This is a genomic window from Paraburkholderia sp. MM5477-R1, assembly GCF_050436385.1.
Lineage (GTDB): Bacteria > Pseudomonadota > Gammaproteobacteria > Burkholderiales > Burkholderiaceae > Paraburkholderia > Paraburkholderia tuberum.
Genome location: NZ_JBNDMC010000001.1, coordinates 113883 through 344568, shown reverse-complemented (window position 1 = coordinate 344568; position 230686 = coordinate 113883). Strand labels below are relative to the sequence as shown.

The window sequence follows — 230686 nt, the reverse complement described above, 5'->3', positions numbered from 1 at the left end:
ACAGTCGTTCCTACAAGTGGATGGATGAGACGCAATCGACTTTAGGACCGGCCGACTTACTCGTTACTTACTCACAAAAAGGCGGCGAATCGAGCGAGACGCGGCGCAAGTTTCGCGCAGAAGCCCGGCTCAGCGGGCAGTCACCCCGTTCGTATCGCGCCGCCTGGACCTGCCGGGCAAGCGGGCAACCGTGCGCCGCAGGGCGTCGATGTAAGAGAACACGACAGGCACCACCAGCAGGCTGAGCGCCGTGGAGGTCAACAGGCCGCCGATCACCGCAAAGGCCATCGGCTGCCGGAAACTCGCGTCGGCGCCGAAGCCGAGCGCGATCGGCAGCATGCCCGCGGTCATTGCGACCGTCGTCATCACGATGGCCCCCGCGCGCTTCATGCAGGCATCTGCGAGTGCTTCCACCATCGGCACCTGCCGCAGCTGAAGATTGCGGATCGTGTACTCGACAAGCAGGATCGAGTTCTTCGTGACGATCCCCATCAGCATCACGAGGCCGACCATCGACGGAACGTCCAGCTCGCTGCCGGTCACGAGAAGCATCACGAACGAACCGCCCAGGCACAGGGGCAGCGCGGACAGGATCGTGAGCGGCTGGAAGAAGTCATTGAATAGCAGGACCCAGCAACAGGTACACGCAGAGGACACCGGTCGCCATCGCGAACAGGAAGCCGGACGACAGTTCGGCCATGGTGTCCGCGTCGCCGTCTTGGAGCAGGGCAACATCCGCAGGCAGCGCACGCACCGACGGCAGCGCCCTGACCGATTTGAGCGCCTCGCCGAGCGCCGTGGCGCCCAGATCAGCCGACACCGTGACGAAACGTTTGCGATGGCGGCGCGCAATCTCCGCGGGACCGCTGCCCACCGAAACACTCGCCACCGATCCCAGCGGCACGAGGCCGTCGCGGCCTTTCAGGCGGAGGCCGAACACCGAGCTGACGCGCTCCAGGTCGGGATTGGCGAGCCGCACGCGCAGGCAGATCTGGCGATCGTCGAGATCGGGTCTCGCCCGTTGCGCGTCGAAGTCTCCGGTGGTCGCGATGCGCACGGTCTTGCCGATCGCAGCGGTGCTGATGCCGCGTTCGGCGGCAAGGGTCATGTCAGGCCGGAGCTCGATCTCCGGCCGCTCCAGGCTCGCCGTCGACGCCACGTTGTTCCGCCCAAGAACCCCGCGCATTTCACGCGCGATCCGGGCCACTCTTTCGGTCATCCATGTCGCGCTCAAAATAAGACGACAAGAGTATGTCAATCACGGTGCCGTCCTTCTTCACCGCCTGGTATTCGATATCTTCACATCGGGCGGTCTGAAAAATCTGGCGGAGGACGGTGCCGGTGGCGTACATGCGTGAGGCTGGCGTCAGGAAGTCAGCCCCATGCGACCAATCACCTCGTCGCGCGCATAGCCGAGAGACGTCAGCCAGACCTCGCTGACGGATACCGTACCCCATGCAAGACTTGCTTCCGGCTGGTGGCTAGCCTTTGCCGGGAGGGAGTCGAACCCTCTGGATTCCAATGAAAGGTTTCCGCTGTCACTTCCCCCTTTCCCAGGCTTGTCCTGGCGCGATGTCATTTCCCTTTCCGTCCGCAACAAGGTTCTCACGTTCCATACCGAAGCCTGTATTGAGCTCATGCCGCCTCTACGCCGGCTGCCGCCAGGTCCGTAAGCAGGTCTCGTCCTGACTGATCCTGGAGCGACGAAATGACCCCAGTTTTGACAGCACCTTAACGACGCATCATCGAACGGTTTGCCTTTCGCTCATCTTCTCAACACATACCTGCCATCCTTATGGATGACTTTTCCACGGTCGCTCACCACCACGCCTTTTGAACGCAGCAGCACCGGGCGGTTTGAAGCCTGCTCCTGCAAGCCGGCTTCGGGAGGCCTACTCCCACCTTCAGTACAGCACCACAAGCTTTCGCTTGTGTTCGTGACACACTTTCGTCCATCCGCCAACTTCGGCCGACCCTTTTTTTGCGCGGTCGGAACGCCTTTCCCAGAAAAGGTAGGAACTTGATGGCCCAGCGGTGGCCCGTCGAATGGTCGACAGACACAGCCCGCTCGGACATCATCTCTTCCACATGGCGAAGGCTCAACGGGTAGGCGACGTACCAACGTACGCACGTCAGCATTACGTCCAGTGGGTAATGCAGCCGTTTGAGCGCCTTGCTCACAACGGCGTTGGGTGTCTTGACCATTCGTTACATCGTTCGTCTTGGGACCTCTCCCCATAGCAGACGCGCTTACCGCGACAGAACCGCCGCGAAAGACCCCGTCATCAGCAGGCTAAGCGCCCCCCACTCGATCTTGTCGGCGAGCGCTGGATCGCAAAACCAGATCACTGCGTACGCGATCATCCGCCTCACCAATCTCCCTGGTAAAGGCAAGCAGGAGCTCGCCGAGCCGAACCGGCTGCTCCTGCTGGATCCAGTGACCGGCGCCGTCGATCAGCTCGATGTCCCGCATTCTCGTCGTCGCCTTCGTCCTCATGAGCTCGAGCGCGCCCGGCGCCGAATAGGTGCCCCAATCGCTCTTTGCGCCAATGAAGATCGACGGAACATCGATCGTCCTGCCCGAAAACAGGCGCAGCTCAGCGTTCAGGTCAGGATCGGCAAAGACGCGATAAGCCTGCAGGGCACCCTGAAACCCCGTGCGGCCATACTCCTGCGTGTACACCCCGAGTTCCGGCTCGGTGAGCCATTTGCAAGCCATGACCTCGGCGGAGGAAGGCTGGAATGGAGCGACGGTCTCGGGCATCGTCTTGCCGAGATCCATGACGTAATAGGTGGGCATCTGTGCAAGTTCTGCGGCCGTCAGCGCTTTCAACGGATGCGGCTTGTTTCCCGGCCAGTCGGCGCTCTTGACATAGAAAAACGCACGAAGAAACGCGTGCAAGCCCTGAGGAGGGTTCCACATGTCACGGTTCGCCTCCCGTGTGCTCAGGTATTGCTGGTAATACTCTCTCGGCGGGTCGAGCGCCGCCAGCGCGACCGCTAACTTTTCATTGCCGGTGTTCGGTTGAACCGACGATGCCTCGCTTTGCGCAGTGTTGAACGGAAGCGTCGGCGCACCGGGGAACGGCGCGCTCATCAGCACAACCGAGGGAAAGACGTCAGGCCGGGCTAGCGCACAATAGGCCGCCACGGGCGAGCCCAGATCGTGGCCGACGAGCATTGCCGTACGCCGATACCCCAACGCCAACACCAGTCCGAGGGCGTCGCGCGTCATGTTCAAAAGGCTGAAAGGCGCCAGCGGGGCGTCATAGTCGTTCACCCAACCGGTGGTGCGTCCAAAACCCCGCTGGTCGGGCGCCACGACATGGTAGCCGGCGTCAGCCAGGATGGGGATCAGGTGTCGCCAGCCGTAAGCCAGATCGGGAAAACCATGTAGAAGCAATGCCAGCGGCCGGCCGGGGTTCTCGTAGCCTGCCTCGAGAACATGGACATCAAGGCCGTTGACCCCATGGATCATGCGCGAGCGGACGCCCTTGGGAAGCGTTCCCTCGCCATATGTGGATGTGGACAAATCAATTCCTCCTATAGGGTTTGCGCGGGCGGGTCGGATGAACGAGGCAAACAGGCTGAGCGCGCCCATCGCCAGGACGGCTCGTCGGGACGCCGATGGCTTGACGCTAAGTGGATCACTCATGACGGAACGCCCCGTCCGCGCGCAAGCGCTGTCTTCAGCTTCAGCGATAACGCACGCGACGAATGATTCGCACGGCAACAGGGCGATCGAAAACGATCAGCCCCGGCACGAAGACGCTGTGCATGCGATAAACGCAAAAATCCGCACATTTCGCCTTCAGTTATTCCTGCCGCAGTCCGAGCAAGCTGCGCATCACCGAACGAACCTTCCTGACTTGCAATTGGGTCGAGGCGCATCGACGACTCCTTATATGGTGATCGCCATAGTATAGTAATCACCATAGAATCATCAAGCGGAACATGCTATGTTCTTGGCATGCCACGTACGACTGATGCCCGCCCTCGCGCGATTGCCACCGCCCAACGGCTGTTTCGAATCCAGGGCTACACTGCGACCGGATTGACCCAGATCCTCGAAGAAAGCGGTGCGCCGAAAGGATCGTTTTACTTTCACTTTCCACGCGGCAAGGCACAACTCGCGGAAGAAGCAATCGACGGTTACGTTGCGAATCGGATCGCTGTATTACGGGAGATCTCGGCGAATACGACGGGTCATGCGCTGAATTTCGTTCATCAGATTTTCAGGACATTCGCGGCAGAAATGGTCGCCTCTGATTTCCAGTATGGATGTCTGATGCAGAATCTGGCCAATGAGCTGCCCGCGCTCGATGCTGAGTTAACCAAACGCGTAGCGCGCGGATTTGCTGAGTCGACCGAGATTATTGCGGAGCATTTCAAGGGGTGCGGCTTCGCTCCCGCGCGCGCGTTCGCTACCGCAGCCGCATTGGTAGCCGCCCTCGAAGGCGCGCGGACTATCGCCCGCCTCGAACGCACGCCGGCTGTATTCGAGGCGCTGGCAGAGGTTAGTGCCCAACGGTGGTCCGCGCCCGGGGGGTGATGGACTCCAAACGGCGAGCAACGGGCCCGCGCCATCTTCGCGGCCGTCGCCGGCCCACAGCTCATCGCGAGAGGCCGTTCGGACGCGTCCTTCTGCGTTCAGGTTGATCGGCTCATTCCCCCGATTCCTGCAATTGCCCGCAAGTCCCAGGGAAGGCCGCGCACAAACAGCGAGGTGATCCACTGGATAAACGCCTCGGTCCGCGTGGGCGCGAACTGTCTGGACGGCCGAACGAGATAGATTCCTTCGTCTGCGTCGAAACGCCATTGTGGCAAGACCTGTTCCGCTGTAGTGCGCTCCAGTTCCTGCACGTGTTGATTTGCACCGAATCCTGACCCACCGGGGGTGCGGATTCCATGCAAATCAACACCGCGGTGTATCCGGCAAGCACGAAGGCATACCAACGGAAATGACGGAAATGGAGGGCAAGCGCGGTGCAGGCCGCCACCCAGCAGGCGAGGCCGGCTATACAGCCCCGACTGCTGCGGAAAAAGCGCGCCGAGCACGATAGCCGCTACCATGCCGGCCGCTGTCCCGAGGACACGGTAAAAGCTCTTTGCGAGCACCATGCCGCTTATGGCTGCATCAGGACAAAGACAGTCACCATCGCCGTGCGCGGCTGTGGCAGTTCCAGCGTCATTGCAATACCCAGCGCAAGCAGAGCTGCGGTAACTGCCTTGGCGAGATGAAGCCATATCAGGCCGTCGCGCGCACCCCACTCCAACGTGTGCAGCCTGGCATTGCGTAGTACGAGTTTCCACCGCTGCTGCTGCAGTGGTGCCGGGTCGGAGGTCTGTTGATACGTCACGGTTGCCGATTCCATTTTTGTTTGTCGACGCCGACAGTCGTCACGCACGACAGGAATATTCGGCAACTCGGGTTGCAGGCGAATTTCGAAATACCGCCCGTTCGTTACGTCTGAAATCGTTGCCCGACGCGTTTGAGCAATACCGGTACGCGATCTCAGTGAGAGGACGCCGGTTTGAACGCGCGCGCGAGCGCCTCCGCAATATCGGCCTGCCGTAACGGCTTCCGCAGCACGGTGAGTACGCCCTCCTCTCGCGCGTCGCGCTCCAGTGTCGTATTGCTGAACCCGCTACAAAGAATGACCGGCAACCCAGGACGCAGTGTGCGAATCCGGGCCGCCAGGGCGAGCCCCGTGAGCTCCGGCATCGTTTGGTCGGTAATTACCGCGTCGAATCGGTTGGGCCCCGTCACGAGCGCCTCCCAGGCTGCGATGCTCGAACGGAACCCGACCGGTTCATAGCCGAGTTCCGCCAGCACCTCCTCCCCCAAAGTCACGAGCGTGTCCTCGTCATCGACCAGGAGAACCACTTGTCCGTCGCCATGAGGCAACGATTCGCGCCCATGTTCGTGCGGTGCCGGCGGAGCATCCGTGACGGGCAAATACACATCGAAGCGAGTGCCCTCACCCGGCGCGGTCTGTACATCAATGCCGCCGCCGTACTCGCGAACGATGCCGTCGACGAGCGAAAGCCCGAGGCCCGTGCCTTCGCCTGCTCTTCGTGTCGTGAAAAAAGGGTTGAAGATGCGCTCAAGCACATCGGCGGGAATGCCGATGCCGGTATCTTTCACCGTCAGCCGGACAAAGTCGCGGCTGCCCACCGCGCCGTGCGAAAACGAGACCGGCGCGCCAGAGCGCACGCGAACAAGCGCGACGCCAAGCACGCCACCTTGGGGCATCGCATGAACCGCATTGCTGCCAAGGTTCATGATGATCTGGTGCATGTGCGTGGCGTCGCCCATGGCGAACGCGTCGTCTGCATCGAGACGGACATCGAGCTTGATCGTCGCGGGCAGCGTCCCTTTCAACAGTTCGATCGCTTCGGCAACAACCGGCTGCAAATGAACGTGCACCCGCGCTGTCATGCCGCTTCGACTGAATGTGAGAATACGTTCCACCAGTAAGCGCGCGCGGTCGCCTGCCCGCGTCATCTGGTCGACATACCGTCGCTCTGGAGTGCCTTCTCCCAGCACCGATAACGCCCGTTCTCCATAGCCGAGAATCGCACCCAGAATGTTGTTGAAATCGTGGGCGACGCCTCCAGCGAATGTCCCGAGCGCTTCAAGCTTTTGCGATTGTCTCAGTTGATCCTCGAGCCTGCGCCGCCTATCCTCGTCGTCAAGGCGTTGCGTGATGTCCTCCGCAGTTGCAATCAGCATGTGCTCGGTCGGGCGACCGCTCTGCGCGGCAGGCCCGTAGATAGCAAACACGCGCGCAATGCTCATGTCGGTCCAGACGACGTGTCCGTCCCGGTGCAAGTAGCGTTTTTGAAAACGAACACTGTCGCATCTTCCGGTGACGAGATCGTCGATGTTCGACTTCGTCACCTCGATGTCGTCTGGATGGGTAATGTCGATTGCGCGCAACCGGGCCAACTCCTCGCGCGAATAGCCCAGCATCCGCTCAAACGCCGGATTGGCCATCAGATAGTTACTGTGCGCGTGCAAAACCAGAACGCCGACTGGGGCATGCTCGAACACCGCACGCCAGCGCTGCTCGCTAGACCGCAACTGCTCGATTACGCCCTGCAGGCTGCGCAACAGCTTGATCAGCAAGAACGCGAGCATCGCTATCACAGTTGCAATCAATGCAGTTCGCACCAGGACATTGATCGCAAAGGCACGCCAATCCGCCAGGACAAAGGACTCATTGCGCAAAGCCTGGATCGCCAATGGGAAGCCGTGGACCAAATGAGTCACCGACTGGATGCGTTTGCCCATCGGCGCGCTGGCGGGCTGCAGATAGGCGATGATCGGCTCGCCGTTCGTGCGCAGAAGCCTGATCTGCGTTCCGGGCTGGAGATCGACTTCCCGGTAGAAATTCCGAAAATAGTCTTCTTCGATCAGGGCAATCGCCACGCCCTCAAAGCGGCCGCTGTCGCTCTCCAGGCGAATCGCAATGGCAAACGTCGGCTTGCCGTCGACCATACTGGTGATCGGTTCGCTAATCGCTATGGCATCGCCTTTGGCGTGTTCGAGGTACTGAAAATACGGACGAGCAGCAATATTGATGGCCGAACCGTCAGCCGCTGCCGAGCTTGCGATCAGTTTTCCGCTTGCATCGGCCACCGTAAGCTCGCGAACCTGCGGCACCCCGCCCATTTGTCCACGTAGAAATTCCGTCGAAGTGGACGACGACGTTCCCACGCGCTCCACATCCGTCAAGACGGCAGCGCGTCGCAAGAGCAGCTCGACGCCCTGCAGCGATTGCGCGGTCTGCTCGGCAATCGCACTCGAGATGCTCGAAAGCTCTCGCTCGTTATCGGCAAGCGTAACGTTGCGCAAGCGCCAAAGATTCCAGCCCGATGTCAAGGACAAGAGCGTTACGATCAGACATGCACCTACTACGATGACCCAGTGCCAGTAGGGCCACGTAACCGTCCGCTTCGTCCGTTCTGCCTCAAACATGATATAGCCCGCGAATGCGACTGTTGTCTGGTAGCTTTTATTCGCTTCATGTACCACGGAAATCGATCCATCGCAACTGAACGCCGTGGCGTGAACGCTCCGGACTGCGTTGCCCGCGTCGCAATTGCTTCCCCCGCGCCCACGATTTGCGGATAGTCGGAGCCGGCCGTGCCAGGTTCATCGACCCAAAGCCTTCGCGCTTGCCGACCATTGACGAAGCCGCTCGGAATCAACGCGTCCTCAGCCGATGCAATACCGCGCGGCCCGCATCGGTGAGCTTGAACTGCGTGCCGACGACACGGACGAGACCCGCGTGCTGCAGCTCAGTGAAGTCCGGCGTGGCGGCCGCGATTTCGACCCGAGCGTACGAAAGCACCAGCATCACTGAGATTTCGTGGGCACCCAACATGGGGCGCGACCGGAGCCCGAACGCGGACGGCGTGCGTTTGGCAACTTTGCCTGGTTTTATCTCAACCTATCTCCGGGCCATTTCATCGCGCGGCCCATGCGGCAGAAGTGGGCAATTCCACAAGCTGGAAAGAGTTTCGCCCACATTTGTTTCAGGCCGGTTGCGCGGTTATCGCCGCGCATTACAACTGTAACCATCTGACACACTGGCTCGACGGGCGCTTCGATGCACGCCGGGAGGTTCGGTTTCAATTGAAATCAAATCCCTGACGTCCGAAACCCTGAGGTAACGCCGGGGTGCTGAAATCCTCGTCTGATGCCCACCCCGCATAACTGCGGCTAGCGCAGAGGAGCACAGAAATATGGACATTGAAAGAGCGAAAACACATCAGAATGTGGCAATCCTGCTGACACTGTCGGGCGGCTTTCTGGACGCCTTCACCTTCATCGCACATCAAAAAGTATTCGCCAATACGATGACCGGTAACGTGGTTCTGCTGGCAGTGAACCTTGCCGGCGGGGACTTCCATCAAGCCTCGAGACACCTCTCGCCGCTCGTGGGCTTCGTATTTGGAATACTGGCTGCGCATCTGCTACAACTGACGGCTACGAATCGGCTCCCGCACCCCGTGATCATTGCACTCGTGCTTGAGACCGCATATCTCGGCCTGGCGTCTTCCCACATGGTGGGCCTTTTCTGGCTGATACCGGGCATTTCGTTCGTCGCGACGCTGCAATCGATCATATTCACGCATGCGGGAAAGCAGCCGTACTCTTCCGTGATGACGACGACCAACCTGCGTCGCACCATCCAACTTTTCTTTGAATCTACGATACTGCACTGGAACGCCGCGGGCGTACGCGATGCCGGGGCACTCGGCGCAATCAGTCTCAGTTTCGCCCTTGGCGCGCTACTCGGTGCGCTCACCACGCGCGCGCTCGGTGATGCCGCACTCTGGGTTCCTTCAGCGCCCGTGCTCGCAGCGCTTCTCGAGACTTTGCGGCACGCCGTGGCAAAGAGCAGTCCGGAGCGGGCACCATGACCTCCGGACTGCGGCGCACTCCGCGTCGAGGTGCTCTGGCCAGTTGCTCAGATCAGATAGTCCGACCTCAACGGCTCCATCAGCTTCGGGTTGTCCGAGTAATCGACCGGAATCGCAACCACGGCCGGGCCATCGACAGACATCGCCTTGCGCAAGGTCGAGCGCAGTTCATCGGCCGACTCGACCGCAAAACCCGCTGCGCCAAACGATTGCGCATACGCCTTGAAATCGATCGGCCCAAATTCGACGCCCGAACGCCGCTTGTACTTCTGGACCTCCTGAATCTCGACCATGTTGTACATGTTATCGACCCAGATCACATGGACGAGGTTGGCTTTGAGGCGCACGGCGGTCTCCAGTTCCATGCTGGACTGCATGAAGCTCCCGTCCCCCGACACCGAGATGACCTTTTCTCCCGGACGCACGAGCGATGCCGCGATCGCCCACGGCAGCGCCACGCCCATCGTCTGCTGGCCATTCGTAATCAGCAACTGCCGCGCACGGAAGCTGTGCAGGTACCGCGCAATCCAGATGTGGAAGCTGCCCATATCGACACACATCGTCGTATCGTCGCCTACGACGTTCTGCAATTCATGGACGATGCGCAACGGGTGGACCGGCGAGCCTCCCAATGCCGCGGACCGGTTGGCCAACTCCAGGCGCGCGCCGGTATGTGTTGCAAGAATGGCGTTTGCTTCCGGCGAGCGGCTCAAGGTACCCGCTTCCGGGGCAAGCACGTCGAGCGTCTTCGCAATGCTACCGACGAGTTCTATGGCGGGCCGATAGTATCGATCGACATCGGCCGGCACCACATCGATATGAATCAGCGCGCGCCGCACATTCTTGTTCCACCTGGGCGGCTCATATTCAACCGGGTTGTAACCGACCGTCACTACGACATCGGCCTGATCGAGCAACCGATCGCCGGGCTGGTTGTTCCACAGACCGACGCGTCCGGCGAAATTCGCGAATTGCGGCGAGCCCAGGGCTCCCGCTGCCTGAAAGGTGCCCACGACGGCCACGCCCGTTTTTTCGATAAAACTGCGGACCGCCGCTGCGTTCTCCGGGGCGCTCGCGGGCATGCCGAGCAGCAGGACGGGGTTTCGCGCCTCCCCGAGCAGTTCGGCAGCCGCGCGGATACTGTCCGCCGCTGCGGGCCCCAGTTCGGGAGAAGCAAGATGGGTCAATGCATCGCCTGTGGCCGGGGCGTTGACGAGAACCATCGGCAGGCTGACGAATGCTGCACCGGGACGCGGACACTCAGCAGCCCGAAACGCATTGCACAGCACCTCCGAAATGTTGATGACGTGACGACTTCCGCGATGAACTTCGTAATCGACTTGAACAGGCTCACGGTATCCATCGTCTGGTGGACCTGCTTGAGCCGGTCGTCAAGCGGCACTGCGCCACCGATCGCGACCATCGCGTCACCTTCCGAATTCGCCGTCGCAACACCCGTGGTGAGATTCGACACGCCTGGGCCAGATGTGACGAGCGCAACGCCCGCCTTGCCCGTCAGCCGGCCCACGGCCGCCGCCATAAAGGCCGCATTCGCCTCGTGCCAGACAACCACAGTCTCGATGGATGAGTCGACCAGTGAATCTAACACACGATCGACCTTGGCTCCGGAAATCCCGAACACATGCTTCACGCCTTGTGTTCCGAGGTTGCGGACCACCAGATCAGCACCACATTTCCACGACGTTTCGACGTCGCTTTCACTCTTCAACATGTTCAACTCCAGTAGTTTTCAACAGTTCATAAAGCAATGGCTGTCTCGACCGGTTGATTCTTCAGCCGGTCGTTCAACCTTCAGCGGCCTCGATTGCCTTGCTCATTTCCTTCGAGTGCAACGTGGCTTGCTGAAAGCTATCGGTCTGCGGAAGATCGATGCGCAGCTTCGAGATCTTCGCGATTTCGAGCTTGCCTTCGAGCAGGCGATAGTCGAGGACATGCCCGCCGCCGCGACGATCGTCGGTGATGTAGTGGACGTGAAAGCCCGCCACGTTGATGCCTTGCACGTAAGGTGGGCAACGAAAGCCGATCAGCGTGCCCGCTGTTTCTTCAAACTTGAAGACCGGCTGCCGCTCGATGGCCTGAAGCATGGGCCGGTATGGTTTAGTCTGGCGCTGTACCGTGCGCGTCTCGACGCGCACGAAACGGCCGGCAATACGAAATGCACAAAAAAGGTTCGGCGACCCGACCAGTTTGTCGATGATGCCCTGCACTTCGCACTTGTCAAGGGCGGTCATGAGTTCCCCACTGACCGTGGGGCGGAAGTGGGTCATCACCGCGAACGGAGTCTTCTGATCCATCGCTGCGACCCGCGCGCTTCCGTCCCCACGCAGCTGGTGAACTTTGCTGTCGAACGCGACGAACTCCCCATCGAGGTCGTTGAACGTGCCGAGCCCAAAATCGCCATGCTCGAGCAAGTCCGCGATCGTCATGTTGCCGTCGTAGACACCGTCGATCAGCGCACTCATCAACGAGGTCTGATAGATCTCATTGAGTTCGCTATCCGCTTCTATTTTCGTTGGGTATGCGAATGATTTTGCAACCTGTTGTACGCAAGAACAGACGACTGTGGTTTCCATAACTCCGGTTTCCTGAAAGGCAGTTGATATGGATACAGTATGGTGCGCCGCAATGCGGGCGTCTAATACAGAAAGCAGTCTTCTTTAAGACGAGATAGATATGGAATTTCGCCAGCTCAAATACTTCGTGGTCGTTGCCGAGGAACTGCATTTTACTCGCGCCGCAGAGCGGCTCGGGATGGCCCAGCCTCCGCTCAGCCAACAGATACGCAAGCTGGAGCACGAGATTGGGACTCTGCTATTTCGGCGCCTGACGCGCGGAATCGAACTGACGGATGCCGGCCGCGTCCTGTACGGCGATGCGAGGCGCATTGTCGATCAGGCCGAGCAGGCCAAGACCCGAGCGCAGAGCGCAGCGCGTGGGCAGGCGGCCCACATCCGCGTCGGCTTCGCAAGCTCAGTAGTCTTTCATCCCGTCATCGCGGAGATCGTCGGCGCGTATCGTGACGCACGCCCTGATGTAAGGCTGTCTCCATCCGAGAGCGACGTTGCGGCATTAATCGACGATTTGCTGGCGGAACGCATCGACCTGGCGATCATCCGCCAGACCTCGCAGGGGTCGGAACGCGTGAAGATCGAGCCGCTGTTCGATGAAGATATGTTGGTCGTATTGCCGCCGCAACACGAGTTGGCCGGGCGCGCGAGCATCAGTCTGCACTCGCTTGCTCAGGAGACGTTGATCCTGTTCCCCCGTGCTATCGCGCCGGTCCTGTATGACGAAGTGATATCCGCGTGCCAGCGCGCCGGTTTCAGCCCGCAGCTCGGACAAGAGTCGACCCAGGTCGCGTCGGCCGTCAGCATGGTCGCTGCGGGCTTCGGCGTCTCGCTGGTCCCACACTCGATCCGCCAGGTGGCGGCCGCCGGCGTGACCTACCATGCCATCGAAGGGCCTCAGCCCAAGGCGCAAATCGTCATTGCCTATCGGTCGACCGCGTTCTCGAAACTCGTTCGCGATTTCGTCGACGTCGCGAGGCGGTTGAGCAAGAACCGTATCGACGCCACCGCACAAGATCGCCCGACCGGGCCTTACACCTGTGTCGGGTCCTGAGTGAGGATGAACTTCGTAAAACTGAAATCGCCGAAGGGTATCCGCGAGCGATATCGTCGGCAAGTTCCGCAGTCGGTTTTCGGCTGCGGCAATGATGGATATCTCCGGCTACTTGCCGGCTAGCGTCGTCTCTTCGCGGGTGCGGCTTCGTCGTTGTCGAGGGCCGCCGCCTCGCCGAGACCTTCGGCAGGCATCGCACCGCTCCCCGCCCATTGCGTCGCCGTGCTCAATTTCTCGACTGGCGCAGCAAAGATGTACCCGGCGCCACGCTCTGTCTTGATGTACTGCGGCTGCGAAGGGTCTTCCTCGATTTTCCGCCGCAAACGCAGAATCTGGACGTCGATCGAGCGATCGTATACGTCGTCATAGAGACGGCTGGCCTCGAGCAGTTGGTCTCGTGTCAGAATTCGCGCCGGCGACGCTAGAAAAGCATTCAGCAGACGAAACTCGCCATTCGTGAGCTCAACGCGCTCGCCAGCTGGCGACGTCAGTTTGCGTGTGCCGAGTACCAGTTCCCATCCTGCAAAACGGTATGCGCGCGCATCCACCTGGCGACCCGCCTCCCCGGCCGTCACGGTTGCACGCCGTAAAAGCGCGCGGATCCGCGCGAGCAGTTCCCGTGAGCTGAATGGCTTTGTGATGTAATCGTCCGCCCCCAATTCCAGCGCCATTACGCGATCAGCCTCGTCGCGCCGCCCCGACACAATAATGATAGGAAGCGACGACTGCTCGCGAAGGCGTCGGGCGATCTGCATGCCATCCTCGCCTGGCATGCGCAGGTCGAGAATGATCAGCTCAATCGCGTGTTCCGCGAGCGCCGTCGTCATCTCCTTGCCGTTCGTCGCCACAGTGACGCGAATGTCGTTCTCGCTCAGGTATTCGGCGATCAGCTCGCGGATGGCGGGGTCATCGTCGACCGCAAGTACGTGGGGCAGATTGACCATGGCTTGAGGGATGAATGTCTGAATGCGTCGATTATAGTGGCCACGAGGCGTTTGCCGAGTTTTGTCCCCCTCGGATATCGACTTCGCGGCCATATTCATGCGCCTGCAATATTCGCCTTTGACGACCTGCCATCGCGCTCGGCGATCTCGCGTAGCGTCTCCACCGCCGAGGAAATTCGCTGCAACGCGTGTCGCATCGAGAGCGTGATCAATTCATCAAGCAGCGGCGGCGGTCCACGTTTACCGGAGTTGTCCGTAGCAGACCTTTCTCCCCGCAGCAACGCAGCACTCCATGCCATCTCATCGTCAACCCATTCGGCAAACGCTCCCATCGTCTGCGCCGATGAAGACAGGCCCGCCGGATCAACTGACAGCTCAAGCAATGTCGCCGCCCCGATCGTGCGTCTGAGTGCGGCGACCACGGTCTTATCGTCCATGTCCCATCGCACACCGGCTTTCGGCTCTATGCGCATACGCCCCATCGAAGCCTCCATCTGGTCGGTCGCAATGCAAGCCTGACGGCGCAATCGGGCGAGCGGGACGTCTGAGTCTGCGCCGGCCGGCACAGCCCGCAGCGCTTGAGTGACATAGCGTGCGCTCGTCTCGATAGCCGTTGCGACAACATGGGCGATTCGATGTCTTTCCCAATGCGGCCAGACGAGAAGCGAGATGGCAACTCCCAGAGCCGCGCCCGCAACGCTATTCGCCATGCGCATTAGCGCGAGGGTCAGTTCCGAGCCGCCTGGCTGACCCAGCTCTGCCACCAGGATGAAGTGCGGTGTCAGGAAAAGCGTATAGACGATGTAGTTGACCGCCCTCCCCGCGAGCGTCCCCACGGAGAGCGGGAAGACCAGTATCGCCAGCCACAAGGGCGAATGAATGAAGAAGCCGAGCGCAGCCGCGAGCGTTGCTCCCATGACGGTTCCGCCGACACGATGGGCCGATATCTTCAAGGTCGAAGCGAAATTCGGCTGCATGGTGAAAAACGTGGTGAGGATCAGCCAATAGCCGTGATCAGGCCTGAAATGCAGCACCAGACACACCGAGGTTGCGCTTGCAAGCGCGACGCGCAACGCGTATCGACACCAGCCTGAGTCGGCATTCAGGTTAGCCGACAGTTGCCTGCCGAAGGAACGCCACGAAGACTGCTCATTGTCCTCCGTAAGCGTTACGGCCGAGCCATCTGCCCCGCTTGCCCGCAGCAGCGCCTGCGCCCGGCCGACGGCGCTGCGCGCACGCGAAGCGACCGTGGCTAGCGCGGCCACGTTGAATCGCTGCTGGGGTACAGCAAATGGCCCCGCAACGCACGCTTCGAGCCGTTCAATCGCCGTGTCGAAGCGCACAAGCAGCTGGGCCAACTCGCTCCGCAGTGCAGGGCTCGCCGACTTGCAACACAGCGCGATCTGCTTCACTACCTCGGCTGTTTCGGCGAGCATCATTGAGACAAGCTCGCGCGCCTGACGCGGCATAGCGAGAGGCGCGTCGAGCGCGAGCAGATGGTCCAATGCGACCAGTGCGACAAACACCTGTTCGGCAGCCGATGCCAGTTCGATCGCCTGCGAAGTGCATGCTGGTGCCGAAGCTCGTCGGTGCGAGACGACGGTCAACATATCCCCGACGGCCTCAAGCCTTGCCCGCACCCTAGCCCGTATCACGTCATGCAAATCGGCTGACCACGCTTCGTCAGCGCACCTGGTTCCGGTGCACTGCGACAGTTGGAAGGCCAGGTCGGCCATCTCGGCAAAGCACGCTGCGACCCCGCGTCGCACTGGCGCATAGGGGTCCCCGCGCCATAGCAGCACGCCAAATCCGATCGCCCAAAGGTTGCCATACAGGAAGTAAGCAGCGTACCCCGTCGCGTGGACGAAGTCGTGCCCCGGGAACGCGGTCGACACGCCGAAAGCCGTCGCAACCAGCAGCGCCGCCAAACCGATCCTGGAGCCGCCGACCCGCGTAAAGGCACCGGCGAATCCAACCATGGCAGCGAGCACCACCACCACCGGAGGCCATTCTGCCGACCACGATGCCACCCCCGAAGCAAGCGCGCCCGCGAGGCCGAATGACAGTGCAAATGCGAGTCTTGTCGGTCGCCGGCCGCCGGGATCGGCGAAGCAGGTCCAGAAGGCCGCGATCGCCGACCAGCTCAACAGCGGCGCATGCAGAATCGCGGCCAGCAACGCGGGCACGGTGCAAATAATCCCGCCACGCAACGCGTCGGTTAGCGGCACGTGACGCAGCGCGCGCGAGGCTGCCAGCCAACGCAGGGTGTTCTGCACGAACGGGACAGCAACCATGGCAAGTCGCATCGTTGACCCGCTATCCGCTGATGGGTACGCGAGGCACCGGAATCACGGTCAACGAGCGGATCCCTTGCGCGCCGCGAATCAATACACCCTCGATGTCCGCCGTTGCCGACGGCCCGCTCATCAGCACCGAATAATTCGCCTCGAAGAACTCGCGCCGGTGATACGCATGGTGTAGATTCCCCACGATGTCGGCCGGGTCCAGCAAAGCGACGAGATGCTGGGACAGGTAGCCAAGCGAATTCACCAGGTACTCGGCCTCGCTCAGCCAGATCGAGCCGGTTTCGGCAACCGCGAACGACGGTCGAACGATGCCGACATCGACATCGTGAAGTTCACGCGGGTCGGCCACGTCGCAGACACGCCGTGTCCCCGCCACTTCGGGAACCGCCGAGCAGAATACCTGCGCTTGGGGAAACCGCGAGCGGACGAAGGCCTCGACATCTCCATTTGCCGGCGCGTCGACCCAGGTGCCACCGAGGAGTGCGAACGATTTCTTGAACGTTTCCAGTACCGGCGGCAGCTTGTCGTCGTATAGCGGCACGTCAGGAAGCGAACGCGGAGCGGGTTGGACTGCGCGCAGCTTCGCGAGGATCATGTTTCGGTTGCTCATTTCGCTTTCCTTTTTTTCAGGTACCAGTCACGGAACGTCTGCTTCGGCGCCTCGGGCACCTCACGCTGTTTGCCCCACGCATTAAACGGGTTGTAAAGGAACGCACGCGGCAGCGTGCTGACAGCGCCAGTCGCTGCCTTTGTGGCAGCGTGGTAGAGTTTCGGCTCCGACAGCACCTTGCCCGCCACCTTCATCGCCTCTTTTTTGACGAACGGCAACTCGTGCTTCTCCGCGATAATCTGCCGCCACTTATAGATCTGCTCGTGGATGTTGATACGCACCGGGCAGACGTTGGTGCAACTCCCGTTCATGGTCGAGGCAAACGGCAAGGCACTGTATTTCTTCAGGTCATAGGTCGGATTGATAATTGCGCCGATGGGACCTGAATACACGCCGCCATAGCTGAGCCCGCCGCTGCGCCGATAGACGGGACACGTGTTCATGCATGCGCCGCAGCGGATACATTTGAGCGAATACCAGAAGTCATCCATCGCAAGGCGCTCGGAGCGGCCATTATCGACCAGCACGAAATGCATTTCGCCGCCTGCGCGCGGCCCCCTGAAATGCGACGTGTACTGGGTGATCGGCGAACCGAGTGCGCTACGCGACAACATCCGGATAAACACGCCAAGGTGCTCGAGCTTCGGAATCAGCTTCTCGATGCCGATCGACGCAATGTGCAGCGGTGGCACGTTCGCGCTCAGGTCAGCGTTACCCTCATTGGTACACACTGTGATCCCGCCCGTCTGCGCAACGGCGAAATTACAGCCCGTCATGCCTGCGTCGGCGTTCAGGATCAGCGGACGCGTCGCCTGGCGCTGCGCTTCGGCGAGGTAATACACGTCGTGATTTTCTGGATCGGTGCCGATCGTCTTCGAGAATACGTCCGCAACGTCCGTGGCGAGCTTATGAACCGCGGGCACGACGATATGGGACGGCATCTGTTCATCGAGCTGCTGGATCTGCTCACCGAGATCGGTCTCGACAACTGCGATACCGCGTGCTTCCAGATACTCGCGCATCTCGCACTCGTCAGTCAGCATTGACTTGCTCTTGACGAGCGTCTTCGCGTTGTGGCTACTTAGAATCTCGTGGACGATACGGTTATGTTCTTCCGCATCCGCGGCCCAATGCACAATCACCCCGTTATTCGTCGCATTGCGCTCGAACTCCTCCAGATAATCGGCAAGGTGAGTCAGCGTGTGCTCCTTGATTCCGGATGCGAGCGTGCGAAGCTCTTCCCACTCTTCGATACCGTGCACAGCCTGATCGCGCGATGTGCGCAAGCCCCAGAGACGCTTGTCGTGGAACTGGATGTGTTTTTCGTCCGCAATGAACTTGCGGGAAGACTTGACGTGATCAACGCGCTTCATGAACTTGCTCCGTTAAGAATCTGGGCGATGTGGATGAACTTCAGTCCGAGGCCGAGCCGGTCCGAACATCCTTTTTGATGCATGAGACACGACGAGTCGGCGGAAATGATGTACTCGGCGCCCGCCTGCTTGTGGTCACGGACCTTGTCCTGCCCCATCCGCGCCGACACGGGCTCTTCGGCCACGCAGAAAGTGCCGCCAAAGCCGCAGCATTCGTCCGGGCGCTCCGGTTTCACGAACTCGATGCCTCGAACCTTGCTCAACAGCGCAAGAGGTTTCGAGAAAGGCGTTTCCTTCACCTCGGACATGCTCGCAGTGCGCAAAGCCCGCAACGTCCCGCAACTGTTGTGCAGGCCCACCTTGTGCGGAAAAGACGCCCAGGGAAACGAATCGACTTTCAGCACATCGTGCAGGAACTCGACGAGCTCAAAAGTGTTGGCACGCACCGCCTTGCTCTGCGTCGAAGGTGCTAGAGCGGTAAGGTGATCGCGTACATGGTGCACGCAGCTCCCGCTCGGGGAGACGATGTAGTCGTATCCCGAGAAATTCCTCACGAACAGCGCTTCGGTCGCGGCGGCTTCCTTCTCGCAGCCGCTGTTACCCATCGGCTGGCCGCAGCATGTCTGGTCGAGCGGATAGTCGACCTCGCAGCCGACCCGCTCGAGCAACTCCAGCGTTGCGATACCCACATCCGGAAAGAAGGAATCGATAAAGCAGGGAATGAACAAGGCAACTTTCATGACACTTCCTAAAAAATGACTTCGATATCGTTGATCAGTGGTATGTATGCGCTGCATCGACCTTGCCACGGAACACCCGATACGCGACCCACGTGTAGCCGACGACCATGGGCATCACGAACAACCCAGCCCCCCAGAACATGAACGTCTGACTCGACGCAGGTGCTGCAGCGTCTTGCAACGTCACCGAGAAAGGGACGATATACGGCAGAAACGACGCGGCGAGCGCGAGGAACGACACGGCAAAGAGCAACACGGTCATGCAGAACGAAAGCCGCAGCGCGTGGTTGCGATGGCCGTAAGCGATCCCGAGCGATGCGAGCAGACCGGCCACAGGCAGTACATACAGCGCACGATGTTCGTGCCATCGCGCCGCGACCTGGGGATGCGACACGATGGTTGTCGCGAAGACCACGGCTACCGCAAGCAGCGTCATCCAGAGGAGACGCCCGATTGCGACGTATCCGAACGCCTGCACATCGCCCTCCGTTTTGAGTGCCAGCCAGCCGGCGCCGAGCAACCCGTAGCCGAGCACGAGACTCAGTCCGCACCAGAGCGAGAACGCAGTCGCCCATTCAAGTCCGGTGCCGACAAACTCCATGTTATGGACCGGCAGGCCTTGCGCATACGCGCCGACAGCAGTGCCCTGCATGAACGCTGCAAGCAGCGAGCCGGCAAAGAAACACACGTTCCAGATCCACCGGCCGCGGACCGTCTTGTGGCGAAATTCAATGGCCACGCCGCGAGCGATCAGTCCGATCAGCATTCCAGCGAGCGGTAAATAGAACGCCGGCAACAGCAGCGCGTAGACGTTAGGGAACGCGCCGAACAGCGTTGCACCAGCGATCACCAGCCAGGTGCCGTTGCCATCCCATACCGGCGAAATGGAGGCGACCATGGCGTCGCGTCGCTGTGTGTCGCCGACGAAGCCACTCAGCACGCCGACACCCAGGTCAAAGCCGTCCAGCACGACGTACATCAGCAACGAAAATGCAAGTTCAGCTAGCCAGAAACAGGTCATCTTGAGCTCCTGATCAGTGCAATGATGAGATTTGCCGGGCAGTCATTCGTGCCTGACAGCGTTGGTTTCCGCAGCAAGGTCGCTGTCCTCCCGGAACGTTTTGGCAATGGCATGGCCGCCCCAGTACGCGACCACAGGACGCGCATCGGGGCCTTTACGTACGATCCGATAGATATAAAAGACCCCGCAGCAGAAGATGAACCCGTAGATCGCAACGTACGCAGCAAGTGAGAGAGCGGCGAACTGGCCGGACAGATGTGGCGTCACGGCATCGGCTGTGCGCAAAACACCCCAGATCGTCCAGGGCTGGCGGCCAACTTCGGCGGTAAACCAACCGGTCAACACCGCAATGAAGCCGAGCGGGAAACTCCAGGCGACCGGCACCAGTAGCCAGCGGCGCTCATGCAGCTTCTTTTTCCGGGCGACGTAGCTCCCGACCCATGCGAGCAGCAGCATCAGCATTCCACAACCCACCATCACGCGAAACGCGAAGAATGGAATGAGCACAGGCGGGCGGTCTGATCGCGGGAAATCCTTCAGACCGATTTCTTTCGCAGTGAGCGAGCTCGATCCGATTAGGCTGCCTAGAACCGGTATCTTCCATTCGAAGCGGTTGCTCTCGGTCGCCTCGTCCGGTAAAGCGATAACCACCTCGGCCGCTGGCTGTTCGTCCGACCAGCGACCTTCGATGGCGGCAAATTTGACGGGTTGCAAATCGTGGACATATTCGCCTGCCAGGTGGCCAAAGAATATCTGCACCGGGATCAGCACGGCGGCAAGGCCCAGACCCATGCGCAACATGACGGCGCCCTCGGACTTGTAGCGCCCCTGCAGCAGATAACGCGCCCCCACTGCGGCGACGCAAAACGCAGTGGTCAGGTATGCGCCGATCAGCATGTGCGGGAAGCGGACCCAAACCACGGAATTGAAGATGATCGCGGCCCAGTCCGTCGGGACGTATAGACCGTTCTCAATCCTGAAGCCCACCGGATGCTGCATCCAGCTGTTATTGACGAGAATCCAGAATGCCGAGAGCGTGGTCCCTAGCGTTACCAGCATGCATGCGACGAGATACAGCCACTTCGGTACCCGATTGCGGCCAAACAGCATCATGCCGAAGAACGAGGCCTCCAGAGCAAACGCGGTGAAAGACTCATAGGCTAGCAGCGGCCCTTGAATCGGACCACTCGCGCGCGACAGCACGCTCCAGTTGGTGCCGAACTGAAATGCCATCACGACACCGGACACCACGCCCATTCCGAAGGCAACCCCGAATACCTTCAGCCAGAAGTCGAAGACGCGTCGGTAAGTCGGATTCTGCGTAGCCAGTGACATCGCCTCCAGCAATGCAAGCCACGCCGCCAGGCCGATCGTGAAAGCAGGAAAGATAATATGAAACGAAATGGTGGCCGCGAACTGAATGCGCGACAGGGTCAGAGCGAGCGGTTGCATGTGCGGCCTTTGTGAAGTGGGGCTTGGGAAGGAGTTTCGCGGCCTGCAGTTGCTCGATAATTTCAAGTCAGCCGCACTGTGTTACATCGGTAATGTAGAAAACAGTCGACTGATATGACTTCGGCATGTCAATCGGATCCGATCGATTTCAGTTTCTCGAGTACATGTCAACTGAATTTCACGAGGGCGACGTAGCAGTAAGTCTCGACAAGATCAAACTGATATCCGCGGGCTGGCTACCGCATTACAAAGGTCCGCCCAGTGAGCCTGCCTCTATCTAGGGAAACACTGATTCGTCTGGCCCGGTCGTCATCGCTGACATCAGTCGAGCACGGAAGCCGGGCCGAAGAATTCATAGCGGCTTTGCTTCTCGGGTACGCCGAGCGCCTTCAGGTGCTTCTTGATCGCCTTCATGAAACCCAGCGGGCCGAGGAAGTACACGTCGAAGTCACGCGTTTCGGGCAGCCAGTCGTCGAGCTGTTGCGCGTCGAGCAGGCCGTAGGCGTGCGCTTTAGCGTCGCCGGTGCGTCCATGGAATCATGGATAAATGGACAACCCGAAGACAGCCATTCTACGAACGGTCGCTGCAATCCTCCCTCTGGCATAGCAGCGCATACGTTTGGATACTTTGAGGCATCCATACAGCCGGCCCCAAGGGCTATCCGGCAGCCCTGACCGGAACCGGGAGCAGGGCTTGCCCGATCGCTTCCTATCCGAGCAGCGCCTTGACCGCGCCAACCAGTTCGCTACTTCCGAACGGCTTCGCAAGTGCCCGGTCCACACCGAGTTGTCGAGCCACTGCGCCAGCCATCGCAGGCCCCGCATGGAAGTAACCAGAGATGGCGACGATTGACGCGGCAGGAAAACGTACGCGCAATGCGTCGATTACCTTCCTTGAGCCGCTCTTCGGATCGCTCACATCGACGATGACAACCCTGGCCGCGAAGGCCTCGAGAAGAAACAGCCACCCTTGTCCGCTGAATTCGGCAACTCGGTATCCAGCATCCCGCAGCGACAGCGAGACCAGTTCACGCATAAACGGATCATCTTCGATGAGGAGAATATCTGCTTCGGTTTCCATAGTTCATTTACCGCGTGTTCAACGTGTCAGCAGGCCGCCCACGAAGGTTCGCCACGCGCCACATATGGACATTTAAACCATTGGAAGTCACGCGACTGTTTCCACGACGACACCGTACGTTACAAATGAAACCTGGAGCGATTTTAGGAAAACAGCGAAGGGTCGGGTAGGACGTCTCTATTGCCAGGTCGGCAAGCTACGCTGGATAAGGGCTTTGGCGAACCGGATAGCCTGCATGCGGAGCTGGTGTCCACGTTCGCGTCGCTGGATACCGATCGCAAGCGCAGCCGCGCAAATTCAACCAAATCTGTGAGGGGTTGACTGCAAACCGCACCCGCAATCGTCGCCAGTGTCGGACTATTTCATTTGTAATCAAACGGGAGGTGACTGAAGTTCTCGCGTAACAGGCGGCTGATGAAATTCAGCTGTCGAATCTCAGCGTTATTGAACGGTGATGACCGATACGTACGATCCAGCTTCCCCCGCGATACTGGCTCTATGGACCCAGTTGGCGAATTTCTACCCGAGAGGTGATCCCATCATGCAGACCCCGACTTTCCAGCCCACCAACACGCTGCGCGGCCTCGCACTGTTGAACGATCCGGCACGCAACAAAGGTACGGCTTTTTCTGAAGATGAGCGCCGGCGACTCGCACTGGAAGGCCTTTTGCCGTCGTCGCCGGAAAGCCTTGATCGGCAGGTTGAGCGGGTGCTTGGGCATCTGGAGGTCAAGCCAAACGATCTTGAGCGATACATTTATCTGATCGGTCTGGCCGATCGGAACGAAACGGTGTTCTACGCCACGGTGATGTCCAATCCAGCCCGCTTCATCCCGATCCTCTATGACCCGACCGTCGCCGACGCCTGCCTCACTTTCGGAGATATCTACCGGCGCGCACGCGGCATGTACATCACCCGTCACATGAAGGGCCGGTTCGCCGAGGTACTGAGCAACTGGCCGGCGCGCGACGTCCGCTTCATCTGCGTATCGACAGGCGGGCGCATCCTTGGCCTGGGCGACATCGGTGCCAATGGCATGGGGATTCCAATCGGCAAGCTTCAGCTCTATACGGCGTGTGCCGCGGTGCCTCCCTCATGCCTTCTACCGGTGATGTTCGATATCGGCACGACCAACGAGGTGCTGCGTGCGGATCCGCTCTACCTTGGCCTACGGGAGGAGCCGCCCACCGCTGCAGAATTGGACGAACTCACAGAAGAGTTCGTCGATGCGGTGCAGAAGGTGTTCCCTGGCTGCTGCATCCATTTCGAGGACTGGAAGGGCACCGACGCGATCCGGATGCTCGAGCGCTATCGCGACAAGGTGCTGTGCTACAACGACGACATCCAGGGCACCGCCAGCGTGACCATTGCAGGACTGACCACGGCGTTGCAGATCATCGATGCGCCCTTGACCGAGCAGCGCATCCTGTTTGTCGGCGCCGGCTCGGCCGGGATCGGCATCGCCAATCTGATCGTATCTGCGATGCAAATGAAGGGCCTGCCTCAGGACGCTGCACGCAGCCGCATCTCGTTGTTCGACGTCAACGGGCTACTCGAGCCGTCACGCGCGGACCTCTCCGACGCGCAGAAACCGTTCGCGCATAAAACGCAACCATCAAAGGACCTTGTCACGACGATCGAGACGCTGAAGCCGACGATCCTGATCGGCGTCAGCACCAAAGCTGGTGTTTTCAACCAGCAGGTGGTCGAGACGATGAACCGGCTTAATGAGCGGCCGATCATCTTCGCGCTCTCTAACCCGACCGACAAAGCAGAATGCACGGCAGAGCAAGCGTACAAATGGTCAAATGGCAAGGCGCTATTTGCGGCGGGCGTGCAGTTCCCCGACGTGACGCTCGGTGACAAGGTCTTCCACCCCGGGCAGGCCAATAATTTCTACATTTACCCCGCAATCGGGTTGGCAACGTATGTCGCACGCCCGCGGCGGCTCACCGACGCATGCTTCATCGTTGCTGCGAAGGCGACGGCCGACCAGGTTGATGCGAACCTCCGTGCGCAGGGCATGCTGTATCCGCACCAGACCAACATTCTGGAAACCGAAGTAACGACGGCGACGCGGATTGCGGAATTCATGTTCGACGAGGGCCTGGCGCAGGTCGAACGCCCGCGCGACGTGCGCACCTGGATTGAAGGTCAGCTCTACAAGCCGACATACTGAGGCAGACATGCCGCTAACAGCCAATGCGCGACCCGCCGCCGTATGGCGGGTCACTGGAGATGGTCATGCACGCTCTGATCGGTACGCTGCAGCACAGCCCTGAGGTTGCCCTGTTCCTTGTCCTGGCAATCGGCTTCTGGTTCGGCAGCCTGAAATTCGGTTCCTTCAGCCTTGGTTCCGTCACAAGCACGCTGATCGCCGGTCTGCTGATCGGGCAACTGGACATAACCGTCGCGCCTGTCCTTCAGAACACGCTTTTTACGATGTTTCTGTTTGCAATTGGATACAGTGTCGGGCCGCAGTTCATTCCCGCCTTGAAGAAAGACGGGCTGCCACAAGTAGTCTTTGCTCTGATTGTCTGTGCTGTTGGCCTGGGTACTACTTATCTGGCTGCCAGGCTATTAGGATACAACGCGGGGGTCGCGGCGGGGCTGCTTGCAGGCGGCATGACCAACTCGGGAACGCTCGGCGTCGCGACAGCTAACCTCCATCAACTCGGCCTGAATCCCGGCCAGACGAGCGCCATGGCAAGCCTCGTAGCAATCGGGTATGCGGTGACCTACCCGTTCGGTACAGCGGGGGCCGCATGGTTCGTGTCGTCACTCGCACCGAAATTGCTGCGGTTCGATCTGCAGAAGGTGTGCAAGGAGTACGAAGTCGCCACGTTAGGCCACGACGCCAAGTCCGGCGAGGAGATGGCGAACCTTCCGCTGATGGCACGCGCTTTCCGGGTGGAGAACGGGGATCTGGTCGGGCGCACACCCAGGGAGTTCAATACCGAATTTGGAAATTCGCTAGGTGGGGCATTTATCACGCGCTACCGCGAGGGCAGCGCGATCCTGGAGGCGGACGCACCAACCGCGATTCATAGCGGAGCCACGATCGCGATGGCGGGGTCGCCGAAAGCGCTCTTTCACGCCGAAAAAATGGTCGGGCCAGAGGTCGATGACGGCGAGCTGTTGGCATACGCAGCGGAGAAAATCGACATCGTCGTGACCAGGAAAGCAGCCGCGAACCTTACGCTGCGCGACCTGGAGCGCGACGAACTGGCCCAGTATGGCCGCCCCGTTTTTGTTCTTGGGCTGACGCGTCGCGGCCACCCCGTTGCGCTGAGTCCAGACCTCAAGATCCAACAGCGGGACGTTCTTACCCTGCGAGGCGTGCGTTCGCACGTGGAGCACCTCATCAAGTCGCTGGGTTACGCCGATCGGCCCACCAGCAGGTCGGACATCGCCTTCATGGGAGCGGGCATCGTGATCGGCAGCCTCGTCGGCACGATAACAGTCCACGCCGCCGGTGTACCGCTGAGCCTGAGTCCGAGCGTCGGAACGCTGCTGGCCGGTCTGATATTCGGCTATCTGCGTTCGATCTACCGAACGTTCGGAGGCATCCCCCCGGCGGGGCTCTGGGTGTTCAACAATGTTGGGCTGAATGGATTCATTGCCGCCGTCGGCTTGAACGCAGGCCCCGGGCTTGTTTCGGGTCTGGCGCATTACGGGGTTGGCCTCTTCGTCGCAGGCGTCATGGTCTCGATACTACCGCTTGTCGTCGGCCTGTATGTCGGCAAATACGTTTTCAAATTCCACCCCGCCATCCTGCTGGGCGCCTGCGCGGGCGCCCGTTCGTGCACTGCGGCCCTGGGCGCACTGCAGGAAGCATCACAGAGCACGGTCCCGACGATCGGTTATACCGTGCCGTACGCTGTCAGCCGAATCGCCCTCGCGATGTCTGGAATTGTCATTCTTCTGCTCATGCAGTGATCGACAGACGTGATGGGAATGCTTGTGCTTCGCGTTACCCGCTATGGCTGAGTTCCCGGCTGACCTTCCGTAGCCACCGGATTGCCCTGTACGCAGCGCATGGCGACATTTTTCAATGGAGAGAAAGTCATGATCGACGATGTTCGCACCGAGCTCGACAGCCTCGGAGAAGTCAGTGTTCCTGCCGACAGGCTATGGGGCGCCCAGACACAGCGCTCGCTGGAACATTTCAGTATCGGCCGAGAGTTGATACCACGAGAAATGATTATCGCCTATGCCTTTCTCAAGAAGGCGGCGGCCAACGCAAATCACGCAGGAAAACGTCTTGCCGATCAACCGCATACACTGATTACCCAAGTCTGCGACGAGATCCTTGCCGGCCAGCATCACGACATGTTCCCTTTGCACGTCTGGATGACAGGCAGCGGGACGCAGTTCAACATGAACGTCAACGAAGTGATCTCCAATCGCTGTTGCGAGCTCGCGGGCACACCGCTCGGCAGCAAGCAGCCGGTCCATCCGAACGATCACGTCAACATGTCCCAATCGTCGAACGACTCCTTCCCTGCAGCGATGTACATCGCCGCTGCTCTGAACACGAGACAACTGATGGTTCCGGCAGTCAAGGCATTGCATGACGCGATAGCGGCCAAGGCTGAGGAATGGGACCACATCGTCAAGATCGGCCGTACCCATATGCAGGATGCGACACCGCTCACGCTCGGCCAGGAGTGGTCGGGCTATGCCGGCATGCTTGCAGACAATCTCAAACGCATCGATGCTGCGCTTGACGGAGTGTATTGCCTCGCGCTAGGCGGTACCGCGGTCGGAACCGGGATCAATGCAGCACCGGGCTTCGCAGAAGCAGCCGCCGCCGAAATTGCAAAGCTGACGGGACTGCCGTTTGTCAGCGCGCCGAACAAGTTCACGGTGCAAGGCGCCCACGATGCGCTGGTGCAGCTTTCCGGCACATTCCGCACGCTCGCAGGGTCGCTCTACAAGATCGGTAACGATATTCGCCTGATGTCGTGCGGCCCGCGCGCAGGATTTGCGGAACTGCTGATCCCGGAGAACGAACCAGGTTCGTCCATCATGCCGGGAAAGGTCAATCCGACCCAGGCGGAGGCGCTGACGATGCTCTGCGTGCAGGTTATGGCGAATGACGTAGCCGTCGGCTTTGGCGGCGCCGGCGGATTTCTGGAGATGAACGTCTACAAGCCACTGATGATCTTCAATCTGACTCAGTCGATTACGCTCGTGACCGACGGCTGCACGAATTTCCGACGCTTCCTGGTCGAGGGCACCAGGCCGAACGTCAAGAAGATCAAGGAATACGTCGATCGCTCGTTAATGCTGGTCACCGCGCTGGTGCCGGTAATCGGCTACGACCGCGCTTCAGCGATCGCTCACCATGCGGCGGAGCATGACCTGACGTTGAAGGCCGCCGCACTGGAACTCGGTTTCGTCGACGAACAGACGTTCGACCGAATCGTGGACCCGGCCAAAATGGTTAGACCATACGTGGCCGCTGGCGGTTGACGACGTAAGCTTTGCTGGACTGAGCGACGCGGCTCCGCAATCGCTATGGCGCGCGCACGCAGATCAGGGAGCCGCGCTCCAGTCACGTCCAACGACCGGTGTTCGACAATATATCGAGACCGCTTTTGAAACTTTGCTTCCTGGTATGGGCCGCGAATTGCAATCGATTTCCACGCCACAACCGCATTCTGGATTCATGCGCTCGCGAGGCCGTTTGCGGTTGGCGTCCGGTGCGAGAGAGAGAAATGCTCTGGCCAACGTCGCAAAGCTCTCTGTTCAATCGTTCAGCCATTGTCGAGAACGTACATGCAAACCGGGGTACCTGACGCGATGGAGAATTTGGGTCGATTGCACGAGACCATTCGAACCATCGACGGATTATTCTACTGTGTCCCATAAGTTGTTGCGCGGTCTATCGCTGTTCAGGATGAGTTCCATCGCCGCATGAGCCGTAGTCCAAGCAGGATACGCAACGTGGTAATGGAATCAGGAACGTGGCGTTGTGCGCGCTGGAGTGCCCCGGGGGATGTAATCCGGGGGAAGGACAGGCAGCGCGCGTTCGAGGAGTGCTAAGCACTTTGGCTTTGGCTTCCACCGGCGTATTCACGGCTCTTTCTAACGGATGTAGCGCCCTTTTTTCGTGTCTCCGTCGGGTGGTCATCGGTCTGCTGGCCGCAGCATTTACGTTCGGCGGCGGCCATTTGCTTGGTGTCTCTATTTCCTGAACCTGAACGGCGGTCGACCCGACGTCGATGCATCCTAGCCCCGCATTCGAATACATGAGGATAGCGAAATGTATCCGCGATCACACTTCGAGGGAACGGACGTCCATGGCGCCGAAGACCCTGAGCCAGACAGTCAAATTGCTATGCATCGTTGAGTCCGGTATCGCCGCGCGCGAGGTTGCGGCTCGTCTCGATGCGATCGAAGCCTAATCGCCGATCCACTCGTTTGCGCTGATGGCCGCAAGTTCAGGTCTGTAGGTACTATGACGTTGTCTGGACGCGCCGATTTACGGAAAGTGAGTTCGGCTCGCGCTGGGCGCCCTGCTTCGGTCAGTCGGGCTACGCGTCGAGACGTTCGGATCGTCGCACGAGTTGCTCGCCTTCGAGAAGTACGACGCGCCCAGTTGCCTGATTCTCGACGTCAGGTTGCGCGGCGAAAGCGGCCTCACCTTTCAGGAAGAAGTGGCGAAGAGCGGCCTGCAAATGCCGATTCTGTTCATGACAGGCCATGGCGACGTGGAAATGTCCGTCAAGGCCATGAAAGCGGGAGCGCTCGACTTTTTTTCCAAGCCCTTTCGCGATCAGGACATGCTGGACGCAGTCTCGAATGCGTTGACGCGCGATTCGGCGCGCCGCGCGGCCTAACAATCCATCGCGGCGCTTCGGGCCTGCTACGGCTCGTTGACATCGCGGGAGCGAGAGGTAGTCGGATTCGTGGTGGCCGGCCTGATGAACAAACAGATTGCCTCGGAGATGAATCTTAGCGAAATCACCCATCTGGTCCGTGCCACCGGCTTTTGTCATGCGGCGATCAGCGACCGTCGCGCCGCTGCCCGCACCCGGTGACAACGCAATCGAATACGCGTCATTATTCGTACACGCAACGCTGAGCGTGCCCGTTGCAGTGAGCGTGCTGCTCAGAATTCCCGCCGTGCCAAAGTTGATGTTGGTGGCGGCAATCGTGCAATCGTTGATAACTGTTGCGTTGACCGTGAACGGCAATGTCGCGGCCGGCGTCGAGATCTGCTACGGAACACGCTCCCATTTTTCTCATTGCCTGCCCGTGATGGGTCTTCACGGCTGCCAGCTATACCAGAACGCGTCCTACACCACGCCTTGGGGGCACGGCACGAGTGCAGTCACGGGCACGGGAACCGGTACATGACAACGTCTGAAAGGGTATGCGCGTGCACTTCCGCAGGCGACGCCTGCTGCCGGTACTTACCTCGACACAGTCATTGCGACTATCACCTACTGACGTCTCGTCGCAGGCGCCGCCGGGCACTCTTCACTTGCGGTTCGGACGAAACCATGGCGGTTCGGAATCGCGGTGAAAGGCACGATATTCGGTAGGGAGGATTTTCATGTGCTGCCGGAAACTTCGAGCGAGGTGAACGCCACTGCTCATTCCGGCTCGTCGGGCAACCTTGTCGACAGGCAGGCCAGTGTCGACCAGCAACTGCCGCGCAACCTGCAGCCTAAGGTCCAGCAGATAGGCCGACGGTGACACGCCGAGTTCGCGCTGAAAGTAGCGCACGAAGTTGCTCCCGCTCATCGCAGCCACCTCGGCGGCATCGCCAGCGTTGACTGGTCGACGACAGTTATGCTCAAGCCAGCGTGCGGCTCTACGCGCCCTTTTCTGCTGGCGCGGTCTCGGTTTGCTCGAGAGCGATACTGATAGCCGCCCGCAACACGATCGACAGTTCACGGGCGATGGGCCGCGCGAGAACGTCGCCCAGATCGCGCCGGATGAGTGTCAGCGCCGCACTTAATGCATCGCCAAATGCTTTCGATCTTGGACTGGCTGCATCCTTGGCCCGTGTCACCAGTGCGCCGTCTGGCGGCGGACCTGCTGCGAGGTATATGACCTCTGTGGCGTCTTCGCTAATAGAGGGCAGCCAGGGCGCGGGGCTTTGCCCATGTAACGAGTGGCCTTGCCGAGCAGGTGCAGCGACGAACAGCGTGTCAAACTTGTCGGCTTTATACGGGCCGAGCGCGTCAGTACGAACTTGCAAAGATGAGGCCACCCGGATCGCCCCTCCTTGGCGCGACAGGAAGCTCACCTCGTATGTCCCGATTCTGGAATCGGTGCCGGCTATCCGCGCGGCGAGATCGAAGGCCTCGGCGACCACGCTTACGCCGACAAGATCACATGCTTCGAACAGCACGATGCCAATGCGTCGTTTCCGCCGCAATGCCGTCCGTCGGGAGTTGGAACCGTGAACGTCGCTCAGGTTGACGTAAGGAGTACCGGTCATCCTCATTTCCCCCTCGCGACGGAACCTGCCGGTCTCCTTCGCTGCTCAATCGAGCTGAAATTCATCGCCATAAACCATTGTCCCTCGATCGAGGTCCTCCTTTCGGAGGCAGACCGCACAGGAGAGAGAATGCAAATGAGCGAGCTGGAAGCCTCACTAATGACAGGTCGCGACCCTGTTCCGACCCGTCGCCTTGGCGTTATAAAGCGCTTCATCAGCCGCCCGGATGACTGTCGTGACGTCGGTATCCCGGTCCGGCGTCCAGCTCGCGGAGCCGATGCTGGCAGTTACGCGCCCATATTCGCTGCCGGCATGCTCAATGGCAAGTTCATTGATCGCGGCCCGGATTTTCTCGGCGATCACGGACGCGCCGTGCGACGGGGTATCGGGGAGAACGACAATGAACTCTTCACCGCCATAACGTGCCGCGGTATCGGCGGGCCGCCGGATGTTCTCGCCGATACACCGACCAACCGCGGCCAGTGCATCATCGCCTGCCTGATGGCCGTAGGTGTCGTTGTAGGCCTTGAACCAATCGATGTCCACCAAGAGGAGCGAGAATGCGCTTTGCGTGCGCCTCGCCCTGCGCCATTCCTGTTCGAGAATCTCCCCGAGCGTGCGCCGGTTATGCAGACCGGTGAGACTGTCGGTTCGCGCGAGCAGCTGCAGCTCCGATTCAGCGCGCACGCGACGCTGCAATTGCGTACCAAGGACAAACGAGAGTGCGACGAACCCCAGCGCGAACGCGCCCATGAGGGAACCGATCGTGAGTGCGCGACGATGCCACGCCGCGTAGATGTCGGGCTCGGCTTCGGCAACCATGATGGTCAACGGCAGGTGCCGGAAATTGCGGAAATAGTATTGACGCCGCACGCCGTCTATCGAAGACGTGTCGGAAAAACTGCCCTCCTGAGCGGACATGAACTGCCTGAACGTGCTCGCCTTGCTGATGTCGCGCCCAATCACCTTCGGATCGTAGGGCTGACGCATGATCATGAGGCCGTTGCGGGCGATCAGGGAAATGGCGCCGTGCTGCCCCAGTGACAGTCCGCCGAACAGTTCATGAAAATATTCAAGGTTGATGGCCATTAATGCGATGCCAGCGAATGATCCGTCGGGGTGCGATGCGCGGCGGCTCAGAACAATGCTTTCGGCGCCATTGCGCAGGCGGGAGTGGAAGGGTGCGCTGACGTAGAGACCGACGTCGGGATGGTCGCGGTGTACTGTGAAGTAGTCGCGGTCGGCAAAGTTGCCTTTGCGCGGTGTCTCGCTCCCCCCGTCGATGATGATGTTGCCTGAAGCATCAAACACGAGCATTGAGCCGAGGTTCTTTGCCGCTGTGGCACCATCGAACAGAACCTGGTTCCGAAGATGGGGCGGCAAGACCATGACCTGCGGGTTTCTGAGCCCGTCAACAACACTCTGAAGCGAAAGCGCGTAAAGCTCGAAATTGCGCTCGATGTCGCGCTGCGCAATGAGTGCCACGTTTCTTGACGTTTCCCGCGCCCGCTCCAGTGCGTCCTGCCGGCTCTGGTAGAGGGAGGCCGCGCACAGCGACACCATGACGAGAGCGATGATGAAGCCGCCCAAAAAGACTGCGCGCGGTTCCGCTAACCATTTAGAGATATTCTTATTGTCGCGCAGTGGCAGCATGTTTTGCCTTGTCTTCGTATCGCAGGTCCGCTGGCAGGATACTGAAAAGAATGGAGCGGCGGATGCGGAACATCCTATTTCCTCACCAGCACGCCGTTGCGCGAAGTTGCGTTGCGATGTGTGTTTTGAACAGTCGAGCACGATCGAGAGTTGAGTGGTGGTCAACTACACGACGCCAGCCCGGCTACGGACGCAAGGGGGCCTCCAAAGCAGATGCTATTAGAGCAGACAAGTCAGAGTAGACGCAATGTCTGATAAGGCGTATCGGCACGGTCAGAGAGGGCCGCCCCGCCCTTTCGCAGTGCGAGTCCGGATCCCACGAGGCACCTCCGAAACCACTCACCCGTCGTCCGGCAAAGCCGGGTGCCGGACCTCCGGCGTAATGGCTCTGACCCGCTCGTCACGGTCCTTGTCGTCGAATCGAACAGAAAGCGCAGCAAAAAGAAAATAGCCCGGTCTCGGCAAACGGGCCTCTAGCGGCCCAGAGATGACCGCAAATAAGCGGTTGAAAGCGCTAACTTTCCCCTTCACGCCGCGCGGCCGGTTTGTCCCGGAATCTAAGGGTACATAGCCGCAACTATCAACCCCTTCATTTTGCATTTCGCGCCGGTTGTCTCGGGCAGACCCGAGCGACGCCGCAACTGACGTCAGCAAACGCGGACCATGTACGCCGAAATTGAGCGGCTCCGTGAAGCGACTGTCGACGAAAAATGGCAGCTCGAATCAAGCTATTAGGATAAGTTTTCTTATGTGCGACGTGAGGTCGCTTCGTTCGTTGTTTTACCGTCGATGTCTGGCGGGAGGAAACCGGGCGTTCCGTCGCCCGTAGTCTATTGGTGCATGCGGGGCTGGTAACGGCGCCGTGTGAAGCCACCGAGACAATGTAGCCCGGCGCAAGCTAAGCCGTGGTCGTGAGACGACGGTGCCCCTGCGAGTGTCAATGCGGAGGGGGCGCTAGACTGGATGGCATGGTTAAAGTATTTGAACTGCTGATAAACATCGTTAACTTAGACGGGCCAAAGACACTGATAGGCCCCACCCAAAACGGGAACGTAGCAGGTCTGCCCTTTATAAGATGGGGCAGCGCGGACATGGTGCTACCGGTGGAGAAGCAGAGCCTAAACCATTCCTGCGAACGATGCGGAACACGGAAACCCCGTATCTCTGCCCAGTCGGGCAAGCCGACCGTGAGGAAAGCTGTTGGAGGTGCGGGAACAGGAGTGCGGAGAAAGCGAACGCCGTCCTGTAATCAGACGGATAGGGATTGCGCCGCAAGGCAACATCATCCTACGCGAAAGCGGGCAGACTTCCGCATGGTCTTTCGTCACGAAAGAGTCTGACGAACCTTCAAAGGAGGAGAAGCAAATGACAGTGCAGCAAGCCGGCACCGGTGCGTCCTCCGATCGCGCAATGCATTGGAACGATGTCGATTGGGCCCGATGCTATCGTGAGATTCGAAGGCTGCAGGCTCGCATCGTGAAGGCGACACAGGACGGCAAGTACGGCAAGGTGAAGGCTTTGCAGTGGTTGCTGACCCACTCGTTCAGCGGCAAGGCACTCGCCGTCAGACGGGTGACTGAGAATCAGGGTAGACGGACTCCCGGCGTAGACGGCCTCACATGGTCTACGCCGAGGTCCCGACTCCAGGCAGTGAAGTCTCTAAAGCGGCGGGGCTACCGCCCTCTGCCGCTGAGACGAATATATATCCCGAAAGCCGACGGGAAACGGCTGAGACCTCTTGGAATTCCCTGCATGGTCGACAGAGCGCAACAGGCGCTTCATCTGCTTGCACTCGAACCTGTTGCAGAAACCATGGCGGATCCGAACTCTTATGGGTTCAGAGCCGCCCGCTCCACGGCCGACGCGATAGAACAGTGCTTTATCTCACTGGCCAGCAGCAATCGCGCGCAGTGGATTCTGGAGGCCGACATCCGGAGCTGCTTTGATGAAATTTCGCATGATTGGTTGGTCGCCCACATCCCAACGGACAAAGCGATACTGCGAAAGTGGTTGAAGGCTGGCTACCTTCACAACAGTGTCTTTCACTCGACGGAAGCGGGTACGCCTCAGGGCGGTATTATCTCGCCCACGTTGATGAACATGACTCTCGATGGGTTAGAACGAACACTTCTTGCGAAGTTCTGCAGAGGCGGCCGGAATCCGTCGAAGGTTAACGTCGTTCGATATGCAGATGACTTTGTTATCACTGGCGCGACGCGAGAAGTGCTGGAGGATGAAGTCATGCCGCTGGTCGTGCAGTTTCTTGCACAGCGGGGATTATCGCTGTCACGGGAGAAGACCCGGATCACGCATATCAACGATGGGTTCGATTTCCTGGGCATGAACGTTCGCAAGTACGACGGCAAGTTGTTGATCAAGCCGGCCAAAACGAGCGTTCAGCGCTTCATGCGGAAGCTTCGGGACGTCGTGAAAGGCAATGCAACGCTAAGACACGATCGTCTGATCCGCCTGCTCAACCCAAAGATTCGCGGTTGGGCGGATTATTATCGGCATGTCGTGGCGAAGCGCACCTTTAACAAGGTTGCTCATGCGATTTGGCAATGTCTATGGCGTTGGGCGAAGCGCCGACACCCGCAGAAGAACTCGCACTGGGTACGTCGGAAGTACTTTCGAACCGTTGGCGCCCGCCAATGGGTCTTTGGTACGGCGACGGACAAAGTGCTCAGCAATGGAAAGCGTGAACTTCTGACGCTGTACGACATTGTCGGCACGCCGATCCGGCGGCACCGCAAGATCAAGGGTGCCGCAAACCCGTTCGACCCGCAGTGGGAAAGTTATTTCGAAGAGCGGTTGGGCTTCGCGATGATGGACTCGCTCAAGGGCCGGATGCGGCTGATCCGGTTGTGGCTCGATCAGCAGAGGTCCTGTCCGGTCTGTCGTCAAATGATCACGAAATCCAGTGGCTGGCGGCTGTACCACCTGGAGCGAAAGATCGATGGCGGTAAGGACACGATCAGCAACCTGACGATGCTTCACCCGGATTGCCATCGGGCCGCGCGTGCCCTCGGACTCTCAGTAGTGAAACCGGCCTCGGCAATGGGGCTTTGAAAGGCTTGAGCCGTGTGCTGGGAAACTCGCATGCACGGTTCTTAGGGGGCAGCGGTGCAGTAATGCACCGCTGCTACCCGACCTATAGGTGCCTGTTTTTACGCTAAACTCCGGGGCATGAAAACGCGCCTCACCCTGCCCTGCGCGCCTGCTGCTGACGCTGAATCCTCTGCATCCGGTTTTCCCGGTGCCGACGAGCTTGCCGTGCTCCGCGCGTGGTACGCCGGCGTGTCCGTGCGGCAGGCGGTGGCGCGTTACCTGCCCTCCGCACTCGGTGACGGGAAATCGGCGCGCGGCGTCCTCGGGCGCATCCGGCGCAGGCTGGTGGACATCGCGCGTGCGGCCCATCGCGACGACCTTGTCGCACTCCTCACTCATCCGGCGGCAGGACGTCAACAGCATGCGAAAGGTGCCGCGCTGGCGATCGACGCTTTGCGCACCGCACGCCCGCGGGAACCGCAGATCGCCGGCGACATCGCGCAGTGGTTGTCCCCGCGCGCGGTGCGCGTACTGCACGCGTACGGCATCACGACGCTTGCCGATCTCACCGTGCGCATTCCGCGCCGGCGCCAGTGGTGGAAGGCCGTGCCGGGGCTCGGCACGGCGAGCGCCCGTTCGATCGAGGCGTTCTTCGCCGCCTGGCCCGCGCTCACGGAGAGGGCGCGTGAGCTGGTGGTCGCGAGCCAGCGCGGCGACATCGTGCCGTGGGAAACCCTCAAATTGCCGCACGAGGTCGACGGCTCCGCCGGCACGTTCCGCGCACCGCCCGCCACCTGCACGCTCGACGCGTCCAACGACTACGAGGCCGTGCAGACGTGGCTGTCCCTGCACGAGTCGCCCGCCACGCAGCGGACCTACCGCAAGGAAGCCGAGCGGCTGATCCTCTGGGCCATCGTCGAACGCGGCCGCGCGCTGTCGTCGCTCACGACCGAAGACGCGATCGCGTACCGGACGTTCCTGCGCCATCCGGCGCCGCGGAGACGCTGGATCGGCCCGGTGCGCCCCCGCACGTCACCGGACTGGCGGCCGTTTAACGGCACCCTCTCGGCGCGCTCGGTCGCGCACGCGCTGTCGATTCTCGGCGCCCTGTTCCGCTGGCTGGTCGAACAGCGCTACGTGCTGGCCAATCCGTTTGCCGGCATCAAGGTGCGCGGCGGCAAGACGGCATCGACGCTCGATGCGTCGCGCGCCTTTACCGACGGGGAATGGGCGCTGGTGCGTACGATGGCCGAGGGGCTGGAATGGTCTCACGGCTGGACGGTTCCGGCCGCGCAGCGCTTACGGTTCCTGCTCGATTTCGGCTTTGCGACGGGTTTGCGCGCGAGTGAGCTGGTCGGCGCGACGCTCGGCCACGTCGAGACGGACGCACGCGGCGAGCACTGGCTGCGGGTCACCGGCAAAGGCGGCAAGGTCGCGCGGGTGGCGCTGCCGCCGCTCGCGTGGGACGCACTAACCCGCTATCTGGCCGGGCGCCAGCTGCCGACTTCTACGGCGCGCTGGCGGCCGGACACACCGGTCATCGGCAGCCTGGACGCGGACAGTAGTGCGGCCATCAGCAGCGTGCGCCTGTGGAGCGTGCTTGAGCGCTTTCTCGTCCTTGCCGCCAGTGCCATCGAAACCGATCACCCACCGCTCGCGGAGAAGCTGCGCCGCGCCAGCCCCCACTGGTTGCGGCACACCCACGCTACCTACGCGCTCGGTCACGGCGCCGAACTTACCACGGTGCGCGACAACCTCCGGCACGCCTCGGTATCGACCACCTCGATCTACCTGCACAGTGACGAGGTTAAGCGCGCGCGGCAGATCAGTGAGGCGTTTACGACCCGGAAGTGAGCGCGACAACCTGCATGACCGACCGGCACGGTGGTTGACCGTTTCCTGATGACGGTTCGATCGCCGGTACAAACCGGCAAGCGGAGCGCGCAATCCTCCGCCCACTTTAGTGATGTCAGGCAGCCAGTGGCCCCATGCCGGCGACCATCGCTGGCATCATCGGAGCGATCGACAGCCTGCTCACTCGCCTACGAGATGACGCCCGGAACCAGCCATGGAAAAACCTGAATTCGAGCCGCAGATTCTGGCAAATCGACAGGGTGTGTCGTTCTGGCTCGTCCGCGGAAACACCACCGTCGAATGCATCGTCACGATTGCAGCGCTGGAGGCCCATTTCTGGCTTGAGCCGCGGGCCGGGGACGCCCGGATCCTGAGGATTTTCCGGGACGGGTACAGCCGCATCCGCGCGATCGCCGAACGGAAGCTACTTGCGCATCCGTGCGTACGCCTGGAACTGACACCCGATGACTTCGAGCGCCCCTGAACAGCGCGGGTGAATCGGGCACGCTTCTCGAAGCATGAATAATCTGGCCGGCGGCCCTTTTTTGGGCAATGCTGTTGTGGCGGAGCCAGGCCGGCCGCTGCGAGGGCCTGACCGTTAGTTGCGTACACCAACGAATCGCTTTTGATTCTCGGGAACGCGGCACTATCCTTAGCACTTCTTAGCTGGAAAGGAGAATCGGCGGCCGCTGCGGCCTGTACCCTATGCGCGAGAGCGCCAGCGCCGCTCCTGCCTGCTCAGCTGGGTGGCGTCCGTCGATGCGGGGAAAGGCCGAAACGTTACGTGCCCCAAGAGCCCGTCTCGGAATGGGCACATCGCCCCGCCGACCCACTCTCCGCCGGCGACGAAGCGGCATTTCAGCGGACGGCTGGCTGAGCGGTCGGGCAGCCGGCGATAATCCGGGAGGACGGCAAGTCGGCCATTGCCTACATTGGGCCGGGCTGAGTTCTGCGTCAGCAATGCGGCGGATTGCTGACGATGGCGGCATCGAGCAGCCAGACGGCAGCTTCCTGCATCCGCGAACTCACACTCCCGACCCGCATCGGCCCTTCGGGCCGGAGGAACATCAACGACGGCGTCCGAGATACAACCGCCATTTGCCGCCGGTCGGACCTGCAATCCTTTCGATGGAATGGCTCGCGGCGAACAGTGCGAGGCAAAATAAGGTTCAACCAGGCAATGGTTCCATGCCCATTTCCCGGCAAAGCGAGGTGGCGTCTGCTGCACTTCTCTCGCCCAATGCTTCATTTCCGATCATCTTTTGCAGCCGAGATAGTCCATATAGGCACTGAGCTTGCAACGGACGCATTCCAAGCTCGTGGGCGATCATCAACGCCGTGCGATAGTGACTGTGAGCTTCCTCAATCCTGGCTGCGGTAGCGCTGCCATCCGAGACAAGATCCCCCAACACGTGCCAGGCCCAGGCTTCATTGCCTCGTTCGCCGGAGGCTCGAGCAACATCAATGGCATCATGTGCATGAGTGAGGGCTTCGTCTTTTCGACCAGCAAGGTGGCACACTCGACCGAAATTCGAGAGCACTAGCGACTGGCCGAACATCAAGTTGCTTGCCGCCGCCTGGTGAACTGCTTCTTCCAGAAGAACGAGGGCCTCATTGGTCCGGCCCAGCGAGGCATACGCCGCCCCAAGACATGAGGCTATCCGAGAAACATAGATTGGAAACTCAGCGCTCTTGCACATGGCCAATGCTGGCTCAAGAGCCTCGACAGCAATAGCGAGATTGCCTTGAACAAGGTGCATCCGTCCGACACCGAGGCCAGCAAAGATCAGCTCCTCTGGCTCATTCATCCTTCGGGCCATGTCGATCGCCTCATGTCCAAGGACGGCAGCCTCGTCGAATCGGCCGAATTCGGCAAGACACAGCAACAACCAGATACGAGCGGTGACGCGCGTGAATTTTAGATAAGCCTCATCGGGGCCGTGGTGGCGCTCATGGAGGAGATCTAGCACCTGTCGAGCATGTTCCACCGCGCGTTCATAGTCTCCGCGGCCATACCTCGACCTTGCGAGCATCAAAGTGACCCGAGCCTTCGCATCGGGGTCGCATTGCCGCTCTGCCAACGCCAGGGCGCGTTCGCCTGCCTCAACGGCAGCTACCAAATCGCCTAACGAACCGAGCGTATAAGTCAACCTTGATAAGACGCGCGATAGGCGAACCTCATCGCCCAATCCTTCGGCAAGACGTTCCGCTCTCTCGAGATTCGCCCGGTCACGTGCCAATTCTCCCAGCGGGTAAAGCGAGTGGTGAAGATCCCATCGGATGTCGATGACGTCACCGAGTGTGTCGGCCGAGGACGGCAGGGCCGCATAGGCAGTCAAAGCTTTCTCGAACAGGACCGACGCCTCGCGATGAGCGGCGCGTTTTGCAGCATTGTGACCGGCACTCCGCCACAGCCGGGCCGCCTTTTCCGTCAATCCGGCCTGGGCGCAGTGTTCAGCCAGGATTTCGGGTTGTTGCTCCGCTACGTCAGAAAAATGATTTTCGAGCTCCATGGCGATGCGGGCATGCAGCTGCTGCCGCCTCTCCCGCAGCAGGGAGCTGTACGCGGCGTCTTGCACCAGGGCGTGCTTGAAGGTGTATTCCGCATCCGGTGGTGCCCCGTGCCGAAACACCAGTTCGGCACCGACGAGATGGTCCAATGCGTCGTCCAGGCGCTCCGTGGGCATCGACGCGACCGCGCTGATGAGCTCATAGGAAAATTGCCGGCCAATTGCAGCGCCGATTTGTGCTACATCCCGCACCGGGGCCAGGCGATCGAGCCGCGCCATCAGCGAAGCGTGCAGCGTCATCGGGATCGCCAGTGGCAGCAGCGGACGATCGAGGACGTAGCGCCCGTTCTGCTCGCGCAGTACGCCGCTCTCGAGCACTGTCCTGGTCAGTTCTTCGACAAATAGCGGTATTCCATCCGTATGCTCGATGATCCGGTCTGTAATCTCTTTCGGCAGTGCCTTGCCAACGGTTATCCGCCCGATCATTTCCGCTCGTTGCCGAGGCTGCAGACGATTGAGCGTAAGGAGCATCACCCCTGCGCGGCCGATCCACGGAGATATGAACTCAGGCCGGAAGGTGACGACCAGCAGGACAGGCAGGGTTGCAATACGATCGACAAGATGGTCCAGCGCTTCAAGCGAGCTGGGGTCGACCCAATGCACATCTTCGAACAATATCAGCAGCGGCTGGCGTCTTGCCCGGTCCATGACCTGCACAATTATCGTGCTAAGCGTCTTATCCTTGTACTGTTGCGGCGTGAGGTTAAGTGCTGGGTATCGACCTTCCGTCGAAATCGATAGTAACGCCGCCACCAGCGGAGCAGCTTCGCCCAGATTGTCGGCGGCGAACGCGAGCACCGCCTCAAGTTTGTCGAGGCGTTGTTCAACCGTATCGTCGCGCCGCAAACCGGCCGCACGCTCGAGCTGGGAAATGAACGGATAGAAGGCGCTGTCCTGATGACGGCGCGAGCAGAAATACCGCAAGCGGGCGTGCGGCTCGAATTGAAGCCGCTCTTCAAGAGAGGTGGTCAGCCGCGATTTTCCGATACCCGGCTCGCCTGCAAGCAGCACAACCTGCCCCTCACCATTCTTCGCCCGCTGCCATCGGCGAAGCAACAACTCGATTTCTTCGTCGCGTCCGACGATCGGCGTCAACGTGGTCGCGTGCAGCGCCTCGAAGCGGCTTTCGACTCCGCTGGGGCCGAGTACTTGCCAAACCCGCACCGATTCGTCAAAACCCTTCACGGTCACGAGGCCCATGTCGCGGTAGTCAAACAGCCCAGCCGTCAGCCGCTGCGTGCTCGTAGAAATCACCACTGTTCCGGCTTCGGCCAACGTCTGCAGCCGGGCAGCGAGATTGGGTGTCTCACCGACGACGCCAGGCTCCTGGGCTTCGCCCTCACCCGTCAGATCACCGACTACCACTACGCCGGTGGCGATCCCGATCCGCACCCGCAAACTTTCGTCGATCCCGAAATCGAGATTGCCGATGGTTTGCACCAGCGCCAGCCCAGCACGTACAGCCCGCTCGGCATCGTCCTCATGCGCCTGAGGATAGCCGAAATAGGCCAGCACACCGTCACCCACGTACTGGGCAATGAAGCCACCGGCCTTGGTAACTACATCCGCGCAACCCCGGTAATAAGCGGCAAGGATCTTCCGCATGTCTTCAGGATCGAGCCGCTTCGAGAGGGCAGTCGAGCCGACGAGATCGCAAAACATGACGGTGAGCTGGCGTCGGTCCGCGTTGTCTCGTGGCAAGGGCGTAGCCACGGTTGGAGATATTGCAGCGGCGCTGTCGCCAAGCTGGTTAATTGCACGCAACATTTTGCGGCGATGGCCAAGCAAGACGCCAAGATCCTTGAGATCCTGGTCTGTCAGGTCGCGGAGGACCGAGGGATCGATACCATTCTCGGCAAAGCTGTGGACATACTCGGACAAGCCGAGTGATGCCAGCCACTCTTCAATGCTTCCCACCGTTTGTCTCCTGAAGACGGCTGCCTCATGCAAGGGTAGGAAAAATATTTGTTCCGCGCTTGTCGACAATCAGGGGCCCGGCCGGATGCAACCAGACAGTTTGATTCAATTGTCGTCCGGTGCGATTGACGTACGATTTATTCGGCTTCTGACGAATCCAGAACCGGCTGTAAGATCGTTGCTTGTCCGTGGACCGTGCCCACGGCTGCGTATCAGACCTTCAAGCGGCGGCTTGGGCGCAGGACGTCCGGGATGGATCGCAGGTTCGCGTTTGCGTGGGCGCTCGACCGTGTCCCAGCGCGAGGGGCCGTTCATATAACTGGAGCGGCCCTCTGAACGGCCGAGTAAGAACGAGGGCGAACGGCTGCACTTGGCCGCGTGCTGACCGATGCGGTCGGCAGAAGTCGACCCGCAGGAGACGTTCGAATTTCCAGCAAGCGGTCCTTCAAACTGATAGAGCTTCAGCAGCGCAGTCGAGAGAGTCGAGCAGTCAGCGTTGTACCTTACAAACTTTATATTTTAGCCACGCTAGGATGTTCGGATCGGTGACTGCATGCGGATGCGTATCGTTAAGCGTCAGGTACCCGTAGAATCCGCCATTTTGGTCAACGATGACCGGTGGATCGGATGCAATGTCATTGCATGGGCTTTCAGAAGATACTAAGCCGAAACAAAGTAACCGGACATGGGTCAAGCCGCGTAGCGGACTGACGGATGTTGAAACATGGATCGGACCAAAGCCGGAATCTTTTGCAACGAGCGCAGAACCGCTCGAACACGCTGCTTGAGATGCCCGGGACCTTTGATGGCAAGCTTGCCGATCTTGTGATGTTTGAGATAACCCCATACCAACTCGTCCGGGTTCAGGTCTGGCGAGTAAGCAGGAAGGAAGAACAGACAAAGGCGCCCATCTGATTCCGCGGCAAGCTGCCGGATCGCTTTGCAACGATGTACCGGATGACCATCGGCAATCAGGAAGACAGGCGCATCGGCGGTGAGCATCAGCCGTTTGACGAAGTCGACGTATACGGAGATCTTGAAGCTGCCTTCGAAACACATGAAGCGAAGTTGGCCACGCGGGCTGATCGCTGAGATCAGGTTCACCTTGAAGCGCGCGCCAGTGACTTCGACTACCGGAGTTTGACCGACCGGCGCCCAGGTCGTGCCGCTGTGATAGTCCGATCGTACCGTCGATTCGTCGACGAAGAAGATCTGTGCCCCGCCGTGTTTGGCCTGCCCGACAATGGCCGGGTATTCGTCCCGCATCCACGACTCGACCAGTTCAGGGTCGCGTTGGTACGCACGCGCAAGCGGTCGCTGGGGCGAAAGCCCGAGCTTGCGCAGCAGTCGACCGACCGACACCTCGGAGAGCCTGACGTTGAAATGTTCGCGAATCAACTCCCGCACCATGTCTCGCGTCCACAATGCAAACTCGAACTTCATCTGCATTGGGTTCTTCGTTGTGACCGTCTGATAGACGAAGCGGATAGCCTCGGACGACAGCTTCATCGGTCGACCAGGGATTGCCTTGGCTCGTAACGCCTCGATGCCCCCTTCGCGCCAGGCCGCCAACCACTCGTAAATACGCGCCCTCGAGAATCCGAGCGTGCGGATCACGTCCTCCGGCGACTCGCCAGCTTCGACGCGCTTGACCGCACGAATACGGATCTCTTCAAGCGTTGCATGTGAAAGCTGCCGGCCGTCGTCCTCTCGCATCTCGCCTCTCCCTAAACCCCTTAAAGCTTAGACCATGGCGTCGATTTATGTTCGCTTACTTACGAACTGGTTAGTATGTCCGATCCGTACTGGCCTATGTCGTTGAAGATGCTCTTCGGCGAAATGTCCGAGCCGTATTGGCCGATATCATTGTGGACCGAGCCGGATGCCACATCCGAGCAGTTCAGACAGCCCAAATATACGTCATGGTCTCTGCCCCCGAACAACATGAGTTTGACCTGAGACTGCGCCTGCGCAACGGTTGTGGTGCAATTCCGGTGCGTCGGTCTGTTACTCTTGAGCTTTTGACGACCACGAGCCAAATGAGCAAGCTGAAAGATCTCGAACGGTTGTTCAACGGGCGTCATTTCGACCGCGAAGTCATCGTCCTTTGCGTGCGTTGGTATCTGCGCTACAAGCTCAGTCTGCGTGATCTTGTCGAGATGATGGCTGAGCGCGGCCTGTCCCTCGCCCACACTACGATCCTGCGTTGGGTAAAGCGGCTACACGCCGGAGTTCGTCAAACGCTGGAATCGGTTGGCTACGACAGCCGGTCAGTCGTGGCGAGTCGACGAGACCTACGGTACGCCCAGCCAACGTAGCCTGCCCGCACGGGGGTGAAGTTGCTTGAGCATGTTTGGAATGCAAAACCCGGAGAAGTTGTCGTTGCAGTACCGGGGTATGCCCTTTCTCTGCTGTGAGAGAAAGTGAGCCGAAGCGGCGGTGACTTGCCGACACTGGCAAGGTGACGAAGTCCGTGGGAAACGGGGCTTGCGGCGAAGCGGTTACGCCAAGATGAGCCTCCAGGCTGAGCATGGGATGGTTGAGGAACACGAACCTGTTTGAACGCATCTGAGGGTTGAATCGTCACCCCTGCCTACACCGCTTAACAGGCAGGACGCGGATCGTTGCCGATCATATGTACGGCCCGGCAACGCGAATGCTGATTGGATATGTAGGCCCATCAGCAGGGAGCCATGGAGAGCGCGCAGCTAGGCCGTGGTATTCGCGACGACTTGCGGCAAGCAAGGATAAAGACTGCGACAGGCAACCTCGCCCGTGCGTTTTGAGTCCAGCATGTGAACTGGGGAAGGCTTGCACAGATGTTAAGGGAGTGTGTCCCCGATGATGTGCAAGCTGGCGGAGCCTCCGTAGTAGTCCGAGGCCGGGAAAGCCGGCTACATGGCGAAGGGAGGCAGTTGAAGTGGTTTGCCTGGTTGATTAACTGACTGTAGTGAGGTGAAGACCTTCGATAATCAGTGAAATACAAAGCAAACTGGTGGCACGGTGGCATGGTGTCGCCTTCGATTAGAACGACACTTCAGCGGAGAGCCGGATGCGCTGAGAGGCGCACGTCCGGTTCGGGGAGGAGAGGCAGGGAAATAGTTCGACTACGCCCTGTCTCTTACTCCACTGAAGATTCGCGGCAAATGGGCCTATCTCTACCGCGCCGTTGACCGGGCGGGAAAGACGATCGATTTTCGCCTCAGCGCGAGGCGCGACGTGGCGGCAGCAAAGGCGTTCTTCGCGAAGGCAATCAGAACTCAGGGACGCGCTCCTGAGACGATTACGCTGGACGGCTACGCGGCATCTCATCGGGCGGTCCGCGAGATGAGGACCGACGGGTCGCTACCCAGGCGAACGGAATTGCGATCCTCGAAGTACCTGAATAACCTCATTGAGCAGGATCACCGCCACATCAAATCGCGGGTAAACGTGATGCTCGGGTTCAAGCGGTTCCACAGCGCCGCCGTTACGCTCTCCGGCATCGAACTGATGCATCGCATTCGCAAAGGCCAGTTCGATCTCACCAGCATGCACCTCAAAGATACCACTTCGCCCTCGATTTGGATGGCGGCTCTTTCAGCTCGTTGAGGTCTCCGAAACATGGGCGATTTCTCGCCCGCCTACCCGGTTTGCACCACAGCCCCTTCCTTCATCATCAGCCCGCGCTCGCACAGCGAGATGCCGATCTCGTCGAACAACTTGCGCGTCAGATCATGCTCGACCAGCAGGCGACGGAACTTCAGCAAGGTGGTCGCATCCGGCACATTCTCGACCGCCAGGTCGATACCGGCGAAGGCGCGCAGCGCGATGCTGTCATACAACGCATCTTCCAGCCCTTCGTCCGACAGACCGTACCACTGCTGCAGAAAGTAGATGCGAAGCATACGCTCCAGGCCGATCGGCGGCCGACCTCGCCCGCCCTTCGGGTAGTGCGGCTCGATCGCCGCCAGCAAGCGCGGCCAAGGCACGACGCGCTCCATTTCGGCCAGAAAGCGCTGGCGTCTCGTCACACGTTTCTTGCCCGCACTTTCCGCTTCCGCAAAGCTGATCTGCGGCTTCATCGTCGATCGTCCGTCCCGTGAATTTCTTCTACAACGCCCTCGACCACATCCGCGATGACGGTCGCACCAAATAAGCGGGTAAGGAGACGGCATTACTGCCGCCCCCTCCCCAAAGAACCGCCCAAGCGACTTTCACCGCAAACGGCTCAAGCACAGCTAAAGCATCATCAGCTGATGCCGGTCTCGCCGTACTGCACAAAACCTTCGCAAACGCCATTTCGTTGGTTCATCTCATTGCTGAGACGAGGGCGCTGAACTGCGACAGCAGTCTCTTCCAAGCTTCCCTGCGTCGAATCTTAAACATGGGCCGGCGACAGCCGCACCACGCGAAAGTCTGCGCCCTTTCGGGCTAGGGCAAAGTTCGAACCCCTATCCGCTCCATTACAGAGCGGCATTCGCTTTTTCCGCGTTCTCTTACCCGCTTCCCCAACAGCTTCCCTCGCGGGTCACCTGCCAACGATTCGATGTTCCGAACCGTGGCAGAGAATCGGGCTTACCACGTTCCCGTTCTTGCCGACCCGACTGTTCCCGGGCCTATCCGTTTAGCGTCGGTCTTTCCCCCCGGCAGCGCTTGTGACGACGTGCTCCTTCAGAGGAGCAACCGGCTGCACACCTTTTTGGTCAGGGCCTGTCAGCCGCTTTTGGCCCTTCGGAATTGACGAGGTTTATCAACAGTTCGCTTACGTTACGCATGCGGAACTTGCCTGGCACCTCACACCGCACGGCGGCTGGCAGTGTCGACCCGCCCCGTCACCGGGGTAAGCCGTCAATCGAGAGGCACATTGTCTCCAAAGCTTCATACCCAGCCGTTACCAGTTGAGCATGTCTGGATAGGCAACTGTCGGTCGCACAACAGGTCGCAGTTCCAAGCGCCTTACTTCGGCGCTTGGGATACGACAAGTCAAGAACGAGCTTTGCTGCCCCACTACTTGACGTTCGACACGCTATGGGCAGCAGCACGTGTCGCACAATCAGTGTTTCCCTAGCGCGGCCAAATGAGAACGCAACACCGCCACATCTATCATCTGACCATAGTGTCCAGTAGCATTGCCATCAGACCGGACGTCTCGACCGGTACGAACGACGCCTCTGAAAAAGGGGCTTGTCGGCCACGCTATAGCATCTATCATTCTTGATTAGATCTCGTCGCGCAGTGACACACCACGCGGAACGTACGGCATCCACGCTGCGAGGCGCTGCGCAGGGCCGGACCTACTGTTCGTACGCACCCGCGTGACGGTTGCGTCTTTCCGTGCCATCCCCCATCGGTATGTTCGCGCCAACTCCCTTCCACGATAGATCGCACTCAGATAACAAGCGGATGCTGCGCGCAATTGTGTCTGGCCGTACTGCAGTTCCTGAACCGACTTTTTTTGGCCTAACGTCTGTAGTTCGAGGCGCTCGCGCGAAGGAGCGGGCAATGGATATAAGCACTGGTATGGGTGAACAGCGTCACCAGGAAAGAATTGTCGTGGCGCAGAAGCCTGAACTTGTCGAGGATAGCGTCACCGCGGCACAAGTTGAAGGCGTCGAACTCGTCGTGATTAAGCATTCGGATGCGATTACGATTTTCGAAGGCCGGTGTCCACACCAGGGCACGCTGCTGTCGGAAGGCTCGGTAAAGGACGGCGTTCTGACCTGTCGAGGACATGGCTGGCAGTTTGAATGTGCATCGGGTTGCGCCCTCAGCCAGGTGGGTGTCCGTCTGAAGCAGTTTAGCGCGCTGGTCGATGGCGCTCACGTGCTCGTTTATAGGGATGAGGTGCAGAAGTGGAAAGCATTGCACGTAAATGCTGGTCAGCCATCGTCGCCGGCCTCTCCGCGCCCAGTCCGCTCGCTAGCACAACTTCCAGGCCCCAAGGGGCTCCCCATTTTGGGTAACTTACTCCAGTTACATCCCACGAGGCTGCATCTCACCTTGGAGGAGTGGTGCCGCGACTTTGGGCCCATCTATACGTACAGGCTGATGCATCGACCGTTCGTCGCTATTGCGGATCCTAATTTGATCAATCAGATCCTGCGCGATCGGCCGGGAACCTATCGCCGCTGGGATGCAATTGAAAACGTCTCCAGGGAGCTTGGGATGAACGGCGTGTTCTCCGCTGAAGGAGAGGCATGGAGAAGGCAACGCCAGTTGGTCGCGCAAGCGTTGGACCCAGCGCATTTGCGAACGTTTTTCCCGACGCTGTGCAAAGTGACCGAGCGCCTGAGGCGCCGCCTGGACAAAGCGGCTCGCGAACAGCGATCTGTTGATATTCAGAAGGACCTGATGCGCTATACGGTAGACGTGACGACGAACCTCACGCTTGGGTATGACATGAACACCCTTGAGTGCGAGGGTGACGTCATCCAGCAACATCTCGAGCGGATATTTCCGATGCTCAATCATCGGATCAACACCCCGATTCCCTATTGGCACTACCTCAAACTGCCCGACGACAGAGCGCTGGATCGTGCTGTAAAGGCGCTTCGCGAGATCGTCAGTGAATTTATCAGCGACAGTCGCGCACGCCTTGCGCAGTCACAGGATCTTGCGTCACATCCGACCAACTTCTTGGAGGCATTGGTAGTCGCTCAAGAAGACGGCTTGGCTCCATTAACAGATGACGAGGTGTTTGCGAATGTATTTACGATACTTTTGGCCGGCGAGGATACCACGGCAAACACAATCGCCTGGATGACCTATTTCATGTGTCGTCACCCCGACGTTCAGCGCAGGATGCAAGAGGAAGTCGACTCCGTCGTTGGACAGGCGGTCATACTTGAAGACCTTGGCGATACTGATCGGCTTGCGTTTCTCGATGCTGTGGCCAACGAGACCATGCGACTCAAACCGGTCGCACCCGTTCTAGGCCTCGAAGCCAATCGCGACGTCCTGATAGGTGACGTAGACATCCCGAAGGGAACCGTCATCGCGCTGCTAACACGTTACCAGGGCTTAGAGGACAGAAGTGCTTCAGAGGCTGACGCATTCGCCCCCGACCGCTGGCTCTCTGGCGCCGATGCCGCCAGCCGTCATCGCGCTGGTTTCGTGCCCTTTGGGTCCGGGCCCCGCCTTTGCCCGGGGCGGAGTCTCGCCTTGCTCGAAATACGATCCGCGATCGCAATGATGTGCCGCAACTTCCGTTTGTCAGCATCCGAAGGTATGGCTCCGGTGGAAGAGGTGTTTGCATTCTCGATGATGCCCCGCAATTTGCGTATCGATTTCAGCGTACGCCACTGATCATTGCCGCACTGACCAATAATGAAAGGAGGAACGAAAAATGGAGCTTCCCGACATCTTGCACAATCGTCGGGCACCCATAGCCCCCTGCGGAACCGAAGCGGATTTTCTGTCAGGTGTAACTCGCGAGGATATCCGGCAAACATCGCGCGCGCTCGGGAAGAACATCGTCCGCACGCCCCTACTTCCGCATACGGCCCCGGGTAACGATCGCTCAATATTTCTCAAGCCAGAGAATTTGCAGCCGCGCGGATCGTTCAAGGTACATCGTTCCTCAATGCGGTTTCCAACCTTACGCCCACTCAGTTATCGAAGGGATGTACACGGCAAGCACTGGGAATTTCGCACTGGGCTTGACGCAGGCGGCGCGTGCACGCCAGGCAGGCGTGAGGGTCTATGTCACGAAAACCGCCTCGCAAAGCAAAATTGCGGCGCTTCGCGAGTTGGGTGCGAAAGTCGTCGCAATCAGTTTCGAAAAATGTGGGCCATCCTCTGCGGTGAAAAGCCGGTGGACGAAAACGGAACGTTCCTTCATCCGTGCTCGGGTCGCGATGTCATCGCCGCAACGCAACCATCGGGCAGGAAATTCTTGAAGATCTACCAGACGTGGATGCAATTTTGGTGCCTTTCGGCGGCGGAGGACTGGTCTTGGGCATCGCGCTGGCGTGCGCGCGTTGGGGTTCTCTCGCGGATGTGTACGCATGCGGGACCGAAGCTGCGACGCCGCTGCGTTCCGCTTTGGCAGCAGGCGGCCCTGTCACGGTGCCTGTCGACGCCAATTCCTTCGTCACGAGCATTGGGCTTTCGACTGTACTGGAATCAAATTGGCCCCTCCTCAACGCGATGGTGGACGGCGTCGCTGTATCGACGCTCGACGCAACTGCCGATTGCATTCGTCAGTTAGCAAAACACAATCATCTCGTGGTGGAGGGCGCGGGTGCAGCGGCGCTTGCGGCCGCCTACCATCCATTATTTGCTGGCAGACGCGTCGCCGTGGTCCTTTCAGGGGGCGGCATTGATATTGACGTTTTCGCTTCAATCCTGGCTGCAGACCGGTCTGTCTAGTGAACTTCGTCAGGACTGGGCGTCTTTGCGACCGATCGGTGAGGCGATTGTCGGCCCGTTACGACGCCCTGCGGAGTGGGCCGCGCTTCGATGGCCCGGATGAGGCCGGCCCCTGAATAATCTTGGTTGTCAGCATACGTTGCTTCACTTTCTCACCATCCGCAATGGTCTGGTGTCGCCCGACAAGCGGACTGCCGTGAATGTTCTCCGACTGCCTCCAATGGCCGCTTTGCGACGATCGCGAGCGGCCGAGTTCGACCAATTTTTTATTCGCCAAGCGATGCAGATTTCTTGGCTGTCGATAGTTCATCCCACAAGCGCCGCCTATACTGATTGAAGTTTGCCCCTTGTGCGGGCATGAGTTCGGGCGAGAAGAAAGGTGAACAACAACACGGTCGACGGCGATGAGGCGCCACTACTGGCCCCACCGACGCAACAGGAAGCGTTTGATGTCGTCATCATCGGTGCAGGGCTCGCTGGCTGTACCGCCGCGCGACTGTTCGCGTTGGACGGGTTGCATGTCGCGCTTGTGGAACACCACGCCGACATCGCGGCTTTCAAGCAGTTATGCACGCATTTCATCCAGGCGTCGGCCACGCCCACCCTGCGGCGTCTGGGTCTTGACCAGCTGATTGAGGACGCCGGTGGGTTGCGAAATGGCGTTGATATCTGGACCCGCTATGGCTGGACTGGTGACGTCGCGCCGCTCGACCAGAATGGTGAACCTGTCTTCGGGTACAACATTCAGCGCCGGACCCTTGATCCGATCCTCCGGCAACTGACGTCGCATACCCCAGGTGTCACAACCATGTTCGGCTGCGGTGTGCGCGCGCTGGTGAAGCAGGACGGCGTCGTCAGTGGTGTCGAGCTCGGTGGGAGCCGCACGGGCGTGGTCTCGGCCCCGCTGATCGTTGGCGCGGACGGGCGAAACTCGCCGCTGGCGGCGCTCACCGGCATCAAGCCCGCATCCTCGGAGAACAGCCGCTTCGGCGCAATTCGCGCTTACCGCGGCGTCACACTGCGGCGCGGAACCTGCTCGCAAATGTGGTTGCGCGGTCCGGAGACCGGCTACGTGTTTCCCAACGATGGCGGCGTCACAGTGATTGCCTACATGGCGACCAAGGACAAGCTCGACGGCTTTCGCACCGAGCCGGGCGAGGCACTGGCGCGCAGCATGGCCGGATTTCCCGATGCCCCCGATCTGTCCGCCGCCGAGCCGGTCGGTAACACCTTGCTTGTCAAGGACTATCCGAATCTGTGGCGGCCAGCTGCGGTCGGTAACGTCGCGTTCGTCGGCGATGCGCTGATGAGTATCGATCCCCTGTGGGGCGTCGGTTGCGGCTTCGCATTCCAGACGGCGGAATGGCTGGTTGACACGCTTACGCCGGCGCTACGGCAGGGGCGCCCGATTTCGCCCGCGCGGCAGCGTTATGCAAAACGTATTTCACGCCAACTCCGCGGCCATCGCTTCCTGATTCTCGACTATGCGCGCCGGCATGGATTCAACGCCATCGAACGGCTCACTTTCTCGGCTGCCGCGAAGGACACTGCAGCGTCAAGACATCTGCATGCCTTTGGCGCACGCATTATCGGTCCGGCCAAATTCCTTTCCCCCGGCGCTCTGGTAAGGGCGGCGTGGGTCGATCTGCGACAGCCCGCCGCGCGCTCTGCGCAACCCGACGCGCCGGTCTGACCGGCAGGTTCGCGTCGGTTTACATTTGCCACCCTAGAGACGCATGAAAGAGACATCAGTCCGCGTCGACGGAATCCGCTCTCCCCTGTTGGAGGCTGGGCCGCGCGCAGCCGACGAGGCTGTCGTTTTCGTGCATGGCAATCCGGGCTCGACTGCTGACTGGCCCCGGCTCGTGGCCAGCGTGGGTGAGTTCGGCCGCGCCGTCGCCATGGACATGCCGGGTTTCGGCGCTGCGGACAAACCTGAACATTTCGACTACAGCGTGCCTGGCTACGCGCGCCACCTCGGCCGGCTGCTGGCCGAGTGCGATGTCCGACATGCTCACCTCGTCATGCACGACTTTGGCGGCCCGTGGGGCCTCGCGTGGGCCGCCACAAATCCTCACGCCGTTGCAAGCGTGACATTGATCGACACGGGCGTCCTGCTTGATTACCGATGGCACTATCTGGCGCGCATCTGGCAGACGCGCTGGCTGGGCGAACTGTTCATGGCCACGACAACGCGTGCCGGAATGCGGCTCCTGCTTCGGCACGGCAACCCGCGTGGCTTGCCCGTGGAATATGTCGATCAGGCGTTTAACAGCTTCGATGCTGGCACTCGACGCGCCGTGCTGCGGCTCTACCGCAACACCCGCGAAACGAAACGTGCCATGCAGGATCTCGCAAACGCACTGCGCCCGCTGGATCTGCCAGCACAAGTGGTGTGGGGCGCCCACGATCCCTATATTTCAGTGGACTTCGCCGAGCGACAGCGCGAGGTCTTTCCCCGCGCCGAAGTATTGATCCTGCCGGACAGCGGTCACTGGCCTTTCGTTGATAATCCTGACGCCGTTGCCGGCACGGTCGTTCCCTTTCTTCGCTCGCAACTCAGTCCACGCTGAAGTGTTCCGAAGCTCAGTCAGCTTTCCGTCGCGGCTGTGTACACCGGAGGACAAAATGGCACTTCCAGACATTTTTCACAATCGTCGTAAGCCTCTCGCCGAACCGAATTTTCTGGCCGATGTTGCCCGCAAAGATATTGAGCAAACATCGCGCGCGCTTCGCCAAGGAAATCATCCGAACACCTCTCCTCCCTTGCATGGCGCCAACCAACGGCCGCTCAATATTTCTCAAGCCAGCGAACCTGCAACCGCGTGGATCGTTCAAGAGGTTGTGGTGCAATTCCGGTGCGCCGGTCTGTTACTCTTGAGCTTTTGACGACCACGAGCCAAATGAGCAAGCTGAAAGATCTCGAACGGTTGTTCAACGGGCGTCATTTCGACCGCGAAGTCATCGTCCTTTGCGTGCGTTGGTATCTGCGCTACAAGCTCAGTCTGCGTGATCTTGTCGAGATGATGGCTGAGCGCGGCCTGTCCCTCGCCCACACTACGATCCTGCGTTGGGTAAAGCGGCTACACGCCGGAGTTCGTCAAACGCTGGAATCGGTTGGCTACGACAGCCGGTCAGTCGTGGCGAGTCGACGAGACCTACGGTACGCCCAGCCAACGTAGCCCGCCCACATGGGGGTGAAGTTGCTTGAGCATGTTTGGAATGCAGGACCCGGTGGATTTGAAGTTGCGGTACCGGGGCATGCCCTTTCTCTGCTGCGAGAGAAAGTGAGCCGAAGCGGCGGTGACTTGCTGGACACTGGCAAGGTGACGAAGTCCGTGGGAAACGGAGCTTGCGGCGAAGCGGTTACGCCAAGATGAGCTTCTAGGCTGAGCATGGGACGGTTGAGGGACACGAACCTATTGAAACGCATCTGAGGGTTGAATCGTCACCCCTGCCTACACCGCTTAAGAGGCAGGACGCGGATCGGCACCGGTCACACGTATGGACTGGCGCCGCGAACGCTGGCTGGAGATGTATGCCGGCCAGCTGGAATCACGGAGAGCGCGCAGCTAGACCGTGGTGTCTGCGACGACTTGCGGCAAGCAAGGATAAAGACTGCGATAGGCAACCTCGCCCGTGCGCTGAGTCCAGCATGTGAACTGGGGAAGGCTTGCATAAATGTCAAGGGAGTGTGCCCCCGATGATATGCAGGCTGGCGGAGCCTCCGTAGTAGTCCGAGGCCGGGAAAGCCGGCTACATGGCGAAGGGGGGCAGTTGAAGTGGTTTGCTGGGTTGATTAGCTGACCATAGTGAGGTGAAGACCTTTGATAATCAGTGAAATGCAAAGCAAACTGGCGACATGGTCGACGGAGGACAAAGAACGCAAGTTCGATCGACTTCTGAGACTGATTGCCGACAGGGTTTGGCTGAGCGAAGCGGCTCGCATTACGCTGGCTTCCAGCGGGGCTCGCACGCCAGGCGTGGACGGTGTCAGCAAGCGCATGATGGAGGAGAATCTCCAGCATGAATTGACGACGATACGCGACGAATTGTTGGCGGGCTCGTATAGTCCGCTACCGGCGCGCCGCGTGTACATCCCGAAAGCGAACGGCAAGCTCAGGCCACTCGGCATCCCGACGGTGATTTCATAATGCACCTCTCACAGTTGAGTGTTGGAATGATGCGGCTGCAGATGCCCTGAAGTGCGCACCCAATCCCGCAGTTGTTGCTCCTTGGCGGTATCGAGCGTGATCCACCACGGCCCCCGCCCATCGAGCTTGCGGGCCGGGACTACCTGGCGCTCAATCCAGTAATAGACGACGTGTGGACTGACATGCAGCCGATGAGCGAGTTGCTGTACCGTGAGCTCGTCCGGCCGCTTGAAGCAGGTTACTTCAATTCGATACCGGTAGCGGATCCATTTGACCATCTCAAGCGTGAACGATTTGCCAGTGGAACTGCGCAAGCCTTCCTGATTGAGGTGCGCCACGATTTGCCGGTCAGGCAGATGCTGCGATAGTTCGCGTACCTGTTCGACGAACGCGGCGGGGTAACGCATCGCGTCGGCAGCCGGCGTGGGCAAGTCCACGGTGATATCAGTACACGCGCTGCCCTGCCAGCGGATATGCAGCACCGCTTGTCTCGTGGCGGACCGTCTCTCGACCGTGATGTCCCGGATGAGCAGTCGCAACATGCGCTTGCGATCCTTCGCTGATGTGGTCGGCGCCCGCCAGAGGCGCGGCAGATTGCGCGCCAGCGCGAGAACCTGGGCTTTCTGTTCGGACGTCGCGACGAGTGCCTTCTGGCTCTGGAACCGGGCGGATTCCGTCCTGATCGCCTCAAGGTGAAGCATCGCGTCATTCCAGCGCCGTTCGAGGGTACCCGCGACCAGACGATTGGCCGGATCGCATTCCTGATAGCGACGTTCAGCGAGTGCGACCTCATACTCGGCGCGTTCGATGCGCATGTGCCACTGGCGCATGATGGCATGATCGCGTTGCTCGAGTTCGCTCAGGGCGGTCACGGCGAGCTCGAGTTCGGCTGGTTGCAGGGCGGTGAATATAGCCTCGCCAATTGCGTTGTCAAGTAGTTCGCTGCGCATGCTCATGCAATCTGTGGTCGCCAGCCCCTCGCGGCGACGGGCACTGCATAAGTACAATGGATAAAGGCCGCCGTTACCCTGGTAGCGAACGGTCAACGCCCGACCACAGCCGCCGCATATCAGCAGCCCCTGAAGCAGCGCCAATCCTTCACGCGCCGCACCACTGAGCACGGTACCTTCGCCGTTGGTCCTGTTGTGCGCCAGGTGTTCCTGGTTGCGCTCAAATTCCTCCGGGGTGATATATCCATCATGATGGTCTGGCAGATGAACGCGCCACTCTGCCTTTGGAACCGGCTGTACGTGCTTATGGACCTCTCCCTGTGGTGTGATGCGCTGACGATACTGGTATCGTCCAAAAACATAGATGCCGGCATAGGAAGGATTCCGTATCAAACCGAGAACGCGTCCGTGACTCAAGCGCCCCCAGATGAGTCGACCTGCCCAGGCACCTCCATAGGCACGCTTGGGAAAGCGCAGGCCCTCTTCGGCAAAGCGCTTGACAACCGCGTACGCGCTGCCGGTCTCCTGAAACAGACGGAATGCGAGCTGCACGGCACCGCGTACCTCGTCATCGGGATCCAGGACGATGCGGCCGTCATCGCCGTAGCACAAGCCGACGGGCAGTGGAAAGCGCAACTCACCCTTCTTCGCCTTGTTGAGTTTGCCGCCCTGGAGGCGGCCGCGCAAGAAGTGCAGTTCGGCCTGTGCCATCGTACCTTTGAGACCAAGTATCAGGCCGTCGTTGAAGTCGCCCGCGTCGTAGCAGCCATCGGCGTCGATCACGAGCGTATGGGTGAGCGCGCACAGCTCGAGCAGGCGATGCCAGTCCAGATTCGAGCGTGCCAGGCGAGAAACCTCCAGTGCGAATACAGCACCCACGTTCCCCATCGAGACGTCCGCTACGAGGGTCTTGAAGTCTTCGCGGCCCGTCATCTGCGCCCCCGACTGGCCGAGATCGCGGTCCAGGACCCGGATCGCCGTCTCCGGCCAACCCAGTGCCAGCGCCTTGTCGCGCAACGCGTATTGACGCTCGGTGCTCTCCTGATGGTGCCGTACCTGGGCCAGCGTACTTTGGCGGATATAGATGTACGCCGGTTTGCTCTGATGTTGGGGGGTGATCTTGGTGTTCATCGAAGGCCTCCTCGGTCAGCTCCAGCGCGGGCTCGGCGGTGAGCCAGGCCTCGAGCATGTTGGCGACGAGTACGCCGGCCGATTGCGGATCGATGAAGTTGGCGAGCGACAGCGACGACTGGCTCACCGGCGCCCCTCAGAGCGCCTCGCGGCGGCGCAATAGTTCGCGGTTGATCTCGCAGATCTCCTCGATGATCTCGCGAACGCGGTGATAGTTCGCCAGGTGATCGGCGACGTCGGTGTAATCGGCTTGCGGCACGTAGTCCATTTGCGGCCGGCGGCCGGGAAAGCTCACGGACAGGTAGTACTTGGGACCGTGACCGGGGCCGTCTGCACACTTGCAGCCCGGTTTGCCGCAGCGCTTGTAGCGCTCGATGAGCGAGCCGCGCAAGAGCGTCTCTAACGCTGGCATTTGCTTCAGCAATTGCGCTCGGCGTCTGCGCAAAATGGACGACGGAATATCTTCCATGGGCGGACCACGTTAAAAACTGGTCTGATAATAGGACAAGGAGATGCATTGATCAAGCTCCTTTGTTCGATGACTTCCTGGATCGGGCAAGCTGGTCGATCAACGTGACCAGTTCCACCAACATGCCAAGATCGAAGCAGCATACGGGTGCGATGGCGTCGTCGTGGACAGACGGTGTGCCCCAGTCGGTCCATTCGCGCGCAATGCTAAAGCTGCCGCGATCTATATCGCGCAGAATCAGTGTCTCGGTGCCTGCGACGCGGCGGGCCTTCAGCACGGAAAAGCGTTGGCCCCTAAGGGGATGAAACGGATGACGGATCTCAGCCCATCCCAAATGCTCGTTGAGCACTTGTGCAGTTCGCGTTGACCGTCCCGAGCCTGCGGGATCGAATTGTTCAACGGGCCATGCTGATGGCGATGGAGCCGATCTGGGAGAGTGATTTCCATCCGGCTTCACATGGTTTCAGACCGGCCCGCAGCGTACATCACGCTGTGCGCATGGTGAGACTTCAGTTAACGGCTGCAGATGAGCAGAGTGCTGCGGGACGATGGGTCATCGAGGGCGACCTCGCCAGCTACTTCGACACCGTTCATCATCGCCTGCTACTGAAGGGCATCCGCAAGCGCATTGCCGACCAGCGCTTCCTTGCCCTGCTCTGGAAGTTCATCAAGGCGGGATGCGTTGATCATGGTCTATTCCGTGCCGCGAGTGAAGGTGTTCCTCAAGGCGGAGTTATCTCGCCTTTGCTGTCCAACATCATGTTGCATGAGTTTGATGCGTGGATGGAAACGAACTTCCTGAACAAGAAGGTACGCAAGGACCGGTGGGCGTGGAACTTCGCTATCCTCAACCAGCGGCCCATCGCTGTGCGGGAAAATCGGCAGTGGAAACCAGCAGTATCCTACTGTCGTTATGCGGATGACTTTGTGGTGGTCGTCAAAGGAACTCGCGCGCACGCCGAAGCAATACGCGAAGCGTGTCGGGAGTTCCTCGAAGGCAAGCTGAAGCTCACGCTGAATATGGAGAAGACCCATATCACGCATGTGAATGACGGGTTCGTCTTCCTCGGCCACCGCATCATTCGTAAGCGCGGACCACGCGGCAGCATGCGACCCGTGACGACAATTCCGTGGGAGAAGTATCGGGGCTTTGCCGAGCGGCTGGTCAGACAACTGTCAGGCAATTACAGCATGAACCGGATGGATATGGTGGAAAGCCTGAATCGGCAACTGATGGGATGGGCAACCTTCTACCAGTACACCGACTACACGGCGACCCTGTTTAGCAGGCTGGACCGAACCGTCTTCTGGAAGCTGGGATATTGGCTTGCGCACAAGTACCGGCGTGGCTTCCGGTCGCTAATGCGCGATCATATCCGGGCCCCTGAACCGGGGAGGGCCACGACATGGGTGCTGCAAGGCCGGGATAGTCGGGGTCGGTACGGCGAAGTGGCGCTTCGGCGCCTCGTCACCAGCCGCAAGGGTCGATTCACCTGGCGAACCCCCATAGAAAATCCGTACATATTGCGCGATGAGACACGCCGCACCATCGAGTCGCGCTACGCTGATGTTGCCTTTGCTATGAGCAACACCTCAATGGAGAGCCGGATGCGCTGAGAGGTGCACGTCCGGTTCGGGGAGGAGAAACAGGGAAATAGTTCGACTACGCCCTGTTTCTTACTCCACTGAAGATTCGCGGCAAATGGGCCTATCTCTACCGCGCCGTTGACCGGGCGGGAAAGACGATCGATTTTCGCCTCAGCGCGAGGCGCGACGTGGCGGCAGCAAAGGCGTTCTTCGCGAAGGCAATCAGAACTCAGGGACGCGCTCCTGAGACGATTACGCTGGACGGCTACGCGGCATCTCATCGGGCGGTCCGCGAGATGAGGACCGACGGGTCGCTACCCAGGCGAACGGAATTGCGATCCTCGAAGTACCTGAATAACCTCATTGAGCAGGATCACCGCCACATCAAATCGCGGGTAAACGTGATGCTCGGGTTCAAGCGGTTCCACAGCGCCGCCGTTACGCTCTCCGGCATCGAACTGATGCATCGCATTCGCAAAGGCCAGTTCGATCTCACCAGCATGCACCTCAAAGATACCACTTCGCCCTCGATTTGGATGGCGGTTCTTTCAGCTCGTTGAGGTCTCCGAAACATGGGCGATTTCTCGTCCGCCTACCCAGTTTGCACCACAGCCCTCGCTGAAGGTTCAGGTCGACGTGCTGCGCGAAGCGATCGAAAACTTCTCGCTGCCGGCCTGACCGCCGCTTCGGCCATGCGTGACGAGCGTCATGCACATAAAATTTGATAAAAGTTATTGCGCGAGAAATCTTTCGACGAGGCGCGCCCAGTACGCCGCGCCGACCGGAAGGTTGGCATCGTTGAAGTCGTAGTGCGGGTTGTGGACCATGCAGCCGTCCTCGCCCGCGCCGTTGCCGATGCACAGAAACGAGCCCGGGCGCTCGTGCAGCATGAACGCGAAGTCTTCACTGCCCATCAGGATATCCGCGTTCGCGACGACGTTTTCTTCCCCGACGAGTTCGCGCGCCACCTGCGCGGCGAATTCCGTCTCCACGTCGGTGTTCACGACGACCGGATGGCCCTCCTCGTACGCCACCACCGCCGTCGCGCCGTAGCTCGCGGCCTGCGCCTGCACCAACTCGGCAATGCGGCGCTTGAGCAGCGCGCGCACTTCCTCGCTGAACGAGCGCACGCTCAGTTCCAGCTTCGCCGAATTCGAGATGACGTTGTTCGCCGTGCCAGCATGCAGCGAGCCGACTGTGATCACCGCCGGCTGCGACGGATCGACGTTGCGCGCGACGATGGTCTGCAGCGCCATCACAACGCTCGACGCCACCACGACCGGATCGACCGTCAGATGCGGCCGCGCCGCGTGCCCGCCGGCGCCTTCGATCGTGATCGTCACTTTGTCGCCCGCCGCCGTGAACGCGCCCTTGCGGAACAGAAACGTACCCGGCGGCATGCCCGGATGGTTGTGCGCGCCGAACACGGCGTCGCACGGAAAGCGCGTGAAGAGGCCGTCAGCGATCATCTTCTGCGCGCCGCTCGGGACGCTGCGCTCCTCCGCCGGCTGGAAGTACAGATGCACCGTGCCGCTGAAACGCTGCATGCGCGCGAGATGGCGCGCGGCACCGAGGAGCATCGTCGTGTGACCGTCGTGGCCGCATGCGTGCATCTTGCCGTAGGCCGCACTGGCGTAGGGCTTGCCGGTCTGCTCGACGATCGGGAGCGCGTCCATGTCCGCGCGCAGGCCGATGCTGCGCGTGCCCTCGCCCACCTCCAGCGTGCCGACGACGCCCGTCTCGCCGACGTCGCGCGTCACCTGCCAGCCCCATTCGGCAAGCTTCTCCGCGACGAGCGCGGCCGTTCGCAGTTCCTCGAAGGCGAGTTCGGGATGCTGGTGGAGGTGGTGCCGAATCTCGCGCAGGGAGGGGGCATCGTCGGCGAGATCGGGGATTTCGGTGTAGCGGCAAGTGAGAGTCATCGGGGAAACCTTCGTGTGCCGGTCGGCGCGGCGGCTTTTGGGTCGTGTCAACATTTACGGGCTGCAAAAGCATTGCGCACCGCGCTCACTTATAGCGGACGAATTCAGCCGCAAGCGGGGATAACCCCCAGCTATTTGGCCAAGATGTCGGATGTTTCGGCAGCCTTTTCCAACGGCGGCTTGGTTCGCCGCCGATGGCTTTTACCTAACGGGCCCGTCGGGCAGCAGTCGACCCCACTCCCGCCGGTCACGCTGCCTGGGATCAATGGCGGGTAACCGAGCGTTGCGGTCATGCAGGCCGGCTTCCCCGGGGCAGCGGTTCGGCCGACGTTCGTAGACGTTGCTCCCAAGCTCATCTGGCGTATCCGATCTACGGCACCGGCCGGATCGCGCTACTGGTGCCGCCCGGTTTCGTGTCGCACGTCGAACGCGTTGGGGAAGAACCCAGTGCCGCGCATTCCTGTCCTCTCTTGCTACGACAGGCGGGCTCATCCTGCTCGATCGTCGCGGCATCGGGCTTTCCGACCGGGTCGGACCCAATCCCGGTGTCGACGCGACCGCGCAGGATATCGGCACCGTGCTCGACGCCGCCGTCGAGCACGAAGACTTCGAGGGTTGCACCCGGCGAGCCGCCATCAGTTGTTCGCGCGTTTCGTGGCGCGCCAACTTCGAGGGGAGCGATACGAGCCTCGGGTCTGGACGCCGTCGCAGGTATCGTCCAAGGCCTCGAGCGATTGCGCGAACGTTCGCAAGATATGCCGATTCCGAGAAGCGCGAATGAGTAAATTAACGTATAGCCGAATCCGCCCAGCATGAAGCAGCATGACGCCAATGCGGCTGGCGTGAGCATCCAGCGTTGATAACCGCTCGCGATCTTGAAGAAGCAGTAGATGCATACCAGGTAAAGCACAAGGAAGTTCTGGTTCGCAAGGAGCACGAGTGCAGTAATGTGAACATGAAAGACCGTTACGACCAGAAGAACGCCGAAGAAGCACACCGTCAGCAAGAGCAGCGCATTGCGCGGCACGCCACGTCTATCGAGCTTCGCGAAAAGTGGCGGAAGGAGACCGCTGCGCGCGGCGGCGTAGTAAAAGCGACTCGCACCGAACACCCATGCATTCGCGGTGGCCAGAATCACCACTAAAGTGATCGCGGAGAATGCCATGCGCCAGTTCGGTGAGACCAGGTTCGCCAGACCTTCTGTGGTGTTGATTTGCGGAGTCGCGATGGAAGCGCCGTTCACGGTTGCTGCCAGGATGAAATACAGTCCGATCACCACAAGGAAGGACAGGAAATACGCTCGCCTGATGGACGTTTTCGGATTCTTGAATTCCTCGAGTCCGAATGACACATTTTCCCATCCGAGAAACGCCCAGAAGACCAATGCGGCGGCCTTCCACAGTTTTCGCAGATCTACATCCACCCAGTGCGGGTTCATCCACAGTGCGACACCGAATCTGAGTTCGGGCGCATGCACCGCGCCGAGCAATAACACGGTGGCGGTGATCATGATCAGCGAGACCGTATTGACAAGAGCAGCCGCACGCACGCCGCTCAGATTGAAGCAGATGGGACCCAGCAGGAAAGTTATCGACAACGGGAACAGCATCGTCTGATCGACGCGGAAGGCAACCAGCGCGTAGCTTGCGCCGATCATCGCCTGAGCAGGAACGACCAGGGGCAAGGTCCCGCATAGAACCGCGGCCACTGCATATTCGCCGGGTCGCCCGAGCGCAGCCGCAGCATATCGGGAGAGGCCGCCTGCAGAAGCATATCGGGTACCCAGAACGGAGAATATGCATAGAAGTGGGAAGCACAACATGGCGCAGGCGAGCCAGGCCATCGCTGCGATTTGTGGCGAACTGATTTGCAATGCCAGACCAGGAAGTCCAAAAAGGCCGGACCCGACTACCGTGCCGACGGCAAGAACAGTGCCTGTGAATACTGAGATCTGACAGCGCAGGGTACTCATGTTGTTCCTTGCGGGCGCTTGAATCCAGTTGCCGTCGCGAAGCACGAATGCAGGAGTCGCGATATCGCGCTGATGAGCGCAATGCGATTGCCTTGTGTGTATGGGACAAAGGCGCAGGCTGTGATAGCCGTCACTGAAACAGCGCTTTTGGTCAAAACCCGCGAGCAGCACAAGGAAACCAACTTACCTACGAAGGTCCGGTACAACCTCTAACTCCACAAACTGGCAGGCTGGAGATCGGGAACATTCAACTTCGCCTCCATCGTCTCATTGACGAATGACCCGCCCCCCCCACATGGCCGGGGTCTGCTTTTGGCGTCTCCCGAGTATTCGTCAGCGCCCCACCGTCGGGTCTTGCGGCAACTGAAGGGTGGGGTCCTGCGGCGAAAACAAGACCGTTTCTCCCGTCCCTTTGTCTACAACTTCGAAGTCCGTCGCGAGCAAGCACCGGGGTTGCGCTGTCTTAGGAGGATTGACGCGTTGTATCAGCGGACGAATGGCCGCCCGCAGGCGACCGCCCATTGTTGGGTACGCATCGACCGAAGCTGACGCGCCCGGCGTGAGGCTCACCTGAGGATCGAAAGGAATGCCGTCCGCGTTCAAAAGCGTTTTCCCATTGTCGTCAACTAAGCCGACTTTGACCGTGCAACTGTCGCCTTTGGTCACTGATGTTGACAAATTGACGACCGTGAATTTCGCGAACTAGTACCAGCAGTTCACGCCATCACGGCGTCCTCGTGGTGTACTTGTCATCCACCCCACGACCACTCCGATCTCGAACGAAACGCTGAATCGGACAGGTATCCGTCGACTCCAGCCATTTCGCTTACAACTCGCGCTCGTTCCCACTAAATTAGCTGAGTTCATCCCCTGATTTACCCCCAACGCTAAGGGTTTAATCAATAGCGACGCGCCAATTCGGATCACGACTTCCAGGATATTCGCGAGCGGGCGTACGGCCGGGCAAGTTGTAGAATGAATCCGTTGGGGCGGGCCGTTGCTGTTGTCTACAAGGTACACACGCCATGTCAAGGACCCCAAGCGCAAAGCTCGGAGCACACATTCGGCACGTGTGCGCACTAGGATTTGACAGCGCGACCATCATTCCGTCGGTCGTGGCTGCGACGCGCGAAATCATTGGAGCTGATTTCGGTCACTTCATGTGGTCCGACGAGAATTTCGCGATATCGAGCGTCTATAGCGAAATTGACGAGGCTGCCTATAAGACCTTGGGTGCGTATGAGCACCTACGTCGTACGGGCCATGTGAGTCAGCTTCTTGGTGACTTCTCCGAGTGGATGAGCCTTAGTTGTGGCTTCACGAACTCGGACCACCTCGGTCCTGCACTCGAACGTAGTGCTTTCTATGGGGAAGTGTTATCCCCTACCGGAGGCCGCCATTTCATCAACGTTGTTGCGCGGCACGGTGCACGGGGCTGGGGATCTTTGATTCTAGTCCGCGAAAAAGGGCGACGCCCTTTCACAGATGCCGAATATCGGTGCATCGACGCTTTTAGCAGGCATCTTGGACACGCAATTCGTCATGGCAGCGGCGGTGATGGCCCGTTTGCGGACGGGGAGAGGTCTGGGATACTTGTCGCAGATTGGAACGGCCGCATTCGGCACCAAAGTCGTTCTGCCTACCGACTAATGCTTGAATCCATTGACCGAACGTGTGCCATACGTATCGGAGATGACAATCTACCTTTAGAACTCGCTTCGGTGATTCGAAGCTTGCGTGCGATCGAAAACGGATTAGCGGTCGGTCCGGCAGTCAAAGAGATCACCAATAGATGGGGTCGGTTCATCTGGAGCGCTTACCCGTTGAATGATCTCGGCTGTGTTCTTCACTGTCAGCATCAGGAGCCCATCCTGTTACAGGCGTTACGTGCGGCGCGGAGCGCGGGGCTAAGCGACCGCAAGCAGATTGTCGCCGCGCGCCTGGCTTGCGGTTCAAGCTACTACTGCATCGCCTGTTTGTTGGGCGTGAAGGAGAGTACCATCGCGGACTGTGTGAGAAACATCTATTGGCAACTCGGGGTGAGTTCCGTGAGCGAACTCCGGCAACAGCTTCTCAATAAATAGCCGCGTGCGAGGTGCGATGAGAGACAAAAGGCAGGACAGCCGCAAATACTTTCCTCAAGTGGGCAACAGATTGTCTACTCTAGACCGTATCTGGCGCACGAGGCGAGGCACGTCCACCTTCGACGAGTGTCGACGGATTCCGTTCATCGGCCATCACGCGTAACCGCTCGGCACAGGCCGCTGCGCAAAGTGACATCATGCGACAAAGTGATATCGGGTGGAACGTCAGCTCGAACTGTGGAGGATCGACATGAAATTCCGCAACGTCTTGCCCCGAAGCGTACTCATCCTCGTTGTGCTGTTCGCCGGCGCCGCACGCGCCGAAACACTTCCTTTGCCGTCGAATCTGATTAGCCTGGGAAGCGACAATGGGGGGCAACTCCTGCTCCAAAGTAGCGCACACCGATCATACTGGCCGCTGAGCATTCAGTTCGTGACACAGAAGAATCAGGCGTATTGCGGCGTGGCCACGATGGTGATGGTATTGAATGCGCTGTCGATTGCCGCCCCCGCAACGCCGGGCATCGAACCATTCAAGACCTTTACGCAGGAGAACGTGCTGAATCAGACGACGGAGCAGATCTTGCCGCAGGCCGTCCTGATGGAAAATGGCATGACACTCGATCAGTTTGCGCGGCTGATCGGCACGTACGGCGTCCGTGCCGAAATTCATCACGCGGATACGAGCAGTGTCGATGAGTTTCGGACATTGGCAGCTCGGGCGCTTGAGTCGAATGACGGCTACGTCGTCGTCAACTATTTGCGCCGGGCGTTGGGTGAAGAATCAGGTGGACACATTTCGCCTTTGGCGGCATTCGATGCAAAGTCCGATCGCTTCCTGGTACTCGATGTCGCGCGCTACAAGTATCCGCCTGTCTGGGTAGAAACCGTCGATCTGTTCTCAGCGATGAATACGGTCGACGCGGACAACGAGGGGCGACGACGTGGATTCGTGCTCGTCCGAACCCAGCCGTAACGGTGATTTTGAAGGCGATATAGTCCGACTCCGCCAACCACTCGTCGGATATGGTCGACGCGTGACGATCGGTTCGTCGGATGGGGCCGACGCTCGAATGTCCGTAGATGACACGTGAGCTAGTCTTCAGTGACCGCGATGAGCCAATTTGCTGTCGCTCTCGATGTGCAGCGCATAGGCGACTGATTTTCGATGAGGAGCTGACGTTCGAACGCCCCAAGTGCTCCATCGGCGAATGGCGCTTCGTGGCCGCTCACCGTCGAATGCAAACGGCGTACGTTAGCCGAATCCCGCAAGAGCTTGATCGGCAGGACGCGACCCACAACGGCCAGGGATTTTTCTCGGAAGCGGCCATTCAGGCGGCTTTGGTTGATAGCCATGGAGCACCGCGCATCCTAACGTTCAAGCAATGGTCCCGACCGAATCCGGACTGCCCCCACCACTTTGCCAATGACCTCTCCGCGCGGGACGAATCGAATGGCTGTGGTGCAAACCGGGTAGGCGGGCGAGAAATCGCCCATGTTTCGGAGACCTCAACGAGCTGAAAGAACCGCCATCCAAATCGAGGGCGAAGTGGTATCTTTGAGGTGCATGCTGGTGAGATCGAACTGGCCTTTGCGAATGCGATGCATCAGTTCGATGCCGGAGAGCGTAACGGCGGCGCTGTGGAACCGCTTGAACCCGAGCATCACGTTTACCCGCGATTTGATGTGGCGGTGATCCTGCTCAATGAGGTTATTCAGGTACTTCGAGGATCGCAATTCCGTTCGCCTGGGTAGCGACCCGTCGGTCCTCATCTCGCGGACCGCCCGATGAGATGCCGCGTAGCCGTCCAGCGTAATCGTCTCAGGAGCGCGTCCCTGAGTTCTGATTGCCTTCGCGAAGAACGCCTTTGCTGCCGCCACGTCGCGCCTCGCGCTGAGGCGAAAATCGATCGTCTTTCCCGCCCGGTCAACGGCGCGGTAGAGATAGGCCCATTTGCCGCGAATCTTCAGTGGAGTAAGAGACAGGGCGTAGTCGAACTATTTCCCTGCCTCTCCTCCCCGAACCGGACGTGCGCCTCTCAGCGCATCCGGCTCTCCGCTGAAGTGTCGTTCTAATCGAAGGCGACACCATGCCACCGTGCCACCAGTTTGCTTTGTATTTCACTGATTATCGAAGGTCTTCACCTCACTACAGTCAGTTAATCAACCAGGCAAACCACTTCAACTGCCTCCCTTCGCCATGTAGCCGGCTTTCCCGGCCTCGGACTACTACGGAGGCTCCGCCAGCTTGCACATCATCGGGGACACACTCCCTTAACATCTGTGCAAGCCTTCCCCAGTTCACATGCTGGACTCAAAACGCACGGGCGAGGTTGCCTGTCGCAGTCTTTATCCTTGCTTGCCGCAAGTCGTCGCGAATACCACGGCCTAGCTGCGCGCTCTCCATGGCTCCCTGCTGATGGGCCTACATATCCAATCAGCATTCGCGTTGCCGGGCCGTACATATGATCGGCAACGATCCGCGTCCTGCCTGTTAAGCGGTGTAGGCAGGGGTGACGATTCAACCCTCAGATGCGTTCAAACAGGTTCGTGTTCCTCAACCATCCCATGCTCAGCCTGGAGGCTCATCTTGGCGTAACCGCTTCGCCGCAAGCCCCGTTTCCCACGGACTTCGTCACCTTGCCAGTGTCGGCAAGTCACCGCCGCTTCGGCTCACTTTCTCTCACAGCAGAGAAAGGGCATACCCCGGTACTGCAACGACAACTTCTCCGGGTTTTGCATTCCAAACATGCTCAAGCAACTTCACCCCCGTGCGGGCAGGCTACGTTGGCTGGGCGTACCGTAGGTCTCGTCGACTCGCCACGACTGACCGGCTGTCGTAGCCAACCGATTCCAGCGTTTGACGAACTCCGGCGTGTAGCCGCTTTACCCAACGCAGGATCGTAGTGTGGGCGAGGGACAGGCCGCGCTCAGCCATCATCTCGACAAGATCACGCAGACTGAGCTTGTAGCGCAGATACCAACGCACGCAAAGGACGATGACTTCGCGGTCGAAATGACGCCCGTTGAACAACCGTTCGAGATCTTTCAGCTTGCTCATTTGGCTCGTGGTCGTCAAAAGCTCAAGAGTAACAGACCGACGCACCGGAATTGCACCACAACCCCGGCGAGCCCGCGGACTGCCAGCGCTCCCCTCACCCGGCGAGGACACGCCGCTCGTGCTGCCGGTCGGCCAGTCACTGAAGCCACTCACGCGCGCCGCGTTGCACCGGATTGTGAAGGACGTCTTCAGCGGCGCCGCTGAAGCGTTGCGCGCGCGTGGCGACGACCATGCGCAGCCCGCCGATCGTCTCGCGCAGGCATCGGCACACTGTCTGCGTCATAGCGCGGGCTCACACATGGCAGACCAGCAACTGAATCTGCGACTCGTGCGCGACAACCTCGGGCATGCGTCACTGACGACAACCAGTCAGTATCTGCACGTGGACGATGATCGCCGGCATCGCGAAACCGACGAGAAACACCGCATTGACTGGTGACGGGCGGCAGCGGGAGGACTAACGTCCGGCCTCGAAATCCCCGGTAGTGAGCCTGACCGGTTTGCCCGGACGCAGGCGGATTCTTTCGTTCGGCGACCGCGATAATGCGACGCCGTCCGTCAGCAAATGCCTTGAGCATGCGGACCTGATCAGCGTCTCCGGGCAACCAGAATTGCGCTTCGAGCGCTTCCCGCGTGATCACACAGGCGACCTCACTGCATTGCCCGGCCAGGCGAAACGAGATTTCATATCGGTCCGCCGCGACGTCGGGAATCAGGTCAATCATGTCCATTTTTTTGCACCTCGTGAGGTCAACCAAGGGCCCTTAAGCTGCTGTCGCCTGTCTTCAATTTTACAGAACAGACGGAAGACGGATGCGCCGCTGATTTCCGCCACGTAGATAAACCGTCGCGTAAACTCCGCCCCGCTGCCTTTGCAGGCAGCGGTTTGGGTCTGGATCTTGATACGGATGCGATGAAGCCAGACTGTTAGTTGCATCCATATGGCTGACTCAAGTCCTCAAGGTGAGCCTTTGCGGGACGCGAGCTGCACGCGGTAATTCGAAACCCGATCAGTTGGTCAAGCCACCCGGGGCTGGATAATCGCGCGGGATGAAGGAGGCCGGGTTGGTTTTCGTTTCGCGTGGGGAGATCGGTTGAAGTCGACTCTGAGCCAGCTGTTGTCGATACCTTGGAAACGGCCATTCGATTCGCGATGCAGAGTGTTGCTTGTCGGCCTGAGCCGTCATTCGGGCATCGGTGCCTGTCAGACGGGTATGGGGCGCTTTCCTGTCATTGACAGGTCGGTGGTCGCGAATGACTCGTCCCGCGGAAAGCGAACGAGTACTTGCGACCCTGAGCCGCCTGTCGAGTCACCATAGCGAATGTCCGTAAGAGAGCTGCGATCGGACACTCGACACGACGGACAATCTTTCCCGGTGTCTTCACCCGGCCATTCGACGCGCTTTGCTCGCTCAAAGCGGGTAATCGACCCGACGGAGATGACACGATCACATTTGCGGCTCAAACCCCCGCGAGCACATGAGCGGGCACTCGCTGTACGTAGGGCGTCGTTCAGGCACCCCGCAATGCGTCGAGCTCTGCGCGAAGCGCAGCCACTACGCCAGTCCAATCACCTCGCGTCGTTTGTCGAAACAAGTGCGCCTGTGCGTACCATGGACTATCGCTTCTGTCGAGTTGCCATCTCCAGTCCGGCATGAACGGCAAAGCAATCCATACGGGCTTGCCGAGCGCCCCCGACAGATGCGCTACAGCCGTGTCGACGCTGATGACGAGGTCGAGGCGAGCGATCAGCGCAGCCGTCTCAGCGAACGTAGTGAGCCGCGCGGAAACATCGCGCAGCACCGCGCGCTGCTCAAGCTGCGCGAGGCACGTACGATCACTGTCGCGTACATCCTGTTGCAGCGCGAAGAAGTCCGCGTCGGCATCTAACAACGGCTTCAGTTGCTTGAGTGACATAGACCGGTTGCAGTCATTTACATGCGTCAGGCTTCCCGACCATACGATCCCAACTCTCGGCCGTCGAGCAGAGCCTGCAAACAGATCGTCCCATTGACGTACAAGCGCGTCGTCTGCGTGAATATATGGACCGGTCACCGCGAGATCGGGTGCACGAACCTTGAGCGCAAACGGTAGACTCAGGGTCGGAACGTGATAATCGAAATGCGGCACCTGTCCTGTCTCGCCGATGACTTCGGCCGCACCCTGATAATTCTTGAGAAGCGGCAGCAGTGCATCCTGAACACGCAACACGACCCGAGCTCCAACTGCACGGAGTCGATCCACGAAACGCACGAATTGCAGCGTGTCGCCGAACCCCTGCTCGTGATGAACGAGTATTGCCTTGTCACGTATCGGTTGGGTGCCGGTCCATAGGGTGTTCTGCGGAAATCCGTGGCTATCGGTGCCATCGCGCCAACGCCATTCATATTCGCGCCAGCCGTGTTCGAATTCGCCGAGCAGCAAATTCGTCTGAGCCCGATTGGTGCGGGCGCCGACGTCGTTCGGATCGAGCGAAAGCGCCTTCTTGAATTGAAGCAACGCCTCATCAAAGCGTCGCAGATCTCGCAACGCGACACCGAGATTGACGTATGCGCGCACGAAACGCGGCTTGAGCGCGATCGCCTGCCGGTAGGCATCCAGTTCGTCCTCATAGCGCTCCAACTTGCCGAGCAGCGCGCCCCGGTTGTAATGCGCTTCGGCTGAATGTGCCTGGATTTTGCACAGATGCACCAGGATTTCGAGTGCACGCTGCGGTTCGCCAAGCTGTATCAGCGACATTGCGACGCCATGCAATGAAGCGGCATGGTTTGGAAACTGGGCCAGGCAGCGCTCGAACAGCGCTATCGCATCATCGTGACGTTGCGCCAACTGACACACCTGCGCGGCGAAATTCAGGTGTTCCGCCGACATGGACATGTGCGCCGATGCCTGTATCAGATACGCCGCTGCACGTGCATGATCGCCCTGTTTGGCCGCGATGTAACCGAGGCCCGCAAGAGCTTCACCGTGGTCGGGGACGCTTGCCAGAATACCGCTCAGCAGACGTGTTGCATCGTCGAATTGACCGGCCATGAGGTTCTTTTGCGCGGCAGCGAGAGCGTGTTCAGTGTCGTGATTCATGGCGATGTAGGGCGGCGCAGAATGCGATCTGTCGACGGGTGGGAAACGCCTCATTGTACGGCGTCGCGTAACGCGGGCCTCCAGATCGAAGCAATGGCAGCCGTCGGTTCTCTGCGTATGGAAATAGCGACGATTCCGGCGACGCGGAGCCCTGCAATCCTCCTTTCCGATTGCTACGCAAGACAGGTCAACCCCAGTGGCTGTCGTATGTTGAATGGGGAACGGACGGTCGCAGGTTGGGTTCCGGCGGCTGCTTTTGGCCGCGTGCCGCCTCATGCAATGGGCATGCTCAGCCGAAACGTTCGTGGTCACGATCGGCGGCCCGCGACCCTGTATGCCCTTTACATCGCCGTGTATCCAGCGGCGGTTCTGTGAACTGACGCGGCCCTTCGTGGGCCGGCCTTTTGAATTGCAACGAACTCGCGATAGGCCGTCTCGGACCGCACGTACGGTAGGGGCCGGATGCAAGCAGGTTCTCGCCGCTCCTTCTCCCAACTCACAAGCGGCAGCCCGCAAGAAGCCGCGTACGTCATCTCGCATGTATCGCCTCTCTTTCCGTACGGGCCCTCTTTGTTCAGCGCAATAGTTGGCGCAAGGCAATTCGCGAAGAGGCTTGAGCGTCCTCAACGCAATGTGTAAGGGGTTGGCCACCCCGAGAGCGTTGGCGGCTCTTCGCTTTGGGCCAGTCAGCTTCCTCGCGAATGGACACCCTGTGAACGGTCGGCTTTACCCAGGAGAGTTTTCCAGATGCGTCCCAATGGCCCAGCGTCAATTCGGTGACGAAGTTTTTCCCACTGCCCATGAAACGCACGTGCGCCAAGATCTGCCCGGCCCCAGAGGCTGACTGCGATACGGAAATCAGTACAGGAATAGCCGGATTCGCCAGACCAGTTCAACTTATATTTGCTGTCACCGGGCCCGAGGTCAAAATCCCGCCCATTCTCGAACGCCCATTTCATCACATCTTCCAGCAGCAAAGAACCCGGTGAAAGTTTCGCATAGGCCGGATCAAACGCGGCCTGCATGCCGATAACCGCACACTCGGAAATAGCCACGAGGTTTACGGCGATGGCTTTTCCATCCAACGACAGAACGAATAGTCGAAGCACCTCATCGAAGGAGGGATCAGTCGATATTGACCGAAGGAAATTCTGATAAGGCTCCCTAAAAAAATTTCCCTCTGCTCCCACTCGGGCTGCCCACTGGCCTTTCCATTCGAGCATTGTCCGAACGTAACCAGCGCTGATCGGATCGGCCAGATGCGAGATAGCGAAAGCAGTTTTGCCTGCTTTCAACAGACGCCGCTGAAGATAATCCTGTTCCTTTCTAAACGCCACAGGCAGTCCACTGCGATATTCTGCCCACGATTTGTAACGCAGTAACGGAGCCACCCGGGTTACGTGCGGCTCCCCGCGCAATAGCCGTTTTTCTCGCGAGACAAGCCGGTAAAGGACCGAATCCGTACGCACCATTGGCAGGTTGATGACATCGCTGGCACATGAGGCACGCAACAGGCGCCAAGCCGCGGAGACCATCGATTCCGGATCCTCGCCATTTGCTATCAGCAAATCAGATGGTTCCGATATGTCTGGTGCCAAAGGTAGTACGGTTGTCCATAAGCGTTCGCGATATCGGATCAAGGGCCATGCAAAGATCAGGCGGCCTTCTTTTCTTCCGATGATGCAATGCAGAGTCGCACCCGTAGGTATGGCGACCTCGCGCAGCGCATGAAGGCAATAACGGAACTGAAGGAACGGCGTACCTTTGGCAGCATGCCAGAGCACCTCCCAGTCTTGCCCGAGCGACAGAAATGTCTCTGGGTCAGTTATCACCTCAATTTGCGAAGTGGGGTTGATTGACCGCGTTGCCATTGTTGTTTGCCCAGATGGATAGAATGATCCGCCAAGTAAGGAGTTTGTTTTCATTTTGTCGGCTCCGGGAAGCATTTGAAAGAGGCGCATAAGCCGCACCGGTTTTTGCCGACAAAATATCTGAGCAGAGTGTGTCGTTCCGGGGGTTGCCGCACACTCCGTTGGCTATTTTCTGGCCCGTTTGAAACGTAACAATTACCTACCCATAGGAAAATTCTTCATTCCAGAATGACCTGAGCGATGTTTCATAGATCGGAGCCGTGGATGATGAGCTTGCCAATGAACGGTTTCCGCCCCCCGCATCGGGCGCAGCCATTCGGGAACGGTCGTGTAATTTCAGACCTGTCCAAGTTGAACACCTGGGGCGCGACATCGTTGAAACTGCCACCGATCGTTGCTGCGCCACGCCCTCGTTTAATCGCGTCTGTGCGACGCGTCTTCGCGGCAAGTCGGCGCCGGGACCAACGGTGTCGTCTGGCCGGGAAGTCCGCTGTCGGGGCAAAGCTGCCCTCTGAATGGCCGAGTGCCGGAGATAACGAAGGTCAGCTCATGGCCGAATTCGGCCCTTCGACGCTGAACCGGAATTGCGCAAACTATCGTTTTGGCGGCACTGGTGAGAAGGAAGAAAAATCCCCAGCCTGTCAGGCAACCGGGGAATGTCGGATAGCCTGAGCAACACGAAGCGCGGCCAGCAACAGTTTCAAGCGGCAACGGTTGCCAGTTTGCGAAACAACCCCGTGCACGGCCGCCGAACGCCCAAGTTTAACTTGGTGGCTGCATGCTGCACGTGGCCCACAATGAACCGGAGCGCCCTTTTCACGTCGGGCGCTCGAGATCATAGTTACCTTGTCACCCGCCGTCCGATGATGGCGATTCTTTGTCTGCGCATCGCGCTATATCCTGGGAAATCTCCAGGGTGTCCCATGGACCCGCATAACCACAGTCAATGGCGCGTTGCGCTGGCTGGCGGCGAACCAATCACGGCCGCGATGCCTTCGCTGTCGATCACATTCAAGGCTTCAGCGAGCGCTGCACTGTCAGTCGGAAATGAATTGTCCCAGACGGTCGAATTGCCGAATTCATCGACGACCTCGAGTAGCCACGCCCCCTTGCCATCACCATAGATTTCAACCTCGACTGCAGTTCCGTCGCGTGTGACGCGCTGACTCAGCGGGGAAACAATCAATGACTCTTGAGCGTCAGTCAGAACACGTCTGGCCTGTTCCAGATCAAAGCCATGCCCGGCGCTTCCGGAACCGGTGGTCACTTCGACCGCGCCATGACAGCGCTTGTATTTCTTTCCTGAACCGCACGGGCAGGGGTCGTTACGACCCACCTTCGGTGCGCGTCGAAGCGGCTCGCGTTGGGCCATCACACCGGGAATCCCGCCGCGCTCGATTCGCAGCCGGCGCTGTTCGGCCCAGTAGCGATGAATATCTTGCACCGACCTGGCGAGCGATCCGGCAAATGCCTGATGCTGATCGAGGTTGTCTTTTCGCCGTTTCAGCTCATCCCACCCCTCCTCCGTGCCGTACAGCATGATCACCGTGAACCATTCAGGGTGCTCCGCGAGCACCGGCGCCCAAGCTGTCCGATCGACGGAGATGCCTTTGAAATACCCCTCGCACCAGTCGTCGATGACCGAAATCACTCGCCCATCTGATTCGTGTTCAAGGATGAGCGGTTCGTACCCGGCGGAGGCATCGTTCAACATTTCGTTGACGCTATTCCAGTGCCGGATGATCAGCCCGACGATGTCTTTTGACTCGTCAGCACTGGCAAACGTCGGGAGGTCCTGGCCATGCTCCGCATCCCAGATCCAACCCAGCATGGTGCCAGGCATCATCAGGTTTGGCCCCGAGGCGAGCGCTGTCATAAACCCGTCCATCATCGAAACGTCCATTGCCGCATCGGGAGCGGAATCACTGGTCAAGAAATCATCAAGCTGATCGATTTCTGTTTCGTTCAGCGGCAATGTGGGTGCGATTTCGTCTTTCATGGATTCTCCAGCAAGCGTCTGCGATCGCGGGTCCCGTTCGACGGCCCCGTGTGCGTGCCTGTCCGTCCTGCGCTTCTTCGCCGCCGCGACGCCGTTCGAGTCAATATGTCACTTTAAACGTCGGCGAACCTCTTCGGGGCGGCTCTTGCGTCGGTCGTAGATCCGCGTGGTCGCGATGTTCGCGTGGTCGAGCCATTCCTGCACCGTCGCGATGTCGGCCTCATGCTCGAGCGCGTTGGTCGCGGCGGTCGCGCGCAGGCTGTGCACGCCGAAGCCGTCGATCGCGATCTTCGCCTGCGCCGCGTACGCGAGCACGCATTTATAGACGCTGATCCGCTCCAAGGCCGTCGCCGCGACTTCCTCGAGCATTGCCTCCTCGACGAGGAAATCGTCGAAGTTGCCGCCAATGTGCTTACTGGGACTGTTCGTCATGCGTGCACCTCTTGGGCTTTGCGCGGACGTCCTCCCTTCTTGCCGTTCTCGCGCGCGGCGGCCGCCTTCGCTGCGGAGCGTGTCGCGCCCGCCACGCGTGCGGCTTGCTTCATCCACGCCTTAGAACCGTAGATGCCTTCGAAAAGCGCGGGCACGTACACGTCGGCGTCGAGGCGCGGGAAGTGCAGGCCCCATCCGGCCGGCGTGATCTCGATCTTGCTCAGGTCCGTAGCGCTGGCGCGCGCAAGCCCCTGAATCAGGCGTGCGGGTACCGCGAGCGTCACGCCGTTGTCGAACTCGACCTCGAGCTTCCCGACAGACGGGCGATAGCGCGCGGCGACGGCGCGCGGGCCTAGTTCCTTGCCGGACTTGCGAGCGGCGGCGATCGACTCTTTAGTAATGGCCATGATGCTTTCTCCATGCCGCACAAAAGGCGACGATCGCGGGCTCGATGAGGCTCGCTATGCGATATATCGTCCGGTCTGAAACCTTCCCGGCGATGTTCCTGACGTCCAGCGGTCCGTTCGGGCAGTTGAGGTTAAAGACGATCTCGAAGCCGGCGCCGATCACGTGGACGTGCGCTGGTCGGTGGTCCGCCGTGTAGATCACCACGCGGTAGCCGTTGATCGTTGCTATTGTGGGCATACGCCGATGATAAACCTAACTGATGGGTTTTCGCAACGTCGTGGTGTCGCTGCGCCGCCCTGCCCTGCCTGTCGACCAGACCAAGCAACACGTGCGCCGACGCCTTGTCCGGCGTGCCTTCGCGTGATGCGACGCAGCGAAAGCCCGTAAGATCATGGACTTGCGTGGGATTCGCCGGCGGTTATCCACAGGCTCATCAACTTTTTCGGTGCATAACCTTGGCGAAAAACGTCATGCCATAGGACGATTATCAATGGCCGCGCGGAACTTCAGACGTGGCGTGTATGTGGATAACACAGCGCTGTTGAAGCTCAGAAGGCGATCGTCGACGACTTCGTCAAGTGGCAACTGAAACACCATAAGCAAGTAGTTCGCCGGAGCCAATCCATCGGCGCGATGACAAGCCCACCCGCGTGTTCTGACGATGCCCATGTCCGAGCTAGACTCGAAGCACATCACCTGCCCTTTTGACAAGCCAGACGGCCCGGCTTTGATGTGCGCGAGCCTTGGGGCAAGTTCTCGGCGTCGATCCGTGGGTGCAGGTGGTTAAATTTTGCCCAATAGAGCCGACCCGATGAGCGCTCTATTCGTGATCAAGCCGTGGCAGGTCCGCGAGCGTTTGGCCCGCATCGGAATCACCGACCACCATTTCGATGCCTACGCGTCCGGCCTCGTCGACGACGCGCCGGACCTCTGGACCAGCGACGCGCTGTCCATCAAGCGGAAAGACTGTTACGACAGTGTCACCCTTGGCCAGTGCGTCTACCACTTCAATTACAGGCGATGCGTACGGCGCGACCTCAAATTGTTCTCCGCTCAAGGACACCTGCCCCCAAAGCACGTGTGTGATCCTTTGCGAATTCCCGTCCATCCGAACCGCCGTTATAGCATGCACTGTCATTTCTTTTCCTCCCTTGTTGGGGAAATCCTAGCATGAGCGCAACCATCAGCCATTTCGTCACTTACCGATACCGCGAGCCGGCGACGCACCCTTCGACGACCGTGGGCAGACGATGTTCCTCATGCTGAACCCGAGCGCGCCCAACGCCAGTTGCGACGACCCGACCATCAGGCGCTGCCGCTCGCGAACCTCGCAAGGCCGCAAGCGGCAGCATGCGACCCACAGCCGCCCTTCGACCCCACCTGAACTCAACGGCCGCTTGCAAGGTGCTACGGCCACTTAAATAACACGTGGGGTCGGTCGTCAGATCGTTGGCTGGAGCGGACGTTCGGCGCCGTGCCTGCGCGAGCAGTGGCAACGCCTATACTCAAAGTCATGCCACCCTTCGATCGGCTCCGGAGCACCGACGCTGCACGATGACGGCCGGCCCAAGCGCACGGGGGTGGCAACATAGGCGCCAGGGTGGTAAACCGCAATCGCGCCAGCATCGTTTTAGAGTTTCGGACACGCTTTCACAAAGGAGTGTCACCATGATGCAAGCCAGCGAAATCCAGAAGCGTTTCACGCATCTACAGCAATCCATCGAACAGGCTTCGCAAACCTGTCATGCCGACTCCACCCTCCCCAAGGACCTTATCGAGTGCGTTGATGAGCTAGATCAACAATCCGCGTCGGCAAAGAAAGTGATGGCTTCGAACGATCAGGATCGCATGCGCCAATGGGTGGACGATCTTGAGCGGATCGGCGACAGCGCGGAAAAAGCGTGCGAACGCGCTGCGAATGTCAATGCCAGGATCAAGAAAGCAGTCAGTTCGGTTCACGCCGAACTGAGCGATCTAAAGAAACAGCTACATTAATCTCATTCACGTCATGTGAGCGGTCGCCGCGTGCGTGAGCGACCTGCGGCGGGGACATTCACGCTGATCGGCCCCGCCGCCAATATTTCACGCAGTTCTTCCCCGCGTCGAACACGATGCCGATCGCGACGTTTGGCTGGTGCGAGCAGGAATGCCTTACTTGCGTATAGGCTTTCGAAGCCTGATGCCCTCCGGTGGCGCCACAAGGAATGAACGTCCGGTGCTCCAATGGCCGTGCCGCAGTCTCAGCTTCCACGCTACCGCCGTCGACGGGCGCTGAACGACCCGCATTAGCCGGTCATGGGGTTGCGATACTGCGATACCATCGGCCGCTTCCTGGGGCTTCGGACATCCGCCGCGCTTCATGAACAAGGTATCGTCGGCAACGCGCGAACACCGTTCTAGCGATGCGGGGCTATGCCAGCCAACGGTCGCGGAGCTTGCGCAAAATCCGTGCCGCGTCGAGCGTGCATCGTCCCGAGGCGATACGTGTCACAAATAATCAATGCGGTGGAATAATGCCGCGCCGTGGGCGTTTGTAGATTAGGCGTCGCGTGCAAGACCGCGAAGCCGCGAAACGGAATCGTCGGCCGCGCACAGCGGTTGCGTCCCCGTTTTGCAGGGGGTTTGTCTGTCCTTTTTGTAAAAGTTCACCGGCGTCGCGGCACTTGCCGCGAGCGATCCGCGACTCGCCGGCTCAACGCGTGGCCGCGCGACAAGTCAGTCGCGTTGGCCGTGCAGGAGAGTTCTACATGAAAGTATCAAGACTGCTATCGGCCGTATTCGTGATCATCGCGCTAGGAGTCGCATCGTTGTCGTTGGCCGCGTGCCAGTCCACGGGCGACACGAGCTCGTCGGGCAGCAGCAGCGGCACCAGCAGCAGCAGCGGCTATTGATGCGCGCTCGCGCGGCCGTCAGCGCCGCGTGAACTTCGAAGCGGAAGTGATATCGCGGCTCCCGCAGCCACGGCGCTATGCGCGTGCGCTGACGGGCGACTCAGTCCGGGCTGACCATCTGGTTCACGATACGGCCGAGCGGGCGCTCGCGCGCTGGAAAGGCTTTTGGCCCAACTGCAATCTGCGTGCGTGGCTGCTGACGATCCCTGCGACACATTGTCTGACAGGCTCGTGAGGAAAATGCCGACATCTTCTTCTGGGACGAATCTGGCTTTCGGGCCGCTTCTTTAGCAGAGCAGCCGGTTGAATGACCATCTAAGCGCAAGGGCGAACGACCGTAGGTGGCCCGCACACGGTCCGATCCTGAACCGACGACGGCGGCTGTCAATCGGCCCGACCGCACTCGACAGAAGACGACCGATCCCGGGGTTCCGGCTAGAAGCGCACGGCGCATCGCGCGACAGGATGTAGGGCATTAGGCCGATTGAGCGCACCTGCTGCTTTGTCACAATCCTTTGGAATTTCTCTGAATCTCAGCGTTGCAGCGCATGGCGTAGACGAATCTCAGATCCGAAGTGTCTCGATCCAGGGCTTCGAAAGTACCCCAATCCTCGCTTGGTTCACTGAGGCGGTCACATAACAGTTCGATAACTGCATCCGGAGCGGGTGCACAGTTCTTGTGCGGCTTGTGCGACATCAGAAACGTCTGCATCGTCTCGGGTTGTTCCAGGTTGAGCGGAACGTGCCACGGTAGCCGGCCAGATGTTCCATCAAACTGGACATACAAGACCGGCGGAGCTTTGAAGTGCGTGTGGAACAGCCCATGTACATGGATCGCGAAACGCTCGAAATAGTCCTCTACGCGCGACTGCAAGCTTGCGTGGGTATAAAGGAGGGTCGCGCTAGTGGTGGCTTCCAGACGAAATGTAACGAACCTCGCTTCCCCTTCTTGCGAAACCACCCCAACTCCGTACTGCCCTATCGCCTGAAACGTGGCCGCGCGAGGCGGAGTATAAAAGTATCGATCGACATAAGAGACGGGTTCCCAATCGTCATCATCATCGCGGAAGTTGCCCGCGCGAGAACTCGCGTACGCTGGATTGTTGGGATTCAATTGATTGGATCTGTTGTCCCTATCGCTTTTGCTCGACATAGTGTGCCTCCGCATCCGGTTCTGGGAGAAACAGCATATGCGTCCAACCCGGCGAGCTCAGTCTTGCGTCTGGCTTGCGAAAATCACCCTTTCGGATCCTTACGCATCAGGGAGTTGTGCAGTCCGTGAGTCGTCCGTCTCCAGGCCTCGTCGGCCATTTGCTGAGCCGATTTCACGGTATGTTCGATCCGATGCTTACTCTTCGGCGCTTGCGCAATCGCTGAAGTCAGACCGGAAAGTGTCCGTCGGACAGTCCTGGTGACCATAACTCACTCCGCGTTCTTGTCCACGTGTTAAGTCTAGGCCGTTACGTGAAGCGCCCGCTACTGTACGTTTGAACAGTCCCTTGGTGAGCCCATCATGGACATCCGGAAGCGCCACAGGCGACACGTCAAGAGCATCATTCGTCGTCTTCATCGTCTCGTTTCATCGGAGTAATGAGCCCCTGGCCTGTATCGATCCCGAGCCGTTCCAGCGCCTTGGCAAGGTCGTCAATTTCGCTGGCGAAATCCATCTGCCACTCCTCGCCTTCACTGCGCACAGTCAGCGAGTGATGCGCAACAGACGCGCAACGCGCGCGGTGGATCCGCCTGCACGACGACCGAGGTGTTCCTCAACTGTTTCATGAAGTGATCTGCGCCCGTATGTCCGCACCGAGCCCAACAACTCCTTGGCAGTGTAGGTGGGCTAGCCGAGGTTACATGTTATTGGCGATCGTGGCACCTGTCCGGACGAGCGCTCATGACCGACTACTGCCCGATGCCGAAGGCCGTGATCGACCCAGAGGAGCCGGCCGAACCAATAAAGGGCGAACGTCGGAAACGGGTCGAACAGCAGCCCATCGACCAGACACACGCTCAGGGCGCTGAATACTGCGACGCGGCAAAGAACGCAAGCGGGTTCGTGAGCGGCGGCGTCATGTGGCTTAGCGGGGCAAAAGACCCGACGCGACGTGTAACACGACAAGGGGCACGGTCGCATCGAGACAAGTACCGTGCGCACCACGTATGGTGTGCCGCTAACTGGCTGCAAGGTGGCCGGCAGCCTCTGATACAGCGGATGCGGAGCGTGTCACGTACGATCGAACGCCGGAACCGAACGGGGCGGATGCTTTCGGTACATAGTTGGCATAAAATTCGCTCTATGCCTTGGTTGCTTGCCTACCAGGATTGTCCAATACTATGAACTCCAACGGACCGGAAAACGACGATGGATCTGTTGCAGAGCATTCGTGCATTTGCACAAGTTGCTTCCGCTGGAAGTTTTACGGCGGCGGCTCAACAACTAAAGATCGGTACGCCTCAGGTCTCGCGAGCCATAGCGGACCTTGAAACGCACCTGAAGACTCGTTTGTTCAATAGAACGACTCGGCTGGTGGGACTGACTGAAGCAGGGGAGCGGTACCTTGTTCACTGTGAGGACATACTCACTCGTTTGGCGCAGGCGGAGGCGGAGGCCTTGGGATTGAGCGCCGCGCCGTCCGGGACGCTTAAGGTTGGCGTGACCGCCAGCTTTGACCGGCACCATTTAACCTGTCTAGTTTCAAGCTATCTAGAGCAATATCCACAGGTGTCTGTGAACGTAATGCTTGCGCAACAGATACCGGAAATTCTGTTCAGTGACTACGACGTCTTACTTCTTTGCTCATCAGAACCGCCGGAGCCGGGCATGGCTTCTGAATGTCTTGGTGCGATGTCGTCGATTCTGTGTGCGTCGCCGGTCTATCTGGCGCGGTACGGGATACCACAAGCACTCGATGATCTTAAGCAACATCGATGCATGCATCTGGCTGGCGACCTGTCTTCCGGTCAATGGATGTTTGACGGGCCGAATGGACATACAGCAATTTCAGTTGGCCAGACAGTTCTCCAGAGTGACTTAGGCGATATCCTGAATGATTCTGTTCAAGCAGGCGTGGGTATTGGGCCGTTGCCTGTTCCGGTTGCGATGCCCGGATTGCGCACTGGGTCGTTGGTGCGTGTCCTGCCCGAGTACAGAATGAAGGCACGTAACGCCTACGTGCTTTATTCCACTCACCGATACATCGATACAAAAATCAGGACATGGGTCGAAGTTGCCAAGGAAGCATTGCCGCAACGACTTGCTAGTGACCAAGCTGCATTCTCGTCGCTTATTACGGCATTCCCGGGAGGCGCCACGACACCGGGCCATGATACACAAAACAAACTTACTCAGGAGTCCTCCTGACTGACGCAGCCTCTGGATGGTTAGAAAGACAAAATGGCAGACGACCGGGACAGGTCTCAGATTTAGAGGAAAGGTCGTTGATCACAAGGGTTCGAGCCCTCAATCAGTGATGTATCACACTTCGCGGCAAATCTGCTCTGGCAAGAAAGCAGCTGAAATTGGTTTGATGCTGTTCGGCAAACAGTGGATTTGCTGTGAAACCAGATACTTGCAGTGCCACTCGTCATGCAGTTAGTGCGCGGTTTCGCGTTAAAGGGACACGTCGCCCCCCACCAAAAAAAAACCAGCCATCGGCTTGCGCGTCTGGCTGGCTTCTCACAGCGTGCTGCTGTGTATCAGGTCACGATCAGAACTTGTGACGGATCCCCAGGCTGACCATTTCCTGGTTCGACGCGGCTGACTGATTACCGTACGAGCCGATCGACGCACCCGCATCAATGACGCTATTCGTACCCGCATCGCGCTGGTGGCCGCTAGCATGCTGCCATGCGCCAACCAAGTACACATCAGTGCGCTTCGACAGCGAGTAGTCGCCGCCCAGCGAAACCTGATTGTAGCTCGCCGACGTGTCGCCCGAGCCGTGCGTGTAGGTGTAGCCCAGACCCAGCAGCGCGGCCGGCGTGATCTGGTAGCCGACGAATGCACCAGCAACGTTGAATTTCTCTTGGTTCTGGAACGACGAGAACGCATCCGGCTTGTACTGCGCGAAGCTGTAGCGGAGGTTGACCGTGAACGGACCCGTGACGTACTGACCCGCTGCCGAAGCGATGCTGACCGACTTCGACGACTGGTATGCGCCGTTGATGTTCGAAATCCCGAACACGCCGTCCGAGGTCACGCCCGAGTTCCAGGCACCGGTCGGCGTAGCCGGCGTGATGCCGCGGCTTGCTGCCGTATTGCCGTTTTCCATGCGGAGGTAGCCGGCTGCGGCGCTGAACGGTCCGAAGCCGTACGTTGCTGCGCCCGACCACGTTTGGCCAGCGCCCGTTGCGCCAGCGACGCCACCGAGTGCATACATGCCTTCGACCTGGAAGCCGCCCCAGACCGGCGAGACGTACTTGACTGCGTTGTTCGTACGCGAGTCGTTGTCGTTGTTGTCCACGTCGCCCGGCGTCGTGAACGTGCTGCCGAAGTAGTTGTCAGCCGTAATTGGCTGGACCATGTCGACAAGCGGATCGTACTGACGGCCGGCCGTCACGGTACCCCACGAGTCGCCGGTCAGACCGACGTATGCCTGGCGGCCGAACAGCTTCGTGTTCCCGTTGTACGTACCCAACTTGCCGTTGTTCACATTGAAGCCGTTTTCCAACTGGAAGATCGCCTTCAGGCCCCCGCCCAAGTCTTCCGTGCCCTTCAGGCCAAAGCGGTTACCCTGCAGGTTGCCGGCGAACAGGTTCGTCAGGTTTTGGTTAGCCTGATTTGCGTTATGAACATACTGGATCGACTCATCGATCACGCCATAAAGTGTCACGGTGCTTTGTGCATGTGCTGCGCCTGCAGCGCCGAGCAGTGCCAGCGAGAGGGTCGACAGTGCGATTCGTTTCATCCATTTCTCCACGCAGAATGATTTTGTTGTTGCGAACGGCAGGTTACCGCGACATCTTTGGATTACCGAAGAGAAACAAAATACGTGTCGCAGAATTCCAACACTTATGCGGGCCGTATTTGACTCGGACTACCTCGCTCCAGCAAAGCTGGCGCGCGAATTACGAATTTTGTTATCTATGTGGCGACTGCCTAATTTGGGTCCGTAACAGTTCGCGCTCACCCGCTCGGTCGGTTCGGGGCGATAACAGGACGTCGAGTCGCCTGCAGGAAGGCTTTGCAGGCTCGCACATTTCGCGCGAAACTCCAGCCGAACGATTTCAAGCAAACTGTTGCATCGACCGGTTGGATCCGCAGATGGAAAGCGGGCGCATTGCGTCCACGATTGGTAAGGAAATGGCTTTGCTAGCCAATGGCTGTTTTCTGGTGCGGAGCCGACGGCTGAACGTTCGCTCGATCGTAAGCGGGAATGCCTCCATGGCCGAACCCGGTCCGACAGCAAAGTTCAGTGGGGGCTGAACACTGCCGGTCCCGTACTGCGCTTTTACGCTGCAGTCTAAAGCGGTGTGTGAACAACTCGGTGCTGCGGACGGAACAGCAAAACAGTTGCCTTCGAGCTAGGCAAGCGCCGAAGTCTGCAGGCGGTAGATCGCAAGGCGCGTCCGGGTGCCGGCGAACGCGTAGCGCTTTCAGCAGCCGACCTAGTGGCGCAGGACTGACGTGCCGCTGCTTGAACGCACCTGCTGAACAGGATCGCGTGATGCAGCAGTATTTGAGCCCCGCCAGATAAGGCTTTCAGCGCTAATCTACGCCAACAACTACGCCCGCACATCTATGGGATGCCCGCTGCCGACCCATGACGGCCACTGATCTTGACCGCAAGCAGACGCTAAAACGAAGCTGTATTGCAGGAATTGGCGACCACTTGCGGTCGCTCGTTCAGTTCAAATTGCGCTATAGCCTACGTATCGAGGCCATAGGTACTATGGAAATGCCATACGAGGCGATTCATTTGAATGCTCGTTTCGAGAAGCCAGTCTACGGATCCGCGTTTTACTCCAAGGGGCTTACCTCCGCAGCCCTTCCATAATATCTAGAAAGTGCCTTGTAGCCGCCCGGTTTGGGGGCTGCCTGCTAAGTCTAATCGCCCGTTGGCGTCGTGGTCCCGTTCCAAGCATCGTTGCATTGTTGTCAATTAGCAACATCAAGTGCGCTACACAACGTGAAAGTGAAGCCTTGATGCGCACACTTTGCTATCTTCTCGGTCAACTTCTCGCGAAGTTGCACAAGCAAGGCCTCAACGCTAGATAAATATTCGCCTTGTACAAAAGATTCGTATTCCTTGGAGATCATTCGATGAAAAAGTCGCTTCTCGCTCTCGCAGCACTGGGCGCATTCGCAGGCGTCGCACATGCTCAGAGCAGCGTGACCCTGTACGGTATCATTGACGTTGGTATCAACATGAACACCAACGCGGGTGGCAAACATAAGTACGACATGTCCAGCGGAGTTCTGCAAGGCTCGCGTTTCGGCCTGCGCGGTACGGAAGATCTGGGTGGTGGTCTGAAGGCGATCTTCGTGTTGGAAAACGGTTTTAACGTGAACAACGGTACGCTGGGTCAAGGCGGCCTGATGTTCGGCCGTCAAGCTTACGTCGGTCTGTCGAGCAGCCAGTTCGGCACGGTCACGCTGGGTCGTCAGTACGACTCCGTCGTCGACTACGTGGGTCCGTTCGAAGCGGGCGACCAGTGGGGCGGCTCCATCGCAGCCCACCCGGCCGACCTCGACAACTTCAACAACTCGTTTCGCACCAACAACACGGTCAAGTACACGAGCGCCGACTACAACGGCCTGAAGTTCGGCGGCACGTATAGCCTCGGCGGCCAGGCAGGCAACTTCACGGGTAACCAGATCTGGTCGTTGGGCGCAGGCTACAACAACGGTCCTCTCGTGTTGGGCGTTGGTTACTTGAACGCACGTACGCCGGCAGCGTCGGGCGGCCTGTTCAACACCGGCTCCACGGCTGCAGCTCCGGTTGCTGCTGCGGTGAACCCGATCTACGGTGGCTTCTCGTCGGCTAACACATACCAGGTGATCGGTGCGGGCGGCGCATACACGTTCGGCGCGGCAACGGTTGGCCTGACGTACTCGAACACCCGCTTCATCAATCTGGGCAAGACGTTCGCGTCGTCGGCCGCGGGCCAATCGGCTACGTTCAACAACGCCGAAGTCAACTTCAAGTATCAGTTGACCCCGGCATTGCTGGTCGGTGCAGCATATGACTACACGCGCGGCGCAGAGATCAACGGCGCATCGCGTGCACAGTATCACCAGGGCGCACTCGGCGTGGACTATTTCCTGTCCAAGCGCACCGACGTGTACCTGATCGGTGTGTACCAGCACGCTCTGGGCGATACGCTGAATCAAGCGGGCCAGACGGTCGCCGCAACCGCATCCATCGCCAGCATCACCCCCTCGGCGAACCAGAACCAGTTCACGGCTCGCATCGGTATTCGCCACAAGTTTTAATACGTAGTTAAATTTGATGTGAGTCAAATTCAAAGAGGCGCGAATGCGCCTCTTTTTTTATATGAAAATTGCCTTATGTCCAGAGCAAGGCACGTTGACACGAAAAGCATCGGAGTATCTGCCTAGCGGCGTCGAGCATTACCAATTTTTCATGACGCCAGCATCGTTGTTTCGTGCGCTCAAAGAATCCCATTGGGATCTTGTTATTGTCGGTTGGAATTTTCGTGATTTAGAGGGATTAGATCTGATGCGATGGTTTCGCGCCACATTCCCCGAATTGCCAAAAATAATTTTTGTCACCAAAAATCAAGAGGCAGAATCAATAATTGGCGCACTTGATGGTGGCGCGATAGATTATATTTTTGCCCCAATTCCAAACCCGGTACTTCGGGCGAGACTTAACGCGATTTCAAGACGTCTCCAGCTCCAGACGCCCCAGAAACTTGGGCCTTCGGTGTCAGAGAGTCCCCAGTCGACGCTCCAATTTGGTCTGTATGTATTCCATCGGCGCCATCATTTCGTCGATATACGGGATAAAAGAATTGTTCTTCGTCCCAAAGAATATGCGCTAGCGCTGTTGCTGTTCCAAAATCTTGGGCGGGCGATCAGCCGCAAGGTTTTGCATGAGGCTCTTTGGGGAAATCTGGATAACTTTCCAACCAGAACACTAGATACTCACCTGTCAAGGTTGCGAGCCAAGTTGAATATTGTCAAAGACAATGGTTTTGAAATTAAACAGATTCGGGGCGTCGGATACAGGATGGAGGCTTGTTGACTGAGCAAGGTCGCTGCAATAGACGCTCATTCCGAGAAAGGTCGACGATTTATGCCTGACAGGTGAACGGCCGGTAGTGGCCGGCTGCTGCCTGACGTCGAGGGGCGGCACGCGACCCCGAGCCGCCGCTCGAACTCGCGCCACAGCAACGGCTGCTTCCGAGGTGTAACTGCCAGTCGCCTCATCGAATTTGCCGAGTGGCCCTCAGCCGACATCAATCCGATGACGGCCAAACGCAGCGCAGTGACCGATTGTTCAGGCGAACGGCCGATTTGCAACCGCCCTGGCCTGATCCATCAATACCTCCGATCGCCCGCGACTCCCTCACCACGGGATCGTTTCATTCTCCCAGCGCGTGAACGTCCCTGTTGGGCTGTCCGGGCCCAGCAGCGCGACGCGCACCGCTTCGCGAGCGCCTTCCTCGACGGTCTCGGTGCCCAAATAGCCGTTGAGGTTCGTTTTGGTAAAGCCCGGGGAGACAGCGTTGACCTTGATCCCGTCCGGTTCCAGCTCGATCGCCATGGCGACCGTCAACGCATTGAGAGCCGTTTTGGACGCCGGATAGACGGGGCCGAAGATCGCACGGTAGGCGAAGGCCGGGTCCGAGTTCGTCGTTAGCGACCCAACGCCGCTCGACACGTTGACGATGCGGGCGCCCGGCGTCGCGCGCAGAAGCGGCAGCTTCGCCTGATAAACGGCGAGCACGCCGAACACGTTGGTGTCCCACACCGCGCGCATCTCATCGAGGGACACGTTGCCCGGGCGGGTCGTTTTCGCGTACTCCTCGACGGACTGACCGGATCGCTTTTTCGTGTTCGAAATGGCGGCGTTCTGGATGAGCACGTCGAGGCGGCCGAACGCGTTGCTTACGCGCTCCGCCGCGGCTGTGACCGAAGCCTGATCCGTCACGTCGAGCTGGAGCGCGTGGCCGTCCGGCCCCACCTCCTTGGCCGCAGCCTCGCCGCGCTCGAGATTGCGCGACCCGACCAGCACAGTGAAGCCGTGTGCCGCGAGATCCTTGGCGATCTGAAGGCCGATGCCTTGATTGGCCCCGGTGACCAGGGCGACGGGTTTGTCCTGCATGGCAATCTCCTTGTGGTGTTGCGCTTTAGCGCGCAAAAGCCAGTTCCGTTTTTCAGTTCAGCTCAGCGCGATGCCGCTGGCGGGTTAGTGAGTCTCGGCCGCCCAGGCTTCGGCATCGGCGCCGGCCGGGATGCGCATCGGCGCTGACGGATCGGTCGCTGCGCGCCACACCGCTTCGGCGACGTCCTGCGCCCGGGTGGTCGGGGCAGACGCATCCAGCATCCGCGCGAAAACGTCCTTGACAAGGTCCGCATAGGCTTCGTGGTCGAGGCCATGCATGTGGGCGCGCGCGTTGTCTCCGAAGCGGGTTTCGGGCGCACGTCCCGGCAGCACCAGCCGCACCCGTACGCCGAACTGCTCGAGTTCCAGCGCCATCGATTCGGTGAATGCGTTCACCGCCGCCTTGCTCGCACGGTATGCGGCAATCAGGGGCAGGGCCTTCAGCGTCACGCTCGACGTGACGTTCACGATCACACCGGCCCTGCGCTGGCGGAATTGGGGCAGCACCGCTTGCGTCAATGCGATCGTGCCGAAAGCGTTGGTTTCAAAAATTTCGCGTACCGTGGCGATCGGGGTTAATTCGGCCGGGGACGCCGCGCCGAACCCCGCGTTGTTGACGAGGACGTCGATCGGCCCTGCGGCCTCGACAGTCGCGCGAATGCTGTCCGGGTCCGTGATGTCGAGCGCAAGCACGCGCAGACCGTCGGCGGGCGGCAGCACATCCGCGCGCGGCATGCGCATTGTGGCGATGACGTGCCAGTCGCGCGCGAGGAAGTAACGGGCGATCTCGAGGCCGAATCCGGAAGAGCAGCCGGTGATCAGTACGGTTTTCATGGGGACTCCTGTAGGGCGTGTGTCCGTACGATAAATCGCCAAGGCCGTACTTGCTACAATCGATCATCCGAATTTCATTTGCAGGAGTCCGGCAATGATCGACCCGTTGGCCGAAGTCGTGACGCTGCTGCAGCCGGGCGCCCGGTTCTCCAAGCTCGTCCACGGCGCGAGTCCCTGGCACATTTGCCGCTCGGTCGCCGGCCAGCCGTTCTATTGCGTGATTCTCGAGGGCGGCTGCCGCATCGCGATCGACGGACATGAGGCCATCGAGCTCCTGTCAGGCGACTTTGTCCTGATTCCCGCGGCTTACGGCGTAGCGATGTCGAGCCTCGAGCCGCCATCGCCGGGCGTCGAGACGCGGCCGCCCGCCGCGCTGGGCGACGGCGAATTCAGAATCGGCGACCCCGATCGACCCATCGACGCGCGCATGGTGGCCGGCCACTGCAGTTTCGGCTCACCGGATGCATCGCTGCTGGTCTCGCTGCTCCCGCAACTCGTGCATGTGCGCGGCGAACAGCGGCTGGCCACGCTCGTGCAACTGGTGCGAGAGGAAACACGGGAGCAGCGGCCCGCGCGCGAGGTCGTGCTCGCACGACTGCTGGAAGTGCTGCTCATCGAAGCGCTGCGGTCCGCGGCACAGACTAATGCGTCGCCGGGCCTGGTGCGCGGGCTTTCCGATGGCCGCCTCGCGGCCGCGATCCGCGGGATGCACGAACATCCGACACGCGCCTGGACCGTTGCTGAACTCGCGAAGGAGGCCGCACTGTCGCGCTCGGCCTTTTTCGAGCGCTTCAGTCGCACGGTCGGCATCGCGCCGATGGAATACCTGCTCACTTGGCGCATGGCACTCGCGAAGGACCTGCTGCGTCGCAATGAAGGCCGCATCGCCGAGATTGCGCAGCGCATCGGCTACAGTTCAGCCAGCACGTTCAGCGTCGCCTTCACGCGGCACGTCGGTCGGCCGCCCACGCAGTATGCGCGCGAGGTGCAGGCGGTCGCGAACGGCGCATGAGGCGGCTCAAATCGGCTGTTCTCAGATGTGGACGCGCGTCCCTATGCGATCCGCACTCACCAGGAATGTCCGTTATCGAGACCGCTACAGCCCATCGAATGTCTGGCGTCTACGGCCGATGTATGACCGCAGGTGGCCGGGCGCTGCCCTTCGGACGGTCGGCCGCACCCGACCCGAAAGAGACCTTGGGAATTCCCGGCAGCGGCCATTCAAATGACCATTTGAGGCTGCGTCGGGCGCTTCCATGCCGTCTGGCCGGTCAAGTTCTCCGGTTGGACGCGCCCCTTTTTTCTCTTGGACTAAAGAGCGGCCGCCGATTGGTCGGGTTCATTCGACTGGTTGCTCGCTCGTCTTGCTGTCAGTGTCATCAATCGGAAGTTCCTTCCGGCAATCGCGTCGGAGCACTATGCTCTTCTTCAAGTGAGGTGCGAGGCTAAGCTCGCGAACGGCTATCGGATAGATGCGTATATGCCGATCGATCCCACCCGCCCGATGCCGTTCTTGTCGACAGTTCGGCGCGAGGCTTCCTGGTAAGGCAGCGCGTCGTCGCGCGGGCGCGCAATGGGGTAACTCTTTAAAGAGGGCGGCGTCATGGACGAATTTGCGATTCAGGGATTTCGCGGGAGGCTGATCGGTCCATCAGACAAGGACTACGACGAGGCGCGAGCGCTGTACAACGGCATGATCGAGAAGCGGCCCAAGGTGATCGCTCGCTGCACCGACGCCGCCGATGTCATAGCGGCGGTCAACTACGCGCGCGATAACCAACTGCTTCTCGCAATCCGCGGAGGCGGACACAACGGCCCCGGTTTGGGCAGTTGCGACGGTGGGCTGGTCATCGATCTGTCGCAGATGCGCAGCGTGCGCGTCGACCCAGCGAGCCGCACCGTGCGCGTCGATCCAGGCTGCACTGCAGCGGATCTCGATCACGCGACCCACGCCTTTGGCCTCGCCGTACCACTCGGCATCGTCGGCAGCACGGGGGTCGCAGGTCTGACCTTGGGCGGAGGAACCGGCTACCTCACGCGCAAGCACGGCCTCACGGTCGACAATTTGCTAGAGGTGGATGTCGTGCTGGCCGACGGCTCTTTCGTCACCGCTAACAAGGACAGGCACGTTGACCTCTTCTGGGCGGTGCGCGGTGGCGGCGGTAACTTCGGCGTGGTCACAAGTTTTCTATTTCAGGCCCACCTAGCCAAAATGGTGTTCGCCGGTCCGATCTTCTGGGACGCCAAGGAAGCCAAGCAAGTTATGGCGATGTACCGCGACTTCATCCCACACGCCCCCGAAGAGCTTGGTCTATTTGTCGGCCTCAAAACCGTGCCTCCAATCGATCCCTTCCCTAACGAGCACTGGAACAAACGGGCCTGTGCTCTGATCGGTGCTTTCAACGGGCCGATCCCAGAAGGTCAGAAGCTCATGGCCTCGCTGCTCGAGAAACTGCCCGCCCCGCTGTTCAACTGGATGGGCGAGATGCCGTGGACTGCCATCAACAGTCTGTTCGACCCGTTCTTCCCTAAAGGCTTGCAGTGGTACTGGAAGGGCGACTTTGTCAAGGCGCTGCCTGATGAGGCGATCGACGTGCACATCGCCAACGCGCTCAAGGCACCGACCCCATTCTGCCTGATGCACCTTTACCCCATCGACGGCGCCGTTCGGCGGGTCGCCAAGGATGCCACGCCGTGGAGCGCGCGGGACGCGTCTTTTTCGATGGTAATTGCCGCGATTAGCCCGGATCCCAAGGACGCCGAGGCGCTTAAGACCTGGGGCCGTGCCTACTGGAGGGCTATCCACCCGTTCAATCTGGAAGGCGCCTACGTCAACTTCCTGGATGCCGACGAGGCCGAGAACCGAGTCGAACTAAGCTACGGCGCAAACTACGAGCGCCTTGCCTCGATCAAGGCGAAGTACGATCCCAATAACCTGTTGAGAGTCAACCAGAACATTAAGCCGAAAGCGTGAATCGACGCGCGCGACCTCGCGCGCCCGCGCCGCGTGGCGATGTTCAGCGCGAACGCGCTGCCGGCATTGCCGTCGTCGTGGCTGGGCGATTGCCTGGGTCGTGCGCGCTTGAAGGGCGTCCACGTCGCGCCGAACCTGATCAGCGCGACGCGTGAATCAAAGCGGGGCAACCCGAACTCCGCCGGGTTCACGTTCCCCAGACTCGAGGTTCCTGTGACCTCTTCGATGCGTGCGCGAAACCGTTCGCGAAAGTCCGCTTCGGAGCGATCCTAAGCTGGTACCTCGACGTCCGTTCCTGGCCGAACGCGGGCCGACGGCGAACGCACCAAACCGACCCGTTTCTGTCGCCCACGCCACTGTGGCATTGAAGGCCGCTTAGAAGGTGTCAAGCGGTCATCCGTTTACGCGAGAGCACAGGCACGCTGTATTTGAATTCACGAAAGACCTGTCGACGCTGTGCTGTTGGATCGTCGACTTCTCGACCTCTATACCCATCATCGATCACAGTTTGTCAGCGTACAGAAGTTGCATAAGGTAAGGCTGACCGCCGTTGCCTCAGTTGCCCTATGCCGCATCGCGGAGTTTGCACAACACACACTAGAATCGATACCCGATGCCACCCAGGATTACGTCCGTATCCTGGCTATAACGCGTGACCACGCGGTTCCACGTCACGCGCGCCGACCAGTGTGGTGTGATGCGATACGAAGCGGATATCGAGACAAGTCCGGATAGAATGCCGTCGCCCATGTCGCTATTTTCGTTCGAATTACCGTGATGGATGGCCGCGTACGCGCCGGCACCAATGCCGAGCGAGAGGCTGTCGTTGAAAAACGACCGCGTGAGCCAGAGTTGCGCTGTCGCGCCGTCACGCCGAGCGGTCGAGCCGCTGCCTTCGTGGAGGTAGCCGAGCGTCGCGTCGAGATAGTTTGTCAGCCCGCGTCTGTATTCGATCGCCTCAGCCGCAGATGCCTGAGAATCGAGGCTGTTCAGGATCGTCGCGCCCGCCATCAACGTGATTTCGTTATTCGTGACCTTGTGTGTGCGCGGCAGCGCGAAGTCCCGCAACCCCGGCGTGTCAGGTGCGTCCAGCTGATAGCCGATGCCGAGTATGACCGCAGTGGTCGACGGCCCGCTGTTCACCTGCACGTGATTGAGCTGCAGATTTGCAGTCCAGCGCTGCGACGAATACCAGGTGGCGCGGGCGCTGTAGACGACGCCCCAGCCATGCGTATTCGAATAGCCCGCGCCCTGCTCGGCTGCCTCGGTGTCGAAGTAGCAATACGGCCCGACACCGAGCGCAACGACGAAGCGCCGCTCCATCAGCGGAAGCCGGCCCCACACCTGTACAAGCGGGCCATCGCGGTGATGATCGGGCATGTGCCCTTCGTTGAGCCATGTGACGCTGCCGGCGAGGTAGCGGCCGAATCCCTCTGTATAGTCCATCGACCACGAGTAGGAATGGCTGTGCTCCCCGGTCAACGGTCCCGTGTATAGCGAGAACTCCTGGGCCGACGCGTAGCCCGGTCCCGCGCATAACGCTGCAGCGACGACCGCGAAAGTCCAGTTAGCCTTCATCGTCGTCGTTTAGGCCGTTGGTGATCGAAAGGGGCAACGCGAGACGGCTGGCCAATCTAATCGTTGCCTGTTGATATTGGGCCCCGTCAATCCGCGCCTTCGCGTCGTGGATGGCTTTCAAAAGCGCCTCAGTGCCCACGCCCATCTCGCTACCCGAAACGGGGCTATCCAATTTTCATTTTCAGCAGCTTCCTTTGCGAAACAATCGTGCGGAGTTTCGGCTTTCGGCAGCACACCCAGCCGAACCCACGCCCGATACCATAATGTTCGTACGAAAGAGGAAACTCTGTGCGGCAATACTCACATCCCGCTACTCAGGAGCAGCGAGGAGTCGCGGTCGATGACAATTACGTGAAGCAACGCCCGGGCGTACTCGGCGCGCACTCCTGCCAGTCCGTAAGGTAGTCTTTCGTCGCCTCGGGTGCGAAGGAATCCTTCCCACGAACGTCCGGTGTCTGGTGAACAACGGGCGTTGGAACGTCCACACCTGCTCCCTGCGGAACGACTGCACCTGGCCGATCACTGCCTCATGCAATCGGCATACATCGTTCGAACTTCACAAGGCAGCGATCGGCGGCACGCGACCCGGAGCGGACACAGGCCTCTCTACGTAGCAGCCGCTCAAAGTAGCGAGCCGCGGATAGTCTTCGGGGGATAACTCGCCAGCACGACAGCCGTGGTCACCGGCCCGAACTTCGCCAGCGTGTCGATCGCCACCTCCAGTTGCGCCATGTCTTCGATCACAATCCGTACCATGAAGCAGTCTTCGCCTGTGATGCGATGCGCCTCGATGATTTCGGGCATTGCTTCGAAGGCACTCAGGCAATGTTTGATCTGGGCATGCGTGGTCCTGATCCGGACGATGGCTGCAATCCCACGGCCTACGAGACCGGGATTGATCCGCGCCGCGTAACCTTCGATTACCCCTTGCTCCTCGAGTCGCTTTATACGGGCAGTGACCGCTGGCTGCGAAAGTCCGATCTGCTTGCCAAGTTCGGTGTTGCTGATCCGCGCGTTGCTCTGAAGAGCCTCTAGTATTCGCCAATCCAGCCGGTCCAACGTTGTCTGCTTAGGTTTCATTTGTGCGGTCGGGCAACTTCGGTCGATTTGACTGGTTGAGGCCATCAATTCATTTGATTTGGGATGTTGCCAGAATTCGCGCGCTTTTACACTGGAGGCTCATTCAATGATGGAGAGTTAGCAAATGGTCTACCCCGTGTTCGTTGTTCCCGGTATTGGAGATTCCGGTCCACTGCACTGGCAAAGTGTATGGGAGGCATCGCATCCCGACTGGCAGCGACTCGTTGTCGAGGACTGGGATCAGGTTGCATGCGACGATTGGGTATCTGCAATCGAACATCAATTGGCGCAAAGCGACGACGACACTCTTATCGTGGCGCACAGCCTCGGATGCCTCGCGGTGGCGCATTGGGCGAGCCGATATTCGCCCCGAGTTCGTGGAGTGCTGCTCGTCGCAGTGCCGGACCCTTCCGCATCGGCGTTTCCCGTGGCGGCCGCAACCGGATTTGCTCCTTTGCCATCGAAACAGCTACCCTTTCCTACTATCGTTGTATCCAGTTCCAACGACCCGTATGGCAGCATTGAGCACGCAGGTCGCTGCGCGAGAGCGTGGGGCAGCAAGCTTGTCGAAGTTGGAGCGCAAGGACATCTCAATGCAGATAGCAACCTGGGCGATTGGCCTGAAGGATTCAGACCCTGCTGCAATCGCTGGGCTAGGAAGGTTATTGCGATGAAATCGTGCCTCGGTGACGAGATTGTCGCCGATCTCCGGTATGAGGCGGAATGACCGTTCGTGGCCGGACAGCGACCGACGGTCGATCGCCAACCGGCGGCGCCTGGGTTCAAACTTCAGTCTGCTCCATCATCTCAAGCGCATCATCTGCCTCGATGCCAAGAGATACCATCGAGGTTAGGGGGAACCGCTGCACAGCGCTCAATCCATTGCCGCGCTGGATTCATCGATGCTCGATGCCGAGCAGCCGCGCGTCCAGCCGCCGCGCTAGCGCCTCGCCGCCTTCGCGCATTACTGCATCGTGGTTCCATTGGAAAACCGGTCTTAGCAACGGCGCCAATGCATTCATCCATGCGCGGTTCGTGTGCACGCACCAGTCGTAACGGACCACGGTAAGGTTGCGTCCGTCGGTCGAAAAGCTCCACCGGCCGGCGCCTTCGACGTCGCCACTGGCTTCCCCCTCCAGCGCGACCAACGGGTCGACGCGCGTCACCCGCATATCGAACACGAGACGATAGGGCAACCAGCCTTTCCACGTATAGCGTTGTACGACACCGACGCCCTGATCGGACCCAGCCTCTAGCTGGTCCACCCGCTCGACGTTATCCCACCACTCGGGCCATCGCGCCGAATCATGGATTGTCGCCCAAACTTCCTGCACTGGCGCATCGATGCGCCAAATGGTGGAAAAGCGGTATTCGACCGTCCGCAAGCTGCCTCCATTGTTAGTATTCTTCTAGAGATTTTGTCAGATGCTCACTGCACTTGCCATCATCGGCGAAACGGCATGCGTTTCCTTCGGTCGATATCTCGTCGAGCAAACTGCAACGTAGGACAGCTAGAGGCATCTCGTTATACAGAAGTGGCGCAGTAGCAGACGTTTGTCCGAAAGCGCATTGAGCAATGAACATGCGTGATGGGGGTTGTTAACGGCCTGAATTTCGCGTTTACTCTCGACTTTTCGAATGCAGATTCGTAATGAGCCGGGAGCGTGGGTGGACGAGGAATTTGAAACATTGGATCTTGGTGACCCGCGGCGGGACCGTCGGGCGAAGGAATTGCTGAAGCGGTTTGCCGCGCGTCCCACTGCGAGTATTCCGGGTGCCTGTGAGGGCTGGGCCGAGACCATGGCGGCGTACCGCTTTCTGGGCAATGAGCACATCGACTGGCGCGACATGATGCAGCCGCACTGGGAGCGCACCGCTGCGCGCATGGGCGAGTTACCGGTAGTCCTGTGCGTGGCTGACACAACGGAGCTGAACTTCAACGGCCAGGACATCGAGGGGGCCGGCCCGCTCAGTTATGAAGCGCAGGTTGGCATGTATCTTCACGCGACCTATGCGGTCACACCGGATCGCGAGGCGCTGGGTGTCATGAACGCCTGGATGTGGGCACGCGAGCCGCGCGACGAAAACGGCCAGCGTGGCGGCGTGTGCGAGAGCGTTCGATGGATCGAAAGTTATGAGATCGTGGCGCAGCAGGCAGCAACCCTGCCGGGCACGCGGCTGGTATATGTGGCCGATCGCGAGGGTGATATCGCGGCGCTCATGCAGCGTGCGCAGGAGTTGGGCGAACCGGCCGACTGGCTGATCCGCTCCCAGCACAACCGCGCACTCAAGGATGAAGCAAAACTGTGGGAAACGGTACACGCGAGCGAGGTGCTCGGTCATATCAGCTTCGTGCTGCCCGGGCGGGGTGGCCAGAAGGCGCGTGAAGTGAAGCAGGAGCTGCGTGCACAGCGCGTGACGTTACCCGGGCGCGGCGGCGTCGAGCTGAGCTGCATTGAGGCATGTGAAGTGGATGCGCCCACTGACGTGAAGCCCGTCGTCTGGCGCCTGCTGAGCAACCGCGAAGTGCACGATACACATGCGCTCACCGAACTGATCGACTGGTACCGCGCGAGGTGGGAGATCGAGATGTTCTTCAACGTGCTGAAGAACGCCTGCCGGGTTGAAACGTTGCAGCTCTCGCAGATGGAGCGCGTGGAGAAGGCGCTTGTGCTGTATATGGTGGTGTCCTGGCGTATCGCACGGCTTATGCGGCTGGGCAGGACCTGCCCGGAGCTGGATGCTTCGCTGTTCTTTGAGGCTGACGAGATACACGGCGCTCACGTGCTCTCCAAGAAACCCCGCCCGAAAAAGCCACCGACGCTTAACCAGATGATACGGATGATTGCATCACTGGGCGGATTCCTCGGACGCAAGGGTGATGGTGAACCCGGCGCGAAGACACTGTGGATTGGCATGCAGCGTGTCATGGATGCGGTGATCACCATCCAGATCCTGCGCGACGGCTACGATACTTCTGTATAAGGAGATGAGCTAGAGGCAGCCGACCAGTGCACGAAAGCAGACGGCCAAAGGCTTCACCTCAGCCCAATCCCGCCGACTGCTGCCTGACGCGACCGCCTCAGGCCGACCCCAAAGAGACCTTCGACTTTGGGGCTGACAGCCGTCCGTTGCCAAGCGGGGTCCGGCCATTCAGGAAACCGGTTCCGCGCATTAGCGATAACTCGGTAACCGAGAGCCGCGCCGGCCTGTGCGTGGTTCCAGTCCAGAAGCACGACACCGATCGCAAGAGCCTTTGGACCCAAGCGCCTCAGCCAAGGCTACATCTGCGTACCTGGGGTCGCCGTGTCTGAAGAGTAGTGCTGCGTGGTTTCCCACCAGTCCACCCTGAGCGTGGTGATCATCCGGTCAATGGTAAGCGACCGTCTCCGCTTGCGAGGCTCTTCAAACTTATCGAAAGAGAGCCTAAGGTGCCCCGGCGCGCGCCGGGGCACCAACATTCACTGCGCGGTGACTTGCCAGCGCAGAACCGGTTGCGTGGCCCCGCTCGGCATCACCCACGGGCCGTTCGAGCTGAAGTCCCAGCCCACAAAGCTGGCTGGATTGCTCATCTGTGCGGATGTGAGCCCGTTTGCCGCGGGCAGACCGCCGCCGCTCGAAGCTTGCCCTGTTGTCTCCACGTTCCAATAGACATCGTTATCGGGCGCGCAGCCTATGCATATGCCGCCGATGAAGCCGGCTAACGAATGCACGGGGCCGGACGCATACGACTGCGTGATCCTGCCGTTGCCGTCTGCGATCAGCCCTCCTGCGCCGCCGTGCGACGAGAAACTGGTGACTGGTCCTGTCGAGTACGACTCAGTGATGGCACCCTGATTCTCGAGGACGAGTCCGGCGGCAGTTCCGTCGGCGGTGACCGTGGCATTACTGCCCGAGCGGGCGACCAGCCCGTAGTTAGTGCCGACGAGGCCCGCGAACGCATCTCCGGAATCACTGGAGGTCGCGACCATTGACCCGGACGTAAAGACATTCGCAATCGTGCCGTGATTGGCGGCGGCCAACATCCCGGCGCCAGTGCCGAAGCTCTCGGTCGCCGTAACGTTCTCTTCTAGGTTCAGATTGCGGACAACACCCGTTGAGCCTATATCGGCAAATACCGCGTCCTCACTCGGGGAGAGATGCGAGATCATATTGAATCTACCGTCGAACTGACCGGTGAACGGCCTGCCGGGATCGGGGCCGGGATGGGGATAGAAGCCAAGCGTGGTAAAAACTGCCTTGCTCGCGTCGATGTTTTTGCCAAGCGCGTAATTGCCGGCCAGATTGTTCTGGATGTTCTGCAAGTCCGTGACCGAATTGACGAGTTGATAACCAGTTATCTGTGTCACGAGCCCGCTGTAAAGCGGTGCGCTCCATACCGGATTGGCGACAAGCGTGCCGGGGCTGTAACTACCGTTCATATCGTAGAGCGCGCTGACGATGCCCGTACTCTTCGACCAGTCGATCGTGCCGTTGTTGATGACGCTGCCACCGTTGTCAATTCCCGACGCGTCGGCGCGCAACGTCAGGTTGCCCGCACCGGAGTTCGCGATGGTCGTACCCGTCGCTACCGAGACATCGTGGTACGCGGCAAGCGTGAGCGAAGCCGGACCGGACCAGCGCAGGCTCGACGCGGCGCCGAGGTCGCCCGTTGCGCCGTTCGCGCCCGTCGTGGTCACGTCGACCGAAGTGCCCGCGATCAGACTGCGCTGCAACGCATGCGCTGCGACATCATCGATGGTGAAAGCGGGCGTCGAGAGATTCCATTGGCCTGCATCGACCACCGCGTGCCTGCCGAACGTCAGTTGTGCCGCTTGTGTATCGACCGTTCCGCCGCTGCCGTCCGCGTTGCTTGCGGCGATCTTGCCGAGCTGCTCGACGCGGCCGCTGTCGGCGACCAGCCAATCCCAGACGGTCGCCGTAGCTGCAAAGCTGACATTCGACCGTCTGCTTCGCTCAGGCATCAGCCGTCGTAGGGCGCGCCGCGCCTAGACCAAGCATGATGCACAGAGCGAAGCATGATGCACAGAGCGGCTTCAGTTGCCGGTCGCGGGTGCCCCCGGCGGGCGCGCCTGCGCAGGGCATCTGCGGGCACGCCAAACGTTCCACGGAACGCGCGGCGCCTACGTTCCCGGTCCGCAAAACCCGTTTCCAGCGCCACCAGGTTAATTGTGTGGCGGCCCTGCTCGATCATGAATCTGGCTGCTTTGAGGCGAAGCCGTTCCACCGCTTTGGCTGGCGACTGACCGGTCTCGGCTACGAAGGCACGGCTGAACTGACGAGGACTGCACCGCGGTCCGTGTCGAGCGGCAGGCGATGCCGGCTTCATCACCCGACGACTGACCTTGCTTTAGCTCAAGAAAGCGCAAGCGCCCGCTAAAGCGTCTCCTCATAGCGGCAATTAACCAGCAGTTCCGCCACGCTCGTCGTATTCGGCAACTCGATGGTATTCACCACCAGAAGTGCCAGGTCTTGCGGCTGCGTCATCGCCATCGGTTCGATATCGGCGATGCCGGCGGCCATGTCGGTATTCACGAAGCCGGGGCATACCGCGGTCGCCCGAACGCCATCGTCCCAACCCGCGCGGCGCACCGCATGGGTGAGCGCCACCATCGCGTGCTTCGACATCTGATAGCCGACGTTCAGGTTCTTCACCCGTTTGCCGGAAAGCGACGCAAGCTGCACGAAACGTCCGGTTCCCGCACGGCGCAAATGCGGCAGCGCCGCCTGCACCAGCCGGAAAGGTGCATTTACATTGATCTCGAAGGTCTCGGTCAAGAGCGCATCGTTTCCTGTATCGAAGTCGATCATCCGGCAGATGCCCGCGTTGCTCACCAGCACGTCGATGCGCCCTAAGCGCGCAGTCGTCGCATCCACCCAGGCCCGGGCGGCGTCGGGATCGCGCGCCTCGTAGGGATGCAGGAACGCATTCGGCACGCCATCGTAAGCGTGCATATCGCGCAGACCGAGCGACAGCCTAAAGCCGCGCCGCGCCAGTTCCAGCGCAATCTCGCGTCCGATGCCGCGGCTCGCGCCCGACACCATCGCCACTTTGTCCATGTGCAATCCCATGTGCTGTCGGTCCTTGCGTATCAGAAGCCTGCGTCGATGGTGATCTTCGAGCCGTCGCTGAAGCGCTCGAGACGGAACGCGTGCGGATCGACGAGCGGTGCGTCACCGTTGACGAGGTCCGCCATCAGCCTGCCCGCGCCCGGCCCGATGCCGAAGCCGTGTCCCGAGAAACCGGTGCCGATGAACATGCCCGGCACACGCCCAACTCCGGAGATGACGGGAATCGCGTCCGGCGTCACGTCGATATATCCGGCCCACCGCTGCGCGATGCGCGCGCCCGCCAGCTGCGGAAACGCTTCGGTAAAGGCCTTGAGACCCTTGTCGACGTAAGGCACCACGGGGGCCGGATCGAGCGTGCGAACATGCTCGAAGACCGTCGATTCGCTGAGCGCCCAGCGGCGCGGCCGCTTGAGTTCGTCGAAGAAACGCTTGCCGATCTGAATCTGCAGCGCGCCCATCTGGCTCTTCAATGCTTCGATGTATTTGAAGAAGAGGCGGAAGGAATCGGGCGTGAGATCAGCGTGCGTGCGCAAGCCGTACGCGACCGTGTAGCCGCCGTCCGCACGTTTGCGAAACGCAAATTCCTCGTTATTGGCGCTGCACGTGGGACCGCCTTCGAGCGGTTCGGTGCGCAGCACGGACGCACGCGTGAGCAGTTGCGGCAGCTCCACGCCGAGATTGCCGCAGAAATAGCGCGTCCATGCGCCGCCCGCCACGACGACCGCATCGCAGCGAATCGTCCCATGTTCGGTGACGACCGCGCTCGCGCGCCCGCCGCTCGTCTCGATGCCGCGCACCGCGCACGGCGTGAGAATGCTGACGCCCTTGCGTCGCAGCGCGTTGGCGATGGCGGGCGCGGCCTTTTGCGGTTCCGCGCGCGCATCGCCCGGCGTGAAGATGCCGCCCTTGAACGTCTGCGTCGCGCCGGGCAGCAGGCGTGAGACTTCATGCGTGTTCACTTCGCGCGTGTCGAAGGCATCGTCGCCTGCTATTTGACGAGCGCGCTTCAGCCAGTCACGGTGACGTTCGAGCACGGCGTCATCGTTCGATACGTATAGGATGCCACACTGGTTGAAGCCGGTGTCGACGCCGAGCGTTCTGTCGAGCGTGCGCCAGATCTTGAGGCTTTCGATGCTCAGCAGAAATTCGCGGGGATCGCGCCGTGTCACGCGCACCCAGCCCCAGTTGCGGCTCGACTGCTCGCCCGCGATGTGCCCCTTCTCGCACAGCGCGACGGACAGCCCTTTTTCGTGCAGCGCAAGCGCCGTTGATACGCCGATGATGCCGCCGCCGATCACGACCACATCGGCGCGTTCGGGCAGCTTGATATCGTCGGCGACGGTGTCGACTTTAGGACCCATGGTTTCTTTCAACGAAGTGAGAGTTACGGACGACGCTCGGCCACGGCCGCCGTCTGCGGTTGCAGCGCTTCTTCAGCGTGCACGTTGCGCCCGGCGCGCGATGTCTTCTGCTGGCGCGCGGCGGGATTGATGAAGCGATTGGTCCAGCGGTCCAGATGATTGATCGCGTGCGTGAGCGGCACGGTGATGAGCAGATACACGGCGCCTGCCGCGACGAGCGGCGACAGGTTGGCCGTATTGACCGCCGCGTTCTGCCCGATGGTGAACAGATCGCGCTGCGAAGTGAGCAGTCCGAGGAAGTACACGAGGCTCGAATCCTTGACGATCGAGATGAACTGATTGGCAAGCGCGGGCAGAATGCGCCGCACGCCCTGCGGCACAATGACATGGCGCATGCCGCTCCAGTACGTCATGCCGAGCGCCTGGCACGCGGACATCTGTCCGCGTCCGACGCTCTGAATCCCCGACCGGAATATCTCCGCGATATACGCCGACGACACCAGCGCCAGCGCGACGATCGCGAGTGGATACGGATTCGGTCCGAACAACGAGAGTCCGACCGGCGCCAGTCCCTGCCCGACTTACGAGAATGACCAGCGCGGCGGGCAGGCCGCGAAAGACATCCACGAAAACGCGCACGGGCCAGGTCAGCCAGCGCGTGTGCGATACGGCGCAGAGCGCCAGCGCCATTCCTGCCACGATGCCGAGCGCAGTCGAGATCACCGACAGGATCAGCGTGTTCACGAGGCCCGTGCCGATCAGCGTCGGCAGCGATTCGACGAGCAGCGGCCAATCTAGGAAGTTCTGCAGGAATGCATTCATGAGCACTCTCTCCTTGCGCTTGACGAGGCGTGACGAAGCAACAATGGCGGGCGGTTACTTCATCGCATACGGCGGCATCGGATCAGGCTTCGGATAGCCGGGATTGAACTGCTGATAGAGCTTGAGCCACGTCCCGTCCGCCACCAGTTCGCCGATGGCCTTGTTGACCGCCGCTTCGAGCTTCGCGTTGCCCTTGCGGATCGGGAAACCGGCGGGAAGATTCGAAGCTGAGATGTCGAGCTTGTCGGCAAGCTTCAGGTCCGGATACTTACCTTGCAGCCCTTCGAGCAAGGTCTTGTCGATGAAGTAGCCGTCGATGTACTTGTTGCGCAGCGCGAGAAAGCCCGCGTTGATATTCGGAAAGCGGACGATCTGCGCGCCCGGCAGGTAGCTCTGCGAATACGTGTCCTCGATGGTCCCCTGCACGACCCCGATGCGCTTGTCCTTCACCGATGCGACGCTCGCGCCGATCGTGCTGTCCGGCAGCGTGCCGACGCTCAAAAGACCCGTCAGATAGCCTTCCGAAAAATCGACCATCTTGAGGCGTTCCTTGGTGATCGAGATCGAGCCCGCGGCAAGATCGACCTGTTGATTCGCCACGCTCGGCAGCAGACCCGCGAAGTCCTGCGCGCGGAAGTCGGCCGTGAGCCCGAGTTTCGCGGCGATGGCGCGCACCAGTTCCACGTCGAAGCCCGTCATCTTGCCGTTGTCGATATACGAGTACGGCTTGTTGTTCGCATCGACGCCAGCGACGATCTTGCCGGGCGTCAATGTGCCGACGTCATCGGCGGCGTGGGCGGCGGTCGTCGCGCCGACCAGGAACGATGCGGCCACGGCGAGATGGCGTGCGAGACGAAGTAATCGCATGGTGAGGCTCCCTTGGATTGGATAGCGGTTGATTCAATGCAGGATGCGCGAAAGAAAGTCTCGCGCGCGTTCGGAGCGCGGACGCTCGAAAAAGGCTTCGCGCGTATCGTCTTCCACGATGACGCCGCGGTCCATGAACAACACGCGGTCGGCCACGCGCTTCGCGAAACCCATCTCGTGCGTGACGCACAGCATGGTCATCCCGTCCTGCGCGAGCGTGGTCATCACGTCGAGCACTTCGTTGACCATCTCGGGATCGAGCGCGGAAGTCGGCTCATCGAACAGCATGGCGACGGGGTCCATCGAAAGCGCCCGCGCAATCGCCACGCGCTGCTGCTGCCCGCCCGACAATTGCGCCGGATACTTGTCCTCATGACCGCTCAAGCCCACGCGGCGCAATAGCGAGCGTGCGCGCTCAGCGGCTTTGTCGCGCGCGCGGCCGAGCACGTTCATCTGCGCGAGCATCAGGTTGCGCTGCACCGAGAGATGAGGAAAGAGTTCGAAATGCTGAAACACCATGCCGACGCGCGCCCGTAGCCGCGAAAGATCCGCGCGCTTCGCCGTCACGTCGATGCCGTCCACCACGATCTGCCCGCTCTGCACCGCTTCGAGCCCGTTGACGGATTTGATGAGGGTGGACTTGCCGGACCCGGACGGCCCGCAGATCACGACGACTTCACCGCGCGCAATGCTCGCCGTGCAGTCGTTCAGTACGCGATTGCCGCCATACCACTTCGAAACGTTGTTCAGCTCGATCATTGCGGCTCCTTTCGGTGCTTCGGCTTTCTGATTCAATCCGCTTGTCTTCGCTTCAAGAGAGCGCTGCTCGCACACGGCCGTGCCACATATCGCCGATCCGGTACAGTGCACTGCCGACGGGTACCGCAAGCGTGCTGGCCATTCCCGCACCTGAGAGGGGGAACGCGCCTTCGCCGAACGCACCGACATCCTGCTCGACACCCACCATATGTTTGCCGATGCGATGCCCGAGATAGCTCATCAGCGCAACGCCGTTGCCGTTGCAGCCGAGCGCATAGTGCACGCCGTCGTGCTGACCGATGTGCGCGAGCCTGTCTCCGGTCATCGCGACGAAGCCTTTCCACGCATGCGTGACGCGCACGTCCCGCAGGGCGGGCCACAATTGCGCCAGCTTCGCGTACAGCCGCCGCGCGGCCTCGCGTTCGTCGATCTCGCGGATGGCGGGCCGCGACCCGAAGATCATTCGCGTGCCGTCCGGCGACGGGCGCGTGTAGAAGAGATTGCGCTTCGAATCGCTGATCATGCGGCGGCCCGGATTGAGCACGTTCATGAGGCCTTCGGGCAGCGGCTCGGTGGCGATCTGATAACTCGCGACCGGCAACACGCGGCGCGAAAAGAACGGCAGCAGCGGACCCGTATAGCCGTTGGTGGCCACCAGCACCTGCCGCGCATCGAACACGCCGCGCGCGGTGTGCACGCGAAACCGCGTATTTCCCGTTCGTTCGATCCGCTGCACTGCTGCGTGCGAATGCAGCGTCGCGCCGCGCCGGCGCGCGAGGTCGCGCAGCGCACGATGATATTTCGCGGTATGTAGTCCGCCGTATTCGTCGACGAGGATGCCGCCGTAGTAATAGTCGGAGCCGATGATGCCGCGCTGCGCATCGCGCTCGATCACATGCACCGTGACGCCGGTCTTGTCGCGCAACAACTGGCCTTGGCGACGCAGCACGTTGAAATGCGCGGGCGTAAAGGCGCCGAAGAAGCGGCCGGTGATGCGCAGGTCTGCGTCGAGCGATTCGTCGGCGATGATTCCCTTGAGATAGTCGAAGCTTGCCATCGACTCCTGCATCAGACGCGTGAGACGCTCGGCGGAGACGCCGCGAATGGCGTTGGTCAGCGCAAGCTTCTGGCCGCTCGACACCATGCCCCCGCTGCGCGTGCTGCCGCCCGCGCCGATCTCGGCGGCATCCAGCACCGCGACGCGCGCGCCATACTTCGCAGCCTCCGCCGCCGCCGACAGCCCGCAATATCCGCTGCCGACGATCGCCAGGTCCACGTTCGCCGGCAAAGGTTCCGGCGCGACCTCGGGCGGTGCGGCATCCCACCAGTACGGGGTGCAGCGGAAGGTTTCGTGAAACAGCAACGCATCGGGACGCATGGACTCAACCCTGTTCGCTTGATTCGAGTTCAGTGTCGCCGTCGCAAATCATCCGGTCAAATAGCGCCAAAAACGGCTTCCATTCATTTCTGATATGGCAAGCTGACGACTTTGGCCGTTGTTTGCGCGGCCCACGCCCGGAGAAAACGATGAATCTCAGGCAGGTCGAGGCGTTTCGGCTGGTCATGCTGCGCGGTTCGATGACGGCTGCCGCCGAAGAACTCGGCACATCGCAACCGAGCATCAGCCGGTTGATCGCGGAACTGGAAGCCGCGACGGGATTGACCCTGTTCGTGCGCAATGGCGGACGCATTCACGCCACCGATGCGGGCAGTGCGTTCTATCGCGAGGTGGATCGCAGCTTCGTCGGCCTGGAGAAACTGCAGCATTCGGCGCGAGAGATTCTTGAACTCGGCAGTGGGCGGCTGCGCATCGTGGCAGCGCCGGTGCTCGCGTTGTCGTTTTTGCCTGCCGTGATCGCGCGCTTCGTGGACGCCCATCCGCGCGTCGCGGTATCGCTCGAAATGCGCAGCGAGAGCACGATCCAGCGCTGGGTGTCGTCGGGACACTGCGACGTCGGCTTCGCGACCACCACGCCGGATGCGTTCGGCGTGACGAGCGTGGAACTCTATGAGCTGGCGGGGCTATGCGCGCTGCCGGCGCGTCATGCGCTCGCGGCGCGCACGCGAATTCGCGCGGCCGACTTGCGTGGCGAACGGCTCATCCTGCCTTCCTATGCGGACGATACGCGTGCAGCGCTCGATCGCGCGCTGCGTCCGGCGGGTGCGGATCAGGTGCCTGCAATCGAGACGCCATATGGCGCGACCATCTGCGCACTCGTGACGCGCGGCGCGGGCGTGGGCATCGTCAATCCGCTCGCGACCGTGGATGCCGATCCGACGCGCATCGTGTTCCGGCCGTTCGCGCCGGAGATTTGGTTTCGCGGCTTCACGCTTTATCCGCAGACGCCGCGGGGCAATCCGGTGGTCGGCGCGTTTCTCGAACTCGTAGGTGAGCAGATGGCGGTGTTGAGGCAGGGCGCACATATCTGAGTCCACGCATTAACCGATGACCAATTCTTACGGCGACCGATGCAACTGCTCCTCGATCGTCTTCGTGAGCGACGATTCGACGCCGCCCGTATGCTTCGTCTGCACGGGCTCGATCGACACGATCCAACATTCGTCGTCGGCTACCGGGTTGTGCGGCGTGCCGCGCGGCACAAAGTGCGTGGCGCCGGGACGAAAATCGACCACGCCGCCGCCTTCGAATTCGATCGCAAGAAGCGGGCGCACGACAAAGAACAGCTAGTATTCCTGCGTGTGATCGTGGCACACGAGCTGGCCGCTCACTTTCGCGACCTTCACATACTGATCGTTGACCTGCGCGAGCACTTGGGGAGGCAAGTATTCGGAGACATGGCCGAATGCGGCTTGGAGATGGAACGAGTCCGCAAACGGAGAACAGACCTGTCAACTCCAGATGGAGGAACGACCGTTGCAGTTCATCAAGAGACATCTGTCAGACCGTGTGCCGAACGGCCGAAATGGGGTCGAGCTTGTGTGAAAACACGCTGATCGCCTAGACTGGGATTAACTCATTCAGCATGGGAGGGGACATCAATCTCGGCAAGTCGACAATCGCTTGCGAGACGAGTCTTTGCGTCATGCACGAGACCATGCACGACGCTGATCTCGGCACCAATCAGGTCAAGAAGCCGAGTCAGAATGGCCGCAAACGTGGGCCACCTCGGCAGTTATAGAATCAGGACGCTGCATTCTGAACAGCAGTCACTGTTGTGAACAAGGAGAGGCGATCGAATGGACGACTCCGCAGACCCAGCCGAGCGAATGAGCTTGCTTCGAGAAACGATCGACACTGATCAAAAAAAGTGTCCCAAAAAACAGCCATGAGGTTTTCGGTGCAATTGGGTTGCTACAAATGGGTCACAATCGGTCTGACTAGGTAGAGTCCAGCAATACAGAGACCCCACTCATGTTCGAAAGGTAACGGTACCCCCGGCCGTCTTCAGCGCTCTTTGTTCGCTGGGGGATAGGCAATCTCGTAGTCGATTTTTGAAAGCAGTGTCCGGAGCATATCGCGACGCGCGTAATAGACGTCCGCGTTCTCTCTCCCGGTGAGCTTCGGCCGGAGGCCGGCGAAGCCAGCGGTACAAGCTCTCACGACGCTCTCAGGACGTAGCGGACGTGGCTGACGCTTACGATTCGGTACGCGACAAAACCGGCAAACGGCTGTACGCCATCAACTCGCAAGAAAGCGCTAAATGGAAGGCGGACAAATCGCACAAGTCTTGAGAATCGTCAAATAAAAAATTGATGAAACTCGCGTATCCGAACTTGTTCCCGACTGTCCCGGCCTACGAGTTGTCATCTATCCACTCGCGCAGCCAGTCAGCGGCCCACTTGATCGCCCCCTCAGGTGTGTCGGACACGCCGAGGTTCTTGAACGTGTAGCTGAAGTACCCGTCGTCTGCGTCGGCGCTTCGCCGTCTGATCGTGGCCTTGGCCGTGTACATCCCCGCAGCGGGAACCGGCTCTATGTCCAGTTTCCACTCCCGGTAGTCTTGGATCACGTTCATGGGCTGTACCCTCCTGTACCCGAACCGAAAAATTGTACTGCTCTTTTGTGAGCACCGTGGCAGTTGTCGGGGGCGCGTCGAACGCGGGCATTGGCACACGCCGGACCATGCTTTGAGCGGCGGCGGCGGCGTCCACGGCCAGCAGCGCAAAGCATCGGCGTTGCAAGCCATACTGGCACGGAGCAGGCCTGCGCAGTCACCGACGCGAGTTGAACAACCGTAAAAGGTAAGCGCTAGTTATCGGCTGGCGTCTCCACCAATGTCCCGATCAGGCGCAGCAGTTCGGTATGCTCCGGCCCTTTGCCATCCCTTGCGGTCGATTTCGCCACGCCGCGACATCTGCTCCACCAGCAACGTAACGGTCGACCCGCCGTCGCAGTCCTCTCGAGCGCTGACAGTGATAATGTAGCCTCGGTGCACCTGTTGCTCTTCCATGGCCAACTCCAGACAACGAATGCAACGTTATTCAGCGATGCCGGCGAGGTCTTCGATGTCGTTTTCAATACGTCCTCGCGCTTCAACCGCCGCTTCTTCCGTAGTTTTTGCGATCAGCGGGAAAACCAGTCCGTTCCCTTTGAACGCGCCGGCGAAATGGACCCATGCCGCGTAAGAACATACGCCGGATTCGAGCCGACAAATATTCAGAACTACATCATAGGTACGCTGCAGTCCCTGTCGACGCGCGTATTGAAATTTGTACACTTCGGTATCAGGCATGACGACCTCTTCCGCACCTAAAGCCTTAAGGGAAGGTGGCTACGTAGCGACGAAGATCTGCGCTCGTCGCTCGGCATAGCGCGGCTTCCTCCGTTCGTACGAGGTTACGCCCTTCCGTAAAGGTTGCGAAGGCACGCTCAGTTTGATAGTGCCCTTTCTTGTACATATCGATGTCCGGACACTACGTGCACGGATCGCGGCAACGCGCGTTGCCGCACGCACTTACGCGGACGCGCGACTCTTCAGCGCGCCGCACCATTACGTTGACCGGCCCGCTCGGCAACGGTGCATTGGCGTCACTTGATAGGCGACGCGGCGATTGGGTTCGTCCATACCCGGCCAGTTTGGGACATTCGACGTCGTGGGCCAATTTGTCGACAATCGGGCCGACCCGTTGCCCTGCCGACCACACACCACAAACGGGAAACGAACGCGCTGGAATCAGCCAGGATACGAGCCTGACCCGTCTCTCGCCGATTAGCCGAGATCGGGAATTCCAGTCCAGGCCAGTCGGGTCGAGCGCATCTTTACGTATTCCGGGTCAGACGACAGCCCGGGAGATAGTTGACTCCAAGTCAACTCGGAGGGCGACCCAAGATAAAGGATGGCGTCGAACTGATCTTGCATCACCGGAGATCGTGTCGGATCAACGTAGATTTCCACCATTGCATCGCCGTCCTTGGCGAACATCGGGTGCGGATAATACGATCGGAAGCTTGCTTCTCCGAGTGGTGTGCCTCGGATGAGCGTAAGGCTTGGCTTGTGCCATGACGAGGCTTCGGACTGGAGAGTCGCCAAATCAACAAACACTGGCACCCAAACAGAATAGACCTCAGCGCCTTGGCTTTCCAGCAACGAAACCAGGCTGCTTGGTAGGGGGCTGAATTGTTGTTCGGTCTTCTCCGGGTTCTTCGCCCGCCAGAAAAGTTTTTTACGCAATAAATGCATGCCACCGTAGACGACCAGGGCGCGGCGCCGCTTGCCCAGCACTTCACGTTGGATAATTTCCGCTGCACAACTGTCACGGTCGCCCAACGCTCGCCAGGCTTTATCGAGTTCCTCGGCGCTCTCGATTTTCGACCAGACTATCGGCGCATCGCCCAGCAATACACGGATCTGACGCTCTCTTGGAAGCGAGGCATTCAGATGACGGACTTCACGAAAAAGCCCTTCGAAGACGGGACGGTCCCACACGTCGTGGGGCTGCGTGGTATTTTGCCAGGCTTGCCGGAGTTGACTTTCGGGGATGTCTTCCCCCGCAACGAACCGGTCCATCATCTCCTGATAAAGGGAATTGCCACTTTCAACTACGATATCGTTAACCGTGTAGGCAAATCTGGGGTCCCGGATCAACGAGACCCGAAATGCATAAGCCTGTTCACACCCGTGGCCGCCGTCGCAAATGGCGACGACATCGTGGGATTTGAATGCTTCAAGAATGCCGGTGATCGGATCGATCGGACTTGCAGCTATTGTCACTCGGGGGCTCCTGCTCCGGCGTCAAACGTTACGAATCCTTCATCATCAAGCGTTTGTGACGGCCAGATAGGGAGGAAGTTCCACGTTTTGCATTGGTTTGCATGTCCGGGTTCAATCGGCGCGGCCGCCGCTGGAGAGTCGGTTTGGCGCGTGGGCCGTTGGCCCGCGTTCGGCCATGTTGAGACATTCGCGTCGACCGCTTACATTGGTGACAATCGTCGGTCCCCGTTGACTGTGTTTTTTTAAAGAGGCAATATGCCTGCATGAACTCCGACACTCTCAAATCCATGATGTGCACCATGACTGCCGACGGCGAGTCGTGGGAATCGTGACGTTCATAGGTCACATATAGACTTCCTCAACGGCCCCGCCAGTCATGACGGGGCCGAGTCTTTTTAGTCGCTCCGAATTGCATTGGCGCAGATAGGAGTGATTGCATGCATTACAAGAAACGTGTTGCCGTCTATCGGGGCTATGCCCGCGTGTCGACTTGTTTGTTCGAGCCGAGGAGCGTGGCATGGTGACAATACGAAAAGCGAATTGCCATGACGTCTGCGACGCTTGGGATATCCGCAAAACCTCAGTGCATGCCGCGTGCGCCGAGTATTATCCCGAGGCAGCCCTTTCTGAATGGGTCGATGGCACGCTCACCGATAAATGGGCCAGCGTTGTCGAAAACGACTTTTACGTTGCCGTCGATGAAGAAATAGTCGTTGGCACGGGAATGCTTACGGTCGCAAACGGCCAAATCGACGCAGTCTTTGTGCGGCCATCTCATATGGGACTCGGCATTGGGCGCAGGATGCTGCAATTTCTCGAGGCGTTGGCCGGCGCTCATGGCGTTGCCGCAATGCGTCTCGATGCAACGCTAAACGCGGCAGCGTTCTATCGCCGTTGTGGTTGGGCGGGAGATTCGATATCGACCTACCGTAGCTCGCGTGGACTGGAATTGGCTTGCGTGCCAATGACGAAGCATCTGACCTTCGGAGCGTAGGTCGCTACGGCCGACGATTGCCAGCGCATCCGGCGATAGTCGGCCAGAAGCGTACTTGGCCACGATGAGGCGTTCGACATCGATGCGGAATTCGTCAGTTGCACCGACGTCAGTTTGTGTGTCAAGATCGACGCTATGGAAATTCGTAACGTATCAATCAAGTCTCACCACCGTCACGGTCGTCGTTCGATGCGCCGTGGTCCGTTACGTCCATAGCAGGAGATTCGGGATAGCAGGTTTCCCGCTCCATGCACAACGACCAAGGCGCCTCCTAAGGCGAATGGCACTTACTTAAGCCCGTGGAGCGTGCCCATATTTTTGGACGCGCTCACGTGCGATGTGACGAGGCTCTTTCAGCCATGGGTAGGACTTCGGTCTTCGTTTGCGCATTCGTGGTTCGATGCGACCGGGGCGACTCCCAACGCAAGACTGCGTGATCAGGTTGAACAGGAGACTCTGGTTGTGAGTTGCCGTCAGACCTCTGGCCAGCCATTCAGTCCATAACTGCACCGTGTGTTTGAAACTCAGTGTTCTCGGGTCAGTGGCATGGTGACTGGCGGCCTGAGCCATCAGCAGCCGAATCACGTTGTAGGCCAGCAGATGGACCCAGATCTCCTTTTCGTTCATGTGGGCAGTCTGGCAATGCAGCACATCCATGCCCATCGTCGTCTTGATGTTACGTAGATCCAGTTCCACGTTCCAGCGCCTGGCGTACAACTGCGAGAGGTCCTGTTTGCTGGTCTTGCGTGCATCAAGCATCGTGGTGACCAGCACCCGGTGATGCAGCCTGGACTCGCGCACCATCAGTTCATCGGGGAAGGCCTGGTACTGCTCATGCGTCATCCAGTCGGGACGCTGCCGGGGTTTGGGCCACGTCACAATGTGATCGCGCGTGCCCAGGGACCGGCCTCGCCGAAAGTCGGTGCGGCGTGCCCCATGCTGTTCCATCACGACGTCCACCCCGGCGGCGATCATTGAGGCCATCAGAAAGTAGTGGCAGTACAAGGCATCGGCGACGATCACGTCACCTTTGCGAAACGTGCCTTGCAGCATGCGAAACGCCGTCAGCTCCCCGCTGCCTTTGCCCGCGTAAGTTCCGACCGCCGACTCCAGTACTGCGCCGCTTGCCAGACAGATCACCGCAACCAGATAGGCCAATGGAAAGCCCACTCCTTCGGCCTGAGCACTGGACTGCGGGAAACGGGCCTGGTTCGACGGCGTATCGGGCATCGAGATCCCGGTGCCGTCAACCAGCTTGACCGGGCGCCCGCGCCACTTCCAGGCAGGCTCGGCCTGCTCATGCAGTTGGCGCCCCGTCTCGCGCGCCAACTCCCGCACCATCGTCAGCGGCAGTCTCTGGCGAGCGCGGCAGTAGCCTCCCGTACGCACACTCATGGGCCGCAGCCCGTCGGCAGCTCGCTGCGCCGCCCACCCGTTGACTGCCTTCTGACAGGAGGCGTCCTCTTCCAGCGCCTGGCGCATGAACATCGACAGTGTCACCGTCGGCGGATACAGCCGTTCCCGATGTTCTGGCAAATACGCTTCCGTTATGCCCAACAGCCCCGGGCTCGTCAGTATGTTGAAGTAGTCTACCGCCTGGGCCCTGCACGCCCGGCTTTGAACCCTGCTTCGTGTTTGCCTGTGATGACTTCGTGCATTACGATCCATGGGGGCTGATCTTTGGAATGAGACGGTGTTTGCCTGGTAACAACCATCGTATCAATCCCTGGATCAGCCCCCTCCCTTTCTCTTCAAGCACTTACCCGCGTCTTCTCCTCCATGTAGGCTTAAGTAAGTGCCATTCCTCCTAGGACCTGCCTTGGGTTATAGCGCCCCTTGGTCTAGGCTATTGCGGCTGAACTGGCTATCCGCCTATTAGACGGACGGCCACGCTTGCAAGAGAGACTAGAAGGATAGACACCGTCACCGTGCGTTGGAGAGGCGGCTACAGTTCAATGTCGGAAAAGTCCGACAATTTGGCGCCCGAGGGGGCCTCTTCGAATGGCTGTTCCACCTTCGAAGCAGCCATAGACGTCACGTTGGGTCGACTGGCGGCACTGGGTCGACCAGAGCCCTTCCCCGAACGCCCGCTCAACCAAAAAAATCCCCAGGGCGTAAGCCCCGGGGATTGTCGAAAGAAACTGCCGCACGCCGATCAGGCTGCTGCGGCGAAAAGATCAAACTGCGGCGCCGCCGGCTTCAGCATCGCCGCGTGCTGCGCGTCACTCACGCTATTCGCAATCAGGTGCGTGTCCAGCTCGTCGGGCGTCAGATTTAAACGCTGGGCGAGCCTGCCGAAGTACTGCCCTCGCTTTGCCATCTCCTGATAACGCTGCGCCATGCCGACCGGCAGCTTCACAATGCCTTCGTTCAGCCAGAACCGCGCTGACTCCATCGCATCATGGTGCTGCGTCCTCAACATGTACGCGGTGTCGTACGTGCAGGTCACGAACTCGCATGCTGCCTCGGCATCGACCTCAAACTGCGAGGCCTCCTCAAAATACACCGTTTGCTCGCCGGCCGACGTACGCGCGTACCACCCTGCACGCTCAGGATGCCTGTAGCGATTCCACTGTTCCGCATCGAAATCGCGGAGGCCGACCGTAGGCGCCTCACGGTCATACCGATCCACCGGGTACCAGCCATGCAGAACAATCTCTGCCTTCGGCTTCGGCTCGACGTGAGGAACCGCATATCTGCGGCCAAGCACGTTGACGTCATGCCACGCAGTGAGCGCGGGGAACGCATGCGGCGCGTAGTGGTGCATCGACAGAAAGAAATCGATGGCCACAAGCTGCTGTGGCGTGACGAATTCGAACTGGGGATCGCACAACATGCGGTTGTGTTCAGTATCGGCTATGCGGCCCGACGCCAACTCGCCCGAATGCCGTTCTGCGCGGTCGCGTTCGTCTGCGTCGATCGAAAGCAGCATACGCAGCATCCGCATGCGCTCCCAGAAGCCGTAGGTATCCGCCTGGATTCGCGTGTACCCCGCATCACTGATCGTGCGTCCAACGAGCTCACGCCGAGACAGATCCCACTGGATCGCCAGAAGATAGTTACGGAACTCGTTCAACGGCTTCAGGTGCGCGTGTTCCGGCTCCTGAACCATGAACTCCATCGACTTGTCACGAGCACCTGTGACAGCGCATAGTGCGCAACCGAACCTGCTTCCGCAAGCTGCGCGAGCGCCGCTTTCCCCGGCAATGACACCGCAGACACCGCCACTGCCAGCGCGGTAGATATCCGAGAGTCTGGCGATGGTCGCCGGCGCGAGCGGACTCGAGAACCGGAGTGACCCTGGATCAACCATACAGCCAAGCATGGTCCAGACATCGTCAGACGTCCAGTCCTTCAAAGGCGAAAGCGACAGTGAGCCAGACGCCTGCCGTGTTGCCACGTCGGCCTGCTCGTTGCGCTCAGTCATGGCTGCGCGCCGTACCGCCGACTCGTCCAGTCTGGTGCCTACGACGCTGATGACTTCCTTCACGCGGGCCGATGACGCCTCCTTTTCAAGCCGCGCCCGAAGCCTGCCCTGTGGCTGCAATTTCCAGGCATCGGCGCAGGCGCGTATGCGTTTGCCGTTACGCACGCCATTTTCTGGAGTTCGTACGAGCGTGCCTCGCCCGATCGTTGAAACAACGAACTGCGAGGCCAGCGACGGCTGCGTCACGTGTATCTCGATCGGCAGACCACTGTCCTCCACGAACAGTGCGACCTCATCGAGCATCGCGTGCAGAAAGTTCGCGGTGCTCGGGTTTTCGATCGTGGTATCCGACGACGTAATGTAGTGCCTGACGCCGGGGGCTGCATGCCTCGCCCGCCTGACTGCTTCGAGCATGAGCACCATCGCGCACGTGCTGTCCTTGCCACCGCTTACACCTGCGGCCAGTACATAGCCCTGCTCGACGTACGACTGCATCGATGCAATGGCGGTTTCCATCAGGGTATGAATATCACGGCCCATCTGTTCGCTCCGTAAAGGGATGGGAGCGTCCCTTTCGGGATCGGCTCCCGAAAGGGTTAAAAAGTCATGAGTTCACTACAAGGTCATGCCGAAACTTGCGGCTTGAGCCTCTTCGAGCGACTGGTCGGCCGCGGCGAAAAGATCCGGCTGCCGGGTTGCCCGATCGAGGCGCGGCAACGCATTGGAGAAACGACTTGGCCCGCTGCCGTCGAAACTGTCAGCGCCGGCGGCCGCACAGATGCGAATGCGGCGCGCCGAGTTCACGCGACCAACATGCAGATGGCAGTTGCGTCGGCGCGCAAGTAGTCCCCACGCTTCGGCAGTCGATTCCTTCCAGTCCGTTGACCCGCCGATGAAAATACCAACGACGGGCGAGAGGTACGGCGCGACATCTTCGAGTTGCATGCCGTTCTGTACAGCGATGAGGAGCTGTGAGGGCATGCCTCGCAGACGCTCCATCCAGCGCAATGAGAACTCGAGCGATGCCAGACCGCCCTGGACGATGTCCGGCAGGACGATCCAGTCAGCACGCTCGCCGAGCTTGTCGACGACAGCAAGAAACGCGGCTTCGTCAAACGGCTCGCCACGCTGATATGCGGTCCACGCACCGTTGTCGATGGCGTAGCGCATGCCTTCGGTGCGGTGCTCGCCTTTAGCGGAGACAAGAAGACGCCAGCCAGCATGCGCAAGCGCTTCGAGATTGCGCCGTGTACCGGTCCGGCTGGCATAGCCCACCATCGCAGGGCGGTGCATGATCAGACGCTCCTCAACGGCAGGATCATCGTCGGCGCTGCCATCGACGCAGTAGTAGTCGGCGTAGGCCATGACAGCCTGCGCCCACCCCTGTTTCTCGCCACTCGCATACGGCGCCAGCCAGCAAGGCACTGCACCCGCCGCGCACGGTGTTGCTGCATTAACCATGAAAACTCCACAAGTGAATGCGGAGCGACCCCGGCGGGATCGCTTTCCCGCGGGGTCAGAAAGTACGAGTAGAAGGAGTTGGCGGTCAGCGGGCCCGATACGCCTCGCCTTGCGCCGTCACGATCTTCCAGTCATCGAGATACGCTTTCGCGATCTCCGGATGGTTCCACAGCACCAGCACGTTTTCGGAATTCACACGCGCGGCGGCCTGACTGTAGTTATACGAACCCGTCTCGCCCGTTGCGTTGTCAACTACCACGAACTTGCTGTGCTGGATCGGATACGCGCGCACCACGACGACAGGCACGCCCGCATACACGAGCGAGCCCATCGCAGCCGCAGCCTTCCCGCTGCGATCCTCTTCGACGTTGTTGTGGTAATCGACGGTTACTTCCACGTCGACGCCACGTCGCTTTGCATCCAGCAGCGCTCTTACGACTGCCGGCGCGGTGAACGAGTAGGCCATCACGCGAATTGACTGCCTCGCACTACGGATGGTTTGAAGGACTAGCTGTTCCGCGCCACCGTCAGGTGAAAACGCCACCTGTACGTCGCTGGTTGCGCTGAGCGCCGGTTGCGCCCACAACATGCCCGCACCCGCAACGAGGGCGCCAGCCACCGTCGCAATGACGATCTGTTTTCTCATAAACGCCTCCGTACGTTTACCGGAAAAGCCTCGGCTCCCGAAAGGGTGCCGAGGCGTTGCACGGTTTGACTCAGGAACAGGTTTTTGGATGACTGAGCGGGTATGTGATTACCCTGCCATCCGGGCACACCCGGAAGTCACCCGGTTCGCCTCTCGGCGCGTGGACCACAATCACGGGCCGCGCAGTTGCGACGTGGGTTTGCGGCGCAGCAGTGCAGGCACACAGCGATGACGTGCCTGCCGCAAACAGCAGCATGAGGAAAGTTTCCATCTGGATATCTCGAATAAAGGGTGTGCGCCGCCTAAGCGGTGCGTGAATTAGCGGGATCGCTCGCGTGGATCGTCACCCACTTGCCCTCGACCAGGACGTCACGCAGGAGCGAGCCGTTCAGGACATAGCTGTGAGTGGTGCCCGAACGCGGGGAACAGTGACGAACTGACAGCGTTACCGCTTCAGTGCGTTTCTGGAGATTTTGAAAAGTGGACATCGACGTTCCTCGTTGGAAATAAGCGAGGAAACGCCCTGTGGGGACGTTCCCCACAGGGTTAAAAAGAAATGACACGTCACGCGGCCAGCGCCTGAACGTCGATCACGGCATCGGCCTCACTCACCAGATCAGGCGTTTGCGAGATGAAAAACTCCCGCTCATACCCTCCCTGCTTCAGCACCTCCCGCTTCATCCGCATGAACTGCAGCTTGCGCTGCGGGTCGAGCGGACCATCGGACTCGTCGCTAAAGAGCGTTTGGTACGGCTGCCCGGCGTTCTGGGCCTGGTACAGCGCAATACCTCGTGTGAGGCATTCGTTGATCCAGACCTTCTGGCCACCGGACATCACCGACACCGACTTCGTGCTGTCGGCGTCCGCGTCGTGCACAAGGATTTCGAAACCCTCACGCAGATCGCCGTTTGCAAGCGCGCGCTGCGTGCGGATCTCCACTGTGAACCGCATGCCGTAACAGGCCAGCAACAGCCTGTTGACGGTGTCGGTCAGTGCAGGTCCCGCGTCGTCGATCGTCAACGCTATAACGCCGTCGTTGCCAAGGCCTTTCGCGAGCAGCTTCCATTGGGAAATCTCATCGGAGAGCCGGTCGGCCCGCAGTTGCGTCGCCGAGAACCCGTCGAGCTCAATAGCAAGCCCATTTGCTTCGGCCTGCAGCACTGTCTGGGCACGGATCGCACCTTCAATCCGGCCCTCAAGTTCTGCGACAGCCTCGCGATTGGTGGCCAGCTTCCGGTCAGTCTCCGCAATCGCGGCCGTCACATCGACGGCTGCAAGCTGCTTCGATTCCGCATGGATTCTGGTCATCTCAGCCGTCATACGCGCCTTTTCGGACTCGTATCGGGCTGAGCGCGCAGCGACCTCGTCAGCAACCTGCCTCAACTCCGCGTTAGCGGTCTCAAGGCCCGTTGCAGCAGCATCGAGAAGCGGCTTGCTGGCGGCAAGCTCAGTCGCCGCCTGCAGGTTGCACCGGGCTTCGGTCAGAATCGCGGTGAGCGCATCACGCTCACTGCGCTTTGCAGCAAGCTCCGCAACGACTGGGGCAAGCGCATCGGCCTGTGCTTTCTTCTCGCGATACTGCGCGCGAAGTTCGGCGACCGACACCCGTTGCTCCTCTGCCTGCGACTTCGCCTGCAACGCCTGACTGAGCAGCGGACACGTGGCATGCATCGCATGCCCCACACACGGCACCTGGTCGACTACCGCAGCCTGCTTCGTCAATGTCTCGAAGTGGGCGGCTTTAGTCTGACCCTGCGTCATGAGACCCGAAAGCGAGCTCTGAAGCGTGGCATGACTGACCTGCTTTGCCTCAAGCTCCGCGATAACCCGTTGCAGAGGCTCCAGCTTTACCTCCTCACGAGCAATCAGCAGTTGGGCTTCGTCACGCCTGGCCGCCGCACCCAGAATCGCTTCCTTGCGGGCGAGCGTCGTCTGGTGACTGGTCACGGTCTGCTTCAGCGCATTCACACGCTGCTGGCTCCGAATGGATGCCGCCCGCTCGTCACCATCCAGCGCCTGTACGCCCTTCACCAGTTCGCCAGCGCGCACCGACAACTCACGAAGCCTCGCTTCAGCCGTTGACGATTCGCCTGCCTTTGCCGCCAACGTTGCGCGCTCCTGAGTCAGCTTTGTGGCTTCCTCAAGCTTCAGATCGCGTTGCGCCCGGGTCTCACGCAGGACATCGCCCTGCGCCAGCACCGATCGCTCAACCTCCGCTTTCCTTTGCCGTTTGCCCACAAGCGCCGTCAGGTCCGACTGGATCTCCTCAAGCGCCCGGCCAAGAATCTTCGCGACATCGCCAGCTTTTGCCGACAGCGCCTTGAGGTGTTCAATGCCGAGCATTTCCGCGAGCAACGTCTTTATTTCTCCCGCTCCGTAGGAGGCGAGCGGCCGCCGGTTCTGCGCGGAAAAGACACTGGTAAAGAACGTCTGAAGCGAGCCGTTGATGGCTTCGACGCAGCGGTTATAGGTCACCGCCTTGCCGTCCGACACCGTGCCATCGGGCAAGGTGACGGGGCGCCACGCGTCATCAGATCCACGCCACGCAAGGTAGTACTCCGCCTTGCCTGTCTTTCCCGGCTTTCTGAATGTGAACGTCGAGCGGTAGCGGATACCGTCGTGTTCCCATTCCAGCTCCTTCAGCGCACTGGTCCCGCAGATGTGGTCCCAGTACGAAAAGGCATCGACCGATAGCGACGACGCGTGAGACGGCATGATCGGATACGGGTGCAGGTTGTCCATGATCGTCGTTTTGCCAGCCCCGTTGGGACCGACTAGCGCAATCAGGCCATCCGGCAGCGACTCCAGATCAAGCGTGATGCTGTCGCGTTTCATACCGTCGCGCACACCGTAAAAGCCTTCGAGAGTCAGCTTCAGTGGGCGCATGGCGACACCTCCATCCCTTCTGCCATGGAAGCCAGCCGGGAATAGAACGCGATGTCGTCATCATCTGGAAACGGCTCGGTCATCGGGTCGACTCTCGCGACCACAACGCCCGGCGCCTGAAGTTTCCCGGCGATGGCAGCCTCGACTTTTTCGCATGCCCGGCTGAACTCCCGCCGCGCACTCGTCAGCAACTCGTCCCACCCGGCATAGCCGGTGAGGGTACGAATCTCCATCGGGGACCACTGCGTTGCCATGCCCGTGTGATGCGACCACAACAGGTGCTGCATCTCGACCGCAGGGGTGACGACGATCTGGCTCGCTCCCGGCGTGGTTGCGCCGAGGACAAGCATCTGACCGGCTTGCGCCAGAACAGCCCCCCGGTCCTTGCCGAAGGGTTGATGAAGGATTGCCGCCGTGAAACCAGCGTACTCAACGAGCGACTTCTGGATATCGCGCACGTCCTGATCATCCATCACGAACACGCGAACCCACTCCGAACCGGCAGGGTAAAGACCAAACATGATTGCACTCCGTAGTTGACAGGCGGAGTGCGCCCGGTAGGGATCGCTCCCCGCCAGGGTGAAAGAATTGAACTGCTGAGAAAGGTGAAGCAACGACTACATCGATGCGTCTGAGACGCGGTGAAACCTCGTTTCGATAGCTGCGGAGCTATCGGAACAGGGCTCTGTTCCACTGCGGGAGAGCCTTACCGGCCTCCCCCGCATATGAGCAGCAAACTACGCTGCGAAAAGATCATCCTCGAGCCACGACACCTGTGATGCGGGCGCAACTTCCACCGTCGCATCAGGCAGCGTTGGCTCGACAGCCTGCGTGAGGACTTCAACATCCACGACCGCACTGGCCGCAGGTGCCGTCGCCTGCTTCGGTGGCAGCAACATCGCGCTCTCACTTTCGTCAGCAGTCAGCCCCGCGAGAACGGCAGCAGCGATCGCCTCCGCGTAGCCGGACTCCAGCATCTGGAATCGCGCAACGATTGGAGCCGCCTCCACGTTTGCATGCTCAGCCCACCGCTCGATCTTTCGATCGACGGTAACTTCAAGACTGATGCCTTGCGATCGTGAACGCGTCACAGGCAGGATTCGCGCTTCGACCTTCAGACCCGCAGCACCTGAAAACAGCGCTTCGATCGATTCGCGGTCCACCGACTGCCGATGCTCCTCGTCGACCTGCCAACGCACGCGAACGAACTTGTCGCTCGAATCTGCTGCCATGGCCGCAAGGCGCTCCATGTCGGGAGGCCCGTCGAAATCGATACAGATCGTCTGGCGCGCCGGCGTTGGAACAAGCACCGCTCTCGCGTCGCCCGTCTCAACGTCCCATGCCAGATAGCCCTTATCGCCTTCCTCGCCGTAGTGAAACCGCCCCGGCGAGCCTGCGTAAGCTACGACGCGGCCGCCGCGGTCCCACTGCTGCGACTTGTGGATATGACCCAGCATGAACGCGTCACATTCGGCCTCGAAAAGCGCACCCAACGAGAACTCGTGATCGAACCCCGCCATCGTTACGCCGTGTTCGGTCGTACAACCGTTGACCGTGCCGTGGGAAACGCCGACTGTCCGGATGCCGGCCGCGCGAAGCTGCCTGTTAATGCGCCCCGCTGCTGCCAGATAGTCACCGAGTACTGCTTCCAGCCCCGTCGCGGCATTCTTCGCACCGACCGCGGCCGCCAGCTGCCCCTTGTTGATCGTGGGCAGACAGGTGAACACGACATCGGCGCCAAGCTTGAGCACGCTCGCCAGTTCCTCTTCGTTGAAGACAGGGCCCGCCGATTCGAAGAAACGTCCCTCGAACAGGCTGACCTGCTGCACGCGCTCGGCAATGAAAACCGGGTGAGTGGTTCCCATCAGCGCGAAGTTGCGAAGCGTGCCAGGCGGCTCGTGCGAGAACGTGCCTTGCAGCATGAGAACCGGCATACCGAGCGTCAGACGGTTGATGTTTCTCGCTACCAGGTTGAGCGCCGGGGCGTGAGCATCGAGCCGATGATCGGTCGAGTCACCCGAGATGACAGCAACGTCCATACAACGATTGAGCGCGTCATCGACAGCGTAGGAGAAACAACGGTCCGCCTCGTCGAGGTTTTCCGGCGAGTAATGCAGGTCAGACATGTGAGCGATTTTCACGTCGCCTCCTCAAAAGAAAAAAGGCCGCCCAGGGGCAGCCTCAATGGATAGCGCGCCATGCGGCGCGGTCGAAAAGCGGTCAGCGAGACAGCGTGTCCCGAACCTTCATCAGCGTCACGCCAAGCAGGTTCGTGCCACGCCAGTTCGCCTTATCAAGAATCAGCTGGTCCCGCTCGCCCAGCCCTACGCCCCAGATACGGTCGTAAGGACTGGCCTCAACAAGCTCGGTTGGCGCGGTCGCCAGAAGCAGCGAGCGCAATCCCGGATTCTGGGCAAACTTCTCCCGGCATCCGACATAGACAATCGCCTCGCGCTTCGCTTCCCACGTGGCAAGGTCAAAACCCTTGACGGTCCGTCCGATCGCTTTCTGATCTTTCGGGTAGCGCGCGTTGAGAATTTCTGCAGATGCTTTCTCGTCGCCAAACAGCTTCGCCTTTGAAAACATCATGAACTGCTCTACCGACGAAAACTCAACACCGTGATAAGCGAACCGGCACGGGTGCCAGTTGCTAAACGCGTCGTCAGCGCCGAAGAACAGCGTGAAGTTCGCGATTCTGCGCATCGTAAAAGCTCCTAGAAGACGGTCATGCACCCGTCGCCTTCGCCCCAACCGATCTGCAGCTTCGCAGGTTCGGGTTCGATAAACGACGTGCTCATGCACTGCTGGCACTGGACAACGATCCGCTGCGTTCGATCGGCAGTGAAGACCTTGAACAGGTCACCACCACATCCGCCGCACCGCATCTGCTGCAAACCCGTGAGGGCACCCAGATTCTTCGACATAAAATCGATGCTCCATCAAGAAAGGATAGTGATCCGCCGGTTGCGGCGGAAGAATTCGATGCGCAGATGTGCGCGGTCGAAAACGCTTTAGCAAGTCCGCTTGCTGAAGGGCTCTCGTACGCGAGGAAAGAAAAAGGATGACCAGCCCCGAAGGGGCCGGTCAGGGTTAGACGTAGCTATTTGCCTGTTTGATGTCATCGTCGAACGCAACGGGATCATCGAGCGCCGCTGTAAGGCGTGCGTTCATCTGATCGACGTCTGCCAATCTTTCCGCCCAGCCGCGCCCGAATGTGACGTGCGCGTATCTGCGGAAATCCTGCTGACGATCCGGCTGACTCATACCGAGCCGGTTCAGCAGATCCGACATGCGGTGACGCTTGTCTTCAAGGGTTTCATCCGGCTCCGGTTGCCCGGCCATGCCGCCACCCTCACCGTCCGCACCACCGGCGCTGTCAGTTTCACCATGCATCGGCCCGCCCGTTTCAGGTTCACCAACGTAGGCTTCCCCAAACGTCTGCGGCAGCACTTCGACGTTACCTGCTGCTTCGATCAGGGCAACCGCCCGGTTCGCCGCATCAAGCGCCGGTTGCGGCTCGTCGCCTGCATCCAGTAACGCGCCGAGATCGATATCGGCATCGAGCACGGTCAACATCTGCTTCTGACGTACGGCCTGGCCGTTGTCGTCAATGCGGGTGATGTCGAATTCCTTCTTTGACAACCAGAATCGCGTGCCGGTCAACCTGCCTCGCGCGAGCGAGACGGTCTGCATGGCGGAATACGCTTTCTGCAGGACGTAAATCGAATTCGTCGGAAGTTCGATCAGCCCAAGCCCCTTGACATCGGGAATCGCGAACACGAAGTTCGCGCTCAGATTGCATTTGCGGTCCTGATACTGCGGGCACACATGCGGATCGCAGAGGCCGTCGGGAATGTCGTCGTCCTGCCGCTGGATGACAAGACGTCCACCGAAAGACCGCCGCACCCGTTTTGCACGCTCGTCGCGCTCGACCGGTGCATAGGTCTTGCAGTAGCGCTTGCCGTCGCGACCATATTCCGAGAAGTACTGGCGGCCGGTCGTTGTGTAAGCGGCCATCTGGTTGGGCACGTTGCGCAGCCAGTCGTCAAAGGCAAACATCACTGGGAAACGATGTAGCTTGACGCCATCGCCACGATCCTCACCATAGAGGCGAAGAATTTCGTCGGCCGTGTCGGGGTTTGAGAAGTCGGATCGTCTGCAAGTGAAATGCGCGACGTTTCTCGGGATGAGCGCATTGCGCAGCTTGAGTTTTGTCTCAATGACCTTTCCGATCGTCTCATATGAGTCGCCGGCGGCCACCATCGCGTTGTACAGCTCAACGGCCTGCGGGTTGCCCTGCGCAGCGCGCGTAAGCACCTTGATGCCAGGCCTGATCTTACCGATGACCGGCGGGCGGATTGCGCGCTCTTCGACCAGACTGCGAGGCGCGTTGTCGAACATCTGGACGACTGCGTTCATGAAGGTTTCCTTGCGAGAAAAAAGATGGCGTTCGTACGCAACGTGCTGGCCTGGGATTCCATCTCCCGGGCAGCGACATTGCCGCGACGTTCGCTGACATGGTGGATAAAGACAGAGCGCTCGGCATCGCTGAACATCGCGACCTTCGCGACCTCACAGCGGCTGCGCCATGCGTCGGACGTGGTGTCCAAAGCGCTACGCTCGTTGTCGAGCTGAAGCTTGATGGCCTCGGCAATGCGTTCGTTGAGGCGGTCGTGCAACAACATAAGCACCTCCAGTTGAGAAAAGCCCACCAGGAATCGATGGAATCGGGTAGGAGGCGGGGTTGCCCCCGCCGTCCTCCCACAACACCGGACGTACGGTCCACGTATCCGGCGTTTCCCGTCAGCCTCGGACCGGATCGGTCGTCGGCGTGAGCTTGTTTCGTGCGTCGTGTCGCCTGGCATCCGATGGACACCTCAGCCTCTCTCGGGGCATCCGGCCCCTCCAGCATGGCTGCAGGCCCCCGGCGTGGCCGAGGCTTCTGCCCAGATACGCAGAGATCACGCGTGACTTGCCACTCGTGACAGGTTTGGCCCTTCGCCGCTCCGGTTTCAACGGCTACTACGACCTCTGCTGACTTCTGCCACCCCATTCCGACACCTCTCGATGCCAGTAGCACAAGGCAGGATGGCAGATCTCCCAGGGTAATACGCGCGACCTTCACGCTTATGCCTGTCGGATCTACGTCATGGCGTTCCGTGCAAGTATCGGGCTTTACAGATTTCGGCCTGCTCACCCCGCCATACCGCCTGATATCCGCTTCCTGTTCGTCAGGCCAGCGCTTTGCCTTCGGCTTCCTTCAGATTCCACCTCACGATGGACACCCTTGCCGTCCGCTAACACTTCCCCTTGCCGGGTGTGTAGGGGACTCTCACCCCCAAGTCATCCAGTTCGCCACCACAGCGATCCAGATAGCGCCTTTCACGGCGCTGCGCGCCATGCCTGGCGCACCGAAAAAAAAGCCCGCTCCGGTAAGGGAGCGAGCTTCGTGAAATCAGGATAGATGTGACCTACGCGCCACGTCCCTTCTGGGGACGTGGCGAGCAGGGAGCGGCACCGGAAACCGGTGCGCTCTGTCAGAGGACGTAAAGTCGTCCTCGCGCAGCATGGTCACGCCGCGCAACAGCCCTTTTCGGAAAATACATTCCGCCGCAGGAATCACGGATCAGCCAACTTCGATCGTTCTACCCAGATCAGGCTCTGGAGAGAGAACACCCGAAAACCTGGGTTCGAACGATGTACCGGCGCAAAGAATGCGGGCCAGGTACGAGTATCACAGCTGAAATTGGGGAGTCTGTAGCGGGCAGACTCAGCACAAGAAGATTTCCACACCGGTAGCTATCCGGTCGGAGCATGCTCAGGAGCACGACTTGGAGAAAGAAGATGGACTCCGGGCTTGGAGTCGAGGTCGATGCGTCAGAGACGCGGGGAATGGATTGAAGTATCCGGGCAAATTGCCCGAGGGAGCATCTTAAAGCTCACGAAATTGATATAGCTTTTGCCTGCTTGACGGTTAAGTGTTCAGTGAGAATTTATGTGAGAGAGAACACATACACCGAGAACACGTTATGTCTGGCTTCGAAACGGAAAAGCCCGAGGCGGCTGACCCAGAACGACTGATTGCCCCTTCCCCTGCTGCCCAAACGGGCGCGGGCGGTCTGCGACCCATCAAGCGTCTGACGAGCGATGACCGCCTTGCGCGAATTCATCCCGAGACGCTGGCCAAAACCGAGTTGCTGTACTACTCGGACTTCGCGCGCACCTTCGTGAGATCCGATTACAACTTCTGCGCGGCAAAGATGACCGTTGCGCGCGGCGGCAAGCTTCTCGCGCTGGAGGCGGAATTTCACACGGCAGAAACGTTTTTCCGCAAGGCACTCGTCTGGGCCAACAAGCTGCACGGTCGCAGCACCGGCCTTGAGCCGGAGCGCGTGACGCTCGAAATCAAACACCCGATGTCGGGGCGCCTCGTGCGACTGCTCACGATTTACGACCAGCTCTTCCGCAAGACCATGGAAGCTCTCGTTGGCCGCTCAGTGATGGCACACGATCGCAAGTCGGCGCTTGACGCCGCAGCCGCGCGCATCAAGCAGATCCCCATCCTGTGCATGCCGGACAACGACCGGTACACACCGGAAGGCGTACTGCTTCCCGACCACGACGACACCCACTGAACCCCGCCGGTTCGCCGCCGGTAGAGCTCATCCTTGACATCGGGCGGTATCGGGCAGGCTGTAATCCAGACAACGAGAAGAGGCATCTTCATGGACATTCGCGAGATCCAGCGACTGCACGCCCAGTTCGCCCCAGATTCGATGGTCATCGACCTTCCCCGCCAGATCGCTGCATTGCCAGCGCCGGGCGATCATTCTGAATCCGACCCATCGCGCGCGATTCATGCTCGCATGGCAGGCGTGGCGCCACGTGCGAGACAAGCTGCCATCGGACTTGCCATTGCCGCCATGGTCGCCATGGCCGGAATGGGCGCAGCGTCGCTTTACAGGAATTTTCAGGCGGGTCACCACCCGGCGTCGACGGTCTCAACAGCGACCGAACAGAAGTCGGACGCGTCGCCCCAAACGACAGAGAAGCCGGCGTTTCAGGAAGTCGACGCCACGCCCGCTCATCCGGTCAGCGCCGCGCCCACACTGAGCGCCAGCGACTTTGCTTCCGCCGGTTCGCTCGGCCTCACCGCCGACCAGTTCAGGAACTCCCTGAAGTCCCCGGCGCGCGCCGGTCAGCCTGTGACGTCGCCGTCGGCGCCCGCGCTGTCGAGCGAAGCACAGCTCGCGGCCGTTTCACCGATCCATCGCGTGGGCGCGAGCCGTGAAACGGCTGCCGCAGCAACGCAGCCGACGCCGCGGGCGGAGCCGGCGCCTGCTCAGGCTGTTGTCGTTGCCAAACCTGCACCAGCGGCTCAGACCAAAGCGCAGTCCGCACAGGCCGCACAAGTCACGCAACCGCCGGCGGCTGCGGCGCAAGCCCCCGCTCCGGTGGCGCAAGCGGCACAACCGGCGCAGCCGGTACAGCCCGCCGAAGCAGCCAAACCGGCCCGCGCTGCGCACCGCCATATCTCGCGCCCTCGCGTGGAGCAGAACGCAGAGTCCGGTTCAGACGCCAGACCGGCCGCCGAAAGCCGCGCCGCGCCTGCCGAAGTGAAGATGTTCTAGGGAAGCCATGACATGAAAAACGAACTTTCGATCACCCTCGTATCCGCCGGCTGCACAATCAGCGGCGACCTGATCGTCGATCACGGCATCAGCTATTTCGGCCTGCTCGACGGAGGTCTCATTTCCACGCAAGGCCTGCTGCACGTCGGCGACGGTGGCCTGATCAAAGGCAATGTCCAGGGCGACCACGTGCGCATCGACGGACGCGTCGACGGCAACGTCCATGCTCGCGGCACGCTGGAAATCAACGGACACGTCTCGGGCGACATCATGTACTGCGGCACGATCCGTCTCGGACCCCGAGCAGCGCTCAACGGCACGCTCAAGCGCGTGGCGCGCATGCTGACGGTGGAACCGGCAACCAGCGAGAGCGCGAATCCGGAGCTTACTGCCACAGACCGGGCTGCGGCCGCGCCAGAGCGCGCGGAATCGAACGTGACCGAATTCTCGCGCGCGAAGGCCTAAAACCGACGACATTTTCCAGGCTGCATAAAGGTAAAAACCAATGAAGTTGCGCGATTTAATAAAGTGGGCTGCGGTAGCCGTTTCGATAGCTATGCCCCTAACGGTGGTAAGTATGGTTTCGGCCTATGTCGATAACGGCTCGGCCATGGTTAGAGCCTCGCTCATCGAAATTGATGTCGTGCGGCTCGCCCAGCTCGCTGGGGACATCCGTATCCTTCCACCTACGGATGCATCGGCTTTGCTGGCCAGACACGGCCTGAGTTCGTCCGAAGCTTTGCAGGACAGGATCAAGCTCGCGCAAACCACCTTTGCGCAGACCCACGCGGACCTCGAAAACACAGCGCGCCGCGTCTGGCGCAACACAGCAATCGGTTTCTTTTGCGTAGCGATTAGCAGCTGGCTCGCAGTGACGCTGGCTATCGTGTTGCCACGCAAACGCGCGGGCGGTTCCGCCGCTGCGGCGTAACGCTCATTCCAAAAACCAGCGTGAGTTACCACACCCGCGACTGGGAAGCCGCAGCACAGGAAGCCGCCTTCGACGGGCTCTGCTTCTGCATGCTCAGCGACGGCCGCTTCATCAACCGGCAGGCAATGTCCGACAACACGCCGCACCGGAGCCGCTTCACGCTGGCCTCTGATTTTTTCGAGCAGCACATTGCTTCAACGATTCCAGAGCCGCATGCCTCGCGGACATGACGGTCAGCCCTATCTCACATTGAAACGGAGAACCACGATGCAATTGATGCGCAAGGCACTTTTCGCAACGGCTATCGCTGCAGGCCTCATCGCCGGCGCACACGCGGCGCCGATCGCGCAGACGCTCGACGTAACCTGGTACAAAGACGGAAAAGTGATCGACGGCGGTCGACACATCGTAGCCGATGGGGCCGGAGTCTCGACCTACCTGCACCGCAGCGGGCAAGAAGTTGGTTACGTGACGTGCCAAACGACAGCGGAAGGTAAGAAGCTTGTTCCATCAAGCGTTTTCGTTGGCCGCTCGCTGCTTATCAAGCCGGTCCTCATTGACCTCGATAAGCTTCAACTCTCAGTGTCCGCGATCGACACCGCGTTCGACGGCAAGCGCAAGACCGGGAATGCAGACTGCGCATCAGAGGTCGTCGATACACACGGCTACGCTGCGTCGGACATACCCGTCGAGTTGAACGGGACGCAGACAGTCGAAGTGCCGATGAAGGATCCGCATTACCGCCTCGTGCTTAGCCTTCACCGCGAAGCGATTTGAGCGAAGCGGGAAAAGGAAAAGGAACCGCTGGCTCCCTTTTTTTCGGCTGTCTTGCCGTTTCTCCGACTTCTCACCCCGTTGCAGACTAGCGTAGCGCCCGCATGCAGAAAAACTGGGTTGGGGTTTATACTGACGCCGTCTCCTCCATGTCCTCCATCATGGATTCAGGTCCGCCTCGCGCGGGCCTTTTTCTTTGCGCGTCGCCGCGGCACCGCGCGGCCGCCGAAGCTCACTTGCTGAAGTCCGCTGAGTCGATCCAGCCATCACTGGCCAGCACGAGAAGTCCGGGTTCCCTTGGCGTGGTCAGCCATCCGCGCGTTGAGCCCATAGACCTTCCGGACGCCGTCGTCTTTCGCCCACGCCGGCACGTCGACCGGACTGAACGTGAACGAGACTTCGGAAATGGTATGCCCAAGCGCATTGCTGGGTTCGGAGAAGCGCGCTACCTCGTCGACCTTGTAGTGGCCCGCGCACATCGTAAGTTCGTCGGGGCTCACCAGCGCCTTTTTCCCGGCGTCAGTCAGTGAATAAGTCTTTGTCGGCGCGGTGTACTCGCCCCCGAGCCAGCCGCGTTTTTTCGCTGTCCCATCGGAGACCGACAGCAGGCCCGCATGGACCAGCACGTCCAGCGGACGGGTCGCTGACGCGTTGTTCTGCTCGACTCCGACCTCAAGGCTCGCGATCGTCGGCTTTGGCTGCAGGGCGACGACCAGCGGGTACTGCCGGTTGTTTTCGGCCATCACAAACGGCTGTACCGGAATGCACTCTCTTGCAAAGTGGGCGTTGAGCGCCTTCTCGAAATTGCCATTGTTCGCATCCTTTGCAGAGCCGCAGGCTGCGAGCGCGACGACGATGGACATGGCAGCGGGAGTGGCAAACTTTCTGATCATTGCTGTTTCTCTTTCTTCCGAAATCGGTGGCGTGGCCACGGTGGATGGGTGTAGCACGTGCTTTCGCGCCGTTGAGCGTTGCCGCCTTCAGGCAGCTTGCGCGGGCTGCTCGATCTGCGCCTCAGCGACAAATCGTGAGGCGAAGTTTTTAGCCGTACCGGAAAGCATCAGCGTCTCGCGCGCGCGAGTCATCGCGACGTAGAACAGCCTCCGCTCTTCGGGTTCGGTGGATTTGGCGTCGGGGACGATGGTGTCTTCGGACCGCGCGATCCAGACGTGATCCCACTCAAGCCCCTTCGAACTGTGCATCGTCGTGAGGACCAGCGCGTCCGGTGCGGGCTCGTTGTTGTCCTGCCGCAGGAACAGCAACCGCTCGGCGAAGGTGCCGTTCAGTCGTGAGAGCACGTCATAGGTCGCCTGAATGGTGCGGATGCCGTTTTCCTTTTTCGTGTACTTGAGCAGCCACTCGTTCACGCCTGACAGCACCAACGAATAGAACTTCCGCTCGCAGAGCCCGCGCCACTCGGCAAGCCGCTTCATGAATTCGCGGTAGTTCGTCGCTACGTCTTCTGGCATGCCGAGTTCAACGAGCTCCGCCCGCGGCTTCTGGACGAGTTCCGCGCCCATGCTTGCGTGCAGCGCTCGAAGATGGTCCGCATGAAGGCCAGAGTGCGCCAGTACAGCGTCAAGACCGGTCGCCTTCACGCCCTCAATGATCTCCAGCAGATTGCACAGCAGCGCGCCTTCAGGACGATTGAGGACCGATGCGCCTGACGCGCGGTGATACTTGACGCCATACGAGCGGCAGACCGCCTCGAGCGGGTCAAGGATACGGTTAGTGCGCGCGAGCACCGCGCAGGTTTTTCCATTGCGCAGCAGCGGCGCCAGCGCCTCGATGGCGGCCTCGGCTTCCACGTATTCGTCGGCGTGGCGCGAAGCCTCGACCCGGCCGCCCAGGCCTTTTTCCGCCCGCAGGACCTTGGGGATGCGGTCAGGATTGTTGCGAATCACCCTGTCAGCCGCCGCGAGGATCTCGGCGCGGCACCGATAGTTGCTCCCAAGCACGACCGGCTTCGCCTCGAATTCCTTGATGAAGGATTCCATGCCGCGATAGCCGAGTGCCTCGCGGAACGCGTAGATGCTCTGATCGTCGTCGCCCACGACCGTCACGACCGATCCGGCTTTTGCGTGAAGCTCGATCCAGCGGTACTGCAGCGGGTCAGTGTCCTGAAACTCGTCGACCAGCAGGTAGGCGAACGGGTACGGCAGGATCGTGCCGTTCTGCATGCCCTCAACGGCGAGCCGCAGCATGTCCTGAAAATCGATCTTGCCGTTGCGCGCCAGCGCTTCCTGATAGGCGCTGTACAACTGGCCGTCGGCGCTGTTGACATCGCACCGGCCGAAATTCGTCTTGATCTTCTCGATCGTCGGGATGACGTCCTCGGCCTTTCCTTCAAGCCCAAGGTCCTGCATGACGCGGATCAGCAGTCCCAGTCTGTCGCCATCGCTCGCAATGTCGAGCGAGCGGCCGCCGGGACGCTGAAGCTGCTTGTACGCGAGTGAATGGAAAGTGCCTGCGATCAGGCGCTTTTTCACCGCCTTGCCTGCCACCGTCAGAATCCGTTCACGCAACTCGACCGCTGCATCCTTCGAGAACGTCACCGCGCCAACGACCGCCGCCCCTTCCTGCAGGAGTAGCGCGGCCTTGGTGGCGATCGTCTTTGTCTTGCCCGCGCCGGGGCATGCAATCGCCACGCAGTTCTGGCGCAACTGGGCGACTTCCCGCTGCTGCGGATTGAGTTCGTCCAGCATGTCGCCCCCTTACAGGCCGCGGACCGTGGTCATCAGCCGCAGGTGCGTCATGTAACCGCGAACGCCCAGCGGGTTCACCTTCTTCAGGAAGTGCACCGTTTCGTCATCGACGTCAGACTGGTCACGAATGCCGTTCCAGACCATGAAATCAAACTGATCCATCACCTTGTCGAACTTCATGATCGCCGACAGAACGCGCATCGAGAAACGCGAATACACCTCGACGGTCATGTCCAGCGCCGGCATCGGGATCGACGGCTCGAACACGAACTCGCCGCCCTCGCGAAGCTCGGCCTCCTTCTTCTCGCGAAAGCCCACGGCCACGCGCAACGCCTCGTCGACATACTCCTCGATCGACTTGATCTGCTTTTCAAAGAAGCTGTTGACCGAGTTCTTGTCACTCTCGCCGAATGTCGAGTCGCCGAAACGCTGCATGTTCACGCTCATGCGGTTAAGGTACGGCCACCATTGCTCAAACAGCGGCTTCAGGCGTGTGTGATTCAGGCGCACCTGCGCGGGCACTACTGCCGCGCCGGAAAGCTGACGCTCCATCAACTGCCGGCCGATCTCACGGCGACGCTTGATGATGGAGATACGCTCGCTCGCAGGAAGATCGCGGAACGCCTTGCGGGTCTTCGCTACTTCGGCGCGCTTCATGTTGGCGTCGTCGGGCGAGATGACACCCTCTTTCTGCAGACGGTCGGCGTCCGCTTCCATCTGACTCAGTTCACGCTCGATCTCGCCTTCGCCTTCTTCGGCGCCATCAAGCCTTGGCTCGTGGTCGGCATGTGAAGCTTGCGCGAGTACGCTCGCATCGGACGCTGCCAGAGCGCCTGCCGTTTCAGCTTTGTCGAGTTCGGTTTCTGCCACAGTGCTCATGCGAGTTTCTCCCAGGTCGGACCAGTGTCCGTTTGATCGTTGGTAATTGGGTGCGCGCCACGCGTCCCCACAGCACAATTGTTGCGGCGTGGCGGGGCGCGAAACTCCCGAAACACGCGTTATTTCAGACGGCTTTTAAGGCGAAGCCCAGCTTTCGGCCACAGACAACAGGCGACAGGAGACATCCGCCTGCTAGCGGATTAGCAGTCGAGCGGAATGCACGCTGAAATGGGAGGGAAAACGGTGAAAGCAGGTCGGAAACCCCAACCTGCTTCTCGGAGAATTTATCGTGCCGACTGGAACGACTCGGCGGCCTTCCAGAGCAGTGCGCCAAGCAGCGCGGCAACCACAAGCCAGTAGCCGGCAAGCACCGGTACCGGCGCGAGCAGCACGCCGAACAGCGTGCCCGTGACGATCAGCAGTCCGTGGCCTGCGAGATGGAAAGAAAGCGGGCTAACGAAGCCGGCCGCGGCGGCCTTGATCTTCCTGCGCGCAGTACCGTCGATAAACATGCCGAGCGCGAAGCACAGTGTGCCCCCGATCCACATCTTCATCACCATCGCACGGAACATCGCCCTGTACGCGAGCAGCCAGAAGTTTTCGGTCCACGTGTGGGCGAAGGTTGACATGCCGCCGTCGTTGAGACCGCCGACATTGCCCGACGCCGCCAGCGTGCGGTGAAGGAGCCCGTTGTCCACGAACGAACGCTTGAACAGTTCGTTAGCCGAGCGCACCGCGGCGTCTGCTCTGTCCTGTCCGACCGACGCGACAAGCGACTCAGTCTCGACGTCCGGCACCTCGAACAGTTTCCTGTCCGGTATCGCGGGCATTATAGCGATCGACAGGACGGGCACAAGCAGGAACCAGACTTTCAGGTGCGATCCGAACCGGCTAGCCATGGATCAGCCTCGCGACGACGAGAAGCGGGATCGAGGTAATCGCTAGCAATCCACCCCAAAAAAGATGGGGGCGGTTCACGACGATTGAAGCGAGCGCGTAGCAGCGGGCTCCCGCGCCCCAGGTGAATTCTTCTGGCGGGGTCGCGTCCGGCTCGTCAAACGCGCTGGCAGTGTTGAGCGCGCGCCGGGCCATGTCCGAATCAACCCCCGACAACTTCGCTATTATCGTAACGGTGAGCGACATCGTATTCCTCAAAGTAGCGACGGAATGCCTCGCCCTGCAGCACGCGCGACGCCAGTTGGAAAGCTGCGGTGCGCTCGGTGATGTGTTCCGGGCAGCGCTCATCGACCATTTCCAGCTCGCTGTTCTGATGCCGCTCTTCAAATGCCGGAATAGGCTCGAGCATGGGCGACCAGACGCTGACCTTGTCACCCCGGCGGGCCACATAACGACGCGCATAGAGCGACTTGGCCGGCTCAAAGAGTCCCTGCATGAAAGCCACGTGCTGATCGCCCGTGCGCTTAGCCCGCTTGAAACCTGCCAGCGCCGACTCAATCATTTCTGCCGCAAGCGGCCCTGAGTCTCCAACGAAGCGCTCGCCAATGAAGTCGGCAACCCGCGAGCACGCAAGCTCCAGATCCGGCGCAACATTGAACACGGGAATCAGCTTGTGCGAGAGCTTGTGATCGCGAATGATGTTTTTGAAAACAGCGGACATATTGTGTAGTTCAGCCTTCGATAATGGGAATTCGGCCTTGGTAGACGGCACCGCCGGAGATGCGCATGAAATATTGCAGGTTCGGCAAACGATGAATCAGCGGCATGGGAATCAGTGGCACCTTCTCAAGCTGAAGCGTGCGTGACTGGGATCCACTGAATTCCATTGCATGCGACTCGGTCGTGGTGTTCATGCTATTCGAGATGTTCACCACCCGAATCGCTGTCTCCCCCACCTTGTCCGAGAACCACTTGGCGGTATCGCTATCTTCAAGTCTAAGGATGACCTGGTTGTTCAGGTTGCCCAAAACCTGCAGCATTTTGGCGGCGTTTCCGAGCTTGGCTTCGAGGTCGGCGCGCGCCTGGAATGCGACAAACGCCTTGAAGCCCGCGCCGCGTCCCTTGTTCAGGATCTGGATGACCTGTTCGTTGATCGCTTCGGCAATCTCGTCAATGATCAGAACGACGTCGGGCTTTTCCGCGTAGAAGTTGTAGATGGAGCCGCACACGGCCGCTACATCGGACAGCGCCATCGAGGCGATCGCTTTCTGGACGATATTGTTCGAAAGCGAGTCGAGGCCCATATACAGCACGGCCTTCTGTTTGATGATCTTGTCGATGTCCCAGATCTCGCGCTCGTCCTCGAAATCGTCGGCCTTCGGCGCGAGCATAAGACCAGTCTCACCGGTCGCAAGCATCTGGAGCAACGGCAGCGCCGAGGCGATAATCCGCATGTAGTGCTCGCGGTCGTGCGTGTGCGTAGCAATCAGCCCGTCGATGGTTTCGTGTCCGCGATCCTGCGCCGCAAAGCGGTCCATGTAGAGCTTCGCCATTCCATCGACGAGCGAAACGTCGTTCTTTCGAACGGAGTCCTTGACCGTCTGGGCGACCGTCAACTCCTCCCAGTTCGACAGTCCGTTTTCGAGAAAGAAGCGGCGCAGCGAGCGATCCAGCAACGTGCCGATGCCAGACTGCGCGTATTTCAGGATCGAGCGCAGATTCGGCTTGTCGCCAACGTACAGTTCGCCCTTCACCGCACGGTCAATGAACAGGAACGCAAAGTCGCGGAACGGCCCCTCTTCCATCAGTTGCGCGATCCGCGACGGGATTTCCGACGGCTGAGACCAGTTCTCAAGCGGGTTCAGGCGGATCGACTCGTGCGGCTTGGCCTGATTGAAGTACAGGAACTTGCGACCGGCGCGTGCGCACTCCTTCTCAACGCGCTTTTTCCAGTCATCGTCGTTTTTGGGGTCGACGATGATGAGCACGTCTTTGGGGTTGTGGATGACCTGCGTCGAGATCACTTCGTACGTGCGTGTCTTGCCCGCACCGGTCGTGCCGCCGACTAGCGTATGGCCGCCCATCGCCTTGTAGTGAAACGGCACGCGGACCTTTTTCGGCTCCATGCCGTGAATCCACGAGGAACCCTGCGGCATGCGATCGCGGATACTGTCGCCCGGTGCGAAAAGACGTTCGATACGCGCCTCGGTCTTTCGACCCAGTTCCGTCTTGTTCAGCCACTTCGGCAACGACGGGATGTCCGTCACGGGCATACGAAGAATGTCGTGCGCGATCTGTGTGTGCTTTTGGGTCCACTCAAAGCCCGTCCCCAGATACATCGAGTCCTCGCGCTCGCGCATCCTGCGCTGCAGCTCCAGCAGCTTGCTGATGTGGATCTTGCTAAGCCACTTCGTTGAGATCGCCATGCGAAAGCTGAGCGCCCGCCACACCTGGACCGCGCGAACGGCCAGCATCGCGAGGCAGGCCAGCGCAAACGCCCATCCGTAGGGCATGCCGGACGCGAAAATGCCGACGATCGCAATCGGCCAGACAATGAGTGGGCGAAATTCGTAGATCGGCCGGAAATGATTGATGTAGTTCATGCCGCAGGCCGTTCCATTATGAGACGGCCCGCACGTTCTACGATGCAGATGTCGTTGCCGGCTGCACGCAGCAGGAGGGTGCGCTTCCTCAACTGCTCAACGAGCGTGTCACTCGTTATCCCGTAGCCGCCGATCAGACGCTTTTGCACGGCCAACCCCTTCTCTTCCCACGTCACCTTGGCTTTCCCTGCTGCAACGTCGCCGGCGAGCGCGCGGAAGAACTCCCGCAGCATAGCCGAGCCCGGGCCCAGGATCTCAGTTAGCTCCTCCTCTGTTGGTCCGGTACGCGTTTGCCTCGCGGCTGACGGGGTTCCCCCCGCCATCCGTGAAGGGTCAACCGCAGGCGCGGCTGTGACGGGAGGTTCAACGGGTCCAGTCGCGGCCGCGGTGGCGGTCTGGGCTTCGCTGCGCTCCAACGCATCGAGCAACGACTGGGAAAGCTGTGGGCCGCCCGGCACCGCGCCTGAAACGGGAGCAGCGGCCGGTGCCGGCGGTGACGCCGCCGGCTGTGCGACAGGAGAAGTGGCTACCTCTGCCGCCGACGCAGACGGTGCCACCGCTGCGCCACCCTGATCCTGTGCGGCCGCGACCGGCGCGACCTGTGGCTGAAGTTCAAGCGCAACATGGACTGCGGACGGCACGTCAAACTTTACAGGCGCGAAGACACCGCGCTGCGCCTTGCGCTCGAACTCGACGGCAACATCCATCGCCTGGCGCACCACCTTGTGCACCAGCGCCTCAAAGCCCTGCGGAGTTTTTTCGGGGTTGATCGCGCCGAAGAGATCGGCCAGTACTGCGTTATCAAGCCCCGACAGCAGTTCGGGCGTGATAACAGTCTGCGCGAACATTGCCGTACGCATGCGCTCGCTTTTCAGCGGAGCCGGTCGACGCTGCACTACATAGTCTCCGTCGCCGATCCAGTTGCCGAAAGCACCATGTGCCGCCGGGCTCCATGGGGTGTGATCGGCGACGCGGACCATCTCAAAGTGCCTGCATGGCTCGTCGAGCGACGAACAGGCCGCGGCGAGGAACACCGCATAGATGTATTGCGGCTCCAGCCGTCGGCGTTTATCTGACGTCATGTCGGCGGCAAACTTCTGGCCACCCGCGAGGCGCATCGCGTAAAAGGTCGACTCGATGGTCGCGCGGAAAGCGCCACCCGGCTCCGCATGCAATTCAGGCGTAAGCGGCATGGACGAAAACCAGGCGGCGCATCGGCGAAGCACCGAAAGCCATTTCCGCTCGAAGTCGGCTTCCGTGCTCTCGTTGGCGCACTGGCGTACGAGCTCGATACGCTTGGCATGCGTAATCAGCAAGTCGCTCGCCAAAGCTGGGCGATGGGAGGCGGTCATGGGATGAAGCTCCGGGCGAGCTTGAGCGCCCCGGTACCGGTCGCGCCAGCGCCACTGCCGAACATCCCGGCGAGCTTCGGGATCTCAAACGAAAGCAGCAGAATGAAAACGGCAAGATCGAAAGCGTAGGCGCCGGTGGCCGTCGCGCCACTGACATTCGTGGCCTTCTGGACCGCGGTCGCGATATTGGAACCGAGCAGCCTGATCAGGACCGCGACCATGACAACGTACATGCCGGAATGGATCATCCAGTCGAGCCATTTCATGAAATAGTTTCGTGTATAGCTCGAAAAGCCCAGCGCAATCGCGATCGGTCCTAGAACAATTCCCACTGCGGCCTGAATCTGGCCCACCGCACTGTAGTAGGAAAAGACGATCGAGGCGATCAGCACAACGATGAACGCCAGAAAGAGTCCAATAGCATCAACAACGGTCCCTGTCAGGTCCGTAAGGAGCTTGATGCTGACAAAGCGCGTTTTCACAGCATCGAACATCGTGCCCGCCAGCGTCGCCAACTGGGTGCCGATGCTATTACTTGAACCGCCGGATATGTGCGTCGCCAGCTGCTCGAACCATGTCCAGAAACCGGCCGCCGACGTCGAGTACCCGAGGTACAGCGCGACGAAGATGCCCAGCACTGCCACTTCTTCAAACAGATTGACCCATGCCGAGATCGGATGGTGCGTTCCCGAAAAGCGGACGCCGACGAGGACAAGCGATATGACGCCAAGACCCCACGCAAACTTGTTCGCCTCGTCCATCACGCTTGCGCTAGCCGCTACAGCAGCGGGAATGATGCCTCCGAGCAAGCCCTGAATCTGGCTGACCGCGTCGGTCGAGCCTTTCCCGAAATCCCCATCGGCGCTTGTCAGAGGCTTCGCGCTCGTCGACGATCCCGTAGCTGGGGAACCGGTCGACAGCGTCGAGCCGTCCGGAAGGGTCATGTTGTCGTCTGCGAACGCAGCGGGCGCGGCCAGTGTGGTGACGAGCAGGCAGACCATGAGCAACAGCCAGCGCAGCCACTTGAGAGAAAAAATGGCCACGGTTCACTGCCCCAGTACTTTGGACGAACCTATCGTCGCGTTGTAGGTCGCGCGCTGTTGATCCAGTTGAGCCTGCAATGCCGCCTTGGCAGTGTTGTTTGCCTGGTCGCTCGACGTTGTTTGCGCCTGACTCACACTATCTGCCTGCTGCTTGGAGGCCATCATCTGGAGCATGTCGCTGTTCTGACTCGCGACGATATCCAGCAGGTGCGTCGTGAGTTGCGCTGTCGCTTCCGCAGTCGGCGACATGTTCAGTTGGTCCTGGATTTCCTGACGGCGCTTGGCAAGGGTGCTCACGTGCGAAATGACGTCGTTGCCCATCTGGAACATCTGCTTGGCCGTCTGGTCGTTGTTGTTGATGAGCGTGCTCTGGTCAGAAAACCACTGCGTCGGTGTCTTGCCGGACTGCGTGATCAGCGCCTGCACCTTCGTCGCGTATTCAGCGTTGGATTGCAGACCGCCATACAGGGACTTCAGTGTGTCGGTGTACTTGGTCAGGCTACTGATGTCGTTCGTGATCGAGGTCGCCTGCGCGAGCATCGCGGCGGGATTCAGGTTGGTCGCCTGCTTCAACTGGTTCAGCATCATCTGATACTGATAGACCAGGTTGGTGTCCTGATACACCTCGCCCTTGACCGCGCCGAGCGCAGTCATTGTGTTCTGGACCAGGTTGGTGGGATCGATAACGGCAAGCTGGGCGTGGCCCTGTTGCATGAGACCGAAGGTCAGCGCGGCCGTCGCCGTCGCGGTGCGGAGCAGTGTTTTGATCATGGTGAGCATTTCCGGGAGTAAGACTGACGTTATGCGTTCGCGAGGACGTCGCGCACATACGCGTCCTGCCAGTTGTCGACGCCCGACTTCACGTGCTTGTCGAGAATCGCCTGTGCGCGGCCGTCCGAGCGCAGATAGGCAAGCGATTCCTTCGGGAAGCTCGCCTGCAGCATGCGCGTCTGGGTCGACGTCACCCACAGGTAGTCGCGGTTAGGCACCGCGTTCGAGATCATCCTGATCTGGTGCTCGGTCAGACCGAAAATGTCCCGATACAGCGTCTGGTTGTTGATCGCGTCGCTGTTGGGCAGGTAGATGATGTTCGGGATGTTCTCCTTCATGATCTCGAAGTTGGCCACCCGCGCAAGCTGGCCGAGCGACTGCGTTGCCATAAGCAACGCCGCATTCAGCTTACGGATGGTCACAGCCCAGATTTCGAGCCGTGCATAGAACTTCGGGTAGGTGAAGAAGAACCCGGCCTCTTCGATCTCGATGACGGTATAGCGCTTGCCGTCGAGAATCTGCGCGATCCGGTAGAACGCGTAGTCCATGAACAGCGCGGCGGCCACCGGGAAATTCTGGAACAGGTCTCCCATCTCGATTGACAGGTCATCGGAAAGTGAAAAGCCGTCGTCTACGTGATCGAAGAACCGCCCGTTTTTCTGCCCTTCGGTCCACACGGCCAGCCGCTCGCGGAGATCGTCTGGCAGCAGGGTAATCAGGCCAGTCAGCCGCCACTTCTCGCGCCCATAGGCTTTCGCAAGGGTACGGATGCGCTCGAAGATAATTGTTTCCTGCTGGGGGGTGCAGGTGTAGTCCTCGCCCTCGATGACGAGCTTTACCCACTCGGCCACATACGACCAGTGTTTCTCGTCCCCGATCAGGGAGAGCGGGTTGACCGACGTTGCCGCCTCAAAGCGACCGGTCGCGTCGATGAACTTCCCTCCGCCGAGCAGCGTCGGGATGCGGGTCGAGCGATCCTTGTCGAAGCGGATGCGACGCGCGCCGTGCCGGCCGGTTTGTGACATCAGATAATTGAGCAGCACCGATTTACCGGCGCCGATCGGGCCAACCACGAGCGTATGGGCTTTGCCGCCGGGGTGGTGCAGATCGACGTTCTGTAGCGTGCGATGACGCGTGGGTAGACACGTCAGCGGTCCCGTCTTTTTGCCGGACTGCTGTGTCAGCCATTCATTGAGCGTTGAGCCCTCTCCCACGCTGCACAACGGCGCAATGTCCGAGACGGCGGCCGTCTCAACGAATTGCAGGCGCTTCTGCTGGTCCCAGCGCCCGGGCAACGTCGAACTCCAGGCGGCGAAAAGGTTGTCTTTCTCGGCAATCACGCCGAAGCCTGCATTGCCAATGACACCGACGACCTGGCGCGTCGCGTCTTCACATTCTTCGGGCGTGTTGCCGTAGACGATGATCGAAATGTTCGCGAAACCATACTGCTGGCCTTCTGCCTCCAGCTTGGCAAGCGCCTCGCTCGCCTCCTTCGCCAGTTGCTCACGGCCTTCGTCGTTTTTCTGCTCTTCCTTCGTGGCCCACTGCTTGATGATTGCGACCGGGTTGAACGCGGCTGCCTTGTAGAAGCCGCGGATCTTGCGGATGTACGCGCTCGCGCGCGAGGTGTCGAGGAAGCGGAACATCACACAAACGTCGAGTTCCGCATCGACCTGCGACAGCACATCGAGCGCCGCTTCCTGGAAGCCCATCCATTCCTTGACGCCGATAATTCGCGCGTAGACCTTGCCGTGGGCAGAATCGAACATCAACTGCTCGGCGCCGATGGTTACCTGCGTCTCGGTCAGGTGCGTGTCCAGCATCGTGACCGGATAGCGCATGCGACGCTTCGGCGTGCTCGGGTTCGCACGCTGATGCAGGAAGGACAGCACGTTCTGTAGTTGTAGCCGCTTCATTTTCAGGCGCGTCACACCGCCCGTGAACCCGTCGATGACCGCCTCAAAGCGCTTGATTTCGTTCTGCAGCTTGGTGAGGTCGAACACAAAGGCGCTGCGGGCAAGCACCATATCCTTTGCGGCCTCGAACATCGCGACGGCTACGTTCTTTCCGCCCACCGTCACGTGATAGCCGATCTTGTCGAAAACACGCGAGAGGCCCGTCTCCGGCGTAAACGCGAGTGCGAGCGAATGCGAGTTGCGGAAATACTTGCCGCTGCCAATGTTCTCCTGATTGATCGCATCGACGCGCGCATCCGCCTCATTCACGAACTCGCCTTCGATGCCGCCCCGGATGCGTCGGTGCGATACCCGCCACCATGCGGTGACACGGTGGTCGAAATTCCGGCATGCGTGATCGAGGTTGTCGCGCGCGGCCGTGATGTCGCCTGGGTTCGGTGTATCCGCGTCGATGCCATCAAACTCGAAAACGGTGACGAGTGAACCGTCCTTGTCGAGCACAAGCTCAGGCGTGACGAGCGTCATCCACGGCGCAATTTCCTGCACCGCACGCTTCGTGAATGGCATTCTCAACATGGAAGGTCCTGATCAAAACCGTAGGGGCGCTTGAAGCGCACACTGAACTTGCCGTGAGGCTCAGGCGCATACACGTCGGGATAGCGGTTATAGATAAGCATCACCAGCCGCCACCACGGATCTTTCGAGCTACGCCACCGAAGGTAGAAATGGACGATGATGCCGAGCGCCAGAAACGACGGGGTCCAGCTCGTGTAGGTGAGCAGCGCCGTCAGCGTGCCGTTGAGAATCGCCAGCATCCGGTCCGCCCCGCCCATCTGGCGTGGCAACGAGAGCCCGCGGCTGACCTTGTGCTGGCGCATATCAGCAGGCTACGGCCATGTGGAAGTGGTCACGCATGATCGGCACAGCGACCGATGCGATACCGAGACCCACCAGCACCACAGAAAACGTCTTCGCGATATTGCTTTCGGAATTTGCCACTGCAACGCCACCGATCACGATCAGGATGATGCCGATGCCATACAGATACGGACCGCTGATCAGGTTACTGATCGTGCAGATGATGTCCGTCAGGCCGGTGAGCGACGAATAGTCGCCAGCGGCCATTGCTGCGGCGGACGCCACGCTCAGCAGAGCACCGACGATGAGTGGCTTGCCCGGTCGCAGCTTCTTCGCGACCGCTGCGGCTGTGCTGAAAAACTTTCCTTGCTTCATTTCCTGCTCCCGTTAAAAAACCCGTCGTAGGTCATAGTCGTTGTTGCGAAAGCCCCGGATTTCGAGGATTTCGGAGACATGGCGCATCTCGCCCGTGCGTTTGAAATGCACCACATAGTTGAAACAGTCAGCGATGTTTTTGCGCATGTCGTCCAGTTCCCAGCGGGAACCGGGCGGGATACCAAGCATCGCAAGGCTTTCGAGACGGCTGAGTGCCGTGCGCGCGTTATTGGCGTGAAGGGAGGCAAGGCCACCGTCGTGGCCAGTATTGAGCGCCTGGAGAAGGTCGTAGCCTTCGCCACCACGGACTTCACCAACGATGATGCGGTCGGGACGAAACCGCAGGCACAGCGCAACAAGAAGTTGTGTCGTGACGTTCGTATCGGCGTTGGACAACAGGCGGACGCGGTTTGGAACCTGAACCTTTAGTTCCATCGTGTCCTCGATCGTAATCACCCGCTGATCTTCGGGGATCACGCCTACCATCGCGTTGAGAAACGTCGTCTTGCCCGCCGAGGTACCGCCGGCGACGAGAACGTTTTTACGCGACTGCACCAGCGCCTTGAGTGCGCGCATGAGCGCCTCGTCCTGGATGCCTTCCTCGAAGCTGATTGCTTCCGCCTCTTCCGGGCGCGCATTTGCCGCAGAGAACGCGCCCATGCTCACGTAGTCCTCGAGCGTCAACTTCGTCTCGCGATGCTTACGGATGCTCAGCGCGTGCCCGTCGATGGCGGTGGGGTTCATCACGGCCGCGATACGCAGATTCTTGTGGCCCGCGTTGATGATTCCCTTGTCGCTGCCGGCGTGCGCCGACTTGTCTACCGACGACGCCAGCGAATGGATTGCCCCTTCAAGATGCTCGGGCCGCAAATCCACGTTCACGCGCGACATCACACCCCGGTGCTCGATCCATACGTTGCGGTGATCGTTGACCATAATTTCCGCGAGGTCGGGCGCATCGAGCAGTTCTTTGAGCGGGTTCAGCGCCTCGAAAAACATCGCGACGGCCTCCGCCTTCAGCGGCTGCAGCTTCAGCAACGGGTTGTCGTCAAGGTCGTGCATGCGAGGCTTTGTGGGCGGTCTAACATGCGACTATTGTTCTCGCTGGCCTCGCTGGACGGGCTTCAAAAGGGCCACAAAATCACACGGCTTTCCCGGTGTGCGCCAATCGCAAGCGGTCATGCTTTGGTCGTGGTGGTAGCTCCGGATCCGATTGTGCACAGCCCTTCGCGACGGCGCCGTATAACGCGTTACGGGGCTATCCGAAGAAAGACCCCAAAAAAGGTATAGCTTTCCGCCGCACGGTGACTGACTTTCGCGATTCCTGCGGCGCAGTGGAATCGGGTAGGAGGCGGGGTTGCCCCCGCCGTCCTCCCACAACACCGGACGTACGGTCCACGTATCCGGCGTTTCCCGTCAGCCTCGGACCGGATCGGTCGTCGGCGTGAGCTTGTTTCGTGCGTCGTGTCGCCTGGCATCCGATGGACACCTCAGCCTCTCTCGGGGCTTCCGGCCCCTCCAGCATGGCTGCAGGCCCCCGGCGTGGCCGAGGCTTCTGCCCAGATACGCAGAGATCACGCGTGACTTGCCACTCGTGACAGGTTTGGCCCTTCGCCGCTCCGGTTTCAACGGCTACTACGACCTCTGCTGACTTCTGCCACCCCATTCCGACACCTCTCGATGCCAGTAGCACAAGGCAGGATGGCAGATCTCCCAGGGTAATACGCGCGACCTTCACGCTTATGCCTGTCGGATCTACGTCATGGCGTTCCGTGCAAGTATCGGGCTTTACAGATTTCGGCCTGCTCACCCCGCCATACCGCCTGATATCCGCTTCCTGTTCGTCAGGCCAGCGCTTTGCCTTCGGCTTCCTTCAGATTCCACCTCACGATGGACACCCTTGCCGTCCGCTAACACTTCCCCTTGCCGGGTGTGTAGGGGACTCTCACCCCCAAGTCATCCAGTTCGCCACCACAGCGATCCAGATAGCGCCTTTCACGGCGCTGCGCGCCATGCCTGGCGCACCGAAAAAAAACCCGGCACAAGGCCGGGTTGGGTTGAAGAAGATCTAAAGCGATCAACAGATGACCTCGACGGTTTCGCCGAATGGCGCCCGGCGTGCCCGCGTGAGCGGCGTGGTCGACGCCCACAGCACCGGGTAGTGCGGCGAGGTCGCCGGAAACGATCCGACCATGTCCGTCAGATAGACGAGAAACGCCGGGTTCAGACCATCGGCCGCCACGCGGTTAAACGGATCGGTGAACGCTGTTCCGCCTCCACCGCGCACGGGTTTGATCTCCGGCGAGTCGCCCCGCTTGAAGACCTGCACCTGTGTGACCCGCGTATCGCAGTCCATCACGATCAACCGGGCGGGCTTGAGCGTGTGGAACACCGACAGGATCTCCGCATCGAACTGGGCCTGCGTCTCGTCAAACACTGAGCCGCTGGAGTCCCTCACGAAAACCGCGTCGCCAACTGCCGGCGTATGCAGCGAGGGCAGGTAGAACCCAAGATGCAGATACCGGCGGTTCGGCGTGGCGAAGCTGTAATCGGTTGGCGATGACTGCTGCGCGAAGCGGTGAAGCACCGCGCGCCAGTCAACTACCGGCCGTACCGCCTCGCCTGCCATTGCCTGAAGGTCACCGGGCAGCTTGCCGCGCATCTGCGCAGCCTTGGCGGCCTGCACGACTGCGACTTTCCACTCGGCCTCCTTCACCGGCTTGTCCGCGCCCTGATACTGCCGGACTTCGCCACACGACGAGCCGGGCTCCGTTGCCGGATCGCCGGACCCGCCAGACGGCGACGGTGGCTGTGAGCCGCCACCTTTGCCGTCCGGCCCCTGACCTGGCTTCTCACCGGCCTTGTCGCCCGGCTTGTCACCCTGCCCCTTCCCGGCTGACCCCGACGACTGGCCATCAGGATGCGGCTGCGGTGACGGCTGCGGTTGCGAGTCAGGCTTCGGCTGCTTCTGCTTCGCCTCCTGGGTCAGCACGCCGTAGATCTCCTCGGCGGACTTTCCGTTGAAGCGCGCAGCGTTGAGCATGCCCTTTGGCAATACAAACCCAGACGACAGCACGATCGGATTGATCGCGTAGTCGCAGGCCTCATTCCAGCGACGATCCTCGCGCGGCCCCCGACGCCAGCAATGACCGTTGGCCACGTGCAGCACCTCATGCGCAAGCACACCGCGCAGTTCGAGGTCGGTCAACGAATCGATGTAGGCGGGGTTGTAACCCAACGACTCCCCGTCCACCCAGCACGTCTTCGCAGAGCGGTCCTCGACCATTCTGAGGCGCAGCGCGAGAGCACCGAAGAAAGGCTGCGACAGGACAAGCTCCGTCCGCTGTCTGGAAATGCGCGGATAGACCGCGCCATTGCCCTGTAACGTCACAGTGCGATCCATACAGCCCCCTTACGCGACGAGCCGCAACTGGTTGCCCGTCTCGGCCCGCTCGATCTCCGTTTCCGGGGCGATGCCCATGAAAGCGGCCATGAGCCCTTCGATCTCCTGTGCCTTGCTGGCCACCTGGGAACGCAGGACGCGCGACTCTTTCAGGTCCGCACCCGTGTGAACGGCAAGATGCGTCTTTGCCTGTTCAAGGATGTGCGTCAGCTTCGGATCGTTAGCGAAGTTCAGCTTCGGCAGCAACGCGCACAGATCGCGCACGTTGTTGGCCACGTCGAGCCGCACATTGCCGGTCGCATACAGCCGGGAAGCCATCTGCGATACCGCCTCGTACAGGCGCTCCACCAGATCCTCGTTCGCCGTGGTGATCGAGGCGAGCACATGCTGGTCGAGTTCGCTTTTCAGCGTCGTCAGTACGTTTTCCGGCAGATCGACGCCAAACTGGCTCGCGTCCGGAAACGGCAGCACCGCCATCTTCACGCCAAACTTCGTGTGCAGTTCCGCGAGGGTCGGGTAGTCCGCCTCGTTGAACAGCCCATTGAGTTCTGCGCGGGCGAGCTCCTTCAGGTTCAGGTAGTCGGTGAGGAACACGGACACCGCCAGATCGAACTCGTCTTTTAACGAGCGCATCTTGTCGGCGAACTCCATGTACACCATCGTCGGGAGCAGGCGAACGCCAAGCTGGTCGTACTTCAGCGAGTGATCATAGAAGTAGCCCCGGATGCGGCTCGCGATCGTGAGCACTTCCTTGTAGCTTGGCGCGTGCTCGGGCAACAGGCGCTTGTTGAATCTGCCGATGCCCTTCGCATGGTGTCGGTTTTCGACCTCTTCGGTAGCCTTGCCGTCGAATCGACGGGCAACCCACGTGGAGATCGTGACCGAGCACAGCATGACTTTCGACTGGATGTTAGAGATGTTCATGAGAAAACTCCGGTAGAGAAATGGAATGGATGAGGCAAAGAAAATGGCCCTGGGCGTCGGAAGACGCTTCAGGGCCAAGGGGTTGAACTGCTTCGGGAAAAAGTTGGTGGCTTAATCGCCTTTGATGATCTTGCCGATCTCACCGCCCTGCGCCCGGATAAAGGCGTAGGAGTTGGCGACAGCCGGTGAGCGTTGCAGTGAGTCACGCACGAGCAGAGCAGCGAACTCGCGGTGTCCCGCTTCGATCATCCGCTCGGTGTACGTCACCACGCGATCGAAGTTTCCCTCGGTTGCACGAGCCGCCAACGCCGTTGAAATGGCATAGAGCGCCGACGTCTTTTCAGGGATCGGGGCTGAGTCCGGCGTCGCCAGGATGGCGTCCGGATTCGGCAGTTCGCGATAGATCTGCAGGAAGCTGACAAGCTCCGTTGCAGCGCCTTCGCCGACCGATCCCGCGTAGGAGATATGCTCAAGATGCCTTGGCACCACGCCCATCGTCTTGGCGACGAATCCCCAGCTTCGGGGACTCGGCACGTTTTCGATGTCACGCGACGTCTTCTGCACCGACAGCAGATCCTGACGAAAGCGCAGGAACGCAATCAGCTCCGGCGGCACGTCTGCTCGATTGGCCCAGGCGGACCAGTCGTCGATGGTTGGCTCCAGCTCTACAACCGTGGCAAAGCGCGAAATCACGGGATCAAGAATTCCCGTCACCCCGGCGTTGTCGGTGCGGCGGTTGGTGGCCGCGAGAAACGTGACGTGGGATGGCAGAACGTGCTCACCGACGCGGCGCGCCAGCAGCAGCTGCATCTTCGCTGCCTGAACCGCGGGCGAGGCCTGCCCCAGATCGTCCAGGAACCAGATGAGCGGGCGTCTCGCCGTCATCGCGCGTTCCAGGTCACCGAACGGCAGGAACTTCGCAGTTGCCCCATCGGCAGAAGGAAACGGCAACCCTTTCGAGTCGGTCGGATCTTCAACGACGGGATGGCTGATGAGCAGGTCGTGATTGGTGTCGCGAGCGGTCTGCTCGACGATGTCGCTCTTGCCGATACCCGGGCGACCGGTAATGAGCACCGGCAGACGCTTCGGTACATACAGCGAGAGCAGTTCGGTCAGTTGTGCGGGCGTAACTTTCATGATGGCTTTCCAGAAAAGAGAAAGCCCCGGAAAGACTACGCCCGAAGGGACGTGGTCCCTCAGGGGCGATAAATAGATGCCGACGTGTCGGCGGGTCGATGCGTCAATGACGCGGGTGAAGTCCTCAGTGTAGGGAGCGACCAACCGGCCCGCTCCCCGAATCGTCGCTTTTTTATATGGCCTTAGCTTCGCCGCCCCGGCAGCAGGATCGGGTAGGAGGCGGGGTTGCCCCCGCCGTCCTCCCACAACACCGGACGTACGGTCCACGTATCCGGCGTTTCCCGTCAGCCTCGGACCGGATCGGTCGTCGGCGTGAGCTTGTTTCGTGCGTCGTGTCGCCTGGCATCCGATGGACACCTCAGCCTCTCTCGGGGCTTCCGGCCCCTCCAGCATGGCTGCAGGCCCCCGGCGTGGCCGAGGCTTCTGCCCAGATACGCAGAGATCACGCGTGACTTGCCACTCGTGACAGGTTTGGCCCTTCGCCGCTCCGGTTTCAACGGCTACTACGACCTCTGCTGACTTCTGCCACCCCATTCCGACACCTCTCGATGCCAGTAGCACAAGGCAGGATGGCAGATCTCCCAGGGTAATACGCGCGACCTTCACGCTTATGCCTGTCGGATCTACGTCATGGCGTTCCGTGCAAGTATCGGGCTTTACAGATTTCGGCCTGCTCACCCCGCCATACCGCCTGATATCCGCTTCCTGTTCGTCAGGCCAGCGCTTTGCCTTCGGCTTCCTTCAGATTCCACCTCACGATGGACACCCTTGCCGTCCGCTAACACTTCCCCTTGCCGGGTGTGTAGGGGACTCTCACCCCCAAGTCATCCAGTTCGCCACCACAGCGATCCAGATAGCGCCTTTCACGGCGCTGCGCGCCATGCCTGGCGCACCGAAAAAAAACCCGGCACGAGGCCGGGTTGTCGAAAAGTGTTGAGACGAACGCTTATCAGGCGTGGTGCGCCACATTCGCCCGCGCGTAGACAGTCGGATGGATGCTTGCGGCCGCACGCGCCGCTTGATGCGCTTCCACAACCCGCTCGCGAGCCTGCTGGGAGCCGGCCGCTTCCCACTCAGCCTGACCGGCTTCATCGAAGCCCGCCAACGCAAAAATCGCGCGTCGCCGCGCGGCAGCACGCACCCCGAGCAGCTTGGCGTTGAACACTTCGCGCACCGTCTGCTTTGAGACGCGATTACGGTCGTCCGGGCAGTCCATGATGTCCAGCAGGTACCGCACATCGCCGCCGTCAATCGCCCCGGAAATTTCGTTTCCGAAAGCGAAGGTCTCGCGTCCATGCTCCAGCTGCGCGATCTGCATCTGGAGATCGAACGTCCGTTGCGACATCCGCCCCGCCTCGCGCTCCCTGCGAAGGCGTGCCATCTCGGTATCCCGCCGCTTGTCCGCCATGTTCGTTCGATACACCTCGGCGAACTTCGAGACAGGCGTTCCAAGCGGCTGGGGCGTCGCGTACCGCTCAGGCAGGCTGTACGCCTCAACGAGACCGTGGCGGAACAGCAGATCATCGACTTCTGCGTACGTCGGCTTGTTCGGAGCCAGCCGCATGACCATCGCGAGCAGCGCTGCATTGCCCGAATGAATGCCGCCTTTCTCGCGCGACATCACGCTCACTAACACTCGAGCCTTGTCAGGAGACATCGCGCCTCGTAGCTCGGGGACGTCTATCAGTGCCCGGCCCCACGTCACATCGGTCGTGAACCTGTCGGGCAGCTCACGATATTCCGCGAGCACCGCCTCAGGAACTGGCCACCCTTCAGCAAGCGCATACGCTACATGCACTTCATGCCGGCCGTTGAGATGCCGGGTGCGGCCGTACTCCGGGCCCGCGTAACGAAACCCGAACCGGCGCTCGCACTCGGTCTGCAGCAACTCATGCAAACCAAGGTGGCCTCGCCCATCGGCCGCCGCGTCGATCTGCTCCGACGAAAAGATGAGCCGGGGATGCGACGTGAGGTCGAAAGCGTCATACAGCAGCTTCCAGTGCGAGCGACGGATCTGCCATGCTGCCTGCACAACGCCGTTCGGACGGAAGTATGCACCGTCGATCTCGTCAATCATCGAGAGGAACAGGTCCTGAGCGGCGCCCGGTCGGCGCACCGTCAATGTCCCGTTGTAACGGGTGACGGCAACGGGCTGACCGCCATGCATAAGCACGATGTCAGAGGATCCAACGGAGAGAAGGCGAGTGTCGGTTCTGAAGACTGCCAGCACTTCAAGCAGCGTACCGATGGATAGGGAAAGACCAGCGAAGGAAAGTTGATACACGATTGCTCCGGGCAAAAGGAAGCGGGCAATCGTTCCCTTGTCGGGTCGAGTGCCCGCAGAGGGTTGAATTGATGGTTGCGCCTTACGACGCGAAAAAGTCGGGGTTACGCGACGTCGATCGCGCGTGCAATAAAGCGCGCCAGCTCCCACGCCTGATCTGCAACGAACACCTTTGCGCGCAGGAGCGGCATCACGGCATATCCGCGGCCGACAACGTCCGGTAACTCCGTTCGGCTGATCCAGTCGACATGAACAATCCAGCCTTCGGATCTGCCGATGTCAACCGAGACGGCCACGCGATTCCAGACGCTGTCTGCAGGCCAGACTCTGTCCATCCGCGCACCGCTGGTCGCTTCGTTGGCATCGTCCAGCATGTTTGCAGTCACGAGCCACTCCGGCTCAAGCTCCGTACTGCGCAACACCTTGCAGAGCATCGAACAGACTTCTCCAACGGTCTTGCCTTCCACATCAAGTCGCTCGCGGCGCGGGATGTTTCCATTTCCAGCAGCGACCGAAGCGACGAAGCCCTCGACAACGCCTGAGCCGATTGCAACGGGCTCCTGAAAACCGGCCGGCTTCACAAATGCATGGTTCATTTCTGGTCTCACAAAAGAAAAAACGCGCCCGAAGGCGCGCTCAGTGGTCTAAAAAGGCGAAAAAAAACCGCACCCATAAGGGTACGGCTCCTACTTCTGGGACGCGGCCTTACGCCACGTCGTCAATCACGCTTGCCCCACGCGCGCTCACGATCGCGCTTGATGCCGTTGTTATTTGTCCAGAGAAAGAATGCTGCAATGGACACGCCCACAACGAGAGTGATGAGGTTTGCAACCATTTCAATCTCCTTTCATTCCGACGAAGCCAACGTACCACAATAGTATCGCAACTACGGCCAGAATCCCTGTGCCGGCCGCCGTTGTGAAGTCCAGACTGGATGCTGCATGGACATATCCGACCAATCCGCCAACGGACGCAGCTGAGAGCGTATGCAGGTAGCGCGCATTCTGCTGCCGCTGGTCCTTCGTCGGGTCTAACACTTGCCGGAAGCCTGATCGTGGTTCCATGGGGATGACGACTTTCCGCAATCCGCTTGAATCCATCGTGACCGGCAGCCTCGAACCGTTGTATTCCAGTACAAACGATGGCGAGCACTCGTTTTCGTCCATCGTCTGCATAAGTGCATGAAGACGCGGCGGCAGATGCACCTGCCCGGTTTCCGGATCGAGTGTCACCCGTTCCGTAATCGTCGTGCCGCCCGTGTACTCGACCTTGACCTTCGCGAGTTTCATCGGCGACCTCCTGAAGAGGTGTCGATGCCCCCGGCGAGACGCAGCCCGTCGAGGAACGACTGATAGCCACCTGCCGTCTCGATCTGCTCGAGCGGCACATGGTTCTCACCGCCACCCGTGAGGTCTGAGCGACCGCGGCGCGTGCGAAAGCTTAGCGCCACCGGCTTCTGGCAAGGATGCTCCAGCACGTCGACAAATAACGTCTCGGTGCGAAGAGACACGCGGCCCGGAAAATTGCGGCGCGCGGGTTGAACAACAATTTGATGGGACCGAAGACGCAGGTCTTGCGCGACACGGCGAAGAACGCGCGAGGCCTGCTGCTGGAGAGCAGCGGTAGCGCCGGCGCCAGCGGATCGACGATCCGCGTAGAACAGCTTGGGCAATTTCATGTTGAACCTCGAAAAGACGAGGCAACCCCTTGCGGGGAGTTGCCCCGCAAGGGAAAGCGCACCGGTGACGGCGCGCGCAGAATCAGTGGGTAATCCGGTAGCCGGACCCGCTGGAAATCAGATAAACGTGTTCGCCAGGCGCGAATTGCTGGTCATCAACCTGCGACACAACAACGGTCTGGCCGTTGGCCCGTCGAAGGAAGACCTCGACGCCGCTGTGACGCGACATCGCAGCGCTGACGTGTTGCGAAATGAACCCGGCAGCCGCGCCCGACAGAGCGCCGGAAATATAACGGCCGCGTCCGTTCCCGATGATCTGGGAGCCGAGGAAAGCGCTGGCCGCGGCACTCACAATCGAAGTCAGCCCCGATGAATCGGAACTGGACTCGATCGTGATCTGACGAACGCGAATGATCGTTGCCTGCTCCATCTGTCCGATGCGCTGGACGTCGTAACGCTGGTACGTGTTCGGCGAGCCGAAATCCGCACTGGCGCAAGCGGTGAGAAACGAAAGCAGGACGGTGCTGATCAGAAGTTTGAACATGGTTGCCTCAACGAAAAAATGGGCAACCACCCGTCAGGGAGGTTGCCCTGACGGGGAAATGAATTTAGCGAGCGAGACGAAGACGAGGCTCGCTCGTATGGACAGTTACCCACTTTCCGTTCACCAGAACGTCGCGCATGAGCGTGCCGTTCAGGACGTAGGTATGGGTGCTGCCCAGTCGCGGCGAGCAGGGACGAACCGACAGCGTTACCGCTTCGGTGCGGCCATGAAAATTTCGAACAGTGGACATGACGTTCCTCGTTTAAAAAAATGACGAGAAACGCCCCGTAGGGACGTTCCCCACAGGGTTAAAAAGAAGAAAAGAGAGTGTTACTTACGAAGCGAGGCGCGTGAGGTAATGCAGATCGACCCGACCATTGCTGACGAGCTCGCGCTCAGCGTCGAACGCGAAGTCGTAGTCAAACTTCACTGTTGCCGTCCCGTCGCTCCAGAGATAGAGAATGGAGCCACTGAACGTCCTGATAGGCAAAGTCGCGACAGCTTGCGCGACAACACGCTGATTTTCGCGAAAGCCCCACTTTTCCGGAACTCTATGCGCTTCGGCTGAAACGGCCAGGACACGTGAGAGTTCTTTGGAAGCGATAATTTGCTGCGACATGGTGCGGCTCCTTTGAAAGGGAGCCGGTCCCGTGCGGGAGGAGGCTCCCAGATGGGTACATGGAATTGGACGGACGCGAAATCCGCCTTGTAGCTACAGCGTGCAACGAACGATGGAGAAACCATCGGGAGAAAGGAAAAGGCTGACGCGAACGTCAGCCTTTCAGTGATCCATTCAACGAGTGAATGGCTGGAGAGAAAAAATGGACGGTCCTCTGGAGGACTATCGGGAGGTCGATGCGCAGTAGCGCAGGGAATGAAGCCAGTCTATCGACACAGAGCACGGGCCACGCCCGCAATGCTCCAGATTTCCACCCGTCTCTCCCTGGCCGCGTCCCACAACGGGATCGGGTAGGAGGCTGGGTTGCCCCCGCCGTCCTCCCACAACACCGGACGTACGGTCCACGTATCCGGCGTTTCCCGTCAGCCTCGGACCGGATCGGTCGTCGGCGTGAGCTTGTTTCGTGCGTCGTGTCGCCTGGCATCCGATGGACACCTCAGCCTCTCTCGGGGCTTCCGGCCCCTCCAGCATGGCTGCAGGCCCCCGGCGTGGCCGAGGCTTCTGCCCAGATACGCAGAGATCACGCGTGACTTGCCACTCGTGACAGGTTTGGCCCTTCGCCGCTCCGGTTTCAACGGCTACTACGACCTCTGCTGACTTCTGCCACCCCATTCCGACACCTCTCGATGCCAGTAGCACAAGGCAGGATGGCAGATCTCCCAGGGTAATGCGCGCGACCTTCACGCTTATGCCTGTCGGATCTACGTCATGGCGTTCCGTGCAAGTATCGGGCTTTACAGATTTCGGCCTGCTCACCCCGCCATACCGCCTGATATCCGCTTCCTGTTCGTCAGGCCAGCGCTTTGCCTTCGGCTTCCTTCAGATTCCACCTCACGATGGACACCCTTGCCGTCCGCTAACACTTCCCCTTGCCGGGTGTGTAGGGGACTCTCACCCCCAAGTCATCCAGTTCGCCACCACAGCGATCCAGATAGCGCCTTTCACGGCGCTGCGCGCCATGCCTGGCGCACCGAAAAAAAAGCCAGCCCGAGGGCTGGCCTGAAGAGTTCGTCTTTCCGAGGGTGGTCGTTACGAACAAGAGAGAGACTTCATTGTATCGACGTGCCCGAGCGCCAATCCTCCGAAAAGACGCCTCATTAGGGGCCGATTCGCTATCACCGCGATCGTCTGCGGCGATGCCTTGACTTTGCGCTGCAACTGCGAAGATGAATCAACACGATTACTTCCACTGCGCGCCATGTCCCTTCAGATCATCGACCTCTCGTCGCTCCGCGAGCGCCTCACCAGCCCGGCCACGCGTGTCCAGCGAACCATCGCCAGCACCGCAGAAGTGAACGCGCTTCTCGATGGCGATGCCGTTGTCGCTATCGGCGTGAGCGGCGGCAAGGACAGCGTCGCGTGCGCGCTGGCCGTAGCACGTTACCTTGACCTGATCGGGCACACCGGTCCGCGTGTCCTCGTCCATGCCGACCTCGGTCGTGTGGAGTGGAAGGACAGTGCACCAGCCTGCGAACGGTTGGCCGCGCACCTTGGCTGGGAGCTAATGACGGTGCGACGGCAGGCGGGCGACATGTTGGCGCGCTGGCAGAAGCGTTGGGAAAACAACGTGACGCGTTACAGAGAACTGTCCTGCGTGCGACTGATCCTGCCGTGGAGCACGCCGTCCATGCGCTTTTGCACCTCCGAGTTGGAAACGGCCGTCATCACAAGCGCACTGAAGAAGCGGTATCCGACGCACGACATCGTGAATGTAACGGGCGTTCGCCGCCAGGAAAGCTCCGCCCGCAGCAAGATGCCCGTTGCCGCGCCGCTCGCCGCGCTGACGCGTCGCGGGAATCAGGGCATGACCTGGAACGCCATTATCGAATGGCCGGTCGAGGACGTGTTCCAGGAAATTGCCGACGCGGGCTTGGCGCTGCACGAGGCGTACACGCGGTACGGCGCTTCACGCGTCTCATGCGCCTTCTGCATCATGAGTTCCCTGGACGACCTGCGCGCAGCGGCCGGATGCACCGACAACCATGATCTCTACCGTGAGATGGTGGCAATCGAGGCCGCATCGACCTTCGCATTCCAAGGCCAACGATGGCTCGCGGACGTTGCGCCCGATCTCCTTCCTGCATCGCTTCTCGCCGCCGTGGCCCGAGCCAAGGTGGCGGCCGCCGCGCGAGTTGCAGTTGAAGCCGAGATACCGGCCCATCTTCTTTACACCGCAGGCTGGCCCACCCACCTTCCAAGCCCGCAGGAGGCCGCGCTGATCGCAAGCGTGCGCTCGCGCGTCGCAGCTTTCGTCGGCTTCGACGTCGATTACACGACAGCGGAGTCGGTTGCAGCTCGCTACGACTCGTTGCTCGCCGCTCGAGCGACCGCGGGTGCTACGCAAAGCGAGCCCGAAACGCCGGCTCAGAAGGCTTTTGTGTTCTGAGCACCATGCGGCGGTATTCGCCGCTTTCCTATTTATCCCCAACCAACTGCAAAGGCACCTTCCCATGCGCAACGACGCTACCTCTTCACTCATCGGCCTGTTTATTTTGGCCATCATTGGCGGCCTGTTCTGGATCTCGCGGACTCTCGGAGCCAGTTTCTCATCCGTGTGCACAGCGACGGTCCCGATCCTGTTCTCGGCGGTCATTCTTTTCGCTGCATGGCGGTTTCTGGACGACTTCGCCCTGCCCCTCCTCGCCGGCTTCTTCGTCATCGCGTGGCCCTCAATCTGGCCGGTGCTCGACAGCATCGCTAGCGGTGGTCGCGACACAGAAGACTTTTTCCGGCCGATCGGTGATCCGCTCATCAACAGTGACTGGGTGAAATGGGGTGTCGAAGCGCTTTTCGTTGGACTGCTTGCAGCCGCCATCTACGCGCGTCGCCGTCGTCGCTACTGGTAAAAAAAAACGCCGCTCCTTGTTGGGGAGCGGCGCTTGTCGTCAGAAATTAATCCAGTTCGAGAATCATCTGGACGAGGTCCGTGGATATTGCCTCGTCGACCGGCTGCGTCGACGCGGTGTCTTGCGGCAAGGTCCACTTCGCCTGCTGGCTACGCAGATTGCACAGCTTGTACATCGCTGAGCCGCGCGGCTCGGCAGGCACTTCGCCAAACCGGAAACTGAACCGTTCAGGCGCATGGCCCTCGCCGTCAGCAAGCCCGAGGTAGCCTGCGAGCTCGTCGGCAACACGCGCGCAATAGTCCTCGAGACCCTGTGGCAACCGGGTGATTTCGATGACTGTCTCGCCCGGCAACGGGGCAGCGTTCCGCACCCACTCGCGATACACCGGAATCGCAGCCTTCGCGAAACCGGCTGCTTCCATTTCAATCGGATAGGCAACGCCCGTGATGAAGCTACCGATCGCTGAATACTGCCAGCCCGCGTTTTCCCACGGTTGCCCGTCGAAAGACACCAAGCGGTTTTCATTATCGATCTTGTAGCATCGCACCGCCGGCATCCGGTCAAGCGCCGACGAGTCACGAGACGGCAGCTTGAGGTCCGCGGCGACCGGCACACTTGAGCAGTCATGCTCCCGCAGCACTCGCCATGCGCTGAGCGCCCCGCTTTCGCCGTAAATGGCCTCCAGCAGCGCAGCGTCGCCGTACAACGAGACTTTCGCTTGCCCGCCTACCACTTCGTCCACGCGCTCAGCGAATCCCGCAGCGGTCAGACTGCTGCGAACGTCATCGAGCGACGCTTAGGGAATCGCCGCCCGGAAGGACGTTGAAACGTCCAGCCGGATTGTCTGGTCAGGAAGCCGGAATGGCTTCGCGAGCAACGACCGCCAGGTCGCAATGTAATTTTCTGGCCTGATGTAGCCCGCGCGGCTTTGCAGCATGCCGCCTTCGCACGATGAAGCGTGTCTGAACACCCTTCGCATCACGTCGGCATATCGCCCAAATGCCATCGCTGACCACTGGTCGATGTGGGGATAACAGTTCTTCTCGTACGTCCGCTCGAACAACGCGAACATCCATTCGCCATCCGCCGCCTGGAAAGCGCCAGCCTTCTTGCCAGTCAATATAGTTGCACTCATTTGAAGCTCCGATATGTAAATGCGGAGCAGCCCCCAACGGGCTGCGAACCCGCTGAGGGAAAAGAAAAAAGCCGCCACGAGGGCGGCAGAGAAAGAGGGTCGGTTACGACCGGGAACGGCGAGGCATCTGCGCAGACATCACCAGATGCCAAACGCACAGGAGAACAACGCCGTACATCACGAGCGTCAGCAGGCCTGCGAGCAGGCCTTGACCGCCGAAACCCGCCAGCGCGCCGCAGACGAAACAGACCTTCGCCGCAGCACCGGCCATCAGCCAGCCTGCGAGGCGCCGGCCGCGCGAAGCGACGGCATCGAGAAATGCATTGCGACGCCGCTCAGTCGCAATTGACGCCGCGAACAACAAAGCAGCAACCGCGAGCACCATGAGCAGCCGCTTCCCGACGTCAGGGCTGACAAGCTCCTCGTGATGCAGGACCGCCTGCGCGAGCGATTGGAGCACCGGCACCACCGCGTAGTGGTTGGCCGCATACGAAACAGCGGCTCCAGCCGCCGCGGACTGGGCACAGCGAATGAGCATCTTGCCGACCGGGGTCGACGGTTTTTGTTGGGTCATTGAGACTCCTCCAGTTTGAGATAGGGAATTCGATGCCCCGCCGAAGCGGGGTCATCAGAGAGGTATAGCGCCGCACTCTGAACGGGTGCGACTCAGACGGAGACCTTGGCCTTTGCGGGCTTTCTGGTCTTTTTCACAGGCGGCTTTGGCGCGTCATAGCCAAATCGCGCCCATGCCGCCGGATCGATGGGAATCGGGTTCGTTCTCCCCGTTGCGAGGTTCACAAACACGCCCGAGAAATTGAGGCCACCGTTGCGAAACAGTGACCACAACAGATTGAACGCCTGCACCGAGATCGCCTGGTTGATGACCAGCGACTGCTTGCGCAGTGCATCGGCCATCGAACAGGACGGCGCATCGTCGCCCTTGTCATTCTTCGGATTCAGCAGGTCGGGAAACAGGTCGCCCACGTGAGGTAGCCTGTCATGCCGTGCCTTGCCGAACTCGCCGAGAATCACCTGGCCACGATCCGTCTCGTTGCCGCAGTCGAGGTAATAGCGAACCTTGCCCCGCTTCGCAGCCTGCGCGATCGCATGACGCGCACGCCTCGAATCGACGCAGCCAATCACCATGTCCGCATACAGATTCAGCTTCGAATCGACGCGGCGCGGCTCGGCGGTCCAGTTCGTTCCCATCAGCAGGTTCAGGCGGTTTACCAGCAGCGTCGCCTTGTACTGGCCGACGTCGTTTGGATAGAAGCCCTGCCTGCCAACGTTGAACTCGCTGACCGTGTCATCGTCGTAGACCACACATTCGATCCCGCCCGGATGCCCGAGCTCGACCATCGCGTGATGCAGCCGTGCAAGTGAAGGAAGCAAGGCGCTGCCAGTCCCGCCAGCGCCCACGACCACCACCTTCCACGGCCCGCTCAGCATGTGCGCAGGTGTCGTATGGAGTAGCGTCATACGACCTCCCGGGCCAACGCAGCCTGCCAGCGCTCTGGTATAGCGCGCTGGACCTCAAACCGGCCCTTTGCGCACAACCGCAGCGCAACGGACGGCGTCTGATGGCAGTGGCCAAGCACAAGCGCCAGCTTCACATCGTGCTGATCGTCACGATCATCGGTCGATGAAAAGAACGCCTTGCCGTGACCATGCGAATGGCAGTCAACCACCAGCCATTCGCCAGCTTCCAGTTGCGGACGCTCGTAATGGAGGTGATCCGGGCTGTGCGACAACGAAGGAAGCGGCACCAACCGGAACGCGCCAGTCGAGGCGTTCCAGATGATCCACGCCCCAACCTCGTTGGGCAAAGCCGCATGCGCCATCCGTGCGAACCCGGCAACCATCTCTCCGGGGACAGCACCGCAGCGGACTTCTGTGGCATCGGCCGCCTCGCCATACGGCACCGGCGTGCGCCAGCCATACGAGCCCAGCAGCCGGACAAGCCGTATCCACGGCCGGTTGATTTCAAGGAACACGCCATTGGACGCGATGAGCAGTCGCTCGCCAGACGCGGACATCGGGACAACCGGTTCGCGCGCCGGAACCATGACGGACGGGAACGAACCCTGCAACACCTGATCGACCGGATTCATTGCTGACCTCCGATCTTTCCGGCGACGAGCTTGCCCGCAGTTGCGTCTTTCATCGGCACCAGCGCATCGAGCGGAAACGCCTCGAAGCTGCCGTCGAGCATGTCTTTCCAGAACGCGTAGAAGCCGTTCTTGTACTCGACACGCTTGCCGCCGTGGTTCGGGTGAGTGAAGGCCGAAGTAAAAAAGCCCTCTTCCCATCCAGCGATCGCCGCGACCTCAATGCGACGCGGGACGTTGGCCGAACCGATGCAAATCTTGCCCCTGTCCCACGTGTTGAAGTACGGAGGCTCAAAAAGCGGTGTGGATGGTTCAGGTCTGCTGTCGCCTTTCAGCGCGAAGACACTGAAGCCATTGGTGCTGGCCTGAAAGACCAGTCCCGGATGAGGCACGATCGCACTGCGCTCACCCAGTTCCTCACACCTGAAAAACACGCGTCGCGGAGCCGGCGGGCACCACCACGTCACTGCCGCCGACGTCACCCCAAGCACAGTCGCGGGGAGAAAATCGGCTTTGGGCGCGGCATTGCGATCCAGCTGCATCAGTGCATCGATCAGGGCCTTCCGATCGAGCGGCCGACCGGCACCGATAATCGGGCGCCCGGTTTCGCGTTCCGCAGCGACAGGATGCACCGTTGCATAGTGCGAACCATTCTGGGCGGTATAAAGCAGCAGGGCTGACGACAACGCAACGTCGTGACCCGTCTGGCCAATCGAAACATTTTTCATTGGAAAACTCCTAGTGGTCTGCGTCAAACGGATTGCATCTTATTCAGCTTGGTGCGGGCACGCGTTACTTTCGCCAGAATGTCGGAAGCTTTAGCGGTCCAGATGAAGGGTTTTGGATCACCATTGTGCTTTTCAATGTACTGCTCGATCGTGCTGACCAACTCGGGTACCGAGCGAAAGGCTGACCGCCGTAGCTGGTTCTCGGACAGATCACGAAAGAAGCGTTCGACCATATTGAGCCAGGAAGCGCTGGTGGGCGTGAAATGCATGTGAAATCGTGGGTGCTTGGCCAGCCACGCCTTCACCTCGGGATGCTTATGAGTGGCGTAGTTGTCGGCAATCAAATGTAGTTCCCTACCCTTGGGGGTGCTGCGATCGATCTTGCGCAGGAAGCCCAGCCATTCTTGATGACGATGCTTCGTCTGGCACTGACCAATGATGCTGCCATCGAGCGTGTTCATCGCGGCGAACAACGTCGTCACACCATTGCGCTTGTAATCGTGCGTCATCGTCTGACCTCGACCTCGCTTCATCGGCAAGCCAGGCTGGGTCCGGTCCAGAGCCTGGATCTGGGACTTCTCGTCACAACTGAACACCAGTGCGTGCTCAGGTGGATCGAGATAAAGGCCGACGATGTCCTCCAGCTTCTCGGCAAAGTGCTTGTCGTTCGAGACTTTGAAGGTTTCTATCCGATGCGGCTTGAGTCCATGCGCCTGCCAGATGCGCCTCACGCTCGCCTCGCTGACGCCGGCCACTGCCGCCATGCTGCGCGTACTCCAATGCGTCGCGTTATCGGGACGCTGCTGCGTGGTCATCGCCACGATGGCCTTGACCTTGCGCGCAGAGATCTTCGGCTTGCGCCCGGGTCGCGTCTCGTCCCGCTCGATCCCCGCCACACCGTCCGCGATGAAGCGCGCTCGCCAGCGCGCCACCGTGCCTCGCCAGATACCCAACTGCACACCGATCTCTTTGTCTGTGTGGCCCAGTGCCGCGAGCAATATCATCTTGGCACGCTCGGCCAGTCGTACCGGAACCCTCCGCCCAGCCGCCCACGTTTCCAATTGTTTGCGCTGGCCTTCGCTCAGCTCAACTTTTGCCGCGATTCTCATGGGTTCTCCCTCATCACCTAGAAGGAGACTCGCAAATCGCGATTAAGTTGCATTATTTACGACGCACTACACTAGTTAGGATCCACCACCAGCGCCAGAAGGCGATCGAGGTGATGAAGCATGCGCAAGCCAAGGCTCCATTGCGTGTACTGCTCGCGGATGCCCTGTCGTGTGTTGGAAAAAGTGATGAAGCGGCTGTACTCGGTCGCTTCGCCCGCCTGGAATGCGTTCTCCATGTGGTCGTCAAGCAATTCGCCTGTTCGCTCGTTGTGCGCGAGGAGCAGCGTGCAGCCCGAATAGATCGGTTGCGCGTCATAGCCATCAGAAAGGCACCCGGACTTGCCCGCCTTGCGTAACAGGTGCTTCAGGGCGAGCAGTTCCACGCACACCCTTGCCACCATCGCGGGAGACGCCTTGCGCAACTCCCGCAACTCGTTATCCGAAAGCGTTGAAGACCGTGAGCGGCGTCCCTCGACTTTTGCCGGAACGCGGATTTCGTCAGGACAGAGCAGCGGCCGAAGTACGGACGGGAGATACCGATCAATAACGTCGGCGTCGTCGCCATTCATCTCCTGCAGCCACTCCCGCACGTCCTCATCGGTCGCGCTTTCGTCGCCCTCCCAGTGCATGCATGAGGCCTCGCAAAGGAACCAGCCGGGCGTACGAATCAAAACCGTCTTGCCGGACACGCGATCTACCGCTTCAAAGATCGTGTGCAGCAGCAGTGGATGGGCGCGTCGGAGCGGTTCGGCAAGAGCGCCGACCTGGTGCACCCATTCGTCGGAGCACTTCACGCCGAGATGCAATGGCGTGCGAGGCTTGAACTCATCATGGTCGTACTGGTGCTGGATGGCATCGGTGACTGCGTTGGTGTCGCACAGCTCCAGTCCGAACGACATGAAACGAAGCGGCGCCGGCAACTGCCGGCGCGCCCACGCAAAGAAAGCCTGCTGGAACGCGTCCACCGGACTGACAGGCGCCTCTACATCAGCCGCGAGAAGCGGCCCGTGCCTGAACTGCTCAAGCACGACCGCATCAACCGACGTGTCCTCGCGCCACTTCAGCGATGCGCGGACAGGAACGTCTTCAGCAACATCCGGCAGTGTCAGAACACAATCGGCAGATCGATGTCGGGCAACGGCAGCGACTGGCGGTTGCCAGGACGCACCGGCGCCCGCATCGACCGGTCTATCAGTGAATGAAGGATCGAACAGCATTGGCGAACCTCGTCGTCATATAAAAAAACCGCCCTTCCGGGCGGTTCCTGGTTGAACCCGTTGGCCGGGTCGGCTAGAGCCTTGAGAAGCGTCTGCTTACGCATACGAACCCTTGGCGCCTGCCGCGCGGACAAACTTGTAGGTTGCGACATCGCCCGTGAATTCGGGGCCGTCGACGGACGCGGTCGTCAGCTCGGGATACTGCGCCGAGTAGAGATCGCGAACATCTTCTGGCGAGAACGCCGGGCCGGGATCGGCAAATGCAACGCCGTTGTAAGAGAACTGGCGAACGAGCGCGGTGATCGAAATCGACATGACCCTGCCTCCTTAAAAGAGCGAAGCGAGGTCGGTGCCGCTCGAAGCAGGCTCCGCAGGCGCCGGAGCATCGGCTTTGCCTTCGTTCGCGGCGACCGGTGCGTCCGACTCCGACGATTCACTGTCGTCATCCTCAGCGTCCCCGTCTGGTGACGATTTCGCCGCGGCTGGCGAACTTCTGCCAGCCTTGCCCGAGAGAGCTTTGGTCGCTTTCGTGACCTGGGCCTTCTGCGCTTCACCGAGGATCGCCGTCGTTGCGGCCACCTGTTCGGCCAGCGACGCATGAGCGCCGGTGTACGTCGCCAGATGCTCGGCAAAGCCCGCATCCAGTTCCGCCGCCGTCGCGGTCATGACGAGCGGCTGACGCAACGCCGTGTCTTTCGCCTCGCCTTCCGGCATGACGACCACGACCATCGCATCACCCTTCATCTTCATGGCCAGCTTCAGCCCACCGCACGACTTCAACAGCGCTTCAAGTTCAACGAACATAAAAACTCCACAAATAAAAAAGGACCGCCTGTGGGCAGTCCAAAAGAGAAATGAAGCAGACAGGAAAAGTCCGCTTCGGTCGATGCGCCAGAGGGCGCGTTAATACTTGAGAACCTTCGGAATCTTCCCGGTGTAGTCGAAGCCCTTGACGTTGAGCAGCGCATCGATGACTTCCTCCTTCGATTTGCTGAATACCTTCTTGAACTCGTCGCCGAGCGCGGCACGGATGCCAAGCTCGTCGGCCACCACCATCATTTCCGACTTCGTGATCAGCTCCAGAAACTCCTTGCAGAGCTTCCAGTGCTGGTTGAGGTCGAGTCGATGATGACGGCACAGACTCGTCAGATGGTGAACGTCCAGACCCTGGATCGCAGCGACCGTGACGCCAGTGAGAGCAAGCGCGAACTTGTCGTCGTCAGCGGCGGCCACGGACGTTGCGGCCTTGGCCACATCCGACACCGCGATCTTTTCTCCGGTCAGCTTCTCCCAGATGCCCTTCATGGTCGAGTCATCGACACAGCGGGCCTGTCCGGCGAGAGCGATTGAGACGAGGTATCGCTGGGCTAGCGCGGCATTCTGGCCAACCTCGCGACGCAGAGCCTTGCGCCACAACGCCACGCGATACGTCTTGATACGATCCGATTCAGCAACGACCGTCGCCGGCGGATTGCTCGTCGTCGACGGTGCGGTGCCGGAGGCTTTGGCTGCAGCCTTCGCCGTGCCAGTGCCATCGGCCTTCGCTGCGGGCTTCGGCGCGACAGCAGCTTTTTCAGCCTGCAGGCGCTTGGCCACCATCTTCATGTTACAGACGGTGTCGAAGCACTGGCCCTTGTAGACCTTGCCGACTGAGTCCGGAAGGCCGCTCACCGCCGCGCCGTAGTTCTGGCACGCGTGGCAGGCTTTCGCCTGTTCCTCGCCGACGCCCTTTGCACCCTCCACAGCAAGCTGTATGCGGGTGTGGTTGTCGCCCGCGCGCACGATGCGCACGACGGGGAAATCATCGCGAAGGCCGGTGGCCACCACCTCAAGCTGTTTCTCCGTTTTCTCGTTGAAACAGGTACGGTTCGTACAGTTGCCTGTGGCAATGGACTCGCCGAACATCTCGCCTTGTGTTGACGAGTTGTGGGGGCAGCTGACGCAGTCGGTTTTGTCGAAGATTGCAGCAGACAACGAACAGGCGACCTGTTCGATCGTCTTCTTCACTTCGGCGACCGACTTGCCTTCCTTGATGATGACGGGAAGCAGCTTGTCCTGTGTTTCTTTGGGAAGCGCGGCTAGGAGCTCTGCGTGACCCAGAAGGATTTGCCGGGTGTTGAGCGCCTCGAGAACCGAAGCACTGCAGTTCATGAGCGCCAGGCGCTTATCGAGCGTGGCACGCGACCATCCGAAGATGCGCGCGACTTCGTCGCGATCGCCCTTGCACAGCCCGACCTGCTCGGCTGCTGCAATGGCTTCCTCGGCAGGCGACATATCCGCGCGTTGAATGTTTTCGATGATCGCAAGCTGTTTCGCTTCGACTTCATCGATCTCCTTCACGACGACGGGTATATCGTAATCCTCGCCATGCGCCGTCATGGCCGCTCTGTATCTGCGGCCACCGGCGACGAGAGCGAATCCGCCATCAGCAAGCGTGCGAACGATGACAGGCTGGATGACGCCCTTCTCACGGACCGAAGCCGTCAGCTCTTCCATTTCCGCCGCATCGAAGTACGTGCGGGGATTGGCAGCGATGGTGATCCGTTTGAGGGCAAGAGTAGGTTGCTGTTGCATTGTGGGTCTCCGGAGAGGGAACCCAGCCCCGCCGGGAGTGAGCTCCCGAAGGGTTGAACAACAATAGACCGGTCAAAGCCGGCGAGTCGATGCGTCAGGGACGCGGGTGATAACGCAAAGATACCGCCGCGCCTACTGCCATTCGACGCGCAAAGCTCGCGTAAACGCAGTGCCTTTCCGGTAAACGAAACAGGCCAGCGCATTTCGCGGACGAAAAAAACCCGGCACGAAGCCGGGTTTGATCAGGGTACGAGCGCGACGCCTTATCGGCGCCGCTCTCATCTCATTGCAGCGCAACGGCGATGTCCCGAAGACAGTTGACGGTTGGGACGGCGGGTGCGGCATAGGTTAGGCAACCTTCCGATCTTGGTCAATCGATTTTGAGGTCGATCGTTTCAAGGCGGCAGCGAGAATCCAGAGCTCGTTCACGCCGAGGATTTTCCGGAAGTGCTTCTCAGCTTCCAGGAAGCCCGCGGCCGTCCAGCGCAAGGCCATGTCGGCGTCACGATAGCGCTTCACGCGCCCCGCGACACGGCGCACCGCGCCGTTCGGATTCTCGATGATGTTGGTCGTCGACAGGCCGCGCATGAGCGCCGGCGTCAGGCCCAGCTTGTTCACCGTGAACGTTTCCTCCAGCCCCTCGAGCAGTGCGGCCGAGGCGTCCGGATGGTCGGCCTTGAGCCACGCCGCGTGCGTCTTGAGCTTGGCGATGCCATCGTCGGCCGGCAGCTTGTAGGCCGCCTTCATGATCGCGGCGGTTTGCGAAACGCTCTCTTTCGGCAGGCGCTCAAGGACGTTGCGCTGCTTATGCACACGGCAGCGCTGCACGTGGGCGCGTTCGCCGAAGAACTCCTCGATGGCCGAGCGCAGCGCTTTGGAACCATCGATCACGAACAGGTATTCGCGATCCGCAGGCAGGCCGCGCTCGATCAGTCCGCGCAACAGATCCTTGACGACCTGGGCGTTCTCACTCGAACCGCTCGCGAGGCCCAGGAGGTGTTTCTCGCCGGGACTGTCCACGCCGATGGCGGCGATGATGTGACGCGAGTCGACGATGATGCCGTCCAGGTAGATCGCCAAGAAGTCCTTGTCATCGAAGCGCCGCTCCATCAGCTCGGTGAGCGCCGTCTGGCTGGCCTTGATGAACTGGCGCGAAACGCTGCTCTTGGAGATGCCGACGGTGCCGGCCATCTCGGGCAGGACCTTGGCATATTTGCGCGTCGACACGCCCGTGACCATGATCTCGTGCACCCGCTCGGCGAGCCGCGGATTCTCGTTCAATTGCTCGTAGGCGGGGACCGGCACTTCGCCGCCGCCACGACGCCGCAGGCGCGGCCGCTTCACCTTCAATTTGCGTTCGTCCATCACGATCTGGCCTGGCTGCGAGCCGTGCCAGCGGACCTCGCCGCCTTTGCGGCCCGGATGCTTCTCGCCGGCCACTTCCGTCGCCGAGATCACCAGCAGTTGCTCGACCAGGCTACGGCCGGCTTCGTACATCAACTCGTCGATGCTGGTGCGGGTGTTCTGAATTAGATCGAGCATGGGCAACAGAAGCTGACTGTTCTCGGCAAAACAGGCGCGCAGCCCGTCCGGGTCCTGCTTAGGCACCACGTGCAACGGCGCGCTGGCGCTTTGGGGCATCTCCTTGGTACGCTTCATTTGGCGGTTCTCCTTGGTTCCCTGTCCGGGAAGTTGGTCGTCGAAACCCGATTCTCTCGGATTTCCAACGGGGAACCGCCGCCTTCAACCTTCAACTACGCCCGGGACATTGCCAGCGCAACCGCCTCCAGCTTCAGCGGTCGCGACAGCAGGGTCGTTACCGCGCCGGCCAGCGTCCATTCGCCGAACTGCTGCTCATGGCTTGCATGCACCAGGCGGTCCAGACACAACACCTGGACGCCGTCGGCCTCGACGGTGCCAAGAATGTTCGCCTGCAGCGCGCGGTTCGAGCCCTTGCGCTTGACCGTCACGACACCGTCGCCCACCAACACCGACACCTTGGATTCCTTCATGCAGCCTCCTTCAACAGTTTGCGCATGTCGCCGCTCTCGCGATCGGCGTTCAATGCGAGGTCATGAACAAAACGGTCCAGCAACGAATCCATGTGCAGGAATGTTTCGTCTTCAAGCTCGGGCGTCGCCCAGTCCAGTCCTGCCTGTGTTGCATCACGCTTGTGCGCAACCATCTGGTCCTGGTACTCGTCGATGCTGCCGGGCAAGTGGAAATACAACACCTTCAAGATTCCCTTCCGGTTCCAGCGCAGCGCGCGCCGCATCGCCTGATACTCGATGCGCCACGTCCACGACCGGTCGTAAAAAAGGATGTAGTCAGCATTCGGCAGGTTGTAGCCCGCACGCCCCGACGCCTTCGTAGCGAGAAGCCCCGTAGCCAGCCCCGTCAGGAACCGCTTGTCCTTGTCGGACACGCGGCGCTTGATCGGTATCTCGCCATGAAACGGCACCGACTGCACACCATGCGACTCAAGCTCACGCGCCAGAAGATCAAGCACGCCCGGGTTCTCTGCGAACACGATCGCCTGCTTGCCCTCGGCCGCGATTTCCCGCATACGCGAGATCACCGCGCGTTGCTTACTCGTCAGCCCGCCGACGACTTCGACGCCCTCCATCCCGTACTGCGGATAGTTGGCGGCAAAATGCACCGCACGAATGCGCGCGAGGATCGTGATGAGGTTGCATGCCTTGCGGTCATCGCGTGATGAGCGATACCAGTCTGCAAACTCATCAGCCGCTCTCAGGTACGTGGCCAGATGCCCACGGTCCCAGTCCACGGTTTCGACCTCGAACTCCGGCGGCTCGATCTTGATGTACTTCGCGACTTCGGGCTCTGCCACCAGCCGCCGCTTGATATGCGGCGCAAGCATCGCGCGGTAGCCGTGCAGGTTCCCGATCTTTGGCACCTCGCGTTTCGCCCCTTCCTGCAGGCTCTCCGCGAACTGCCATGTGACCCATTCCAGAACTACGAAGTCATCCCGGAAGCGGTCCACACCACGCATTGCATACTCGACGGTGTTGATCCAGTTTTCCTCCAGATAACCGAGCCGGTAACCGTAAGGCTGTGCCGCGGTGCCATCACCACCAGAAAACGCGATCAGCCCGAAGGCATCACGCGGATAATTCGGGATCGGCGAGCCGGTGAGCACATAACGACGTCGCGCCGAAAGCTGCCAGAGCGCGCGGCTCTGGTCGCTCGTCGGATTGGCCAGCCGCTCGCCTTCGTCGGCAACCAGCAGACCAATGCGCCGCCGCAAGCGGTGTGCATAGGTCACGCGCTTCGACGCCTCCCTATCGACCGGCATACGCGCCGCTCGTAGGACATCAGGTTGAACCGGCGCAGATCATTCAGGTCCGCCGCACAACCGATGACCTTCACGTCATCCGCATTGATCGGCAGCATCGCGATCTCCTTCATCATCTCGTCAATCAGACGCGACTCAACGACGATGAGTCCATGCCTGACCTCCGACACGAGAATGAGCGCGAGCGCGAGACGCGATTTGCCGCATCCCTGCTCCCACGCGATCACGCAACCGGACGGCTTCATGAGGGTCTCAACAAGATCCTCCGTCTGGAACTCCCAGTTCAGCCAGCGATCGACGCCTAACGCCTTGACTCTGGCGTGAAGCGCCGCGGCCTGCTGTGGAAATCTCACCGTCAGCCCTTCGTGCACCACCTCCCAGCCTTCGGCAACGTTATCGACCGCAAACCGCGCGTTCAATTCATCGACCGATAGGTGATAGGTAGCGCCCTTCACGGCATAGCGGTATCGGCCATCGTCCTCGCGTGCGAAGCTGACAGACTCTCCCGCCATCACGAGGGGACTGGCCCAGCGCGTTAAATCGACCTTGTGGGTCTCCCGCGCCTTGCCGGTGACGACATCCGAAGATCCAGCGCCTGTGGTCCACGCGACATGCCTGAGCGGTGTCGCCTGACGCACGCTCCGTCTCGCCCGACGCTCCAGGTGCTCAAGGAAGCCGGGCGCAAACTGCGGCTCGCCACCGACGCTGCGGATGCGGTCGAGCAGCTTGCCAAGCGCCGCGCGCGGATCGTCCTGCATCAGGAACGTCTCGAGATCGAGCAGCCCCTGACCGGCATAACGGAAGCCGCGTGGCAGTCTGTGGCCGTCGCGCGAATAGATGCGCTCAACAAAGACACTGTTGAGCACCATCGCCTCGTTGAAGCCGCAGGCGAAGCCCAGGCGGATTCGCCGGCCGTCATGCGAGATGACGACGGACTTGTTGCCCGTCACAGCCCGCGTGATGGCCGGGACGCTGTCATCGAGTTTCTGGAAGCGCAGTCGCGGTTCGCCAAAACTTCTATCCTCGTAGTGCAAACCGAGGTCTGGGCCCGGCAACGCGAGGTTTTCGACTTTCGTTTTCAGGAAGTCCGATGGCCTGGATCGGTATCGGTCGAATACGACGACAGCAGTGCGTACATTCGCGCCCTCCGAACTGAACGCGTCGGGCGGCAGCTCGAAGAGGCCCGCAGCGCGACGTCGCGCCGAATCACCGAGCCCCCCGGTCAGCACGGCTTCCGCCGTAGTGATCGGGAGTAAGGCGACGACGATATTGGCCGCGTCCAACGCCTGATGCACCGCGTACTCGTGACTTAGCGCGCTGGTGTTGGCACCGTATCTACCCCATGTGGTGCACTCAAACGGCTTCAGGTGCGGCGACTCCAGATGGACCGAAAACGGTGGGTTGATGATGGCGACGTCGAAGTTTGCCGGCTGGATGTCCTCCATGCCGGCGTGCCTGAATTCGCAGTCGAAACCCGCTTCTTCGAACACCTTCTGACACTGCGTAATCACGTCCGCATGCACGTCGACGCCATAGACCGCGTAGCGCTCGGGGTCGGCATACTGAAACAGCCGGCCAGACCCAACCGAGTTATCGAGCAGTCGGATACGCCGATCCAACCGCCAGCCGCTGATGAAACTCCACATGAAGGCGGCGATCGCGTCGGGCGTGAAAAACTGCCCAAGGTGCTGACGCCGTGCTGCGGCCAGTTCCCCCTGATGAGCGACCGACGAAGCCTGTGAACCGAGGCTTAGCAGCGAGCGCAAAGGCTCGTACCAGTCCGGCGCGAATGAAAACAGATCTCTCTGCATGATTGGATCCATAAAAAGAAAAGGCCCGCGTGAAAGCGGGCCAAAGAAGAACGCCGGTCGTACTGCCCGGCGGGGAGATGACTACAGTTGATAAAACCTGCGCACGGCTCGCCGACGGGCGGCGAACGGCTGGCCGCCCGTCACGTGCAGCGGAGCCTGCATCACGATATGGCGCAGCGCAGCGGCGCGGAACGTCGGCGAGTAGCGATCACGCTCCCGGACAATCGACGTGAGAACGTCGTGCGGGAGCGCGTACGTCTGCGCGACATGGCGCGAGAAGCGGATGATGCGTTGACGGAACATGGAGGCTCCCGCATCAGTAACGGTCACGCGACGCGAGGTGCTCGGCTCCGAACTCGCTGATGAACAACGACAGTGCGTCGCCCACCTGATGCGAGAACTTGAACTGCCACTTTTCGTTGAACATCACGACGTCGAGTCCATGAAGCGAGACCTTCTCCCGCGTTTCGAAGTGGTAATCGACAAGTCGCCCCCGGCTGAGCTCGACCGATAGCACATCGAACCCGGCATGCCCCGCAAAGGTGGAGAGCCCTCGCGTGATGCACGCCGCAGTCTCCTGTGACTGATACGTGGCCTTGCGCGCGCTGGACCGATAAGCCGGCTCGCTCCAGATGCGCGCTTCCAGCACGATCGCGCTGGAGGTGCGCTTCATCTCGGAATTAGGGCGGATGTTGAAGCCGTTGATGATCAGCTTCGCGGCCTGCATCAGACCAATGCGCTTGCCGGCATCGCCACTGTAGGTGCGTTCCAGATGTGCCCAGAACGCGTCGAAGTCAGGACACGTCCCCGCCTTAAGCGCGCCGGGAATATCGATCGACGCGTTAGCCAGTTCCTTGCTGCTTTCTATCTCCAGCCGTCCGCCTGGCGGCGAAAAGCGTCGTACCGCCTCGCTGACAAGCACGTGAGAAAGTCGATTGCAGAAGTCGCTGAGTTCGCGGTCCGTCTTGTACTCGGATCGCGTCTCTGTCGCGCGGTAGCAATACTGGCCATCGCCCGGAAACAGCGCGGTCTCTGCTGCGCAAACTTCCAGATAGGCGGCTGCGGCCTTCGCCTGTGCGTCCTTGAACTGCTGAACAAGTGCTGTGTACATGGTGTATCCCTCGATGAAATTGACGGGACACCACGCCAGAGCGGGATGGATCCCGTCTGGGTTGAATGAGCGACCGCGAGAAGCAGCCGTCAGATGATTGCGCGGATGCGCGGTAGTCGATGCGCGTATGCGCGGGTGATGCGTAAACATACCGGCGCGCAGACGTGTCGGCCAAGGTTAATGGCTGGGTTTTGGGCCCGTCTCTTCGGAAAGCTCGACACAAGTTATCAACAGTTTCTGTGCGCAAAGCTGTGGATAAGCCGTCGCCGTGGGTCCGCGTCAGCGCGCTGCAAGCGCAGCGAACGACCCGGCGAATTCACCGGTCCGATGTCCCTGAATTCGACCGATCGGACCGGCAGCGTTTAACGCGTTACAGGTCCACCCGGAGAATGCTTGCGCTTTTGCTATGTCTTTCCGGGCACATCATTACTCCGCCCTTTCGAACCAGCATTCTCCAAAGATCCTAATGCTCCGTTTTTCTCGCAGCTTTGCGCCCGCCCATGCCTGACGACTCGTCCGAAAATAGGCGCAGCGCCGCGCTCGCGGGCACGCTCAACATCGGTCATCATGAAACTCAGTCAACGCGCAACGCTTTCCATCCTCGCCATCGCCGTGCTTACGTCGGTTGCGACCATTGGCGTCGCCGGACTTCAACTGCGACATCAACGCGCAGCAGCCGATGTGGTGATCGACACGGCAATTGTCTCCGAACTGACCGGCGTCTCTGACGCGATCAGGGATATGCCGGTAGCGCTACGCGCCGGAGTTCTTGCGCGGCACGAGGTGCAATCGGAACAGGCACTCAATGAGTCGCTGAACGCGCAGAGGGCGAACCTCGCCACAGCGGAGCGCCAGCGCGCCAATGAGCTCGCATCCAGCGACAGGCGTTCGGCCTCGCTTATCGCGCTCGCCCTGTTCAACGCTTTCGCCACTGCACTCGGCGCGATCTCGCTCTTCGACGCGTATCGCGCAAAGCGCGGACACCCACCGTCTTGAAACGCATGCTGCAGACCAAAGAACAACTGCAACCCGCAACGGGCTATTGCATTGAGACGCGCGCCGTCTCGCTGTCAAATGGCTACTTTCCCGGCCTGGTGCTTGAACGGACCTTTATCCAGAGGCACGTGGTCGAGGGCGTCACCTTCTTCGAATTCCAGAACGCGTCCGGCGTCCGCCATGTGATCGACGTCGCGACGATCGAGCGCATCGTTCCGCTCGGGCGCATGGCCCAGCGTGGCGACGCACTCAGGACCTCAGAGGTTCAGCCATGATCACCATCGTCTTCGAATTCCTTGACACGAGCCGCGGTCAGTCGGGCCCTTTCGGTCTCGCTGCGCTGGGCATGCCCGATTGCTGGATGGACGCTCTGATTGGCGACGGATATATCGAGCATCGGGACTACATTGCACCGGGCATTCTCCGACGCGTCGTTGCCCGCTTCCCAACCCGGGACCATCGCGACCAGTTCGCATGCAGTGTCCGTCAGGTAAGCAAGCTGCTCGGCACTTACGCGTTCCGCGGCACCGCCGGCGTCGGCGATCGCAGGTTTCAGAAGGATTAAACGATGACAGACGTCACGTTCGACGGATTGGTGACCTCGCTCGAAGAGGTGCAAGAGAACCCCGCACGCTTCGCTACGCGACTTGAACGCGCAAAGCGCTCACCAGGCTTTGCCGAGTGTCTCTGCCAGAGCGCGAGCGGGGGAAAGCCACTTCGGCTCGTCGTTCGCCGGTATGGCGCGCTCTTCCATCTCGCTCGCTGGCCGGAGGAAGGCACCCATCACAACTCGAAAACCTGCTCGTTCTTCGCCGAAACGACCGAATCCAGCGCTTCCGCTGGCGATGAACAGGACGCGATCCGCAGTACGCCTGCTGGGCTGAATGCCAGACTCGACGTTTCATTGACCGTCCGGACTGTCGGCACGGTTAAGGCAGACGGCACGGCGAAAACCACCAGTCGGTCAACGTCTCGCCGCACGGCGCCCCTGCTCGGTTTCCTGCAACGTGTATGGCAGGACGCGGGCCTCAACCAGTGGTCCGGCGGGCTCCAGCGTAATTGGGGCACCTGCAGTTCACAGATTCTTGCCGTTCTTGGCGAGGGGAAGATCAACGGAAAGCCAATTCAGGATGTCGTGCATGTGATGCGCCGATATGAGGAAAGCGAACAGGCGACCATCAAGGCCGAGTTCGATTCCTTCCTCAACCGGATTCGCACAACCCCTGCCGCATCAGATCGCGGCGTGGTCATCGCCGAGGTCAAGTCAATCGATCCCTCGAAGTACGGCTTCATCCTTCGGCTGCGCCAGACCTTCGAAACGTTCTACGCGTCGAAGCAGCTTGTCGAAAGTGCAGCCAGATCCTTCCGGCATGCGTGGCCGATGATTGGCAAAGCCGAGGCACGTATCGTCGCCGTGCTCATCATTGAGCGTACCAAGGACGACAACCTGCGCGCGATCGACCTCGCATTGCAACTGTGCAACCGTTCGTTCATTCCGTGTGACTCGAGCTACGAGGTGGACATGGCGAACCGGCTGGTGGAAGAGCGCCGACGCTTCCTGAAACCGATCCGTCGCGACGACGCAGATAAAATGCTGCCTGACTTCCGGCTGATGGATACGACGCCACCCACCGCTATCGAGGTGTATGGCATGGAGTCGAACGATGCCTACCGCGCCCGCAAGACGGAGAAGCAGGCTCTGTATGCGCGGGGTAGCGAGCCGTGCGTCGAATGGGTGCCGCCTTCCCCGCTCGGCTCTGTCATGCTCCCACCGGCGACTTGACTTGCCGCCCGAGCCGATAGGTTGGGGCAGGCATAGCTCATAACAGGATCGCAAAGATGGAATCGAATTCGTTTTTTCTGCGGCGCGCCGTAGCACGCGGCGCCGACTGGCACGTCAGTTATCCGGCCCTCTGTATGGCGAGCTCGACCGATCCGGTCGACGAACGCCGAAAGCAGATTGTCGTCGCGGCCGCGGATGACGCGACAATCCGAATGGCCTTTTTCAGTTCGTTGGGTGCCATCCTCGATTTCCGTGCGGCATGGACGGAGATGGATGCGGCTACGCGCGGCTGGCTTGCTTTCACAACCCGCTGGAACCGTTGGTGGCTGCCAGACGTCGCCGCGCTCGCCAGCATCGAACGCTATGCGCATGCGCCGACCGACGTGCGCCTCGCCGGCGGCAGCGCGAGCGTTGCGCCGCACGACACCGAAGCGTTTCGTCGTTACCTCGACACGGTTGAGCAGCATTACAGGCGCGACGAGGCAATCTCGCGCGCCCTTTTCCCGGCTGAGGCCCCGTTCGCGTTGCACTCTGGTTGCCTCACCCCATAGACCACTCCCCTTGCTGAGCGACAGGCCATGAGCAGTGTTATCCCGTTCGCGCGCCTGCGCGTCACCACCGACAATCACACCCACCGCCCCGGTGAATGCGCGCATCACAACATCAAGCTCGACTCGCGAGGCGGCATTGTCACCTGTCGCGATTGCGGCGCGTCTCTTTCTCCCTTCTGGGCGCTGACCATGCTCGCTGAACAGTACGAACTCGCGCTGAATCATGCAAGGCGGCTTGAGGACAGGCTTGCCTGCGCGGATTCCCGCATTCTCGAACTGTCAGCCGAACTTGACGGCCAGACACGGACAAAAGGGCGCTTAAAACCCGCGTCAACCTGAACTTGACAGGCCGTGCCTTCGTGGTCGAATGGTGAACCATCTAGCCGAGAAGGATCACCATGAAGCGCACGTTCGCCTGCGGTCATTCGGGCAAAGGCAAGTACTGCCACGCCTGCGACGCAACCGCAAAAGCCAAAGAAGAGGAACGTCTCGCGCGGCAAGAAAAACGGCTGTCAAAGGCCGAAGCCGCCGCCTCAGACCTCATCGACCTGTCCTGCGTCGATCATCTTGCCTCTGTTCAGAGAGAGGCCCGACTCGTATTGACCAAGGTCCGCGACGGAACCCATCCGTGCGCGCTGAAGGGTAAGCCGATCCGGTCTTCCAACGGGCAGCTTTTCTCTGTACCGGTCGGACACACATATCGTCTGATGTTTGACGCCGTCTCATTGCGCCCTCTGCGGCTGCTATCCCACGAGGTGTATAACCGCGCCGTCGACACTTTCAGGGTCTGACTTGTCCCAATTAGTGTTTTTTTCTGTCGTTATGTGTCGTATCGCCGGTCGGTCAACATTACAATTGGTCAAGCCAAACCGACCCGACAAAAGCCGCCATGACTGATGAACTCTTCCCTTGCGCACACTGCGGCGGCAACTGGGCTTTCGGCTGGTCCCAACGGGTAACAGGAAGCCGGTCGAGGCCTTCTACCGAATTTCTGCAGATCGGCTCAAGCCGTGCGCCGATCATGAACGACATGGAAGCACGCTCGCTCTCCGAACCGCCGACGGAGCGCCTTTGCTGCATCGTCTGCGAGGACTGCGGGATGCAAACGCCATGGATTGTGATTGACCAGGACAAGAACGCCGCGCTCGACGAAGCGGGGAAGATCTGGAATCAAAGATTGAACCGGCCGGCGGCGACGGAGGGTGAACTACTCGATCTCGTGCGCAAAGAGGTTTCGCCGATCGACGCTCCGTACATTCTCGATCTGATGGCGCGCACCACCGAAGAGTGGGAGAAGCGAGGTCCCGTCTTTGCAATGCTCGCCCAGAAGGTTGTCGACGGAAAGATCACGACCCGCGATTTCTGGCCTATAGATCCCGTGCTCGAGGACGCCGCGCGCTATCGCACGCTCCAGCAAATGGCCCGCTTCGTCTATATCGATGGCGTAGCGTCCGTCCAGTTCCCGCGGATCCCGGCGACGGGAGGTGACGAGGAATGCGCTTTTGAGACTCGCGTCTCTGCTGCCGTAGACGACTTGCCGGATCGCAGCCGCTGGTGACTTGACTTCCTGGGAGCCGCGCCATACTGGGCTCAACTCTCGCCAGATCGGTGAGCGAAACTACCGGAGAAAACATGTCCCCTGTCGAATACATTCGCGCCGCGTACCGCCACCGCGAAAAACTGATGCCGCAATTGATGACGCTTCTAGCCCTCGGCATCATCGTCACCTACCACGCACTGACGAGCCCGGCGCTCAATTGGCTTTTTCAGTGAGCGGCCTGTCAGGGCACCGCAGCCATGTACACGTATAACGCGTTAAAAGAGCGCGCCATACAAGCCTTTGATTCTTATGTTTTTTCCGAATCACCAATTATCGACCAAGGCAATAATTGGTGATTCACGTGTACAGGTGCGGTAAGACGGGTACAGAATCTTATCGCCCGGGTTCACTCCTCCAAGAGCCTATAAAGCGCCTGACGGGAAATTCCCATTGCAGTGGCCGCGTGGGACTTTATCCCGCCAGCCTTCGCGACGGCCTCCAGCGCCATTTCGCGTGTCAACGAGCGGTTCTTGCGCGCAGCCAGTGCGTTATGCGTTGACAGATAGGCGTTCGCCTTCGTTGCACGGCTGTGTCCTGCAGCTTCGACAATGCGTTGCATCGCTTCCTTATGAGTACATCGGTCGACCCGCTCGACCGGCTGCTTGATCGGCGCCTGTACTCCGGTCATTCGCTCGTACATCTGCTGCAAAAACTGGTGGCGCAGGCCGTGGCTTGTCACACCGAGCCCCGACTGCTTCACGCCATGCTTCGCAAGAACCTTGTAGTAGCGCCACTTCCACTGCTGCTTGGTCATTCCAAGGGGGATCGTTGAACCGGTCACCGGATTGGCCAATTTCGCCGCTTCCTCCAAGACCTCGTACTTGAGCTCGATTGGCACAACGCGATCGCGGCCACCCTTCGTGCCTCGCGTGACGCTCAGTAGGGCGTGATCGCGCACTGCCTCACCGGGCCGCAGAAGAAAGCTTTCCTCAACACGCAGCCCAAATGCCGCTTGCAGCTTGAGTTGCACCGCGACGCACGGCTCCGTCAGTCCTATCTCCGCAATCTTCGCAACGGCATCGATCCCGTTGCCTTCCCACGACTTGTCTTTCAGCGCCACGTAGGAGCGAACCAGGTTGCAAGCTTCACGGTCGGCGTAATCGGCGAGCGTACCTACCAGATGCGGCTTTTTTATCCAGCTGGCCAGTGCGCGCAGATAGGTCAGCTTGTTCTCGATGGAGCCGCCGCTCAGCTTCTCCCTGATCCACAGTTCAACCAGAAATTTCACATGCTTTGGCTTAAGCGAGTAAGGGGACTGCAACGCGTAGCCGTTCTGCCGCAGTTCCTCGAACGAACGACAGATCTGCTGTGTCCTAACCGTCTGTGTCTTGATTGACAGCGACTTAGCGCTAACGCGCGTTCGACTGTGGACACGGTTCACGTTATCAAGCAATAGTTGCTCGAGCGCCCCCTTGAAATCCGCAGGTAGCCAGTAATCTCGTAACACCGCGCGCACGTTCAATATCGCAGACATCCTCTTTCCTCACGCTCGTTATGTAGCCCGACGTCCGAGAGCCGCACGCCGCACTCTTAGCCTTCAATCCCTCGCCGCTTACAGTGCCCCGGGAGCCTATCCCCTGAACTTCCTGTCGCCGCGCTCTGCGTACCCCGCCGGGCCCTGCCTTCCTGTCCTTTAGCGATTCCATTCGATCAGCCCCGCACGTGGAAGAAACGTGCATCGACCGTCCATCTGCTGTCTGCTGCCAGCCGCCACGCTTACGCGCGACTCGCTGCCTGCGAAACCTGCTGCTGTCGCGCACCCCGAACCGGACCTGCCTTTGCAGGATCCATCGTCGTTGACCGCATTTGCCGCTTTTCGCTGGTCGGGCCCGAGCGTTTTATCGCTTCGCGAACCCGGCTGTGCCGACTGCTCCGGCTACCGTGCCGGCCTCGACACGCTCTCGCGTGGCGGTGTGCGCCTGTCTTTCGACTCGCACGACTACGGCCAACTGCCCGGCAATACCTTTTGCGCCCTTCTTTCTCCGGCTGCGCCCGCCGTTCGTCTTCCGTACAGGGATGTGCTCGCACCTCAGCGAGCACATACCCCCACCCCCAAGTCCGCTCAATCGGCCGCAGTGTGTCGGGCTTCATGTAACGGTCCCAGCTCCGTGTGCTGAAAGGGTGTGTCCATGCGATCTTGAGTCATTGCCGTTGGTGCCGGAAGTGTCCGACTGTCCGGTGGCAACTCGTCTCATATCGCAGATTCGGGCAAAACCGCCCGCTAACCCAATGGATATCGCGTGTCCGGGGTCCTCAGATTGCCCCGGGTTGCTCTTGATTTGTTTCAGAAAAAGGCCGCGTCAATTTGCGGCCTGTGACAGGAGGGGTTTTCGCCAGGCAAAGCGATCCCTTCAATGGTGAAACTCAGAGGTCGATGCGCGTGTTGCGCGGTGGGTAACGTAGAGAATAAACGCCGGCGTCGCTGTTAGGTATTCCTAAAGCTGCCTAAATGTTGCGAGCTTTACCTTCCTTGACTTTGCTCCCGGGCCGATAGAGTTGGACCGTCACACCCGGCCTTGGGGCCAACGTTGGCCCAAGCTCGGGCCAAGAGAAAGAGCATGTCATAAGGACAACGACATTGGCCCGAACTTGGTCCCTGTTTGGCCCCAGCGGAAGTGACAACGTCCAACAACTCTGGAGAGAGTCAATGAAAGTATCAGTATTCGCAGTCGACGTCGGCTACGGCAACACCAAAACCGCGTTCCGTATGGGTTCAGACATCGCCACACAGATGTTTCCGTCGGTGGCGCCGATCGCGGTGAGCGACGCAGTATCGAGCTACGGACAAGGCGTGCTGCACTCTCGCAAGGTGTTGCCAATTGAAGTGGACGGCGCGACCTATGAAATCGGTCCTGGCGTAGAACTGTCGTCGGCCTATGGCAACGCAGGCCGCACGCTATCGGAGGACTTCTGCCTCACGGCGAACTATGCAGCGCTACTCGGCGGCTCGCTCCAGTTTGCTGGCGTGACTGAGGTGGAGCGCATGGTGCTAGGGCTCCCTGTTCACACCATTAACAAGTTCTCGGCGCATCTGCGCGATGCTTTCACCGGTACGCTCAACTTCGGCCATGGCGATATCAGGATTCACTCAGTCAAGGTTGTGCCGCAACCGCTCGGATCACTGGTCTCCTTCTCGGAATATGGTGGCAGCCGCTTTGATCGCGAGAACGCCCATATGGTTATCGACGTGGGATATTTCACGACGGACTGGGTGGTCGCTCACGGCTTCACGATGAATGACCGCCGCAGCGGCGGCGCTCCGGGCGGGGCGTCTCAGGTCTACAAGAGCATTGCGTCGTTGATCGCAAAGAACGAAAAAGAGCCGGTCGACGATATCGAGCGCATCGACAAGTGCCTGCGCGAGAAAAAGCCGCTCCTGTTCTACGGCAAGGACATCGACCTCATCTCTTATCTGGACCAATCCCAGGCCATCATCAATTCAACGGTCAAAGAAATGCAGAATCGTGTCGGCCGCACCGCGGATTTGCGCTCTATCGTTCTCACCGGAGGCGGCGCAGCTCTGTACGAGCCGGCGATACGGGCAGCATTCCCACGCGTACAACTCGACGTGCTTGACGCCCCCTGCTATGCCAACGCCAAAGGGTTCCTGATCGTCGGCGAAGCAACCCTTGCCCGCGAACGTAAGGCACTCGGAGTCGCTGCATGATTGGAAAGGCCGTGGTCAAAGTCACGCTCAACGAAGCGACGGACCCTGATCTCTTCGCCTACGTCAAACAGTTCGACAACGAGCGCATGCGCGCCGGCGCCCTCCGTGCACTTGCGCGAGCGGCGCTCAATGGAGGAGAAGCGAGACGAGGCACATCCGCCGCCCCGTTCGACGCGCCGTTCATGCGCATGACTGACGCGCCAACGCCCCGGCGCGTCACGGAGGTAACAGCTACAGTAGAAAGCGGTCCAGCACCTACCTTCTCAACTGGTGCCGCCTCGTTAGCCGCAGTGCAACCGATAGAACCGTTTGCCGTCGATCCGACGGTCACCGGCGCCAAGCGTTTCGACACGGACGCAATTGCCGACCAGTTCGCTGGTTTCTAGCTAGTTGCGGCCGATGGCCTTGACTTCGCGCCGCATCTGCGAAGATAGGTCATCGGTCTGCAATAGCAGGCCCCCAACAGCAGGAGTAAAGCAATGGACCTTTTACACGTTCTCGCTAATGCGGACTGGACTCGCGCTACGCGCTTCTGGCTTCTTGTGGCAGCGGCCGTTGCTGCGTGGGAGTCGGCATATCATCTGCGCCGTGCGGCGCTGTCATGGCTTCGCAAGGACCGCGATCATGCTTGAGAAATTCCGGAATCTGGATCCGCTCGCACGCCGCGCAGTCATCGCCGCAGCACTTTTCGGGTTGATCGGCATCGATGTCCAGTTGCCCAAATGCGATTTCACCGTTGCCGTCTTTCTAGTGTGCGGCATCGGATTCCTTTGGGCGATTGGCATACTGCGTCCTTTCCTCTTAATGATGATGCTCCTCATGAAGATTGTGTTCCGGATCAAGACGTCCCCGTGGTGACACCCTTGATCCACCCAATGTCAGGAATCGGGTAGGAGGCGGAGTTGCCCCCGCCGTCCTCCCACAACACCGGACGTACGGTTCACGTATCCGGCGTTTCCCGTCGGCCTCGGACCGGATCGGTCGTCGGCGTGAGCTTGTTTCGTGCGTCGTGTCGCCTGGCATCCGATGGACACCTCAGCCTCTCTCGGGGCTTCCGGCCCCTCCAGCATGGCTGCAGGCCCCCGGCGTGGCCGAGGCTTCTGCCCAGATACGCAGAGATCACGCGTGACTTGCCACTCGTGACAGGTTTGGCCCTTCGCCGCTCCGGTTTCAACGGCTACTACGACCTCTGCTGACTTCTGCCACCCCATTCCGACACCTCTCGATGCCAGTAGCACAAGGCAGGATGGCAGATCTCCCAGGGTAATACGCGCGACCTTCACGCTTATGCCTGTCGGATCTACGTCATGGCGTTCCGTGCAAGTATCGGGCTTTACAGATTTCGGCCTGCTCACCCCGCCATACCGCCTGATATCCGCTTCCTGTTCGTCAGGCCAGCGCTTTGCCTTCGGCTTCCTTCAGATTCCACCTCACGATGGACACCCTTGCCGTCCGCTAACACTTCCCCTTGCCGGGTGTGTAGGGGACTCTCACCCCCAAGTCATCCAGTTCGCCACCACAGCGATCCAGATAGCGCCTTTCACGGCGCTGCGCGCCATGCCTGGCGCACCGAAAAAAAACCCGGCCAGTGGCCGGGTTTTGTCGTCATGGGGTTGGTTTAATGCAATAGAGCGATGCCTTGAGCTCGACCTTGATGACGAACGCAATAGGACCACGCGTCGTCAAGCTCCACCCCGATCTTGTCAGGGATCACGATGCCAATCCGACGTCGATCAATCACGTCGTAGGCCTGTGCGTCCGACTTTCCGACCCGTACAGAACCATTCCTGACTCCCGACGTAGCGACAATCTCGAACCGGCCAACAATCATCTTGAACATGCTTCTCTCCACGAGGAGAGCCCAGACGGATTGCGGCCCCGGCGGGGACGAATCCCCACCGGGCGGTTTAAGAAAAACTACGAGCGAGCGAACCCGCTGTTAATCAGAAATGCAGTGCCTCGGGCGTCCTTCCGGCCCGAACCTGGACAGCAGGGCCGCGAGGTTCTTTACACGACGCCAGCCACTCATCAGCAAAGTCAGTCCCCCGGATTCTCGGCCGATGGACGATTGCTGTGTAGCCGTCGGAGCGCAGACGCCTGGCAAGCGCCAGTGCGTCAGCCATCCCCGGAGACTTTCGCGTCTTCGGATCGACCGCATCAAAATCCGCGAAGATGTGCACGACTCGGATTCCAAGCCCGTCCGGGACAACGAAGTCGGAAAGCAGTATGCGGTTCAGGCAATACCAGACAGGCAACCCGAACAGCATGTGCGCGCCGAGCACTGTCTCCAGACCCTCGCCTACACCGATCTCGCCATTGACCGGCTCCATCAGCCGGACTGCGCCGCCGTTCAACCTGTTCACAGTCACGTCGTTCAGCTTCGGAGGCAAAACCTCGCCATCGTTAGTGATGATCGAGGCCTTTGCAGGTTTCGTCCGGTCAAGAAACGTCCGGTGAAGAGTCCCGAGGCGGCCGTCGGGCAGCGTGAATTTCGCGAGAATGCCGGGCCACTTGCCGATCACCTTCTTCTCGTGCCGGTACTCGAGCATCGCCAGGCGTAGCGCCGACGATGGCGAGACTTCAAGACCAGGAACGCGCGCGCGCAGATAGCGGCTTATAAGATCATCGCGACCGTTGACGACAGCGCTGTCCCACATTGATTCGAGCCTTTTGCGCGCCCACGCCGGGTCGGCCTTGCGGCTGGCCGCTGGCGCTTTGCCCAATCGACTCTGCCCGCTGGGCATAGCGGCAGGGATGCCACCGTCCAGTTCCAGCATCAATTCACGGAATGTGATTCCCGCGCTCTTGCAGATGAGCTCGAAGCCGTCACCGGCTTTCATGCTTCCGTCGTTGCACTTACGGCAAACCCAATCGCCGCGCTCGCGCTTGTTGTCATAGGTAAAGCGGTCGTTACCGCCGCAAATGGGACAGGGCGCGCCCTTTCCGGTCAATGACGTTGCGGGCACTCCGTACTTCTGGAGCAACGCAATCCACTGTTCCGGGGACAGCTTGAGGTCCTTAACATTCATATGTCACTCCAGTAGTGGTGTGGTTGAGGTCGATGCCTTTACAGGCGGTGAAACCGTGCTCAAAAAAGCCGTCCATCACCCAGCGGTGGAGGAATACGGCTTTTTTCAGCAAGGAAGGCGTTGCCTATTGGGGTTCCGGCCGGGACCGGGAAGGAGAAAACTCACCTCCGTTGCCATGCCCATCCGAGGGGGACGGGCACAACAACGAAAGGTGAGCTGATACAGGATCGACGGTGAGTATTTTCGGGATCAACGGTGATGCAGAACGATCACTACTTCTTTGTGATGGACCACAGCCATTTGTCCCATAGGATTTGCGCGCCGGAGCCATCGAGCTTCGGTTGCCCGCGTTTGTCGACTGCGGGAACCTTCGTCTTGCCGAGACGCCTGACTTCGACGCGATCGCCAATGCGGCAGTGCGCTTCCGCTATCGCATCGCGCAGACCCTCCCCCTGCAACACGCTGGTCTCGCCGCGGTGTTCGAGCATTAGGCAGAACGACTCGTACGTCTTGCCCGGGCGCTTGCCGTCCGGGAACTCACGTTCGCCCCACTCTTTCACCACGCCGTAGTGTGAACGCTCCGTCCGGCGTGCGGTCGGTGCCTTTGCAAGCGACGCCAAGGCAGGCGCTTCGTTGTCAATGACAGTTGTCGCGGGGCCAGATGCGACGGGCGATCGCGCGCGTGGCTGGATCTCTCTGGCGTCGGCTTCGACAGGAAACGGCGAAGCCGCACTCCTGATTGCTGCCGCGATTGCGTCCCTCAGTGAGCCTTGATGTTCGCTGACTACGGCCCAATGAGGCTCCAGTGACGGAACGAGTTTCATACCGACTGGCGTGTCGCGTAGCTCGTAGTCGAACGCCGGCCGAAACTGGACGACAACATCGCCCTCATCCCGAAAGAGCCGTGCCTCGCCCGCTATCACTACCTGTCGTTCATTGCACCCGCCTTGCCCCACCACTATGGGTGCGGGCGCCGCCGGCGTTGACGGTTCGTTCCCGCCGACGCCAAAGATGCCCCCGAGGACTCTGGCAAATGTCGCTGTCGTCATTTCCGGGCTCCTACAGCAATGAGCCGAAGCAGTTACGACGGACGTCTTCCATGTCGCGCTTCAGGAGAGGGTTGCTCACGATGACGTCCTGCAGGATCTCAGGATCGACACCGTTGATGAGGCAGACGTACCGGTACGGCAAGGCGCCGTCCCAGAACTCCATCACCCAACCGAGCGTTGCGCGGTAGTCGTCAAGTTCGAGCTTTTTCCGGTTGCGAAGTCGGTCGCTCAGTAGCGTGCAGCAATCCATCAACGACTCGGGCATGTTGTCGCCACGGCGACTGTCGGTGGCAAGGTCCACCAGTGCGTCGACCATCTTGTCGCGCACCGCTTCGCTCCAGAACTGCGGATCAGGTAGCGGGTCAGGCTTGGGAGGTGCACTGGCAAGGATTGGCTGATCCCCGCCGAACATATCGAGTTGCCATGCCGTGATTTCGGTTTCCATGGGTAGTCTCCGGTGAACGGGAACCCATGCCCGCAACGGGTTGGTTCCCGTTGGGGTGAAGGTGCAAAGACGCCCGGAAGGGCATCTTTGCGGTCAGTGGCTGGCCGACTATTCGTCGGTGCCTGTCTTAAGCGGAACAACGACAGGTGACTTGGCGTACTGTCGTTTGATAGGAGTGACAGCCGCCGCCTTAACCGCTTCAGCCTGAGGCTGCGCAGTCGCGGAGGTTGCTGCTGTTGCATCGCTTGTTTCTTTTTCGTCTTTCATTGCGTTGCGAATCGATGCCTTGATCCACCGGTAGACAACGAAACCGACGAAAAGAGCAGCGAAAAATGAATGAGCCGCAAACCAAAGGCCAAAACACACAGCAAGGAACGACAACGGCGATTGGGTCGCCTTCATAACAAACTGCTTCGGCATTTTTCTCTCCAGAAAAATAACGCACTAGGGGATGTCCAGGCTGGAAGGCACTGGACCGTTTCGATGCTCAAACGAGCAGGGAAAACGGGCGCGCGGAGAGACGCTTTTCTCACGGCTCAGCAAGGCGTGACAAAAGCAGCTATCGGCGGAAGCAAAAAGATGGGAGATGGGATAGAGGCCGGCCGCGTGTCCAACAAGGCCAGTAACTCGGGTCGATGCGTCGGAGACGCGGGGATGAATGCCACTTTACGCATCTCACCGCGACCGAGCGACGGGAAAGCTTCAGAAAACAGGTGCGCTTTCGCCTTTGGAATGTGGATTCGACGTCTTTAGCTTCCTTGACTTCGATGTGAGCGTGTCAAGCTGGTCTTACACATCACACTGCATGGGGCAACAGATGTTCTTCGAGATCCTTTTAGGCGTCGGCGCATGGCAACTCTTCACCCGCAAGAAACGCCCATCCTTCCAATGGCTTCGGCAAAAACCTAAGGACCGTAGCGCGGCACTCGGCGCGGCGGGCGAAGCCAAAGCGCAGGCCAAGCTGCGCGAAACCATGATCGCGCTTTGCAGCGCTGACTATCACCTCTTCGAAGGACCGATCATCATTGAACATGCGCCGGGAACCGACTTCCCCACCGCAGAGATCGATCACCTCGCAGTGACCCCGTTCGGCATCTTCGTGTTCGAGACAAAGAACTGGTCGGGGTACATCAGCCCGTCGAGTGTGCAGGGGTTTTTGACGAGAACCGACCGCGACGGCAGTGCTCAGGACCGTCGATCCCCTCTTGAACAGAATCGGACCAAGGTCGCCTTTTTTCGCAGTCGGCTGCCAACCCTATGGCCAGTCGCCGGCGCAGGGCTGCTAGTTTCCGACGACGCGCACCTTAGCCCCGCGCTGCACTCCGACCTTCTTTCTCTTGGCGACCTGCCGCACTGGCTGCGCGCGCGCCGCGATAGCTTCGGCGGGTTACCCGCGATTGATGTCCGGAAGGTTGCCGCGGCGATAGCTCCCTTACTCCAGACCTCCCGAGCGGCGATGGACGCGCGTCTCGCACGCGTAAATGGTAATTCTTACGTGGCCGACAAGAAGCAATAGAACAAATCTTCCAAGAATGTATCTAAATGTTTCACAAATGTTACCGTTAAACCTGCCTTAGGGCTTTGTTACGACGGGCGGGCGCGGCGGCTCCCACGGCGAAAGACGGTATAAAAACGCCGCCTTTCGCAGGTTGAGCGCAGTTACACAGCGTTACTCTCTCTTACACCTTCAGCGTCTGCTCATATACGCCAGACCGGGGCACGAGATGCAAGACGAAAGCGACGACAAAAACTCGACGGGGGCGAACGAAACAAATGAATTTCGGCGTCGCACGCCTGCGGACTTGGTAGCTCTGGGCGGGCACCTCCGTGGGATCCTAGCGAATATGGTCCAGAGGCACGTGGCCATCGTTGGTGACACGCCCTCTCGCCGACGCAACGCAGCCCGACTGTGCTTCTGCTTTTTCGAGACGGCTTGGCCCAGTCCCATTTTGAGCACATGCTCTTTTTCCACGACGACAACAAAGGTGGTCGTTTTCTTTTAACTTCTGGAGAGAAGAATGCAAAATCGCAAGACGTCCAGTACTGACTTAAGGCCGTCGAGCCGAGGGCTACTTCCGGGGCTGCTGCCGGGGATCACGCCACATGACGATAGCGCGGGGCACGCCGCGGATATGGTCTCTTTTGACCCACTCAATGAATTCGTTTTTAGCGTCCAAGATCCGAACGCGGTAACCCGCGATAACATTGCCGCAGCCGCCCGAGATGTTTTTGGCACCGGGCCGGAACACACCGACTTCATCGCGAAGCTCGTAGAGCACATGCTGTCGGTGTCCGAGTCCCGCTCGAAGGTTGTACAAGAACTCATCATCCTGGGCGGTCACCTTCAGCAGATGGTGAAGATGGCCATTACCCACCACACCGGAAAGGTCGGCGATACGTTTCCTGCTCGCAGGAAGGCGGCGCAACTGTGCTTTGCGTTTTTCCATAAGGCGATGGGGATCACACAGCCCAGCGCGCGCGGCTACATTCGTTGCCATCAGAAGTTTGCCGACAATGCGGAAGCAATCCGAGTCTTCAGCTATGGAGAGCTTAATCTGCTGGCCGCGCAAGACGTCACGGAAGAGCAGATCGAAACCATCATGCTGAAGAAGAAGGAAGCCAATGAGCTTCCCAACGGCAAGAAGATGACCAAGGACGACGTCGAAAGGCTCTTGCGAGAACTCCAGCTTAAAGAGGAAGAGGCCGAAGACGCCGCTCGCGAATTGGAAAAAATCCACGAGATCCTTGAGGATCACAAGACGCAACTCGATGTCACAGAGCGCGAAAGTCAGCATCTGAGAGAGCAACTTGCGACTTACGAGCGTCACCTTTCTGAAAAGGAAAGCAGCATCGCGAACCTTCGCCAGGCTCTTACCGAGCGCACTGCCGGCTATCCGACGATGGAACAGGAACTGGCTGTCAAAAACAGGCAAGTACTGGAACTTTCTAGGGAACTCGAGGCGGCCCTGAATGCACCCGCGAAAGTAGAAAAGGTCGAGATTCCCGTCGAGACCCTTCCCGCGGGATATCAGACCGCCAAGCAGGCCGTGATGGACGCCTACGAGGAGCTCGAAGAGGTAAAGAGCAAAACGCAGGCGCTTAAGATTGATCAAGCCAACATTGAGGCGGAAATCAGTCGCCAGCAAGCCGAACTGAATGCGGGGAAGGCAGTGCAGAGTTCTCTTGAAGCGCTGACCGTGGCCTGGGAAGACGTCAGCGGCAAGATGAGCACTTTCCAGCTGGCCGTCCTCGCATCCCCGGACCCCAAACAGTACAACCCAGCGCTTGAAGCACTTGCTGCGCAGTTGCGCAAATATGTCGCCGAAATCGATTCGGCATTGCAGCGGTAATAAACCGATGCTCAGTGGATGGCGCCTTAGACCGGGCGCCGTGATTAACAAGAGAGAAAATCAAATAATGTCTACCGAAAAATCACTCAGCACCGACGCGCGCAATGTACTGCTCACGCCCTGGCTGGCCGAGAAAATACAGCGCGCGAACTTTTCCCTTACCGACTTCATGTTTCTCGCCCTTGCCGGCCATAGCGAGCTGGAGAGCATTTTCGGCGTTTCACACGCCAACATGGATACTTTCCGGCAGCAGACCGCCGCGAAGGCAACGCTTATGAACCTCCCGTTCGTTGCCCTTGCTCCAGTCCTCGACGATCCGCGCGACTGGGAGACGTTCGTCGACGGCGCCATGTTTTCGCCCAACGTCGAGAAGCTGACCGAACAGATGCCGCGAGTGGACCAGATCACCAGTCGGGACATCTACCACTACAACCAGGCTTACGTTCAGTTGCTTAAGGACGTGCTGCACATGAATGTCGCGGCCATACCGCTACTCGGCATTTCCAAAGAACTCGCGTCGTATCTCAAATCGCTCCCGATGGCACGGCTCGACAACGCGATCGGCGCGATCAAGTTTCCGCTTTTCCGGTGGCGTTTCCACGACTCGAATTTCTGGATGGAATTCGGCGCTGGGTGGCTCACCGAAGAAACGGTCGCTCACTATCTGATGCGCACTTCCCCCGTTCGCACCGCCTCCCTTCCCTATCAGCACGCGTGGACAGACCTGCGGCTCGAGCGAAGCGAAAAGGAGGTGTTCGCACGCATGATGATGGGTCAAGGCTGCCGGGCATCGACCGCAACAAACCTCTTTAGCCTGAACCCCGGCAAGGCTCGCGCCACATACAAGCACATCCACGGCGTGAGTTCGCCTTGCGGATGCAACCCTACGTCGTTGATCTGGTACGTCGAGCAATCCGTTCATCGGCTTCAGGCGACGACATACGTGTGGCTCTATCGCAGTGCGCTGGACAACGGCGGGAACATTCCCGAAGCGCTCATTGCGGCTAACGACATCATGGCCAAGACCTTCGGCAAAAGTCTCGTGATTACGGCCGATCGCGGCAATCACCTGACGAGGGCGATGGCGCTTGACTCCCGTCTGACGATGGCACCTTGCCGCAGCTGCGGCACGGACTACGTCCTGTCCAACGGCGAAGGGAAGATTGAACTGGCGAAGGACTTTAGCTGCCCCGGTTGCAACTACCTTCTCTCTCCAAAGAGTCAGGTCAGCAAGCGCAAGCAGTCACACTGAAGGAGAGTGCGTCATGCATCAGGATTTCGCGGTTCAAATTGGGTTGGTGGTTTTCTCTCACGATGGCCGGGCACAGTTCGGCTGGCGCGACATTGAGACTGGCGAGTTCCACGCCGAAGCCGACGGCCAATGCATTCCGGATGTCATTGGCGCGGTGGAGTTCTGCTCGGACGTCATCCACTGATATGCAGGACTTCGCCTATCTCTTCGGTGACAGCGTCGCGGCCTGGCTCAGGGGCCGTGGCGACGCAAGGTTTCAACGGTACGAGCGGCATTACAAAGCCGAGCGGCAGGCGACGCAGGACACGCAAGCCTTCGACCTTGAACGATCCAACGAACAGTACTCGAAACGGTGCGCGCAGTCAGGTGGCCGCATCTTGCGCGTGCTTGACAGCAAGACATTCAAGCGTGTTGTGTTCTTCCTCGCGCTTCTGTGGGGCGGGTCGCTGCTGCTCTCAACGGTTGGAAAACAACAGCCAGCGATCGCCGGCATCCTACTCGCCGCGCTATTCGTTGCAATTCGCATAAACCGGCGAAGGAACCGCTCCGGGCGACGGTAGCAAACGGTTGCGTCTACACAACGACGGGCTCGCCGCAAGTGCTTACCGCTCTTTACAATGCCTGCGCACGTGAAAATTGCGGTAAGCATTCACGCTTTCCGAAGGTTGCGGCCGACGCTGCCTTGACTTTGGATTGCGCTCGATAAGATGAAAGTAAGCAGATCGCGGGGGCGACTGCACTAACGACTAGGGCCAGAAAAATGACCATCAAAAGCACTTTCGCACTGACTTCGGCTGCGGTTGCAGCCAGCATCCTCGTCGCCGCATGCGGTGGTGGCGGTGGCGGGGGGAGCAGCTCTACCGGCGCCGCGACGCCGGCAAGCGCCCCGGGTTCGGCCAGCTCTCCGAGTTCGGCCAGCTCTCCGGTAACGGGCACTCAACCCACCCCGCAATACGCAGCGAACAGCGCCACGCTTGCGATGTTTAATCAGGTCAACGCCTACCGTCAGCAATGCGGTTTCCCGGCAGTTCAGCAAAACACGATTCTCGATCAAGCTGCGCAAGCGCATGCGATGTGGGAAGGATTGAACAACACGGTGGCCGACAACGAAACGGCTGGTCAGCAAGGCTTTACCGGCGTGAGTTACGTTGATCGGGACGTTCATTTCGGATTCCCGTCTGCTGTCGCATACACTGGTGGCGTAAGTGCGAATTACTACACCACGTCGGCACTCTCGGAAACGCAGTACGGCCAGACACTGGTGAATGAGTGGATTTCGACCGTGTACCACTCTCAGATTCTGCTGACCCCCGTTACGAAGATGGGCGTTGGCGAATACGAGACGGCACTGAATGGCTTCCCGGTGGCTTGGGGTTCACTGACTCTCGCAGACACGTCGATGCAGCAACTCACCACAAGCGGACCCATGACGTTTCCGTGTCAAGGCACGACCGGCGTTCCGTACAAGGCCGTTTCGGAATCGCCTACGCCGCCGAATACATCGGGTCCGTGGGGCACGCCGGTTGTTGTCATCGGCAACGCGACCGATACGATTGTGCTGACTTCGGGCACGATGACCGACCCGTCCGGCAACGTCATCAACCTGCAACTGCTCTATTCGGCCAACGATCCGAACAAGATCACGCAGCCGTATGCAGCGGTGGCTTATCCGGCTACTCCTTTGACGGCGAATACGACATACAGCGTTTCGGTCACTGGCACGGTCAACGGCACGGCTTTTTCGCGTAATTTCACCTTCACGACCGGAAACATCGTCGGCTAACACTATCCCGCAAGACACGCTTCAATACAGAAAGGGGTGCAGCCTTTGCGGACTGCACCCCTTTTTTCGTTGTTCCGCTCCTAACCCGTCAGCGGTATCGGTTTTTAACCGCCGTCATAGCTGACCACAATGTCATATTCCCACATAAGCAGATTCGACGTTCCCGCCCGAAATATGCAGGAACCAATGCCACCGCTTCCAGTGGGACCACCAGCCCCACCGGGGTTGTTTGCGTCATATGCCCAAATCCCGTCAGTAGCTCCAGAATAGTGAGTGTCGCCGCCATACATGGACATTTGATATCCGCCCCCCTTCTCAGGCGGGACATAACCTTGCGCATCTAGTGCAGAGAATGTGCCAAATCTCACGGGACGTAGCGCCGCCATTCCTGCGGTAATCGCATCCGAACAAATCGCTGAACGGTCTCCAACAGGAGGCGGCGGTGGCGGCGGTGCGTTACAGGTGTATGACCACGAACTGCCGGTCCACGTGGGTCCGCTCAAAAATCCGTACTGACATGTACCTTGACTTGGTGGCGGTGGTATCGCACATGCGAGCCCAACCCATGATGAACCGTTCCATGACGGGCCGGAAATCGTAGAGTAACCAGCAGGGCAACTCGGCGGCGCTTGGTAATTACACTGCGGCGACGAGAAATGCGAGCCCTGCCACTGCGCGGCCGAGCCAGTCGTCCATCCCGGGTCCTGCGAGCATGTAGGCGGCGCCTGATAGCCTGCCGCGATTCTCGGATTGCAGGTAGCGTCCCAATACCCCGGCGAACAAACGACAGGGTTGGCCAGCACAACGTGCGCTAGAAGCGCCGAACAAAGAACTGCCGCGCGCAGCGACGGGATTACCGTTTTCTCAGTCATGTCTGTGTGTCAGTAGGAGCAGTAGGTTCCGGCCGTCCCGCTTCCCTGGATACCAGCACCACCGCCATCGGTAATGGTGATGTACCAGTAGGTTTCGTAGTCGGTGGCGTTGAAGTTCACAGTGGCCGATGTGTTGACATACCAGCTCCACGGCGTGGGTTCCACGATTGGCGTCCCCCCTGCTGGGCAAGTAGGCTTCGGGACAGTCGAGCCGTTATTCACCGGGAAATAGCCCATTCTCAATAGCTGCCCCCCCGTCGGAAGCCAGATACCGTACTGACAGGTAAGCTGCTGTCCCGATCCATCGCTATTGCTTCCGATCAGTCCATTAGGCGTACAAGCCGCGCGTGGCACTGCGATGTTTCCTGCCTGCAATGTGGTCGTCGACGTGACGGAATTTCCTTTTATGGCCCCCGTTGCAGTCATGGTCGCGGCCGTAACCGCACCAGTGGCCGCTACGCTCGCTGCGGTCACCGCACCGCTTGCCTCAAGCGTCTGTGCCTTGATGTCGTTGACGTTTTTAAGGCTGACGTTGTTGACATCCTGATCGCCGGTCCAGGTCAAGCTGCCATCGCGCCGGATATACACCGAGTTGCCGTCTGTGTCGGGGCCGTTCGTCGCCATGATCGACGCAGCTTTCGATCCTAACGGGTTGCTTGCCGTGAATGACCCGTTGATGCCTGTGATCTGCGCTGGGCTCTGTGCGTTCGAATAGCCGAACTGGCTCGTGCCCGCCAGCTTCGAACCGGCCAGGGCGATCTGTGCAGCACCAGCGACGTCCGGCTTGCCGCCCTTGAGCAGTTGCGTGTTCGGATACATCGTGAAGGCGACGTGGCAGTCGCCCGCTGTCTGCGTACAGCCTGACGGCACCATCGTCATCGTTGTGACGTACGCACCACCCCAATACGGCCCGCTTTTGTGTGCCTGTTTGAGGTTGCCCGCCGTCACAAGTTGAGCGATCGTCGGAGGCGTGACGGTCGCGATATTGGAGGCGGCGTACTGCGTCAGGATCGTGCCGAAGTTATCAGTGATCCAGCCTTGAAAGGCAGTCACCAGCGTCGCTTCGTTCTGTCCCTCCAGCGCCAGCATCGTCGCGCGCTGATGCTCAATGTCTAGCTTGATGCCCTGCACTGTCAGGATCGCTGAGCCCAAAAGGACGAACATCATTTCGAGCAAGCTGCCCATGGTCCTATCGCCCCGTTACGTGCGCGACGTGTAAAGCTGAAGCGTCGCGTAGGCCCCCGCAGATGCGCACGCAGTGCCCGCCGTAGTGCTGCTGAACGTTGTGGTCGGCCCCGAGAGCGTCGTGCCGTTCGCACCGACCTGCGAGAACGTGTTGGTCAACGCGGCAACGCTCATTGCGCATACGGCGGCAGGCACCTGATAGTTAAGAATCAGAGAGTCGTTCGCCGTGCTGAGTGTTCCGACACTGACAGTGACGGCCTGATTGAAGATCCCTTTCAGCGACGACTTGTCGCTAGCCAGACGCGTTCCGGCCGAGTCGAACGCCCTGTTCGTCGCCAACGTAGTTAGCGTCTCAGCAGAAAAGTCAGCATCGTTCTGCGTCGCATTGAGGATGCCGGTGTGAAACATCTGCGCTTCGCTGGTGAACTCGGAGGACTTGATCAGCGTGTAGACATAGGTGCTGCCTTTAATGACCGCTATGGCCAGCAGCGCAGCGCCCGCCATGTATGCCCCCGCCTCGATCAGCGACAGTTCACCTGACTGCTTTTTTCGTCGGCCCATCCGAAGAAGACTCAAACGACGGACAGCGTTGGTGTTTTTTTGTTGCATCAGATTTCTCCCGAAGATCACGCCTTATCAGCGTGCCTAGATATGACTGCTGGTTGAGCGCTTACTGCGCGCCTGCTACCGGAATGCCACCACTCATGTTGACCGCTCCCGTGACGACGTACGAGCCCACTCCGATCGTCAGGAAAACGACTACAGCAAATCCAAGAAGCACGTAGTGAGTCATTCGCGCATTGCGCTTCACCGCTTCGACGACTCTGCCAAGCGAATCGCGTCCGAGCGATTTGATCGCCGCTTCAAACTGATCCCGACCGGCGGCATCGGTGATCGTGTCTACGATCATTTCCGAGAAGATGCCCGTGTCAAGGGCACGCATTGGCTGATCGGGTCGCTGCGTGAGGCGCTTGTTCATCGTCGTCAGATGCCACCGCATCCATGGATCGGCCGTATGGGCGACCCGGTTGATCGCCGCGCGCAACGTCAGGTTTGAATCGAACAGGCCAGCGAGCGACACAATCAACAGCGCTGCGCGCATGTCGCGCCGGTTGCGCCACATCAATGGGAAGCCGTCGAACCGGATGCGCAGCGGCCCGACCCAGCGCTTCAGGCTGTAGAAGTAGGCTGCTATGGTTCCGACGACGACCGACGTGGATAACCACCAGTAGTCGTAGGCGAATGTGTCGATGTGGTACAGCAGCCGCCCGGCATCAGGCCACTGCTCGAGCGGCTTGATCTCTACGACCTGCGGATAGATCATGCCGCCGAACATCATGCAAAAGCCGTACAGGTAGACCAGCAGAAACGTCGGATAAGCAACCTGTAGCGCGGTCTGTGACGACAGAGTGCGCTTGGCGAACGCCGCCATTTCGGCAAGCTCGAATCCCCGCACCACTGCGTCCCTCTGCGTCGACTCGTCAGCAATATCGAACAGCGTGTACTCGTCACCCGGTATGAACGGCCTGATTGCGGCCGAGAATGAGTCGCCCTTCACCAGCCGCTCCCGTACCTTGGCAAAGACTTTCCACACGATGCGGTTGCGCTTCCGGTTGCGGTTTTCATACGTCTCGAGCCGCTCGCGCAGCGTTTCGACGTCGCGCAAGCCCTTCTTCTCGATGTCGAGGCGCGTTTCCCTGTAGAACGTCTCGCGCACGCTCTGGAAGCGCCAGCGCGCGATACGCATCTGTGTCGCTTCGGGGAGGAGCGCAATCAACGAACTAAACATGACCCGTCAGCCTCTTAAGGTTTTCCGTCCGCGCCTGGAAACACGCGGTATTGCCCGAACGACTGCATCGAACGGTTGATAAATTGTGGGTCTATTTCGCCACGGGAAGCCTTGAAAAGAGCGTGTTCATATACCGTCTTTCCGGTCATGTCCTCGTTATCGAAGGCGGTCTTGCGCTCCCGACGCCATACCTCGCGTGCTCCCGTCCAGTCGCGAACCGCAATTCGCTGACGGAATTCATCGGTCGGCCTATACAGTTCTGCAACCAGCGTGGGCCGCTTTGTTCCGCCGGCCACTTTGCCGTCACGCGAAAAGAGACCGTCGAGGCGGCAATGCTGGCAACCGGCATGGTTGCGGCAAGCCATTCGCGACGTGTCGAGTCCGAACTTCGAGCGCAGCAGTTCGAGATCGGCTTCCTGCATCACATCTTCAGCAGGGAGCTTGCAGTGCGGGCATAGCGTAGGTATGAGCTTCTGGTTGCCGACGGCATTAACGAACCCTTCGGCGGCCAGCTCATCGATGGGCAGCATGAGACGGCCGCCGGCCATCCGCATGAACGCAGAAATGATGTCGCCCGCGTGCAGCGAGAAGCGCACAGGATGTCCGGTGAGCGCAAGCTCCGACACAAGCCCCATCACCACGCGGTCGCGCACTTCTGAAATCGTCACATCGTCCGGGTCCATCCGCATGAGGGTGCGGATCACTTCCGCGTATTTGCGGTTCGCCTCGTCGTCGGTTTCGTCCGGGCGGCGAATGATCGAGATTTCCGAAAGCCACGGCAACGGGTATTCGGACGGCTCGCTAACGGCGAACTGCTTCTTTAGCTCGCGGTCGGGCAACATGTACGACAGTGCGCGGAGCAACGTTGTCTTTCCCGAACCCGTCTCGCCCGTAAGAACAGTAATGCCGCCGCTCACATAGTTGAGCGTGTCGATCAGGGCCAACTGGCTCGGCGCGAGGCCCATCTGCCCGGGCATCAACACCGAGTAATTCTTGAAGTTCCCATCGAGCAAACGCAGGGCGACGTCGTAGCCGCCCACTGTCGGCGCGGACTGCCAGCGCAGATTGATGGTGTCGCGCCCCGCCACCAGCGGGATCATTGCGGACTGCGTCGCGCTGGGCTGAAACGAGTTGCCCGAGTTAGTGTTCTTCTGAACCAGGTCGGAATACGCGGCAGACAGCGCGCGGCGGACGATGGTTTTTGGCAGACGCCGATAGGTATACACATCGCCGTTTACCCGGAAGCGAACTTCCACTTCTCCGCGAAAGTCCCGTGGCTCAAACGCGATGTCGCTTGCGCCGTACGCGTGCGCGGCTTCGATGATGTCCCGGAAATTGCCGATGGCACGCGACGCCTCGCGTTCCACGGTCCCGGTTACTTCGCGCCGTTTCCCTTCGTAAATTGCCGCGATCACTTCCTCTGTCGCGATCATTTCTTCCTGCACGAGCAGATCGCGTGCGGCAAGGTCTTTGACGAACGTTGTGAACTGCGCCCGCTCACTGAACCGCGCGGTCGCCGCAACGATAGCGATACCGGGCTGAATCTCGACTGCCACGAATTCCTTTCGTGCGGCGGTCGACAGCTTTAGGGTTGCGTCGCCGTCCGTGCCAGTGACGATCCGTTTGAAGTCGGGCAGCGCATCGGCCGACACCAGAACCGGTCTGCCGTTTAATGCGCTCGTCGGCTCTTCATTGTCATCCTCTTCGTCGTCAGCGTTGTGCTCACCGGGCGCTGTAGCGCCGTGCGCTCCCGGCGTAGGATAGCGCGGGTTCGATGACACGGGCACGGACGCGACTGCCGGTAGGGGCTCGTTCCGAGGCGTTGCGCCAGGGGCGAATTGCTGTTCCGGGTGTGGTTGCGCTCGAGGCTGCACAGAGGTCACCGGCTCGGCACCGAAGGCCGCGACGCTCGCTGTCTCAGTGGCTGAAGAATGACCGGCGGCGGTCTGACTCGGCGATCCCCGTTGCGCGGCTATCAGCTCGTCCAGCTCACGCAGCGCCTTCTCGCCTTCTACATATTCATCGCCCAGGCGGCCGGCTACGTCTGCGCCTGATTCAGCGACCCCTTCCCCCGAAGGGGCATGGACATTTACGCCTACGTGCTCGGGCTGTTGCACGCAAGGCGCGTAGACTGCCTCGGGCGGGCTGGCCGGCGCTGCGACCGGCTTGTCTGATTCTATGTACGACTCGACGTCCTCTACATCGTCGCCGGAAAGCCGGCGGCCAAGAAACGAGACTGTCGGATTGATCGCGCGCGTCGGCTCCCTGAAGGTCGGCTCCTGCCCGGGTTGGCCAGCTGGCTGCGGCGCCGCCTGCCCTGCCTCAACGAATGCCGATGGCCTGACCCCGCGGAACCGTTTCAGAAAGCCGCCGCTCGCCTGAGTGTCGTCCGTCTCAACGCCTGAAAAAATACCCATGCTTACCGTCCTCCCCCAAATGCGCCAATGTTCGTTGCCATCGGAAGAGGTCCGCCGAGATCAGTGATCGCCTGGATGGCGGGCCCATCTCCCGTCGAACCGGCGCCGGCGGGCTGCGAGATGACGTCCGACCACGTACGCTTTCCTTCTGCTACGGTTACGCGATACCCATCGACGTGCGTCACGACCCAACCGTTGAGCAGCTTCTCTCCGCGGCCGGCTGCATAGACGCCGCCTTGGTACTCGTAAAGCACGTGCGGCCCAGCGTAATCGCTGTAGGCTCCAACGAATGAAACGGGTATGACCTTTCGCGCCGGGGTATCAGAACGCTTGGGCGATTTCGCAACGATGGTTGCTGTCGCGACCGGGGCCGGGGCAGTCAATAAAGGAGCGCTCAATGCGACACCGCCCGCAGGCGGCTGTGCGCCGTCCGCTTTGCGCATCGAATTGACCAGGTTCTGTCGCGCAAGCCCGTCGATGTCATCGAGCGTTAGGTGCTTCTCGTCAGCGTGCGCGAGTCCAGCGATACAGAGCACAAGAGCCGATGCTGCCGCGAACCGGCCGGAGTTACTGGAGAACATAGTATTTACCTTTCGCGGTGAAATGAACGCCGCTTCCGTCGTCCTTAAGCTCGAGTTCAAGTGCGTCGAGAGCCATGTTGGCCGGCAGCTTTTCTAGCAGCCGGCTCTGCCACATATATCCGTCGATCGACCAGTCGCCAGCCTGAAGGATCGGTCCGTTGATCTCTCCGGCGTTCGGCTGGCGGGCGAGCAGACGCTGGGGCGGGCGCAGCGTGACCACGTAGCCGTGACTCATCAACTGGTCGGGCTTCGTCGACAGCCGTTGCGGGTCCGTCTGAAGCTGCTTGATAAGCGCCTGCGCGGTCGGCCACTGCTTCTGTTCAGTAAGCGCGAGCTTCTGGACATGCGGCACGGCCGGCCCCTTGGCCTGCAACAGCAAACCGTTGGGATCGAACACCACTGGACGCATCTCTGCCGGTGCCCGCGCATCGAATTCCTTGTAGGTGCCGCCCTCGCGTTTGTAGGTGATCGAGCAGAAGCCGGTCACGCCACATGACGCCTTAAGGAACTGCCAACCGGCGACGTTCGTTTCCTGCTTGCCGAACATGTCTATCAGCGCGGGCGCAAGTGACGAAGCAAGCGGTACTGCGCCATTGAAGGTCCGCGCAACGGCGGCCTGATAGTCCTGCATGTAGGTCGGCGGCGGTGCAGGCGGTGGCGGCGGCGGATTGATATAGGTGAGCGCTTCGCTCCCCAGATAGATCGCGGTGGCGCCAATGACAGCGAGCGGTATGATCGTCGGCACCTTGACGGGCACCTTCCTGATCAGACCAACGCTTTTGCCTCGCAGCAGCTCGGCTGGTGTGAACGGCTCGTCCAGGCCCGTGAGGTCGGTGCCGTAGCCAATTGTGAGCAGGGGGACACGGTCCTTTGCGCACTCGTCCTCAACCGTATCGAGGCTGGCATCAAGCGCATTGAGCGCTACCGTCTGGTCTATGCGCACCGCGCCGCGGACAACGAAAATGACATGCACACGCTGCCCGTCCTGAACCAGAACGAGCACCGCGGGCTTCGAGCGCACGCGATCAAGACCCGCGACCCGTGCGGCCGCCGAATACAGCTTTAGACCCTTGCGTTCGGCAGGCTCAGGTGCACAGAAACCTGCAACCGTTTCTTCCTTGCCCTTGATCTCAACGTAGTGCGTCGCGTCAAGCTCGTTAGCGTAACGACGGCGTTCGCCCGTCGCGCCCTTGGTCGCATATGCGCGCCAGTCAAGCCCGAAGACAAGACGTGCCTTCTTTTCGTTGGGAATCGATTCGAAGTGCATGCGCCGCTCACATCGACGGGACGACGGAGGCCGTCAGCATGATCACCTGGAATGTCTTGGCCTTGTTCCATGCGCCGCTGAAGCTGAGAATCCCGCTGTTACTCGTACCGTCGTAGTTGTTGGTGACGGCGCCATACATGACCACCGTCTGCCCGTCGGACAACGCGATAGTCTGGTCATCCTTACTGCCCACGATGTCCGGCAACTGGATCTGCTGTGACGATGCGCCGGAACCCGTACCGATGGTGGTGAATGGGCCATTGAGCTTGGAGTTATCGCTCCAGTACGAAAGGATGATCTGGTTATGGTCGTTGACCGATGGCAGGACGTTCACGAAGTCGCCCACCGTTACCGATCCAGGCGTCAGTCCAGGCGCCCCAGCACCACCACTGATTGAGCCTGTTGCAGGCGTCGTTGCCGCCAGATAGCCCTTCGTTTCGAACGAACCGATCGACATGGGCAGACCATTGAGCGTCATCTTTGTCTGCGTGTTGTCAGCGATGGTCTTGCCAAAGGTGTTTAGCGCATTGACTACCGCGTTGGTGCCATTGAGCGGCGCGCCCGGGTTGAGAATCGAAAGGCCGACGGAACCAGCGGCAGTCGCTAGCGACGTCGGTGAGGTAATGCTGATCGCGTATTTCGATAGGCCGTCGGAGATCCTGTTGAAGACGATGTCCGCGTTTGCGCCGGCCTGCGACCCGTCGTTAAGCGCAATCTGCAACGTGCGCACCCGGACCATGACCTGACGCGTCGAAATGGCGTTCTCGTGTTTTAGCACCTCGCTCATGCGATCGACGGCTTCTTTCGTGTCGCGCACCATGACGAGGCGGCTTTGGGGATTGACGGTGATCTTGCCTAGGGGTGTCTGGAGGCTTTGGAGCTCCTTCGTGATCATGTCGATCTGATTGAAGGTGCCGTCGCGCCCAGTCGATGTCACCGCGGCAAAAGAGCCAGTGTTAGCGCTCGTCGTCCCCGTTCCTGTTGACTGGGTACCCGTTGAGGTGTCTGTGCCCTTCGACATCGAGGACTTGATACTGACTGCGCCCGGAACGGCAGCAATCTGGAACGTCCGAGTTACGAAGCGCGATATGTTGATCGTTGCTCCATCGAAGTCCCAGGCGAGACCGAGGTCTTCAGTCACGCTATGCAGATACTGTCCAATCCGTGCATTGCCCGGTTGCCGGTAGACTGGCTCAAGGTTTGCCGCCCCGGCCATTGAGGTCGTCCGCATCACCGTCCTGCCTGCATTTCCCGACGCCGCATCGATAAGAGCTTCGCGCGGAATAAAAACATCCGGGCTTATATGGACGGGATAGCCCGACGCATCCGAGATGTACGTACCGATCTTTGTGATTGGCAGATTCGCCGGAAGCGTGATTGTCTTGTCGCGGAATACGGCAGGCAGCGTCGCTTCATACGCAACGGGCACAAGGCGATCGCCGAGAAACGCGGTCGAAACGTGCTCGACTAGCGGCATCGAATCGCCCATGCCGGCCATCGCGCGCGTCGCGTCGTGTGTAGCTGCGTCATAGGCCCGGTTGACGTCCGATTGGGACACAACGCAACCCGTCAGCATGGTTGCTGCAAGGAGTGATACAGCGGCCTGGAAGCGGTTTGCTCGCATGGTTTAGTCCTGACAATTTGCCGCGCGGGCGACCACGCGAATAACGTTGTTGCTGTGCTCGCAGATGCGAGTCGGGGTGCGCATGTGGTTGGTCGCGCGCATGACTTGCGTCAGCACTGAATCGAAGTCGCCGCTGAAGGTCGCATTGAATTCGAGTGGCAGGTCATCGTCGATTTTCCAGGCCAGTTGCCAGCCCTGCTGCTGCAGCCAGCGGTCGAGCGCGTTCCGCAGATTGATGTCCTGCGGGGTGATCGTGAGCGTCAGGGCGCTGGAACCGGCTGCAGCCTGTGCACCCGGCAGGACAACCGGCGTGACGGCAGTTGAGCTGAGCGTTGGCGCCGCAGCCTGGAACGGCGCAAGTACCGGCGGCGGCGATGCGTGAGACGTCGCAGGCGCACTCGCTGCAGGGTTGGCCATCGCGAGCGAAGCCGTTGGGCCAGGGGCGGCCGGACTGGCTGCGTTGGCCGCCAGCATCTGCCACCCATCCCCCGCAGGCGGCGAGAGGTGCGACTGCGAGAACGCAGCGGTCGTGAAGCCCGTTATCGTGAGCAAGGCGAAGACCCGCGCAAGGAGCGAGGCGCGACGACGGGTGGGCATGATGATCATTGGCTTCATGAGATTCAGTGGGCCGCGCGCACAACGCGCCGATAAATGTGGTTCGCGTACACCAGTTGCTTGTTGGTTGAGACGGCGTTGTACGCACCCACCGCCTTCCACGTCGGACCGAACTGCCTGATGTTTGACGCGAGAATCCATGTGCCGACGTATCCGTTGACACACGGGTTAAACAGCGACTCCCGGGAAACGCCATAGCGCCTCAGCTTCGGAAGCCACGACGAATTGATTTGCATCAGGCCAATGTCTTCGGAACCGTCCGTGTTCCTGTTCACCGCGTTGGCGCGCATGCCTGACTCCTGCTGCGCGATTGCGCGCACCAGCACGACATTGACGTGGTGGAACCGCGCAGCGTCATCAAGGCAGTCTGCGAGCGCCGGCTGCACTAAGAGCAGCGCGCCCGCGCATGTGGCGACGGCCCGAAGACTCATGATTTCGTCCGGTCGAAAAAACGGACGTCATGCTTGCGCGTCACATTCACCACGTTGCCATCGGCATTGACGATGAACTGGTCTGCGGTGCCGTTAAACTTGTAATAGCGGCCCTGCTGCTCACCTGAGCCCATGTGCGCGACATCCGACACCTTGACGTTGCCGACCGTGTCAGCAAATTTGAAGTACGTCGATCCTTCCTTGTCGAACACGGCTTCAAGGCCCGCGGTGTTCTTCGCGTCAAATCCGTAGACGAGGCCGGCAACGCGCGCCACTTCAACGCTGTCGGACCCATTGGACACAACAAACCGATCCGCCCGGTTAATCGTCACGACATTGCTTGAGTCGTCCCATTTTGGCTTGAGGGAGTGCCCCTCCATGTCCCGAAAGACGAGCTCTTTTGCAGGCCTTTGTGAAAAGCGGATCTGAATGTGCGTGTCGTCGCCGTCCCGGATCGCTACCGCGCCGAACTTCGCCGCGAGGCCACCGTCCTGCAGCTGCGCTTTGTCGCCCGCGCTGACTACTACCCCCGACGCGGGCGATAGGCTTGCAGAGGCTGTTTGAGTTGCAGGCTGCGCAGGCGCGGCGTTTGCCACATAGTTCACTCCCGTCGATTTGACGGGTGCCCGACGCAACGTCACGTGGTGCGCAGTGAAATCGACGTCAGCATAGAGATTTACTGCCCCTAGCAGGCGGTCCAGGGACTGCATCCAGTTCTCGCCATCTCGCGTTGCGAAGCTCTGCGCGTTCGTGAGGTCGACGTCTTTTTGCGCTGAGCCGCTCCAACCTTGCGGAACCAGCGACTTGACCATCTGCGCTAGTGGCAACGTTGCACTCATCGGACGGGTCGCCTCCAGACTGGGTCGCGGACCAATCAGTGCGAGGCGGTTCGAGAAACCCGCAAAACCGGCAGGCATGTCCCCACTGCGATTGCCGGCCTCGGAGGTGAAGGTGTTCGCTTTTTTCCATCGGGCTGTGGCGATCGAACCATCCACCGAATAGGAAATGACTTCCGGCGTGCCTGACACAACGATGTATGGGCCCTCAGCGTGACCGCCGTCTACTTTCAGATTCTGGCCGGCTCTCGGCTGGAGATACGTGTCCGTACCGTCGTTGAAAATAAGCGCGGGCCGCTCGGTCATGTTTCCGTTGACCTGATAGTCAAAGTCGAGAGGATCGGTGCTCGCAGCCGACGCCGACAGTGACAGCACTGACAGCGCGATAAGGGTTAGCGTTTGCTTCATAGACCGCGGTCGATTTGGGAAAGATGCTGGATGAAGCGCGCGAGGTACTCGCGGCCTGGCTGTGGGTTGGCGCTGTGGTAGTACGCCACGGCTTTCACCGCCGAATGCGTCTTGCGATAGTTCTCGTTGAGGATGTCTTCGGCCACGTGGATGTTCGTTGCCGGAGACAGTGCGTCCCACGGCGACGCGAAGCGCTGCCGGTGATAGCACCAGTTCACCTGCATCAGGCCTACATCAAAATCGCAGCGCCCGTCTGAGATGAGAAAGCGGATAGCCTTGTAGGCGTCGTCGCGCGTCCGGAAAAAGAACCCACGCCCCGCAACGTTCAGTGTCCACGGCCATGCGCGGCCGTTGTACGCCGATTCGTTGAGCGCAACGCCAGCAAGAATCTTTGCGTCCACGCTCGTGTGCATCACCTCGAACGGAGCCTGTGCGGATGCGCACGCCCAGCCGCCACGGCGCTCCGTCAAAGCCGCCTGTGCGTCGTCATCCAGCACGGCCGGTTGCAGCCAGCCGTTACTGACCAGCAGGGCTTGCAGGCTCTCCGGCGTTCCATCAACGAGCACGGACGCAAAGCCGCCCGCCCCCGTTGCCACGCTTTGTCCTTTCAGCGGTTGCGCCCAGGTGAGAAACCGTTGAAGGCCGCACGCATAGACGGGAGTTCCGGGAATTTCGAGCACGGACCGCGCGCCGCTCTCTTCAACGACGAAGCGCGTCGGGCTGATGACCGCGTCGATCACTGCCGCTCCCGCCGACGAACAGGCCCCTGCGAGCACGAGCGCGACGATAGCGGGCCTAGTCACGGTATGGCTCCATGACGATGTCCTGCGTCACCTGTACGAGGAACTTTTCCCCGGGCGGCACGGTGATCGTCGGCGGGATGTTCTGGTTCCGCTGAAGTACGGCTTGCGCAGTGGTGGCGGCCACCTGCCCGGCGGTGCTTCCATAAGTCGTCACGCCGATCGGGCTGGAGGTGGTCGATGTAGTCGCGTTATTGTCAAAGGTCTTCAGCAGCACTGCGGTGATGAATCCCGCGCCGAAGATCGCGAGGAAATGGTTGTTGACGTCACCGGAGAAGCCGGCATACCCGTTCTGGTCTGCGCCCTGCATGCCGTTCATCGGCACGCTTTTGCCGTTGGGCAGCCGCAGACTGGTGGAGGCCACGAGCAGACGCTCCTGTCCAACCTTGATGTCGGCGCTGTAGGCGCCGTTGATGAATGAGCCCTTGGGAATCATCAGGCAGTCGCCGCGCAGGCTGTCGTACACATCTTCGTCAACCATGAGCGCGACGCGGCCGGGCTTGTCCGAGTTCAGCCCCTCAACGGTCTTCACGTGGATGTTGTGCGGAGGCGTCAGCGTGCAACCGCCTGCCTGGCCATTGAAGGTGGTCCGCTCTATGCCGCCCTGCCCTGCTGTTTCCTTCAGGAACGCCCTGTCGCGGTCCTCAGGTGCCTGCCCCTGTTTAGCGAGCGCCAGTGCCATTGCATCGGTCGGGTTCTGCACACCGGATGTCGCGGCGGCACGCGCCGCGCGAAAATCGTCCAGTGACGGTACGCCCGCCGGCACCGCCGACGCCTGCTGGCTTGCATTGCGGGAGGCGCCGGACTGCTTGAAGACCGACGACGTATAGATGGCATCCAGCTTGTTGCTGGCCGCGAGCGCACGCGTATCGGTGCCGTCAGCTCCAACCTCGCGCTGGAAGTCATTGCCAGTCAGCATGGGCTTCACGGTCGGATGCTGTGCAGCCGATGCTTCCGACGCGGCGCGAGCGGCTGCCTCGGCGGCGGCCGCTTCCTGCTGCTGCCTGATCATCCTGTCGATATCGGAGCTACCGGCTGCGGGCGCTTCTGTGCTGCTTTTGAGCGCCGACGCCTTTTTCAGGCGCTCTTCCTCCTGTGCCTGGTTGCTTGCCTTCAGCTCGTAGTAGAAACCGAGCACACCAATCACCAGCGCGGCCAGCAGGCCAATGCTCATGATGGCATTACGTGGCGTCTTGCCTTTGACGAGTGCAGCCTGTTCCGCATTGGGCGTGGCCTGTTCGGTGTTTTTGGCCACGATCAGAACACCCCGAGGAAGCGCCGGCGGCCACGCGTCACCGTCACTTCGTCCTTGCCTGAGACGAGAACGATCTCGTCGGCCAGCCGCTGGAACACCAGGAAATCGCCGCGACGGATGAAATTGCCCACCACGCGGTCGCCGTGATCCTTGTACATCGGCACGGGCCACGTCTGGGCTTTAACTGGCATGCGCATCCAGATGGAATGGCCGTCATCGAATACGACCTCAGGTCTGAATTCCGCATTACCGTCGACGGTGTAATCCCAGTTGAGCTTGTCGGGCGACACCGTAATCGAGCCCGAATCGCCGCCGCGTTCTGTCGCGGTCGCACCCGGGCCAGCCCCTCCGGCTTCGTCGCGCACATTTACGCGTGCCATCGGCGCGCGAGGATACTGAAAGCGCACGGTCTGGTAAAAGAAGCCACCGGCGGGCGAAGCGATCAGCGTGAAGTCGTACTCCCGGCGGTTCGTCGTCAGGTGCAGCGTGTTCACCAGGTCCGCCTTGTGCGGCTTGATGAAGACGTGATTCATCTTGTCGTCGTCAATTTCCCACTGCACGCTATCGCCCATAGCAGGGTCAGCGATCAGCTTCTCGCCCGGTTCGAGCTCGATGGTCGTCAGCTTCAGCGGCGCCGTCAGCACACGAAAAATCTGGTCGCGGCTGTAGGGAAACACGCCGATGCGGGCGTCACCCGGCATCGTCAACGGGTCAGAGCCACCGTTAAACGGATTGACAGGGCTCATCGGGTCCCCGGCGATCATCGCGGCGTTGAAGGAGCCGGTATCAGCAGGCCGCTTGGCGTACACCGCTGCTGTGGGCAGGATGATTGCTGAGAGCAACACGAATAGCCCGCGCGTGGGCCGCTGGTATCTGGAGGTCATGCTGTTCAAGCTCCACCGGTCCGCTCGAGGCGGAAAAACGGGATGTAGATGCCAAAGGGATTCGCCGTGAGAGCCGCGTCAGCGGTAGGCGCGACGATCTGGTAGCGCAGGGTCAGCGCATAGGACTTGACGTCCGGCTTGCCAGTCGCGCCTGCTTGGGAAGTCGTCGTTGTGAATTCAACGAGGACGGTCTGGTCTTCAAGCAGCGCAATGTTTCGCACATTGACTTCGCGGATCAGCTTCGGATTTGCAGTGATCTGCTGGAACGGGGCGTCGTCGCGCAGCCAGCTTTTGAACTGGTCAGTTGCAGCCCCAATCATCTGGGCCTTCACCGAGTTGATGTTTGACGACATGCGCGACGTCGTCAGGCTGTCGGTCAGCACCGGCTCGATCGTGAACCAGCGCACCGCCATATCCCGCATGCTCGTGCGCACGGCTTGCGAATCTGGCTTGTAGGCGATGAGCTCGGTGACTACGGGATGACCGCTCACGTCCGCCGACACACCGACTACGCGCGTAACCGACGGCGGAGGCTGTCGAGTCCAGACGGCCCCTGCAGCAACGGCAGCCGAGGCGAACGCGATGAGCATCCAGCGATTGCTCTCGACCTTAAGCCGCGTGCTCGTCTCGAAAATGACTTTCGATGGATCTTCCTCGGCATACATGCCGGGGGCCGTGGATAGCGCGGCCTGCCGCTTGTTCCTGAAAATGCGCATGGCAACCCTTGATGAATGGCTACCATTGAAACAATTTCTAACCAGCCTTTTGCGGCGAAAGGCACAGAGATTTAACTGCCTTTTCAGCAACACGTCGTTGGCGCTTTACGCCTCTCTAAACGCGGCCGTGTAACGCGTTACGGGTCTAAACGCGAAAAGGCCATCAATTTCACGCATCATTCCGAGGAAACCAACGAAGGCCCTGTGTTACCGGTTGTACACGTGAATCACCCATTATTCCCTTGGTCTATAACTGGTGATCGCCGGCTGCCACCGTTTCCCGTTTCCGATCAATGGTTTATCTCCAGTCCGGCCGTCCATGATTTTTAACGCGTTATACGTGTACACGTTCTACGCGAACCGCTGACGCTTAAGAGCAGCCTTGATGCCTTCCAAAACCTCTCTCGCACGTTCGACGTTTCGAGCCGGCACCCCTCGCGTCAGTGCATGGCCGTCTTGTGGATCGCGACCGCATTCGGTCCAACGGCCCTCAATGATCGCCAATGTGATGTCCATCGCTGCGGCGTGTGGCACCGAGCCGCATTCCGGGGTATTCGGTCGATTGGTGCAAAAAAAACTGGCGGAACAGCGTGAACAGCCGCTTGTATCAAGACTGTGCGACCTCTCGGCGTTCGCGCACACGACCGATCCGCAAGTCTTTGATCAATCGATGCTCTTCGGCGGAAACCGCCAGAAACTGCACGGAAAGTACGGATACCCCCTTTCACGCGTCCTTACAGAGATGCGCGACCAGTTCGATAGGAATCCTGAACTGATCATAGTGGGTATGTTTTTCGATCCGAATCGCGTGATGGGACAGTTAATGGCGGCTACCGAAACTTACAGTCGTGCATGGCTCGATAGGTCCATCCGAAGGAGCGCCGATTTCCCCAGAGCACTCACTGAAGAATCGGACCTTCCTCTCGTTTTGTCGAAGCCGAGCGGTCAAGCTGTGACTGACCTGCGTTAATGTGCTGACGCACTCCTGAAGCGTATAGGATTGATCGATGGGGTAATTGTCCTTTTTGTGCAAAATCTGGCACCGACGGCCGCAAGCGCCCCCCGATTGGGCCAATCAATCCCCCGAGGCCGCGATCTTCGAGCGTAGCCATGACGTATAAGCAGTTCGCTCCAATGGGTTCTTGAACGTTCCCATCTCAGGCTGGTAAGTGTTTCCCTTGCCGCCTTCTGCCATGTATTGGCCGACAAACTGTTGCTTCTCGGCCAGCGTCAATGATTTGATCTTCGCAGTCGTTCGACGTGAACGCTCTTCTGCAGAGCTATCCTTATCAAGGGTCGCAGGACGTTGAGAAGCTGATTCGACCTGGCCATCGCCCTTGGGCCTCACTTCAATGCGAGTGCCCTTTTCGAAGACAGTTCTTGCGTACCCTCCAGCGTTGCCACGAATTTGCCGGCTCTTGGCCTTCTCTTCGACGTAAATGGCAGTCTGTAAGGCGCGGTCTGGCTCTTGCTGGATCCAGCTTATAGCGAGTCGATCTCCGACACCAAGGCGAGTTAGCCGCTTGAATGCTTCGGACTGTCGAATAGCCTTATGTTCGTCGTCTTCGTTGGTGTCATACATCGACTTCTGAGGATTGTCTTCCACAAGGAAGCGTATCTGGACCACGCGTCTCGCCTCTCGCTTGTACTCCGGAGACACGATAATGTTTGACACCTGGTTGATTTCTTTGACGGCCTTTTTGATCACTTCGGCCGAAAAATGCTTGAATTCATCATACATGCTCGCGTCTGCGCCAAGCAGACGGCGCCAGGTCTCCACCGAAATCCAACCCGTCGATCCTGTTCGTTTAAATCGCAGACAGTTCTCGTATAGGGCAAGCGCGTAGCCCCCACTGAATTGCCGCTGCACATTGATGTTGATTAAGGTGTAGATGTCGGGATTCGCGAGCTTGCCCGCAAGCCAGTCGCTGTACTCGTACGAGCAAAGGCCATTCTTTATGCTGGCGTATGCAATGAGCGGAGACGCTTCCCAATCCGTCCTTCCACCATCGTGCAGGAGATCAAACGAAATTGGGGTCGACATCACCTTTAGCAGTGCGCGCTTCAATGCGTCGTGATTCTTGCTGTCGAACCCTAACATCGTGCAAAGGATGCCCACAGGCAAAGTATGGCGCTTCCTTGTAAGTAGGTCGTCGAACGCATTAAGTAGCAGCACGTTCACGATTTTGCGCTCGAGCAGCGACAGCTCACCGCTTACGTGAACCGTGGCTACGTGCTTCTTCAGTTCGCTAGGGGGAGGACCAAGCGGCTTGATATTGGGCATGCACTCTCCTAAGGCTTTCGGGATTTTAGGAGCTAAAAGTCATGGCGGCAACTTATCTGACACTGACTTTCCCGGTCCGACGCACTGCATTCCCCATGAACCCCGACTTTTGAAGCCCCCATTAGCGCCGGCGAAAGGTCATGGTTTGTGGGGAAGATGGCGGCCGCCGGCGAAAGGTCATGGTTTATGGGGCTCTTTCGACAAAAGGAGAGGTAAAAGGTCATGGTTTGTGGGGAGCTTCGCCGATCAGTGGTAACGGTCGGGGGGCTTCGCTGCGAAAACTACGTCTCGGGGATTGCAATTGTGCTCACGTGGCGGCTACCGGAGTATGCAAGGAACGAGACGTCGAAATCATGGGCGCCACTTCCGTCTGCACACTCTGATCCCGCGCCCATAAACCATGACCTGTGGAGATCGGCCGACGCCAAAATGCGCAATTAATCAATGATTTGCTTCGCGCGCGCGTGTGGCCCCATAGACCCTGACTTAGACCCATTAACCATGACCTTTCACCCCACAAAGCCTGACCCACCTCCGATCAGCGCCCCATGAACCGTGACCTTTCGCCCCATAAGGCATGACCTAACCCCCGCCAAACCCTTGCCAGGTAAGGAAGCGGCGAACGTAAACGTTTTAAAGTCTTTGTTTCCTAAAGAAACAACAAACAGGTGTTGGTTTCTCGATGGATGGTTCCAAGTAAAAACAAGGCGCATAGCCAAAGCCAACACGCTGCCGCAACTCCCGAACAATTAATGTTCTGCGTCCAAAACTCCCCGGCAAGGGCCGGTAGACGTGCTGTTCAGCGTTCGCGCCCAGTCACAAATCGCTTGCACTTCATTTGATTAGCCACTAAGCTTCCGCAAAATTCAACACGGACTGCAAGCTTTTTCTCCGCGTGTTGAATCAACAAGTGCTGGTACTCGATACAATGAAACGGGAGCGGTTGATGAACACAGCAGTTCGGCGTGCCGAAAAGCCGCAAATGTCCATAAAGCTGAAGCATGCACCCAAGCCTGTACCTCTCGCATCCATCAAGGCAATTGCAGAGAACGCCAGTGGCATGCTCGTGGACGTACGCGAAAGCATGCTGGCTCCTCATCCGCGCAAAAATGCTCCGGTCTTCACAACTGCACAGGTCGGCGAGTTGTGCCGCATCGACAGGCAGCGCATGCATTACCTGGCGCGAAGTGAGGATGATTTGCCTCAAGGTACCCTCCGTCACAGCCGCAGCAGGGAGTTTACTCTTTCCGAAACCAGGGTATGGATCGATCGAATTGGGCCGTATTCCAAGCGGCCCGCTGGCGTCAAGGGAAAGAAGATAGCAATTGGGAACTTCAAGGGCGGGGTCAGCAAGACGACTACCGCTATGACGCTGGCGCAAGGACTCTCGTTGTTCGGCCGTAAAGTGCTTTTGGTTGACTTGGACCCGCAGGCGTCGCTTTCGGCGCTGCACGGCATCCTTGCGGACAGCGAAGTTTCGGACGAGCAGACCGTGCTTCCGCTGATTTACGGCGATGAAGAGGATCTCCAGTACGCTGTGCAGTCGACGTACTGGGACGGAATCGACCTGATCCCGGCGAGTGCAGCGCTCTTTGGCGCGGAGTTTTTCCTGCCATTTAAGCAGTCGAAGGACCAGTCGTTCCAGTTCTGGAATGTCCTGAACAAGGGGCTCGAGCCGCTATTGAGTGAATACGATGCCATCGTAATTGATACGCCTCCTGCCCTATCCTATTTGACGATCAACGCCTTCATGGCGGCGGACGGACTTATCGTTCCGACACCACCGAGCGCGCTCGACTACGCTTCCTCAACGCAGTTCTGGAATCTGTTTTCGGACCTTTCTGAGAGCATGCAACAAGTCGCGCCGGAATTGGCCAAGAGCTTCGACTTTATACACGTCCTATTGGCCAAGGTTGACCAAAGCCAGGCGGCAACACCCATCGTTCGCGACTGGATTAACAAGACTTATGAAGGACTCGTCCTTCCGGTGGAAATCCCTACGACGGCTGTCACGCAAACCGCCGCCGCCGAATTTGGCACGGTGTACGACATTTCCCGGTACCAAGGCAGTTTGAAAACCTATCAACGCGCTCGAGAAGCCTACGATCGATTCGCGGAAATTGTTGATCAGCAGCTTGTCGCACTGTGGCTTGCAGACCAGGAGGCCGAATGAGTATCAAAGACCGTCTCGCAGCGAAGTCTGCAACGATTGGAACGTCCCCGCGCCCGCAAAAAAACAACGAAGAGACCCCTGCCAGGCCGAAGACTGCCCCCGGTCAATTGATGGCATCGCTGCCATTACTGGCAGAGAAGGAGAAAGAGCTTCAGGTGGCGATTAAGCGCATCGAAGAGCTAGAAACGGGCGGCGATGCGAGTTTGCAAGAAGTCGATATATCGACCCTCGTCGAAGTTCCCGGCCGTAAAAGACTGTTGTCGAGGCAGGAATACGGCGAGCTGCGAGCGAATCTCGAAGCGAACCCTCTTATTCATCCGATCGTCTACCGTCCTCTGGGTGACGGTCGCAATGAAATTATTTCGGGAAACAACCGAGTCGCTATCTACCGGGACGATCTTAAGCGCACAAAGATCCGGGCGGTGCCCTTTAGCGGGAGCGACGCGGAGGTTGAGCTCGGGGCTGCGTTCTCGAATCTGTTGGCCCCGTCACTTCCTGATTTCGAAAAGTACCGACAATTCCAGCGTATCCAGGAGAACTTGGGGCTAACGCAGGCTGACATTATTCGCGCATCGGGTCTGGCTCAGAGCCACGTCGCACGTATCCTCGCGTTCGATAATTTGCCGGTTGCCGCCAAAGAGCTAGTTGGCTTAAATCCGCATCGGCTTGGCGGGACCGCTGCGGCCAAGTTCGCCGCTCTGGCGCAACAGGGACACGAGGGAGCGGTAATAAGCGCAATCAAGGCCTTGGTTGAATCGGAAGACATGACCCAAGAGAGGGCTCTCACACTTGCGACTCCTACACGACCGAAATCGGTCGCTCCAAACGCCAAGACAATCAACATCGGTCGAAAAAAGTTTTGCGACCTGACAGTGAGGAGCGGGGTGGTCGGGCTGAGGTTTTCAGGGAAGGACAGCGAAGCCCTGGCAGAAACATGGGGGGAGCGCATCGCCGAATTCATCCGTCGAGAACTGGAGAGTAAAGAGGCAGCGCCATCCAACTTGGAGAATTAGTCCAATCAACGACATACTCGGCGACTTTCCCGCGGCGGATGGCGCCATCCAAATTGGATAGTTTGCAAAATCAATCACTTAGGCCGAACGCAAGGTATCTAGAACCAACGCTTACGCGTGGCACCAGAGCGGAGGGGATCGGATGGCGCCGTTCCCTGCGAACCGGAGCCTGTCGCCGGTTCGAACAGCCTGGCCTCAAAACTCATGCAATCTCGCTCCTTGGCGCTCGCTACTTTTCAGAGTGCGGGCCTTGCTTCTCCGTCGCGCGAGTGAAGGGCGCCCCATAGACCATGACCTTTAGCGTTCGGGCCGCCATCGACGGCGATACCACCTAGGCAGGGCGGCCGTTTGACGGAGCCCCCAGTTCTTCCTAGCGTCGTCCCCATAGACCATGACCTTTGGGTTGAGGAGACTATTTGCTTGAACACTTCCTACCTCTAGGCGCCAATGAGTCATGCCGAATTAGTTGACTCAACGCCGTGCCCGGCGACTGTCTGATTGGAGCCGCGCCTTGCTTCTCCGCCGCGCGGGTGAAGGGCGCCCCATAGACCATGACCTTTAGCGTTCTGGCCGCCATCGACGGCGATACCACCTAGGCAGGGCGGCCGTTTGACGGAGCCCCCCAGTTCTTCCTAGCGTCGTCCCCATAGACCATGACCTTTGGGTTGAGGAGACTATTTGCTTGAACACTTCCTACCTCTAGGCGCCAATGAGTCATGCCGAATTAGTTGACTCAACGCCGTGCCCGGCGACTGTCTGATTGCAGCCGCGCCTTGCTTCTCCGCCGCGCGGGTGAAGGGCGCCCCATAGACCATGACCTTTAGCGTTCTGGCCGCCATCGACGGCGATACCAGCCCAGGCGCCATCCAAATTGGATAGTTCGCAAAATCAATCACTTAGGCCGAACGCAAGGTATCTAGACCAACGCGTTACGCGTTGGCACCATTCGATCCGGCAGAGCGGAAGGGGATCGGATGGCGCCGTTCCCTGCGAACCGCAGCCTGTCGGCGGTTCGAACTGCCTGGCCTCAAAAGTCACGCAATCCCGCTCTTTGGCGCTCGTTACTTTTCAGAGTGCGGGACGGAGCCACCCAGTTCTTCCTAGCGTCGTCCCCATAGACCATGACTTTTGGGCCGAGGAGACTATTTGCTTGAACACTTCCTACCGCTCGGCGCGAATATTTGGTCGTGACGAGACGGCTGATTTGTCCATCGATGCGGGAGTCATGCCGAATTAGTTGACTCAACGGCGTGCCCGGCGACTGTCTGATTGGAGCGGCCATCCAAATTGGATAGTTCGCAAAATCAATCTTTTAGACCGAACGCAAGGCACCCAAAAGCAACAAGTCGGACGTAGGCGCCATTCGGTCGGGTAGATCGGGAGGGCAGGGAAGTGGCGACACTCCTGCCAACCCCAAAACATCGACGACTCGAACGCTGTTGATGCTCAGAGCGTCGCGCGATCCGGCTCCTCGACATCCCTCAAAGCTAAAAAGTGCTTGTCGGACCTTGGTGGAGTCTTGCCCTTCGGTCGCGCGCGCCGCGCGGCTCCCCATAAACCGTGACCTTTTGCATTCCCGCCGGCATAGACGGTTGTTAAGAGACAAGGAAGAGCGGGAGTCCGACAGAGTCGGCGAGATCTCGCCAAAGGCCCTTGGGAGAGGGCAGGGCGAGCGAGTAGCGTGAGAACGGAGAAAAGCCGGGATCGCTTGCTAGACTCTCCGCCGACGGATGGTTGTAACAGCCTTCGGCCTCTGCTCGGCCGCACCACGGGCCGTACGTGTTCACCAATGGCTGGTGGTAACACCCTTCGGCCCCTGCTCGGCCGCACCACGGGCCGTACGTGTTCACCAATGGCTGGTGGTAACGCCCTTCGGCCTTTGATCGGCCTCGCCACGGACCGTACGCGTTCGCGCCAAGTTTGGCCCCAGAGTGGCCTGCGAACTGACCGAGCCCATGCTTCCCCGGGGAAACGCCTGTCCCGTGCGGTCGCCCCTATTCACAAGGAAAACAAGCGTGACGGAAAAATCCTCTCGCGTAGGGCGAGAACTCTTGCTTAGGCGAGCGGCGCCGGTAGTATGAAGGAAATCATCGGAGGAAAAGCATCGGATTGGCGCCTGTTTTAGCTAGCTTTTCGGCGAATTGCGGTCCGGGGATGCGCGGACAATGAGGAAGGGGCTAATGACAATGAAAATTGCGAGAAAGACAAATGATTGACGACCCGCTGGCGCTGGCCGCGCTATACAGGGCGGGCCTGGGCTCTAAATGGGAGACCATGACGGAGGCGGCCGTCGCAATGGCCGCGGTAGGGGTGCGCGCGAGCAAGAATCGGATAGTTCAGGCGGTGGCGGTCTCCGAGTTCCCGACGGAGATCTTGGCTCTATTCGCCAGCGTTGGAATGGTGAACCGAACAGCTCGCGAGCTTATCCGAGCGCGAAACGAGCAGGGCATAGCTGACATGGTCGCGCGCTCCGCTAGTCTCAATCCTGCGGGGAAATCGAGGTCCGAGATTTTGGCGCACGTTTGCAACACCCGTACTACGTCCGGCTATCGGCGGACGTACACGGGCGAAAGCCCTCTCGCGCTGAACGAGCGATATGTCCAAGGATGTCGTTCCGGCCTATGGTCAACAGTGCGACAGGCGGCGGACGCGATGGGTATCTCGCATTCCAGGCTGACGATGGCGTCCGCTATTGCCGCGTTGCCGCAGGAGTTACTGAATGCTCTCCCCACCGGAGGCCTGACTTTCGAGACGGGTCGCGCCCTTGTCGACTTAGTAGCGCTTCGCGGGGAAAAAGTCATTTGCGAAGAAGCGATCTCAGTTCAAAACATCGTCCCACGACTCAGCCCTCAACGCTTGTTGAGTCGCCTTATAGGAATTGACTGCTCCCCGGTTCAAGTCAAGGTGCGGCGTGGGAAGAAGAAAAATGGTCGTTCAGGCGGCCTTTTCGTAGAGTTATATCTTGACCCTTCGGATCCGGAAAGCGAATCAAGGCTTGAGACGCTCGTGGGCTTGGTGAACCTGGAATTTGGAAGCGTTTCGAAGGTCGGCAGCGCCGCCATTGTGCCGCGGGAAGAACGGCTTCGACCATATCTCGCACAGAAGCAGCGGCTCGACAGACCGGCTCCCCTGTCTCGTCTTTCGGTACCGCCCCACCTGTCCGGGTCTGCCGGAACAAACCGCGACACAGCCATGCCACCCGTAGGGATTGACGACGATCGCGCCGCGCTGGAGCGCTGGCTGTCCGACTACACAAGCCCCGTGACCAAGAACAGATATCAAAATGAATTGGAGCGGCTGCTGTTATGGGCGCTTTTCGCAAAAGGCAAGCCGCTGTCGAGCATCGATGTGAACGATGCGAACGAGTACATCAATCGGTTTACGTTGGACCCACAGCCATCATCTGTGTGGGTAATGAGAGGGCGACGCTCACGCGACGAGCCGACGTGGCGTCCCTTTCGCGGGCCGCTCTCGGACGAAAGTCGCCAAAAAGCCCTCCACATAGTGAAAAAGTGCTTTAACGATCTCATCGTGCATCGGTACCTGGTGGCAAACCCGTTCCAAAATGTGAAGGTGGAACATCAGCCGAATATTCGGTTAGAAAATGCATATACTGAATTACCCGAACACAGCGGGGCATGAAGGCCGCTGCGCACACCCCGAACCCAGCTTGCCAAGACGATGGCCCTGGAGGGACGCCCGACCAGCGGCCACCTCGCATAGCGTGTTACGCACCGGCTCGCCTCGGGAAGGCTTCGGCCTCCAGGTTTGGTGCGGCGTGAAGCGGCCAAGCGACAACGCGGCCGCCGTCGAATTCACAGGCTACCGTTTTTCCGGTAGAAGTCGTTGACTTCGCGCAGCATCCGCTGCTTTTCGGCTTGAACGTAAATGGAGGTAGTCTGCAGCGAGGCATGGCCGAGCACGCGCTGCACGACGTCAAGCGGCACGTCTTCAGCCGTCGCTTGCGTGCCGAAGGTATGGCGAAACGCGTGAGGGGACGTACCGGCCAGCAAGTTTGTTTCAGCCGTCGTCAAATCCGGCATCCCGGCGATAAGCCGCTTCATGGCCCACGCAATCATCGTGTTGAGCGAGTCGGGATGATAGGCGAGGGGGGTACCATCCGCATGCTTCTTCTGTGCCAACCGGGTTCGCGGAATAAACATCGGCGCGAGCAACGGACCGCTTGTGGCCGTGCAGAAGTCAAGGCCGCGATCGCGCCAGTGCATCTGGAGCGCGTCGATGGTAGCAGGGCTGACGGGCACCACGCGCTCCTTGCTGCGTTTTCCGATGACGAGCAGTTGCCATACCGGCGTTTCCGCATCGCCAAACGATGTAGGCGACAGCCGTTCGCGAGTGGCCCTCGCCAGTTCTTCGCGCCGAAGGCCCGAATCGCCTCCCAATAGCAGCACGACGCGTACTGCGCGCCAGTAAGAGGCGTCGGCAGCATCACACTGCATATCAATAAAATTCCGGATGCGCTGCCACAGTGCGGCAGGCAACGCGCGATCGACCCTGATCCTGTCGATCCGCTCGACAACGACAGGGTCGGTGACGGCTTCCCATGGATTGCCCGCGAGATAGCGGACAGCGACAAGCCATCCGAAAGCGGCGCGCAGCGCGCGGATCGCGTACTTCTGGCTTTCCGCGCCCAGCTCGGCGGACGCAAACGGCTTCCACCGGCCGCTCGCGCGGGGCGCCTTCGGGCCCACGAAAGCCGGATCGGGCGACGCCAGAAAATCCTTGTACGCCTCGCAGTCGTCGGCGAGCAGTGAACTTAGAGGTTTCTTGCGGACGGTGACCGACCACAAGAGAAAACGCTCAAGTTCCTTTGTGTACGCCCGCAGGGTTTTCGGCTGCTGGCGGAAGCGATAGAGATAGGTGCGCACCGCATCGAGATCGTGATGTGCGCTGATGTAAGGGAAGGCGCCGGACCGGTTCGAACCGTGCGCACCCGAAAGCGCGTGACCTACGGCCATGCGCTCCAGCGGCACCAGCGCGCGCGATCCGCCGTCGATCGTGACAAGTTCGCCCGCCGGTGCTGTAAGCGGGTCGGCCAGATCCACGTCGGCGTCGACACGTCGTTCGAGGACCGCTTCGTGCCGGCGCAACCATGCCACGATCAGCCGGGCGCGACCCGCGCCGATCCGCGGCACCGCCCGCCACCAGCTACCGCCGCGGCCGTTGCAGAAGTCGATCAGGTCGCCGAGTGTGGCAATGCCTTCTGCCTTCAGGCGCTGTGCCACCAGCGGCCGGAACCACATGCCGACGCCGTGATCCAGCTGCGGCTGCGCGACTGCCAGCGCCGCGGCCTGTTCGACCATCTTGAGGCTGACTGCCGTGAGGCGCGCGCTGCCGTGCGCCTTCGCAGAGGCTTTCAGGTAGTCGGCCAGTACGGGCGAGCCGTGTTCGAGCGCCAGCTCCACCAGCACCGCCTGCATGCGTCGCAGGTACGCGTCGGCCCACCCCGCAGTCGGGACGTTGCCGTCCTCGTCTTCGGTAAAGTACAGCCGCGCAATGGTCGCGGCGGGCACGCGCTGCACAAAGGCACGTAGCGCGGTGAAGTCGCTTCGCGTATAGCGCCGCGTGAGGGCGATGGACTGGGGTTTATTGGCCACGAAGTCTCTCCAGGCGCAGGGCTATTGCTTCAGCGAGGTCTCGTCGGCCAGTGCGAGCGCCAGCTCGGGCGGCAGTCGCTTCAGGTTGAGCGGGTCGTCGGTTGGTGAATCGAACGCGTCACCATTGTTACCACTGCGCAGCACGCTCCACAGGTCACGGCGCTTGACAGACTGCGGGGCGGCACCCTCTTTTGCCATAAAGAAATAGCGGGCCGCGGGCGCTACGCCGATGCGGACCAGCCATCCGGAGCCGTGCCGACCATACGCGATGTCCTGTCGTTCCCGCGCGGCGGACGCAATGAGCATCACCGGGGCGGGATGGAGCGACCGATGTGTAACATGCGCCTGCCGGAGTACGGCCTCGGTGCCATGCCTGGCGGAGAGCCAGCAGACGGCGGCAATGAGACGATGCGCACCGTTGTCGCTGAACACGGCGCCGCCCCAGGACACGAGTTTCAGCATCGTGCCTGGCAGCGCATCGCATGGGAATGGCTGGTCTCTGATTTCCGATTCGATATAGACCAGCGCCCGGTCATCCCACTTGGTCTTGGCCTTGTTTTCACCCTCCAACGCGGCAAGCGCATCCCGCCAGTTGCGAACGTCAAGGTTGAAGTTCTTGTGCTGAGTGCCCATCACCGTGTGCACGGGTACATCCTGATAGCCGGTCCTTGAGGCGTCGGCGAGGAAATCCAGAAAATCGGAATAGTCCGCCGAGCAGAAGAACGGGCGGTCTAGCATCGCCGGATTCGCGACGACGGCCGCCCTTAGGATTTTTAGCAACGCTGGTTCGTTGTGGCCGACTGACGGGAACTGGTTGGTGGTGCTGACGGCAAGGTCAAGAGAGTGGTCGGTCATCGTGGATTGAAGCGAAAGTTGCAGCACCTCCGATTAGCCCGTCACCGAACGGAGGCTGGTTTCCGGGAGTGCCGTTTTCACTTTCGCTTCTTCGCGTCAGGAAGTGAAAGACGGAAATGCCAGAGAACGGAAGAGAAAGCCTGAAATGTCGAATACGGGCAGGCCGGGATCAACGAACGTTTTGTGAAACATAGGTGTTATACACACCGACCGAACGGAACCCAGCACTGGTGGGGCTTTGACGGCAATCGGGCTTGTTTTTACCCTGATTGTTTCACGATGAGACGTAATCCGCGAGCGGGCCCCCAGCAGAGTCAAGCGTAAAATGCATATGCACTATGCGAGCGTGGACGGAGTGTAGTGGTTGATACGTATTTTGTAATGGGGCGCCGAATGCAGGGGAATTCGACGGCGTGGCCGTCGGAAGGGCGGATTACCCGGTGTTTTTGTACTAGAACATGGTGATCGGGCAAAACCGGAGCCTTGACCATGATCGAACCACGTTTCGTGCGGGCCGTCAACAGCACGCGTCCTTACGGCGCGCATCGTTACGACGTGTTCGGACCGAAGGTGGGGCGCCGGCTAACACTGTTCGGGCGATGTGCGCTGGATCTGTGGATCCGCCTCGAATCGGATGCCCACGTATTCGCATACTGTGAGAGGCCCCTGAGTATTCCCGGCACGAACCCAGCGCGGACCGTCGATTTCTGGGTCCGCACACCTGATGAAGAGAAATTATGCGTCGTGCTGCGTCCGTCGGAGTCGACTGCAGCCGCGCGGGGCGATAGCCTGTTTCCTGCATTCGAGAAATGGAGCAGGGCGTCTTCGATGCAGCTCGACCTCATTCATCCACAGCATCTGGACGACCCGCCGGTGTTGCGCGATAACAGGATGACGATGCTGCAGCACCTCGCGGGCACTCATTCGATTCCTGTCGGGGCATTGATCCGTGGCGTGCAGGACCAGTTACATCACGGCCTGACTCTGGCCGAACTCGAGCGGCGGCTAGCGCCCATCGACCCGATGCTCGTGCGCTCGGCGGTTTTCAGACTCGTGTTGCGCGGTGAGATGCGGTGTCCAGCACTTGGACTCGAGCCGCTGGGGCCGCACACCCGGCTGGAGCTGCCGTGAAAACGATCGCATTCGGTGCGTTGCGGTTCGATCGCCAGTCCATTCCGCAGGCTCTGATGGATGTCGGGCAGTGGCCACCCGCTGACGACAATGCGCTCTCTGACGAGGGGCGCGAGCTGCTGCAGCGCCGGATCAGGGCGATGACACTGTTTGTCGATGGGCACACTCCCCTGCGCGAAATCAGCCGGCAAACCGGCATTGGTTTTAACGACCTGTATCGTGTCTTCGAGCGATGCATCACGCAGCACGAGGACGGGCGCATCTTCGGTTGCCGCGCGCTGATTCCCTATCAGCATACACGGCCCTATGATCGCCGCTCGCTGGTCAAGCCATCCCGTCAAGACGTCGCAAGTAACGCCAGCGGCGCCTTCACCCAATTGCTGCAGCGTTATCCGGACCTCGCGCGCTGGATCGAACGCAAGGTCACTGAACGAAGCCGGAAGCACGCGGAGCCGACCGAAGTGCACCGCCATTTGTGGCGACTGCACGGGGGCTTTCTTGCGGAGTGCCGGCAGGCGGGCATTCCGGCACATGAATATCCATTCAACCAGAAATACCTCGGCGAGCGATCGCTTGCCACGTATGTCCGCACGCTGGCGAACCGGAATTTCGACGCTGCGGCCCGGGCAGCAGGTGCCCGGCAGATTGGCCATCGTTGGCGCGACGATCCCGAAACCGTGCGCAAACCGGCGACCCGTCCCTACGAGGTAGTCGAGTTCGACGGTCACAAGGTCGACGTGCGCCTGACACTGCGCATCGATGACCCGTTTGGTTTCGAAACGCTGCTTGTGCTGCACAGGATCTGGATCCTGCTGCTGCTCGACGTGGCAACGCGCGCCGTGATTGGCTATACGCTTTCGCTGGGCCACGAATATAACAAGGACGACATTGCTGTGGCCCTGCAGGCCAGCCTGATGCCACACACAGCACGCGCGTCGAAGATTCCGGCGCTGACTATCCGGCCGGGCGGAGGGTTCCCGTCCGCGGTGATTCCCGAAACGGCGTGGGCATGCTGGGGCACGTTTCGCTTCGACGCCGCGAAGTCCCACTTCGCAACTGCGACGCTCGAGCGTCTGACCCAGGTTGTCGGCTGCGCGACCGACAACGGGCCACTCGGCCAGAAGAATGAATGTGCGCTGATCGAGCGCTTCTTTGACCGGATAGCGTCGCACTTCGCGCACAGATTGCCGGCCACCACGGGTCGTGATCCGCGCGCAGTCGAACGCGCACTCAACGATGTCAGTGGCAAAACCTCGTTGATGATGACCCTCGACGAACTGGAGGATGTGATCGACGTGGTTCTCGCCGACTACAACGGCGAACCGCACGGAGGACTGGGCGGGCGAACCCCGCTGGAGGCGATGCAGTTCCTGCTCGCGAGAGAGGACGGACTGCTGCGCACGCTACCGTTAGCCCGGCGCAGTACCTTGTGTCTTCTCCAGGAGGCTCGTGTCGTCACCATTCGCGGCAACGTGAGCCGAGGCGAGCGCCCGCACATCAATTTCGAACACGTGCGCTATGACAGCCGCGTGCTGTCGGGCATCGCGGGACTGATCGGCAAGCAGCTCCGCATCTATTTCAACGTCAAGGATATCCGCCATCTGCACGCGTTCCATATGGACGGATCTGAACTTGGTGTGCTGACCGCAGCGCAGCCCTGGTGCTTTACGCCACATTCGCTGCGTGTGCGGCAGGAAATCTTTTCGCTGATCCATCAGCGAAAGCTGGCGGTCCGGGAGGGCAGCGATCCCGTTAGCGCATGGTTTGTCTACAAGAAGAATCAGGCGCGAAGCCATACGCGCGATGCAAACGACCTGGCGCGCATGCTGTCGGACCGTGCGAAGTTGCATCAGGGATTGCCTGCGCCCGACGTCGCCGATGCGAGCGCAGCGGTAACCCGTGAAGCGCAGACGGCGGAACCGCCTGCGAAAACCGCACCGAGGCCACCGTGGCTGACGCAGATTTTCACGTTCGGGTGACCGATGCCTGACTCGCTGCCACGTCCTGTTGATCCCTCCGAACATCCGCTCGCGAACCAGACGTACATGGTGCCGACGCCGGCGATCGCGGCGATGTACGCGCATGTGCGCCAGTGTATCCGGCGTGGCGTCGCCGGCGCCCTGATCTATGGGCACACCCGCTGGGGCAAAACATACGCGATCCGATACTGCGTCCGGCTTCTGCGTCTGGAGCTGCCTCGCGCGGCGATCCTGACGATCGGCATGCCGCGCAATCCGTCGCGTTCGGAAGCCCTGTTTTTCGGCATGCTGCTGAAGGCGGCACAACATGAGCGCCCGGATAGCGGCACGGCGTTACAGCGCCGGCTGCGTCTTTATCACAAGCTGGCTGAACTGGTAGAACGCGCCGCTGGCAACAGACTAATCGTGTTCGTCGACGAGGCGCAGCGTCTGGAACTTGAGCACTACGAATGGCTCCGTGATGTGCAAGACGAACTGGAGCGCCGAGGCGTACGGATGTTCACGTTTCTCGTCGGTCAACCGGGCATCCTGAACCGCAAGAGCTCGTTCCGGCAAAGCGTCGACACATCTCAGATCGTATCCCGTTTCATGATTGACGAGTTGCGCTTTGAAGGCTTCCGTTCCGCCGACGATCTGAAGATGTCGCTCGGCGCGTACGACACTTCGACCTTTCCGGATCGCAGTGAATGGCCCTATACGCGCTTTTTTCTGCAACGTGCATTCGACTCGGGTTTCCGCTTGGGAAAGCAGCACGGGGTGTTGTGGGAGGCGTTCGATGCCGCGCATCGGCGCGCGCGGTTCGATTTCACGATGGAAATACCGACGGAATATCTGGCCCGCACGGTGGAGATCGCGCTGACGGACAACATGCAGCACGACGCTGCAGACTTCGCACTGAGCCAGGCCAGCTGGTCGCAGGCGGTGGAGGAATCGAATTTCGTCGCCGCACTTGAGGAGTTGCGCATCATCTTTGTCGACGAGGCTGCATACGGATCGTGAAGCGTTTCCATATCCTTGTGCCACACCCTGAACATGAATCGCCCGGCCTGTGGTGCTGGCGTGATGAATGGCACGCCACCGGGCAATCTGCATTTGCGCTGCTTGCCAAATTTCAGCGGCTCAACGCGCTGTCATGCGCCGGCCTCGCGGACTGTTTCGGCCGTCGTGAAGGGCGGCGGTCGGTATCGGGGAGCATGGACCTGCGCGACGCACGGCAATTTGATGTCCGTCGCCTGACGGATGTGCTTCGCCTGCCCCTGGAAGACATCGCGTGCGCGTTCGTCATGCCGTCGCATCTGGCGCACGTGATCGCGGTGCCGACGCTGCGCTGGTGCGCACGGTGCGCGCGTGAGGGCGTCCACCTGACGGTGTTCCAGCTGCGAACATGTCGTTCGTGCCCCGTGCACCACACTCCGCTGGAGGAGTGTTGCCCCCAGTGTGCCCTTGAGATTCCCTTCCGGCTGCGACGAGACGTTTTCAGGGCGCCGTTCTGCTGTCCCTCCTGCGGCACGCCGTGGATTGCACCGTCGCGCGGTCTTGATGACCTGCGGGTCGACGGTGCGCATCGGCGTCTGCTTTCCCGGTGGGCCGCCGGCCAGCGTCGTGTCCTACAAGGTGGTCCGCAAACGGATCCCATGGACGGCGTATGGAACGTATGCCGGCCCGAGGAAAGGGAAGTGAGCGGGTATGCATCGTGTACGATGTTCCCTGACGCAACCGCCGGTGACGATGAACTCCTGGCGGGAGCGCGCAGTTGCTACAAGGCCATCAGGCGCTGGGTCATGCGCGAGTATGGCGGCCAGCATCACGTGTGCATTGCGTCGGCCACCCACCATCTACGCAGGAGGATGGATGGCCGCTCGACGCCGCCGTTCTGTCCGGTCGCACAGGCTGTGTTGCGGTGGCGCACGAAATGGGACGGCTTTGGCGTTCCCGAGGCGCTGCTGCATCCACCGCTGCACGGTCCGCTTGGGATCGTCGTCTGGCTGTCGCGTTATGCGCCGATCGCGCCTAGCGAATGGAGCGAGTCAACGAGCCGATGGCTCACGCTGCATCTGTTCGCAATCGCATGTCTCGACAGTTTTCATACTTTCCTCCATGAAGCGCAGCAGGCGCGCAGTCATGAGCGCATTGTGTGGTGGCCGTTTCCCGTCCATGACTTCCCGCAGCGCGAAGTGGTCGCGGGGGGCCGTGACCGGCCCGATGATCCCGCACAATTCCGACTGATGTCGCTCCAGCTCAAGCGAGGTATCCGCGTTTTGCCCAGCACCACACCCGGCGGCCTTGCACATGAAGAACATCATGCAGGGCTTTTGCTCGCTATCGGGAATGCGGGCGACGGACCTGCTTCGTCTCTTTCGCCTCGACCTCCAGAGCACGTCAATCAGCCGACAGCACCGGGATACAGCGTTTCGGCTGTGCTGCCGCGATACGACGCTTGCCCGGTCTTCACCCCCGCGAACACCGTTGAAGGCGATCCGAAATCTGTTGTTGCCGTGTGAGTGTCAACGCAGGCTCTCTCTGGAGAACGGAGTTGCCGTAAATTTTCTGACGAACTGAGAAACCGGTATGTAGCAGCAGGCGAGTGCACTCGGGCAGCCCATAGACCGATCGCCCAACTCCTACGGCCCATCGCTCGGCGGTGGTTGTTATGGATAACGAATGATATGTGCGTTGCTCGTGCTATCGAACTTGAGGTGATTACGCTCAAGCATACTGATGCAGCAGCGGCAAACGCGGACCTCCGGGCGGAACCGCCTCTCTCTGCGCAAAATCGCAGCCGGTAGTGAAATCCATCATCACCAGTCCAGTCGATGTTTTTCTTCCGTCTCCCGGTGACGGGTGTCGTCGTCGCTGTGAAGATAGATGCTCGTCGTCGAAATCGATGCGTGTCCGAGGTTGTCTCGCACGAGTCGCAGATCGAGGTTGCCGTCGGCCATGTGCGATCCGGCGCTGTGCCTCAGCCAGTGTGCGGATGCACGCTCCAGGTGCGTCGCTCGCGCGGCATAGTCTTCTCCGCGAAGCCTCAATTTGTCCGCTGCGCCAGCAAAGATACTTTTAATGATCGAGTGCAGCGCGGCACGCGTGAGTGGCTTCGTCGATTTGCCGAGCGGCAACACCAGCGGCGTGTCCTCGTGCGCGGACGGCGACGGTGCGAGCCCGCGCGCGCGCCGGTACCGCGCGAGTTCGACCATCATCTCGGCGGATGCGGGGACGAGTCGTTCCTTGTCGCCTTTGCCAAGCACCTCCAGCCACCACCGTTCGTTCCCCTCGTTGTCGCGCCGGCAGAAGAACTTGCCCATCGTGTTGCCACCGACCTCCGAGATCCGCAGGCCGCCGAGGTAGAGCAGGGTAAAGAGCCATCGAGCGCGCCAATAACGTTCCTGTTCCCGGTCGCTATCCCGCGGCAGGCCGTCGATATAAACCTTCACCTCCTGCCAGAGGTCGCGTTCCAGGTAGCGGGTGATGCGCGGCGCCTGTCGGCGGGACCGCTGGCGCGACAGGGACAGCGGGTTGCCGGCCAGATAGCCCGCTTCGACAAGCCATGAGAACAGCGCATTGAGGATGACCATCGCCTGACGCTGGCTTGAGACTGCGAGCGGCCCGTAAAACGGTCGCCAGCGCGGATCGTGACGCGGAAACTTTCGCCCGCCATCCGACATCCAGCGCGAACGCGGCTGGGGATCGCCAAGAAATACCCTGTAGGCGAGCAGGTCCTCATGCGTGAGTGATGACAGGGGTTTGCCCAGCTGCACAATGGACCATAAGAGAAGTCGCTCAGCTTCCTTACGGTAGTTGTCGAACGTGGTCTTCGTGTCGACGACGCGTGCCAGCCACGCGCGGATCGCGCTCAGGTCGTCAGCTGCGTCGATTTGCTGGCGACCGTTCGCCCGGTTCATGCCGCGACGACCGTCAAGGTCGGGCGGCAGGTCCAGCGCATCGAGCGGGCGCGGCGCGATCAGGATCGTCGTCATGGTTTCATCGTGGAACGGGTAGGAGCATGTGTCATCGCGATTGTCGCACGCGTGGGAGCTCTTTTGACACTACAGGCATAATGTCTAAAACGAGTTAAAGAATAGTGCGCTTGCAGGGCGCATGTTCCCGCCGACGCGAAAACGAGCCAGTTGCCGACGCGCAACTGCGCCGGTCAGCAAGCGCGTACAGCCGTCAGTTCGACGATGGATCTCGTATGGAACAGGCTCAGATAAATCCGGCATGCTGGTCGCGTAGTTGCCGTGATTCTTGAGGTTCCCGGGCAGGCGCGTTCGCGACGGTCGGGTTCCGCCTCAGCATCGAGCTGGTGCAGCGGATCGTGTCCGGCAGCCGGGCAGCTTCACCGAGATGGCCCGCCTGTTGATGCGCGCGCAAAACTGCCCCCCGTCCAGCGAGCGCGGAATTGACCTCGAAAGGCAAAACGGCGGCGCCTAAAGCGGTGGTCAAACCCGTCGTTGCGGCAAAACCTGCTGGCAGGCTGCGCGCGGGCGCTCCAAAGGCGCCCCGTTCACTTCGGAATGATTTCCGGGAAATACGCTGCGCCCATCGTCGTGCCGCCGACCGCGGGCCGATCCATGAACACGTGGTCGCGGCAGACGGCGTGCCTGCCGTGCACCGGTTTTTGCCGCTCAGCCTGAGGTTCGATCACCGCATCGTGACAGGCGGCGAAGCGGCGCGCTTCCTGGCGGCGACGATCGCGGATCTGCAGAACGCGTGATAGTCGTCAGTCCCATCAATGCATGGGTCCTGGCAGCGATACGCGCGGAACATGCATCGCCATTGCGATGGGCAGCAGTCAACGGTCGTCGCGCCAATATGCGTTGTATTCCTCTGCATTCACGATTGCAGAACACCACTTAACGTGTGCTCGGCGTGATTCGCCAGCATGGCATCGATAAGAGCGCGAGCCTCGCGGTCAATGCACGTGAGAGCAACGCTCTCCGACTCGTATGTAACGGGATCGCCGAAGTCACCGGCGACGTGTTGTTTTCGTTGCCTTCTACGCAACGACCACGTGATGCGATGTCAGCGCGACCCCATCGGACGAGTGGGCCGGGCGCGGCTCCATGTGCGCGTCGGTAACGAATCCGCGATAAGGCCCGACGATGTGATGTTGCATTGATTGACTTCGCCGTTTTTCGAGCAATGCAAAGCATCGTCGCGCCTGCGCGCTTCACCTGGCCTGCTGAACCGTCAGGCAGCCAGGCGACCGATCCCCATTTCCGGGCGGCGCTGGCCCTGCGGAAACACGTGCCATGTGCCGTCGGCATGGCGAAAGAAGAAGAGTGAAAACGTTCCGGTCGGCCGATCGATTTGAATGCACACGCGGCATGTTCGACCCGATCGGGAGCGGTCCAGCAGACGCACGCACGCCCCGCGGCCCTGCGTCGGGCCAACGAGCTTTTCGACCTCGGAACGCAGTGATCTGTTGCCCGCCATAATTTTCCCTTCGATATACGACGAATCGATGCTATGGAGATAGGTGCGTGCGTCCAATCGGCGCTGGCGGAATGTCGTCACAGGAAGCGCTGATTTCAGCCGTCACGACTTCCTGACTCAAAACCGGCATGCTGGATGCCATTTAAGGATTTCTGCCGTCTCGGCGGGGGCTTTTCTAATTTGGGCGCGCTGGAGGCGAGCAAGCGACGCGTTCGTACCCCGCCCGCGACACTTAAAGATCGAGAACCAGCTCCGCGGATTTCGCGCGCGACACGCAAACCATGATCTGCGTTTCTTTCTCGTCGTCGCGCAGCACGAGGTCCCGATGATCCGCCTCCCCTGAGCACAACGCTGTCTTGCATGAGCCGCAGGTACCGCTTTCGCACGAACTGGGCACGCGCACGTTCGCGTCGCGCAGCACCTCTAGGATCGAGCGATTGGCGGGAATGTCGAGCGACGTGCCGCTGCGCGAAAGCCGCACAGTGAACGGCGTGCTTTCACGCGCATCCGCGTTGCTTGCACCGAAGCTCTCGAAGTGCACCGTGCCCGACGGCCAGTGGCCGGTCATGTCCCGCACGGTGTCCATCAGCGCCTGCGGGCCGCAGCAGTACACGTGTTGCGCCGACTTCGACCTCTCGAACACAGGCCAGAAGTCGAACGCTTTCGACGGGTCGCCGTGATCGTGGTGAATCTTCACGTCCGACCGCCACTCGTCGCTGGTCAGTTCATCGAAGAACGCCGTGCCTTCCTGATCGCGGGCGAGGTAATACAGCTTGAACGAGCGCAGGCCTTCCGCCCGCAACTGCCGCGCCATCGACAGCATCGGCGTGATACCAATGCCGCCCGCGACGAGAACGAATGACTTTGCGCGCTCATCGAGGGGAAACTCGTTGCGGGGCAAAGAGACGTCCACGGCGTCGCCCTCGGCCGTATCGTCGATGAAGCTCATCGAACCGCCGCGTCCGTTGCTGTCACGCTTCACCGCGATGACGTACCGATCGCGCTCCTGCGAGTCATTGCACAGCGAATAACTTCGTCGCGAGCCGTTGGGCACCACGACGGTCAGGTTTGCGCCCGCCTCGAACGGCGGCAACGGCGCGCCTTGCGGGTCGGTCAGTTCAAAGCGCCAGATGTCACGGGCGATCTTCTCTTTGACAGCAATCTTCAGACAAAGAAAACCGTCTTCCAATGGGGGCGTCATGTCTGTCTCCTTCTGACCGGTCCGGTCTTGCGTTGCGTCAACATGGATTGCATAATATTGCTAGATCTCTAATTACGCAAGTCAAGAAGAGCGATTCTTCGCGATCTTGCTCTCGGTATAAACCCGTGCTTGTCAGCGACATAAAGCCGCCGTAACCTGAATATTAGACATCTAGTTATACGGTGAAGGAACACCTGTTCCAGCCGGTAACACGAGTGAAATTCGGAGACATTCAGTCATGGCACATTCAACGTTGCACGCCGGGGACTTATCCCTGCCTGCCATAGCCGACTCGGCGGCGGAGGAGGCGACATACCGCAAGATCACGTTAAGGCTAATGAGCTTTCTTTTCCTGTGCTGGGTCCTCAACTATCTCGATCGCGTCAACGTCAGCTTCGCGCAGTTGCAGCTCAAGCACGATCTCGGGTTGAGCGACGCAGCGTACGGGCTCGGCGTGAGTCTGTTCTTTATTGGCTACATCCTGCTCGAAGTGCCGAGCACGCTGTTGCTGCGGCGCATTGGCGCCCGCAAGACCGTCACGAGGATCATGCTGCTGTGGGGCGCCATCTCGACTGCCATGGCGTTCATGACCGCTCCATGGCAGTTCTATCTCGCCCGGACGCTGCTTGGCGCGGCCGAAGCGGGCTTCTGGCCCGGCATCATCCTCTATCTCTCGTACTGGTACCCGTCGAAGCGCCGCGCTCGTATTACGTCCCGGTTCCTGCTGGCGATCGCGGTTGCGGGGATTGTCGGCGGCCCGCTTTCCGGGTTCATCCTGCAAAACTTCATGGACGTCTGGGGCTTTCGCAACTGGCAGTGGCTGTTCTTCCTTGAAGGCGTACCTGCCGTGATTGCCGGTGTCGTGGCTTACTTCTACCTGGTCGACCGGCCGCAAGATGCGAGGTGGCTGACCGAGGATCAGAAGCGAATTGTCATCGGCGCGCTCGACGAGGAAGGTCGCAGCAAGCCGCATAGCTCGCCGAGCACGCTCTTCGCGGCGCTGCGCGACCCGCGCGTGTACGTGATTGCCGCGGGCTGGGCCACGGTGCCCATTTGCGGAACCATCCTCAACTACTGGACGCCCACGATCATCAAACAGGCGGGCGTTTCCAACCTGTTGCAGATCGGCTTCCTGTCGGCGCTGCCTTATATCGTCGGCGCGGTTGCCATGCTGCTGATCGCACGCAGCTCCGACCTGCGGCTCGAGCGCCGCTGGCACTTCGTGCTGTCAACGACAGCGGGCGCCACGGGCGCCGTGCTCCTGACGGTTCTGACGCACAACTCGGTTGCCGCCATCGCGTGCCTGAGTCTCGTTTCGGTGAGCTATTTCGCGGCCGCCGCCATTATCTGGACCATTCCGCCGAACTACCTGAAGGGCGCGGCGGCCGCCGGCGGCATCGGCGTGATCAGCAGTCTCGGTCAGGTGGGTGCTTTCTTCGCACCAATCGTCCTCGGCTGGGTGAAGAGCGTGACCGGCAGCTTTTCGGCCGGCATCCTGCTGGTCGCGGCGCTCGTTTTCATCGGCGGCATCGCCGTCTTCTTCGGCGTACCGCGCGAGCGGCAGGTACAGCAATCCGGCGCGTGACGATGCACGCGACGGCCAGAATTTCGACAGTCAGACAGGAGCAGGAATGAGCAAGCTTCAACTTTCCATCGCGGTGGGCAACTACGACCGGATGCGGCCGCTGATCGACGGCGACGTCCAGATCGACGGTGTCGATCCCGTGTTCATGCTGCAGGACCCGGAGGAAATCTTCTTTCGTGCGTTCCGGCACGCGGACTACGACATTTGCGAGCTTTCGCTCAGCAGCTATTCGGTGAAGACGGCTGCGGGCACCTCGCCCTACATCGCGGTGCCGGTCTTTCCGTCGCGCGCGTTCCGACACAGCTCGATCTACGTGCGTTCCGACCGTGGAATCGACCGGCCCGAGGACCTGAAGGGCAAACGCATCGGCGTGCCGGAATACCAGTTGACCGCCAACGTATGGGTGCGCCTTTTTCTCGAAGAGGAATATGGTGTAAAGGCGTCGGATATCCGTTGGGTGCGGGGCGGCTACGATGATCCGACGCGCGTTGAGAAGATCGCGCTCAAACTGCCTGAAGGCGTCGTGCTGGAAAGCGCACCCGAAGGGCAGACGATCTCGAACCTGCTGGCCGACGGCGAGATTGACGGCGTGATCGGACCGCGCGCGCCGTCGTGCTTCGACCGTGGGCATCCGAAGGTCAAGTATCTCTTCGATGATCCGCAAAAGAGCGCCGCCGAATGGTACGAGCGCAGGGCGCTCTTCCCGATCATGCACACGCTGGGCATTCGCAAGACGCTCGCGGATCAGCACCCGTGGCTGCCCGGTGCGATCGCGAAGGCGTTCGAGCAATCGAAGGAAGTCGCGCTGGTCCGTTTGAGCGACACGTCGGCGACCAAGGTGACGCTGCCGTTCATCGAGGACCAGTTGCGCAATGCACGGCGTCTGATGGGGCACGACTTCTGGTCGTACGGATTCGCGAACAACGAGCACGTGATCGACCGCTTCCTCGCGCAGCACCACGCCGAGGGATTGTCGAGCCGTCGCCTGCAGCCTGCCGAACTGTTCCACCCGGCCAGCCTGGAGCGATTCAAGATCTGATTCCCTCGCGGCGGCTGCTTATGCCGTCGCGCATCCGGCAGCCGCTGGGTGCGCGACGGATGCGCGGAAGGGGAAAATAAATCCAGTGTGTTCAGTGATCCAGAAGACAGATGAACATGAAGAGACACACGTTCCCGCTCGCCTGCGGCGGGTGCT

199 protein-coding genes and 22 pseudogenes (2 of these 221 only partly in view) are annotated in these 230686 nt (G+C 60.1%); 78 read left to right on the top strand and 143 right to left on the bottom strand.

Annotation, left to right across the window (positions count from 1 at the left end):
- The 6 genes and pseudogenes from OKW35_RS01665 to OKW35_RS01640 all read right to left on the bottom strand — a co-directional run.
- Positions 1 to 2 carry a 2-nt sliver of a MipA/OmpV family protein gene (locus OKW35_RS01665; RefSeq protein ID WP_429551067.1) on the bottom strand. It extends 817 nt beyond the left edge of the window, so only 2 of the gene's 819 nt are visible here; its start codon straddles the left edge of the window (only 2 of its three bases are visible, at positions 1 to 2); its stop codon lies beyond the left edge, outside the window.
- Positions 3 to 129: 127 nt separating this feature from the next.
- Positions 130 to 657: an efflux RND transporter permease subunit gene (locus OKW35_RS01660; protein WP_429551066.1), complete on the bottom strand. Its 528-nt coding sequence runs from the start codon at positions 655 to 657 to the stop codon at positions 130 to 132.
- Positions 614 to 1219, bottom strand: a complete 606-nt coding sequence (locus OKW35_RS01655; RefSeq protein ID WP_429551065.1) for an efflux RND transporter permease subunit — start codon at positions 1217 to 1219, stop codon at positions 614 to 616. The genes OKW35_RS01660 and OKW35_RS01655 overlap by 44 nt, the downstream gene beginning before the upstream one ends.
- Positions 1188 to 1352 carry a hypothetical protein gene (locus tag OKW35_RS01650; RefSeq protein WP_429551064.1) on the bottom strand — a complete coding sequence of 55 codons (165 nt, stop codon included), beginning with the start codon at positions 1350 to 1352 and terminating at the stop codon, positions 1188 to 1190. Before OKW35_RS01650 ends, OKW35_RS01655 begins: the two co-directional genes overlap by 32 nt.
- Before the next feature lie 583 nt (positions 1353 to 1935).
- A pseudogene (locus OKW35_RS01645) lies at positions 1936 to 2205 on the bottom strand (IS6 family transposase); the annotation flags it as partial.
- Between the two features lie 88 nt (positions 2206 to 2293).
- A complete protein-coding gene (locus tag OKW35_RS01640) occupies positions 2294 to 3478 on the bottom strand; it encodes an alpha/beta fold hydrolase (protein WP_429551227.1) in 1185 nt (394 codons plus the stop codon).
- Positions 3479 to 3970: 492 nt separating this feature from the next.
- On the opposite strand from OKW35_RS01640, the gene OKW35_RS01635 reads away from it, so the two are divergent.
- A complete protein-coding gene (locus tag OKW35_RS01635; protein ID WP_429551063.1) occupies positions 3971 to 4552 on the top strand; it encodes a TetR/AcrR family transcriptional regulator in 582 nt (193 codons plus the stop codon).
- 15 nt (positions 4553 to 4567) lie between these two features.
- Positions 4568 to 4642 (top strand): annotated as a pseudogene (locus OKW35_RS01630) (TetR/AcrR family transcriptional regulator); the annotation flags it as partial.
- Positions 4643 to 4913: 271 nt separating this feature from the next.
- Here OKW35_RS01630 and OKW35_RS01625 read toward each other — a convergent pair.
- From OKW35_RS01625 to OKW35_RS01615, 3 genes and pseudogenes are all read right to left on the bottom strand, one after another.
- A pseudogene (locus tag OKW35_RS01625) lies at positions 4914 to 5375 on the bottom strand (FUSC family protein); the annotation flags it as partial.
- Positions 5376 to 5515: 140 nt separating this feature from the next.
- On the bottom strand, positions 5516 to 7861 hold the full coding sequence (locus tag OKW35_RS01620; protein ID WP_429551062.1) for an ATP-binding protein: 2346 nt from the start codon (positions 7859 to 7861) through the stop codon (positions 5516 to 5518).
- A gap of 352 nt (positions 7862 to 8213) precedes the next feature.
- Positions 8214 to 8366, bottom strand: a complete 153-nt coding sequence (locus OKW35_RS01615) for a hypothetical protein (RefSeq protein ID WP_429551061.1) — start codon at positions 8364 to 8366, stop codon at positions 8214 to 8216.
- A gap of 388 nt (positions 8367 to 8754) precedes the next feature.
- Here OKW35_RS01615 and OKW35_RS01610 point away from each other — a divergent pair, with 388 nt between their 5' ends.
- On the top strand, positions 8755 to 9435 hold the full coding sequence (locus OKW35_RS01610) for a YoaK family protein (RefSeq protein ID WP_429551060.1): 681 nt from the start codon (positions 8755 to 8757) through the stop codon (positions 9433 to 9435).
- Between the two features lie 47 nt (positions 9436 to 9482).
- Here the strand turns inward: OKW35_RS01610 and alsS are convergent, their stop codons facing one another.
- The 3 genes from alsS to budA form a co-directional block, all read right to left on the bottom strand.
- On the bottom strand, positions 9483 to 10724 hold the full coding sequence (alsS, locus tag OKW35_RS01605; RefSeq protein ID WP_429551059.1) for an acetolactate synthase AlsS: 1242 nt from the start codon (positions 10722 to 10724) through the stop codon (positions 9483 to 9485).
- Positions 10619 to 11167 (bottom strand): thiamine pyrophosphate-binding protein, encoded by a 549-nt coding sequence (locus OKW35_RS01600; protein WP_429551058.1) that lies wholly within the window; start codon positions 11165 to 11167, stop codon positions 10619 to 10621. The genes alsS and OKW35_RS01600 overlap by 106 nt, the downstream gene beginning before the upstream one ends.
- A 73-nt stretch (positions 11168 to 11240) precedes the next feature.
- Positions 11241 to 12029 carry an acetolactate decarboxylase gene (gene budA / locus OKW35_RS01595; protein ID WP_429551057.1) on the bottom strand — a complete coding sequence of 263 codons (789 nt, stop codon included), beginning with the start codon at positions 12027 to 12029 and terminating at the stop codon, positions 11241 to 11243.
- Between the two features lie 100 nt (positions 12030 to 12129).
- Here budA and OKW35_RS01590 point away from each other — a divergent pair, with 100 nt between their 5' ends.
- On the top strand, positions 12130 to 13077 hold the full coding sequence (locus OKW35_RS01590; protein WP_429551056.1) for a LysR family transcriptional regulator: 948 nt from the start codon (positions 12130 to 12132) through the stop codon (positions 13075 to 13077).
- Positions 13078 to 13196: 119 nt separating this feature from the next.
- Here OKW35_RS01590 and OKW35_RS01585 read toward each other — a convergent pair whose 3' ends face one another.
- From OKW35_RS01585 to OKW35_RS01545, 9 genes and pseudogenes are all read right to left on the bottom strand, one after another.
- Complete coding sequence (locus OKW35_RS01585) at positions 13197 to 14021, bottom strand: response regulator (protein ID WP_429551226.1); 825 nt, start codon at positions 14019 to 14021, stop codon at positions 13197 to 13199.
- Between the two features lie 95 nt (positions 14022 to 14116).
- The gene (locus OKW35_RS01580; RefSeq protein WP_429551055.1) at positions 14117 to 16249 is read right to left on the bottom strand and encodes an FUSC family protein; all 2133 of its coding nucleotides are present in this window, start codon (positions 16247 to 16249) and stop codon (positions 14117 to 14119) included.
- An 88-nt stretch (positions 16250 to 16337) separates the two neighbouring features.
- Positions 16338 to 16937 carry a LutC/YkgG family protein gene (locus tag OKW35_RS01575; RefSeq protein ID WP_429551054.1) on the bottom strand — a complete coding sequence of 200 codons (600 nt, stop codon included), beginning with the start codon at positions 16935 to 16937 and terminating at the stop codon, positions 16338 to 16340.
- Entirely contained in the window at positions 16934 to 18310 is a 1377-nt protein-coding gene (locus OKW35_RS01570) for a lactate utilization protein B (protein WP_429551053.1), read from the bottom strand. The genes OKW35_RS01575 and OKW35_RS01570 overlap by 4 nt, the downstream gene beginning before the upstream one ends.
- On the bottom strand, positions 18307 to 19050 hold the full coding sequence (locus tag OKW35_RS01565; protein WP_429551225.1) for a (Fe-S)-binding protein: 744 nt from the start codon (positions 19048 to 19050) through the stop codon (positions 18307 to 18309). The genes OKW35_RS01570 and OKW35_RS01565 overlap by 4 nt, the downstream gene beginning before the upstream one ends.
- A 34-nt stretch (positions 19051 to 19084) precedes the next feature.
- Positions 19085 to 20071, bottom strand: coding sequence for a cytochrome d ubiquinol oxidase subunit II (cydB, locus tag OKW35_RS01560; protein WP_429551052.1), 987 nt, complete (start codon positions 20069 to 20071; stop codon positions 19085 to 19087).
- 42 nt (positions 20072 to 20113) lie between these two features.
- The gene (locus OKW35_RS01555) at positions 20114 to 21523 is read right to left on the bottom strand and encodes a cytochrome ubiquinol oxidase subunit I (protein WP_429551051.1); all 1410 of its coding nucleotides are present in this window, start codon (positions 21521 to 21523) and stop codon (positions 20114 to 20116) included.
- Positions 21524 to 21844: 321 nt separating this feature from the next.
- Positions 21845 to 22051: pseudogene (locus OKW35_RS01550) on the bottom strand (NO-inducible flavohemoprotein); the annotation flags it as partial.
- Between the two features lie 181 nt (positions 22052 to 22232).
- The gene (locus OKW35_RS01545) at positions 22233 to 22604 is read right to left on the bottom strand and encodes a response regulator (RefSeq protein ID WP_429551050.1); all 372 of its coding nucleotides are present in this window, start codon (positions 22602 to 22604) and stop codon (positions 22233 to 22235) included.
- 541 nt (positions 22605 to 23145) lie between these two features.
- On the opposite strand from OKW35_RS01545, the gene OKW35_RS01540 reads away from it, so the two are divergent.
- The 5 genes and pseudogenes from OKW35_RS01540 to OKW35_RS01520 all read left to right on the top strand — a co-directional run.
- Positions 23146 to 24783, top strand: a complete 1638-nt coding sequence (locus tag OKW35_RS01540) for an NAD-dependent malic enzyme (RefSeq protein ID WP_429551049.1) — start codon at positions 23146 to 23148, stop codon at positions 24781 to 24783.
- 65 nt (positions 24784 to 24848) lie between these two features.
- The gene (gene aspT, locus OKW35_RS01535; RefSeq protein WP_429551048.1) at positions 24849 to 26543 is read left to right on the top strand and encodes an aspartate-alanine antiporter; all 1695 of its coding nucleotides are present in this window, start codon (positions 24849 to 24851) and stop codon (positions 26541 to 26543) included.
- Between the two features lie 129 nt (positions 26544 to 26672).
- Positions 26673 to 28082 carry a class II fumarate hydratase gene (locus OKW35_RS01530; RefSeq protein ID WP_429551047.1) on the top strand — a complete coding sequence of 470 codons (1410 nt, stop codon included), beginning with the start codon at positions 26673 to 26675 and terminating at the stop codon, positions 28080 to 28082.
- A 566-nt stretch (positions 28083 to 28648) separates the two neighbouring features.
- Positions 28649 to 28807 (top strand): annotated as a pseudogene (locus tag OKW35_RS01525) (VIT1/CCC1 transporter family protein); the annotation flags it as partial.
- 300 nt (positions 28808 to 29107) lie between these two features.
- Positions 29108 to 29653: pseudogene (locus OKW35_RS01520) on the top strand (response regulator transcription factor); the annotation flags it as partial.
- Here the strand turns inward: OKW35_RS01520 and OKW35_RS01515 are convergent.
- From OKW35_RS01515 to OKW35_RS01500, 4 genes and pseudogenes are all read right to left on the bottom strand, one after another.
- Positions 29645 to 29809, bottom strand: a pseudogene (locus OKW35_RS01515) (spore coat protein U domain-containing protein); the annotation flags it as partial. The pseudogenes OKW35_RS01520 and OKW35_RS01515 sit on opposite strands and share 9 nt — an antisense overlap.
- Before the next feature lie 286 nt (positions 29810 to 30095).
- Positions 30096 to 30371, bottom strand: a complete 276-nt coding sequence (locus OKW35_RS01510; RefSeq protein WP_429551046.1) for a helix-turn-helix domain-containing protein — start codon at positions 30369 to 30371, stop codon at positions 30096 to 30098.
- Positions 30372 to 30432: 61 nt separating this feature from the next.
- Positions 30433 to 31065, bottom strand: a complete 633-nt coding sequence (locus OKW35_RS01505; protein ID WP_429551045.1) for a hypothetical protein — start codon at positions 31063 to 31065, stop codon at positions 30433 to 30435.
- A gap of 156 nt (positions 31066 to 31221) precedes the next feature.
- Positions 31222 to 32628 carry a sensor domain-containing diguanylate cyclase gene (locus tag OKW35_RS01500; RefSeq protein ID WP_429551224.1) on the bottom strand — a complete coding sequence of 469 codons (1407 nt, stop codon included), beginning with the start codon at positions 32626 to 32628 and terminating at the stop codon, positions 31222 to 31224.
- Between the two features lie 1455 nt (positions 32629 to 34083).
- Here OKW35_RS01500 and ltrA point away from each other — a divergent pair.
- The 3 genes from ltrA to OKW35_RS01485 all read left to right on the top strand — a co-directional run bounded on the left by ltrA (position 34084) and on the right by OKW35_RS01485 (position 38104).
- Positions 34084 to 35787, top strand: coding sequence for a group II intron reverse transcriptase/maturase (gene ltrA, locus OKW35_RS01495; protein WP_429551044.1), 1704 nt, complete (start codon positions 34084 to 34086; stop codon positions 35785 to 35787).
- Between the two features lie 117 nt (positions 35788 to 35904).
- Positions 35905 to 37620, top strand: coding sequence for a phage integrase family protein (locus OKW35_RS01490; RefSeq protein WP_429551043.1), 1716 nt, complete (start codon positions 35905 to 35907; stop codon positions 37618 to 37620).
- Between the two features lie 214 nt (positions 37621 to 37834).
- Positions 37835 to 38104, top strand: a complete 270-nt coding sequence (locus tag OKW35_RS01485; protein ID WP_018420601.1) for a DUF1488 family protein — start codon at positions 37835 to 37837, stop codon at positions 38102 to 38104.
- Between the two features lie 685 nt (positions 38105 to 38789).
- Here OKW35_RS01485 and OKW35_RS01480 read toward each other — a convergent pair.
- Positions 38790 to 42107, bottom strand: coding sequence for an adenylate/guanylate cyclase domain-containing protein (locus tag OKW35_RS01480; RefSeq protein ID WP_429551042.1), 3318 nt, complete (start codon positions 42105 to 42107; stop codon positions 38790 to 38792).
- Between the two features lie 690 nt (positions 42108 to 42797).
- Complete coding sequence (locus OKW35_RS01475) at positions 42798 to 43823, bottom strand: IS630 family transposase (RefSeq protein WP_429551041.1); 1026 nt, start codon at positions 43821 to 43823, stop codon at positions 42798 to 42800.
- Positions 43824 to 44146: 323 nt separating this feature from the next.
- On the opposite strand from OKW35_RS01475, the pseudogene OKW35_RS01470 reads away from it, so the two are divergent.
- Together OKW35_RS01470 and OKW35_RS01465 are read left to right on the top strand one after the other, a co-directional pair.
- Positions 44147 to 44405: pseudogene (locus tag OKW35_RS01470) on the top strand (IS6 family transposase); the annotation flags it as partial.
- Between the two features lie 840 nt (positions 44406 to 45245).
- A pseudogene (locus tag OKW35_RS01465) lies at positions 45246 to 45698 on the top strand (IS6 family transposase); the annotation flags it as partial.
- A 44-nt stretch (positions 45699 to 45742) separates the two neighbouring features.
- On the opposite strand, the pseudogene OKW35_RS01460 reads toward OKW35_RS01465, so the two are convergent.
- Positions 45743 to 46171, bottom strand: a pseudogene (locus OKW35_RS01460) (transposase); the annotation flags it as partial.
- Positions 46172 to 47591: 1420 nt separating this feature from the next.
- Here OKW35_RS01460 and OKW35_RS01455 point away from each other — a divergent pair.
- The 8 genes and pseudogenes from OKW35_RS01455 (at position 47592) to OKW35_RS01420 (ending at position 54613) form a co-directional block, all read left to right on the top strand.
- Positions 47592 to 49394: a cytochrome P450 gene (locus OKW35_RS01455; RefSeq protein ID WP_429551040.1), complete on the top strand. Its 1803-nt coding sequence runs from the start codon at positions 47592 to 47594 to the stop codon at positions 49392 to 49394.
- A gap of 317 nt (positions 49395 to 49711) precedes the next feature.
- Positions 49712 to 49987, top strand: coding sequence for a pyridoxal-phosphate dependent enzyme (locus OKW35_RS01450; RefSeq protein WP_429551039.1), 276 nt, complete (start codon positions 49712 to 49714; stop codon positions 49985 to 49987).
- Entirely contained in the window at positions 49932 to 50459 is a 528-nt protein-coding gene (locus OKW35_RS01445; RefSeq protein WP_429551038.1) for a pyridoxal-phosphate dependent enzyme, read from the top strand. The genes OKW35_RS01450 and OKW35_RS01445 overlap by 56 nt, the downstream gene beginning before the upstream one ends.
- 379 nt (positions 50460 to 50838) lie before the next feature.
- Positions 50839 to 52152, top strand: coding sequence for an NAD(P)/FAD-dependent oxidoreductase (locus OKW35_RS01440; protein ID WP_429551037.1), 1314 nt, complete (start codon positions 50839 to 50841; stop codon positions 52150 to 52152).
- A 43-nt stretch (positions 52153 to 52195) separates the two neighbouring features.
- Positions 52196 to 53032: an alpha/beta fold hydrolase gene (locus OKW35_RS01435; RefSeq protein WP_429551036.1), complete on the top strand. Its 837-nt coding sequence runs from the start codon at positions 52196 to 52198 to the stop codon at positions 53030 to 53032.
- A 55-nt stretch (positions 53033 to 53087) separates the two neighbouring features.
- Positions 53088 to 53348, top strand: coding sequence for a hypothetical protein (locus OKW35_RS01430; protein ID WP_429551035.1), 261 nt, complete (start codon positions 53088 to 53090; stop codon positions 53346 to 53348).
- 14 nt (positions 53349 to 53362) lie between these two features.
- A pseudogene (locus OKW35_RS01425) lies at positions 53363 to 53621 on the top strand (IS6 family transposase); the annotation flags it as partial.
- A 680-nt stretch (positions 53622 to 54301) separates the two neighbouring features.
- Positions 54302 to 54613 carry a hypothetical protein gene (locus OKW35_RS01420; RefSeq protein WP_429358609.1) on the top strand — a complete coding sequence of 104 codons (312 nt, stop codon included), beginning with the start codon at positions 54302 to 54304 and terminating at the stop codon, positions 54611 to 54613.
- 8 nt (positions 54614 to 54621) lie between these two features.
- Here OKW35_RS01420 and OKW35_RS01415 read toward each other — a convergent pair whose 3' ends face one another.
- The 3 genes from OKW35_RS01415 to OKW35_RS01405 form a co-directional block, all read right to left on the bottom strand.
- A complete protein-coding gene (locus OKW35_RS01415; protein WP_429551034.1) occupies positions 54622 to 56694 on the bottom strand; it encodes a recombinase family protein in 2073 nt (690 codons plus the stop codon).
- Between the two features lie 136 nt (positions 56695 to 56830).
- Complete coding sequence (locus OKW35_RS01410) at positions 56831 to 57163, bottom strand: DUF6788 family protein (protein WP_429551033.1); 333 nt, start codon at positions 57161 to 57163, stop codon at positions 56831 to 56833.
- Between the two features lie 52 nt (positions 57164 to 57215).
- Positions 57216 to 57512, bottom strand: coding sequence for a Y4bD/Y4pK family protein (locus OKW35_RS01405; RefSeq protein ID WP_429551032.1), 297 nt, complete (start codon positions 57510 to 57512; stop codon positions 57216 to 57218).
- A gap of 2 nt (positions 57513 to 57514) precedes the next feature.
- Here OKW35_RS01405 and OKW35_RS01400 point away from each other — a divergent pair, with 2 nt between their 5' ends.
- Together OKW35_RS01400 and OKW35_RS01395 are read left to right on the top strand one after the other, a co-directional pair.
- Complete coding sequence (locus OKW35_RS01400; RefSeq protein ID WP_429551031.1) at positions 57515 to 58780, top strand: reverse transcriptase domain-containing protein; 1266 nt, start codon at positions 57515 to 57517, stop codon at positions 58778 to 58780.
- Between the two features lie 77 nt (positions 58781 to 58857).
- A pseudogene (locus OKW35_RS01395) lies at positions 58858 to 59310 on the top strand (IS6 family transposase); the annotation flags it as partial.
- A 171-nt stretch (positions 59311 to 59481) separates the two neighbouring features.
- On the opposite strand, the gene OKW35_RS01390 reads toward OKW35_RS01395, so the two are convergent.
- The 3 genes from OKW35_RS01390 to OKW35_RS01380 all read right to left on the bottom strand — a co-directional run bounded on the left by OKW35_RS01390 (position 59482) and on the right by OKW35_RS01380 (position 63322).
- On the bottom strand, positions 59482 to 60672 hold the full coding sequence (locus tag OKW35_RS01390) for a M20 aminoacylase family protein (protein ID WP_429551030.1): 1191 nt from the start codon (positions 60670 to 60672) through the stop codon (positions 59482 to 59484).
- A 370-nt stretch (positions 60673 to 61042) separates the two neighbouring features.
- Positions 61043 to 62644: an APC family permease gene (locus OKW35_RS01385; RefSeq protein WP_429551029.1), complete on the bottom strand. Its 1602-nt coding sequence runs from the start codon at positions 62642 to 62644 to the stop codon at positions 61043 to 61045.
- Positions 62645 to 62977: 333 nt separating this feature from the next.
- Positions 62978 to 63322, bottom strand: coding sequence for a hypothetical protein (locus tag OKW35_RS01380; protein WP_429551028.1), 345 nt, complete (start codon positions 63320 to 63322; stop codon positions 62978 to 62980).
- A gap of 347 nt (positions 63323 to 63669) precedes the next feature.
- Between OKW35_RS01380 and OKW35_RS01375 the strand changes: the two genes are divergently transcribed.
- Both OKW35_RS01375 and OKW35_RS01370 read left to right on the top strand, forming a co-directional pair.
- Positions 63670 to 64728, top strand: a complete 1059-nt coding sequence (locus tag OKW35_RS01375) for a helix-turn-helix transcriptional regulator (protein WP_429551027.1) — start codon at positions 63670 to 63672, stop codon at positions 64726 to 64728.
- A gap of 250 nt (positions 64729 to 64978) precedes the next feature.
- Positions 64979 to 65704, top strand: a complete 726-nt coding sequence (locus tag OKW35_RS01370) for a phytochelatin synthase family protein (RefSeq protein WP_429551026.1) — start codon at positions 64979 to 64981, stop codon at positions 65702 to 65704.
- Positions 65705 to 65823: 119 nt separating this feature from the next.
- Here the strand turns inward: OKW35_RS01370 and OKW35_RS01365 are convergent, their stop codons facing one another.
- The 3 genes and pseudogenes from OKW35_RS01365 to OKW35_RS01355 form a co-directional block, all read right to left on the bottom strand.
- Complete coding sequence (locus OKW35_RS01365) at positions 65824 to 66084, bottom strand: hypothetical protein (RefSeq protein ID WP_429551025.1); 261 nt, start codon at positions 66082 to 66084, stop codon at positions 65824 to 65826.
- A gap of 153 nt (positions 66085 to 66237) precedes the next feature.
- Positions 66238 to 66690, bottom strand: a pseudogene (locus OKW35_RS01360) (IS6 family transposase); the annotation flags it as partial.
- Positions 66691 to 67530: 840 nt separating this feature from the next.
- Positions 67531 to 67789: pseudogene (locus OKW35_RS01355) on the bottom strand (IS6 family transposase); the annotation flags it as partial.
- Positions 67790 to 67853: 64 nt separating this feature from the next.
- Between OKW35_RS01355 and OKW35_RS01350 the strand changes: the two are divergent.
- Positions 67854 to 68228 (top strand): annotated as a pseudogene (locus tag OKW35_RS01350) (tyrosine-type recombinase/integrase); the annotation flags it as partial.
- A 142-nt stretch (positions 68229 to 68370) separates the two neighbouring features.
- On the opposite strand, the pseudogene OKW35_RS01345 reads toward OKW35_RS01350, so the two are convergent.
- The 7 genes and pseudogenes from OKW35_RS01345 to OKW35_RS01315 form a co-directional block, all read right to left on the bottom strand.
- Positions 68371 to 68514, bottom strand: a pseudogene (locus tag OKW35_RS01345) (DUF1488 domain-containing protein); the annotation flags it as partial.
- 787 nt (positions 68515 to 69301) lie between these two features.
- Entirely contained in the window at positions 69302 to 71182 is a 1881-nt protein-coding gene (locus OKW35_RS01340; RefSeq protein WP_429551024.1) for a tetratricopeptide repeat protein, read from the bottom strand.
- 374 nt (positions 71183 to 71556) lie between these two features.
- A complete protein-coding gene (locus OKW35_RS01335) occupies positions 71557 to 72795 on the bottom strand; it encodes a GNAT family N-acetyltransferase (RefSeq protein WP_429551023.1) in 1239 nt (412 codons plus the stop codon).
- Positions 72796 to 73684: 889 nt separating this feature from the next.
- Positions 73685 to 74740, bottom strand: a complete 1056-nt coding sequence (locus tag OKW35_RS01330) for a UPF0149 family protein (RefSeq protein ID WP_429332246.1) — start codon at positions 74738 to 74740, stop codon at positions 73685 to 73687.
- Positions 74741 to 74848: 108 nt separating this feature from the next.
- A complete protein-coding gene (locus tag OKW35_RS01325) occupies positions 74849 to 75172 on the bottom strand; it encodes a tyrosine-type recombinase/integrase (protein ID WP_429332245.1) in 324 nt (107 codons plus the stop codon).
- Positions 75169 to 75579 carry a DUF2442 domain-containing protein gene (locus tag OKW35_RS01320; RefSeq protein ID WP_429332244.1) on the bottom strand — a complete coding sequence of 137 codons (411 nt, stop codon included), beginning with the start codon at positions 75577 to 75579 and terminating at the stop codon, positions 75169 to 75171. Before OKW35_RS01320 ends, OKW35_RS01325 begins: the two co-directional genes overlap by 4 nt.
- The gene (locus OKW35_RS01315) at positions 75566 to 75784 is read right to left on the bottom strand and encodes a DUF4160 domain-containing protein (protein WP_429453723.1); all 219 of its coding nucleotides are present in this window, start codon (positions 75782 to 75784) and stop codon (positions 75566 to 75568) included. The genes OKW35_RS01320 and OKW35_RS01315 overlap by 14 nt, the downstream gene beginning before the upstream one ends.
- Before the next feature lie 607 nt (positions 75785 to 76391).
- Between OKW35_RS01315 and OKW35_RS01310 the strand changes: the two genes are divergently transcribed.
- The 5 genes and pseudogenes from OKW35_RS01310 to OKW35_RS01290 form a co-directional block, all read left to right on the top strand.
- On the top strand, positions 76392 to 76754 hold the full coding sequence (locus OKW35_RS01310) for a hypothetical protein (RefSeq protein WP_429551022.1): 363 nt from the start codon (positions 76392 to 76394) through the stop codon (positions 76752 to 76754).
- A 76-nt stretch (positions 76755 to 76830) separates the two neighbouring features.
- The gene (locus OKW35_RS01305; RefSeq protein WP_429551021.1) at positions 76831 to 77001 is read left to right on the top strand and encodes a DUF1643 domain-containing protein; all 171 of its coding nucleotides are present in this window, start codon (positions 76831 to 76833) and stop codon (positions 76999 to 77001) included.
- 247 nt (positions 77002 to 77248) lie between these two features.
- Entirely contained in the window at positions 77249 to 77575 is a 327-nt protein-coding gene (locus OKW35_RS01300; protein ID WP_018424319.1) for a hypothetical protein, read from the top strand.
- A gap of 752 nt (positions 77576 to 78327) precedes the next feature.
- Positions 78328 to 78471 (top strand): hypothetical protein, encoded by a 144-nt coding sequence (locus tag OKW35_RS01295; protein WP_184052630.1) that lies wholly within the window; start codon positions 78328 to 78330, stop codon positions 78469 to 78471.
- 28 nt (positions 78472 to 78499) lie between these two features.
- Positions 78500 to 78676, top strand: a pseudogene (locus tag OKW35_RS01290) (sigma factor); the annotation flags it as partial.
- A 300-nt stretch (positions 78677 to 78976) separates the two neighbouring features.
- Here the strand turns inward: OKW35_RS01290 and OKW35_RS01285 are convergent.
- Positions 78977 to 79624 (bottom strand): hypothetical protein, encoded by a 648-nt coding sequence (locus tag OKW35_RS01285; RefSeq protein WP_429551020.1) that lies wholly within the window; start codon positions 79622 to 79624, stop codon positions 78977 to 78979.
- 1209 nt (positions 79625 to 80833) lie between these two features.
- Here OKW35_RS01285 and OKW35_RS01280 point away from each other — a divergent pair.
- Complete coding sequence (locus OKW35_RS01280) at positions 80834 to 81832, top strand: LysR family transcriptional regulator (RefSeq protein WP_429551019.1); 999 nt, start codon at positions 80834 to 80836, stop codon at positions 81830 to 81832.
- A gap of 346 nt (positions 81833 to 82178) precedes the next feature.
- Here the strand turns inward: OKW35_RS01280 and OKW35_RS01275 are convergent, their stop codons facing one another.
- On the bottom strand, positions 82179 to 83378 hold the full coding sequence (locus OKW35_RS01275; protein WP_429551018.1) for a porin: 1200 nt from the start codon (positions 83376 to 83378) through the stop codon (positions 82179 to 82181).
- Between the two features lie 1355 nt (positions 83379 to 84733).
- Between OKW35_RS01275 and OKW35_RS01270 the strand changes: the two genes are divergently transcribed.
- Together OKW35_RS01270 and OKW35_RS01265 are read left to right on the top strand one after the other, a co-directional pair.
- Positions 84734 to 85906 carry a porin gene (locus tag OKW35_RS01270; protein ID WP_429551017.1) on the top strand — a complete coding sequence of 391 codons (1173 nt, stop codon included), beginning with the start codon at positions 84734 to 84736 and terminating at the stop codon, positions 85904 to 85906.
- A 43-nt stretch (positions 85907 to 85949) separates the two neighbouring features.
- Positions 85950 to 86681, top strand: coding sequence for a response regulator transcription factor (locus OKW35_RS01265; RefSeq protein WP_429551016.1), 732 nt, complete (start codon positions 85950 to 85952; stop codon positions 86679 to 86681).
- 324 nt (positions 86682 to 87005) lie between these two features.
- Here the strand turns inward: OKW35_RS01265 and OKW35_RS01260 are convergent, their stop codons facing one another.
- Together OKW35_RS01260 and OKW35_RS01255 are read right to left on the bottom strand one after the other, a co-directional pair.
- Complete coding sequence (locus tag OKW35_RS01260; RefSeq protein WP_429551015.1) at positions 87006 to 87764, bottom strand: SDR family oxidoreductase; 759 nt, start codon at positions 87762 to 87764, stop codon at positions 87006 to 87008.
- Between the two features lie 84 nt (positions 87765 to 87848).
- Positions 87849 to 88598: an SDR family oxidoreductase gene (locus tag OKW35_RS01255; RefSeq protein ID WP_429551014.1), complete on the bottom strand. Its 750-nt coding sequence runs from the start codon at positions 88596 to 88598 to the stop codon at positions 87849 to 87851.
- Positions 88599 to 88692: 94 nt separating this feature from the next.
- On the opposite strand from OKW35_RS01255, the gene OKW35_RS01250 reads away from it, so the two are divergent.
- Together OKW35_RS01250 and OKW35_RS01245 are read left to right on the top strand one after the other, a co-directional pair.
- Complete coding sequence (locus OKW35_RS01250; RefSeq protein ID WP_429401301.1) at positions 88693 to 89610, top strand: AraC family transcriptional regulator; 918 nt, start codon at positions 88693 to 88695, stop codon at positions 89608 to 89610.
- A gap of 591 nt (positions 89611 to 90201) precedes the next feature.
- A complete protein-coding gene (locus tag OKW35_RS01245) occupies positions 90202 to 91572 on the top strand; it encodes an FAD-binding oxidoreductase (RefSeq protein ID WP_429551013.1) in 1371 nt (456 codons plus the stop codon).
- Positions 91573 to 92169: 597 nt separating this feature from the next.
- Here the strand turns inward: OKW35_RS01245 and OKW35_RS01240 are convergent.
- Together OKW35_RS01240 and OKW35_RS01235 are read right to left on the bottom strand one after the other, a co-directional pair.
- Positions 92170 to 93150 carry a hypothetical protein gene (locus OKW35_RS01240; protein ID WP_429551012.1) on the bottom strand — a complete coding sequence of 327 codons (981 nt, stop codon included), beginning with the start codon at positions 93148 to 93150 and terminating at the stop codon, positions 92170 to 92172.
- Positions 93151 to 93771: 621 nt separating this feature from the next.
- Positions 93772 to 94230, bottom strand: a complete 459-nt coding sequence (locus OKW35_RS01235; protein ID WP_429551011.1) for an Lrp/AsnC family transcriptional regulator — start codon at positions 94228 to 94230, stop codon at positions 93772 to 93774.
- Positions 94231 to 94354: 124 nt separating this feature from the next.
- Here OKW35_RS01235 and OKW35_RS01230 point away from each other — a divergent pair, with 124 nt between their 5' ends.
- Complete coding sequence (locus OKW35_RS01230; RefSeq protein ID WP_429551010.1) at positions 94355 to 94957, top strand: RBBP9/YdeN family alpha/beta hydrolase; 603 nt, start codon at positions 94355 to 94357, stop codon at positions 94955 to 94957.
- Positions 94958 to 95126: 169 nt separating this feature from the next.
- Here OKW35_RS01230 and OKW35_RS01225 read toward each other — a convergent pair whose 3' ends face one another.
- Positions 95127 to 95615 carry an SRPBCC family protein gene (locus OKW35_RS01225; RefSeq protein WP_429334535.1) on the bottom strand — a complete coding sequence of 163 codons (489 nt, stop codon included), beginning with the start codon at positions 95613 to 95615 and terminating at the stop codon, positions 95127 to 95129.
- A 253-nt stretch (positions 95616 to 95868) separates the two neighbouring features.
- On the opposite strand from OKW35_RS01225, the gene OKW35_RS01220 reads away from it, so the two are divergent.
- Positions 95869 to 97215 carry an IS4 family transposase gene (locus tag OKW35_RS01220; RefSeq protein ID WP_090812277.1) on the top strand — a complete coding sequence of 449 codons (1347 nt, stop codon included), beginning with the start codon at positions 95869 to 95871 and terminating at the stop codon, positions 97213 to 97215.
- A gap of 476 nt (positions 97216 to 97691) precedes the next feature.
- Here the strand turns inward: OKW35_RS01220 and OKW35_RS01215 are convergent, their stop codons facing one another.
- The 8 genes and pseudogenes from OKW35_RS01215 to OKW35_RS01180 form a co-directional block, all read right to left on the bottom strand.
- Positions 97692 to 99194 carry a hypothetical protein gene (locus OKW35_RS01215; RefSeq protein WP_429551009.1) on the bottom strand — a complete coding sequence of 501 codons (1503 nt, stop codon included), beginning with the start codon at positions 99192 to 99194 and terminating at the stop codon, positions 97692 to 97694.
- A 95-nt stretch (positions 99195 to 99289) separates the two neighbouring features.
- Positions 99290 to 99517 (bottom strand): annotated as a pseudogene (locus tag OKW35_RS01210) (helix-turn-helix domain-containing protein); the annotation flags it as partial.
- 89 nt (positions 99518 to 99606) lie between these two features.
- A complete protein-coding gene (locus tag OKW35_RS01205; RefSeq protein ID WP_429551223.1) occupies positions 99607 to 100290 on the bottom strand; it encodes an SDR family NAD(P)-dependent oxidoreductase in 684 nt (227 codons plus the stop codon).
- A gap of 32 nt (positions 100291 to 100322) precedes the next feature.
- Positions 100323 to 101663, bottom strand: a complete 1341-nt coding sequence (locus tag OKW35_RS01200; protein ID WP_429551008.1) for an NAD(P)/FAD-dependent oxidoreductase — start codon at positions 101661 to 101663, stop codon at positions 100323 to 100325.
- 23 nt (positions 101664 to 101686) lie between these two features.
- Positions 101687 to 102485: pseudogene (locus tag OKW35_RS01195) on the bottom strand (amino acid ABC transporter permease).
- Between the two features lie 54 nt (positions 102486 to 102539).
- Positions 102540 to 103352: a substrate-binding periplasmic protein gene (locus tag OKW35_RS01190; protein ID WP_027195496.1), complete on the bottom strand. Its 813-nt coding sequence runs from the start codon at positions 103350 to 103352 to the stop codon at positions 102540 to 102542.
- A gap of 33 nt (positions 103353 to 103385) precedes the next feature.
- On the bottom strand, positions 103386 to 104111 hold the full coding sequence (locus tag OKW35_RS01185; protein WP_429551007.1) for an amino acid ABC transporter ATP-binding protein: 726 nt from the start codon (positions 104109 to 104111) through the stop codon (positions 103386 to 103388).
- A 52-nt stretch (positions 104112 to 104163) separates the two neighbouring features.
- A complete protein-coding gene (locus OKW35_RS01180; RefSeq protein ID WP_429551006.1) occupies positions 104164 to 105489 on the bottom strand; it encodes an NAD(P)/FAD-dependent oxidoreductase in 1326 nt (441 codons plus the stop codon).
- A 149-nt stretch (positions 105490 to 105638) separates the two neighbouring features.
- Here OKW35_RS01180 and OKW35_RS01175 point away from each other — a divergent pair, with 149 nt between their 5' ends.
- Positions 105639 to 106541 carry a LysR substrate-binding domain-containing protein gene (locus OKW35_RS01175; protein WP_429551005.1) on the top strand — a complete coding sequence of 301 codons (903 nt, stop codon included), beginning with the start codon at positions 105639 to 105641 and terminating at the stop codon, positions 106539 to 106541.
- A 27-nt stretch (positions 106542 to 106568) separates the two neighbouring features.
- On the opposite strand, the pseudogene OKW35_RS01170 reads toward OKW35_RS01175, so the two are convergent.
- The 4 genes and pseudogenes from OKW35_RS01170 to OKW35_RS01155 form a co-directional block, all read right to left on the bottom strand.
- A pseudogene (locus OKW35_RS01170) lies at positions 106569 to 106949 on the bottom strand (cupin domain-containing protein); the annotation flags it as partial.
- Positions 106950 to 107866: 917 nt separating this feature from the next.
- Positions 107867 to 108088: a hypothetical protein gene (locus OKW35_RS01165; RefSeq protein WP_429551004.1), complete on the bottom strand. Its 222-nt coding sequence runs from the start codon at positions 108086 to 108088 to the stop codon at positions 107867 to 107869.
- Positions 108089 to 108550: 462 nt separating this feature from the next.
- Entirely contained in the window at positions 108551 to 108805 is a 255-nt protein-coding gene (locus tag OKW35_RS01160; RefSeq protein ID WP_429551003.1) for a hypothetical protein, read from the bottom strand.
- 477 nt (positions 108806 to 109282) lie between these two features.
- Entirely contained in the window at positions 109283 to 110284 is a 1002-nt protein-coding gene (locus OKW35_RS01155; RefSeq protein ID WP_429551002.1) for a hypothetical protein, read from the bottom strand.
- 517 nt (positions 110285 to 110801) lie between these two features.
- On the opposite strand from OKW35_RS01155, the gene OKW35_RS01150 reads away from it, so the two are divergent.
- Positions 110802 to 111278 carry a GNAT family N-acetyltransferase gene (locus OKW35_RS01150; RefSeq protein WP_429551001.1) on the top strand — a complete coding sequence of 159 codons (477 nt, stop codon included), beginning with the start codon at positions 110802 to 110804 and terminating at the stop codon, positions 111276 to 111278.
- A gap of 291 nt (positions 111279 to 111569) precedes the next feature.
- On the opposite strand, the gene OKW35_RS01145 is transcribed toward OKW35_RS01150, so the two are convergent.
- The 12 genes from OKW35_RS01145 to OKW35_RS01090 all read right to left on the bottom strand — a co-directional run bounded on the left by OKW35_RS01145 (position 111570) and on the right by OKW35_RS01090 (position 124383).
- Positions 111570 to 112946, bottom strand: a complete 1377-nt coding sequence (locus OKW35_RS01145; RefSeq protein ID WP_090800641.1) for an IS4 family transposase — start codon at positions 112944 to 112946, stop codon at positions 111570 to 111572.
- Positions 112947 to 113433: 487 nt separating this feature from the next.
- A complete protein-coding gene (locus OKW35_RS01140; RefSeq protein ID WP_429551222.1) occupies positions 113434 to 115200 on the bottom strand; it encodes a phosphoadenosine phosphosulfate reductase family protein in 1767 nt (588 codons plus the stop codon).
- 120 nt (positions 115201 to 115320) lie between these two features.
- Positions 115321 to 116166: a hypothetical protein gene (locus OKW35_RS01135; RefSeq protein ID WP_429551000.1), complete on the bottom strand. Its 846-nt coding sequence runs from the start codon at positions 116164 to 116166 to the stop codon at positions 115321 to 115323.
- 85 nt (positions 116167 to 116251) lie between these two features.
- Complete coding sequence (locus OKW35_RS01130) at positions 116252 to 116812, bottom strand: phospholipase D family protein (RefSeq protein WP_429550999.1); 561 nt, start codon at positions 116810 to 116812, stop codon at positions 116252 to 116254.
- A gap of 302 nt (positions 116813 to 117114) precedes the next feature.
- Positions 117115 to 117300 (bottom strand): hypothetical protein, encoded by a 186-nt coding sequence (locus OKW35_RS01125; RefSeq protein ID WP_090812861.1) that lies wholly within the window; start codon positions 117298 to 117300, stop codon positions 117115 to 117117.
- A gap of 76 nt (positions 117301 to 117376) precedes the next feature.
- Positions 117377 to 119698, bottom strand: coding sequence for an SMC family ATPase (locus OKW35_RS01120; protein WP_429550998.1), 2322 nt, complete (start codon positions 119696 to 119698; stop codon positions 117377 to 117379).
- Positions 119686 to 120219: a hypothetical protein gene (locus OKW35_RS01115; protein WP_090812953.1), complete on the bottom strand. Its 534-nt coding sequence runs from the start codon at positions 120217 to 120219 to the stop codon at positions 119686 to 119688. The genes OKW35_RS01120 and OKW35_RS01115 overlap by 13 nt, the downstream gene beginning before the upstream one ends.
- Before the next feature lie 216 nt (positions 120220 to 120435).
- A complete protein-coding gene (locus tag OKW35_RS01110; protein ID WP_429550997.1) occupies positions 120436 to 121839 on the bottom strand; it encodes a metallophosphoesterase family protein in 1404 nt (467 codons plus the stop codon).
- Between the two features lie 79 nt (positions 121840 to 121918).
- Positions 121919 to 122401 (bottom strand): NADAR family protein, encoded by a 483-nt coding sequence (locus tag OKW35_RS01105; RefSeq protein WP_429550996.1) that lies wholly within the window; start codon positions 122399 to 122401, stop codon positions 121919 to 121921.
- 11 nt (positions 122402 to 122412) lie between these two features.
- Positions 122413 to 122622 carry a hypothetical protein gene (locus tag OKW35_RS01100; RefSeq protein WP_090812857.1) on the bottom strand — a complete coding sequence of 70 codons (210 nt, stop codon included), beginning with the start codon at positions 122620 to 122622 and terminating at the stop codon, positions 122413 to 122415.
- Between the two features lie 166 nt (positions 122623 to 122788).
- The gene (locus tag OKW35_RS01095) at positions 122789 to 124117 is read right to left on the bottom strand and encodes a hypothetical protein (protein WP_429550995.1); all 1329 of its coding nucleotides are present in this window, start codon (positions 124115 to 124117) and stop codon (positions 122789 to 122791) included.
- Complete coding sequence (locus tag OKW35_RS01090; protein WP_341809961.1) at positions 124114 to 124383, bottom strand: DUF7696 family protein; 270 nt, start codon at positions 124381 to 124383, stop codon at positions 124114 to 124116. The genes OKW35_RS01095 and OKW35_RS01090 overlap by 4 nt, the downstream gene beginning before the upstream one ends.
- 1344 nt (positions 124384 to 125727) lie before the next feature.
- Between OKW35_RS01090 and OKW35_RS01085 the strand changes: the two genes are divergently transcribed.
- The 6 genes from OKW35_RS01085 to OKW35_RS01060 all read left to right on the top strand — a co-directional run bounded on the left by OKW35_RS01085 (position 125728) and on the right by OKW35_RS01060 (position 129037).
- A complete protein-coding gene (locus OKW35_RS01085; RefSeq protein ID WP_090812855.1) occupies positions 125728 to 126333 on the top strand; it encodes a DUF1845 domain-containing protein in 606 nt (201 codons plus the stop codon).
- Positions 126334 to 126423: 90 nt separating this feature from the next.
- Positions 126424 to 127329 carry a hypothetical protein gene (locus OKW35_RS01080; RefSeq protein ID WP_429550994.1) on the top strand — a complete coding sequence of 302 codons (906 nt, stop codon included), beginning with the start codon at positions 126424 to 126426 and terminating at the stop codon, positions 127327 to 127329.
- Positions 127330 to 127341: 12 nt separating this feature from the next.
- Positions 127342 to 127794, top strand: coding sequence for a bactofilin family protein (locus OKW35_RS01075; protein WP_429550993.1), 453 nt, complete (start codon positions 127342 to 127344; stop codon positions 127792 to 127794).
- Between the two features lie 112 nt (positions 127795 to 127906).
- Positions 127907 to 128260, top strand: a complete 354-nt coding sequence (locus OKW35_RS01070; protein ID WP_143037385.1) for a hypothetical protein — start codon at positions 127907 to 127909, stop codon at positions 128258 to 128260.
- A gap of 20 nt (positions 128261 to 128280) precedes the next feature.
- The gene (locus OKW35_RS01065; RefSeq protein ID WP_429550992.1) at positions 128281 to 128490 is read left to right on the top strand and encodes a hypothetical protein; all 210 of its coding nucleotides are present in this window, start codon (positions 128281 to 128283) and stop codon (positions 128488 to 128490) included.
- A 37-nt stretch (positions 128491 to 128527) separates the two neighbouring features.
- Positions 128528 to 129037, top strand: coding sequence for a hypothetical protein (locus OKW35_RS01060; protein ID WP_429550991.1), 510 nt, complete (start codon positions 128528 to 128530; stop codon positions 129035 to 129037).
- A 263-nt stretch (positions 129038 to 129300) separates the two neighbouring features.
- On the opposite strand, the gene OKW35_RS01055 is transcribed toward OKW35_RS01060, so the two are convergent.
- From OKW35_RS01055 to OKW35_RS00945, 23 genes are all read right to left on the bottom strand, one after another.
- The gene (locus OKW35_RS01055) at positions 129301 to 129927 is read right to left on the bottom strand and encodes a hypothetical protein (RefSeq protein ID WP_429550990.1); all 627 of its coding nucleotides are present in this window, start codon (positions 129925 to 129927) and stop codon (positions 129301 to 129303) included.
- Positions 129928 to 130014: 87 nt separating this feature from the next.
- Positions 130015 to 131739, bottom strand: a complete 1725-nt coding sequence (locus OKW35_RS01050) for an ATP-dependent helicase (protein WP_090812847.1) — start codon at positions 131737 to 131739, stop codon at positions 130015 to 130017.
- 9 nt (positions 131740 to 131748) lie between these two features.
- The gene (locus OKW35_RS01045; protein ID WP_090812846.1) at positions 131749 to 132618 is read right to left on the bottom strand and encodes an ATPase; all 870 of its coding nucleotides are present in this window, start codon (positions 132616 to 132618) and stop codon (positions 131749 to 131751) included.
- Between the two features lie 284 nt (positions 132619 to 132902).
- Positions 132903 to 133517 carry a DUF4400 domain-containing protein gene (locus OKW35_RS01040; RefSeq protein WP_429550989.1) on the bottom strand — a complete coding sequence of 205 codons (615 nt, stop codon included), beginning with the start codon at positions 133515 to 133517 and terminating at the stop codon, positions 132903 to 132905.
- A 200-nt stretch (positions 133518 to 133717) separates the two neighbouring features.
- Positions 133718 to 134236: a hypothetical protein gene (locus OKW35_RS01035; RefSeq protein WP_429550988.1), complete on the bottom strand. Its 519-nt coding sequence runs from the start codon at positions 134234 to 134236 to the stop codon at positions 133718 to 133720.
- A 10-nt stretch (positions 134237 to 134246) separates the two neighbouring features.
- Positions 134247 to 136118: a conjugative transfer system coupling protein TraD gene (traD, locus tag OKW35_RS01030; protein ID WP_429550987.1), complete on the bottom strand. Its 1872-nt coding sequence runs from the start codon at positions 136116 to 136118 to the stop codon at positions 134247 to 134249.
- Complete coding sequence (locus OKW35_RS01025; protein ID WP_429550986.1) at positions 136115 to 137470, bottom strand: TraI domain-containing protein; 1356 nt, start codon at positions 137468 to 137470, stop codon at positions 136115 to 136117. The genes traD and OKW35_RS01025 overlap by 4 nt, the downstream gene beginning before the upstream one ends.
- Positions 137467 to 138471: a type IV secretion system protein gene (locus tag OKW35_RS01020; protein ID WP_429550985.1), complete on the bottom strand. Its 1005-nt coding sequence runs from the start codon at positions 138469 to 138471 to the stop codon at positions 137467 to 137469. The genes OKW35_RS01025 and OKW35_RS01020 overlap by 4 nt, the downstream gene beginning before the upstream one ends.
- Before the next feature lie 45 nt (positions 138472 to 138516).
- Positions 138517 to 139284 (bottom strand): type VI secretion protein, encoded by a 768-nt coding sequence (locus tag OKW35_RS01015; protein WP_429550984.1) that lies wholly within the window; start codon positions 139282 to 139284, stop codon positions 138517 to 138519.
- A gap of 29 nt (positions 139285 to 139313) precedes the next feature.
- On the bottom strand, positions 139314 to 141776 hold the full coding sequence (locus OKW35_RS01010) for a VirB4 family type IV secretion system protein (RefSeq protein ID WP_429550983.1): 2463 nt from the start codon (positions 141774 to 141776) through the stop codon (positions 139314 to 139316).
- The gene (locus OKW35_RS01005; protein WP_429550982.1) at positions 141770 to 142078 is read right to left on the bottom strand and encodes a hypothetical protein; all 309 of its coding nucleotides are present in this window, start codon (positions 142076 to 142078) and stop codon (positions 141770 to 141772) included. Before OKW35_RS01005 ends, OKW35_RS01010 begins: the two co-directional genes overlap by 7 nt.
- 1 nt (position 142079) lies before the next feature.
- The gene (locus OKW35_RS01000; RefSeq protein WP_429550981.1) at positions 142080 to 142433 is read right to left on the bottom strand and encodes a TrbC/VirB2 family protein; all 354 of its coding nucleotides are present in this window, start codon (positions 142431 to 142433) and stop codon (positions 142080 to 142082) included.
- Between the two features lie 12 nt (positions 142434 to 142445).
- On the bottom strand, positions 142446 to 143495 hold the full coding sequence (locus tag OKW35_RS00995) for a CpaF family protein (protein ID WP_429550980.1): 1050 nt from the start codon (positions 143493 to 143495) through the stop codon (positions 142446 to 142448).
- Between the two features lie 1015 nt (positions 143496 to 144510).
- On the bottom strand, positions 144511 to 145836 hold the full coding sequence (locus OKW35_RS00990) for a vWA domain-containing protein (protein ID WP_429550979.1): 1326 nt from the start codon (positions 145834 to 145836) through the stop codon (positions 144511 to 144513).
- 9 nt (positions 145837 to 145845) lie between these two features.
- Positions 145846 to 146760: a hypothetical protein gene (locus OKW35_RS00985; protein ID WP_090812834.1), complete on the bottom strand. Its 915-nt coding sequence runs from the start codon at positions 146758 to 146760 to the stop codon at positions 145846 to 145848.
- A 111-nt stretch (positions 146761 to 146871) separates the two neighbouring features.
- Positions 146872 to 147897 carry an ATP-binding protein gene (locus OKW35_RS00980; RefSeq protein ID WP_429550978.1) on the bottom strand — a complete coding sequence of 342 codons (1026 nt, stop codon included), beginning with the start codon at positions 147895 to 147897 and terminating at the stop codon, positions 146872 to 146874.
- A gap of 949 nt (positions 147898 to 148846) precedes the next feature.
- The gene (locus tag OKW35_RS00975) at positions 148847 to 150181 is read right to left on the bottom strand and encodes a hypothetical protein (protein ID WP_429550977.1); all 1335 of its coding nucleotides are present in this window, start codon (positions 150179 to 150181) and stop codon (positions 148847 to 148849) included.
- 104 nt (positions 150182 to 150285) lie between these two features.
- Positions 150286 to 150777: a hypothetical protein gene (locus tag OKW35_RS00970; RefSeq protein ID WP_429550976.1), complete on the bottom strand. Its 492-nt coding sequence runs from the start codon at positions 150775 to 150777 to the stop codon at positions 150286 to 150288.
- Between the two features lie 240 nt (positions 150778 to 151017).
- Positions 151018 to 151470, bottom strand: a complete 453-nt coding sequence (locus OKW35_RS00965) for a hypothetical protein (protein WP_429550975.1) — start codon at positions 151468 to 151470, stop codon at positions 151018 to 151020.
- Positions 151467 to 151859, bottom strand: coding sequence for a hypothetical protein (locus OKW35_RS00960; protein WP_429550974.1), 393 nt, complete (start codon positions 151857 to 151859; stop codon positions 151467 to 151469). Before OKW35_RS00960 ends, OKW35_RS00965 begins: the two co-directional genes overlap by 4 nt.
- Before the next feature lie 82 nt (positions 151860 to 151941).
- Positions 151942 to 152403, bottom strand: coding sequence for a hypothetical protein (locus tag OKW35_RS00955; RefSeq protein WP_429550973.1), 462 nt, complete (start codon positions 152401 to 152403; stop codon positions 151942 to 151944).
- Between the two features lie 64 nt (positions 152404 to 152467).
- A complete protein-coding gene (locus OKW35_RS00950) occupies positions 152468 to 152653 on the bottom strand; it encodes a hypothetical protein (protein ID WP_429550972.1) in 186 nt (61 codons plus the stop codon).
- Between the two features lie 84 nt (positions 152654 to 152737).
- Entirely contained in the window at positions 152738 to 153022 is a 285-nt protein-coding gene (locus OKW35_RS00945; protein WP_429550971.1) for a hypothetical protein, read from the bottom strand.
- Between the two features lie 1258 nt (positions 153023 to 154280).
- Between OKW35_RS00945 and OKW35_RS00940 the strand changes: the two genes are divergently transcribed.
- Positions 154281 to 155468 carry a phosphoadenosine phosphosulfate reductase family protein gene (locus OKW35_RS00940; RefSeq protein ID WP_429550970.1) on the top strand — a complete coding sequence of 396 codons (1188 nt, stop codon included), beginning with the start codon at positions 154281 to 154283 and terminating at the stop codon, positions 155466 to 155468.
- A 64-nt stretch (positions 155469 to 155532) separates the two neighbouring features.
- The gene (locus OKW35_RS00935) at positions 155533 to 155928 is read left to right on the top strand and encodes a hypothetical protein (protein ID WP_429550969.1); all 396 of its coding nucleotides are present in this window, start codon (positions 155533 to 155535) and stop codon (positions 155926 to 155928) included.
- A gap of 46 nt (positions 155929 to 155974) precedes the next feature.
- Here OKW35_RS00935 and OKW35_RS00930 read toward each other — a convergent pair whose 3' ends face one another.
- The 18 genes and pseudogenes from OKW35_RS00930 to OKW35_RS00845 form a co-directional block, all read right to left on the bottom strand.
- Positions 155975 to 156670: a hypothetical protein gene (locus OKW35_RS00930; protein ID WP_429550968.1), complete on the bottom strand. Its 696-nt coding sequence runs from the start codon at positions 156668 to 156670 to the stop codon at positions 155975 to 155977.
- A 54-nt stretch (positions 156671 to 156724) separates the two neighbouring features.
- Positions 156725 to 157048 (bottom strand): hypothetical protein, encoded by a 324-nt coding sequence (locus tag OKW35_RS00925; protein WP_429550967.1) that lies wholly within the window; start codon positions 157046 to 157048, stop codon positions 156725 to 156727.
- Positions 157049 to 157166: 118 nt separating this feature from the next.
- Positions 157167 to 157637: a hypothetical protein gene (locus OKW35_RS00920; RefSeq protein WP_429550966.1), complete on the bottom strand. Its 471-nt coding sequence runs from the start codon at positions 157635 to 157637 to the stop codon at positions 157167 to 157169.
- 92 nt (positions 157638 to 157729) lie between these two features.
- On the bottom strand, positions 157730 to 158542 hold the full coding sequence (locus tag OKW35_RS00915) for a PRTRC system ThiF family protein (RefSeq protein ID WP_429550965.1): 813 nt from the start codon (positions 158540 to 158542) through the stop codon (positions 157730 to 157732).
- The gene (locus OKW35_RS00910) at positions 158539 to 159174 is read right to left on the bottom strand and encodes a PRTRC system protein A (RefSeq protein ID WP_429550964.1); all 636 of its coding nucleotides are present in this window, start codon (positions 159172 to 159174) and stop codon (positions 158539 to 158541) included. Before OKW35_RS00910 ends, OKW35_RS00915 begins: the two co-directional genes overlap by 4 nt.
- A complete protein-coding gene (locus OKW35_RS00905; protein WP_429550963.1) occupies positions 159171 to 159899 on the bottom strand; it encodes a PRTRC system protein B in 729 nt (242 codons plus the stop codon). Before OKW35_RS00905 ends, OKW35_RS00910 begins: the two co-directional genes overlap by 4 nt.
- A 23-nt stretch (positions 159900 to 159922) precedes the next feature.
- The gene (locus OKW35_RS00900) at positions 159923 to 161008 is read right to left on the bottom strand and encodes an IS630 family transposase (RefSeq protein WP_429550962.1); all 1086 of its coding nucleotides are present in this window, start codon (positions 161006 to 161008) and stop codon (positions 159923 to 159925) included.
- 71 nt (positions 161009 to 161079) lie between these two features.
- Positions 161080 to 162225, bottom strand: a complete 1146-nt coding sequence (locus tag OKW35_RS00895) for a PRTRC system protein F (RefSeq protein WP_429550961.1) — start codon at positions 162223 to 162225, stop codon at positions 161080 to 161082.
- Positions 162226 to 162321: 96 nt separating this feature from the next.
- Entirely contained in the window at positions 162322 to 162540 is a 219-nt protein-coding gene (locus tag OKW35_RS00890; RefSeq protein WP_429550960.1) for a PRTRC system protein C, read from the bottom strand.
- 12 nt (positions 162541 to 162552) lie between these two features.
- Entirely contained in the window at positions 162553 to 163029 is a 477-nt protein-coding gene (locus OKW35_RS00885) for a PRTRC system protein E (protein ID WP_429550959.1), read from the bottom strand.
- Between the two features lie 99 nt (positions 163030 to 163128).
- Positions 163129 to 164799 carry a PRTRC system ParB family protein gene (locus tag OKW35_RS00880; protein WP_429550958.1) on the bottom strand — a complete coding sequence of 557 codons (1671 nt, stop codon included), beginning with the start codon at positions 164797 to 164799 and terminating at the stop codon, positions 163129 to 163131.
- A gap of 348 nt (positions 164800 to 165147) precedes the next feature.
- Positions 165148 to 166458 carry an IS256 family transposase gene (locus OKW35_RS00875; RefSeq protein ID WP_090812302.1) on the bottom strand — a complete coding sequence of 437 codons (1311 nt, stop codon included), beginning with the start codon at positions 166456 to 166458 and terminating at the stop codon, positions 165148 to 165150.
- A gap of 95 nt (positions 166459 to 166553) precedes the next feature.
- Entirely contained in the window at positions 166554 to 166811 is a 258-nt protein-coding gene (locus OKW35_RS00870) for a hypothetical protein (protein WP_429550957.1), read from the bottom strand.
- Positions 166808 to 167959 (bottom strand): helicase-related protein, encoded by a 1152-nt coding sequence (locus tag OKW35_RS00865; protein ID WP_429551221.1) that lies wholly within the window; start codon positions 167957 to 167959, stop codon positions 166808 to 166810. The genes OKW35_RS00870 and OKW35_RS00865 overlap by 4 nt, the downstream gene beginning before the upstream one ends.
- A pseudogene (locus OKW35_RS00860) lies at positions 167960 to 168115 on the bottom strand (hypothetical protein); the annotation flags it as partial.
- Complete coding sequence (locus OKW35_RS00855) at positions 168082 to 169926, bottom strand: methyltransferase domain-containing protein (protein WP_429550956.1); 1845 nt, start codon at positions 169924 to 169926, stop codon at positions 168082 to 168084. The pseudogene OKW35_RS00860 and the gene OKW35_RS00855, both read right to left, overlap by 34 nt.
- Before the next feature lie 81 nt (positions 169927 to 170007).
- Positions 170008 to 170229, bottom strand: a complete 222-nt coding sequence (locus tag OKW35_RS00850) for a hypothetical protein (RefSeq protein ID WP_429550955.1) — start codon at positions 170227 to 170229, stop codon at positions 170008 to 170010.
- A gap of 13 nt (positions 170230 to 170242) precedes the next feature.
- Positions 170243 to 171037 carry a hypothetical protein gene (locus tag OKW35_RS00845; RefSeq protein ID WP_429550954.1) on the bottom strand — a complete coding sequence of 265 codons (795 nt, stop codon included), beginning with the start codon at positions 171035 to 171037 and terminating at the stop codon, positions 170243 to 170245.
- Positions 171038 to 171430: 393 nt separating this feature from the next.
- On the opposite strand from OKW35_RS00845, the gene OKW35_RS00840 reads away from it, so the two are divergent.
- The 9 genes from OKW35_RS00840 (at position 171431) to OKW35_RS00800 (ending at position 176140) form a co-directional block, all read left to right on the top strand.
- Positions 171431 to 172033, top strand: coding sequence for a hypothetical protein (locus OKW35_RS00840; RefSeq protein ID WP_429550953.1), 603 nt, complete (start codon positions 171431 to 171433; stop codon positions 172031 to 172033).
- Positions 172030 to 172308 (top strand): hypothetical protein, encoded by a 279-nt coding sequence (locus tag OKW35_RS00835; RefSeq protein WP_429550952.1) that lies wholly within the window; start codon positions 172030 to 172032, stop codon positions 172306 to 172308. Before OKW35_RS00840 ends, OKW35_RS00835 begins: the two co-directional genes overlap by 4 nt.
- Positions 172305 to 172598, top strand: a complete 294-nt coding sequence (locus OKW35_RS00830; RefSeq protein ID WP_090812808.1) for a hypothetical protein — start codon at positions 172305 to 172307, stop codon at positions 172596 to 172598. Before OKW35_RS00835 ends, OKW35_RS00830 begins: the two co-directional genes overlap by 4 nt.
- 3 nt (positions 172599 to 172601) lie before the next feature.
- Positions 172602 to 173816 (top strand): DUF1173 family protein, encoded by a 1215-nt coding sequence (locus OKW35_RS00825; RefSeq protein WP_429550951.1) that lies wholly within the window; start codon positions 172602 to 172604, stop codon positions 173814 to 173816.
- A 56-nt stretch (positions 173817 to 173872) separates the two neighbouring features.
- Entirely contained in the window at positions 173873 to 174367 is a 495-nt protein-coding gene (locus OKW35_RS00820) for a hypothetical protein (RefSeq protein WP_232064492.1), read from the top strand.
- 27 nt (positions 174368 to 174394) lie between these two features.
- A complete protein-coding gene (locus tag OKW35_RS00815) occupies positions 174395 to 174706 on the top strand; it encodes a hypothetical protein (protein WP_429550950.1) in 312 nt (103 codons plus the stop codon).
- Positions 174707 to 174765: 59 nt separating this feature from the next.
- Entirely contained in the window at positions 174766 to 175158 is a 393-nt protein-coding gene (locus tag OKW35_RS00810; protein ID WP_429550949.1) for a DUF7682 family zinc-binding protein, read from the top strand.
- 98 nt (positions 175159 to 175256) lie between these two features.
- The gene (locus tag OKW35_RS00805; RefSeq protein ID WP_090812805.1) at positions 175257 to 175925 is read left to right on the top strand and encodes a Lar family restriction alleviation protein; all 669 of its coding nucleotides are present in this window, start codon (positions 175257 to 175259) and stop codon (positions 175923 to 175925) included.
- Positions 175926 to 175999: 74 nt separating this feature from the next.
- Positions 176000 to 176140 (top strand): hypothetical protein, encoded by a 141-nt coding sequence (locus OKW35_RS00800; protein WP_167368890.1) that lies wholly within the window; start codon positions 176000 to 176002, stop codon positions 176138 to 176140.
- Positions 176141 to 176313: 173 nt separating this feature from the next.
- Here the strand turns inward: OKW35_RS00800 and OKW35_RS00795 are convergent, their stop codons facing one another.
- Positions 176314 to 177441 carry an integrase domain-containing protein gene (locus tag OKW35_RS00795; RefSeq protein WP_090812804.1) on the bottom strand — a complete coding sequence of 376 codons (1128 nt, stop codon included), beginning with the start codon at positions 177439 to 177441 and terminating at the stop codon, positions 176314 to 176316.
- Between the two features lie 1173 nt (positions 177442 to 178614).
- Here OKW35_RS00795 and OKW35_RS00790 point away from each other — a divergent pair.
- From OKW35_RS00790 to OKW35_RS00780, 3 genes are all read left to right on the top strand, one after another.
- Complete coding sequence (locus OKW35_RS00790; protein WP_429550948.1) at positions 178615 to 179634, top strand: PRTRC system protein D; 1020 nt, start codon at positions 178615 to 178617, stop codon at positions 179632 to 179634.
- Positions 179631 to 180020, top strand: a complete 390-nt coding sequence (locus OKW35_RS00785) for a hypothetical protein (protein ID WP_090812802.1) — start codon at positions 179631 to 179633, stop codon at positions 180018 to 180020. The genes OKW35_RS00790 and OKW35_RS00785 overlap by 4 nt, the downstream gene beginning before the upstream one ends.
- Positions 180021 to 180258: 238 nt before the next feature.
- Positions 180259 to 180492, top strand: a complete 234-nt coding sequence (locus OKW35_RS00780) for a hypothetical protein (RefSeq protein WP_429550947.1) — start codon at positions 180259 to 180261, stop codon at positions 180490 to 180492.
- Between the two features lie 760 nt (positions 180493 to 181252).
- On the opposite strand, the gene OKW35_RS00775 is transcribed toward OKW35_RS00780, so the two are convergent.
- The 5 genes from OKW35_RS00775 to OKW35_RS00755 form a co-directional block, all read right to left on the bottom strand.
- Positions 181253 to 181474 (bottom strand): hypothetical protein, encoded by a 222-nt coding sequence (locus tag OKW35_RS00775; protein WP_090812946.1) that lies wholly within the window; start codon positions 181472 to 181474, stop codon positions 181253 to 181255.
- Between the two features lie 103 nt (positions 181475 to 181577).
- Positions 181578 to 182663: a DUF7146 domain-containing protein gene (locus OKW35_RS00770; RefSeq protein WP_429550946.1), complete on the bottom strand. Its 1086-nt coding sequence runs from the start codon at positions 182661 to 182663 to the stop codon at positions 181578 to 181580.
- A 272-nt stretch (positions 182664 to 182935) separates the two neighbouring features.
- A complete protein-coding gene (locus OKW35_RS00765) occupies positions 182936 to 183712 on the bottom strand; it encodes a hypothetical protein (protein WP_429550945.1) in 777 nt (258 codons plus the stop codon).
- A 10-nt stretch (positions 183713 to 183722) separates the two neighbouring features.
- Positions 183723 to 184157: a hypothetical protein gene (locus tag OKW35_RS00760; RefSeq protein ID WP_165190409.1), complete on the bottom strand. Its 435-nt coding sequence runs from the start codon at positions 184155 to 184157 to the stop codon at positions 183723 to 183725.
- Positions 184158 to 184265: 108 nt separating this feature from the next.
- Positions 184266 to 184577, bottom strand: coding sequence for a hypothetical protein (locus OKW35_RS00755; RefSeq protein WP_165190411.1), 312 nt, complete (start codon positions 184575 to 184577; stop codon positions 184266 to 184268).
- Between the two features lie 397 nt (positions 184578 to 184974).
- Between OKW35_RS00755 and OKW35_RS00750 the strand changes: the two genes are divergently transcribed.
- The 6 genes from OKW35_RS00750 (at position 184975) to OKW35_RS00725 (ending at position 190542) form a co-directional block, all read left to right on the top strand.
- A complete protein-coding gene (locus OKW35_RS00750; RefSeq protein ID WP_429550944.1) occupies positions 184975 to 185673 on the top strand; it encodes a nuclease-related domain-containing protein in 699 nt (232 codons plus the stop codon).
- Positions 185674 to 186175: 502 nt separating this feature from the next.
- Positions 186176 to 187507 (top strand): hypothetical protein, encoded by a 1332-nt coding sequence (locus OKW35_RS00745; protein WP_429550943.1) that lies wholly within the window; start codon positions 186176 to 186178, stop codon positions 187505 to 187507.
- Between the two features lie 40 nt (positions 187508 to 187547).
- The gene (locus OKW35_RS00740; protein ID WP_429550942.1) at positions 187548 to 188759 is read left to right on the top strand and encodes a FlhC family transcriptional regulator; all 1212 of its coding nucleotides are present in this window, start codon (positions 187548 to 187550) and stop codon (positions 188757 to 188759) included.
- A gap of 13 nt (positions 188760 to 188772) precedes the next feature.
- A complete protein-coding gene (locus tag OKW35_RS00735; protein WP_167368889.1) occupies positions 188773 to 188943 on the top strand; it encodes a hypothetical protein in 171 nt (56 codons plus the stop codon).
- Position 188944: 1 nt separating this feature from the next.
- Complete coding sequence (locus tag OKW35_RS00730) at positions 188945 to 189319, top strand: hypothetical protein (protein ID WP_090812795.1); 375 nt, start codon at positions 188945 to 188947, stop codon at positions 189317 to 189319.
- Positions 189320 to 189519: 200 nt separating this feature from the next.
- Positions 189520 to 190542 carry a CAP domain-containing protein gene (locus OKW35_RS00725; RefSeq protein WP_090812794.1) on the top strand — a complete coding sequence of 341 codons (1023 nt, stop codon included), beginning with the start codon at positions 189520 to 189522 and terminating at the stop codon, positions 190540 to 190542.
- Positions 190543 to 191423: 881 nt separating this feature from the next.
- Here the strand turns inward: OKW35_RS00725 and OKW35_RS00720 are convergent.
- The 14 genes from OKW35_RS00720 to OKW35_RS00655 all read right to left on the bottom strand — a co-directional run bounded on the left by OKW35_RS00720 (position 191424) and on the right by OKW35_RS00655 (position 206222).
- Positions 191424 to 192599, bottom strand: a complete 1176-nt coding sequence (locus OKW35_RS00720) for a hypothetical protein (RefSeq protein WP_429550941.1) — start codon at positions 192597 to 192599, stop codon at positions 191424 to 191426.
- Between the two features lie 15 nt (positions 192600 to 192614).
- Complete coding sequence (locus OKW35_RS00715) at positions 192615 to 193208, bottom strand: hypothetical protein (protein WP_090812792.1); 594 nt, start codon at positions 193206 to 193208, stop codon at positions 192615 to 192617.
- Positions 193209 to 193269: 61 nt separating this feature from the next.
- The gene (locus OKW35_RS00710) at positions 193270 to 194388 is read right to left on the bottom strand and encodes a type II secretion system protein (RefSeq protein ID WP_429550940.1); all 1119 of its coding nucleotides are present in this window, start codon (positions 194386 to 194388) and stop codon (positions 193270 to 193272) included.
- Positions 194389 to 194402: 14 nt separating this feature from the next.
- Complete coding sequence (locus OKW35_RS00705) at positions 194403 to 196805, bottom strand: ATPase, T2SS/T4P/T4SS family (protein ID WP_429550939.1); 2403 nt, start codon at positions 196803 to 196805, stop codon at positions 194403 to 194405.
- Between the two features lie 2 nt (positions 196806 to 196807).
- Positions 196808 to 197386, bottom strand: a complete 579-nt coding sequence (locus OKW35_RS00700) for a hypothetical protein (RefSeq protein ID WP_090812789.1) — start codon at positions 197384 to 197386, stop codon at positions 196808 to 196810.
- Entirely contained in the window at positions 197373 to 198653 is a 1281-nt protein-coding gene (locus tag OKW35_RS00695) for a hypothetical protein (RefSeq protein ID WP_090812788.1), read from the bottom strand. The genes OKW35_RS00700 and OKW35_RS00695 overlap by 14 nt, the downstream gene beginning before the upstream one ends.
- A gap of 7 nt (positions 198654 to 198660) precedes the next feature.
- Positions 198661 to 200277 carry a type II secretory pathway protein gene (locus tag OKW35_RS00690; protein WP_429550938.1) on the bottom strand — a complete coding sequence of 539 codons (1617 nt, stop codon included), beginning with the start codon at positions 200275 to 200277 and terminating at the stop codon, positions 198661 to 198663.
- A gap of 3 nt (positions 200278 to 200280) precedes the next feature.
- On the bottom strand, positions 200281 to 200883 hold the full coding sequence (locus OKW35_RS00685; protein WP_429550937.1) for a toxin co-regulated pilus biosynthesis Q family protein: 603 nt from the start codon (positions 200881 to 200883) through the stop codon (positions 200281 to 200283).
- A 14-nt stretch (positions 200884 to 200897) separates the two neighbouring features.
- Complete coding sequence (locus OKW35_RS00680; RefSeq protein WP_090812786.1) at positions 200898 to 201323, bottom strand: lytic transglycosylase domain-containing protein; 426 nt, start codon at positions 201321 to 201323, stop codon at positions 200898 to 200900.
- The gene (locus tag OKW35_RS00675) at positions 201320 to 202567 is read right to left on the bottom strand and encodes a TrbG/VirB9 family P-type conjugative transfer protein (RefSeq protein ID WP_090812785.1); all 1248 of its coding nucleotides are present in this window, start codon (positions 202565 to 202567) and stop codon (positions 201320 to 201322) included. Before OKW35_RS00675 ends, OKW35_RS00680 begins: the two co-directional genes overlap by 4 nt.
- Entirely contained in the window at positions 202564 to 203370 is an 807-nt protein-coding gene (locus OKW35_RS00670; RefSeq protein ID WP_429550936.1) for a transglycosylase SLT domain-containing protein, read from the bottom strand. Before OKW35_RS00670 ends, OKW35_RS00675 begins: the two co-directional genes overlap by 4 nt.
- Positions 203363 to 204622 (bottom strand): TrbI/VirB10 family protein, encoded by a 1260-nt coding sequence (locus OKW35_RS00665; RefSeq protein WP_429550935.1) that lies wholly within the window; start codon positions 204620 to 204622, stop codon positions 203363 to 203365. The genes OKW35_RS00670 and OKW35_RS00665 overlap by 8 nt, the downstream gene beginning before the upstream one ends.
- Positions 204623 to 204624: 2 nt before the next feature.
- The gene (locus OKW35_RS00660) at positions 204625 to 205506 is read right to left on the bottom strand and encodes a TrbG/VirB9 family P-type conjugative transfer protein (RefSeq protein WP_429551220.1); all 882 of its coding nucleotides are present in this window, start codon (positions 205504 to 205506) and stop codon (positions 204625 to 204627) included.
- Positions 205507 to 205511: 5 nt separating this feature from the next.
- Positions 205512 to 206222, bottom strand: coding sequence for a type IV secretion system protein (locus OKW35_RS00655; RefSeq protein ID WP_090812782.1), 711 nt, complete (start codon positions 206220 to 206222; stop codon positions 205512 to 205514).
- Between the two features lie 493 nt (positions 206223 to 206715).
- Here OKW35_RS00655 and OKW35_RS00650 point away from each other — a divergent pair, with 493 nt between their 5' ends.
- Complete coding sequence (locus tag OKW35_RS00650) at positions 206716 to 207192, top strand: hypothetical protein (protein WP_429550934.1); 477 nt, start codon at positions 206716 to 206718, stop codon at positions 207190 to 207192.
- A gap of 105 nt (positions 207193 to 207297) precedes the next feature.
- Here the strand turns inward: OKW35_RS00650 and OKW35_RS00645 are convergent, their stop codons facing one another.
- Positions 207298 to 208506, bottom strand: a complete 1209-nt coding sequence (locus OKW35_RS00645) for a replication initiation protein (protein WP_429550933.1) — start codon at positions 208504 to 208506, stop codon at positions 207298 to 207300.
- Between the two features lie 946 nt (positions 208507 to 209452).
- On the opposite strand from OKW35_RS00645, the gene OKW35_RS00640 reads away from it, so the two are divergent.
- The 3 genes from OKW35_RS00640 to OKW35_RS00630 all read left to right on the top strand — a co-directional run bounded on the left by OKW35_RS00640 (position 209453) and on the right by OKW35_RS00630 (position 215334).
- A complete protein-coding gene (locus tag OKW35_RS00640) occupies positions 209453 to 210679 on the top strand; it encodes a ParA family protein (protein ID WP_090812941.1) in 1227 nt (408 codons plus the stop codon).
- A complete protein-coding gene (locus tag OKW35_RS00635) occupies positions 210676 to 211692 on the top strand; it encodes a ParB/RepB/Spo0J family partition protein (RefSeq protein WP_429550932.1) in 1017 nt (338 codons plus the stop codon). The genes OKW35_RS00640 and OKW35_RS00635 overlap by 4 nt, the downstream gene beginning before the upstream one ends.
- Positions 211693 to 214344: 2652 nt before the next feature.
- The gene (locus OKW35_RS00630; protein WP_429550931.1) at positions 214345 to 215334 is read left to right on the top strand and encodes a hypothetical protein; all 990 of its coding nucleotides are present in this window, start codon (positions 214345 to 214347) and stop codon (positions 215332 to 215334) included.
- 173 nt (positions 215335 to 215507) lie between these two features.
- Here OKW35_RS00630 and OKW35_RS00625 read toward each other — a convergent pair whose 3' ends face one another.
- Together OKW35_RS00625 and OKW35_RS00620 are read right to left on the bottom strand one after the other, a co-directional pair.
- Positions 215508 to 217130 (bottom strand): phage integrase family protein, encoded by a 1623-nt coding sequence (locus OKW35_RS00625; protein WP_429550930.1) that lies wholly within the window; start codon positions 217128 to 217130, stop codon positions 215508 to 215510.
- Positions 217131 to 217328: 198 nt separating this feature from the next.
- The gene (locus OKW35_RS00620) at positions 217329 to 218162 is read right to left on the bottom strand and encodes a hypothetical protein (RefSeq protein ID WP_429550929.1); all 834 of its coding nucleotides are present in this window, start codon (positions 218160 to 218162) and stop codon (positions 217329 to 217331) included.
- Between the two features lie 489 nt (positions 218163 to 218651).
- Here OKW35_RS00620 and OKW35_RS00615 point away from each other — a divergent pair, with 489 nt between their 5' ends.
- Genes OKW35_RS00615 through OKW35_RS00600 form a run of 4 tightly spaced genes read left to right on the top strand, consistent with a single transcriptional unit; the run spans position 218652 to position 223773 of the window.
- The gene (locus OKW35_RS00615) at positions 218652 to 219293 is read left to right on the top strand and encodes a hypothetical protein (protein ID WP_429550928.1); all 642 of its coding nucleotides are present in this window, start codon (positions 218652 to 218654) and stop codon (positions 219291 to 219293) included.
- The gene (locus OKW35_RS00610; RefSeq protein WP_429550927.1) at positions 219290 to 221272 is read left to right on the top strand and encodes a hypothetical protein; all 1983 of its coding nucleotides are present in this window, start codon (positions 219290 to 219292) and stop codon (positions 221270 to 221272) included. The genes OKW35_RS00615 and OKW35_RS00610 overlap by 4 nt, the downstream gene beginning before the upstream one ends.
- Before the next feature lie 3 nt (positions 221273 to 221275).
- Positions 221276 to 222271 carry an AAA family ATPase gene (locus OKW35_RS00605; RefSeq protein WP_429550926.1) on the top strand — a complete coding sequence of 332 codons (996 nt, stop codon included), beginning with the start codon at positions 221276 to 221278 and terminating at the stop codon, positions 222269 to 222271.
- A complete protein-coding gene (locus OKW35_RS00600; RefSeq protein ID WP_429550925.1) occupies positions 222268 to 223773 on the top strand; it encodes a hypothetical protein in 1506 nt (501 codons plus the stop codon). Before OKW35_RS00605 ends, OKW35_RS00600 begins: the two co-directional genes overlap by 4 nt.
- Positions 223774 to 224070: 297 nt before the next feature.
- On the opposite strand, the gene OKW35_RS00595 is transcribed toward OKW35_RS00600, so the two are convergent.
- Complete coding sequence (locus OKW35_RS00595; protein ID WP_429550924.1) at positions 224071 to 225246, bottom strand: tyrosine-type recombinase/integrase; 1176 nt, start codon at positions 225244 to 225246, stop codon at positions 224071 to 224073.
- 528 nt (positions 225247 to 225774) lie between these two features.
- On the opposite strand from OKW35_RS00595, the pseudogene OKW35_RS00590 reads away from it, so the two are divergent.
- Positions 225775 to 225983, top strand: a pseudogene (locus OKW35_RS00590) (2-oxo acid dehydrogenase subunit E2); the annotation flags it as partial.
- 476 nt (positions 225984 to 226459) lie between these two features.
- On the opposite strand, the gene OKW35_RS00585 reads toward OKW35_RS00590, so the two are convergent.
- Together OKW35_RS00585 and OKW35_RS00580 are read right to left on the bottom strand one after the other, a co-directional pair.
- The gene (locus tag OKW35_RS00585; RefSeq protein WP_429551219.1) at positions 226460 to 226705 is read right to left on the bottom strand and encodes a hypothetical protein; all 246 of its coding nucleotides are present in this window, start codon (positions 226703 to 226705) and stop codon (positions 226460 to 226462) included.
- Between the two features lie 232 nt (positions 226706 to 226937).
- On the bottom strand, positions 226938 to 227906 hold the full coding sequence (locus OKW35_RS00580) for a PDR/VanB family oxidoreductase (RefSeq protein ID WP_429550923.1): 969 nt from the start codon (positions 227904 to 227906) through the stop codon (positions 226938 to 226940).
- 238 nt (positions 227907 to 228144) lie between these two features.
- Here OKW35_RS00580 and OKW35_RS00575 point away from each other — a divergent pair, with 238 nt between their 5' ends.
- Both OKW35_RS00575 and OKW35_RS00570 read left to right on the top strand, forming a co-directional pair.
- Complete coding sequence (locus tag OKW35_RS00575; RefSeq protein WP_429550922.1) at positions 228145 to 229491, top strand: MFS transporter; 1347 nt, start codon at positions 228145 to 228147, stop codon at positions 229489 to 229491.
- Between the two features lie 46 nt (positions 229492 to 229537).
- Entirely contained in the window at positions 229538 to 230530 is a 993-nt protein-coding gene (locus tag OKW35_RS00570; RefSeq protein ID WP_429550921.1) for an ABC transporter substrate-binding protein, read from the top strand.
- A gap of 91 nt (positions 230531 to 230621) precedes the next feature.
- On the opposite strand, the gene OKW35_RS00565 is transcribed toward OKW35_RS00570, so the two are convergent.
- Positions 230622 to 230686: the final stretch of a hypothetical protein gene (locus OKW35_RS00565; RefSeq protein WP_429550920.1), read on the bottom strand. The gene runs 181 nt beyond the window's last position; the window shows 65 of its 246 coding nt (coding positions 182–246); its start codon lies beyond the right edge, outside the window — the gene reads right to left on this strand; its stop codon occupies positions 230622 to 230624.

Bases quoted from the DNA above. Each gene is read 5' to 3' on its own strand.
- cydB (WP_429551052.1), bottom strand. From the start codon at position 20,071: ATGACCTGTTTCTGGCTAGCTGAACTTGCATTTTCGTTGCTGATGTAC.
- OKW35_RS01280 (WP_429551019.1), top strand. From the start codon at position 80,834: ATGGATCTGTTGCAGAGCATTCGTGCATTTGCACAAGTTGCTTCCGCT.
- OKW35_RS00700 (WP_090812789.1), bottom strand. From the start codon at position 197,386: ATGTTCTCCAGTAACTCCGGCCGGTTCGCGGCAGCATCGGCTCTTGTG.
- OKW35_RS00880 (WP_429550958.1), bottom strand. From the start codon at position 164,799: ATGCAACAGCAACCTACTCTTGCCCTCAAACGGATCACCATCGCTGCC.
- OKW35_RS00625 (WP_429550930.1), bottom strand. From the start codon at position 217,130: ATGCAGGCGGTGCTGGTGGAGCTGGCGCTCGAACACGGCTCGCCCGTA.
- OKW35_RS01120 (WP_429550998.1), bottom strand. From the start codon at position 119,698: ATGCGCCCACTGAAGCTGACTCTCGAAGGCTTTTACGGTGTGCGCGAC.
- OKW35_RS00845 (WP_429550954.1), bottom strand. From the start codon at position 171,037: ATGTACACAGCACTTGTTCAGCAGTTCAAGGACGCACAGGCGAAGGCC.
- OKW35_RS00990 (WP_429550979.1), bottom strand. From the start codon at position 145,836: ATGGATCGCACTGTGACGTTACAGGGCAATGGCGCGGTCTATCCGCGC.
- OKW35_RS00645 (WP_429550933.1), bottom strand. From the start codon at position 208,506: ATGCCCAATATCAAGCCGCTTGGTCCTCCCCCTAGCGAACTGAAGAAG.
- OKW35_RS01430 (WP_429551035.1), top strand. From the start codon at position 53,088: ATGGCACTTCCAGACATTTTTCACAATCGTCGTAAGCCTCTCGCCGAA.
- OKW35_RS01610 (WP_429551060.1), top strand. From the start codon at position 8,755: ATGGACATTGAAAGAGCGAAAACACATCAGAATGTGGCAATCCTGCTG.
- OKW35_RS00715 (WP_090812792.1), bottom strand. From the start codon at position 193,208: ATGCAACAAAAAAACACCAACGCTGTCCGTCGTTTGAGTCTTCTTCGG.
- OKW35_RS01615 (WP_429551061.1), bottom strand. From the start codon at position 8,366: ATGCTGGTGCTTTCGTACGCTCGGGTCGAAATCGCGGCCGCCACGCCG.
- OKW35_RS00575 (WP_429550922.1), top strand. From the start codon at position 228,145: ATGGCACATTCAACGTTGCACGCCGGGGACTTATCCCTGCCTGCCATA.
- OKW35_RS01575 (WP_429551054.1), bottom strand. From the start codon at position 16,937: ATGAGCAACCGAAACATGATCCTCGCGAAGCTGCGCGCAGTCCAACCC.
- OKW35_RS01060 (WP_429550991.1), top strand. From the start codon at position 128,528: ATGCAATTGATGCGCAAGGCACTTTTCGCAACGGCTATCGCTGCAGGC.
- OKW35_RS01305 (WP_429551021.1), top strand. From the start codon at position 76,831: ATGTTCCTCATGCTGAACCCGAGCGCGCCCAACGCCAGTTGCGACGAC.
- OKW35_RS01180 (WP_429551006.1), bottom strand. From the start codon at position 105,489: ATGCGTCCCGATGCGTTGCTGTTTCACGAAACCTTCCGCTGCACCCCG.
- OKW35_RS00855 (WP_429550956.1), bottom strand. From the start codon at position 169,926: ATGCAGAGAGATCTGTTTTCATTCGCGCCGGACTGGTACGAGCCTTTG.
- OKW35_RS00780 (WP_429550947.1), top strand. From the start codon at position 180,259: ATGCTTGAGAAATTCCGGAATCTGGATCCGCTCGCACGCCGCGCAGTC.
- OKW35_RS01415 (WP_429551034.1), bottom strand. From the start codon at position 56,694: ATGAACACCAAGATCACCCCCCAACATCAGAGCAAACCGGCGTACATC.
- OKW35_RS00970 (WP_429550976.1), bottom strand. From the start codon at position 150,777: ATGAACCATGCATTTGTGAAGCCGGCCGGTTTTCAGGAGCCCGTTGCA.
- OKW35_RS00890 (WP_429550960.1), bottom strand. From the start codon at position 162,540: ATGTCGATTTCGATCACCGCGCTCGTTCGCCAGTTCTCTTACAACGGC.
- OKW35_RS01040 (WP_429550989.1), bottom strand. From the start codon at position 133,517: ATGGCTAGCCGGTTCGGATCGCACCTGAAAGTCTGGTTCCTGCTTGTG.
- OKW35_RS00945 (WP_429550971.1), bottom strand. From the start codon at position 153,022: ATGTCGCAGCAAATTATCGCTTCCAAAGAACTCTCACGTGTCCTGGCC.
- OKW35_RS00615 (WP_429550928.1), top strand. From the start codon at position 218,652: ATGATCGAACCACGTTTCGTGCGGGCCGTCAACAGCACGCGTCCTTAC.
- OKW35_RS00655 (WP_090812782.1), bottom strand. From the start codon at position 206,222: ATGCGCATTTTCAGGAACAAGCGGCAGGCCGCGCTATCCACGGCCCCC.
- OKW35_RS01235 (WP_429551011.1), bottom strand. From the start codon at position 94,230: ATGAAACCTAAGCAGACAACGTTGGACCGGCTGGATTGGCGAATACTA.
- OKW35_RS01250 (WP_429401301.1), top strand. From the start codon at position 88,693: ATGATCGACCCGTTGGCCGAAGTCGTGACGCTGCTGCAGCCGGGCGCC.
- OKW35_RS00730 (WP_090812795.1), top strand. From the start codon at position 188,945: ATGCAGGACTTCGCCTATCTCTTCGGTGACAGCGTCGCGGCCTGGCTC.
- OKW35_RS01260 (WP_429551015.1), bottom strand. From the start codon at position 87,764: ATGCAGGACAAACCCGTCGCCCTGGTCACCGGGGCCAATCAAGGCATC.
- OKW35_RS00710 (WP_429550940.1), bottom strand. From the start codon at position 194,388: ATGTTTAGTTCGTTGATTGCGCTCCTCCCCGAAGCGACACAGATGCGT.
- OKW35_RS01205 (WP_429551223.1), bottom strand. From the start codon at position 100,290: ATGGACAAAGTGGCGATGGTGTCGGGCGCGAGCCGCGGCATCGGACGC.
- OKW35_RS01215 (WP_429551009.1), bottom strand. From the start codon at position 99,194: ATGCCTGAGCGAAGCAGACGGTCGAATGTCAGCTTTGCAGCTACGGCG.
- OKW35_RS01410 (WP_429551033.1), bottom strand. From the start codon at position 57,163: ATGGAAGATATTCCGTCGTCCATTTTGCGCAGACGCCGAGCGCAATTG.
- OKW35_RS01650 (WP_429551064.1), bottom strand. From the start codon at position 1,352: ATGTACGCCACCGGCACCGTCCTCCGCCAGATTTTTCAGACCGCCCGA.
- OKW35_RS01505 (WP_429551045.1), bottom strand. From the start codon at position 31,065: ATGACCGGTACTCCTTACGTCAACCTGAGCGACGTTCACGGTTCCAAC.
- OKW35_RS00850 (WP_429550955.1), bottom strand. From the start codon at position 170,229: ATGTTCCGTCAACGCATCATCCGCTTCTCGCGCCATGTCGCGCAGACG.
- OKW35_RS01070 (WP_143037385.1), top strand. From the start codon at position 127,907: ATGGTTTCGGCCTATGTCGATAACGGCTCGGCCATGGTTAGAGCCTCG.
- OKW35_RS01655 (WP_429551065.1), bottom strand. From the start codon at position 1,219: ATGACCGAAAGAGTGGCCCGGATCGCGCGTGAAATGCGCGGGGTTCTT.
- OKW35_RS00775 (WP_090812946.1), bottom strand. From the start codon at position 181,474: ATGTTCAAGATGATTGTTGGCCGGTTCGAGATTGTCGCTACGTCGGGA.
- OKW35_RS01220 (WP_090812277.1), top strand. From the start codon at position 95,869: ATGCAGATTCGTAATGAGCCGGGAGCGTGGGTGGACGAGGAATTTGAA.
- OKW35_RS01085 (WP_090812855.1), top strand. From the start codon at position 125,728: ATGTCTGGCTTCGAAACGGAAAAGCCCGAGGCGGCTGACCCAGAACGA.
- OKW35_RS01600 (WP_429551058.1), bottom strand. From the start codon at position 11,167: ATGTTGAAGAGTGAAAGCGACGTCGAAACGTCGTGGAAATGTGGTGCT.
- OKW35_RS01635 (WP_429551063.1), top strand. From the start codon at position 3,971: ATGCCACGTACGACTGATGCCCGCCCTCGCGCGATTGCCACCGCCCAA.
- OKW35_RS00640 (WP_090812941.1), top strand. From the start codon at position 209,453: ATGAACACAGCAGTTCGGCGTGCCGAAAAGCCGCAAATGTCCATAAAG.
- OKW35_RS01435 (WP_429551036.1), top strand. From the start codon at position 52,196: ATGAAAGAGACATCAGTCCGCGTCGACGGAATCCGCTCTCCCCTGTTG.
- OKW35_RS01005 (WP_429550982.1), bottom strand. From the start codon at position 142,078: ATGCGCCAGCACAAGGTCAGCCGCGGGCTCTCGTTGCCACGCCAGATG.
- OKW35_RS00810 (WP_429550949.1), top strand. From the start codon at position 174,766: ATGAAGCGCACGTTCGCCTGCGGTCATTCGGGCAAAGGCAAGTACTGC.
- OKW35_RS00935 (WP_429550969.1), top strand. From the start codon at position 155,533: ATGCGCAACGACGCTACCTCTTCACTCATCGGCCTGTTTATTTTGGCC.
- OKW35_RS01130 (WP_429550999.1), bottom strand. From the start codon at position 116,812: ATGAGAAAACAGATCGTCATTGCGACGGTGGCTGGCGCCCTCGTTGCG.
- OKW35_RS01000 (WP_429550981.1), bottom strand. From the start codon at position 142,433: ATGAAGCAAGGAAAGTTTTTCAGCACAGCCGCAGCGGTCGCGAAGAAG.
- OKW35_RS01055 (WP_429550990.1), bottom strand. From the start codon at position 129,927: ATGATCAGAAAGTTTGCCACTCCCGCTGCCATGTCCATCGTCGTCGCG.
- OKW35_RS00960 (WP_429550974.1), bottom strand. From the start codon at position 151,859: ATGAAATTGCCCAAGCTGTTCTACGCGGATCGTCGATCCGCTGGCGCC.
- OKW35_RS00630 (WP_429550931.1), top strand. From the start codon at position 214,345: ATGGGTATCTCGCATTCCAGGCTGACGATGGCGTCCGCTATTGCCGCG.
- budA (WP_429551057.1), bottom strand. From the start codon at position 12,029: ATGGAAACCACAGTCGTCTGTTCTTGCGTACAACAGGTTGCAAAATCA.
- OKW35_RS01475 (WP_429551041.1), bottom strand. From the start codon at position 43,823: ATGCGAGAGGACGACGGCCGGCAGCTTTCACATGCAACGCTTGAAGAG.
- OKW35_RS01185 (WP_429551007.1), bottom strand. From the start codon at position 104,111: ATGATCGAGCTGAACAACGTTTCGAAGTGGTATGGCGGCAATCGCGTA.
- OKW35_RS01370 (WP_429551026.1), top strand. From the start codon at position 64,979: ATGAAATTCCGCAACGTCTTGCCCCGAAGCGTACTCATCCTCGTTGTG.
- OKW35_RS00750 (WP_429550944.1), top strand. From the start codon at position 184,975: ATGTTCTTCGAGATCCTTTTAGGCGTCGGCGCATGGCAACTCTTCACC.
- OKW35_RS01175 (WP_429551005.1), top strand. From the start codon at position 105,639: ATGAATCTCAGGCAGGTCGAGGCGTTTCGGCTGGTCATGCTGCGCGGT.
- OKW35_RS01335 (WP_429551023.1), bottom strand. From the start codon at position 72,795: ATGAAAACAAACTCCTTACTTGGCGGATCATTCTATCCATCTGGGCAA.
- OKW35_RS01105 (WP_429550996.1), bottom strand. From the start codon at position 122,401: ATGCGCAGAATCGCGAACTTCACGCTGTTCTTCGGCGCTGACGACGCG.
- OKW35_RS01095 (WP_429550995.1), bottom strand. From the start codon at position 124,117: ATGAACGCAGTCGTCCAGATGTTCGACAACGCGCCTCGCAGTCTGGTC.
- OKW35_RS00820 (WP_232064492.1), top strand. From the start codon at position 173,873: ATGGAATCGAATTCGTTTTTTCTGCGGCGCGCCGTAGCACGCGGCGCC.
- OKW35_RS00650 (WP_429550934.1), top strand. From the start codon at position 206,716: ATGATCGCCAATGTGATGTCCATCGCTGCGGCGTGTGGCACCGAGCCG.
- OKW35_RS01365 (WP_429551025.1), bottom strand. From the start codon at position 66,084: ATGGCTATCAACCAAAGCCGCCTGAATGGCCGCTTCCGAGAAAAATCC.
- OKW35_RS00695 (WP_090812788.1), bottom strand. From the start codon at position 198,653: ATGCACTTCGAATCGATTCCCAACGAAAAGAAGGCACGTCTTGTCTTC.
- OKW35_RS01500 (WP_429551224.1), bottom strand. From the start codon at position 32,628: ATGGTGTCGCTGTGCGCGGCCTCCCTCTACCAGAGCCGGCAGGACGCA.
- OKW35_RS01115 (WP_090812953.1), bottom strand. From the start codon at position 120,219: ATGTTTGGTCTTTACCCTGCCGGTTCGGAGTGGGTTCGCGTGTTCGTG.
- OKW35_RS00785 (WP_090812802.1), top strand. From the start codon at position 179,631: ATGATTGGAAAGGCCGTGGTCAAAGTCACGCTCAACGAAGCGACGGAC.
- OKW35_RS01585 (WP_429551226.1), bottom strand. From the start codon at position 14,021: ATGGTCAATCTGCCCCACGTACTTGCGGTCGACGATGACCCCGCCATC.
- OKW35_RS01100 (WP_090812857.1), bottom strand. From the start codon at position 122,622: ATGTCGAAGAATCTGGGTGCCCTCACGGGTTTGCAGCAGATGCGGTGC.
- OKW35_RS01570 (WP_429551053.1), bottom strand. From the start codon at position 18,310: ATGAAGCGCGTTGATCACGTCAAGTCTTCCCGCAAGTTCATTGCGGAC.
- OKW35_RS00825 (WP_429550951.1), top strand. From the start codon at position 172,602: ATGACAGACGTCACGTTCGACGGATTGGTGACCTCGCTCGAAGAGGTG.
- OKW35_RS00905 (WP_429550963.1), bottom strand. From the start codon at position 159,899: ATGAAAAATGTTTCGATTGGCCAGACGGGTCACGACGTTGCGTTGTCG.
- OKW35_RS00690 (WP_429550938.1), bottom strand. From the start codon at position 200,277: ATGCGAGCAAACCGCTTCCAGGCCGCTGTATCACTCCTTGCAGCAACC.
- OKW35_RS00940 (WP_429550970.1), top strand. From the start codon at position 154,281: ATGTCCCTTCAGATCATCGACCTCTCGTCGCTCCGCGAGCGCCTCACC.
- OKW35_RS00605 (WP_429550926.1), top strand. From the start codon at position 221,276: ATGCCTGACTCGCTGCCACGTCCTGTTGATCCCTCCGAACATCCGCTC.
- OKW35_RS00870 (WP_429550957.1), bottom strand. From the start codon at position 166,811: ATGAAGGAATCCAAGGTGTCGGTGTTGGTGGGCGACGGTGTCGTGACG.
- OKW35_RS01300 (WP_018424319.1), top strand. From the start codon at position 77,249: ATGATGCAAGCCAGCGAAATCCAGAAGCGTTTCACGCATCTACAGCAA.
- OKW35_RS01190 (WP_027195496.1), bottom strand. From the start codon at position 103,352: ATGCGATTACTTCGTCTCGCACGCCATCTCGCCGTGGCCGCATCGTTC.
- OKW35_RS01255 (WP_429551014.1), bottom strand. From the start codon at position 88,598: ATGAAAACCGTACTGATCACCGGCTGCTCTTCCGGATTCGGCCTCGAG.
- OKW35_RS00765 (WP_429550945.1), bottom strand. From the start codon at position 183,712: ATGACGACAGCGACATTTGCCAGAGTCCTCGGGGGCATCTTTGGCGTC.
- OKW35_RS00815 (WP_429550950.1), top strand. From the start codon at position 174,395: ATGAGCAGTGTTATCCCGTTCGCGCGCCTGCGCGTCACCACCGACAAT.
- OKW35_RS01150 (WP_429551001.1), top strand. From the start codon at position 110,802: ATGGTGACAATACGAAAAGCGAATTGCCATGACGTCTGCGACGCTTGG.
- OKW35_RS01485 (WP_018420601.1), top strand. From the start codon at position 37,835: ATGGAAAAACCTGAATTCGAGCCGCAGATTCTGGCAAATCGACAGGGT.
- OKW35_RS01045 (WP_090812846.1), bottom strand. From the start codon at position 132,618: ATGAGCACTGTGGCAGAAACCGAACTCGACAAAGCTGAAACGGCAGGC.
- OKW35_RS00760 (WP_165190409.1), bottom strand. From the start codon at position 184,157: ATGGAAACCGAAATCACGGCATGGCAACTCGATATGTTCGGCGGGGAT.
- OKW35_RS01565 (WP_429551225.1), bottom strand. From the start codon at position 19,050: ATGAAAGTTGCCTTGTTCATTCCCTGCTTTATCGATTCCTTCTTTCCG.
- OKW35_RS00755 (WP_165190411.1), bottom strand. From the start codon at position 184,577: ATGCCGAAGCAGTTTGTTATGAAGGCGACCCAATCGCCGTTGTCGTTC.
- OKW35_RS01455 (WP_429551040.1), top strand. From the start codon at position 47,592: ATGGATATAAGCACTGGTATGGGTGAACAGCGTCACCAGGAAAGAATT.
- OKW35_RS01385 (WP_429551029.1), bottom strand. From the start codon at position 62,644: ATGAGTACCCTGCGCTGTCAGATCTCAGTATTCACAGGCACTGTTCTT.
- ltrA (WP_429551044.1), top strand. From the start codon at position 34,084: ATGACAGTGCAGCAAGCCGGCACCGGTGCGTCCTCCGATCGCGCAATG.
- OKW35_RS01295 (WP_184052630.1), top strand. From the start codon at position 78,328: ATGAAAGTATCAAGACTGCTATCGGCCGTATTCGTGATCATCGCGCTA.
- OKW35_RS00720 (WP_429550941.1), bottom strand. From the start codon at position 192,599: ATGGGCAGCTTGCTCGAAATGATGTTCGTCCTTTTGGGCTCAGCGATC.
- OKW35_RS01285 (WP_429551020.1), bottom strand. From the start codon at position 79,624: ATGTCGAGCAAAAGCGATAGGGACAACAGATCCAATCAATTGAATCCC.
- OKW35_RS01165 (WP_429551004.1), bottom strand. From the start codon at position 108,088: ATGAACGTGATCCAAGACTACCGGGAGTGGAAACTGGACATAGAGCCG.
- OKW35_RS01200 (WP_429551008.1), bottom strand. From the start codon at position 101,663: ATGGGTCCTAAAGTCGACACCGTCGCCGACGATATCAAGCTGCCCGAA.
- OKW35_RS00680 (WP_090812786.1), bottom strand. From the start codon at position 201,323: ATGAGTCTTCGGGCCGTCGCCACATGCGCGGGCGCGCTGCTCTTAGTG.
- aspT (WP_429551048.1), top strand. From the start codon at position 24,849: ATGCACGCTCTGATCGGTACGCTGCAGCACAGCCCTGAGGTTGCCCTG.
- OKW35_RS00580 (WP_429550923.1), bottom strand. From the start codon at position 227,906: ATGACGCCCCCATTGGAAGACGGTTTTCTTTGTCTGAAGATTGCTGTC.
- OKW35_RS01135 (WP_429551000.1), bottom strand. From the start codon at position 116,166: ATGGTTAATGCAGCAACACCGTGCGCGGCGGGTGCAGTGCCTTGCTGG.
- OKW35_RS00660 (WP_429551220.1), bottom strand. From the start codon at position 205,506: ATGACCTCCAGATACCAGCGGCCCACGCGCGGGCTATTCGTGTTGCTC.
- OKW35_RS01160 (WP_429551003.1), bottom strand. From the start codon at position 108,805: ATGCCTGATACCGAAGTGTACAAATTTCAATACGCGCGTCGACAGGGA.
- OKW35_RS00830 (WP_090812808.1), top strand. From the start codon at position 172,305: ATGATCACCATCGTCTTCGAATTCCTTGACACGAGCCGCGGTCAGTCG.
- OKW35_RS00920 (WP_429550966.1), bottom strand. From the start codon at position 157,637: ATGACCCAACAAAAACCGTCGACCCCGGTCGGCAAGATGCTCATTCGC.
- OKW35_RS00735 (WP_167368889.1), top strand. From the start codon at position 188,773: ATGCATCAGGATTTCGCGGTTCAAATTGGGTTGGTGGTTTTCTCTCAC.
- OKW35_RS01640 (WP_429551227.1), bottom strand. From the start codon at position 3,478: ATGATCCATGGGGTCAACGGCCTTGATGTCCATGTTCTCGAGGCAGGC.
- OKW35_RS01140 (WP_429551222.1), bottom strand. From the start codon at position 115,200: ATGCAGTCGTACGTCGAGCAGGGCTATGTACTGGCCGCAGGTGTAAGC.
- OKW35_RS01590 (WP_429551056.1), top strand. From the start codon at position 12,130: ATGGAATTTCGCCAGCTCAAATACTTCGTGGTCGTTGCCGAGGAACTG.
- OKW35_RS01075 (WP_429550993.1), top strand. From the start codon at position 127,342: ATGAAAAACGAACTTTCGATCACCCTCGTATCCGCCGGCTGCACAATC.
- OKW35_RS01090 (WP_341809961.1), bottom strand. From the start codon at position 124,383: ATGTTGTTGCACGACCGCCTCAACGAACGCATTGCCGAGGCCATCAAG.
- OKW35_RS01330 (WP_429332246.1), bottom strand. From the start codon at position 74,740: ATGAAAGACGAAATCGCACCCACATTGCCGCTGAACGAAACAGAAATC.
- traD (WP_429550987.1), bottom strand. From the start codon at position 136,118: ATGAACTACATCAATCATTTCCGGCCGATCTACGAATTTCGCCCACTC.
- OKW35_RS00725 (WP_090812794.1), top strand. From the start codon at position 189,520: ATGACCATCAAAAGCACTTTCGCACTGACTTCGGCTGCGGTTGCAGCC.
- OKW35_RS00995 (WP_429550980.1), bottom strand. From the start codon at position 143,495: ATGCACGACCTTGACGACAACCCGTTGCTGAAGCTGCAGCCGCTGAAG.
- OKW35_RS00895 (WP_429550961.1), bottom strand. From the start codon at position 162,225: ATGCTGTTCGATCCTTCATTCACTGATAGACCGGTCGATGCGGGCGCC.
- OKW35_RS01325 (WP_429332245.1), bottom strand. From the start codon at position 75,172: ATGACGAACAGTCCCAGTAAGCACATTGGCGGCAACTTCGACGATTTC.
- OKW35_RS01530 (WP_429551047.1), top strand. From the start codon at position 26,673: ATGATCGACGATGTTCGCACCGAGCTCGACAGCCTCGGAGAAGTCAGT.
- OKW35_RS00570 (WP_429550921.1), top strand. From the start codon at position 229,538: ATGAGCAAGCTTCAACTTTCCATCGCGGTGGGCAACTACGACCGGATG.
- OKW35_RS00790 (WP_429550948.1), top strand. From the start codon at position 178,615: ATGAAAGTATCAGTATTCGCAGTCGACGTCGGCTACGGCAACACCAAA.
- OKW35_RS00980 (WP_429550978.1), bottom strand. From the start codon at position 147,897: ATGAAAGTTACGCCCGCACAACTGACCGAACTGCTCTCGCTGTATGTA.
- OKW35_RS01265 (WP_429551016.1), top strand. From the start codon at position 85,950: ATGCGCCTCTTTTTTTATATGAAAATTGCCTTATGTCCAGAGCAAGGC.
- OKW35_RS00910 (WP_429550964.1), bottom strand. From the start codon at position 159,174: ATGAATCCGGTCGATCAGGTGTTGCAGGGTTCGTTCCCGTCCGTCATG.
- OKW35_RS01375 (WP_429551027.1), top strand. From the start codon at position 63,670: ATGTCAAGGACCCCAAGCGCAAAGCTCGGAGCACACATTCGGCACGTG.
- OKW35_RS01275 (WP_429551018.1), bottom strand. From the start codon at position 83,378: ATGAAACGAATCGCACTGTCGACCCTCTCGCTGGCACTGCTCGGCGCT.
- OKW35_RS01270 (WP_429551017.1), top strand. From the start codon at position 84,734: ATGAAAAAGTCGCTTCTCGCTCTCGCAGCACTGGGCGCATTCGCAGGC.
- OKW35_RS00805 (WP_090812805.1), top strand. From the start codon at position 175,257: ATGACTGATGAACTCTTCCCTTGCGCACACTGCGGCGGCAACTGGGCT.
- OKW35_RS00875 (WP_090812302.1), bottom strand. From the start codon at position 166,458: ATGAAGCGTACCAAGGAGATGCCCCAAAGCGCCAGCGCGCCGTTGCAC.
- OKW35_RS00915 (WP_429550965.1), bottom strand. From the start codon at position 158,542: ATGACGCTACTCCATACGACACCTGCGCACATGCTGAGCGGGCCGTGG.
- OKW35_RS00585 (WP_429551219.1), bottom strand. From the start codon at position 226,705: ATGGCGGGCAACAGATCACTGCGTTCCGAGGTCGAAAAGCTCGTTGGC.
- OKW35_RS00985 (WP_090812834.1), bottom strand. From the start codon at position 146,760: ATGAACATCTCTAACATCCAGTCGAAAGTCATGCTGTGCTCGGTCACG.
- OKW35_RS00595 (WP_429550924.1), bottom strand. From the start codon at position 225,246: ATGACGACGATCCTGATCGCGCCGCGCCCGCTCGATGCGCTGGACCTG.
- OKW35_RS01025 (WP_429550986.1), bottom strand. From the start codon at position 137,470: ATGACCGCCTCCCATCGCCCAGCTTTGGCGAGCGACTTGCTGATTACG.
- OKW35_RS00955 (WP_429550973.1), bottom strand. From the start codon at position 152,403: ATGTTCAAACTTCTGATCAGCACCGTCCTGCTTTCGTTTCTCACCGCT.
- OKW35_RS00705 (WP_429550939.1), bottom strand. From the start codon at position 196,805: ATGGGTATTTTTTCAGGCGTTGAGACGGACGACACTCAGGCGAGCGGC.
- OKW35_RS01240 (WP_429551012.1), bottom strand. From the start codon at position 93,150: ATGAAGGCTAACTGGACTTTCGCGGTCGTCGCTGCAGCGTTATGCGCG.
- OKW35_RS00965 (WP_429550975.1), bottom strand. From the start codon at position 151,470: ATGAAACTCGCGAAGGTCAAGGTCGAGTACACGGGCGGCACGACGATT.
- OKW35_RS01245 (WP_429551013.1), top strand. From the start codon at position 90,202: ATGGACGAATTTGCGATTCAGGGATTTCGCGGGAGGCTGATCGGTCCA.
- OKW35_RS00795 (WP_090812804.1), bottom strand. From the start codon at position 177,441: ATGTCTGCGATATTGAACGTGCGCGCGGTGTTACGAGATTACTGGCTA.
- OKW35_RS01080 (WP_429550994.1), top strand. From the start codon at position 126,424: ATGGACATTCGCGAGATCCAGCGACTGCACGCCCAGTTCGCCCCAGAT.
- OKW35_RS01035 (WP_429550988.1), bottom strand. From the start codon at position 134,236: ATGTCCGCTGTTTTCAAAAACATCATTCGCGATCACAAGCTCTCGCAC.
- OKW35_RS00800 (WP_167368890.1), top strand. From the start codon at position 176,000: ATGTCCCCTGTCGAATACATTCGCGCCGCGTACCGCCACCGCGAAAAA.
- OKW35_RS01320 (WP_429332244.1), bottom strand. From the start codon at position 75,579: ATGGCCATTACTAAAGAGTCGATCGCCGCCGCTCGCAAGTCCGGCAAG.
- OKW35_RS00770 (WP_429550946.1), bottom strand. From the start codon at position 182,663: ATGAATGTTAAGGACCTCAAGCTGTCCCCGGAACAGTGGATTGCGTTG.
- OKW35_RS00900 (WP_429550962.1), bottom strand. From the start codon at position 161,008: ATGAGAATCGCGGCAAAAGTTGAGCTGAGCGAAGGCCAGCGCAAACAA.
- OKW35_RS00620 (WP_429550929.1), bottom strand. From the start codon at position 218,162: ATGACCGACCACTCTCTTGACCTTGCCGTCAGCACCACCAACCAGTTC.
- OKW35_RS01015 (WP_429550984.1), bottom strand. From the start codon at position 139,284: ATGATCAAAACACTGCTCCGCACCGCGACGGCGACGGCCGCGCTGACC.
- OKW35_RS01555 (WP_429551051.1), bottom strand. From the start codon at position 21,523: ATGCAACCGCTCGCTCTGACCCTGTCGCGCATTCAGTTCGCGGCCACC.
- OKW35_RS00950 (WP_429550972.1), bottom strand. From the start codon at position 152,653: ATGTCCACTGTTCGAAATTTTCATGGCCGCACCGAAGCGGTAACGCTG.
- OKW35_RS01545 (WP_429551050.1), bottom strand. From the start codon at position 22,604: ATGGAAACCGAAGCAGATATTCTCCTCATCGAAGATGATCCGTTTATG.
- OKW35_RS01050 (WP_090812847.1), bottom strand. From the start codon at position 131,739: ATGCTGGACGAACTCAATCCGCAGCAGCGGGAAGTCGCCCAGTTGCGC.
- OKW35_RS01420 (WP_429358609.1), top strand. From the start codon at position 54,302: ATGCAAAGCAAACTGGCGACATGGTCGACGGAGGACAAAGAACGCAAG.
- OKW35_RS01125 (WP_090812861.1), bottom strand. From the start codon at position 117,300: ATGTCCACTTTTCAAAATCTCCAGAAACGCACTGAAGCGGTAACGCTG.
- OKW35_RS01390 (WP_429551030.1), bottom strand. From the start codon at position 60,672: ATGACTCTCACTTGCCGCTACACCGAAATCCCCGATCTCGCCGACGAT.
- OKW35_RS01020 (WP_429550985.1), bottom strand. From the start codon at position 138,471: ATGGTCTGCCTGCTCGTCACCACACTGGCCGCGCCCGCTGCGTTCGCA.
- OKW35_RS01540 (WP_429551049.1), top strand. From the start codon at position 23,146: ATGCAGACCCCGACTTTCCAGCCCACCAACACGCTGCGCGGCCTCGCA.
- OKW35_RS00635 (WP_429550932.1), top strand. From the start codon at position 210,676: ATGAGTATCAAAGACCGTCTCGCAGCGAAGTCTGCAACGATTGGAACG.
- OKW35_RS01145 (WP_090800641.1), bottom strand. From the start codon at position 112,946: ATGGATCGTAATGCACGAAGTCATCACAGGCAAACACGAAGCAGGGTT.
- OKW35_RS01450 (WP_429551039.1), top strand. From the start codon at position 49,712: ATGTACACGGCAAGCACTGGGAATTTCGCACTGGGCTTGACGCAGGCG.
- OKW35_RS00675 (WP_090812785.1), bottom strand. From the start codon at position 202,567: ATGAAGCAAACGCTAACCCTTATCGCGCTGTCAGTGCTGTCACTGTCG.
- OKW35_RS00885 (WP_429550959.1), bottom strand. From the start codon at position 163,029: ATGTTCGTTGAACTTGAAGCGCTGTTGAAGTCGTGCGGTGGGCTGAAG.
- OKW35_RS01490 (WP_429551043.1), top strand. From the start codon at position 35,905: ATGAAAACGCGCCTCACCCTGCCCTGCGCGCCTGCTGCTGACGCTGAA.
- OKW35_RS01010 (WP_429550983.1), bottom strand. From the start codon at position 141,776: ATGTTGAGAATGCCATTCACGAAGCGTGCGGTGCAGGAAATTGCGCCG.
- OKW35_RS00745 (WP_429550943.1), top strand. From the start codon at position 186,176: ATGCAAAATCGCAAGACGTCCAGTACTGACTTAAGGCCGTCGAGCCGA.
- OKW35_RS01310 (WP_429551022.1), top strand. From the start codon at position 76,392: ATGAGCGCTCTATTCGTGATCAAGCCGTGGCAGGTCCGCGAGCGTTTG.
- OKW35_RS00685 (WP_429550937.1), bottom strand. From the start codon at position 200,883: ATGATCATCATGCCCACCCGTCGTCGCGCCTCGCTCCTTGCGCGGGTC.
- OKW35_RS01230 (WP_429551010.1), top strand. From the start codon at position 94,355: ATGGTCTACCCCGTGTTCGTTGTTCCCGGTATTGGAGATTCCGGTCCA.